The sequence below is a fragment of the Streptomyces durmitorensis genome, from assembly GCF_023498005.1.
GTDB classification, from domain to species: domain Bacteria; phylum Actinomycetota; class Actinomycetes; order Streptomycetales; family Streptomycetaceae; genus Streptomyces; species Streptomyces durmitorensis.
This window is the reverse complement of record NZ_CP097289.1, coordinates 8,993,200-9,222,374: the sequence shown is the minus strand read 5'-3', so window position 1 is coordinate 9,222,374 and position 229,175 is coordinate 8,993,200. Positions and strand designations below refer to the sequence as shown.

Annotated in this window: 199 protein-coding genes and 8 pseudogenes (2 of these 207 only partly in view); 103 read left to right on the top strand and 104 right to left on the bottom strand. The window is 69.8% G+C overall.

Going from position 1 to position 229,175, the window contains the following annotated elements:
• A protein-coding gene (locus M4V62_RS40765) for an AurF N-oxygenase family protein (RefSeq protein ID WP_249592236.1) crosses the window boundary here: on the bottom strand, positions 1-366 show its start. The gene continues 549 nt to the left of window position 1, outside the view; the window shows 366 of its 915 coding nt (coding positions 1-366); it begins with the start codon at positions 364-366; its stop codon lies beyond the left edge, outside the window.
• A 411-nt stretch (positions 367-777) separates the two neighbouring features.
• Here M4V62_RS40765 and M4V62_RS40760 point away from each other — a divergent pair, with 411 nt between their 5' ends.
• Positions 778-2,157, top strand: a complete 1,380-nt coding sequence (locus tag M4V62_RS40760; RefSeq protein ID WP_249592235.1) for an alpha-amylase — start codon at positions 778-780, stop codon at positions 2,155-2,157.
• Position 2,158: 1 nt separating this feature from the next.
• On the opposite strand, the gene M4V62_RS40755 is transcribed toward M4V62_RS40760, so the two are convergent.
• Positions 2,159-2,587, bottom strand: coding sequence for a nitroreductase/quinone reductase family protein (locus tag M4V62_RS40755; RefSeq protein ID WP_249592234.1), 429 nt, complete (start codon positions 2,585-2,587; stop codon positions 2,159-2,161).
• A complete protein-coding gene (locus tag M4V62_RS40750) occupies positions 2,587-3,171 on the bottom strand; it encodes a TetR/AcrR family transcriptional regulator (RefSeq protein WP_249592233.1) in 585 nt (194 codons plus the stop codon). Before M4V62_RS40750 ends, M4V62_RS40755 begins: the two co-directional genes overlap by 1 nt.
• Positions 3,172-3,355: 184 nt before the next feature.
• Between M4V62_RS40750 and M4V62_RS40745 the strand changes: the two genes are divergently transcribed.
• Entirely contained in the window at positions 3,356-3,823 is a 468-nt protein-coding gene (locus M4V62_RS40745) for a nuclear transport factor 2 family protein (protein WP_249592232.1), read from the top strand.
• Here the strand turns inward: M4V62_RS40745 and M4V62_RS40740 are convergent.
• The 8 genes from M4V62_RS40740 to M4V62_RS40705 form a co-directional block, all read right to left on the bottom strand.
• Positions 3,804-5,039, bottom strand: a complete 1,236-nt coding sequence (locus M4V62_RS40740) for an MFS transporter (RefSeq protein WP_249592231.1) — start codon at positions 5,037-5,039, stop codon at positions 3,804-3,806. The two genes, M4V62_RS40745 and M4V62_RS40740, sit on opposite strands and share 20 nt — an antisense overlap.
• Positions 5,036-6,262: an ATP-grasp domain-containing protein gene (locus M4V62_RS40735; RefSeq protein ID WP_249592230.1), complete on the bottom strand. Its 1,227-nt coding sequence runs from the start codon at positions 6,260-6,262 to the stop codon at positions 5,036-5,038. The genes M4V62_RS40740 and M4V62_RS40735 overlap by 4 nt, the downstream gene beginning before the upstream one ends.
• Complete coding sequence (locus tag M4V62_RS40730; RefSeq protein ID WP_249592229.1) at positions 6,259-7,341, bottom strand: pyridoxal-phosphate dependent enzyme; 1,083 nt, start codon at positions 7,339-7,341, stop codon at positions 6,259-6,261. The genes M4V62_RS40735 and M4V62_RS40730 overlap by 4 nt, the downstream gene beginning before the upstream one ends.
• Before the next feature lie 11 nt (positions 7,342-7,352).
• The gene (locus M4V62_RS40725) at positions 7,353-8,360 is read right to left on the bottom strand and encodes an ABC transporter substrate-binding protein (protein ID WP_249592228.1); all 1,008 of its coding nucleotides are present in this window, start codon (positions 8,358-8,360) and stop codon (positions 7,353-7,355) included.
• Positions 8,357-9,172 carry an ABC transporter ATP-binding protein gene (locus M4V62_RS40720; RefSeq protein WP_249592227.1) on the bottom strand — a complete coding sequence of 272 codons (816 nt, stop codon included), beginning with the start codon at positions 9,170-9,172 and terminating at the stop codon, positions 8,357-8,359. The genes M4V62_RS40725 and M4V62_RS40720 overlap by 4 nt, the downstream gene beginning before the upstream one ends.
• Positions 9,173-10,192 (bottom strand): FecCD family ABC transporter permease, encoded by a 1,020-nt coding sequence (locus M4V62_RS40715; RefSeq protein WP_425575175.1) that lies wholly within the window; start codon positions 10,190-10,192, stop codon positions 9,173-9,175.
• Between the two features lie 203 nt (positions 10,193-10,395).
• A complete protein-coding gene (locus tag M4V62_RS40710; RefSeq protein WP_249592225.1) occupies positions 10,396-11,139 on the bottom strand; it encodes a class I SAM-dependent methyltransferase in 744 nt (247 codons plus the stop codon).
• A 178-nt stretch (positions 11,140-11,317) separates the two neighbouring features.
• Entirely contained in the window at positions 11,318-12,682 is a 1,365-nt protein-coding gene (locus M4V62_RS40705) for an FAD-dependent oxidoreductase (protein WP_249592224.1), read from the bottom strand.
• Positions 12,683-13,081: 399 nt separating this feature from the next.
• On the opposite strand from M4V62_RS40705, the gene M4V62_RS40700 reads away from it, so the two are divergent.
• Together M4V62_RS40700 and M4V62_RS40695 are read left to right on the top strand one after the other, a co-directional pair.
• On the top strand, positions 13,082-14,050 hold the full coding sequence (locus tag M4V62_RS40700; protein ID WP_249592223.1) for an SMP-30/gluconolactonase/LRE family protein: 969 nt from the start codon (positions 13,082-13,084) through the stop codon (positions 14,048-14,050).
• A gap of 114 nt (positions 14,051-14,164) precedes the next feature.
• Positions 14,165-15,619, top strand: a complete 1,455-nt coding sequence (locus tag M4V62_RS40695) for a glyceraldehyde-3-phosphate dehydrogenase (protein WP_249592222.1) — start codon at positions 14,165-14,167, stop codon at positions 15,617-15,619.
• Positions 15,620-15,684: 65 nt separating this feature from the next.
• On the opposite strand, the gene M4V62_RS40690 is transcribed toward M4V62_RS40695, so the two are convergent.
• The 4 genes from M4V62_RS40690 to M4V62_RS40675 form a co-directional block, all read right to left on the bottom strand.
• On the bottom strand, positions 15,685-16,947 hold the full coding sequence (locus M4V62_RS40690; RefSeq protein ID WP_249592221.1) for a PucR family transcriptional regulator: 1,263 nt from the start codon (positions 16,945-16,947) through the stop codon (positions 15,685-15,687).
• A gap of 74 nt (positions 16,948-17,021) precedes the next feature.
• The gene (locus tag M4V62_RS40685) at positions 17,022-19,631 is read right to left on the bottom strand and encodes a helix-turn-helix transcriptional regulator (protein WP_249592220.1); all 2,610 of its coding nucleotides are present in this window, start codon (positions 19,629-19,631) and stop codon (positions 17,022-17,024) included.
• Between the two features lie 183 nt (positions 19,632-19,814).
• Positions 19,815-20,711, bottom strand: a complete 897-nt coding sequence (gene bdeA, locus M4V62_RS40680) for a bis(hydroxyethyl) terephthalate hydrolase (RefSeq protein ID WP_249592219.1) — start codon at positions 20,709-20,711, stop codon at positions 19,815-19,817.
• Between the two features lie 171 nt (positions 20,712-20,882).
• Positions 20,883-23,225 (bottom strand): collagenase, encoded by a 2,343-nt coding sequence (locus tag M4V62_RS40675; protein ID WP_249592218.1) that lies wholly within the window; start codon positions 23,223-23,225, stop codon positions 20,883-20,885.
• 345 nt (positions 23,226-23,570) lie between these two features.
• Between M4V62_RS40675 and M4V62_RS40670 the strand changes: the two genes are divergently transcribed.
• From M4V62_RS40670 to M4V62_RS40660, 3 genes are all read left to right on the top strand, one after another.
• Entirely contained in the window at positions 23,571-24,242 is a 672-nt protein-coding gene (locus M4V62_RS40670; protein WP_249592217.1) for a GntR family transcriptional regulator, read from the top strand.
• 120 nt (positions 24,243-24,362) lie between these two features.
• The gene (locus M4V62_RS40665) at positions 24,363-27,071 is read left to right on the top strand and encodes a discoidin domain-containing protein (protein WP_249592216.1); all 2,709 of its coding nucleotides are present in this window, start codon (positions 24,363-24,365) and stop codon (positions 27,069-27,071) included.
• Between the two features lie 72 nt (positions 27,072-27,143).
• Entirely contained in the window at positions 27,144-27,929 is a 786-nt protein-coding gene (locus M4V62_RS40660; RefSeq protein ID WP_249592215.1) for a class I SAM-dependent methyltransferase, read from the top strand.
• Here the strand turns inward: M4V62_RS40660 and M4V62_RS40655 are convergent.
• The 8 genes from M4V62_RS40655 to M4V62_RS40620 form a co-directional block, all read right to left on the bottom strand.
• Positions 27,886-28,512, bottom strand: a complete 627-nt coding sequence (locus M4V62_RS40655) for a hypothetical protein (RefSeq protein ID WP_249592214.1) — start codon at positions 28,510-28,512, stop codon at positions 27,886-27,888. The genes M4V62_RS40660 and M4V62_RS40655 overlap by 44 nt on opposite strands.
• Positions 28,513-28,593: 81 nt before the next feature.
• Positions 28,594-29,202 carry a hypothetical protein gene (locus M4V62_RS40650; RefSeq protein ID WP_249592213.1) on the bottom strand — a complete coding sequence of 203 codons (609 nt, stop codon included), beginning with the start codon at positions 29,200-29,202 and terminating at the stop codon, positions 28,594-28,596.
• Positions 29,199-30,065 carry a carbohydrate ABC transporter permease gene (locus M4V62_RS40645; protein ID WP_249592212.1) on the bottom strand — a complete coding sequence of 289 codons (867 nt, stop codon included), beginning with the start codon at positions 30,063-30,065 and terminating at the stop codon, positions 29,199-29,201. The genes M4V62_RS40650 and M4V62_RS40645 overlap by 4 nt, the downstream gene beginning before the upstream one ends.
• Positions 30,062-31,021: a carbohydrate ABC transporter permease gene (locus M4V62_RS40640; protein ID WP_249592211.1), complete on the bottom strand. Its 960-nt coding sequence runs from the start codon at positions 31,019-31,021 to the stop codon at positions 30,062-30,064. The genes M4V62_RS40645 and M4V62_RS40640 overlap by 4 nt, the downstream gene beginning before the upstream one ends.
• Positions 31,018-32,301 carry an ABC transporter substrate-binding protein gene (locus M4V62_RS40635; protein WP_249592210.1) on the bottom strand — a complete coding sequence of 428 codons (1,284 nt, stop codon included), beginning with the start codon at positions 32,299-32,301 and terminating at the stop codon, positions 31,018-31,020. Before M4V62_RS40635 ends, M4V62_RS40640 begins: the two co-directional genes overlap by 4 nt.
• Positions 32,302-32,358: 57 nt before the next feature.
• Complete coding sequence (locus M4V62_RS40630; RefSeq protein ID WP_249592209.1) at positions 32,359-33,105, bottom strand: cupin domain-containing protein; 747 nt, start codon at positions 33,103-33,105, stop codon at positions 32,359-32,361.
• The gene (locus M4V62_RS40625) at positions 33,099-34,022 is read right to left on the bottom strand and encodes a DUF6807 domain-containing protein (RefSeq protein WP_249592208.1); all 924 of its coding nucleotides are present in this window, start codon (positions 34,020-34,022) and stop codon (positions 33,099-33,101) included. The genes M4V62_RS40630 and M4V62_RS40625 overlap by 7 nt, the downstream gene beginning before the upstream one ends.
• Entirely contained in the window at positions 34,019-35,140 is a 1,122-nt protein-coding gene (locus tag M4V62_RS40620) for a Gfo/Idh/MocA family protein (RefSeq protein WP_249592207.1), read from the bottom strand. Before M4V62_RS40620 ends, M4V62_RS40625 begins: the two co-directional genes overlap by 4 nt.
• Before the next feature lie 332 nt (positions 35,141-35,472).
• Between M4V62_RS40620 and M4V62_RS40615 the strand changes: the two genes are divergently transcribed.
• Positions 35,473-36,828: a Gfo/Idh/MocA family protein gene (locus tag M4V62_RS40615; RefSeq protein ID WP_249592206.1), complete on the top strand. Its 1,356-nt coding sequence runs from the start codon at positions 35,473-35,475 to the stop codon at positions 36,826-36,828.
• Positions 36,829-36,887: 59 nt separating this feature from the next.
• On the opposite strand, the gene katG is transcribed toward M4V62_RS40615, so the two are convergent.
• Positions 36,888-39,101: a catalase/peroxidase HPI gene (gene katG / locus M4V62_RS40610; protein ID WP_249592205.1), complete on the bottom strand. Its 2,214-nt coding sequence runs from the start codon at positions 39,099-39,101 to the stop codon at positions 36,888-36,890.
• Positions 39,102-39,577: 476 nt separating this feature from the next.
• Between katG and M4V62_RS40605 the strand changes: the two genes are divergently transcribed.
• Positions 39,578-39,994 (top strand): Fur family transcriptional regulator, encoded by a 417-nt coding sequence (locus tag M4V62_RS40605; protein ID WP_249592204.1) that lies wholly within the window; start codon positions 39,578-39,580, stop codon positions 39,992-39,994.
• A gap of 77 nt (positions 39,995-40,071) precedes the next feature.
• Here the strand turns inward: M4V62_RS40605 and M4V62_RS40600 are convergent, their stop codons facing one another.
• From M4V62_RS40600 to M4V62_RS40590, 3 genes are all read right to left on the bottom strand, one after another.
• The gene (locus tag M4V62_RS40600) at positions 40,072-41,799 is read right to left on the bottom strand and encodes an acyl-CoA dehydrogenase family protein (protein WP_249592203.1); all 1,728 of its coding nucleotides are present in this window, start codon (positions 41,797-41,799) and stop codon (positions 40,072-40,074) included.
• A gap of 80 nt (positions 41,800-41,879) precedes the next feature.
• Positions 41,880-42,437, bottom strand: a complete 558-nt coding sequence (locus tag M4V62_RS40595) for a PadR family transcriptional regulator (RefSeq protein ID WP_249592202.1) — start codon at positions 42,435-42,437, stop codon at positions 41,880-41,882.
• 140 nt (positions 42,438-42,577) lie between these two features.
• Positions 42,578-43,459 (bottom strand): LysR family transcriptional regulator, encoded by an 882-nt coding sequence (locus M4V62_RS40590; protein WP_249592201.1) that lies wholly within the window; start codon positions 43,457-43,459, stop codon positions 42,578-42,580.
• Between the two features lie 81 nt (positions 43,460-43,540).
• Here M4V62_RS40590 and M4V62_RS40585 point away from each other — a divergent pair, with 81 nt between their 5' ends.
• The gene (locus tag M4V62_RS40585; protein ID WP_249592200.1) at positions 43,541-44,779 is read left to right on the top strand and encodes an MFS transporter; all 1,239 of its coding nucleotides are present in this window, start codon (positions 43,541-43,543) and stop codon (positions 44,777-44,779) included.
• A 148-nt stretch (positions 44,780-44,927) separates the two neighbouring features.
• Positions 44,928-45,956, top strand: a complete 1,029-nt coding sequence (locus tag M4V62_RS40580; protein ID WP_249592199.1) for a hypothetical protein — start codon at positions 44,928-44,930, stop codon at positions 45,954-45,956.
• A gap of 58 nt (positions 45,957-46,014) precedes the next feature.
• Here the strand turns inward: M4V62_RS40580 and M4V62_RS40575 are convergent, their stop codons facing one another.
• Both M4V62_RS40575 and M4V62_RS40570 read right to left on the bottom strand, forming a co-directional pair.
• Entirely contained in the window at positions 46,015-46,482 is a 468-nt protein-coding gene (locus M4V62_RS40575; protein WP_249592198.1) for an iron chaperone, read from the bottom strand.
• Positions 46,483-46,554: 72 nt separating this feature from the next.
• A complete protein-coding gene (locus M4V62_RS40570) occupies positions 46,555-47,010 on the bottom strand; it encodes a carboxymuconolactone decarboxylase family protein (protein ID WP_249592197.1) in 456 nt (151 codons plus the stop codon).
• A 177-nt stretch (positions 47,011-47,187) separates the two neighbouring features.
• On the opposite strand from M4V62_RS40570, the gene M4V62_RS40565 reads away from it, so the two are divergent.
• The 5 genes from M4V62_RS40565 to M4V62_RS40545 all read left to right on the top strand — a co-directional run bounded on the left by M4V62_RS40565 (position 47,188) and on the right by M4V62_RS40545 (position 53,580).
• Positions 47,188-49,653, top strand: a complete 2,466-nt coding sequence (locus M4V62_RS40565) for a tetratricopeptide repeat protein (RefSeq protein ID WP_249592196.1) — start codon at positions 47,188-47,190, stop codon at positions 49,651-49,653.
• Between the two features lie 244 nt (positions 49,654-49,897).
• The gene (locus tag M4V62_RS40560; RefSeq protein WP_249592195.1) at positions 49,898-51,502 is read left to right on the top strand and encodes a PP2C family protein-serine/threonine phosphatase; all 1,605 of its coding nucleotides are present in this window, start codon (positions 49,898-49,900) and stop codon (positions 51,500-51,502) included.
• The gene (locus M4V62_RS40555) at positions 51,499-52,593 is read left to right on the top strand and encodes a cobalamin B12-binding domain-containing protein (RefSeq protein ID WP_249592194.1); all 1,095 of its coding nucleotides are present in this window, start codon (positions 51,499-51,501) and stop codon (positions 52,591-52,593) included. The genes M4V62_RS40560 and M4V62_RS40555 overlap by 4 nt, the downstream gene beginning before the upstream one ends.
• On the top strand, positions 52,590-53,024 hold the full coding sequence (locus M4V62_RS40550; protein WP_249592193.1) for an STAS domain-containing protein: 435 nt from the start codon (positions 52,590-52,592) through the stop codon (positions 53,022-53,024). The genes M4V62_RS40555 and M4V62_RS40550 overlap by 4 nt, the downstream gene beginning before the upstream one ends.
• A gap of 58 nt (positions 53,025-53,082) precedes the next feature.
• The gene (locus M4V62_RS40545; RefSeq protein WP_249592192.1) at positions 53,083-53,580 is read left to right on the top strand and encodes a MarR family winged helix-turn-helix transcriptional regulator; all 498 of its coding nucleotides are present in this window, start codon (positions 53,083-53,085) and stop codon (positions 53,578-53,580) included.
• Positions 53,581-53,607: 27 nt separating this feature from the next.
• On the opposite strand, the gene M4V62_RS40540 is transcribed toward M4V62_RS40545, so the two are convergent.
• The 6 genes from M4V62_RS40540 to M4V62_RS40515 all read right to left on the bottom strand — a co-directional run bounded on the left by M4V62_RS40540 (position 53,608) and on the right by M4V62_RS40515 (position 59,478).
• Positions 53,608-54,393, bottom strand: a complete 786-nt coding sequence (locus tag M4V62_RS40540) for an AAA family ATPase (protein ID WP_249592191.1) — start codon at positions 54,391-54,393, stop codon at positions 53,608-53,610.
• Between the two features lie 58 nt (positions 54,394-54,451).
• Positions 54,452-55,156 (bottom strand): 3-oxoacyl-ACP reductase FabG, encoded by a 705-nt coding sequence (gene fabG, locus M4V62_RS40535; RefSeq protein ID WP_249593207.1) that lies wholly within the window; start codon positions 55,154-55,156, stop codon positions 54,452-54,454.
• A 61-nt stretch (positions 55,157-55,217) separates the two neighbouring features.
• On the bottom strand, positions 55,218-55,808 hold the full coding sequence (locus M4V62_RS40530; protein ID WP_249592190.1) for a hypothetical protein: 591 nt from the start codon (positions 55,806-55,808) through the stop codon (positions 55,218-55,220).
• Between the two features lie 120 nt (positions 55,809-55,928).
• Positions 55,929-56,939, bottom strand: a complete 1,011-nt coding sequence (locus tag M4V62_RS40525; RefSeq protein ID WP_249592189.1) for an AvrD family protein — start codon at positions 56,937-56,939, stop codon at positions 55,929-55,931.
• Between the two features lie 189 nt (positions 56,940-57,128).
• Entirely contained in the window at positions 57,129-57,614 is a 486-nt protein-coding gene (locus M4V62_RS40520; protein ID WP_249592188.1) for a MarR family winged helix-turn-helix transcriptional regulator, read from the bottom strand.
• A gap of 208 nt (positions 57,615-57,822) precedes the next feature.
• Positions 57,823-59,478: an MFS transporter gene (locus M4V62_RS40515; protein ID WP_249592187.1), complete on the bottom strand. Its 1,656-nt coding sequence runs from the start codon at positions 59,476-59,478 to the stop codon at positions 57,823-57,825.
• A 192-nt stretch (positions 59,479-59,670) separates the two neighbouring features.
• Between M4V62_RS40515 and M4V62_RS40510 the strand changes: the two genes are divergently transcribed.
• Complete coding sequence (locus M4V62_RS40510; protein ID WP_249592186.1) at positions 59,671-60,111, top strand: hypothetical protein; 441 nt, start codon at positions 59,671-59,673, stop codon at positions 60,109-60,111.
• 56 nt (positions 60,112-60,167) lie between these two features.
• Here the strand turns inward: M4V62_RS40510 and M4V62_RS40505 are convergent, their stop codons facing one another.
• Positions 60,168-62,432, bottom strand: coding sequence for an MMPL family transporter (locus tag M4V62_RS40505; RefSeq protein ID WP_249592185.1), 2,265 nt, complete (start codon positions 62,430-62,432; stop codon positions 60,168-60,170).
• A gap of 261 nt (positions 62,433-62,693) precedes the next feature.
• Here M4V62_RS40505 and M4V62_RS40500 point away from each other — a divergent pair, with 261 nt between their 5' ends.
• A complete protein-coding gene (locus tag M4V62_RS40500) occupies positions 62,694-63,896 on the top strand; it encodes a sensor histidine kinase (RefSeq protein ID WP_249592184.1) in 1,203 nt (400 codons plus the stop codon).
• On the opposite strand, the gene M4V62_RS40495 is transcribed toward M4V62_RS40500, so the two are convergent.
• Entirely contained in the window at positions 63,871-64,551 is a 681-nt protein-coding gene (locus tag M4V62_RS40495) for a response regulator (RefSeq protein WP_249592183.1), read from the bottom strand. The two genes, M4V62_RS40500 and M4V62_RS40495, sit on opposite strands and share 26 nt — an antisense overlap.
• Before the next feature lie 45 nt (positions 64,552-64,596).
• Complete coding sequence (locus M4V62_RS40490) at positions 64,597-65,019, bottom strand: secondary thiamine-phosphate synthase enzyme YjbQ (protein WP_249592182.1); 423 nt, start codon at positions 65,017-65,019, stop codon at positions 64,597-64,599.
• Positions 65,020-65,119: 100 nt separating this feature from the next.
• Between M4V62_RS40490 and M4V62_RS44010 the strand changes: the two genes are divergently transcribed.
• The 6 genes from M4V62_RS44010 to M4V62_RS40465 all read left to right on the top strand — a co-directional run bounded on the left by M4V62_RS44010 (position 65,120) and on the right by M4V62_RS40465 (position 70,510).
• The gene (locus M4V62_RS44010) at positions 65,120-65,203 is read left to right on the top strand and encodes a putative leader peptide (protein WP_349817350.1); all 84 of its coding nucleotides are present in this window, start codon (positions 65,120-65,122) and stop codon (positions 65,201-65,203) included.
• 119 nt (positions 65,204-65,322) lie between these two features.
• Positions 65,323-66,264, top strand: coding sequence for an ABC transporter permease (locus M4V62_RS40485; protein ID WP_249592181.1), 942 nt, complete (start codon positions 65,323-65,325; stop codon positions 66,262-66,264).
• Positions 66,237-67,028, top strand: coding sequence for an ABC transporter ATP-binding protein (locus tag M4V62_RS40480; RefSeq protein ID WP_249592180.1), 792 nt, complete (start codon positions 66,237-66,239; stop codon positions 67,026-67,028). The genes M4V62_RS40485 and M4V62_RS40480 overlap by 28 nt, the downstream gene beginning before the upstream one ends.
• 66 nt (positions 67,029-67,094) lie before the next feature.
• On the top strand, positions 67,095-68,138 hold the full coding sequence (locus M4V62_RS40475) for an ABC transporter substrate-binding protein (RefSeq protein WP_249592179.1): 1,044 nt from the start codon (positions 67,095-67,097) through the stop codon (positions 68,136-68,138).
• 2 nt (positions 68,139-68,140) lie between these two features.
• Positions 68,141-69,349 (top strand): LLM class flavin-dependent oxidoreductase, encoded by a 1,209-nt coding sequence (locus tag M4V62_RS40470; RefSeq protein WP_249592178.1) that lies wholly within the window; start codon positions 68,141-68,143, stop codon positions 69,347-69,349.
• Between the two features lie 51 nt (positions 69,350-69,400).
• On the top strand, positions 69,401-70,510 hold the full coding sequence (locus M4V62_RS40465) for an NAD(P)-binding domain-containing protein (RefSeq protein ID WP_249592177.1): 1,110 nt from the start codon (positions 69,401-69,403) through the stop codon (positions 70,508-70,510).
• 43 nt (positions 70,511-70,553) lie between these two features.
• Here M4V62_RS40465 and mltG read toward each other — a convergent pair whose 3' ends face one another.
• Both mltG and M4V62_RS40455 read right to left on the bottom strand, forming a co-directional pair.
• A complete protein-coding gene (gene mltG / locus M4V62_RS40460; protein WP_249593206.1) occupies positions 70,554-71,399 on the bottom strand; it encodes an endolytic transglycosylase MltG in 846 nt (281 codons plus the stop codon).
• 46 nt (positions 71,400-71,445) lie between these two features.
• Complete coding sequence (locus tag M4V62_RS40455; protein WP_249592176.1) at positions 71,446-73,263, bottom strand: ABC transporter ATP-binding protein; 1,818 nt, start codon at positions 73,261-73,263, stop codon at positions 71,446-71,448.
• Positions 73,264-73,426: 163 nt separating this feature from the next.
• Between M4V62_RS40455 and M4V62_RS40450 the strand changes: the two genes are divergently transcribed.
• The 3 genes from M4V62_RS40450 (at position 73,427) to M4V62_RS40440 (ending at position 78,457) form a co-directional block, all read left to right on the top strand.
• Positions 73,427-73,870, top strand: coding sequence for a MarR family winged helix-turn-helix transcriptional regulator (locus M4V62_RS40450; RefSeq protein WP_249592175.1), 444 nt, complete (start codon positions 73,427-73,429; stop codon positions 73,868-73,870).
• Between the two features lie 54 nt (positions 73,871-73,924).
• The gene (locus M4V62_RS40445; protein ID WP_249592174.1) at positions 73,925-76,843 is read left to right on the top strand and encodes an FAD-binding and (Fe-S)-binding domain-containing protein; all 2,919 of its coding nucleotides are present in this window, start codon (positions 73,925-73,927) and stop codon (positions 76,841-76,843) included.
• 153 nt (positions 76,844-76,996) lie between these two features.
• Positions 76,997-78,457, top strand: coding sequence for a Gfo/Idh/MocA family protein (locus tag M4V62_RS40440; RefSeq protein ID WP_249592173.1), 1,461 nt, complete (start codon positions 76,997-76,999; stop codon positions 78,455-78,457).
• Here M4V62_RS40440 and M4V62_RS40435 read toward each other — a convergent pair.
• The 3 genes from M4V62_RS40435 to M4V62_RS40425 all read right to left on the bottom strand — a co-directional run bounded on the left by M4V62_RS40435 (position 78,396) and on the right by M4V62_RS40425 (position 82,373).
• Positions 78,396-79,823, bottom strand: coding sequence for a cation:dicarboxylate symporter family transporter (locus M4V62_RS40435; protein WP_249592172.1), 1,428 nt, complete (start codon positions 79,821-79,823; stop codon positions 78,396-78,398). The genes M4V62_RS40440 and M4V62_RS40435 overlap by 62 nt on opposite strands.
• A gap of 159 nt (positions 79,824-79,982) precedes the next feature.
• Entirely contained in the window at positions 79,983-81,602 is a 1,620-nt protein-coding gene (locus M4V62_RS40430; protein WP_249592171.1) for a peptide-N4-asparagine amidase, read from the bottom strand.
• A 33-nt stretch (positions 81,603-81,635) separates the two neighbouring features.
• Entirely contained in the window at positions 81,636-82,373 is a 738-nt protein-coding gene (locus M4V62_RS40425; protein WP_249592170.1) for a L,D-transpeptidase family protein, read from the bottom strand.
• A 310-nt stretch (positions 82,374-82,683) separates the two neighbouring features.
• Between M4V62_RS40425 and M4V62_RS40420 the strand changes: the two genes are divergently transcribed.
• The 4 genes from M4V62_RS40420 (at position 82,684) to M4V62_RS40405 (ending at position 87,965) form a co-directional block, all read left to right on the top strand.
• Complete coding sequence (locus M4V62_RS40420; protein ID WP_249592169.1) at positions 82,684-84,549, top strand: ABC transporter transmembrane domain-containing protein; 1,866 nt, start codon at positions 82,684-82,686, stop codon at positions 84,547-84,549.
• A complete protein-coding gene (locus M4V62_RS40415) occupies positions 84,546-86,327 on the top strand; it encodes an ABC transporter ATP-binding protein (protein ID WP_249592168.1) in 1,782 nt (593 codons plus the stop codon). The genes M4V62_RS40420 and M4V62_RS40415 overlap by 4 nt, the downstream gene beginning before the upstream one ends.
• Before the next feature lie 100 nt (positions 86,328-86,427).
• Entirely contained in the window at positions 86,428-87,345 is a 918-nt protein-coding gene (locus M4V62_RS40410; protein WP_249593205.1) for a phosphotransferase family protein, read from the top strand.
• Positions 87,346-87,413: 68 nt separating this feature from the next.
• Positions 87,414-87,965, top strand: a complete 552-nt coding sequence (locus M4V62_RS40405; protein ID WP_249592167.1) for a DUF1707 SHOCT-like domain-containing protein — start codon at positions 87,414-87,416, stop codon at positions 87,963-87,965.
• Positions 87,966-88,045: 80 nt separating this feature from the next.
• Here M4V62_RS40405 and M4V62_RS40400 read toward each other — a convergent pair whose 3' ends face one another.
• Positions 88,046-88,840, bottom strand: a complete 795-nt coding sequence (locus M4V62_RS40400) for a metal-dependent hydrolase (RefSeq protein ID WP_249592166.1) — start codon at positions 88,838-88,840, stop codon at positions 88,046-88,048.
• A gap of 121 nt (positions 88,841-88,961) precedes the next feature.
• Here M4V62_RS40400 and M4V62_RS40395 point away from each other — a divergent pair, with 121 nt between their 5' ends.
• Both M4V62_RS40395 and M4V62_RS40390 read left to right on the top strand, forming a co-directional pair.
• Positions 88,962-91,475: a DEAD/DEAH box helicase gene (locus M4V62_RS40395; protein ID WP_249592165.1), complete on the top strand. Its 2,514-nt coding sequence runs from the start codon at positions 88,962-88,964 to the stop codon at positions 91,473-91,475.
• Between the two features lie 40 nt (positions 91,476-91,515).
• A complete protein-coding gene (locus M4V62_RS40390) occupies positions 91,516-92,421 on the top strand; it encodes an acyl-CoA thioesterase (protein ID WP_249592164.1) in 906 nt (301 codons plus the stop codon).
• Between the two features lie 10 nt (positions 92,422-92,431).
• Here M4V62_RS40390 and M4V62_RS40385 read toward each other — a convergent pair whose 3' ends face one another.
• On the bottom strand, positions 92,432-94,696 hold the full coding sequence (locus tag M4V62_RS40385) for an MMPL family transporter (protein ID WP_249592163.1): 2,265 nt from the start codon (positions 94,694-94,696) through the stop codon (positions 92,432-92,434).
• A 233-nt stretch (positions 94,697-94,929) separates the two neighbouring features.
• Between M4V62_RS40385 and M4V62_RS40380 the strand changes: the two genes are divergently transcribed.
• Positions 94,930-95,427 carry a tetratricopeptide repeat protein gene (locus tag M4V62_RS40380; RefSeq protein WP_249593204.1) on the top strand — a complete coding sequence of 166 codons (498 nt, stop codon included), beginning with the start codon at positions 94,930-94,932 and terminating at the stop codon, positions 95,425-95,427.
• Between the two features lie 36 nt (positions 95,428-95,463).
• Here M4V62_RS40380 and M4V62_RS40375 read toward each other — a convergent pair whose 3' ends face one another.
• Together M4V62_RS40375 and M4V62_RS40370 are read right to left on the bottom strand one after the other, a co-directional pair.
• Complete coding sequence (locus M4V62_RS40375; protein WP_249592162.1) at positions 95,464-96,465, bottom strand: DUF6397 family protein; 1,002 nt, start codon at positions 96,463-96,465, stop codon at positions 95,464-95,466.
• A gap of 109 nt (positions 96,466-96,574) precedes the next feature.
• Entirely contained in the window at positions 96,575-96,988 is a 414-nt protein-coding gene (locus M4V62_RS40370) for a roadblock/LC7 domain-containing protein (protein WP_249592161.1), read from the bottom strand.
• Between the two features lie 93 nt (positions 96,989-97,081).
• Between M4V62_RS40370 and M4V62_RS40365 the strand changes: the two genes are divergently transcribed.
• Positions 97,082-97,510, top strand: coding sequence for a PPOX class F420-dependent oxidoreductase (locus tag M4V62_RS40365; protein WP_249592160.1), 429 nt, complete (start codon positions 97,082-97,084; stop codon positions 97,508-97,510).
• 24 nt (positions 97,511-97,534) lie between these two features.
• On the opposite strand, the gene M4V62_RS40360 is transcribed toward M4V62_RS40365, so the two are convergent.
• The 5 genes from M4V62_RS40360 to M4V62_RS40340 form a co-directional block, all read right to left on the bottom strand.
• Positions 97,535-98,140: a GTP-binding protein gene (locus M4V62_RS40360; protein ID WP_249592159.1), complete on the bottom strand. Its 606-nt coding sequence runs from the start codon at positions 98,138-98,140 to the stop codon at positions 97,535-97,537.
• Positions 98,121-98,534, bottom strand: coding sequence for a DUF742 domain-containing protein (locus M4V62_RS40355; RefSeq protein WP_249592158.1), 414 nt, complete (start codon positions 98,532-98,534; stop codon positions 98,121-98,123). The genes M4V62_RS40360 and M4V62_RS40355 overlap by 20 nt, the downstream gene beginning before the upstream one ends.
• 19 nt (positions 98,535-98,553) lie before the next feature.
• Positions 98,554-98,988 (bottom strand): roadblock/LC7 domain-containing protein, encoded by a 435-nt coding sequence (locus tag M4V62_RS40350; RefSeq protein WP_249592157.1) that lies wholly within the window; start codon positions 98,986-98,988, stop codon positions 98,554-98,556.
• Complete coding sequence (locus M4V62_RS40345; RefSeq protein WP_249592156.1) at positions 98,985-101,534, bottom strand: sensor histidine kinase; 2,550 nt, start codon at positions 101,532-101,534, stop codon at positions 98,985-98,987. The genes M4V62_RS40350 and M4V62_RS40345 overlap by 4 nt, the downstream gene beginning before the upstream one ends.
• A gap of 65 nt (positions 101,535-101,599) precedes the next feature.
• Positions 101,600-102,373, bottom strand: coding sequence for an MHYT domain-containing protein (locus tag M4V62_RS40340; RefSeq protein ID WP_249592155.1), 774 nt, complete (start codon positions 102,371-102,373; stop codon positions 101,600-101,602).
• 151 nt (positions 102,374-102,524) lie between these two features.
• On the opposite strand from M4V62_RS40340, the gene M4V62_RS40335 reads away from it, so the two are divergent.
• Positions 102,525-103,124, top strand: a complete 600-nt coding sequence (locus M4V62_RS40335; protein ID WP_249592154.1) for a class I SAM-dependent methyltransferase — start codon at positions 102,525-102,527, stop codon at positions 103,122-103,124.
• A 241-nt stretch (positions 103,125-103,365) separates the two neighbouring features.
• On the opposite strand, the gene M4V62_RS40330 is transcribed toward M4V62_RS40335, so the two are convergent.
• Positions 103,366-104,148 (bottom strand): alpha/beta fold hydrolase, encoded by a 783-nt coding sequence (locus tag M4V62_RS40330; RefSeq protein ID WP_249592153.1) that lies wholly within the window; start codon positions 104,146-104,148, stop codon positions 103,366-103,368.
• Positions 104,149-104,248: 100 nt separating this feature from the next.
• Here M4V62_RS40330 and M4V62_RS40325 point away from each other — a divergent pair, with 100 nt between their 5' ends.
• Positions 104,249-104,770 (top strand): PadR family transcriptional regulator, encoded by a 522-nt coding sequence (locus M4V62_RS40325; protein WP_249592152.1) that lies wholly within the window; start codon positions 104,249-104,251, stop codon positions 104,768-104,770.
• Between the two features lie 11 nt (positions 104,771-104,781).
• On the opposite strand, the gene M4V62_RS40320 is transcribed toward M4V62_RS40325, so the two are convergent.
• On the bottom strand, positions 104,782-105,687 hold the full coding sequence (locus M4V62_RS40320) for an oxygenase MpaB family protein (RefSeq protein ID WP_249592151.1): 906 nt from the start codon (positions 105,685-105,687) through the stop codon (positions 104,782-104,784).
• A 101-nt stretch (positions 105,688-105,788) separates the two neighbouring features.
• On the opposite strand from M4V62_RS40320, the gene M4V62_RS40315 reads away from it, so the two are divergent.
• Together M4V62_RS40315 and M4V62_RS40310 are read left to right on the top strand one after the other, a co-directional pair.
• Positions 105,789-106,067, top strand: coding sequence for a hypothetical protein (locus M4V62_RS40315; RefSeq protein ID WP_249592150.1), 279 nt, complete (start codon positions 105,789-105,791; stop codon positions 106,065-106,067).
• 490 nt (positions 106,068-106,557) lie between these two features.
• Entirely contained in the window at positions 106,558-107,421 is an 864-nt protein-coding gene (locus M4V62_RS40310; RefSeq protein WP_249592149.1) for a hypothetical protein, read from the top strand.
• 42 nt (positions 107,422-107,463) lie between these two features.
• Here the strand turns inward: M4V62_RS40310 and M4V62_RS40305 are convergent, their stop codons facing one another.
• The 3 genes from M4V62_RS40305 to M4V62_RS40295 form a co-directional block, all read right to left on the bottom strand.
• Complete coding sequence (locus tag M4V62_RS40305) at positions 107,464-110,877, bottom strand: hypothetical protein (RefSeq protein ID WP_249592148.1); 3,414 nt, start codon at positions 110,875-110,877, stop codon at positions 107,464-107,466.
• A 191-nt stretch (positions 110,878-111,068) separates the two neighbouring features.
• Positions 111,069-111,251, bottom strand: a complete 183-nt coding sequence (locus M4V62_RS40300) for a hypothetical protein (protein WP_249592147.1) — start codon at positions 111,249-111,251, stop codon at positions 111,069-111,071.
• A gap of 142 nt (positions 111,252-111,393) precedes the next feature.
• Entirely contained in the window at positions 111,394-112,449 is a 1,056-nt protein-coding gene (locus tag M4V62_RS40295) for a fatty acid desaturase family protein (RefSeq protein WP_249592146.1), read from the bottom strand.
• Between the two features lie 247 nt (positions 112,450-112,696).
• Between M4V62_RS40295 and M4V62_RS40290 the strand changes: the two genes are divergently transcribed.
• The 3 genes from M4V62_RS40290 to M4V62_RS40280 all read left to right on the top strand — a co-directional run bounded on the left by M4V62_RS40290 (position 112,697) and on the right by M4V62_RS40280 (position 118,848).
• Entirely contained in the window at positions 112,697-115,564 is a 2,868-nt protein-coding gene (locus M4V62_RS40290; protein ID WP_249592145.1) for a DEAD/DEAH box helicase, read from the top strand.
• The gene (locus M4V62_RS40285) at positions 115,561-116,889 is read left to right on the top strand and encodes an SWIM zinc finger family protein (protein ID WP_249592144.1); all 1,329 of its coding nucleotides are present in this window, start codon (positions 115,561-115,563) and stop codon (positions 116,887-116,889) included. The genes M4V62_RS40290 and M4V62_RS40285 overlap by 4 nt, the downstream gene beginning before the upstream one ends.
• A 606-nt stretch (positions 116,890-117,495) precedes the next feature.
• On the top strand, positions 117,496-118,848 hold the full coding sequence (locus M4V62_RS40280; protein WP_249592143.1) for an esterase-like activity of phytase family protein: 1,353 nt from the start codon (positions 117,496-117,498) through the stop codon (positions 118,846-118,848).
• Positions 118,849-118,893: 45 nt separating this feature from the next.
• Here the strand turns inward: M4V62_RS40280 and M4V62_RS40275 are convergent, their stop codons facing one another.
• Positions 118,894-119,229: a hypothetical protein gene (locus M4V62_RS40275; RefSeq protein WP_249592142.1), complete on the bottom strand. Its 336-nt coding sequence runs from the start codon at positions 119,227-119,229 to the stop codon at positions 118,894-118,896.
• Positions 119,230-119,580: 351 nt separating this feature from the next.
• On the bottom strand, positions 119,581-120,747 hold the full coding sequence (gene xylA, locus M4V62_RS40270; protein WP_249592141.1) for a xylose isomerase: 1,167 nt from the start codon (positions 120,745-120,747) through the stop codon (positions 119,581-119,583).
• Positions 120,748-120,940: 193 nt separating this feature from the next.
• Here xylA and xylB point away from each other — a divergent pair, with 193 nt between their 5' ends.
• Positions 120,941-122,404 carry a xylulokinase gene (xylB, locus tag M4V62_RS40265; RefSeq protein WP_249592140.1) on the top strand — a complete coding sequence of 488 codons (1,464 nt, stop codon included), beginning with the start codon at positions 120,941-120,943 and terminating at the stop codon, positions 122,402-122,404.
• A 28-nt stretch (positions 122,405-122,432) separates the two neighbouring features.
• Positions 122,433-123,644, top strand: a complete 1,212-nt coding sequence (locus tag M4V62_RS40260; protein ID WP_249592139.1) for an ROK family transcriptional regulator — start codon at positions 122,433-122,435, stop codon at positions 123,642-123,644.
• A gap of 192 nt (positions 123,645-123,836) precedes the next feature.
• On the opposite strand, the gene M4V62_RS40255 is transcribed toward M4V62_RS40260, so the two are convergent.
• Entirely contained in the window at positions 123,837-124,583 is a 747-nt protein-coding gene (locus M4V62_RS40255; RefSeq protein WP_249592138.1) for a phosphotransferase family protein, read from the bottom strand.
• Between the two features lie 126 nt (positions 124,584-124,709).
• Positions 124,710-125,183, bottom strand: coding sequence for a cupin domain-containing protein (locus tag M4V62_RS40250; protein ID WP_249592137.1), 474 nt, complete (start codon positions 125,181-125,183; stop codon positions 124,710-124,712).
• A gap of 38 nt (positions 125,184-125,221) precedes the next feature.
• Here M4V62_RS40250 and M4V62_RS40245 point away from each other — a divergent pair, with 38 nt between their 5' ends.
• From M4V62_RS40245 to exaC, 7 genes are all read left to right on the top strand, one after another.
• The gene (locus M4V62_RS40245; protein WP_249592136.1) at positions 125,222-126,277 is read left to right on the top strand and encodes a LysR family transcriptional regulator; all 1,056 of its coding nucleotides are present in this window, start codon (positions 125,222-125,224) and stop codon (positions 126,275-126,277) included.
• Positions 126,278-126,346: 69 nt separating this feature from the next.
• Positions 126,347-127,285 (top strand): MerR family transcriptional regulator, encoded by a 939-nt coding sequence (locus M4V62_RS40240; RefSeq protein ID WP_249592135.1) that lies wholly within the window; start codon positions 126,347-126,349, stop codon positions 127,283-127,285.
• Positions 127,286-127,512: 227 nt separating this feature from the next.
• Positions 127,513-128,928: a tetratricopeptide repeat protein gene (locus M4V62_RS40235; RefSeq protein ID WP_249592134.1), complete on the top strand. Its 1,416-nt coding sequence runs from the start codon at positions 127,513-127,515 to the stop codon at positions 128,926-128,928.
• Between the two features lie 367 nt (positions 128,929-129,295).
• The gene (locus M4V62_RS40230) at positions 129,296-130,309 is read left to right on the top strand and encodes an acetamidase/formamidase family protein (RefSeq protein ID WP_249592133.1); all 1,014 of its coding nucleotides are present in this window, start codon (positions 129,296-129,298) and stop codon (positions 130,307-130,309) included.
• Positions 130,310-130,348: 39 nt separating this feature from the next.
• The gene (locus M4V62_RS40225; protein WP_249592132.1) at positions 130,349-130,948 is read left to right on the top strand and encodes an N-acetylmuramoyl-L-alanine amidase; all 600 of its coding nucleotides are present in this window, start codon (positions 130,349-130,351) and stop codon (positions 130,946-130,948) included.
• Between the two features lie 99 nt (positions 130,949-131,047).
• Positions 131,048-132,331, top strand: a complete 1,284-nt coding sequence (locus tag M4V62_RS40220) for a GAF domain-containing protein (RefSeq protein WP_249592131.1) — start codon at positions 131,048-131,050, stop codon at positions 132,329-132,331.
• A gap of 108 nt (positions 132,332-132,439) precedes the next feature.
• Entirely contained in the window at positions 132,440-133,963 is a 1,524-nt protein-coding gene (gene exaC, locus M4V62_RS40215; protein ID WP_249592130.1) for an acetaldehyde dehydrogenase ExaC, read from the top strand.
• 160 nt (positions 133,964-134,123) lie between these two features.
• On the opposite strand, the gene M4V62_RS40210 is transcribed toward exaC, so the two are convergent.
• The 3 genes from M4V62_RS40210 to M4V62_RS40200 form a co-directional block, all read right to left on the bottom strand.
• Positions 134,124-135,515, bottom strand: a complete 1,392-nt coding sequence (locus M4V62_RS40210) for a tyrosine-type recombinase/integrase (protein WP_249592129.1) — start codon at positions 135,513-135,515, stop codon at positions 134,124-134,126.
• Positions 135,506-135,703, bottom strand: coding sequence for a helix-turn-helix transcriptional regulator (locus tag M4V62_RS40205; protein ID WP_249592128.1), 198 nt, complete (start codon positions 135,701-135,703; stop codon positions 135,506-135,508). The genes M4V62_RS40210 and M4V62_RS40205 overlap by 10 nt, the downstream gene beginning before the upstream one ends.
• A 324-nt stretch (positions 135,704-136,027) precedes the next feature.
• Positions 136,028-136,729, bottom strand: coding sequence for a cytochrome P450 (locus tag M4V62_RS40200; RefSeq protein ID WP_283779138.1), 702 nt, complete (start codon positions 136,727-136,729; stop codon positions 136,028-136,030).
• On the opposite strand from M4V62_RS40200, the gene M4V62_RS40195 reads away from it, so the two are divergent.
• Both M4V62_RS40195 and M4V62_RS40190 read left to right on the top strand, forming a co-directional pair.
• Positions 136,703-136,879, top strand: coding sequence for a DUF6192 family protein (locus M4V62_RS40195; RefSeq protein ID WP_266676050.1), 177 nt, complete (start codon positions 136,703-136,705; stop codon positions 136,877-136,879). The genes M4V62_RS40200 and M4V62_RS40195 overlap by 27 nt on opposite strands.
• Before the next feature lie 49 nt (positions 136,880-136,928).
• A complete protein-coding gene (locus M4V62_RS40190) occupies positions 136,929-138,614 on the top strand; it encodes an acetolactate synthase large subunit (RefSeq protein ID WP_249592125.1) in 1,686 nt (561 codons plus the stop codon).
• Positions 138,615-138,796: 182 nt separating this feature from the next.
• Here the strand turns inward: M4V62_RS40190 and M4V62_RS40185 are convergent, their stop codons facing one another.
• Genes M4V62_RS40185 through M4V62_RS40175 form a run of 3 tightly spaced genes read right to left on the bottom strand, consistent with a single transcriptional unit; the run spans position 138,797 to position 142,077 of the window.
• The gene (locus M4V62_RS40185; RefSeq protein ID WP_249592124.1) at positions 138,797-140,311 is read right to left on the bottom strand and encodes an FMN-binding glutamate synthase family protein; all 1,515 of its coding nucleotides are present in this window, start codon (positions 140,309-140,311) and stop codon (positions 138,797-138,799) included.
• Positions 140,193-141,299 (bottom strand): HAD family hydrolase, encoded by a 1,107-nt coding sequence (locus M4V62_RS40180; RefSeq protein ID WP_344646350.1) that lies wholly within the window; start codon positions 141,297-141,299, stop codon positions 140,193-140,195. Before M4V62_RS40180 ends, M4V62_RS40185 begins: the two co-directional genes overlap by 119 nt.
• Positions 141,196-142,077 (bottom strand): aminoglycoside phosphotransferase family protein, encoded by an 882-nt coding sequence (locus M4V62_RS40175; protein ID WP_249592122.1) that lies wholly within the window; start codon positions 142,075-142,077, stop codon positions 141,196-141,198. Before M4V62_RS40175 ends, M4V62_RS40180 begins: the two co-directional genes overlap by 104 nt.
• A gap of 269 nt (positions 142,078-142,346) precedes the next feature.
• Here M4V62_RS40175 and M4V62_RS40165 point away from each other — a divergent pair, with 269 nt between their 5' ends.
• Both M4V62_RS40165 and M4V62_RS40160 read left to right on the top strand, forming a co-directional pair.
• Positions 142,347-143,720 carry an acetate--CoA ligase family protein gene (locus tag M4V62_RS40165; protein ID WP_249592121.1) on the top strand — a complete coding sequence of 458 codons (1,374 nt, stop codon included), beginning with the start codon at positions 142,347-142,349 and terminating at the stop codon, positions 143,718-143,720.
• Positions 143,721-144,924: 1,204 nt separating this feature from the next.
• Positions 144,925-146,169 (top strand): enoyl-CoA hydratase-related protein, encoded by a 1,245-nt coding sequence (locus M4V62_RS40160; RefSeq protein WP_249592120.1) that lies wholly within the window; start codon positions 144,925-144,927, stop codon positions 146,167-146,169.
• A gap of 176 nt (positions 146,170-146,345) precedes the next feature.
• On the opposite strand, the gene M4V62_RS40155 is transcribed toward M4V62_RS40160, so the two are convergent.
• The 5 genes from M4V62_RS40155 to M4V62_RS40135 all read right to left on the bottom strand — a co-directional run bounded on the left by M4V62_RS40155 (position 146,346) and on the right by M4V62_RS40135 (position 151,157).
• Positions 146,346-147,560, bottom strand: coding sequence for a cytochrome P450 (locus M4V62_RS40155; protein WP_249592119.1), 1,215 nt, complete (start codon positions 147,558-147,560; stop codon positions 146,346-146,348).
• Positions 147,557-148,813: an NAD(P)-binding domain-containing protein gene (locus M4V62_RS40150; RefSeq protein WP_249592118.1), complete on the bottom strand. Its 1,257-nt coding sequence runs from the start codon at positions 148,811-148,813 to the stop codon at positions 147,557-147,559. The genes M4V62_RS40155 and M4V62_RS40150 overlap by 4 nt, the downstream gene beginning before the upstream one ends.
• Entirely contained in the window at positions 148,810-150,021 is a 1,212-nt protein-coding gene (locus M4V62_RS40145) for an NAD(P)/FAD-dependent oxidoreductase (protein WP_425575145.1), read from the bottom strand. The genes M4V62_RS40150 and M4V62_RS40145 overlap by 4 nt, the downstream gene beginning before the upstream one ends.
• On the bottom strand, positions 150,018-150,212 hold the full coding sequence (locus M4V62_RS40140; protein ID WP_249592117.1) for a ferredoxin: 195 nt from the start codon (positions 150,210-150,212) through the stop codon (positions 150,018-150,020). Before M4V62_RS40140 ends, M4V62_RS40145 begins: the two co-directional genes overlap by 4 nt.
• Before the next feature lie 219 nt (positions 150,213-150,431).
• Positions 150,432-151,157, bottom strand: a complete 726-nt coding sequence (locus M4V62_RS40135; protein ID WP_249592116.1) for a TetR/AcrR family transcriptional regulator — start codon at positions 151,155-151,157, stop codon at positions 150,432-150,434.
• A 121-nt stretch (positions 151,158-151,278) separates the two neighbouring features.
• Between M4V62_RS40135 and M4V62_RS40130 the strand changes: the two genes are divergently transcribed.
• From M4V62_RS40130 to M4V62_RS40115, 4 genes are all read left to right on the top strand, one after another.
• Positions 151,279-151,908, top strand: a complete 630-nt coding sequence (locus M4V62_RS40130) for a DUF317 domain-containing protein (RefSeq protein WP_283779174.1) — start codon at positions 151,279-151,281, stop codon at positions 151,906-151,908.
• 64 nt (positions 151,909-151,972) lie between these two features.
• Positions 151,973-152,347, top strand: a complete 375-nt coding sequence (locus tag M4V62_RS40125; protein WP_249592114.1) for a hypothetical protein — start codon at positions 151,973-151,975, stop codon at positions 152,345-152,347.
• Positions 152,348-152,572: 225 nt separating this feature from the next.
• On the top strand, positions 152,573-154,204 hold the full coding sequence (locus M4V62_RS40120) for a hypothetical protein (protein ID WP_249592113.1): 1,632 nt from the start codon (positions 152,573-152,575) through the stop codon (positions 154,202-154,204).
• An 86-nt stretch (positions 154,205-154,290) separates the two neighbouring features.
• Positions 154,291-154,887, top strand: coding sequence for a glycoside hydrolase family 25 protein (locus M4V62_RS40115; RefSeq protein WP_249592112.1), 597 nt, complete (start codon positions 154,291-154,293; stop codon positions 154,885-154,887).
• 554 nt (positions 154,888-155,441) lie between these two features.
• Here M4V62_RS40115 and M4V62_RS40105 read toward each other — a convergent pair.
• Positions 155,442-155,645: a cold-shock protein gene (locus M4V62_RS40105; protein ID WP_098750155.1), complete on the bottom strand. Its 204-nt coding sequence runs from the start codon at positions 155,643-155,645 to the stop codon at positions 155,442-155,444.
• Between M4V62_RS40105 and M4V62_RS44005 the strand changes: the two genes are divergently transcribed.
• From M4V62_RS44005 to M4V62_RS40085, 5 genes are all read left to right on the top strand, one after another.
• Complete coding sequence (locus tag M4V62_RS44005; protein ID WP_430626887.1) at positions 155,593-156,267, top strand: TetR-like C-terminal domain-containing protein; 675 nt, start codon at positions 155,593-155,595, stop codon at positions 156,265-156,267. The two genes, M4V62_RS40105 and M4V62_RS44005, sit on opposite strands and share 53 nt — an antisense overlap.
• A 296-nt stretch (positions 156,268-156,563) precedes the next feature.
• Positions 156,564-156,983: a DUF1761 domain-containing protein gene (locus M4V62_RS40100; protein WP_249592111.1), complete on the top strand. Its 420-nt coding sequence runs from the start codon at positions 156,564-156,566 to the stop codon at positions 156,981-156,983.
• A gap of 514 nt (positions 156,984-157,497) precedes the next feature.
• On the top strand, positions 157,498-158,970 hold the full coding sequence (locus M4V62_RS40095; RefSeq protein WP_249592110.1) for an FAD-dependent monooxygenase: 1,473 nt from the start codon (positions 157,498-157,500) through the stop codon (positions 158,968-158,970).
• 38 nt (positions 158,971-159,008) lie between these two features.
• Positions 159,009-160,271, top strand: coding sequence for an amidohydrolase family protein (locus M4V62_RS40090; RefSeq protein ID WP_249592109.1), 1,263 nt, complete (start codon positions 159,009-159,011; stop codon positions 160,269-160,271).
• A gap of 2 nt (positions 160,272-160,273) precedes the next feature.
• A complete protein-coding gene (locus M4V62_RS40085) occupies positions 160,274-161,086 on the top strand; it encodes an antibiotic biosynthesis monooxygenase (protein WP_249592108.1) in 813 nt (270 codons plus the stop codon).
• A 1,130-nt stretch (positions 161,087-162,216) separates the two neighbouring features.
• On the opposite strand, the gene M4V62_RS40080 is transcribed toward M4V62_RS40085, so the two are convergent.
• Positions 162,217-163,293, bottom strand: a complete 1,077-nt coding sequence (locus M4V62_RS40080; RefSeq protein WP_249592107.1) for an alpha/beta hydrolase — start codon at positions 163,291-163,293, stop codon at positions 162,217-162,219.
• A gap of 30 nt (positions 163,294-163,323) precedes the next feature.
• Here M4V62_RS40080 and M4V62_RS40075 point away from each other — a divergent pair, with 30 nt between their 5' ends.
• Entirely contained in the window at positions 163,324-164,226 is a 903-nt protein-coding gene (locus M4V62_RS40075; protein WP_249592106.1) for a helix-turn-helix transcriptional regulator, read from the top strand.
• 186 nt (positions 164,227-164,412) lie between these two features.
• On the opposite strand, the gene M4V62_RS40070 is transcribed toward M4V62_RS40075, so the two are convergent.
• The 3 genes from M4V62_RS40070 to M4V62_RS40060 all read right to left on the bottom strand — a co-directional run bounded on the left by M4V62_RS40070 (position 164,413) and on the right by M4V62_RS40060 (position 166,548).
• Complete coding sequence (locus M4V62_RS40070; protein WP_249592105.1) at positions 164,413-164,745, bottom strand: EthD domain-containing protein; 333 nt, start codon at positions 164,743-164,745, stop codon at positions 164,413-164,415.
• A 303-nt stretch (positions 164,746-165,048) separates the two neighbouring features.
• Complete coding sequence (locus M4V62_RS40065; RefSeq protein WP_249592104.1) at positions 165,049-165,666, bottom strand: TetR/AcrR family transcriptional regulator; 618 nt, start codon at positions 165,664-165,666, stop codon at positions 165,049-165,051.
• A gap of 33 nt (positions 165,667-165,699) precedes the next feature.
• On the bottom strand, positions 165,700-166,548 hold the full coding sequence (locus M4V62_RS40060; RefSeq protein WP_249592103.1) for a helix-turn-helix domain-containing protein: 849 nt from the start codon (positions 166,546-166,548) through the stop codon (positions 165,700-165,702).
• A gap of 138 nt (positions 166,549-166,686) precedes the next feature.
• Here M4V62_RS40060 and M4V62_RS40055 point away from each other — a divergent pair, with 138 nt between their 5' ends.
• Together M4V62_RS40055 and M4V62_RS40050 are read left to right on the top strand one after the other, a co-directional pair.
• Positions 166,687-167,427, top strand: a complete 741-nt coding sequence (locus tag M4V62_RS40055) for an SDR family oxidoreductase (RefSeq protein ID WP_249592102.1) — start codon at positions 166,687-166,689, stop codon at positions 167,425-167,427.
• Between the two features lie 31 nt (positions 167,428-167,458).
• Positions 167,459-167,815 carry a nuclear transport factor 2 family protein gene (locus tag M4V62_RS40050; RefSeq protein WP_249592101.1) on the top strand — a complete coding sequence of 119 codons (357 nt, stop codon included), beginning with the start codon at positions 167,459-167,461 and terminating at the stop codon, positions 167,813-167,815.
• 63 nt (positions 167,816-167,878) lie between these two features.
• On the opposite strand, the gene M4V62_RS40045 is transcribed toward M4V62_RS40050, so the two are convergent.
• From M4V62_RS40045 to M4V62_RS40035, 3 genes are all read right to left on the bottom strand, one after another.
• Positions 167,879-168,058 (bottom strand): hypothetical protein, encoded by a 180-nt coding sequence (locus M4V62_RS40045; protein ID WP_249592100.1) that lies wholly within the window; start codon positions 168,056-168,058, stop codon positions 167,879-167,881.
• Between the two features lie 55 nt (positions 168,059-168,113).
• Entirely contained in the window at positions 168,114-168,413 is a 300-nt protein-coding gene (locus M4V62_RS40040) for a hypothetical protein (protein ID WP_249592099.1), read from the bottom strand.
• A 169-nt stretch (positions 168,414-168,582) separates the two neighbouring features.
• Positions 168,583-169,401 carry a helix-turn-helix domain-containing protein gene (locus M4V62_RS40035; protein ID WP_249592098.1) on the bottom strand — a complete coding sequence of 273 codons (819 nt, stop codon included), beginning with the start codon at positions 169,399-169,401 and terminating at the stop codon, positions 168,583-168,585.
• 165 nt (positions 169,402-169,566) lie between these two features.
• Here M4V62_RS40035 and M4V62_RS40030 point away from each other — a divergent pair, with 165 nt between their 5' ends.
• Complete coding sequence (locus tag M4V62_RS40030) at positions 169,567-170,433, top strand: oxidoreductase (RefSeq protein WP_249592097.1); 867 nt, start codon at positions 169,567-169,569, stop codon at positions 170,431-170,433.
• 133 nt (positions 170,434-170,566) lie between these two features.
• On the top strand, positions 170,567-171,490 hold the full coding sequence (locus M4V62_RS40025) for an NADP-dependent oxidoreductase (protein WP_249592096.1): 924 nt from the start codon (positions 170,567-170,569) through the stop codon (positions 171,488-171,490).
• Positions 171,491-171,858: 368 nt separating this feature from the next.
• On the opposite strand, the gene M4V62_RS40020 is transcribed toward M4V62_RS40025, so the two are convergent.
• A complete protein-coding gene (locus M4V62_RS40020) occupies positions 171,859-172,449 on the bottom strand; it encodes a TetR/AcrR family transcriptional regulator (protein WP_249592095.1) in 591 nt (196 codons plus the stop codon).
• Between the two features lie 161 nt (positions 172,450-172,610).
• Between M4V62_RS40020 and M4V62_RS40015 the strand changes: the two genes are divergently transcribed.
• The 6 genes from M4V62_RS40015 to M4V62_RS39990 all read left to right on the top strand — a co-directional run bounded on the left by M4V62_RS40015 (position 172,611) and on the right by M4V62_RS39990 (position 180,472).
• Entirely contained in the window at positions 172,611-173,441 is an 831-nt protein-coding gene (locus tag M4V62_RS40015; protein ID WP_249592094.1) for an oxidoreductase, read from the top strand.
• A gap of 46 nt (positions 173,442-173,487) precedes the next feature.
• Positions 173,488-174,336: an MBL fold metallo-hydrolase gene (locus M4V62_RS40010; protein ID WP_249592093.1), complete on the top strand. Its 849-nt coding sequence runs from the start codon at positions 173,488-173,490 to the stop codon at positions 174,334-174,336.
• A 30-nt stretch (positions 174,337-174,366) separates the two neighbouring features.
• Positions 174,367-175,800 carry an aldehyde dehydrogenase gene (locus M4V62_RS40005; RefSeq protein ID WP_249592092.1) on the top strand — a complete coding sequence of 478 codons (1,434 nt, stop codon included), beginning with the start codon at positions 174,367-174,369 and terminating at the stop codon, positions 175,798-175,800.
• 710 nt (positions 175,801-176,510) lie between these two features.
• Positions 176,511-178,754, top strand: a complete 2,244-nt coding sequence (locus M4V62_RS40000; RefSeq protein WP_249592091.1) for an XRE family transcriptional regulator — start codon at positions 176,511-176,513, stop codon at positions 178,752-178,754.
• Between the two features lie 122 nt (positions 178,755-178,876).
• On the top strand, positions 178,877-179,575 hold the full coding sequence (locus M4V62_RS39995) for an alpha/beta fold hydrolase (RefSeq protein WP_249592090.1): 699 nt from the start codon (positions 178,877-178,879) through the stop codon (positions 179,573-179,575).
• Positions 179,576-179,632: 57 nt separating this feature from the next.
• The gene (locus tag M4V62_RS39990) at positions 179,633-180,472 is read left to right on the top strand and encodes an alpha/beta fold hydrolase (RefSeq protein ID WP_249592089.1); all 840 of its coding nucleotides are present in this window, start codon (positions 179,633-179,635) and stop codon (positions 180,470-180,472) included.
• Positions 180,473-181,006: 534 nt separating this feature from the next.
• Here the strand turns inward: M4V62_RS39990 and M4V62_RS39985 are convergent.
• From M4V62_RS39985 to M4V62_RS39955, 6 genes are all read right to left on the bottom strand, one after another.
• The gene (locus M4V62_RS39985) at positions 181,007-183,028 is read right to left on the bottom strand and encodes a restriction endonuclease (RefSeq protein WP_249592088.1); all 2,022 of its coding nucleotides are present in this window, start codon (positions 183,026-183,028) and stop codon (positions 181,007-181,009) included.
• Positions 183,029-183,957: 929 nt separating this feature from the next.
• Positions 183,958-184,239 carry a site-specific integrase gene (locus M4V62_RS39980; RefSeq protein ID WP_249592087.1) on the bottom strand — a complete coding sequence of 94 codons (282 nt, stop codon included), beginning with the start codon at positions 184,237-184,239 and terminating at the stop codon, positions 183,958-183,960.
• Between the two features lie 340 nt (positions 184,240-184,579).
• Positions 184,580-185,470: a MerR family transcriptional regulator gene (locus tag M4V62_RS39970; protein ID WP_249592086.1), complete on the bottom strand. Its 891-nt coding sequence runs from the start codon at positions 185,468-185,470 to the stop codon at positions 184,580-184,582.
• A 271-nt stretch (positions 185,471-185,741) separates the two neighbouring features.
• The gene (locus M4V62_RS39965) at positions 185,742-187,112 is read right to left on the bottom strand and encodes an FAD-binding oxidoreductase (protein ID WP_249593202.1); all 1,371 of its coding nucleotides are present in this window, start codon (positions 187,110-187,112) and stop codon (positions 185,742-185,744) included.
• A 105-nt stretch (positions 187,113-187,217) separates the two neighbouring features.
• Positions 187,218-188,072, bottom strand: coding sequence for an alpha/beta hydrolase (locus tag M4V62_RS39960; protein WP_249592085.1), 855 nt, complete (start codon positions 188,070-188,072; stop codon positions 187,218-187,220).
• The gene (locus M4V62_RS39955; RefSeq protein WP_249592084.1) at positions 188,069-189,295 is read right to left on the bottom strand and encodes a metal-dependent hydrolase family protein; all 1,227 of its coding nucleotides are present in this window, start codon (positions 189,293-189,295) and stop codon (positions 188,069-188,071) included. The genes M4V62_RS39960 and M4V62_RS39955 overlap by 4 nt, the downstream gene beginning before the upstream one ends.
• Before the next feature lie 51 nt (positions 189,296-189,346).
• Here M4V62_RS39955 and M4V62_RS39950 point away from each other — a divergent pair, with 51 nt between their 5' ends.
• Positions 189,347-189,961 (top strand): TetR/AcrR family transcriptional regulator, encoded by a 615-nt coding sequence (locus tag M4V62_RS39950; protein WP_249592083.1) that lies wholly within the window; start codon positions 189,347-189,349, stop codon positions 189,959-189,961.
• Between the two features lie 8 nt (positions 189,962-189,969).
• Positions 189,970-191,280 carry an NAD(P)/FAD-dependent oxidoreductase gene (locus M4V62_RS39945; protein WP_249592082.1) on the top strand — a complete coding sequence of 437 codons (1,311 nt, stop codon included), beginning with the start codon at positions 189,970-189,972 and terminating at the stop codon, positions 191,278-191,280.
• A 267-nt stretch (positions 191,281-191,547) separates the two neighbouring features.
• Here the strand turns inward: M4V62_RS39945 and M4V62_RS39940 are convergent.
• Positions 191,548-191,817, bottom strand: a pseudogene (locus M4V62_RS39940) (transporter); the annotation flags it as partial.
• Here M4V62_RS39940 and M4V62_RS39935 point away from each other — a divergent pair.
• The 3 genes and pseudogenes from M4V62_RS39935 to M4V62_RS39925 all read left to right on the top strand — a co-directional run.
• Entirely contained in the window at positions 191,801-192,205 is a 405-nt protein-coding gene (locus M4V62_RS39935; protein WP_249592081.1) for a hypothetical protein, read from the top strand. The pseudogene M4V62_RS39940 and the gene M4V62_RS39935 sit on opposite strands and share 17 nt — an antisense overlap.
• Positions 192,206-192,470: 265 nt before the next feature.
• Positions 192,471-192,668, top strand: coding sequence for an alpha/beta fold hydrolase (locus M4V62_RS39930; protein WP_249592080.1), 198 nt, complete (start codon positions 192,471-192,473; stop codon positions 192,666-192,668).
• 148 nt (positions 192,669-192,816) lie between these two features.
• Positions 192,817-192,975: pseudogene (locus tag M4V62_RS39925) on the top strand (ABC transporter ATP-binding protein); the annotation flags it as partial.
• A gap of 161 nt (positions 192,976-193,136) precedes the next feature.
• On the opposite strand, the gene M4V62_RS43655 reads toward M4V62_RS39925, so the two are convergent.
• Positions 193,137-193,265, bottom strand: coding sequence for a hypothetical protein (locus M4V62_RS43655; RefSeq protein WP_283779184.1), 129 nt, complete (start codon positions 193,263-193,265; stop codon positions 193,137-193,139).
• A 1,262-nt stretch (positions 193,266-194,527) separates the two neighbouring features.
• Between M4V62_RS43655 and M4V62_RS39920 the strand changes: the two are divergent.
• Positions 194,528-194,702: pseudogene (locus tag M4V62_RS39920) on the top strand (NUDIX domain-containing protein); the annotation flags it as partial.
• Between the two features lie 674 nt (positions 194,703-195,376).
• On the opposite strand, the pseudogene M4V62_RS39915 reads toward M4V62_RS39920, so the two are convergent.
• Positions 195,377-195,788: pseudogene (locus M4V62_RS39915) on the bottom strand (ATP-binding protein).
• Positions 195,789-196,611: 823 nt separating this feature from the next.
• On the opposite strand from M4V62_RS39915, the gene M4V62_RS39910 reads away from it, so the two are divergent.
• Both M4V62_RS39910 and M4V62_RS44000 read left to right on the top strand, forming a co-directional pair.
• Positions 196,612-196,950, top strand: a complete 339-nt coding sequence (locus M4V62_RS39910) for a helix-turn-helix domain-containing protein (RefSeq protein WP_249592079.1) — start codon at positions 196,612-196,614, stop codon at positions 196,948-196,950.
• Positions 196,951-197,295: 345 nt separating this feature from the next.
• Positions 197,296-197,721 carry an FhaA domain-containing protein gene (locus M4V62_RS44000; protein ID WP_430626886.1) on the top strand — a complete coding sequence of 142 codons (426 nt, stop codon included), beginning with the start codon at positions 197,296-197,298 and terminating at the stop codon, positions 197,719-197,721.
• Between the two features lie 411 nt (positions 197,722-198,132).
• Here M4V62_RS44000 and M4V62_RS39905 read toward each other — a convergent pair whose 3' ends face one another.
• The 4 genes and pseudogenes from M4V62_RS39905 to M4V62_RS39890 all read right to left on the bottom strand — a co-directional run.
• Positions 198,133-198,558, bottom strand: coding sequence for a hypothetical protein (locus M4V62_RS39905; RefSeq protein ID WP_249592078.1), 426 nt, complete (start codon positions 198,556-198,558; stop codon positions 198,133-198,135).
• 237 nt (positions 198,559-198,795) lie between these two features.
• Positions 198,796-199,497, bottom strand: coding sequence for an ANTAR domain-containing protein (locus tag M4V62_RS39900; protein ID WP_249592077.1), 702 nt, complete (start codon positions 199,495-199,497; stop codon positions 198,796-198,798).
• A gap of 28 nt (positions 199,498-199,525) precedes the next feature.
• Positions 199,526-200,278, bottom strand: coding sequence for a GAF and ANTAR domain-containing protein (locus M4V62_RS39895; protein ID WP_249592076.1), 753 nt, complete (start codon positions 200,276-200,278; stop codon positions 199,526-199,528).
• A gap of 624 nt (positions 200,279-200,902) precedes the next feature.
• A pseudogene (locus M4V62_RS39890) lies at positions 200,903-201,145 on the bottom strand (SDR family oxidoreductase); the annotation flags it as partial.
• Between the two features lie 14 nt (positions 201,146-201,159).
• Here M4V62_RS39890 and M4V62_RS39885 point away from each other — a divergent pair.
• A complete protein-coding gene (locus M4V62_RS39885) occupies positions 201,160-201,561 on the top strand; it encodes a substrate-binding domain-containing protein (protein WP_249592075.1) in 402 nt (133 codons plus the stop codon).
• Positions 201,562-201,603: 42 nt separating this feature from the next.
• Here M4V62_RS39885 and M4V62_RS39880 read toward each other — a convergent pair.
• The 6 genes and pseudogenes from M4V62_RS39880 to M4V62_RS39855 form a co-directional block, all read right to left on the bottom strand.
• Positions 201,604-201,714 (bottom strand): annotated as a pseudogene (locus M4V62_RS39880) (MBL fold metallo-hydrolase); the annotation flags it as partial.
• A 49-nt stretch (positions 201,715-201,763) separates the two neighbouring features.
• On the bottom strand, positions 201,764-202,849 hold the full coding sequence (locus tag M4V62_RS39875; protein ID WP_249592074.1) for an S-(hydroxymethyl)mycothiol dehydrogenase: 1,086 nt from the start codon (positions 202,847-202,849) through the stop codon (positions 201,764-201,766).
• A gap of 65 nt (positions 202,850-202,914) precedes the next feature.
• A complete protein-coding gene (locus M4V62_RS39870) occupies positions 202,915-204,132 on the bottom strand; it encodes a cytochrome P450 (RefSeq protein WP_249592073.1) in 1,218 nt (405 codons plus the stop codon).
• Positions 204,133-204,202: 70 nt separating this feature from the next.
• Positions 204,203-205,186, bottom strand: coding sequence for a PDR/VanB family oxidoreductase (locus M4V62_RS39865; RefSeq protein ID WP_249592072.1), 984 nt, complete (start codon positions 205,184-205,186; stop codon positions 204,203-204,205).
• Between the two features lie 158 nt (positions 205,187-205,344).
• Complete coding sequence (locus M4V62_RS39860) at positions 205,345-206,115, bottom strand: IclR family transcriptional regulator (protein ID WP_249592071.1); 771 nt, start codon at positions 206,113-206,115, stop codon at positions 205,345-205,347.
• A gap of 25 nt (positions 206,116-206,140) precedes the next feature.
• On the bottom strand, positions 206,141-207,079 hold the full coding sequence (locus tag M4V62_RS39855) for a LysR family transcriptional regulator (protein ID WP_249592070.1): 939 nt from the start codon (positions 207,077-207,079) through the stop codon (positions 206,141-206,143).
• Between the two features lie 137 nt (positions 207,080-207,216).
• Between M4V62_RS39855 and M4V62_RS39850 the strand changes: the two genes are divergently transcribed.
• The 12 genes and pseudogenes from M4V62_RS39850 to M4V62_RS39800 all read left to right on the top strand — a co-directional run bounded on the left by M4V62_RS39850 (position 207,217) and on the right by M4V62_RS39800 (position 217,064).
• On the top strand, positions 207,217-208,221 hold the full coding sequence (locus M4V62_RS39850; RefSeq protein ID WP_249592069.1) for a fumarylacetoacetate hydrolase family protein: 1,005 nt from the start codon (positions 207,217-207,219) through the stop codon (positions 208,219-208,221).
• A gap of 5 nt (positions 208,222-208,226) precedes the next feature.
• Complete coding sequence (locus M4V62_RS39845) at positions 208,227-209,198, top strand: cyclase family protein (RefSeq protein ID WP_249593201.1); 972 nt, start codon at positions 208,227-208,229, stop codon at positions 209,196-209,198.
• A gap of 80 nt (positions 209,199-209,278) precedes the next feature.
• Positions 209,279-210,421, top strand: a complete 1,143-nt coding sequence (locus M4V62_RS39840; protein ID WP_249592068.1) for an FAD-dependent oxidoreductase — start codon at positions 209,279-209,281, stop codon at positions 210,419-210,421.
• Positions 210,418-211,425, top strand: coding sequence for an amidohydrolase family protein (locus M4V62_RS39835; protein ID WP_249592067.1), 1,008 nt, complete (start codon positions 210,418-210,420; stop codon positions 211,423-211,425). The genes M4V62_RS39840 and M4V62_RS39835 overlap by 4 nt, the downstream gene beginning before the upstream one ends.
• 5 nt (positions 211,426-211,430) lie before the next feature.
• Entirely contained in the window at positions 211,431-212,369 is a 939-nt protein-coding gene (locus M4V62_RS39830; RefSeq protein ID WP_249592066.1) for a VOC family protein, read from the top strand.
• Positions 212,370-212,470: 101 nt separating this feature from the next.
• Positions 212,471-213,442, top strand: coding sequence for a fumarylacetoacetate hydrolase family protein (locus M4V62_RS39825; protein ID WP_249592065.1), 972 nt, complete (start codon positions 212,471-212,473; stop codon positions 213,440-213,442).
• Entirely contained in the window at positions 213,439-214,176 is a 738-nt protein-coding gene (locus M4V62_RS39820; RefSeq protein ID WP_249592064.1) for an SDR family NAD(P)-dependent oxidoreductase, read from the top strand. Before M4V62_RS39825 ends, M4V62_RS39820 begins: the two co-directional genes overlap by 4 nt.
• Positions 214,177-214,243: 67 nt before the next feature.
• Complete coding sequence (locus M4V62_RS39815; RefSeq protein ID WP_249592063.1) at positions 214,244-215,035, top strand: CoA transferase subunit A; 792 nt, start codon at positions 214,244-214,246, stop codon at positions 215,033-215,035.
• On the top strand, positions 215,035-215,682 hold the full coding sequence (locus M4V62_RS39810; RefSeq protein WP_249592062.1) for a CoA transferase subunit B: 648 nt from the start codon (positions 215,035-215,037) through the stop codon (positions 215,680-215,682). Before M4V62_RS39815 ends, M4V62_RS39810 begins: the two co-directional genes overlap by 1 nt.
• A gap of 323 nt (positions 215,683-216,005) precedes the next feature.
• A complete protein-coding gene (locus M4V62_RS39805; RefSeq protein ID WP_347277105.1) occupies positions 216,006-216,377 on the top strand; it encodes a DUF488 domain-containing protein in 372 nt (123 codons plus the stop codon).
• A gap of 88 nt (positions 216,378-216,465) precedes the next feature.
• Positions 216,466-216,600: pseudogene (locus tag M4V62_RS44100) on the top strand (hypothetical protein); the annotation flags it as partial.
• Positions 216,601-216,764: 164 nt separating this feature from the next.
• Positions 216,765-217,064 (top strand): hypothetical protein, encoded by a 300-nt coding sequence (locus tag M4V62_RS39800; protein ID WP_249592061.1) that lies wholly within the window; start codon positions 216,765-216,767, stop codon positions 217,062-217,064.
• A 316-nt stretch (positions 217,065-217,380) separates the two neighbouring features.
• Here M4V62_RS39800 and M4V62_RS39795 read toward each other — a convergent pair whose 3' ends face one another.
• Positions 217,381-217,716, bottom strand: a complete 336-nt coding sequence (locus M4V62_RS39795) for a helix-turn-helix domain-containing protein (protein ID WP_249592060.1) — start codon at positions 217,714-217,716, stop codon at positions 217,381-217,383.
• Between the two features lie 704 nt (positions 217,717-218,420).
• On the opposite strand from M4V62_RS39795, the gene M4V62_RS39790 reads away from it, so the two are divergent.
• Both M4V62_RS39790 and M4V62_RS39785 read left to right on the top strand, forming a co-directional pair.
• Entirely contained in the window at positions 218,421-218,804 is a 384-nt protein-coding gene (locus M4V62_RS39790; RefSeq protein WP_249593200.1) for an ATP-binding protein, read from the top strand.
• A gap of 46 nt (positions 218,805-218,850) precedes the next feature.
• Entirely contained in the window at positions 218,851-219,210 is a 360-nt protein-coding gene (locus tag M4V62_RS39785) for a hypothetical protein (RefSeq protein WP_249592059.1), read from the top strand.
• 631 nt (positions 219,211-219,841) lie between these two features.
• Here the strand turns inward: M4V62_RS39785 and M4V62_RS39780 are convergent.
• Both M4V62_RS39780 and M4V62_RS39775 read right to left on the bottom strand, forming a co-directional pair.
• Positions 219,842-221,434, bottom strand: coding sequence for an MFS transporter (locus M4V62_RS39780; RefSeq protein ID WP_249592058.1), 1,593 nt, complete (start codon positions 221,432-221,434; stop codon positions 219,842-219,844).
• A 217-nt stretch (positions 221,435-221,651) separates the two neighbouring features.
• Complete coding sequence (locus M4V62_RS39775) at positions 221,652-222,125, bottom strand: MarR family winged helix-turn-helix transcriptional regulator (protein WP_249592057.1); 474 nt, start codon at positions 222,123-222,125, stop codon at positions 221,652-221,654.
• Between the two features lie 1,012 nt (positions 222,126-223,137).
• On the opposite strand from M4V62_RS39775, the gene M4V62_RS39765 reads away from it, so the two are divergent.
• The 5 genes and pseudogenes from M4V62_RS39765 to M4V62_RS39745 form a co-directional block, all read left to right on the top strand.
• On the top strand, positions 223,138-223,881 hold the full coding sequence (locus tag M4V62_RS39765) for a hypothetical protein (RefSeq protein ID WP_249592056.1): 744 nt from the start codon (positions 223,138-223,140) through the stop codon (positions 223,879-223,881).
• A gap of 41 nt (positions 223,882-223,922) precedes the next feature.
• A complete protein-coding gene (locus tag M4V62_RS39760; RefSeq protein WP_249592055.1) occupies positions 223,923-225,428 on the top strand; it encodes a CHAT domain-containing protein in 1,506 nt (501 codons plus the stop codon).
• Entirely contained in the window at positions 225,425-225,760 is a 336-nt protein-coding gene (locus M4V62_RS39755) for a hypothetical protein (protein ID WP_249592054.1), read from the top strand. Before M4V62_RS39760 ends, M4V62_RS39755 begins: the two co-directional genes overlap by 4 nt.
• A gap of 102 nt (positions 225,761-225,862) precedes the next feature.
• Positions 225,863-226,297 (top strand): VOC family protein, encoded by a 435-nt coding sequence (locus tag M4V62_RS39750; RefSeq protein WP_249592053.1) that lies wholly within the window; start codon positions 225,863-225,865, stop codon positions 226,295-226,297.
• Between the two features lie 207 nt (positions 226,298-226,504).
• A pseudogene (locus M4V62_RS39745) lies at positions 226,505-226,690 on the top strand (hypothetical protein); the annotation flags it as partial.
• Positions 226,691-226,726: 36 nt separating this feature from the next.
• Here M4V62_RS39745 and M4V62_RS39740 read toward each other — a convergent pair.
• On the bottom strand, positions 226,727-229,175 hold the 3' portion of the coding sequence (locus M4V62_RS39740; protein ID WP_249592052.1) for a type 1 periplasmic-binding domain-containing protein. 116 nt of this gene lie beyond the right edge of the window; 2,449 of the gene's 2,565 nt are visible here — the last part of the coding sequence; its start codon lies beyond the right edge, outside the window; the stop codon is at positions 226,727-226,729.

The window sequence follows — 229,175 nt, the reverse complement described above, 5'->3', positions numbered from 1 at the left end:
CTCCTCGGCGATCTCGGTGAGGGCCCACTGCACTTCGTCGCTGGCCGGGTTCTTCATGTAGACGTCGCGCAGCACCATTTGCTGGAGGATCATCTCGAACCAGATGCCCGTGCTGGCCACCGATGCGGCTTCCTGGCGCGTCAGCTCCTTGCGCTGCGCGTCGGTGAGCTCCTGCCAGTACGGCGTGCCGTACAGGGAGCACCATTCCGGACTCGCGCCGTGGAAGTCGCGGTCGAGAGGGGTCTCCCAGTCCACCTCGGTGGCCGGGTCGTAGGCCAACACGGCGGCCGAATCGAGCAGTCGCCGGGCCACGTCGTCCTCTTCGGGACGGTCCTGCGATGTCGGCCGAACAGTGCTGCTTGCCATGCTGCGGCTCCTTGACTCTGATGCGTACGTTCTCTTGTTCGCTCAGGCAACGGACCGGGGCGTCGTCCCGCGACGCGCGGCGGCCCGCTTGTTAGACAGACCGTATAACAAGCGGGTCGGGCAGCCTACCCCCGAGTAAGAACTGAATCTACGCAAGTTCTTGCGGCAACAACCCTGCGCAGGTCAGGCCTCCTGGAGACCCCATTCGGGCAGCGATTCCCCATCACTCACCCGTCACACCGGACACCAAAGCCGCCCTGAGCACCGGTAGTTGAAATATCTTGCAGAAAGCATTGACGCGTACATGCGTGGACGGCAGGCTCCCCTTCGGAATCCCCCCACGGCAGCCTCCCCCACGAGCAGCTGCCCTTCTTTGGGCACTGCTGTGCCCGGTCTCGAAGGAGCCGCACCATGCAGCACCGTTCCCGCCTGCTGGGAGCCACATCGGCCGGGGTCCTGGCCGCGGCCGGCCTGGCGACGTTCGCGCCCTCGCAGTCGCAGGCGACACCGCCGGGCGACAAGACCGTCACCGCCACCATGTTCGAGCGGCCGTACGCGGATGTGGGCAAGGCATGCGCCGGCGAGCTCGGCCCCGCGGGCTACGGCTACGTCCAGGTGTCGCCCGCCACCGAGCACATACAGGGCGACCAGTGGTGGACCTCGTACCAGCCCGTCAGTTACCAGCTCGCGGGCCGCCTGGGCGACCGCGCCTCCTTCAAGAGCATGGTCGACGCCTGCCACCAGGCAGGGGTCAAGGTCATCGCGGACGCCGTCATCAACCACATGGCGGCCGGCGCGGGAACGGGCACCGGCGGCACGCAGTACGGCAAGTACGAGTATCCCGGCTACTTCCAGGACGCGGACTTCCACACCTGCCGCACGAGCATCAACGACTACACCAACCGCGACAACGTCCAGAACTGCGAACTGGTGGGCCTTGCCGACCTCGACACGGGCAGCGACGCGGTGCGCACCACCATCGCCGCGTACCTCGACGATCTGCGGTCCCTGGGTGTGGACGGCTTCCGCATCGATGCCGCCAAGCACATGGCCGCCGACGACGTCGCCGCCATCAAGGGCAAGATGAGCGACCCCGGGTTCTGGGTCTCGGAGGTCATCCACGGAGGCGGCGAGGCCGTCCAGCCCGACGAGTACACCGGCATCGGGGACGTCGACGAGTTCCGCTACGGCGGGCACCTCAAGAGTGCCTTCCAGGGCGGGAACATCGCGCAGCTGAAGTCGGTCGCCGACGGCAAACTGGGCAGCGGCTCGGCCCGTACGTTCGTCGACAACTGGGACACCGAGCGGGGTGGCTCGACGCTCACCTACAAGGACGGCGCGACCTACGCCCTGGCCAACGTCTTCATGCTCGCGTCCCCCTACGGCTCACCGAACGTGTACTCCGGCTACGAGTGGTCCGACAAGGACGCGGGCCCGCCCAGCGGCGCAAGCGGCTGGACGAACACGCACACCCAGCAGGCGGTCACCGGCCTGGTCGGGTTCCGCAACGAGGTGGGCGCCGCGGAGCTGACCGACTGGTGGGACAACGGCGGCAGCGCCCTCGCGTTCGGCCGCGGGGACAAGGGGTTCGTCGCCCTCAACAACGGCGACGGCGAGCTGACCCAGACGTTCACGACGTCCCTGCCCGGCGGCACGTACTGCAATGTCGCCAAGGCGTCCCCGGACAGCTGCGACGGCAGCACCGTCACCGTCGGGGACGACGGGAAGATCGAGACCACCTTGCCCGCCCGCAGCGCCCTGGCACTGCACACCGGCGCCAAGACCGGCTGATCTAGACCAGGCGGAACACCGGATGACGTACCGACTCGGCGGCGAACTCCTCGTCCGTCGAGTCGCCCGTCACGTCGAAGTAGGGGCGGGTGACGGGTACTTCGCGCCAGTACTGGCGAAGGACGGGGACGCTCTCCTCGGGGCCCAGCTCGACCACGCGCACGGTCTCGGACCTGCCGCCCCTGCTGAGGTCGACCTGACCGGCCACGCGGGCGTTGCGCACCCAGTTGCTCACGCCGTAGGCGCCGACGAGCCAGCGCTCGCCCCCGGCTGACATCACGTCGACCGGGGTGGAGAACGGACGGCCCGACTTCCTGCCGCGCACGGTCAGGATGTAGCGGTAGCCCTTGCCCATCCCGAACCGGGTCATCGTCCGGAACACGCCGTTGATCAGGCGCGTGCCGAAACCGATGCGATACGTCTTGGCCATCAGCCTTCTTCCTGTCGAGTGACCGGCGGTTGCCACGCGGCCAGCAACTGGGCCGCGCCAAGGCGGGCTTGGCGCGCCGGTTCGGGTGAACCCGTGATCGCGGCCGTGGTGATGGCCCCCTCCGCGAGCAGGACCAACGGGCCGACAGTCTGCCCCGATTCGCCCGCCGCGGCCACAAGTCCCGCCATGTAGGCGTGGAAGGCGCTCTTGTGGGCCCGGACGGCGTCGGCCACCGCCGGGTCGGCGGCCCTGAGTTCGCCGAACGAGTTGATGAACGCGCAGCCCCGGAAGTCCGGCTCGCAGAACCACTCGTAGAGCCAGTCGTAGACCGCGAGGACGCGCTCCACCACCCCGCCCGGCACGCTCTCCGCGTACTCGGCGAGCCGGCTCCGCCAGCGGCGGTCGCGGCGCTCCAGGCAGGCGAGGACGAGCTCCGATTTCGAGGGGTAGACCTGATACAGCCGCTTGAGCGAGACGCCCGAGGCCGCACGCACCTGGTCCATGCCCACGGCCTGGATCCCGCGCTCGTAGAAGAGCTCCTCGGCGGCGTCAAGGAGTCTGACTTCCGCTTCGGCGCGATCCATGCGAGCTCCAAGGGACGAGGACGGGGACCGGGGCGGGAACTGGGGGCGAGAACGGTCGTTCTCCGACCCTACTACGGCCCTGGGCGCGCCCGCATCATTGCGCGAGAACGACCGTTCTCCTACCGTGGACTCCCTCGCCGGAGAACGACCGTTCTCGCGACTGTGCGACGTGTAGGAGAGAGCCATGACCACACGACCCCCCGTCCCGCCCTTCACCCGGGAGACCGCGGCCGAGAAGGTTCGCCTCGCCGAGGACGGCTGGAACTCCCGCGATCCCGAGAAGGTCTCCCTCGCCTACAGCAAGGACTCCCGCTGGCGGAACCGCGCGGAGTTCGTCACGGGGCGCGAGGCGATCGTCGCCTTCCTGTCCCGCAAGTGGGACCGGGAGCTCGACTACCGCCTCATCAAGGAGCTGTGGGCGCACGACGGCCACCGCATCGCGGTGCGCTTCGCCTACGAATGGCACGACGACTCCGGCCACTGGTACCGCTCGTACGGCAACGAGAACTGGGAATTCGACGACGACGGCCTGATGCGCGTCCGGCACGCCTGCATCAACGACCTGCCCATCCAGGAGTCCGACCGCACGTACCACTGGCCGCTCGGCCGCCGCCCCGACGACCACCCCGGGCTCAGCGACCTCGGCCTGTGACGGCCGACCGGCCGGACCCGCGGGACCAGCGCCTCAGGAGCAGGGGCAGCAGCACGCACTGCGCGGCGACGGCGACCCAGAACTGGCCCGCACCGCCTGTGCGTTCGGCCAGCTGGTAGCCCTCGCCTCCGGCGACTCCGCTGACGAAGGCGCCGATCCCGGCCGCGAGGCGCTGGTGACCGAAGACGACGGCGGGTGCGCGGCGCGACCGGGCCAGGGCTTCGAGGTCGTTCTTGAAGAACAGGACGATCTCGCCGACGCAGACGAGCAGGGCTCCGGCGAGGATCGCGGCGTGGCTGCCGACGGCGAGCATGGCCATGCCTGCGGCCATCGCGCCGAAGCCGATCCACAGGGCGCGGGCGTAGGGCAGGCGCGCGATCCGGTCCGCGAGGAGGAGCTGCGCGACGACGAGCAGGAACGCGTAGAGCGCGAGGACAAGGCCGTAGTACGTCGTCGAGGTGCGGGGCACCGCGTACAGCGCGAGGTAGTGCTGGAAGAACATGAAGACGTACAGGCTCAGGACGGTGGTCGCGAAGGGCAGCACCGCGAGACCGGCGAACGCGCTTTCCCGGTGCGCGGGTTGTTCCTGTCCGGCCCTGTCGCTCCGGCCGCGCTCGGGGCCCTCCGCGGGCAGCAGCGCATGGCCCGCCGTGATCACCGCGAACAGCACGGTCACCGCGGCGAAGAGTCCTGCCGATGCGCTCAGGACGAAGGGTGCCGCCGCCAGCGGCCCCAGGGCGATGCCCGCGTTCAGCGCCGAGCCGCTCGCGGACAGCAGCAGGGGGCGCCGCTCCTCGTCGACCTCGTGTATCAAGTACGCCTTGTTGGCGGGCAGATAGAGCGCGGCGCCGACGGACACCAGGAAGAGGGCGAGGACGGCGGCGGCCGGGTGGCGCAGGCCGGGCAGGAAGCAGCCGAACCCCGCCGTGCGGATCACCAGGGCGAGCAGCATCGTGCGCCGCAGCCCGATGCGCTCGGCGACCGCGCCGCCCACCGCACCGCCCGAGAACTGCACCAGCGAGGCGACGGCGAGTACGACGCCGACCGTGCCGAGCCCCATGCCGAGCCGCTCGTGGAGCAGCACCGACATGAAGGGCAGAACGGCGAAGCTGCCGAGCGGGATCAGGAACGACCCGGCGAGCAGGAACCGTTGCGGCCCGGTCAGCCGCGCGAAGCCGGATCGCAGGCGTCCGCGCGGCTTCCCGAGGAGCGTCACTCCGGGGCGTGGGCGGCGACGAGCGGCCGTATGCTCCCGGCCGCGCTGAGCGCACGGTGCAGGGCCAGTTCCGCGGTCACGCCCTCGGCGAGGACGATCCCGGTGCAGCCGCGCTGGTCGTTCACGTGCTCCAGGCGGTCGCCGGGGGCCGCGGTGGGATACCACTCGGGCGAGCCGGGGAAGGCGGCGAGGCCGTCGAGGCCGGTCCATCCGGTGAGGGTGCCCGGCCGGTCGGGGTAGACGAGGACGAATCCCGTGGCGGGGCCCGTGGCCGCCGGTGCGTCGAGCAGGGCGGGGCGCAGGCCCAGTGCCACGGCGATCGTCGCGTCGTACACATTCGTGCGCAGGGCGCGGCACAGTGCCTCTCCGACGAGTGCGCCGCCGATGCGACGGTTGATCTCCACGAGCTGAGGACCGTCGGTGGTGAGGACGAACTCGACGTGTGCGAAGTCCGCGTCGTGGTCCGCCGTCCTCAAGACGCGCCCCACCCAGTCCTCGATGAGGGCGAACTCCGGTTCCGGCAGGGCGACGGGGAAGGCCGCGGCCTCCTCCCGGACGGAGGGCTCGGAGGACATCTGCCGGCTGAGCACGCCCAGGAGCTTCGTCTCGCCCGCCCAGCTGAGCGTCTCCGCGCTGTAGACGGGCCCGGCGAAGAAGGGTTCCGCGAACAGCCCCCCGGCGAAGGGGCGTTGGGCGGCCTCGCGGAGAGCGGTGTGCAGCTGCCGCTCGTCGCGGACCAGCCAGACGTTGCGCGACGAGGTGCCCGCCGAGTCCTTGAGGACCACCGGCAGGCCGATCCGCTGGAGCACCTCGTCGGCCGCCGAGGGGTCGGCCGGGATCGTGAGGCCGGGGCCGCGGCTCAGGTCCTGCTCGTGGAGGAGGTTGCGCACCCGGGATTTGTCCCGCAGGAGGCGGACCGCGGCCGGGTCGGGCCCCGGCAGGCCGAGTTCGGCGGCGAGGTCGGCGCCCGGCACGCTCCAGGTGTCGGTCGAGTTGATGAGCCCCTTCAGGCCGGGCACCGCGGCCAGGGCCGCGGCGGACGCGGCCGTGTCACGGGTGTCGACGTCGACGATGTCGAGTGCTCCCGGTTCCAGGCGGTCCAGTTCATGCCGGTAGACGGCTCGGTCGCCCGTGAGCAGACACAGCCGGTGCCCGGCGGCACCGGCCGCCTCCACCAGACGTCCGAGGCCGAAGGTGAGTGCTTCCAGGGCGGCGATCGTCACGATGCCTTCCCCTCCTTCTCGTGCTTCTTGGTGCGTACGTCCTCGTGCTTCTTCGTGCGTACGTCGTAGCTGCGCCGGTTCCACTCCATCGCCGACCACGGCAGGGCGAGGTCGGCCAGGTCGGTGATCTGGTGCGGCTTGAGGGTGCGCGGGTCGAGGGCCTCCTGGTGACGGGAGAAGACCCGCTCGGTGTAGCGGTGTCCCGTGTCGGCGCCGATCACCAGATGCATACGGTCCGGGTTGCGGGCCGCCTCCCAGGCCGTGACTAGGTGGGCCGCCCCGGTGGAGAGGCCCGCGAACACCGCGTGGGCGCGCAGCAGATCGACGGCTCCCGCCATGGCGTGCCGGAAGTCGACCCAGTGGAGGGTGTCGTACAGGTCGTGGCGGACGTTGTCGAAGGGGATCGAGCTGCCGATCCCGGCGATGATCGCCTCGGGGTCGCTGAAGTCCTCGCTGCCGAAGGTGACGCTGCCGAAGGGCTGAAGCCCCAACAGCCGTACCTCACGGCCGCGTTCGCGCAGCGGTTGGACGAGTCCGCCGGTGGAGGCACCGGTGCCGACGGCTCCGACCACGGTCAGCGGGGCGTCGGGCAGGGCGGCGTCGACCAGGTCCGCGAACTCCTCGTAGCCGGCGTAGTGGACGCCGTCGTGGTACTGCCGCATCCAGTGCAGGTCGCCGCGTTCGACGAGCAGTTGCCGCACCCGCCGCACCCGCCGCTCCTGGTCGAGCCGCAGGCTGTCCGAGGGCGGCATCTGGTCCACGGTCGCGCCGAGGATCTCCAACTGGGCGCGCATCGCGGCGTCGACGGTGGTGGAGGCGACGATGTGGCAGCCGAGGCCGTAGCGGTGACAGGCCATGGCGAGGGCAAGGGCGTAAATGCCGCTTGAGCTGTCCACGAGGGTCTGGCCGGGCCGTACGGTGCCGCGTTCGAGGAGGGTGCGGACCGCGCCGAGCGCCGCGTACACCTTCATCGTCTCGAAGCGTGCCAGGACGACGTTGTCGGAGAGCCGCAGCAGGTCGGGGGCTTTCATCGCGTCGGTGATGTGCCCGTGGACGGTGGCCGCGGGGGCCGCTGCCATGCGCAAGGGGGTCACCGCCCGACCGACCGGAGGTAGCCGCCCAGGTCCTCGGCGCCCTTGACGTTGCGCGGGCCGCTGACGGCGTCGCCGTAGGACATGACGAAGAAGCGGCCCTCCTTCACGGCCGGGACCGACTTCAGGCCGGGGAGCGACTTCAGGTAGGCGATCTTCTCCTTGGCGGGCTGGTCCGCGTAGTCGATGATGACGATGACCTCGGGCTTCGCCTTGATGACCGGTTCCCAGCCCACCGTCGTCCAGCCCTTGTCGAGGCCGTCGAAGACGTTCGTCGCGCCCGCTGCCTTGATGATGTCGTTCGGTGCGGCATGGCGCCCTGCGGTGAAGGGCTGGTCGGTCCCCGAGTCGTAGACGAAGACCTTGGCCGGGTCGCCCTTCTCGGGCCAGGTCTTCTTCAGGGCGGTGACGCGCCCCTTGAGGTCGGTGACGACCTTCTCGGCCCGCTTCTCCACGCCGAAGATCCGGCCCAGGTTGTCCAGGTCGGTGTAGAGCGCCTCAAGGGGCGTGACGTCGACGCTCTTGTCGCCGTAGTCCCAGCATGTCTCGGTGTGCAGATAGCTGGCGGACCCGACCTTGTCCAGGAGGGCGGGCGTGATGCCGCGCTCCTCGCTGAAGCCGGAGTTCCACCCGGCGAGGACGAAGTCGGCCTTGGCGTCGACCACGATCTCCCGGGTGATGCGCTCGGTGCCCAGGCGCTCCACGTCGGCGTAGTCCGTGCGCCAGGGCGAGCCCTTGATGGAGGGGTCGCCGAGCTTGTTCATGACGTAGCCGCGCATCCGGTCGGCGAGACCGAGGGAGAACATCTTCTCGGCGCCACTGACGTCGTAGGCCACCGGACGCTCGGGACGGGTGTACGTGACGTCCTTGCCGCAGTTGTTGACGGTGACCGTCTCCGCCTTGTTCTTCGCCGTCGGCTCGACCTCGGCGCCGCAGCCGGTGGTCAGGAGCCCGGTCGTGAGCAGCACGGCGGCTGCCAGGGTGCGGGGCAGCGGTGGTCGGTTCATGAGTGCGGTCCTTCTGCCAGGGCGTCGGCGGGTGCCGGGGTGCCGGTGGGGGCGAGGTCGTAGACGAGTTGGGGCGTCCCGGTGCGCGGGTGGTGCACGACGGTGGCGTCGACGCCGAACACCTTGCGGATCAGCTCGGGGTTCAGGACCTGTGCCGGGCTGCCCGTGGTGACCAGGGAGCCGGAGCTCAGGACGGCGATGCTGTCGCAGGCCGCGGCCGCCAGATTGAGGTCGTGCAGGGCCGTGAGCACGGTGAGGCCCGATCCGCGCAGGAAGGAGAGGAGTTCCACCTGGTGGCGGATGTCGAGGTGGTTGGTGGGCTCGTCCAGGACCAGGACGCGGGGTTCCTGGACGAGGGCGCGTGCCACGAGTACGCGCTGCCGCTCGCCGCCGGAGAGGGTGAGCACGCTGCGGTCCGCGAGGTGGGTGACGTCGAGGCGGTCCATCGCCTCGCGGCACAGGGCGCGTTCGCGTGCGGTGAGGGGATGGTTGCCGCTCGCGTGCGGGGCGCGGCCGAGGGCCACGACTTCGTCGACCGTGAAGTCGAGTTCGGTGTGGCTCTCCTGGGTGAGAGCGGCGATCGACCGGGCGCTGTCGCGCAGTGTGAGCGACGCCAGGTCGGTGCCGTCCAGGAGCACGGCTCCCGAAGTTGGCTTGAGCGCGCGGTAGACGCAGCGCAGTGCGGTGGACTTGCCGCTGCCGTTCGGGCCGACGACCCCGACGATCCGCCCTGCCTCCACCTCGATGTTCAGCCGGTCGACCAGGGCGCGCCCCGCGGCCTCGACCGAGAGCTCCCGCAGTACGAGGGTCATCTAGCGCCCTCCGAACAGATAGCCGCGGCGGCGCATCAGCACGATGAACACCGGTACGCCGATGAGCGCGGTGATGACCCCGAGCGGCAGCTCCTCGGGGGCGAACGCGGTGCGGGCCACGAGGTCGACCCAGACCAGGAAGCAGGCACCGGCGAGCGGCGCGACGGCAAGGACCCTGCGGTGTGTCGAGCCCACCAGGATGCGCACGACGTGCGGCAGGACGAGCCCGACGAAGCCGATCGCGCCGCTGACCGCGACGATGAGACCGGTGGCCGCCGCCGTGAGGAGGAAGAGGCGGCGCCGCAGTGCCTCCGCGTCCACGCCCAGGCTGGCCGCGGTCTCGTCCCCAAGGGACAGCACGTCCAGGGACCGGCTCTGGCGCAGCAGCACCACGACCGTCACCAGGACGGCGCCTGCCGCGAGGGGCAGCGACTCCCAGGACGCCGAGCCGAGACTGCCGAGGAGCCAGAACAAGACCGTGCGGGCGGCCTGGCCGTTCGGGGAGAGGAAGACGAGGACGCTCATCAGCGCCTGGAACCCGTATGCCAGCGCGACACCGGTGAGGACGAGACGCAGCGGCGTCAGGCCGAGCGGTCCGCGCGCCGCCAGGTACACCAGAACGGTGGCGCCGAGCGCCCCGAGGAACGCGGCGGCGGACAGGGCGAAGACACCCAGGCTCGCGAAGACCCCGAACACCACGACCGCGGTGGCTCCGACCGACGCGCCGGACGAGATGCCGAGGACGAACGGGTCGGCGAGGGCGTTGCGCACCAGCGCCTGGATGGCGACGCCGACGACCGCGAGCCCCGCCCCGACCACGGCGGCGAGCAGTACCCGTGGGGTGCGCACGTGCCAGACGATGGAGTAGCCGCTCACCTCGTCCGCCCCGATGCTGCCGCCGGTGAGAGCGGCAGTCAGGAAACGCACGACGTCCCCGAGCGGCACGACGGTCGGGCCGAGGGCGATTCCGGCGAGCACGGAGAGCACCAGTGTCACGGAGAGCACCGTCAAGGTGGTCACGAGCCGTCCGCGGCCCGCCTTGCCCGCCGTCGGCTCGTAGGGGGCTGCCTCCGGGGAGGCGGTCCCTGTTGTGGCCTCGGTCATGAAGTCCCTTCACCCATCGGACAGTTCGCAGCGATGCGGCCGCCCCGGCGCGGGTGCGGCACGATCCAGTAGTCGGCGGGCGTCGCCGCCGGGTTCCCGGAGATTCACGAACTGCCCGGTCACTGCACGGGCTTGGTTCCTCGCACGATCAGACGCCGCGAGTGGTGGTCGTAGGGCGCGCCGTCGAAGCCGCCGAAGCACTCCACGTCGGTGAAGCCGGCGTCTTCGAAGAGGGCACGCAGCTCGGCCGCGCTGTAGAGGAAGGAGGTGATCGAGGCTTCGCGCGCGACCCCGTCGCGTACGAGCGTCCAGTCGGTCCGCAGCCGGGTCCAGCTGTCCAGGACGGTATCGCGCTGCACCACGTAGGCGCCGTCGAGTTCGACGATCTGGGGGCGGCCGATCCAGCCGGCGAGCACTTCTTTGCCCATCACGTCGATCAGCAGCTGCCCGCCCGGCACCAGCGAGTCGTGGGCGTTGCGCAGCACCTGGAAGTTGTCCTGCGCGTCGTCGAAGTAGCCGAAGGAGGTGAAGACGTTGAGCACGGCGTCGTACGACTGCGGCTCGACGTGCGTGAGCATGTCCGCCCGGAGCAGGCGGACATCGGCCGCGGCGTCCTCGCACACGACGCGGGCTCGCTCCAGGAGCTCCGCGCTGAGGTCCACGCCCGTGACCGTGTAGCCGCGGCGGGCCAGCGGCACCAGGTACAGGCCGGGCCCGCAGCACAGGTCAAGTACGCGGCTGCCCGCCGGGAACCCGAGCAGCGGCGAGTGCGCGACGATCTCGGCTGTCTCCGCACGCCGCTGCTCGGAGAACATCGTCTCGGAGAAGTCGGACCAGAATCCGTCGTCCTCGTACCAGTGCATGCTGCCGCGACCTCGCTCCAGTGGGCTGTTCCGGCCCGTACGCACGCGGCTGGATGTGCCGCGTGCGTACGGGACTTGCGCACCAGTGGTCGGCTGCGGGTGGCTTCTGGTTCCCGGGCGGGGAGCCGGGCTGTGTGACTTCTGGGGGAGCTTTCTCAGTCCTCGGTGTTCAAGCGGCCTAGGCGCCGCTCGCCTTGAGCATGTCCTCGCGCTCGACGATCTTCACGCGCTCACGGTCCTCCGCCTCGCCGAGGGCCTTCTCCGCGGCGTCGAGGCGGTACCAGCCCTCCCACGTGGTGAAGCGGACGTTCCGCTCGCCGAGGAAGGCTTCCACCGCCGACGGGTCGGGGGCCGTGGGCGTGTGCAGGCGGGCGTTCGCGTGGTCGTCCAGGAGGCTGGCCACCGTCTCGTTCGCGTCGCCCTTGGTGTGACCGATCAGGCCGACGGGGCCGCGGCGGATCCAGCCGGTGACGTACGTCGACTGCAGGTGCTCCCCGGTCTCCTCGATGACCCGGCCGCCCTTGTCGGGCACCGTGCCCGACGCGACGTCCCAGGGCAGCTTGGGCAGCTCGTCGGAGAGGTAGCCCACGGCGCGGTAGACGGCGCCGAGGTCCCAGTCCTTGAACTCGCCGGTTCCCTTGACGTTGCCGGTGCCGTCGAGGGCGGTGCGCTCGGTGCGCAGGCCGACGACCCGGCCGTCCTCGCCGAGGATCTCGGTCGGCGACTCGAAGAAGTGCAGGAACAGCTTGTGCGGGCGGTCGCCCGCGTCGCGGATCGCCCAGTTCTCGAGGGTCTTGGCGACCATGTCGGCCTGCTTGTTGCCGCGCCGGGTGGCGATCGAGCCGTCGTCGTAGTCGATGTCCTCGGGGTCGACGATGACCTCGATGTTCGGGGAGTGGTCGAGCTCCCGCAGCTCCATGGGGCTGAACTTGGCCTGCGCGGGGCCGCGACGGCCGAAGACGTGGACCTCGCGCGCCTTGTTGGCCTTGAGGCCCTCGTGGACGTTCGGCGGGATCTCGGTCGACAGGAGCTCTTCCGCGGTCTTGGCCAGGATGCGAGCCACGTCGAGCGCCACGTTGCCGACGCCGAGGACCGCGACCTTCTCCGCGTCGAGCGGCCAGGTGCGCGGCACGTCCGGGTGCCCGTCGTACCAGGAGACGAAGTCCGCGGCGCCGAACGAGCCGTCGAGCTCGATACCGGGGATGTCGAGGGCCCGGTCGGCCGTGGCGCCGGTGGAGAAGATCACCGCGTCGTAGAAGCTGCGCAGGTCGTCGAGGTCGATGTCGTTCGGGTAGTCGACATTGCCGAAGAAGCGGATCTGAGGCTTGTCGAGGACCTGATGCAGGGCCGTGACGATGCCCTTGATCCGGGGGTGGTCGGGGGCGACGCCGTAGCGGATGAGGCCGAAGGGCGCGGGCATCCGCTCAAAGAGGTCGATCGACACACCGGGCTCGACCGCCACTGCGGATTTCAGCAGCGCGTCGGCGGCGTAGATGCCGGCCGGACCGGCTCCGACAACGGCTACCCGCAGAGGGCGAGACATGATCAGGTTTCCCTTCGAGCGAAGACATGGGGCTCGTGGGGAAGCCTAAACTAAGGCAATCCTAAGTTAGTACGCGGGCCGGGTCTATGACCTCATAAGGCCAGCTTATGGGGTCACGTAGGCAAGGTTTGACTTGTGCCCGGCAGGGCGCGCGGCCCTGCGAGGGGTCACCGCCCTTCGGGGCGCGTGGAGATACGAGCGGGGCGTGAGGGAACTCCCGCAGGCGACGCCGCGTTGTCAACTCACCGAGTTCGCAACCGAGTTCGAGCAGAGCTCGCTCAGCGCTTCGAGCAGAGCGCACTCAGTGCACCAAGTCCGTCGCGTTGTCGCGTTGTGTCGAGTTGTCGCGTCGCCCCGTTCGCAGACTCCCATCCCCGCTCTTCACGGAGGCCCGGAACCATGACCCGCGATCACCATGATCACCGCAATCAGCCCCAGCCGTCCCGTCGCACCGTCCTCGGCGGCGCCACCGTCGCGGCTCTCGCGGTGGCGACCGGCGCCGGAACGGCAGGCGCCGCCACCGCAGCGCAGGGCTCCAGATGGCCCACCGAGTTCCCGCTCCCGGACGGCTTCCTCCCCGAGGGAATCGCCATCGGCACAAAGCCGTACGCGTACATGGGCTCGCGCGCCAACGGCGCCATCCACCGCACCGACCTGCGCACCGGCCGGGGCGAGGTCTTCTTCGAGGGAGCCACCGGCACGGTGGCCGTCGGCCTGAAGCTGGACGACGACGGCCTGCTCTACGTCGCCGGGAACACCGGAGTCGCGCGGGTCCTGGACACCCGCAGCGGCAGGCTGGTGGCCACGTATCAACTGACGGAGGCGGCAGGCCACTTCATCAACGACGTCACCCTGCTCGGCGACCGTGCCTGGTTCACCGACTCGCGCGACGGCGTCCTCTACGGAGTGCCCCGCGGCCGCAAGGGCACGGTGCGCGCGCTGCCGCTCGGCGGCGACTGGGTGCAGACACCGGACGTCATCAACGCCAACGGCATCGTGGACACCCCCGACCGCCGGGGACTGATCGTCGTCAGCAGCTCACCGGGCAAGCTCTACCGCGTACACCTCAAGACCGGGCACGCCAGCGAGATCACCCTGGCCGGAGCGGACAGCGTGGTCAACGGCGACGGCCTCCTGCGCATCGGCCGCACCCTCTACGTCGTACAGAACCGCCTGAACCTGATCAGCGTGTTCGAACTCGACGCCGGGGCCCGCACCGCCACCCTGCGCCGCACGATCACCGACCCCCGCTTCGACATCCCCACCACGGCGGCCCGCTGGGGCGATCGCCTCTACCTCGTCAACGCCCGCTTCACCAGCCCGCAGGAGCCCGGCACGACCTTCAACGCCGTCGCCGTTTCCCTCTGAATCCCTTCTCGGGCGATGAATCCGCTCTGGAGCGCGGGCAGGCGGCACCCATTGCAAGATCAAAAGTGGCATCGGGTTAGCATATGAGCGCCGCCTAGCTCGAAAGATAAACCTGTGACTGTCAATGACGACTCGTTCACCAACTGGAAGAACCGCGAGGAGATCGCGGAGTCGATGATCCCGATCATCGGGAAGCTGCACCGGGAGCGGGACGTCACCGTCCTGCTCCACAGCCGCTCCTTGGTGAACAAGTCGGTGGTCAGCCTCCTGAAGACCCACCGATTCGCCCGGCAGATAGCCGGTGAGGAACTCTCCGTCACCGACACGCTGCCGATCCTGCAGGCCCTCACCACGCTCGATCTCGGCCCTTCGCAGATCGACGTGGGCCTGCTCGCCGAGACGTACAGGGCCGACGACCGCGGCCTGTCGGTCGCGGAGTTCACCGCCGAGGCCGTCGCCGGCGCCACGGGCGAGAACAAGATCGAGAGCCGCGAGGGACGCGACGTCGTCCTCTACGGCTTCGGCCGCATCGGCCGCCTCGTCGCCCGCCTGCTCATCGAGAAGGCCGGTTCGGGCAACGGACTGCGCCTGCGCGCCGTCGTCGTCCGCCAGAGCGGCGGGCGGGACGTCGAGGACTTGGTCAAGCGCGCCTCGCTGCTGCGCCGCGACTCCATCCACGGCCAGTTCCAGGGCACGATCACCGTGGACGAGGCGACCAGCACGATCATCGCCAACGGCAACGCGATCAAGGTGATCTACGCCAACGACCCCTCCGAGGTCGACTACACGGCGTACGGCATCAAGGACGCCATCCTCATCGACAACACCGGCAAGTGGCGCGACCGCGAGGGGCTCTCCAAGCACCTGCGCCCCGGTGTCGACAAGGTCGTCCTGACCGCGCCGGGCAAGGGCGACGTCCCGAACATCGTGCACGGCGTCAACCACGACACGATCAAGCCGGACGAGCAGATCCTGTCCTGCGCCTCCTGCACCACGAACGCGATCGCCCCGCCCCTGAAGGCCATGGACGACGAGTACGGCGTGCTGCGCGGCCACGTGGAGACCGTCCACTCGTTCACGAACGACCAGAACCTCCTGGACAACTTCCACAAGGCCGACCGCCGCGGCCGCTCCGCGCCGCTCAACATGGTGATCACCGAGACCGGTGCGGCCTCGGCCGTCGCCAAGGCGCTGCCCGACCTGAAGGCGCCGATCACCGGCAGCTCGATCCGCGTCCCCGTCCCGGACGTCTCGATCGCCATCCTGAGCCTGCGCCTGGGCCGCGAGACGACCCGCGAGGAGGTTCTCGACCACCTCCGCGACATCTCGCTGCACTCGCCGCTGAAGCGACAGATCGACTTCACGACCGCCCCCGACGCCGTCTCCATGGACTTCGTCGGCTCCCGTCACGCGTCGATCGTCGACGCGGGCGCGACCAAGGTCGACGGCGACAACGCGATCCTCTACCTCTGGTACGACAACGAGTTCGGCTACTCGTGCCAGGTGATCCGCGTCGTCCAGCACGTCTCCGGGGTGGAGTACCCGACGTACCCGGTGCCGGTGGCCTGATACGGCGGCACGACCCCGCGGTGGGGCGGCAAGGGATTCCCTTGCCGCCCCACCGACGTTGCAGGTCAGTCGCCGAGCAGCCTGCGGGCCCCCAGGGCGAGCGAGAACTCCACGAGGTCGCCGACCCGGGTGAGGCTGCGCCCGGTCAGCTGCTCGACGCGGCGCAGCCGGTTGAGGACCGTGTTGCGGTGGCAGTAGAGGCGGGCGCCGGCGCGCTGCGCGGAGCCGTCGCTCTCCAGCCAGACGACGAGCGTGTCGAGCAGCAGGTCCCGGTCGGCGGGGTCGAGGGAGCGCAGCGGGCCAAGGACCCGCTCGGCGAGCGCCTCGGCCAGCTCGGGCGACGAGACGACGAGGGCGTCGGGCAGACGTTCGTCCAGGAGCACCGTGCCGCCGCTGCGGGGGCAGGCGCGCAGTGCCGTGTCGGCGAGGCGGCGGGCGTAGGGGACGGCGGCAAGGCCCTCCACGGGTGAGCCGATCCCCGCACGGGCTCCGGGCGGCAGGGAGAGACCGGCGCCGAGCGCGGACACCTCGGCCGCCGGGTCGCCTTCGGCGTCGCCGAGCAGGACCAGGGCGTACTGGACTCCGGGAGCACAGTGGCGCAGCGTCCGTGTTGCTGTCGGCAGGGTGACGCGGGTGTCCTCGCCCGCCACGGCGAGCACGGCGTACCACCCGTCCTCGGGCAGCCCCAGGACGTCGGCGGCGGTGGGCAGGTCGGTGAGGCGGGCGCTTCCGTCGAGGAGGCCCGCGGTGAGCAGCCGCAGCCGGTTCTCGTGCTGCCAGGCCATGCGGCGCTCGGTGCGGCGGTAGGCGTCGGCGACGACACCGCAGTGCTCGTCGACGAAGTTCCATACGTCCGTGGCGACATGGATGAGCAGCCCCATGTCGTCGGGGTTGCCGCGCGAGACCTCGTCGACCAGGCCCTGCCACACCATCGCCCCGCCGAGCCGGAAGGCGTGCAGCAGCGCGTCGAGCGGCAGGCCCCGTTCGGCGCGCGCCCCGGCGATCTGCATGGAGGTGCGGTGGGCGGCCTCCCTGGTCTCCCCCGGCTGGAGGAGCGAGGTGACGCTGTGCCGCAGCGAGCGGTGCACCTCCTGCCACACCTCGGTGGGGCGGGTCTCGATGTCCGCCCGGTAGACGGGCTCCTGCTCGCCCAGCTCGGCGACGAGCCGGTCGGTCATCGCGGCCAGGTCTCGCAGCAGGGCGCGGGCGGCCCGGTGCAGCACGGCGACGGCATCGGCGTCGAGGAGGGAGCGCGCTCCGGGTGCGAGGGGCGTGATGGCGGGCACTTCGTGCAGGGTCCCGACCCGTGACCGCAGGACGTGTGGCATGGGGCCTCCACGGGGAGTGTGCGCACTGCCGGATCTTCCGACGCCCGAAGAATGGCATACCGCCCAGTCGGTACCTAGAGGTGTGCGGCAATCTCCTCATCACGGTCCGGCAACCCGCCGTCACCCGCGAGCAGCCGCGAGAGCTCGACGCGGGAGCGTACGCCCAGCGCGGCGAAGACATTGCGCAGGTGGTGGTCGACGGTGCGGTGGCTCACCGAGAGCCGCACCGCCACCTCCCGGTTGGTGGCCCCCTCCGCCACGTGCCGGGCGATGCGCTGCTGCTGCGGGGTCAGTACCGCGAGGGGCCCCGGCCCCGGCTCCCCCGCCACCGCCTCGCCCGCGGCGCGCAGTTCACCGCGGCTGCGGTCCGCCCAGGCGCGCGCGCCGCACCGCTCGAAGCCGACGAGGGCGTCCCGCAGCGGATCGCGCGCCTCGCGGGTACGGCGCCTGCGGCGCAGCCACTGGCCGAACAGGAGCTGCGTACGGGCCCGTTCGAACTCGCCCGGCGAACGGTCGTGGAGCGCCAGTGCGCTCTCGTACGCCGCGGCCGTCTGCTGCGGTGGAGCCAACAGGGCGCGGCAGCGTGCCAGTTGGGCCGGGGCCAGGCCGTCGACAGTGACATCGGCCCAGCGGGCGAACTCCGCCGTGGCGCTGCGGGCCTCTGCCGTGCGCCCCGCCTGGACGGCCGCTTCCACGAAGCAGGGGACGGCCAGCATCCGCACGGCGAAGTGCCCGCGCCGCGGCCCCGGGGCGACCAGTGGGGCGAGCCGGGCCGCCGCGTCCCCCGGGCGCCCCGCGGCGAGGTCCGCCCGGGCGACCGCCCAGACGGCGAGCGTGGCGGCCTGGGTGAGACCGTGCGGTCCCGCGCCCGCCGCCGCGGCTGCCGCGTGCGCCGCGCAGGCGTCCGCGTCGCCCTCCACGGACGCCGCGAGGGCGAGGACGGCGTGCAGCGAGACCGCGACGTTGGGCTGCCCGATGCGGTGCGCGGCCCTGAGTCCTTCGAGGGCGTGCGCCCGCGCCCTGGTGTGGCGGCCCGCGCGCAGCTCTCCGTAGGCCAGGTGCTCCAGGGCACGCGGCAGCAGGACCTCGGGGCCATAGGCGCGTACGGCAGCGAGCGCTCGGGCGCCCGCCCCGCAGGCGGTCTCGACCTCGCCGACGACCAGGGCCGCGGCTCCGGCCCGCAGCAGCCCGGCCGGGTCGCTCGTGGCGGGCAGGTCCTCCAGGCAGCGGCGCAGCTGGGCGTGGCCCTCGGCGGTGCGGCCCGCGAGGACCGCGCACATCCCGGCGCGGTACGCCTCCAGGGGCGGGTCGTCCGCGCAGGCGGGGACGCGCGCCATGGCCTCACGGTAGGCCGCCGCGTCGCCCATCGCCCAGGCCGCCTCCGCCGCGCCGATCAGTGCGTGGCGGGCCGGTTCGGGCGGGAGCAGCAGGGCGGCGGTCAGCAGCTCCTCCCGGGCGTCGGCGGCGGGACCGTCGGCGAGGGACAGCAGTCCGCGCACCCGGTGGACGCCTCCGTGGGCGGGGGCGCCTGCGGTGCGGGCCAGCAGGGCGCGGGCCCGCACGGGGTCGCCTGCGAGCCGGGACGCTTCCGCCGCGGCGGCGAGCCGGTCGGTGCGCAGCGTCGTGTCGGCGGTGAGCGCGGCGGCGCGGGCCAGGGCGGCGGAACGCTCGGCGTGCGGGCGCGGTTCGGTCGCCGCCGCGGCGAGGGCTCCGGCGAGCGGGGCGTCGTGATCCCCTGCCGCGCAGGCCAGTTGGACCAGGCAGGAGAGGGGGTCGCGGCAGACGGCGGCGAGGCGGGCGTGGGCGGCTCTGCGGCGGGCGAGCGGGGCACGGCGCAGCACGGCTCGGCGCAGGAGCGGGTGGGTGAAGTGGACGCGCCCGCCCGCTCCGACGACCACGCCTGCGGCTTCGGCGGGTGCGAGTCCCGAGGGGGCGGCGCCGGCCCGCACCAGCAGGGCGAGGTCCGCGCCCGCACCGTCGGGTTCGTGCTCACCGGCCGCGGCGGCGAGCAGCAGCAGGGCGCGGGCGTCGGCGGGCAGTACGGCGATGCGGGCGGCGTAGTCGTCGAGGAGATCTTCTCCGCCGGGCAGGGGGTCGGGCAGCGGGGTACGTCCGGCCAGTTGGCCGGGGGTGAGGGCCGCGACGAGCGCGCGGAGCAGGCGCGGATTGCCCGCGGCCTCGCGGATCAGCCAGGCGGCGACGACCGGGTCCGCCGAGCCGCAGGTGAGCCGGTCGAGCAGCGCGGCGGCCGCGCTGTCGTCGAGTGGCCCCAGGTGCAGAGTGGCCAGTCCGCTCAACTCACCTGACCCTGCACGGTGTTCGGCGAGGGTGAGCAGTACGGCCACGGGTCTCTCGGCGGGCAGGAGGCGCAGGTCCGCCAAGAGGGCGGACCTGGCTGCCGAGGGCCAGGTGTGCGCGTCGTCGACGCAGACGAGCAGCGGGCCCTGCCGCGGCAGCGCCGTCGGCACGGTCAGCTGGACCGACGGGATGCCTGGCGCGCAGGTGTCCCGCGCGTGCTCCACGAGCGCGGTGCGGCCGAGGCCCGGCGGCGCGGTCAGGACGAGCACGCCGCCCCGCCCGGTCCGTAATCGCCCCACCAGGGCGTCCACGGCGGCGATTTCCTCGCGGCGGCCGTGGAGCTCGGGGGGCCTGAGCGTGCCGGGTACGGTCGTCGAAGGGGTCACGCCCGCACGTTACTTTCGCGTAACACGGCCCGGAAGCCCCGCGTCCGCACGGCTGGGCACGCCCCCAACGGTCGCCGCTTCCGGGTGTGCGCGGGCACAATGCCGGGGCCCCGGGACGACACACGTCGTCCGCCGCCGGCTGACCGGCGACGGACGACGGGCCCCCATGACGGGTCGTCAGGATCAGGAGGTGTGTGGGCAGTTGCCCCGGTACTCCTCGATCGTCAGGCTCGGCTGCGGCAGCGGGCAGAGGAACTGCTCGTAGCGGGTGTCGTTGTCGATGAACCGCTTCAGCCAGGAAATGCTGTACTTCGCGATCGTCGTGTTGGACGAGTTCGGTGTGAAGTGGGTGGCGCCGTTGAGCTCCAGGTACGCCTTGTCCAGGGAGCTGGGCAGCGACCGGTAGAACGGCTCGGAGTGGCTCGCGACAGGGGCTACGGTGTCGCCGTCGGCGCCGACGACGAGCGTCGGGGTCCGCAGCTCGGGCCAGGTCGTGTCGGTGTTCCAGCCGGTCAGCGGGATCGCCGCCTTCAGCGAGGTACGGCTCTTGGCGGCTTCCAGGGTTCCTCCGCCGCCCATGGAGTGCCCCATCACGCCGAGCCGGGAGGCGTCGATCCGGCTCCGCACCGAGCTCGTCTTGGTCAAGTAGTCAAGGGCGGAGAGGAGTTGGCGCCCCCGGCTGGAGGGCTGGTCGAGCGTGGTGAGGGTGTCGATGGTGAAGACCACGAAGCCCTGCGAGGCGAGCCGCGGGCCCAGCCAGGCGATGCTCGACTGGTAGGCGGTGAAGCCCGGGGAGATGACGACCGCGCCGAAGGTGCCGTCGGCGGTGGACGTCGGGTAGTAGACGGTGCCGCCGCCGAAGCCGGACACGCTCAGCGACGAGACGTTGGTCTGCGAGACGGCGTAGGAGCCGCGCGAGGCCTCGATGCTGGAGACGGACGGTTCGGGGCCGCGTTCGTAGGGATTGTCGGCGGCGGCCTGGGCGCCGGGCGCGAGGCCGGTGCCCAGGAGTCCTGCGGTGGCGACCGCGGCGGCCAGAGCGGCCCGCACCACGGGGCGGGAGAAGACGTGCAGGCGCACGGAGGGGTCCTCTCGATCGTGGCGGACCACGCGGGAGGAAGGAGATACGCCCCGGTGGAGACCGCCGTATTCGTTGGCGGTCCCCACCGTGGCGGTACTGACAGGGTGTCGACATCGGCGAAATCACCGGTGTCGCGGGAACGTGGGCCGCGTCAGCCGCTCAGGGGACCCTCAGCCGCGCAGGGGACCCTCGCAGGAGTAGTCCGCTGTACCGGCGCGCCCGTCGGTCCAGATGTCCACCTCTCCGAAGGCGCAGTTCATGTCGGTGAGGTTGTTGTCGCCGCCCGCCGCCCGGTCGAGGATGAAGGCGTCGACGGTCTCGGACATGTCCTTGAAGACGAGGTCCGGGTCGGCCGCGTCGCCGAGGTTCGCGGTGATCCGTCCGGTGCACACGAACCGCGGGCGCGCGGGGGCACTGGTGGAGCGGCAGTCGGGCGTGATGCCGGTCGTCGCGGTGAACGAGGTGCGGACCTGGTCGGCCGTGCTGTCGCGCAGCTGCCCGACGGGGACGTACTGGGTGTCGGGGACGAACAGGTCGTCGACGTGCGCGATCTGCTTGTCGAGGAAGGCGTCGTAGGCGCTCTGGAGCCCGGTGTCACGGCCGAGGCGGTCGCGCCAGGCGTCGAAGGCTCCCGGGTCGTCTGAGCGCAGGTGGCGGTACATCTCCTTGATCAGCGCGGGTCGTTCGGTCCACAGGAACTCGAAGAACGCGCCCGCGTAGTCGTAGAAGCGGAAGCCGTCCCCGTCGTAGGTGGCGTGCAGCAGCTGGTCCACGCTCATGCGCGGGCCGCCGTTCGCGGTGTCGTCGATGATGCCCTGGATCAGCGACTTGCGGACCTTGATGCCGTCGTCGCGCGTGGCGCCGTCGAAGAACTCCGCGGTGCCCTCGTCCATCGCGGTCGTCCGGTCGCCCTCGTACCACGGCCCCTCACCGAAGAATCCGGGCACCGCCCAGCGGCCGTTGAGGTAGTGCGTGTACTCGTGACGGAACAGCTCCTCGAGCGTCAGCGAGGAGTCCTGGGGCACGCGCCGCTGGTAGGTGTAGAAGGTCGCTCCCCTCTCGATGTAGACCCCGCCGTTGTCGGTGCCCATGCCGGTCAGGAGCGGGTGGAAGTTCTCGTAGTCGGCGCGCGAGGCGTACAGGACGGTGTTCAGGGTGGTGTTGGGGTCGCCGCCGAGCGGCTCCTGGGTGCCGACGACGCGGTGGAACTGGGCCTTGACCTGCTTGCTCGCGTAGTAGAGCTGGTCGACGGTGTCGCGGTCGAGGGCGGTGCGGACCTTCATTCCTCCCTCGTCGTACGCGTAGGTCTGCGGGAAGAGGCGGCGCTCGATGTCGTCCCTGCACACCTTGTACGGCTTGCAGGCGTCGAACTCGATGAGCCAGGTGACGACCTTCGCCCACGGCGCGCTGCCGTCACCGAAGTTACGGGCGGTGGTGTCGAGGAGCGGGCCGAGCCCGGCGACGATCTCGGCACGCAGGGCGTCGATCTGGCCGAACCGGCCGTACTCGCTCACCGCGTCGCGCACCACCCAGGCGTTGGTCCTGCCCTTGAGGTGGACGTACCCGCCGAACACCTTGAAGGCGGCGCGATAGGAAGCGTCGGCCGCCACCGCGGCACGGAAGGCGGCGTCCTGGTTGCCGGGGTAGACGCCGAGGTAGTTCAGGCTGAGTGCCGAGAGGGCGGCGCCGCCCCAGGAAGCGTCCTGGGCGGTGTCGGGGTGGGCGGCGTCCATCGTCGCCAGGACCCGCTTGACGAGCGGAAGTTGATGCTGGCGCAGCCCTGTCGCGCTGGCCGCAGTCAGTGCCTCACGGAGTGTCTCGGCGTTGGAGCGCGTGACGTCGAAGGCGCGGGCGGCCGTCCCGAAGGCGTCCACGGCCCCGCGCATGGCGGCCAGGGTCGCCGGGTCGCCGATGTCGACCTCGTCGTGCGAGAAGGCCTGGTAGGAGACCGCGTGCAGGTACGTGAACATCTCCAGCAGGTGACTGCCGTTGGTGCCGTCATGGGATGCGGCGAGCTGGGTGGCGCGCCGGGAGACGGCCTGGATGTGTGCGCGCGACATGACCGGGGCGAGGCGCTGGTCCCAGGTCCAGACGAGTCCGCGCAGACAGCCGTCGGCGGTCACGGCCGGGTCGGCGAGGAAGTCGACGAACTGCGCGGGCGACAGGCCGGTGACGCCGTCGAGGGTGCACGGCACCGACTTCTTGCCGACGGTGGCGCGGGGCACGTCGGCCGTGGCCTTCGCCTTCTTCGTACGCGGGCCGGGCACACGGCCGTCGGTGAGCGCGCCCGGGGCCGGAAGCTTCCAGGTGGCGGACTTCGGCGCGCTGCCTCGGCGGTCGACCCGGTCGGACGGGCTCGGCGCCTCGGGTCCCGACGCGGCGGGTGAGGCGGCGGCCGGGCGCGGGTCGGGAGTGGCGGCGTCCGCGCCGGCGATCGGCGCGGCAGTGGCGCACAGCGTCACGGATATCGCCGCGGCGACCACGGATCTGCGCAGGGTTCTGGGTTGGTGCACGACAGGCTCCTGGTGTGTGGGAGGTGAGGCAAGCAGTGCGTGCGTGATGGCGCGAAGGCACTTCCGGGACCTCCGACATCAACTGCCATGCGTTCAGCGGCACTTGAGGAGGGAGGGCCTGCGCCATGTGATGCGTAACGTAGTAATGTGAAATGGTACTGACAACCCCTCAGGCACCGGGATGCGTCCCAAGTCCCCTGCGGCACCCGCCCGTTCACCCAGCTCGTGCGCTCCACTCAGGCACACCGGACGCCGGGGATGGAACAACGTGACCTTGTACGCTGGTGAACCACTCGGGGCGGGCGCGCGGGCCACGACCTGCGGGGCCACGAAGGGATCACCACCATGGGCCACCTCCCACAGCGCACCCTCGTCACTCCCCGGGAGCGGCTGCGCGATCAGGTCGCCCACCATCTGCGGGCCGCGCTGATATCCGGCGAACTCAGGCCCGGCGAGGTCTACTCGGCGCCCGTTCTCGCCGAGGACTTCGGGATCTCCGCGACGCCCGTGCGCGAGGCGATGCTCGACCTGGCCCGCGAGGGCCTGGTGGAGCCGGTCCGCAACAAGGGCTTCCGGGTCACCGAGGTCAATGAACGCGATCTCGACCAGTACACCGAGATCCGCACGCTCATCGAGGTCCCCATGGTCGGCCGCATCACCCGCTCCGCGACCCGCGCGGACCTGGAGCGGCTGCGCCCCGTGGCCGATGAGATCGTGCGCGCGGCCCGCGACCACGACCTCATCGGCTACCTCGAGGCCGACCGGCGGTTCCACCTCTCCCTGCTCGCACTCGGCGGCAACGACCGGCTCGTCGAGACCGTCGGCGACCTGCGCAAGCGCTCCCGCCTTTACGGACTGACGGCGCTCGACGAGCGCGGCCGGCTGATCCCGTCGGCCCAGGAGCACATCGAGCTCTTGGACCTGATGGTGGCGGGCGACGCCGAGGGCGCGGAGCAGTGCATGACCCGCCATCTCGGGCATGTGCGCTCATTGTGGGCGCACGGCGCCAAGGAGTAGACGGGTGGACCTACTCGCGGGTTCGTTTGATTCTTCAACACATTGCGCGATTCGTTGACGCGGACTGTTCACATCTTTATGGTCGCCTGACCTTCCCCGGCGACCCCGCAACGGAGCACAATGAGGTCCCTCCCCCGCACGGCCCGGTTCATCGCACCCTTCCTCGTGGGTGTGCTCGCCGCGGCCGTTCCCCCCACCGCGGCGGCCGACATCGCGACCCCGAGAACCGAAGAGCCGACGACGCCCGCGCCTTCACCCCATGACGACTGGACGCTGACGTCGACCCGCATCGACGCGAAGGACACCTACCACGCCTTCGTCGGCAACGGCTATCTCGGCCAGCGCGTCCCGCCCAACGGAACCGGCTACGCAGCGTCCGACGCCAAGACCGGATGGCCGCTGTTCACCCCGCGCTACGACGGTTCCTTCGTCTCCGGGCTCTACGGCCACAACAAGGACACCACCGAGAACCGCCAGGTCGCCGCGGCCATCCCCACGTGGACCCCCCTCACGGTGTCCACCGGCGGACCCGCGTCCGAGACGTTCACCTCCGCGACGCCCGCCTCCCGGATCTCGCACTACCGGCAGAGCCTCGACCTGCGCCGCGGCCTGGTGCGGACCGAGCTCACCTGGACGGCCGCCGACGGGCGGGCCACCGACCTCGCCTACGACGTCCTCGCGGACCGCGACAACCCCCACGTCGGCGCCGTACGCCTTCGCATGACCCCGCACTGGAACGGCAGCGCGAAGGTCACCGACCGCATCGACGGCCGCGGCGCCCGGCGCATGACACCCACCGGCGGCGGCGCCCGCTCCGGAGGGCAGACCATGGCCGTGGGGTTCCGCACGGACGGCACGAAGACCGAAGGCGCGGTCGCGTCGACGCTGCGCGCGGGGCAGGGCGTGCGTACAGGAAATGAACAAACCTCAGCCGGCGCCCGCAAGTTGAGCGCCCATCAGTCCGTCGGTGTCCCAGTCCGCTCCGGCCGGACCTACGAGGTCACCAAGTACGTGGGCGTCGACACCGCACTGACCTCCCGCGCCCCCGAGCGCGACGCCGTCGCGGCCTCGCAGGATGCGGCAGGGCGTGGCTGGGACGCGTTGTTCAGCGGCCACACCGCCGCCTGGCGCAAGCTGTGGCGCAGCGACATCGAGGTGCGGGGACGGGGCGAGTTCCAGTCGTGGGTGCGGTCCGCCCAGTACGGACTGCTTTCCAGTACCCGCACGGGCGCGACCAACAGCATCTCCCCCACCGGCCTGAGCAGCGACAACTACGCCGGCCTCGTCTTCTGGGACGCGGAGACCTGGATGTACCCGGCGCTGCTCGCCGCCCACCCCGATCTCGCCAAGTCCGTCGTGGACTACCGCTACCGCACCCGGGCCGGCGCCCGTGCCAACGCCGAGAAGCTCGGCCACCCCGGTCTCTTCTACCCCTGGACCAGCGCGAGCAAGGGCGACCTCAAGTCCGAGTGCCACAGCGTGGATCCGCCGCACTGCCGCACCCAGAACCACCTGCAGAGCGACGTCGCCCTGGCGGCCTGGCAGTACTACCTCGCGACCAAGGACACCCACTGGCTGCGCACCCGCGGCTGGCCGGTGATCAAGGGAATCGCCGAGTTCTGGGCCGACCGCGCAACCCGCAACGCCGACGGCAGCTACTCCATCAAGGACGTCGCAGGGCCCGACGAGTACAGCAACGGCGTCGACGACGGCGTCTTCACCAACGCGGGCGCCGCCACCACCCTGCGCACCGCCGCCCGCACCGCGAAGATCCTCGGCGAGGACGCCCCCGCGAGCTGGCACACCGTCGCCGACAAGCTGCGCATCCCCTACGACAAGAAGAAGCAGGTCTTCCAGCAGTACGACGGCTACAAGGGCTCTGTGATCAAGCAGGCGGACACCGTGCTGCTCATGTACCCGCTGGAGTGGCCGATGTCGAAGCAGGCCGCCATCAACACCCTCGACTACTACGCGGCCCGCACCGACCCCGACGGCCCCGCGATGACCGACTCGGTGCACGCCATCGACGCTGCCGCCATCGGTGAACCCGGCTGCTCCGCGTACACCTACCTGGAGCGTTCCATCCGGCCCTTCGTACGCGGCCCGTTCGACCTGTTCTCCGAGGCGCGCGGCGACAAGGCGGGGGCCTCGGACCCCCTGTCGGGATCCCCGGCACAGAACTTCACGACCGGCCAGGGCGGCTTCCTCCAGGTCTTCACCAACGGCCTGACCGGGCAGCGGATGCGTGAGAACAGCGTGCGCCTCGACCCGATGCTGCCGCCGCAGCTGTCCCAGGGCGTGAAGCTCGACGGCCTGCACTGGCAGGGCCGTACGTACGACATCGCCATCGGGGCCCACGAGACCACCGTGCGCCTCACCCACGGAGAGCCTTTCGAGATCGAGACGCCGCAGGGCAAGCAGGTCGTCAGCCAGGGCGCGCCCGCGCACATCAAGACCCGCCGCCCGGACCTCGAGCCCACCGACAACCTCGCCAGGTGCCGTACGGCGAAGGCGACTTCGGAGCAGCCCGGCCAGTACGCGAAGGCCGCACTCGACGGCAACACCGCCACCGCCTGGGTTCCCGACACCGCCCGCGCGGGACTCACCGCGGACCTCGGCAAGGCCTCCCGGATCTCGAAGATCACCCCGCACTGGACGGACGTGAAGCCGACGAAGCACACCGTGCAGACCTCGCTCGACGGAAAGCACTGGAAGCACTGGGAGACCGCCGCACCGGACGCGGGCACGGCCCGCTACATCCGGGTGACGTTCACCTCGAAGGACGCGAAGAAGCCCGCGGGCATCCAGGAGTTGACCGTCGGCCGATAGATCACGGCGGAAGCGGCGGTGGAGGCACAAAGGAGTGCCGCCACCGCCGCTTCCGTTGTTAGCCTCCCAGGCGTGGCAGACGAGGCGTACGAGAACCCGAGGCTTGCGGCGCTCTACGATCCGCTCGACGCGGACCGCGGCGATCTGGACGTATACGCCGCCGTGGCAGCGGAACTGACGGCGTATCATGTACTTGACGTGGGGTGCGGCACGGGCACGTTCGCGCTGCTCCTGTCCGACCGCGGACTGCGGGTGACCGGCGTCGAACCGGCCGCCGCATCGCTCGACGTCGCGCGGTCCAAGCCCGGCAGCGAACGCGTGCGGTGGATCCACGGCGACGCGACCGTGCTCCCCGCGATGCGGGTGGACCTGGCCACCATGACCGCCAACGTGGCCCAGGCGATCGCGGACCCGGAGACATGGGAGGGCACCCTGCGCGGAATCCACGCCGCGCTGCGGCCCGGCGGCCACCTCGTCTTCGAGACCCGCGACCCGGCCAGGCGGGCGTGGGAGGAGTGGAATCGCGCCGCGACCCACCGCACGGTCGCCGTCGAAGGCGTCGGCGACGTCGAGACCTGGCTGGACGTCACCGACGTCACCTGGCCGCTGGTGACCTTCCGCAGCACGGTCGTCTTGACCGAGACGGGCGAGACCCTCACCTCCGACTCGACCCTGCGCTTCCGCGAACGCGACGAAGTGACCGCCTCCTTGACCGCGCACGGCTACGTGGTGGACGAGGTTCGCGACGCCCCGGACCGGCCGGGCAGGGAGCTCGTCTTCTTCGCCCGTCGCCCGGAGGTCCACGAGGACGAGGTCAGCGCAGCGTCATCCGATACGTCAGCGGCGAACGTCCGGTGATCAGGACCCGGATGCCGTCCGGGGTGAGGGAGCCGTTCATCCAGGTGTAGCGCTCCCCCGGCTCGACCACGGGCGGCTGCTTGCCGCCCTTTCCGTTGCCGGGGCCGAAGGTGATCCGGTCGTCGCCGACGGTGTAGGTGGCCTCGCCGCTGACGAGCTGGTAGGTGTCGTCGGATCCGGCGACCGGCTCCAGGCCGTCGCCCGACAGCTCCCCGCCCCGCCGGAAGCACAGCTCAAGGGCCAGCGGCACAGCGGCCTCGGACACGTCGAAGGACAGCTCCCAGCCGCCGCCGTCCGTCTCGCGCACCAGGATCTCGGTGCGCAGGGTCCGGTACTCCCCCGGCCGGTGCGGGAAGTCCATCGCCGACCAGAAGCGCCCGTCGTCGGTGAGCGGGTAGAGCCCGTCCTTGCGCCGGTGGCGGCGCGGCAGCGGCTGGTGGAACGCCGCGCGGACCTCCGCGTGCAGCCGCCACGCGTCGCCCCGCCGCTCAAGCCCCTCGGACCGGAAGGGCCCGAGCGAGAAGAACTGCGGGGCAAGACGCAGCGAGTCGAGGATCCTGCGGGGGCTGTTCGGGTCGGCCACCGTCCGCCGCAGCCGCCGTGCGGCCGGAGATCCCCGCGGCCGTGGCCGTGGCGGAGGTGGCGAGGAAGGTCCTGCGAGCGATCACGCTGTCTCCCCATGGGGCATGCGTACGTGGTGGCGTACGTCGATGGCGGTGAGCGCCAGGGCCAGCGGCCCGGGCACGAGGAACGCGAGCGGCAGCATCATCCAGGCGCACAGCACGGCCGCCGCCAGGGCGAGCAGGACCAGGAGGCTGCCGCCCACGTCCCGCGCCGCGTCACCGGCGGCGCCGCGCACCGCGGCACGCCAGTCGCCGAGCGCTTCGGGGCGGGCACAGGCGCGCAGCCCCACGACCACGGCGCACGCTCCGATCGCCGCGGCCGTCACGGCGAAGACGCGGGCCCCCGGCAACCCCACCCCGGCCAGGGCCAGATCGGCGGCGAACAGCAGCACCCCGGCGAGCACGACCGCCCCCGCGGCGAGGTCACCGGCACGGAACCTCTGCCGCAGCAGCACCAAGTACCGCCTGGCCGTGGTGGGTTGACCATCCCCCGTGCCGCGCACGACCGCGCAGGCGGTGGAGAGCGCCGCCGGAGCGGTGATCAGGGGCAGACAGGCGAGCGCCGTGACCACGCCCAGGGCCAGCACATCCGCGAACAAGGTCATCCGCGGCCCGAAGATCACGCCCGGCTCGCGGGTCCGCGCGCTCATCCCTTGACCCCGGAGTTGGCCATGCCCTCGACCAGGAAGCGCTGGAAGGCGAGGAAGAACAGCACGATCGGCAGGAGCGCGATCACCGACATGGCGAACATCGGGCCGAACGCCGACTGGCTGGAGGCATCCACGAACGACCGCAGCGCCAGTGTCAGGGTGAACTTCTCCGGCGAGAAGAGATAGATCAGCTGGGTGAAGAAGTCGTTCCAGGTCCAGATGAAGGTGAAGATCGCGGTGGTGATCAGCGCGGGCCTGGTGAGCGGCAGGACGACCAGGAAGAAGCTCCGGAACGGGCCGCAGCCGTCGATCCTGGCGGCTTCCTCCAGCTCACGCGGCAGACCGCGCATGAACTGCACGATGAGGAAGACGAAGAAGGCCTCGGTGGCGAGGAACTTCGGCAGGATCAGCGGCCAGTAGGTGTTCACCATGCCGAGCTGGTTGAAGATGATGTACTGCGGGATCAGGACCGCGTGGTGCGGCAGCATGATCGTCGCGATCATGAAGGCGAACAGCGGGCCGCGGAAGCGGAACCGCAGCCGGGCGAAGGCGTAGGCCGCGAGCGAGCAGCTCAGTACGTTGCCGATGACCGCGCCGCCCGCGATCAGCAGGGAGTTGGAGAGCAGTCGTCCGACGGACACGTCGTCCACGCCGTCGAGGGCGGTCGAGTAGTTCGACCACTCCAGCTTGCTCGGCAGCAGGTTCAGGCTCGCGATCACCTCGTCGGCGGGCTTGAGCGAGGTGGCGACGAGCCAGGCCAGCGGGTACAGCATCACCAGGAGCGCGGCCAGGCATCCGGCGTGCAGCGCCACCCGGCGCCAGGGAAAGGACCGACGGCCCACGGTGGTTGCGGTGGTGGTCATCGCTCCCCCTCGTTCGCGTAGAAGACCCAGGAGCGCGAGGTGCGGAAGAGCACCGCGGTCACGGCTCCGATGGCGAGCAGCAGGACCCAGGCCATGGCGGAGGCGTAGCCCATGTGGGAGGCGACGAAGCCACGGTCGTAGAGGTAGAGCGTGTAGAAGAGGGTGGAGTCGGCGGGGCCGCCCTTGCCGCCGCTGACCGCGAAGGCGGGGGTGAAGACCTGGAAGGCCTGGATGGTCTGGAGCACCAGGTTGAAGAAGAGCACTGGTGACAGCATCGGCAGCGTGATGGAGATGAACTGCCGCTTGCGGCTCGCCCCGTCCACCGACGCCGCTTCGTAGAGCTCGACGGGGATCTGCTGGAGACCCGCAAGGAAGATCACCATGGGGGCTCCGAACTGCCAGACCGTCAGCAGGGCCACGGCCAGCAGTGCCCAGCCGGGCTTGTTGACCCAGCCGCCGGTGTGGATGCCGATGTCGGACAGGAGGTTGTCGACGGTGCCGCCGTCGTTGAAGACCGCCCGCCACACCAGGGCGATCGACATGGAGGCGCCGAGCAGCGAAGGGGCGTAGAAGGCCGACCGGTAGAAGGACTTGCCGCGCTTCATGGACTTCAGGGCGAGCGCGACGGCGAGGGCGAGCGCCAGTTGCAGGGGCACGGCGATCACGACGTACATCAGGGTCGCGCCGACCGAGCGCCAGTAGCGCGGGTCCTCGGTGAACATCTGGACGTAGTTGCGAAGGCCCACCCAGCGCGGGGCGTTGAACAGGTCGTAGTCGGTGAAGGAGAGATACAGCGAGACGGCCATCGGGAGCAGCGTCAGGACGACGGCTCCGAGCACCCAGGGCGAGAGGAACACCCAGGCTGCGCCCTCGCGTCGGATCCTGCCGCGCTGCTGCCGCGGTGGCGCGGGGCTCTTGGCGCGCGCGGGCTTCGCGGGGATGTCGGTGGTGGTCATGACCTCAGCTCCGCCTTCGCCTCGGTGATGAAGTCCTCCGCGGCCTCGCGGGGTGTCATCTGCTCGAACGACACCTGGTCGTAGTCGCGCTGGAAGGTGGTCTGCAGGGAGGTGTCGCCGCTGGGCGGGGCCTTCGGCGGTGTCCTGAGGCTGCCGTCGACGGAGTCCTGGTAGTCGGCGACGACCTTGTCGAAGTCCTTGAGCTGGGGGCCGATGTCGTCTCGGATCGGCTCGTTGACGGGGATGCCGCGGGAGGCGCCGAGGATCGCCGCCGCCTTCTCGTCATTGATCATGAAGTCGATGAACTCGGCGGATTCCTCAGGGTGTTCGGTGGTGGCCGCCGCGCCCATGAACATCGAGGGCTTGAAGTACTGGCCGGGCGTCCCGTCCGAGCCCGAGGGCATCGGGGCGAGGGTCAGGCCTTCGCCCACGATCGCCGTGAATCCGCTGGAGGGCGCGTCCCAGTTGAAGTCGGCGACCGCCTTGCCGCGGGCCAGCGGCTGGTTCTCCACCGACCCGTCGAGCTGCGTGGTCTGCTCGGCGGACGACACCGCGCCCGCGCGCCGCAGCTTGTCGGTGAAGGTCCACCAGCGGGTGAGGTCGTCGGCCGTGAAGCCGAGGTCGCGGTCCTTCGTGTACAGCGACTTGCCCTGGCCGCGCAGCCACACCTCGAAGCAGTCCTCGCTCTGTCCGGGGTCGATGGAGCCGGGCTTGCCTGCCTTCTTCGCCAACTCCCGCATGGCGTCGGCCCATTCGTCCCAGGTCCAGCCCTTGCGCGGGAGCGCCACCCCTGCCGCCTTCCACTGCTCGGCGTCGTACACGACGGCCTCGGTGCCGCGCCCCTGCGGGATCGCGTACTGGGTGCCGTCCACGACGCCGGTGGCGAGGAGGCCGGAGTCGATCGCGTCCGTGCGCAGGGCCTTCTTCTGCTTCCCCAGGTCGAGCAGGATGCCGCCGGACGCGTACTGGTCGATCTGCCGGTAGTCGAGCTGCATCACGTCGGGCGCGTCGCCGCCCGCGGCCTGGGTGGCGAGCTTCTGCTTGTACGCCTCGTAGCCGGCGAACGAGGTCTGCACCGTGACCCCGGGGTGCTCCTTCTCGAACAGCGCGACGGCTTCCTGAGTACGGGCCGCCCGGTCGGGGTTGCCCCACCAGGTGTAGCGCAGAACGGTCCTGCCGCCGCCGCTCGATTCGTCCGAGCCGCCGCAGCCGGTGAGCAGCACGCTGAGCGTGAGCACCGCGACCGTCGCGCAGGACCACTTCGTCCTGTTTCCGGGCATGCCGAAGACACCTCTCCTCTCTGGTTCCTTGACGGGCTTGTCTGGTGAAGGCTGCAGCTATGCGCCGTGGTACGGGAGCGTGGTGCCCGGCAGTTCGTATTCGTCGCGGCGCCCGCACATGCCGTAGCCGCCGATGCGGGAGGGGCGGCTGTCGTACGAGCCCGATCCCGCGAGGTGGTCGGGGCTGCCGGCCTCCAGCGCGTCGAGCTGCGCGCCGGTGCGCTCGGCGGTGGCGAGGGCGCCGGCCCGCCACAGTTCGCGCCAGGTGGGGACCTTGTCCCGCACGAGCCGGGCCGCGGCCTGCTGGAACTCCAGGTAGGGGCCGTTGTCCCCGGCTTCGAGCGCCTCTCGCAGCGGCAGATAGCCCTCGACGGCCAGGTCGCGGCGCTTGCGTGCGGCGGCTTCCGCCTCCGGCCCTTCCTTCGCGGGGAGCTTCGCCGTGGCGGCGTACCGCTCGGGGTCGGCGAGCACGTCGGGCGGGAAGGTGAAGACGGCGTCCCCGGCCTCGGGCAGGCCGCTGTTCTGCATCAGGACCGTGATCCGCAGGTCACCGCCCTGGACCATGCGGTGCACGGTGCCGGGGGTGAACCACGCGACCGAACCCGCTTCCAGGGGGACCTCGCGGTAGCCGTCGGGGCTGAGCGTCTGGACGGCGCCGCGGCCACCGGTGACGACGTAGGCCTCGGTGCACACGAGGTGCAGATGCGGGCTGCCGCCGCACACGCCGTCGGCGGCCTCCCAGTCATAGGCGCTCAGGTGCGAGAGGCCGACGGCTCCGGGCAGGGGGTGCGGAAGGCTCACCATGACAGGCCCTTCAGGTGGGTGGCGACGCGGTCGCGGTCCCAGGCGCCGTCGGCGACCACGACGCGGTAGCGGTAGGTGAAGGAGGCGCCGGGCGGCAGCGCGAACTCGTCGAAGAACGCCCAGGAGAAGGCGACGGTCGGGATGGGTTCGGAGCGCACGAACCAGTGCGAGTCGTGGATCGCGCTCGACGCGTCGAGGTTCTCGGGGGCGTGCGCGAAGACGAGGGTGGAGTGTGCGTCGACGTCGTCGTGCTCGGCGGTGAAGGCGAGCCAGGGCCCCTGGGTGCCCATCAGCTGCGCCGCGTCCTTCTCGTCGTCGGGGCCGAAGGCGTCACCGCCGGTGAAGTCGCGCGGCCCGCGCCACTGCAGGCCCGTGTATCCGGCCATGTCGCGTCCCGCTGTGGTCGGCGAGCCGAAGCGCAGGGGTTCGTCACGGACGTTGGTCAGACGGATCGACCAATCCAGGGCCCATGATCCGGCCTGCTCGTCGACGGAGTGGACGGTGATGCCGCGCTCTTCCCTGGCCCATTCCCGGCCGCCGTTCTCGATCCAGGTGAGCTCTTCGACGAGGCTGAGTCGGTCGTCCTCGACGTCCAGGGCGGAGAAGCCGTCGTGGCGCATGGAACCGACCCGCTCCGGCAGGCGCAGATAACCCTCGCCGTGGACATAGCAGTTGCCGCCCCAGAAGTTCTGCCCCGACAGATGACTGGCGGTCATCTGGAGGCCCTTGTGCCAGCGGTGGTCGTTCGGGCGGTATCCGGAGACCTGGTGTCCGGCCAGGGTGCGCAGCGGGTGGATGTAGGGCTTGCGGGCCTCGAAGGGGTCCGGGTCCGGCGCGTAGACGTAGCTGAGCAGCTCGACGCCACCGGCCTTGACCGTGATCCGCTCGCCGTGGGTGTGGGTGACCTGAATCGTCATCGCTTGGGGCTCCAGTCGGGGTGGCCGCCGTGCATGGCCGGGTAGTAGGGGTCACCGGCGGCGATCTCGCCCGCGAGCACCGGCTGTCCGGTGAACGCCGACTTGTAGAGCGCGGCGGCGAATTCGAGGGTGCGGCGGGCGTCGGAGCCGCTGCCCGGCGGCCGTACGCCCTGCTCGTACGCGTCGAGGAGGGCACCGAGCTGGGCGGCGTGCGAGCTGGGTACGTCGGCGGCGGGCGTGCGCCAGGCGTCGGCGCGCTCGGCGTCGACGTGCGGGGCCGGGGTGTAGACCCAGTCGTCGTTGGAGTGCCCGTACAGGTGGGTGAGTTCGACGGTCGCGTCGGCGCAGTCGACGCGGATGCGGCTGACCTCGTCCGGGGACAGGACGCTGTTGACGACGGTGGCGAGCGCGCCGTTCTCGAACCGCACCAGGGCGGTCGAGACGTCCTCGCTCTCGGTGTCGTGGACGAGGCGGGCCGCCATGGCGCGGATCTCGGTCCAGTCGCCGAGCAGGTGCAGGAGCAGGTCGAACTGGTGGATGCCGTGCCCCATGGTGGGGCCGCCGCCCTCGCTCTCCCACCGGCCGCGCCACGGCACCGCGTAGTAGGCGCTGTCCCGGTGCCAGGTGGTCTGGCAGTGCGCGACCCGGGGTGCGCCCAGCTCGCCGCCCGCGATCAGTTCGCGGGCGTGGACGGCGCCCGAGCCGTAGCGGTGCTGGAAGACCACGGAGGCGTACGTTCCCGATGCCTGCTCGGCGGCGGCGATCTCGTCGTACTCGGCGAGCGAGAGACACAGCGGCTTCTCGCACAGCACCCACGCGCCCGCCTTCAGGGCGGCCACGGTCTGCTCCCGGTGCAGCGAGGGCGGTGTGCCGATCAGGACCAGGTCGGGGCGGACCGCGTCGAGCATCGCGTCGAAGTCCGCGTAGCCCTCGACGTCTTCCATGCCCGTCTCCTCGGCCTCCGCGCGGAAGGCGGTGAGCCTGGCCGGGTCGACGTCGACGGCGGCTCTCAGCTCGATCCGGTCGGAGTGGGCCCGCAGGGCGGGCAGATGACTGCCGGTCACGATGCCGCCGGTGCCGACGACCGCGGCACGTAGACGGGTGGGGGTGGAGGACATACGGTCTCCTCGAACGAGCTTAGAAAGCGCTTGCACTGGGGCCGACCCTAGGCACCGCGGGAATGTCAGGACAAGACCTCGGAGCCGAAAACTGAATCGACTCAATATGTGGACAGCGAACGTTGCCCGAACGCCGCCCACCACCCCCGCGCCGACCAGGATCTTCATCCGCGCCGGTGGAGATCCCTCAAGTCGGCGGCGCATCCCGTTCGTTCGGGCCCTCTTGCCCGGCGCGGTCGCACCTGCAACGGTTGCCGCGCGATCACCGCCTCCCCCGTGCCGCCCCGCATCCGGACATCCCGCACCCTCCACCTCCCCGAACGGAATCCCGCATGCCCTTCGCCGCCCCGCGCCGTCGCCGCTGTGCCGTGGTGGGACTCGGCGCCCGCGCCCAGCTCTTCACCGAGGCGCTCGCCGGTCCCTACGCGGACCGGATCGAGCTGGCCGGTTTCTGCGATGTCAACGCGCACCGCATGGCCGTCCACAACGGCTGGATTGCGTCCGCCCACCCCGGCCGCCCGCCCATACCCACGTACTCCGCGGACGACTTCGAGGAGATGCTGCGCCGCGAGCGCGTCGATCTCGTCGTGGTGTGCACGGTCGACCACCTGCACGACCACTACATCGTGCGGGCGCTCGAAGCGGGCTGCGACGTGGTCACCGAGAAGCCGATGACCACGACCGCCGAGCGCGCCCGGCGCATCCTCGACGCCCAGCGCCGCACGGGCCGCGAGGTCCGCGTCGCCTTCAACTACCGCTACAACCCGGTGCATTCGGCCGTGCGCGAGCTCCTGGCGGACGGTGAGATCGGCGAGGTCGGCTCGGTGCACTTCGAGTGGCTGCTCGATCTGCGCCACGGCGCCGACTACTTCCGCCGCTGGCACCGCGACAAGGCGAACTCCGGCGGCCTGATGGTGCACAAGGCCACGCACCACTTCGACCTGGTCAACTGGTGGCTGGGCGCGCAGCCGGAGACCGTCTACGCGCAGGGCGGGCTCTTCTTCTACGGCGACGAGGCGGGCGACCGGCGTGGCCTGGCCCGCGACTACACCCGCGCCCATGGCTCCACCGCCGCCGATGGCGACCCCTTCGCCATCCGTCTCGCCGACTCGTCCGTGCTCAGCGCCCTGTACCTGGACGCGGAGGCGGAGGACGGCTACCACCGCGACCAGAACGTGTTCGGGCCCGGGGTGAGCATCGAGGACGACATGGCGGTCCTCGTGCGCTACTCCTCCGGCGCGACCCTCACGTACCACCTCACCGCGTACGCGCCCTGGGAGGGCTATCGGATCGCCTTCAACGGCAGCGAGGGGCGCGTCGAACTCCTCGTGGAGGAGTCCACCTGGACCCGGCCCGATGTGCGGACCGACGGGGCGAGCGCCGTCCTGCACGGCGCGGCGGTCGGGGACGAGGCAGGGCGCACCCAGCTCCTGGTGCGCCGCTCCTGGGAGGAGCCCCGGGAGGTGAAGGTGCCCACGGGAGAGGGCGGGCACGGCGGCGGGGACGTGCGCATGCTGGCCGATCTCTTCGGCGAGCGGGCGCCCGGTGACGCGGACTCCCTGGGCCGGGCGGCGGACGCGGGCGACGGAGCCCGCTCGCTCGCCACGGGCCTCGCCGCGAACCGTTCCTTCGTCACGGGGCTTCCGGTCGACGCCCGGCGCCTCATGGACAGCAAAGGCGACAGCTGAAACGGCGTCCGGGCCGGCCCGCGTGGGCGGCCCGGACGCCGCGTCCAGAGGTGTCGGACTCAGACGAGGTCGAACCGGTCGAGGTTCATGACCTTGTCCCAGGCCGCGACGAAGTCCTTCACGAACTTCTCCTTGGCGTCATCGCTCGCGTAGACCTCGGCGAGCGCGCGCAGCTCGGAGTTCGAGCCGAAGACGAGGTCGGCACGGGTGCCGGTCCACTTGACCGCGCCGTTCGCGTCACGGCCCTCGAACTCGTCCTGCGCCGCGGACGTCGACTTCCAGGTCGTGCCCATGTCGAGCAGGTTGACGAAGAAGTCGTTCGACAGGGTGCCCGGCTTGTCGGTGAACACGCCGTGCTTCGACCCGGCGTGGTTGGCGCCCAGGACGCGCAGACCACCGACGAGGACCGTCAGCTCGGGCGCGCTCAGGGTCAGCAGGTTCGCCTTGTCGATCAGCAGGAACTCGGCCGGCAGACGGTTGCCCTTGCCGGCGAAGTTGCGGAAGCCGTCGTTGGTCGGCTCGAGCGCGGCGAACGACTCGACGTCCGTCTGCTCCTGCGTGGCGTCGACACGGCCCGGTGTGAACGGCACCGCGACCTGGACGCCGCCGTCCTTGGCCGCCTTCTCCACCGCGGCGGAGCCGCCGAGGACGATCAGGTCGGCCAGCGAGACCTTCTTGGCGCCGGAGTTGAAGGACGACTGGATGCCTTCGAGGGTGCGAAGGACCTGCGCGAGGTCGTCCGGGTTGTTGACCTCCCAGCTGCGCTGCGGCTCCAGGCGGATACGGCCGCCGTTGGCGCCACCGCGCTTGTCGCTGCCGCGGAAGGAGGACGCCGCGGCCCAGGCCGCCGAGACGAGCTGCGCGGTCGTGAGGTCCGAACCGAGGATCTGCTCCTTGAGCGATGCGATGTCGGAGGCGTCGACCGGCTCGCCCTCGGCCTCCGGCAGCGGGTCCTGCCACAGCAGTACCTCGGAGGGCACCTCCGGGCCGAGGTAGCGCACGATCGGGCCCATGTCACGGTGCGTCAGCTTGTACCAGGCGCGGGCGAACGCGTCCGCGAACTGGTCCGGGTTCTCGTAGAAGCGGCGGGAGATCTGCTCGTAGACCGGGTCGAAGCGCAGCGACAGGTCGGTGGTGAGCATCTGCGGGCGGTGCTTCTTCGACGCGTCGAAGGCGTCAGGGATGATCGCCTCCGCGTTGGTCGCCACCCACTGGTGGGCACCCGCCGGGCTCTGGGTGAGCTCGTAGTCGTACTCGAAGAGGTGCTTGAAGAAGTCGTGGCCCCACTTGGCGGGCGTGGTGGTCCAGATGACCTCGAGACCGCTGGTGATCGCGTCCTTGCCCACGCCGGTGCCGTGGGAGTTCTTCCAGCCGAAGCCCTGCTGCTCCATGGGCGCGGCCTCGGGGTCGTCCCCGACGGCCTCGCTCGGTCCCGCGCCGTGGGTCTTGCCGAAGGTGTGGCCGCCCGCGATGAGCGCGACGGTCTCCTCGTCGTTCATCGCCATGCGGCGGAACGTCTCGCGGATGTCGCGGGCCGCGGCGACCGGGTCCGGATTGCCGTTGGGGCCCTCGGGGTTGACGTAGATGAGACCCATCTGGACGGCACCCAGCGGGTTCTCCAGCTCACGGTCGCCGGTGTAGCGCTCGTCGTCGAGCCAGGTGGTCTCGGGACCCCAGTAGACGTCCTCGTCGGGCTCCCAGACGTCGGCGCGGCCGCCGGCGAAGCCGAAGGTCTTGAAGCCCATCGTCTCCAGGGCGACATTGCCGGTGAGGACCAGGAGGTCGGCCCAGGACAGGCTCTGGCCGTACTTCTGCTTCACCGGCCAGAGGAGCCGGCGGGCCTTGTCGAGGCTGACGTTGTCCGGCCAGCTGTTGAGCGGGGCGAAGCGCTGCTGCCCGGCACCGGCGCCGCCGCGGCCGTCGCTGATGCGGTACGTGCCCGCGCTGTGCCACGCCATGCGGATCATGAGCGGGCCGTAGTTGCCGAAGTCGGCGGGCCACCAGTCCTGCGAGGTGGTGAGGACCTCGGCGATGTCCCGTTTCACGGACGGCAGGTCGAGGGTCTTGAACGCCTCGGCGTAGTCGAACTCCTCGCCGAGAGGGTTGGACACGGCGGGGTTCTTGGCGAGGATCTTCAGGTTGAGCCGCTCCGGCCACCACTGGCGGTTTCCACCGCCCTGGGTCGGGTGCGGCGCGCGACCGTGCGCGACCGGGCAACCGCCGGTCTCTTCCGGCTCGGGGTCGGTGACGATCGCGTCATGGTTGTCAGTCATGGGAATCCTTCCGGACGGGGCGGATCACGGTGCTCAGGAACTGCGAACGGCAGATCAGTCGGGGGCGCCCAGGGACGGCACGGGCCTGGTCGGCCGAGAAGCCGAGGGCGCGGTGGTCACCGCCCAAGGGCCGGCGCGGGCGTGAACGGTACGCCCGCGGTCGACATGGGCAGGCTTCTTCAGGAGAGCCGGGTCCTGGGCCGGTTCCAGGCGGAGCTGGATCGGTTCCAGGCCGAGGACGACCACCCGCTCGCCGGACTGTTTCTCCGCGAGCGGGGCACTGGATGTCGGGGCGAACGCACCGGATGCCGGGGCGAACGGACCCGTCTCCTGAAGTCACGTGCTGTTCCCTGCTGTTGCCCTGTCCCTTGGCCGTCGGCCGGAACTGATCCTACGATGGACGAAGTCCAAGTCAATACGACAGACGGGGCCGTACGAATTCAGTCGTCGGACGACGCACAGTTAGGCTGGTAAGCATGAGCGATCTCCTGGAACGGCTCCGCGGACGAGGCTGGAGGATGACCGCTCAGCGCCGGGTGGTCGCCGAGGTGCTCGACGGCGAACACGTCCACCTCACCGCGGACGAGGTGCTCGCGCGCGCCACCGCCCGACTGCCGGAGATCTCCCGCGCCACGGTCTACAACACCCTCGGTGAACTGGTCACCCTCGGCGAGGTGATCGAGGTGTCGACAGGCCGCGCGAAGCGGTACGACCCGAACGCCCACCACCCCCACCAGCACCTGGTCTGCTCGGGCTGCGGCGCGATCCGGGATGTCCACCCCGCGGGCGACCCGCTGGCCGAGCTACCGCCCTCCGAACGCTTCGGCTTCACGGTCTCCGAGGCCGAGGTGACCTATCGAGGGCTGTGCCCGGACTGCGTCGCTCGGGGGTGAGCCGGCACGTCAGAAGCCCCCGGCCCGACATCCGGACCGGGGGCTTCTGAACACCGGGGGCTTCTGAACAGGGAGGGCTACGGAGCCATCTCGTACTCCCCGGCCAGTGCCTCGACCCGCTCCCACACCCGCGCCGAGCGGGCCTCGTCGACGACCGGGCGGCGCACCGCGCCCAGCGCCCAGCTCTGCTGCTGTGCGGTGGCGGAGTCCTTGCCGTGCAGTTCGACGGCGTGCGCGGAGAAGTCACGCACGAGAACCGAGAAGAGTTCGTCGAGCACGTCCTGGTCGAGGCCGGTCAGGCGCGCCTGCTCCAGGATCAGCTGGCCGTGCACGACGAGGGCGAACAGCTGGCCGACGGCGAGGAGGAGGTCGAGGTCGCGGCTCTGCTCCTTGTCGGGGGCGGCCGTGGTGACGAACTCGCAGAGGGCGTCGGCCTGTTCGCGGAAGCGGGCGACGTTGGGCACATCGGCGTACGCGTCGTAGGCGGTGCGCCAGTCGTGGAAGCGGATGGCACCCAGGCCGCGGGCCGGCCCCTGCCGGAAGAGGAAGTCGTCGTCGGCCGCGTCCAGACGGGTCGGCACGGGCTCGTACTCGGCCGGGTTCAGCAGGTGGTTGCCCATGAACTTGAGGATCAGGGCGAGGTTGACGTGGACCGTGCCCTCCAGCTTCGGCAGACCGCGGATCTCGACGGCGGCCTGGGCGAAGTAGGTGTCCTTCTCGAAGCCCTTGGCGGCGATGACGTCCCACATCAGGTCGATGACCTTCTCGCCCTCCGTGGTCACCTTCATCTTCGTCATGGGGTTGAAGAGGAGGTAGCGGCGGTCGTCGGGGCCCGCGGAGCGGAAGTAGTCGACGGCGCGGTCGCTGAACAGCTTCATCCCGACGAGGCGGACGTACGCGTCGGTCAACTCGCGGCGCACGTGCGGGAAGGCGGTGACGGGGCGGCCGTAGAGGATGCGGCCGGTGGCGTGGGTGACGGCCTCGTACATCGCGTGCTCGCAGATGCCGATCGAGGCGGTGCAGAGGTTGAACTTGCCGACGTTGACGGTGTTGAGTGCGGCGTCGAAGGCGGCGCGGCCGGTGTGCAGCACGTCGTCGGGGCCGACCGGGTAGTTCTCCAGGCGGAATTCGCTGACGTACTTGGAGGAGTCGACGACGTTCTTGACGAGGTGGTACGCCTCGTGACGGCTGTCGGCGGCGAAGAAGACGTAGCCGTCGGGGCCCTCGACGTCGGTGCGGCGGCCGAAGACGGAGACAAGGCCGGCCTCGTTGCCGTTGCCGATGTAGTACTTGGAGCCGCTGGCCCGGAAGCCGCCGGCACCGTCACTGTCCGGCTCGAGCAGCATGTCGGTGGAGTAGATGTCGGCGCCGTGGGTCTTCTCGGACAGGCCGAACGCGAACACCTCACCCTGGGAGAGGAGCTCCGCCGCGCGGGTGCGGGCGGCCGTGTTCTCGCTCTGCCAGACCGGGCCGAGGCCGAGGATGGTGACCTGCCACGCGTACCAGTAGTCGAGCCCGTAGAAGCCGAAGATCTCGTTGAGGGCGGCGATCCGGGCGGTGTCCCAGCGCGCGTCCTGCTTCCCCTCGGCCGCGGAGGCCGGGGTGAGGAAGGTCGCGAAGAGACCCTCCTTGGCGGAGAACTCGATGAAATCCGCGAGCCAGGCACGGGTGCGGTAGTCCTCGATCAGCCGGCGCTTGCCACGGGCCTCGAACCAGTCGACGGTCGCGCGCAGGAGCCTGCGGGTCTCGGGGTCGAAGTGCTTCGGGTCGTAGGTGCGCGGGTTGAACAGCAGCGGGTCGGCCATGGTTGTTCGCCTTTCCGGCTCGGGAGGTGAGGGGTGATGGTGCGGTGGGGTGTGCTGGCGGTGTGGAGCGCCGTGCCGGTTCAGTCCTCGGGACCGAGCCGGTGCAGGGTGTCGAGCACGTCGTCGAGCCAGGCGAGCGTCATGCGTTCGTACGCGATGCCGCCGCGCAGCACGACATGCTGGAGCTCCTGCCCGGCGTCGGGCGAGGCGGGCGCTTCGGGTCCGGTGAAGTCACGCCGCTCCCCCGCGAGATAGCGCGCGAGCCGCTCGGTGTGCGCCTGGCGGTGCCGCTCGACCTCACGGATCAGGGCGGCCGGGTCGTCGAAGGCCGCGCCGCGGATCTTCACGGCGAGCTCGTGCCGCACGCTCTCGGGTTCGATGGGCTCGTGCAGCCACTGGGAGAGCACGGACCGCCCGAGGGCGGCGACGGAGTACTCCTTCTTGTCCGGCCGCGCCTGCTGCGGCACCTCGCGGACGTCGATCCAGCCGTCGCTCTCCATGCGCTTGAGGACGCGGTAGATCTGCTGGTGGGTGGCGGTCCAGAAGTACCCGATGGACCGCTCGAACCGCCGGGCCAGCTCATAGCCTGAGCCCGGCTTCTCAAGGAGCGAGACGAGGATCGCGTGCTCTAGCGCCATGCCCCGATCCTGCTATGCAACTCGTTGCATAGACAAGTGGGGCCGCCCTGGTGAGACACGGCTCACCCGGGTGATCGGGTGCCCTCCGGGTGCTGATTGCTCTCGCTCCCCCGCCGCTGCCCCGCCCCGGCCACCGCCGGTCAACCCGGCATCGACTCCAGGAACGCGGCCGCCGCCGGTGAGTTCCGCGTCCGGCTCCACACCAGCCGCTCCTCGCGGACCGGCCCGTCCTTCACCGGCACCACCGTCAGCCGGGGAAGCCTCGGCACCAGGCGCGACGGCAGCAGCGCGATGCCCAGCCCGCCGCGCACCAGGTCGGCGAAGAACTCCAGGCCCTTGGCCTCGAACGCCACCTCGCGCCGCAGCCCCGCGGCCTGGAACGCCTCATCGGTCTGCGCCCGAGCGGCGATCCCCGCGGGAAAGTCCACGAACACCTCGTCGGCCAACCGCGCCAGCGACACCGGGGCGCCCGACGCCTCGCCCGCCAGCGGGTGGTCGGGGGCCACGACCACCACATGGCGGTCGACCACGAGCGTCCGCGTGCCCAGGACGGGATCGTCCGTACGGAACGAAGGCGGCACGCCCAGGAACGCCAGGTCGAGGGCCCCTTCCCGCACCCCGCGCACCAGAGCCTCGCTCATGCCGTCGATCAGGCGCATCGTGACCTGCGGATACGTGGCGTGATACGCGCGCATCAACTCCGGCACGTCGACCGCCGTCACCGTCGAGATCGCCCCGACGGCAAGGCGACCCCGGATCTCCCCCGTCGCAGCCGCCACCTCGGCCCGCGCACGCTCCGCTGCCTCAAGGGCCTGCCGCGCGGCGGGCAGGAACGCCTCGCCCGCCGGTGTGAGCGCCACCCTCCTGCTGGTCCGCTCGAACAGCCGCGCCCCTAGCTCCTTCTCCAGCTTGCCGATCTGATGGCTGAGCGCGGACTGCACCACCAGGCACCGCTCGGCGGCACGCGTGAACCCACCCGTCTCGGCGACGGCGACGACATAGCGCAACTGCTGCAGCTCCATGCGATGCATCGTGCTGCGCGATCGTTGGGATGACAAGGATGTGTTGGACTCATCAATGAGGACGGCCCCAGGCTGACTGCCATGACACAGACGGGACTTCACCGCCACCGCGTCACGGATCCGGAGGAGCACGGCGCCCCGCGCCGCGGCCTGCTGCTCCTCATGGCCGTCGCCACCGGCCTGTCCGCCGCGGGCAACTACATCGCCCAGCCCCTGCTCGACCTCATCTCCCAGGACCTCCACCTGGGCAGCGTCCTGGCGGGTCTCGTGGTCACCGCATCGCAGGCGGGGTACGCGCTCGGGCTGCTGCTGCTCGTCCCGCTCGGCGACGTCATCGACCGGCGCCGCCTGGCGGTGACCCTGTTCCTGGCCACCGCCCTCTTCCTCAGCGTCTGCGCCCTCGCCCCCGGCGGCCCTCTCCTCCTCGCGGGCACCGTCCTTGCGGCCCTCACCTCGGTCGGCGCCCAGGTCGTCGTCGCGCACGCCGCCGCCCTGGCCACCGCCGAGACCCGGGGTCGTGCCGTCGCCACCGTCATGTCGGGCGTTCTGCTCGGCGGCCTGCTGGCCCGGACCGCCGCGGGCGGTCTGTCCGAACTGGGCGGCTGGCGCACCGCGTACTGGGTCCTCGCCGTCCTGATGACGGGCGCGGCCCTCACGCTCCACCGCCGCCTGCCGCACCTGCCGGTCACCGCCGACCTGCGCTACCCGGCCCTGCTGCGCTCCACCCTGTCCCTGCTGCGGAAGGAGCCGGTGCTGCGCAGCCGCGCCCTGCTCGGCGCGTTGTCCTTCGCCTCGTACAGCGTCCAACTCACCGCGCTCACCTTCCTGTTGGCCGGTGCGCCCTTCCACTGGTCCGCGCCCGCGATCGGCCTGTTCGGCCTGTTCGGTGCCGTGGGTGTCCTGGCGATGACGTTCGCGGCGCGCCTCGGCGACCGCGGCCACGCCCAGCGGGTGACCGGCGTCGCCACCGCCCTGCTGCTCACGGGCTGGCTGATCCTGCTGGCGGGAGAACACTCCCTGGCCTGGCTCGCGGTCGGTGTCGTAGCCCTGACCATCGGCCAGCAGGCGGTCCTCAACAGCAGCCAGACCATCCTGTTCGCGCTCGACGCCCAGGCCCGCAACCGCATCAACTCGGCGTTCGCGACGAGCCTCTTCCTCGGCGGCGCCCTGGGCTCCGCGCTCGCCTCCGTCGTCTGGGCGACGGCCGGCTGGTCCGGGGTCTGCGCACTGGGCGCGACGCTGGCCGCCGGAGCCGTCGCCGTGTGGGCACGGGGACGTGCCGCCTGCACCGTCGGCCACTCACGTCGCACTTCACCATGAAGTACGTCAAGCCTGCCTGCCCCTTAGCCCGGCGGCCTGCCCCTTAGCCCGGTGGTCACTTCCGCTCGGGGCGTGCCGCCGTCCGCCGAGGAGGCTCCCCGCGCTCACCCGCCGAGAACGCGAAGCCGACCTCCGTAGCGTGACGGCCATGGTGAGGAACACACCCAACGCGGCCGACCGTCACTTGATCCGTATCGCAGCGGCCTCCGGGCTGGAGTTGAGCGCGGCCCGCCTGGAGCGCTGGCGAGCGGCTGGGCTCATCCCACGCCCCGGACCGGACACCTTGATCCAGGTCGGCGGCTCCCGGGTCCATCCCGTGGAGACCGCAGCCCTCGTGCTGGGCCTCCTGGAGTGCGCCAGGCACTGCCGCGCGGTCGACGACCTGGTGCTCCTCGCGTTCTTCAACGGCGTTCCCGTGCCGACCCAGCCGGTACGGATCGCCCTCGCCAAGGCCTTCTTCGGGACCTACGTGCAGCGACGGGACGACGAGCGGGCGGCCTTGGACAGCGTGCCGGCGGAGCACCGTGACGCCGATCCGCCCGAGTACAACTGGGCCGAGGCGGCAGCCGAGTTGGACATGGCCCACCACCGGGACGCCGTACGGCAGATGAGGGCCAATCTGAAGCGGCGCCGCGACCTCGCCACGGCCTCCCGCGCGGAACTCGACGCACGTGTCCGCGGCGTTCTGATCTGGCTCAACGCTCCCGCCCTGCCGACTCACGACGCCGTCTTCATGGCCGATCTGCGCAGCGCGATGGCGTTCGACGCCGCCCCCGAACGCTCCCGGGCCGCCTGGCTGTTGGCCGCCCTGTGCCACAGCGAACAGCGGGCGGAACGCCGTGAGACCTGCGGCGAGGAGCGGCTGGCCACGCTGCTCTCCGTGCCGGACGACGAGCTGGGGAGCCTGCGCGAGCAGGTGGCCGAATCGCTCGACGCCATGTGGTTCATGGCGACCGAAGGACGCAGCCGCCACTACGCCATCGGGTCGGCTTCGACGGCCCGCCATGCGGGCCGCATGCTCGTGGAATGGATCAGCGTCCGCCAGGTCCATCCCCCCGGCTCCCGGCCGGCTCAAGTCCTCGTGGACAGCCTGCGCGGCCTGTGGCTGCTCGTGGCCGAGACATGCGGCGAGGGCCGGGCCGCGTTCCAGCAAAGGACACGCCGACCCGGCCTCTGAAACCGGCCGCACCACCCGCCTCGCCGACCGAGGCGGCCCCGCCGCCCTGCCGCCCCGCTCAGTTCACCGCCTTCTCCACGAGCGCCCCGATCTTCGCCGCGCCCTCGGCCGTCAGCTCCGTCAGGGCGTACGAGGCCGGCCACATAGAGCCGTCGTCGAGGTTCGCCTTGTCGCTGAAGCCGAACGTCGCGTACCTCGCGCTGAACTTCTGCGCGCTCTGGAAGAAGCAGACGACCTTGCCGTCCTTGGCGTACGCGGGCATCCCGTACCAGAGCTTCGGCGCGAGCTCCGGCACGCTTTCCTTGATCACGGCGTGGATCCGTTCGGCCATGACGCGGTCCGATTCCTGCATCTCGGCGATCTTCGCGACCACGGCGGCCTCTTCCTCCGCCGCCTTGTCGGCGCGCGATCCGCGACGCGAGGACGCCTTGAGCTCCTGGGCGCGCGCCTTCATCGCGCCGCGTTCCTCATCCGTGAATCCGTCGAACTTCTCGGCGGTCGCGGTGGGCTTCTGGGTGGTCGTCATGGCGGGCTTCCTTACGTACGCGGGTGTGCGGGTGGATGAGTGGCCGGGTGGGATGCGGTCGTGCCCGGGAGGTCAGCCCCACGCACCGGCGATCTGACGGGTCGTGGCGTTGAGCCGGTTGAACAGGTTGGTCACGCCGATCATGAGGACGATCGCGGCCAGCTGCTTCTCGTCGAAGTGGGTGGCTGCGGCGTCCCACACCTCGTCGTTCACCGCGTCGGAACGGTCGGCGAGGCGCGTCGCGGCCTCGGCGAGCTCGAGCGCGGCCCGCTCCGCCTCGGTGAAGTACGGGGCCTCGCGCCAGGCGGCGACCGTGGCGAGGCGCTCGTCGCTGACGCCCGCCTTGCGGGACGACTTCGCGCCGCCGTCGACACAGGCGCTGCAGCCGTTGATCTGGCTGACCCGCAGGTGCACAAGCTCCAGGGTCTGTCCCTCCACCCCGCCGGAGTGGACGGCCTTGAAGAGGGTCTGGATGGCCGGCATGGCGTCGGACAGGACGACGGCGGGGTTCTGCATACGGGACTGCATCTCGGTGTACTCCTTCTTCCGGTTCGCTCCCCGTTCCCTCGGGGCGTGACTCCATATCAGCCCGATCCGCTCGCCACGACCACGGCGATGGGACACCGTGGGACAGCTGAAACAGCCTTGAGCAGCGAAGACTTGGCCCGGTAGGTTTCTGGCGACACGGGACATGGGGGGTACCTGGTGGATGCAACACAACGGACCGCGACGGCGGACCCGCAGAACGACCTTGCGGCCCGACTGCGCCTGATCCAAGAACTGTCCGGACTCGGCGTGCGGGCACTGGCGCGGGACGCCGGTCTCAGCTCCTCGTCGCTTTCGCGCTACCTCAGTGGCCAGACCGTGCCGCCCTGGCCCGCGGTGATCGCGCTCTGCCGCCTCGTCAAGCGCGACCCCCGCCCGCTGCGCCCCTTGTGGGAACGCTCCTCCAACCCGCTCCCCGCACCCCCGAAGTCAAGCCGCCAGGGCAGGCCGAGGCCGCGCAACGATCTGCCGCGCGACGTAACCGACTTCACCGGGCGCGAGGCCGAACTCACCGCCGTGCTCGCCGCGGTGGACAGTCACCAGGTGGTCGCCGTCGACGGCATGGCCGGTGTGGGCAAGACCTGCCTGGCGATACACGCCGCGCACCGGCTCGCCGCCGACTGTCCCGACGCCCAGCTCTACGTGGATCTCCACGGGTTCACCGAGGGCCGCGAGCCGCTCGACCCCGACTCCGCGCTGCGGATGCTGCTCGGGGCGCTCGATGTCCCGTCCGAGAAGGTCCCGCGGGAGGGCGTCGAGCAACTGGCCGCCTGCTGGCGGTCGGAGCTGGCCGGCCGCCGGGTCGTCGTGGTGATCGACAATGCCGCCGACGCCGACCAGGTCCGGCCGCTGCTGCCCGGCGCCGGTCCGTCCGTCGCCCTGATCACCAGCCGCAACCGGCTCATCGGCCTGGACGAGGTGCCCCCGGTCTCCCTGGACGTACTGAGCCCGCGGGAGAGCGCCGAGCTCCTCGCCCGCGCCAGCGGCGACCCGAGCGGCCTCGACGGCCGCCTGGCACGCGACCCGGAGTCCACTGCCGAGGTGCTGCGGCTGTGCGGCCATCTGCCGCTCGCCCTGCGCCTCGCCGCGGCCCGGCTGCGGCACCGTCCCGGCTGGACCGTGGGCATCCTCGTCGAGCGGATGGCCGAGGGCCCGAGCGAGTTCGACACCGCGTTCGCCATGTCCGTACGGCAGTTGGACCGCTCCCAGGCCCGCCTGTTCCGGCTCCTTGGCCTGTTGCCCGGCGGTTCCTTCGACGCGTACCTGGCGGCGGCGCTCGCGGACGTACCGCTGCGCAGCGCGCGGGCGATCCTGGAGGACCTGGTCGACGCGCACCTCGTACAGGAGTCGGCGGCCGGGCGCTACCGGCTGCACGACCTGGTGCACCAGCACGCGCGCCGGGCAGGCACGGAGCAGGACTCACCGGCCGAGCGGGAACGCGCCCTTGGCCGCTTCCTCGACTACTACGTGCACGCGGCGGCCGCCGCGGACGCCGCGATGCCGTTCCTGTCGCCGGGCCGCCCGGCCTCGGCGGGCAGGCCTCCGGCAGCACTCCCGCACTTCACCGACAAGAACGCGGCGTTCGCCTGGCTCGTCGCGGAGTACGAGAACCTGGTGGCCGCCTTCGAGACGGCGGACGCCGTCGGGGCCGACGCGCATGTGTGCGAGCTGCCGCGCTTCCTGCGGGCGTACTTCGCGCGCCGCTGCGGCACGACGCACCTCAACGTGCTCTTCGAGCGGTCGCTGTCCGCCGCCGAACGCCTGGGCGATCCCCTGCAACTGGCCGACGCGCACAGCGATTTGGGGTTCGCGCGCTACAACGCGGGCCGTATGGCGGAGGCCGACGCGGCGTACGAGGCCGCGAAGGCGCGCTTGTCCCAGGCGGGCGACTTCGGTTCGGAGGCCGAACTGGCCCTGCGGCGCGGCTACCTGAAGTGGGACGAAGGGCATGTCCAGGAGCCGCTCGAACTCTTCAGGCTGGCGGGGACGTTGTACGAGCGGGCCGGTTCCCCCACCGGCACGGCCAGTGCTGCCGCGTCGGAGGCCTGGGCGATGCTGCAGCTGGGACACCGCGAGGAGGCGGCGCAGCGGGCCCGTGAGGTGCTTGCCGCCCCTCATACCGATCCCGCATGGCCGCCCGCGCTGACGGCCCGGATCACCCTCGGGGTCGCCATGGCCCACGAGGAACCCGACGAGGCGGCGGAACACCTGCGTCAGGCACTGGCACTGGCCCGCGAGGACGGACACCTTCACAACGAGGCATGGTGCCTCAACTGCCTGGGTGTCGCGTTCCGGCGCATGGGCCGCTACGAAGAGGCGCTGGACGCCCACCGCAAGGCGTTCGCGCTGCTCGACGAGCTCTTCGAGGAACACTGGAAGATCCGCTTCCTCAACGGCTACGCGGAGACCTGCCGCCTCGCGGGCCTGCCCGACGAGGCCCTGCGCCTGCACCGGCGGGCTCTGGAGCTCGCCCCTCATTTGGGTTACCGCAATGAGGAGGCGCTGGCCCACGAAGGAATCGCGATCCTGCTCGACGGGACAGATCCGACCGCAGCCGCGGAACACCGCGCCGCAGGTCAAGCCGTGCTGCGGACAGAGCCATCAGCCGGTTGTCCGAGGGGGTGAAGGCGCATCCGACATACGGGGCCGCGCCCCGATGGGTGTCCCGATCCAAGGCTGTCAAACCCCATGGCAGCCACACAGTTTCGCGGGTATCAGTGCTGGTTGCCAGACGTGTGGGACGTGCGGGATGGTTGCTTAAAGGCAACGTTCCTTCGAGTTGATGAGGTGAGGGATTCGCCCAGCGGGTCCTCAATTCTTGGTCTCTCCCCCCGCGCAGACCGGCGCCGCCACAGAGCAGGACTCTCCGTTGAGTCATGCTCCCTGCCCCGTCCTCGTCACTGACGCCGAGGGCGTCATCGTGCTGCGCAGCGACGCGGCCGGTGCGCTCCTGCCCCGGGCTCGGCCCGGCACCGTCTTCACGGACGTGGTCCCCACCTGGCTCCGCGCCGCGCACGACGCGCTGCGGGTGCCGGACCGGGGTGCCGACCGGACAGCGGGCAGACCGGCATCCGGTGCGATCGGCGAGCGCAGCTTCGAGGCGCACACCGGCGTGCGGGACGACGGCACCGTGGTGTGGTGGCTGGTGGACGACACCGACCACCGGCTGGTCCGTGAAGCCCTGCACATGGAGCGCGAGCGGACCGAGTTCCTGGCCAAGTCGTCCAACCTGCTGCTCTCCTCCCTGAACCTGGAGCGCTGCATGGGCGTGACGGCTCAGCTGGCCGCGGAGTATCTCTCCGATGCGGCGCTGGTCATCGCGCCCTCGCGGGGAGCGCGGCTGCCGGTGATGACGTGCCTGCGCGGCGAAAGCCCCGTCCGGTCCCAGGAGTCGGCGGATCCGGACGATGTGCCCGGACTCGGAGAGGCGCTGCGCGGCTTCCCGCCGGTGCCGTCGCGGTGGATCGATCCCTCCGTGGCACCGGACTGGATGGTGCCCGAGGACTTCGGGCCTGTCGGCTCGATAGTGATCACTCCACTGCCCGGTCACGGAGTCGCGGCCGGTGCGCTCGTCCTGCTGCGCCGCTCCAGCACGGCCGCGTTCACCGACGGTGAAGAAGTGTTCGCCCGATTGTTCGCCACGCGCGCGGGGGCCGCCATGTCGGCCGCACGCCTGTACGCGGAACAGACCTCGATCACCGAGGTCCTGATGCGCGAGCTGCTTCCCCCCTCGCTGCACCAGATCTCCGGTGTGGACTTCGCCGGAGGCTACCGCCCGTCGGAGGACCATGAACGGATCGGCGGGGACTTCTACGACGTGCACCCCGCGGCTGTCGAGGGCGAGGCCTCGCTCGTGACGCTCGGGGACGTCTGCGGCAAGGGTCTCGAAGCAGCGGTGCTGACCGGCAAGATCCGCAACACCTTGCACGCCCTGCTTCCCCTCGCCGACGACCACCAGCGGATGATCAGCCTGCTGAACACCGCTCTGGTCAATTCCCATCACACCCGGTTCGCGACGCTGGTCCTGGCCTCCGCCGTGCGGGAGGGCAGCGCGGTGAACCTGCGGCTGACCAGTGCCGGTCATCCGGCTCCGCTGATCGTCCGTACGAATGGTGCGGTGGAGGAGGCCGAGACACGCGGCACGCTGGTGGGCGCGATTCCCGATGTCCATGCCCGGACCGCTTCGGTCACCCTCGCGCCCGGCGAGTCCTGCGTGCTCTACACCGACGGGATCACCGAGGCCAAGGGCGGGCCGATGGGCGGTGACGAGTTCGGTGAGAGGCGGCTCCAGCGCGTCCTGGCGGAGTGCGCGGGCATGCCGTCGGAGGGAATCGTGGAGCGCGTCCAGATGCTCGCCTCCCAGTGGGTCGGCAGAGGCCGGCACGACGACATGGCGGTCGTGGTGATCTCCGCGCCCCGCACCCAGCATCTCAGTGCGGTGAACGGCCGCACTCGGGGCAGGTACACCGCATGACGACGCGTACTCCACACCGGCCGCCCGCCGGTGAAGCAGTCCAGCAAGCGGCCGGTGAGCTGTGGGCAGCCGTCGCGGCGGCCGATGAATACACGGCCACCGATGTGGTGCTGCACGCTCTGGACGACGGCGTCGCACCGGAGAGCGTGCTCCTCGACGTGATCGCCTCGGTCCAGGGCAAGGTCGGTGAGGAGTGGGCCGCCAACCGCCTCACCGTGGCCCAGGAGCACGCCGCGACAGCCATCAGCGAGCGGGCCGTGGCCGCGCTCTCCGTGCACCCGGCCGCGCGCACGGCCCCCTACCGGGGCAGGATCACGGTGGCCTGTGTGGACGGGGAGTGGCATGCGCTGCCCGCGCGTCTGCTGGCCGAGGTACTGAAGCTGCGCGGCTGGCACGTCGACTACCTCGGCGCACAGGTCCCCGCCCCGCACCTCATCGCCCACCTGCACCGCACCGACACCGACGTGGTCGCGCTCTCCAGCTCGATCGCGGCCCGGCTGCCCACCGCGCACGCCGCGATCACCGCCTGCCAGGCGATCGGCGTACCCGTACTGGCCGGTGGAGCCGCGTTCGGGCCCGACGGCAAGTACGCCCGCCTGCTGGGCGCCGACGCCTGGGCTCCCGACGCCCGCGCCGCCGCCGACCGCCTCGCCCGGGCGCCGCTGCGGCGCCCGCACCCCGGCCACCAGCCCATCGACGACCTGCCGCATCTGGACGACCAGGAATACACCATGGTCTGCCGCAGCAGGACCTCCCTCGTGCGCACCGTCTTCACGGCGCTCGAGGAGGCGTTCCCCGCCATGCGCGCGTACAGCGACTCGCAGCGTGAACACACCGCGGAAGACCTCGCGCACATCGTGGAGTTCCTTGCCACCGCCCTCTACCTGGGCGACGAGGACCTCTTCACCTGGTTCATCTCCTGGACCGCGGGGATCCTCACCGCGCGCGGTGTGCCGGCGCACAGCCTGCCACCGGCCCTGGACATCCTGGCCCACGAGCTCAAGGACTTCCCCAGAGCCGCCCGGACCCTCGAAAGCGGCATCGCCGCGCTCACCCCCCACCCCCGCGCCACCGCAGGAAAGCCCGCATGACCACGACGCCGCCCACGCCCTTGCGCCTGACCACGGTCGACACCGAGGACACCGTCCGTATAGAGCTCCACGGCGATCTCGACCACGACAACGCGGACCATCTCCTGCACGCCGTCACCGGCAAACTCGCCGAGCACCCGCGCCTGGACGACCTGCACCTGCACTGCTCGGGGCTCGACGTCGTCGACTCGATGGGGCTCTCGATCCTGCTGATGATCCGTCGCAGGACCGGCGCGGCCGGCGTCCGGCTCCATCTGGACGACCGCACCGCGAAGCTCGATCGGCTCCTGACCCTCACCGGTACCCTGGATCACCTCACGGCGCCCCTTCCGGGCGACGTGAACTCCCCCCTCGGCAGCACGGCAGAACCCCCGATGACAAGCGGGGAAGCGACATCGGCCCGCCCCACCGGGCCGCACCGCACCACCTGACGCCACTCGGCTCCCCGCCTCCGCGCGGGGAGCCGAGCCACACACTGACGGGGCGCACATGCCAGTACCAGAGTCCACCTCGCACACCTTCTCCCACGCGGCCACTCGGTCCGCGAGCGGCATAGTCGAGCTGCTGGACGTGATGTGGGAACACGCCAGAGGGTCGGCCACCATCGCTCCCGCCTCCACCTCGCAACTACGCCTGATGTACGTCGTCGACCGCGCCGAGGGGATACGGATGCGGACCCTGTGCAAGCGGCTCGCCACCGCCCCTCCCTCCGTCACCCGCATGTGCGACCGCCTGCAGGCCATCGGCTTCCTGGAGCGGCTGCCCTGCCCCGGAAGCGGACGGGAGGTCACTCTGCGGCTGACCGCCGAGGGGCAGAACCACCTGCTGCGCATCCGCGAGCAGCGCGAGAACACGCTGCACCACGCCATCAGCGCCCTGCCCCAGGCCGAGCGGCGCGCGCTGGCCAAGGGCCTCGCGGGACTCCACGCCCAACTCGCCGCGGACGCCGACGAGGAGAGCAGACCCGGCTTCGCCCCGGCAGCCTGAACCTCCGTGCGCCCAGACCCCGTTCTCTCAGAAACGCACCGCGTACGAGACGCGCCGCCGCAAGGACTTGGTCCGCTGGGCCTCGTGGAAGCGGGCGTCCTTCTCCAGGATCTCGGTGGCCCGGCTCACCTTCGCACCTGCCCTTTCGATCGCCTCGTCGAGCGGCATCACCAGGGGCAGGTCGAAGATCTCGACGATCCGCTCCACGCGTTCACGGACGGTGCCGCCCACCACGTGGTAGGGGATCTCCAGCTCCTCCAGAGTCTCGATCAGCAGATCGTCGGACATCTTCCGGAACGGCTCGGAAACCGGCCGATGGCCGTCGGCCTTCATCTCGAACTCCACCGGCAGATGCACATAGGCGTCGTAGATCCGCTTGGCACGGGCCTTGGCGACCGCGCCGTAGGCGTCCATGTACTGGCGGTAGAACCGCTTCACCGGCAGCCCGGCGATGTTCTTCACCGTTCGCAGGAGCAGGTTCGCTCCGGGGTTGATACCGACCCGCATGCGTGCCTCGCCGTAGATCCATTCGTGGATCACGGAGCCGTCCGAGATGAACGGCCCCTGGCCCGCCTCGTGGTGGATCCGCTCCTCGAGTCGGCGCAGCCCGAGCATCGTCAGTTCCATCGCGCTGAGTTCCTGGACCTGTTTGCCCGGCACGAGGTCCAGGAGGATCTCCCGGGACGTCATCGCGTGCGTACGGGGGATGCCCGTCGCCATCGACAGCGTCTCGGTCGTGGTGCTCTTTCCGCTGGAGTACGTTCCGGAGATCGCCAGGTGCAGACCGCGCTGCGGGGTGCTTGTGTCCCCCATGAGGTGCTCTCTTCCCGTTGTCGGTGGCCCGGCCGAAGCCGGGTGTGAGGTGATGTGGTCAGCCACCGAGGCCCAGACCTCCGCTGACCGGCAGGACCGCCCCGGTGATGAAGCGACCCGAATCGCCGGCCAGGAAGCGCACGGCGGCGGCGACGTCGGCGACTTCTCCGGCGCGGCCGAGCGGGGTGATGGCCAGCAGATGTTCGCGTCGGCGATCGGTGATCCCGCGGCTCATGTCCGTGTCGATCAGGCCTGGTGCGACGATGTTGACCGTGATGTTCCTGGGCCCGAGCTCCCAGGCGAGGGAGCGGGCCATGCCGAGCATTCCGGCCTTCGCGGCGCCGTAGTTGACCTGTCCCGGCGCTCCGTACGCGTAGGTCATGGAGGAGATCAGTACGATCCGTCCCCAGCGCGCCCGCACCATCCCCCGCACGGCGCGGCGCATTGTGCGGAAGGCGCCGTGCAGGTTGACGTCGACGACGTCCGTGAAGTCCCGCTCGTCCATGCGCAGGAACAGCGTGTCCCGCGTGATGCCCGCGTTGACGACGAGCACTTCGACCGGCCCGTGTGCGGCCTCCGCCTTCTCGAAGGCGGCGTCGATGCTCTGACTGTCCGTCATCTCGGCGCGGACGCCGAGCAGTCCGTCGGGCGGCGGCGCGTCCCGGTGGGTGACGGCGACTTGATCGCCGTCGGCAGCCAGGGCGGTTGCCACGGCGAGCCCGATGCCTCGGTTGCCGCCGGTGACCATGACCGAACGTCCCATCAGTGACTCCTCGGGGCCGTATCCGCCCGCGGCGTCGGTGTGCGCTTCCTGGTTCATCGGGTCACCTCGCCGAGCCGGTCGCCGCCGCGCAGCAGTGCGACGCATCGGCGAACAGATGGTCGACGGCTGCCGCGAGGCGGTCCGCCGTCAGGGCGTTCGGCAGCAGCCGCCGGGCGAAGCGCGGGCTCGGCGGCACTCCGTCGCGCCGTTCCTCGGCCATCAGCGGCGGCAGGAACGCCATCGGCGTACGGGAGAGTGCCGCGTCGCTCTCCGCGAGGAAGCGCAGGGCGCGCTGCCTGTGTGCCTCGGGCAGCCAGTCGAGGAACGGCAGCCGGACGTCGATGACCTCGCCGTCCGCGAGGTCGCCGGAGTCGGCGCCCACCTGGACGCTCGGCAGCCGGCAGGGCGCGGCCCGCCACTCCTCGCGCAGCATGGGGACGCGGGCGCGGGCCTCGTCGAGCAGGACGAGCAGCGGCCGTTCGCCGTCCAGGTGCTCGCGCACCTCGGCACGCTGTGCCGCGTCCGGCCACAGTCCCGTCGGTGTCCAGTGTCGCGCTCCCGGACCGGGAGCGGGCTCGTCCCAGAGCACGCGGGCCGGTCCTTCGAGCACGACGAGCACGTCTCCTAATCGGAACGTGGGCGTAAAGTGCATGATCTGTTTCCCCCGTTGTGTTGCTTAGGCGTAACTGTGTTCCTCACGTGCAACACCGGCGCGAATTGAATTCCGCAACGATGGAATAGGTGTGCACCGGTGGCGAAGTCGGCCGTGCGGTTATGCGGCGGCGGGCAGGCGGTGCGCCAGCCAGCAACGGCCGTCGATTCCCGCGAAATCGTCGACCGCGAGTTCCGCGGTGCGCCAGCGGGCGTCGCCCATGGACAGGAGCCGGGAGCTCTCGGTCCGCACGGTCGGGGTGAAGCTGTGCCCCAGCGGTCGCACCGGAGTGCCCGCACTGATGACGAAGCGCCTCATCCAGAGCGTGTCGCTGCTGCCTCGGGAGAGCCCGTCCTGTGCATAGAGCAGGATCTGGGCCAACTGGGCCACGCCCACCAGCGCGTCGACCAGGGAGACCGAAGGACCGTAGGCCGCTTCCGCTCCGCAGGTGAGCGCGTCCTCGTCCGTGGCGACCACACGCTGGAGTCCCCGGATCTCCTGCCGGTCGAGGTCGACGCGGACCTGCTCGGCGTGCTGTTCGCGCTGTTTGTAGCCCACGCCGTAGTGACGGGCTCGCGCCGGCCCCAGTGCCTGCGTCTCGTCGGCGTACGTGGCCGGTGACCCCGCCCCGCCGACCTGCTCGTGCACCAGCGTGCAGCGCACTTTCAGGCGCCCGACCCGGCAGTCGAACGTACTGGCCAGCAGACCGCGTTCCCCGGTCGGACCGTCGACTGCGACCAGCCTGCCCTCGACAGGAAAGTCCGCGAGGTCTTCGTGAGGCGTGCTGCCGGCCCGTACATCGGCACGGCGCAGCCAGATCCTGCGCCGCTCGGCCGGGCCGAGTCCGAAGGCCCGGCCGATGTGCGTCTCCGCCAGGTTCGCGGCGAGCACCAGTGCGTCGATGCTGCTCAGGTGCGGCCGCAGCTCGCCGGCGCCCGTCTTGCGGGACCAGTCACTCGGATACGCGAGCGTGCCGCGCGCGGTGATGAACCCGCCCGGCTCCGCGGAGCCGTCGGTGGTGATGTTCTTGAGGCTCTGGGTGACGCGTTTGTATCCGCTTCCGAAAAAGCGGGAGCTGCCAGGCCCGAGGCAGCTGTCCAGAGATCCGTACAATAATTCCTTGTTGCTCATTCCCCGTTTACCTTCCCCCGTGTCGCGGACCATGCGGCCCGGACAGAAAAAAGACTAGCCAGCAGCCAAAGGGGAAAGCAATTATTTACGGCATTCTGTGACGGCCTGCACAGATCCATCCAAAGGAAACCTCAAAAAGGGATCCTTTAACTCCAGTTGGGCCGGAGCAATTCCGAAACCGGTCGGACATCACTCGCAGGCCACCACGCGCGGCCAGCGGTCGGCGAGCAGATCGCCGAGCAGCGACCGCAGCCGGTCGCGGTCCTCGGCGGGCACTGCGGACAGGAAGTCCTGCTCCACGGCGTCGACGGCGCGCCCGGCGCGCTCAAGTGCCTCGCGGCCGCCATCGGTGAGGCGCAGGATGTAGCGCCTGCGGTCCGACGGGTTGCGCCGCCGCTCCACATGGCCGGCCCGCTCCATCTCGTCGATCAGAGCCACCATGGTCGTCGGGTCGAGGTGGAGGAGCCTGCTCAGATCCTGCTGAGACAGGCTCAGATCGCTCTCCAGCGCGGCCAGGACGTAGAAATAGCGCAGGCGCATGCCCTGCGCCATGAGCGCCCGTTCCGCGTCCTCCATCAGGATCGATCCGGCCTTGTTCAGCAGATAGCCGGTCCTGCGGACGAGGGGGAAGTCGAGCGCGGCGGGTTGCGTCGGAGCGGGCGTCGCCTCAGTCATCCGGGCCGTTCCCCTTTACTGCTGATGTGCTGCTGAGATCTCGGTGACACGACCGGATCAGGGGATGCCGTTCTCGGTGCTGCCGAACATCCCCTGTGCCGATCGTCGATGGCGTCAAGGGTACTGGCGGTGGCACCGGCCTCCAAGGCCGGTGCCACCGCGGTGCCGCGTCCGATCGGGGCGGGTAGCCCGGCCGTCTCCGACCGGGTTACCCATCTCCCCCGGCTCGTACGGACTGGGCCACGGCCGGCACTCCGGCACTCTCGCCCTCCAAGAGCCCTTGTGCTTCAACGCCGTTCACCACAGCCCGGCTCTCCACCTCCACGGTCTCGCCCCGGGCGCTCTCGTGCAGGTCGCGCGTACGAATGAAGCCGAATCCGATCACCGCGCCGACGGCGGCGACGACCGCACACACGAACATCACGTCGGTCAGCCCGTCCACGAACGCGGTGCGGGCCGCCGTTTCGAGTGCGGGGGCCAGCGCCGACGGCGCACGGCCGACTGCTTCCGCGCCGCCTCCCGCCGCCACGGCCTCCCCGAACTCGTGCGCGTCCGGGCCCAGTTGCCGCCCCGCCGCGGACTGCGTGAAGAGGTCACTCACCCTGCCCTGGAAGGCCACGCCGAATCCCGCGATGCCGATGGCGACGCCCACCTGCTGGAACGTCTCGTTGATCCCCGATGCCATGCCCGCCTTGGACGGTTCCACGACGGCGATGGACAAGGACGCGCGCGGCGGATTGAACAGCCCCATGCCCAGGCCGATCCCGAACATACTCGGCAGCAGCGCGGTCCAGGAGGTGTCCGGGCCGGTGAGCGCGACAAGGAAGAGCCCGATCGCGATGAGCGCGAGGGAGGTTCCCATCAGCAAGCGCTGCGGCACCCGGGTGGTCAGCGATCCCGAGATCGCGGCCGCGACGAACAGCGTCGCGGTCAGCGGAAGGAACCGCAGGCCGGTCTCCCACGGCGAGTACGCGAGGACGTTCTGCACGTACGACACCAGGAGGAAGATCGCGGACATCGTCGCGGCGGCGCACAGCAGCGTGACCACCGACACCCCGTTGAACGTCCTGTTCCTGAACAACGACAGCTGGAACATGGCCTGTTCGCCGCGACGCCTCTCCACGACGCCGAACGCGCCGAGGAGCACCACAGACGCCGCGAACATGCCGACGATGGGCGCGCTGGCCCATCCCTCGGCCTCTCCCCGAAGCAGGGCGAGCACGAGGAGAGTCAGCGCGCCGGTGAAGAGCACCAACCCCCACCAGTCCACGGCGGGGGCCGACTCCACGCGGGACTCACGCATCCGCAGCGCACTCACGACCATGGCGAGCAGTCCGACCGGAACGTTCACCAGGAAGATCCAGCGCCAGCTCAGCCCATCGGTGAGCGCGCCCCCGATGAGCGGACCGAAGGCGATGGAGAGGCCGACCACGCCACCGAAGACGCCAAAGGCCTTGCCCCGGTCCTTGCCCTGGTACTCCTGCCCGATCAGCGCGGGCCCGACGGCGAACAGGACCGCTCCCCCGAGCCCTTGAACCCCCCGGGCCACGGACAGGACAGCGGCGTCGTTCGCGAGGCCACAGGCGAGAGAAGCCGCCAGGAACACGACGAAGCCGATGTTGAAGACCCGCTTGCGCCCCAGGCGGTCCGCCAGCGATCCGGCCGTCAGCAGAACGGCGGCGAGACCGAGGGCGTACGCGTCGAGCACCCACTGGAGCGAGGTGAAGCTCGCGTCGAAGGCGTCCCTGATGTCAGGCAGCGCCACGTTCACCACGGTCAGATCGAGCAGCAGCATGAACGTGGCCACACAGACCACGGCCAGGGTCCACCCCCGCCCGCCCACCGAAGTCGTTCGTCCGGACATCGTTCCCCCGAGTTCAGAATGATCGAGTACTCAAATCATCGATATTTCCAACGATTCGAGAAGCTACGAACACACCGGACGTCTGTCAACGGACCGCTCACGTCTCGGCCATGATCCGACTGGAAACCGCCGGACCTCCCGCTGGGGGACCTGGTGCGCGGGGCGAGAGCCGGGGCAGGCTAGTTTGCTCGGATGAGTCTTCTTGATGATGTGGCCGAGCGCGACGGCTGGCGCTGCTGGGTGTGCGACGAAGCGGTGGATCCCGACGAGTCGGTGAACGACCCGCGGGGCCCCAGCGTCGACAGCCGGACCGCCGACCGGAAGGCCAAGGTCACCGAGCGGCTCGCGCACCGCGGATGCAACACCCGCAAGGGCGCGGTCAAGGTGGAGATCGCCTGGCCGGACCGCCTGTACGTGGTCGAACCCGCGCCGCTGATCACCGTTGCCGGGAGGCTGGAGCGCAAGGGGGGCCGCGAGATGGTGGGGCGCTGTCCGACCAGGCGGGACGCCCAGGAGGCGGCGGACTGGCTGGTGGACCGGTTCTCCCGACTGGTACCTGGACTGCCGGTGACCGCCGACATCGAGCCGGGCGGCGGCCAGTACCTCGTCATCCTGGCCACCGGCCGCCGCTGACCGCCGCTGACCGCCGACTTCCCGCCGGGGCGTTCGCGCAGCCGGCCGCGGTCAGCTCAGCGGGTCGGAGCGCTGTCGGCTTCCCTGGGGGCGGGTTCGCGGACCGCGGGGGCCGTGCTGCCGAGCTTCTCGCCTTCGACATCGACGTGCGGCAGACGTCGGTCGAGCCAGCCGGGCAGCGACCAGGCCCGCCCGCCGAGCAGGGCAAGGACGGCAGGCACGATGGTCATGCGGACCACGAACGCGTCGAGGACGACCCCGATGGCCAGCCCGAAGCCGAGCGACTTGATCATGGCGTCGTCGCCGCCGATGAACCCGGCGAAGACACCCGTCATGATCAGCGCGGCCGCGATGACGACCTTGCCGCTGTGCCGGAAGCCCTCCGTGATCGCCCGGCGCGGGTCGGCGCCGTGGACGTGCGCCTCCCGGATCCGGGTGACCAGGAAGACCTGGTAGTCCATGGCGAGGCCGAAGACGATCCCGACCAGGAGGATCGGCATGAGGCTCATGATCGGGCCGGTGGCCTCCAGGCCGAACAGGCCCTTGAGCCAGCCCCATTGGAAGACCGCGACCACCGCGCCGAGAGAGGCCAGGACGGACAGCAGGAAGCCGAGCGCCGCCTTGAGCGGCACCAGGATCGAGCGGAAGACAAGGATCAGGACCAGGAAGGCCAGGCCGACGACGAGCGCCAGGTAGGGGATGATCGCGTCGGCGAACTTCGCGGCGACGTCGATGTTCATCGCGGTGGTGCCGGTGACCATGGCCAGTGCACCGGTGGCGGCCTGGACGCTCTTGGCCTGGTCTCGGATGGTGTGGACGAGGTCTTTGGTCTCCTCGCTCGCCGGCGGGCTCTTGGGGACGAGGGCGACCATCGCGGTGTCACCGGCCGGGTTGTACGTGGCCGGGGCGACGGTGGCCACATCCTTCATGTCCCTGACGCTGTCGTCGAGTTGGCCGACGGCGTTCTTCGTGGCGGCCGGATCGCTGCCGCTGACGACGAGCGTCAGCGGGCCGTTGAAGCCGGGGCCGAACGACTCGGCGAGCATGTCGTAGGCCTTGCGCTCGGTGGTGGAGGTGGGCTTGGTGCTGTCGTCGGGCAGACTCAGTTCGAGCCTGGTCGCGGGCAGCGCGATCACACCGAGGCCGAGGACCGCCAGGAGCAGAATCTTCCAGGGGCTGCGCAGGACGAAGCCCGCCCAGCGCTCCGCCAGGGGCGGCTTCGTGTCGGCAGCCTTCGAACCGTTCGTGCCGGGTGCCTTCGAACCGTTCGTGCCGGCGGCCTTCGAACCGGCGGACTTCTTACGGGAAGCGCGGCCGAGAACGCGCTCGGGGGCGAAGGCGAGCAGGGCCGGGACCAGGGTGACGGAGACCAGGACGACAACGACGACGGCACCGGCGGCGGCCATGCCCATGGCCGTGAGGATGGGCAGGTTCACCACGGCCAGGCCGACCAGGGCGATGACGACGGTCAGCCCGGCGAAGACCACCGCGGAACCCGCGGTGCCGTTCGCACGGGCGGCCGCCTCGCGGGCGTCGTGGCCCACGGCCCGCTCGGACCGGTAGCGGGAGACGATGAACAGGGAGTAGTCGATGCCCACCGCGATGCCCAGCATGGTCGCGAGGGACGAGGTGCTGCTGTTGAGGTCCAGGGCCGTGGTGAGCGCGGTGATGGCGCTGACGGTGATGCCGACCCCCAGCAGGGCGGTCAGCAGAGGCATGCCGGCCGCGATGAACGAGCCGAAGGTGACGACCAGGATCAACGCGCCGAGCACGAATCCGATCGCTTCGGAGGAGCTGCTCGCCTCGGCGGGTGCCAGCGCGCTGCCGGACGCCTCCACGGTCAGCCCCTGGCCGCGCGCCGCGTCGAGGGCGTCCTGGAGGTGGCCATGGTCCGCGTCCGTCAGTTCGGCGGGCTTGGCCTTGTACGTGACCTGAGCGTAGCCGGTGGTGCCGTCGGCGCTGATGGTCTTGGCCTTGAACGGGTCGGCGACCGAGGCGACTCGGGGCGAAGAGCCCTGCAAGTCCTTGAGCAGTGCGGAGACTTCGGCTCGCGGCTCGTCGGCGGCCAGCTTCTCCCCCTCGGGTGCCCGGACGACGACACGGGCGCTCGCCCCGTCGGCGTTGGCCGCGGGGTACTTCTCACCGAGCACGTCGTACGCCTTCTGCGCCTCGATGCCGGGCAGCGTGATGTTCGAGTCGCCGCTGCCGCTGCTGCCCGCCGAAGCGGCGCCCGCGACGCCGAGTACGACCGCCCAGAACAACAGGGTCAGCCAGCGACGCCTGAACGCGCCGAGCCCGAGCCGGTGCAGAAAAGTAGCCATGAGAACAACAGTCTCCGTACGTCAGGAACGAGACGAGGATGGGAAGCGGTTGGGGCCCTGGGCTGCCACCCGGAGGGTGTGCCGGGCGGTGTCTGCCGACGGGCCGGGCGGGGCACAGGCGCCGGGGGAACGCCCGTGCCCTCGAACCATGCTGCGGCAGTACGCGGCGGCGCCGCGTCAGCCCTGGGTACGGGGTGCGGCGTTCCTTGTCGGTCATCCGGCCGACACCACATGAGCCATCCGGCTCCCTAGGCTGGTGGCGTGGACTGGAAGCTTCCGTTCTTGCCCGGCATCCGCCGCGTCGTCTCCGCCGCCGCGGTGGTGTCCCTGGCCCTGCTATGGGCTGCGGACATCTTGGTGCTGCTGTTGGTGACCGAGCCGCCGATCACGCCCACCAGTTGGCTGCCGGTGTTCGTGACCGGACCCTTGGCCGCGCTCGCACTGCCCGGCCCTCACCACCCACTGCCTTTCCCCGCGCGGGCGGTGGGGGCTGCCGCCATCTCCCTCACGCTCAGCTGCGTGTGCCTGTTCGTGCCGGTGAGCGGGACGGACTTCGGGTATCTGGAGATGTTCGCGCTGCTGTTTCTGATCATTCAGACACTCGCCCAGGTCCACAGCACCCGCGCCATGGCGTGGACGGTCGCCGCCCTGGCCGTCGGCATGCTGATGCAGACGCTGCGTACCCGGACCCTGGACGGCTTCGTCGGGGGCAGCTACATGGTGACGATCCTGCTCTCGCTGGGCATCGCCATGGGGTGTGTCGTCCGCGCGTCGGAGGCCCGTCGCCAACGTGCCGTACGGGATGTGCGGCACGCCGAGCGGCTGGCTCTGGCCCGTGATCTGCACGACCTGATCGCCCACCACATGACGGGCATCATCGTGCAGGCCAACGCGGCCCGGACCGTTCACGCGGCCGCGCCCGAGAAGGTCGAGCCCGCCCTGGATGCCATCGCCCGGTCCGGTACGGAGACCTTGGAGTCGATGCGGCGGCTGGTGCGGGTGCTGCGCGAGGACGACCATCAGGCGCTGCGGCCGGGCGATCTCCTCGCCGAACTCGGGGACTTCGTCGGCGAGTTCTCCCGGCGCCGGCCCGACGCTCCGGCGGCCCGCCTCGAGGCGAGCGCCGCGGTCCGCACGAGCCGGTTGAGCCCGGAGGTCGAGGCGACCGTGCTGCGGGTGGTCAGGGAAGCCCTCACCAATGTGCTGCGGCATGCCCCGGACGAGCGGGTGACCGTGCGTCTGGACGCCGACCCGGGGTGGGTGCGGGTGACGGTGACCAACAGCGCGGGACAGCGCCAGGCGGACCATCCGGCGGGCGGGCGCAGCGGCTTCGGCCTGATCGGTCTTCGCGAACGCGTCGAGGCGCTCGACGGCACGTTCCGGGCCGGTGTCACGAACTCCGGTCAGTGGGAGGTGGTGGCCAAACTGCCGCGCCCCCTCACGGACGCTGGTCCCGCGAGGTGACCACACCGTTCTCCCAGGCCCAGGCCGCGATCTCCACGCGGTTGCGGGCCTCGACCTTGGCCTGGATCCGGGCCAGGTACGTCTTCACCGACGACAGCGACAGGAACAGCTCCTCGGCGATCTCCTGGTTGGTGCGTCCCACGGCCACGAGGCGAGCGATCTCCGTCTCCCGGCTGCTCAGCCCGGCGGCCTCCTGCTGCTCCTCACCGCCTGCTCGGTGCCGCAGCCCACGCAGCAGCCGAACGGTGACCGCGGGCGAGACCAGCGCGTCGCCGCGAGAGGCCGCCCGCACCGCCTCCACGAGCAGCGCGGGCGGAGCGTCCTTGAGCAGGAAGCCGCAGGCGCCGTAGCGCAGGGCGTCGCGTACGTAGTCGTCCTGGTCGAAGGTGGTGATCACCACGACGTTCATCGCGGACTCGCCGGACGGCCCGCCCGCCAGGGTGCGGGTGACCTCCAAGCCGTCCATGCGTGGCATGCGGATGTCGGCCAGCACCACCGCGGGGCGGAGCCGTCGGGCCAGCTCGACGCACTCGACACCGTCTCGGGCGACACCCACGACTCGGATGCCCGGCTGGGCGTCGAGGATCATCTCGAAGCCGGCCCGGACCAATTCCTGATCGTCGGCGATCACCACATCGATCGGCTCATCAGGCACAGCCCGTTCCTTCCGCCTCCGGCAAGATTCTCATCGTATTCCCGGTCAGCCCAGGAAACTCAACCGCACCTGACGGTCGGGGTTGTCCCGGTTCGTGTCGACCAGGCACACCGACTGCCAGGTCCCCAGCTCCAGTTGGCCCCTCACCACCGGCAGCGTCGCGTGCGGCGGCACCAGCGCCGGAAGGACGTGGTCGCGGCCGTGGCCGGGGCTGCCGTGGCGGTGCTGCCAGCGGTCGTCGGCGGGGAGCAGCGAGTGCAGCGCGGCCAGGAGGTCGTTGTCGCTGCCCGCGCCCGTCTCCAGGATCGCGATGCCCGCGGTCGCATGGGGGACGAAGACGTTGAGCAGGCCGTCGCGCCCGGCTGCCGCCTCGCGCAGGAAGCTCTGGCACTCGTCGGTGAGGTCGAGGACCTTCTCGGCCGAGCCGGTGGTGACGTTCAGGACACGTGTGGTGAAAGCATCAGACATGGGTCCATCGTCCCTCACCATCTCCCATTCGCTGATACGCGGCGTCCGCCTTACGAGACGCCATTGACCGTGCGCAGACGATCTGGCTACGTTCTGCGGCATGTTGCGTTCAGCTCTGCTCACCACGCGCGGTCACATCGACCTGCTGCGGGTGGCTTCTGCTGCGTGTCGTCGCGGCTGCTGACGTTCTCTCAGCCCGCTTTTCACCGCCTTCCTTTCTCTGCCCTGACGCCTTCGCGCGGTTGATTTCGCCGTCCCGCGCGTAGGCCTTTCGGGCATCCCTCCCTCCTGCCGTGGAGCCCCATGAGCATCAGCCATGCCCCGCCGGATTCCTCGTCCGACATTTCGGGTATATCCAAGCCCGACGATCCCGCCCGGGACGTCGAAGGCGCCGAGGGCGCCGAGGGCGCCGAGGGCGCCGAAGACACCCGGTCGGCGCCGACCGAGCTCGTCCCCATCGTCCCCGCATCCACCCGCCGCACCCGCGTCCCCCGCTGGCTGCGCCGCACCTCCGGCCCTCTGGCGCTCCTCGCACTGTGGCAACTCCTCAGCTCCACCGGGGTGTTGACCAAGGACATCCTCGCCTCTCCGGGGACCATCGCCGGAGTCGCCCGTGACCTCCTCAGCGACGGTTCACTGACCTCCGCCATGGGGGTCTCCCTGCAGCGGGTCGCGGTGGGACTGCTGCTCGGCACGGTCGTCGGGACGGCGCTCGCGCTCGTCTCCGGGCTCTTCCGCGTCGGCGAGGATCTCGTCGACGCCAGCGTGCAGATGCTGCGCACCGTGCCGTTCGTCGGGCTCATCCCGCTGTTCATCATCTGGTTCGGCATCGGTGAGGCGCCCAAGGTCGCCATCATCACGCTGGGTGTCTCGTTCCCGCTCTATCTGAACGTGTACGCGGGAATCCGCGGGGTCGACTCGCAGCTCATCGAGGCCGGGGAGTCCCTCGGACTCTCGCGGTGGGGGCTCGTGCGCCACGTCATCCTGCCGGGGGCGCTGCCCGGTGCCATGACCGGGCTCCGGTACTCCCTCGGCATCGCCTGGCTCGCCCTCGTCTTCGCCGAGCAGATCAACGCGGACTCCGGGATCGGCTTCCTGATGGTGCAGGCGCGTGACTTCCTGCGGACCGATGTGATCGTCGTCTGCCTGATCGTCTACGCCTTCCTCGGCCTCATCGCCGACTTCATCGTCCGCACCCTCGAAAGGCTGCTGCTGCAATGGCGACCGACGTTCACCGGCCGGTGACCCCCAACGCTCCCAACACCCCTACCACGCACGCCACTTCGGCCGTACGCGTCGAAGGGCTGACCCGCTCCTTCGACGGGCGCGCCGTCATCGATCAGCTCGACCTTGACGTGAAACCGGGCGAGTTCGTGGCACTTCTGGGGCGCAGCGGCTGCGGCAAGTCGACCCTGCTGCGCATCCTCGCCGGGCTCGACCGCGACATCGAGGGGACGGTCCTCGTGCCGCGCCGCAAGGCCGTCGCGTTCCAGGCGCCGCGGCTCATGCCGTGGAAGCGCGTGTGGCGCAACGTCCTGCTCGGCCTGAAGGGGAAACCTGAACGCGGTGTCGCCGAGCGGGCGTTGGAGGAGGTCGGGCTCAAGCACCGTACGAACGCCTGGCCCAAGACCCTCTCCGGCGGAGAGGCTCAGCGTGCTTCACTCGCCCGCGCCCTGGTGCGCGAGCCCGATCTGCTGCTCCTGGACGAGCCGTTCGGCGCGCTCGACGCGCTCACCCGCATCAAGGCCCAGCGTCTCGTCGACGAGCTGTGGCAGCGGCGCGGCTGCGCCGTCCTGCTCGTCACGCACGACGTCGAGGAGGCCGTGCTCCTCGCCGACCGGGTGCTCGTCATGGACGAGGGGGTCATCGCGTACGAGACCGAGATCGATCTGGACCGGCCGCGCGGCATCTCCGACCCGCGCTTCGCCGAGCTGCGTGCCGAGCTTCTGAAGCGCCTGGGCGTCGACGCGCCCGACGCGGCGGAGGCAGAACCCGTCGCCGCTGCGTGAACCGCCCGCACTCCCCCTCCTCGTGCCCTCCTCGTGAACAGCACGAACACACCGAACGGACTCACCATGCGACGACACCTCGCCGCCCCCGCCCTGCTCCTCCCCCTGGCCCTGCTCCTCTCCGCCTGCTCCGGCGCCTCGTCCGCAAGCACCTCGTCCGCCGGATCAGGCGGCGGAACCGACGGCAAGGGGTCGCTCACCCTCAACGTCGGTGACCAGAAGGGCGGTGCGGAGGCCGTGCTGCGCGCGGCCGGGGAGCTCGACGACCTGAAGTACAAGATCCGCTGGTCCACCTTCACCTCCGGGCCCCCTCTCCTGGAAGCGGTCAACGCCAAGGCCGTGGACATCGGCGCCGTCGGCAACACGCCGCCCGTCTTCGCCGCGGGAGCGAACTCGAAGATCTCCGTGGTGGCCGCGACCCACGGCACCGCCGCGGGCGAGGCCATCCTCGTCCCGAACGACTCGCCGCTGAAGAAGCCGGGGGACCTCAAGGGCAAGTCCGTCGCCGTGGCGCAGGGTTCGTCGGCGCACTACCAGCTGATCGCGTCCCTGAAGGAAGCCGGGCTCGGCCTCAAGGACGTCAAGGTCAAGTACCTCCAGCCGGCCGACGCGCTGGCCGCGTTCACCAGCGGAAAGGTGGACGCTTGGTCGGTCTGGGACCCGTACACCTCGCAGGTTCTCCAGGGCAAGCAGGGCCGCGTCCTGACCGACGGCGACGGCCTGGTCAACGGCCTCAACTTCCAGGTGGCGGCGCCGGACGCCCTGAAGGACAAGAGGAAGTCCGCGGCGGTCGACGACTACCTGAGGCGGCTGCGCAAGGCCCAGGACTGGGTCTACGACCACCCGGAGGCGTGGGCGAAGGTCTGGGCGAAGGACACCGGCCTGCCGTACGAGGTCGCGCTCGCGGCCGTCAAGCGCAGCAACGGCACGCGGGTCCCGGTGGCCGTCGACAAGAACGTGATCACCTCCGAGCAGGAGATCGCGGACACCTTCACCGACCAGAAGCTCATTCCGCGCCGCATCGACTTCGGTGACTTCGTCGACACCCGGTTCAACGGCGACCTGCCGCCCTCGACCAGCAAGCCGCGCACGTACGACAAGGAGTCCTGACGATGACCGTCCACCTCAACTGGTTCCTGCCGACCGGCGGCGACGGCCGCACCCTCGTCGACCGGCACGCCTACACCGACGGCGGCATCACACGCTCCCGTGTCACTCCTGTCAGCGGGGTGCGGGCCCCCGACATCGACTATCTGATCCAGATCGCCAAGGCGGCCGAGCAGTTGGGCTTCGAGGCGGTCCTGACCCCGACCGGCACCTGGTGCGAGGATGCCTGGCTGACGACGGTCGCCCTCGCCCAGCACACCGAGCGGCTCAAGTTCCTCGTGGCGTTCCGTCCTGGCGTCATCTCCCCGGTGCTGGCTGCCCAGATGGCGGCCACGTATCAGCGCATCACGCGCGGGCGCCTGCTCCTGAACGTCGTCACGGGCGGCGACTCGACCGAGCAGCGGCGCTTCGGCGACCACCTCGACCACGATCGGCGCTACTCCCGAACGGACGAGTTCCTTTCGGTCGTACGGGGCGTGTGGGGCGGCAAGCCCTTCGACTTCCACGGCGAGCACTACGACGTGGAGGGCGGCCTGACCGCGCTGCCGCCGGACCCGCTGCCGGAGATCTTCTTCGGCGGTTCGTCGCCGGCGGCCGGTCCTGTCGCCGCTCGGCACACGGACGTGTATCTGACGTGGGGCGAGCCGCCGGAGCAGGTCAAGCAGAAGATCGACTGGATCCGTGGGCTCGCCGAGGAGCAGGGGCGCACGGTCCGGTTCGGGATCCGGCTGCACACCATCTCGCGTGATTCCGCCGCCGAGGCGTGGGCCACGGCCAACCGGCTGCTCGACGACCTCGACCCGGACACCATCGCCGCGGCCCAGCAGGCGCTCGGCCGCAGCGAGTCCGTCGGCCAGCAGCGGATGCTGGCGCTGCACGGCGGCTCCCGCGACGACCTGGAGATCTCGCCGAACCTGTGGGCGGGTGTCGGTCTCGTGCGGGGCGGCGCGGGCACCGCGCTCGTCGGCAGCCACGCGGACGTCGCCGACCGCATCGAGGAGTATCACGCGCTCGGCGTGGAGCACTTCGTGCTTTCGGGCTATCCGCATCTGGAGGAGGCGTACTGGTTCGGCGAGGGCGTGATCCCCGATCTGGCGGCGCGCGGCCTTCTGCCCCGGATTCCGGCGTCGCAGCTGGCCGGAGTGCCCGCGGCGAACGGGCGCCCGGCCTCCGCTCCGGGCGGCGCCCCGCTCCTGGTGGCGGGCGGTCGCTGACCCGGATCCCGGCGCGGGAAGATCCCGGGCCCCGATGGAGTTAGTAGAAGCGTGAACGACATCGGGGCACGGGACGCGGCCGCACACGAAGCGGCACAAGAGGTGGACGCAGTCGTCATCGGCGCCGGGCAGGCGGGCCTGTCCAGCGCCCATCACCTGCGCAGGGTCGGCTTCGAGCCGGACCGGGACTTCGTCGTCCTGGACCACTCGCCCCGGCCCGGCGGCGCCTGGCAGTTCCGCTGGCCCTCGCTCACCTACGGGAAAGTGCACGGGATGCACTCGCTCCCCGGCATGGAGCTGACCGGCGCCGACCCCGCGCGGCCCTCGTCGGAGGTCATCCGGGAGTACTTCGAGGAGTACGAGCGGCGCTTCGACCTGCGGGTGCACCGGCCCGTCGACGTACACCGTGTCCGCGAGGGCGACGGCGGGCGGCTGCTGGTCGAGACGTCGGCCGGGGCCTTTGCGACCCGCGCGCTGATCAACGCCACGGGCACGTGGGACCGGCCGTTCTGGCCGCGCTATCCGGGGCAGGACACCTTCCGCGGGCGGCAGTTGCACACGGCGGTCTATCCGGGGCCCGAGGCCTTCAAGGGGCAGCGGGTGATCGTCGTGGGCGGCGGGGCTTCGGGCACCCAGCATCTGATGGAGATCGCTCCCTACGCCGCCGAGACCACCTGGGTCACCCGCCGGGAGCCCGTTTTCCGCGAGGGGCCGTTCGACGAGAACTGGGGGCGCTCGGCCGTCGCCATGGTCGAGGAGCGGGTGCGCCAGGGGCTCGCGCCGCAGAGCGTGGTGTCCGTGACCGGCCTTCCCGTCAACGACGCCATCCGGCAGGCGCGGGCCGACGGGGTGCTCGACCGGCTCCCGATGTTCGACCGCATCACGCCGAGCGGCGTGGAGTGGGACGACGGGCGGCGCGTCGATGCCGACGTCATTGTCTGGGCCACCGGATTCCGGGCGGCGATCGAGCACTTGGCGCCGCTGCGGCTGCGCGAGCCGGGCGGCGGCATCCGGATCGAGGGCACCCGGGCCGTCGCCGACCCCCGCGTCCACCTGGTGGGCTACGGACCTTCGGCCAGCACCATCGGCGCGAACCGGGCGGGGCGGGCTGCCGTGCGGGACATCCAGCGGCTGCTGGAGGACGCGTCGGTCACGGTCTGATCCGGGGCGGCGCGGGCGCGCGCCCGCGCCGCCGCGCGGACCGCTAGCCGTCCTGCTTCTTCTCGTCCTTGTTCTTGCTCTGGTTCTTGTTGAACTCCGCCACGTTCTTCTGCTGCTCCTCGAAGCTCGACGTGAAGCGGGTGTCTCCCGGCTTCACCGTCACGAAGTACAGCCAGTCGCCCTGCGCCGGGCTGGTCGCCGCGCGCATCGCCTCGTCGCCGGGGTTGCCGATCGGGGTGGGGGGCAGGCCCATGCGCGTGTAGGTGTTGTAGGGGCTGTTGATCTTTGTGTCGCGGTCGCGTGTGTTCAGCGTCGAGCGGTTCAGGGCGTAGTTGATCGTCGAGTCCATCTGCAGCGGCATGCCCTGGTCGAGGCGGTTGTAGATGACCCGGGCCACCTTGCCCATGTCCGCCTTGGAGCCTGCTTCGGCCTCGATCATGCTGGCGATGGTGACGGTCTGGTAGACGTTCACCGCGTTGCGGTCGGCACCCGCCGTGACCTGGCCGCCGCTGAACTTCTTGGTCGCCGTGTTCACCATGTACGAGAGCACGGACGCGGGAGTCGACTGATTGCTGATGGGGTACGTCGCCGGGAAGAGATACCCCTCCGGGTTGCCGCCCGCGTCGCTGGGGAGTTTGAGAGCGGCCTTGGGAATGGCCTTCTTCGTGGTGCCTTCCGGCATGCCGAGGGCCTTGTCGACGGCCCCGTACACCTGGCCCGAGCGCCAGCCCTCCGGGATGGTCAGCGACTCGGGGCGTGCGTCGTCGTCCGGGAGCAGCAGCGGCACCGTAACGGCGGTGACCGCCGCGACGGCTCCGGTCGCGATCAGGGCGATTCGCCCCCGACGCGTCAGTCGAATCGTGCCCCGGCGCGGAGTCTTGGTCTGCAGCATGCGGGCACGGTATCCCGCAAATGCCGACATTCCGTGCATATCTTCATCTTGCTGGCTCCAGTTGGGCGTCTCGGCGAACCAGGGCGGCGTAACGGCCGTCCTTCGCCAGGAGCTCCTCGTGGGTGCCGCGCTCGGTGCTCCGGCCCGCGTCAAGGACCACGATCTGGTCGGCTCCGCGGACCGTGGAGAGCCGGTGGGCGATCGTGAGCGTCGTCCGGTCGGCGGACAGGGCGTCGATGGCCTCCTGCACGGCGTGCTCGGTGTGCGTGTCCAGGGCGCTGGTCGCCTCGTCCAGGATGAGCACGGGCGGATCGCGCAGGATCGTACGGGCGATGGCGAGGCGCTGCTTCTCGCCTCCGGAGAAGCGGTGGCCGCGCTCGCCGACCACCGTGTCGTACCCGTCGGGCAGGGAGGCGATGTGGTCGTGGATCTGGGCGGCGCCCGCGGCCGCGATCAGTTCCTCGTCCGTGGCGTCGGGCTTGGCGAAGCGGAGGTTCTCGGCGACCGAGGCGTGGAAGAGATACGTCTCCTGGGAGACGACGCCGACGGCGCGGGCCAGCGTGTCGAAGTCCAGGTCGCGCACGTCGACGCCGTCGATCGTCACCCGGCCGCCCGTCACGTCGTACAGCCGGGGTACCAGATAGCTGAGGGTCGACTTCCCCGAGCCGGTGGGGCCGACGACGGCCAGGCTGCCGCCTGCGGGGACGGTGATGTCGATGCCGTCGAGGATCGGGCGGCTCTGGCCGTCGCCCGTGTCGTACCGGAACTCGACGTCCTCGAAGCGGACTTCGCCCTTGATGGTGTCCAGGCGCACCGGGCTCTCGGGCTCGGTGATGTCGATGGGCAGGTCGAGATACTCGAAGATGCGCTGGAAGAGCGCGAGCGAGGTCTGGATCTGCACGCCGGTGGAGAGCAGGCTCACGGTGGGCCGGAACAGGCCCTGCTGGAGCGAGACGAAGGCGACGAGCGTGCCGATCGAGACCGTCGGGCCGCCCATCTGGAAGGCGAGTCCCGCGGTCCAGTAGATGACGGCGGGCATGGCGGCCATGACGATCGAGATGACGGCCATGCGCCAGCGCCCCGCCATGTTCGAGCGGACCTCCAGGTCGACGAGGCGGTCGGACTCGTCGGCGAAGGTCTGGGTGAGCGAGTCGGAGCGGCCCATCGTGCGGCCGAGCAGGATGCCGCTGACGGAGAGCGACTCAGTGACCGTCGCGGCCATCGCGGCCATCTGCTTCTGCCGCCGGGTGGCTATCTTCTTGCGTTCGCGGCCGACTCTGCGGCTGATCCACACGAAGACGGGCAGCAGAAGCAGCGAGACGACCGTGAGGCGCCAGTCCAGGGCGAGCATCGCGACGATGGTGGCGATCACGCTGGTGAGGTTCGAGACCAGGGAGGTGGCGGTGGAGGTGACCGTCGCCTGCATGCCGCCGATGTCGCTGGCGATGCGGGACTGGACCTCACCGGTGCGGGTCCTGGTGAAGAAGGCGAGCGACATGCTCTGCAGGCGGCCGTAGACCGCGGTGCGCAGGTCGTGCATGACGCGCTGCCCGACCGTCGTACTGATCAGGGTCTGCAGGACGCCGAAGACGCTGGTGACGACCGCGCTGAGGATCATCCCGAGGGCGAGCAGGCTCAGCAGGCCCGTCCGTCCCTGCGGGATCGCGGTGTCGAGGATTTCCTTCAGGAGGAAGGGGGTGGCGACCGAGACCAGGGAGGCGGCGCCGACCAGCAGGCCGACGATCGCGAGACGGGCGCGGTACGGGCGGAAGAGGCGCAGGATGCGGCGGATCTGCCGCGGCTGTTCCTCTTGGCCGGGGGCCAGGGGCTGCGGTGTCCACTTGGGTTCGTCGGGACGCATGGGCTCCTACGGGAGGCGAGGCGGCCGCCGGCACGCGGACCGGCGATGACGGTCGGCACATGGGCCGATCATGGCCGTCGGCACACGGGCCGACGACGACTGAGGGATCATAGCTCACTGTTACCTATACTCACAATGAACATGGTCCTGATAATGTTCCCGCATGAACACCCCGGACGCCGACGGACTCCTCGCCGAACAGTTGCTGCGGCTGACCCGCAGGCTGCACCGCATCCAGAAGCGCCATCTGGTGCCGATCGGCATCACCCCGGCCCAGTCGCGCCTGCTCCGCACCCTCGTGCACTACGACACGCCGCCCCGCATGGCCGACCTCGCCCAGCGCCTCGAAGTGGTCCCGCGCGCCGTGACGAGCCTGGTCGACGGCCTGGAGGCCAGTGATCTCGTGCGTCGCGTCCCCGATCCGACCAACCGCCGGGTGATCCGCATCGAGCTCACGGACGCGGGAGGCAAGGCACTCAGGCAGCTGCGCAGCGCGCGCAGGGCCGCCGCAGAGGACATCCTGGCTCCACTGGACGCCGAGCAGCGCGAGCAGCTGGGCGGCCTGCTGAACGCACTGCTGGACGTGCCGGACGTCCGCCGCTGCTGACCCCCGCCCACCGTCCGGCACCGCCTGACCGTCCGACACCGCCGAGGAGAGCTCATGCCGCTGCTGGAGCCCACGCCGGAAGCCCTGCGCCCCGCCTCACGCCCGCGGGGCCCGGCCCACGACCGGGTGCCGGACCGGCAGGCCGCGGGCACCCCCGAGCCGCTGCGCTCGGAGCTGACCGCACTGCTCGGCGCGGACAAGGTTCTGACGAAGATCTCCGACCTCGTCCGGTACGCCTCCGATGCGAGCCCCTACCGCTTCGTGCCGCAGGTCGTGGTCGTCGCCGAGGACATCGACGACGTCTCCGCCGTCCTGTCGTACGCGCACGGCAGGAGCCGCGAGGTCGTCTTCCGCGCGGCGGGCACCTCGCTCAACGGCCAGGCCCAGGGCGAGGACATCCTGGTCGACGTGCGCAAGCACTGGGCGGGCGTCGAGGTCATCGGCGAGGGCGAGCAGGCACGCATCGGTCCCGGCACGACCGTCCTGCGGGCCAACGCCACGCTCGCCCGGCACGGGCGCGTGCTCGGCCCCGACCCGGCGAGCGCCATCGCCTGCACGATCGGCGGGGTCGTCGCGAACAACGCGTCCGGCATGACGGCGGGCACCACCCGCAACTCGTATCGCACGGTGGCCTCGCTCACCTTCGTCCTGCCGACGGGCACGGTCGTCGACACGGCGGACCCGGACGCCGACGAGCAGTTGGCCCACGCCGAACCGTCCCTGTGCGAGGGCCTGCTGGCGATCAAGCGGGAGATCGAGGCGGACCCGGAGCTCACGGCCCGCATCCGCGCCAAGTACGAGATCAAGAACACGAACGGCTACCGCCTTGACGCGTTCCTGGACGGTGCGACGCCCGTCGAGATCCTGCGTGGCCTGATGGTCGGCTCCGAGGGAACCTTCGGGTTCATCTCGGAGGTCGTCTTCGACACGCTTCCGCTGGACCGGCAGGTCACCACGGGCCTGCTGTTCTTCCCCTCGCTGACGGCCGCCGCGGCGGCCGTCCCGCTGTTCAACGAAGCGGGCGCGCTGGCCGTGGAGCTGATGGACGGCAACACCCTGCGCGCGTCCACCAGCGTCGCGGGGGTGCCCGCCGACTGGGGGCAGCTCCCGAAGTCGACGGCCGCGCTCCTGGTGGAGTTCCGCGCGCCGGACGAGGCACGCCAGGAGGCGTACGAAGCGGCGGCCGCCGAGGTCGTCGAGGGGCTCGAACTCGTCGCGCCGGTCGCTTCGGTGACCAACGCCTTCACTCGTGACCCCAAGACGATCGGGGGCTATTGGAAGGCCCGCAAGGCCTTCGTGACGGCGGTCGGCGGCTCGCGGCCCTCCGGGACGACGCTGATCACCGAGGACTTCGCGGTGCCGCCGTCCCGGCTCGCCGACGCCTGTGAGGCCCTCCTTGAGCTCCAGACGCGGCACGGCTTCGACGCGGCCGTCGCGGGCCATGCCGCGCACGGCAATCTGCACTTCCTGCTCGCCTTCGACGCGGCTCTTTTGGCGGACGTGGAGCGTTATGCCGCGTTCATGGACGAGTTCTGCGCGCTCACCGTCGAGCGGTTCGACGGGTCGCTCAAGGCCGAGCACGCGACGGGACGCAACATCGCCCCGTTCCTGGAGCTCGAATGGGGCCCGAAGGCCACGGAGTTGATGTGGCGCACCAAGCAGGTCATCGACCCGGACTGTGTGCTCGCGCCGCGCATCGTCCTGGACCGCGACCCGAAGGCCCACCTCCGCGGCCTGAAGACGATCCCCAAGGTGGAGCTGATCGCGGACCCCTGCATCGAGTGCGGCTTCTGCGAACCGACCTGCCCCAGCGAGGACTTGACGACGACTCCGCGCCAACGGATCGTGCTGCGCCGCGAGATGATGCGCCAGTCGCCCGGCTCCCCGGTCGAGGACGGCCTGGTGGAGGCGTACGGATACGACGCCGTGGACACCTGCGCCGGCGACTCGACCTGCAAGCTGGCCTGCCCGGTGGGGATCGACACGGGCGCACTGATGAAGGACTTCCGGCACGCACGGCACTCGCCGCGCGAGGAGAAGGTGGCCGCCGTCGCCGCCAGGAACTTCAAGGCGGTCGAAGCCGCCGCGCGCCTGGCCGTGGCCTCCTCGAGCCGGATCAGCGACCGGCTCCTGACCACGGTGACACGCGCCGCGCGCAAGGCAGTTCGCCCCGATCTGGTTCCCGAGTGGCTGCCGGACATCCCGGGGGCGGCCGCCCGCAAGCTGCCGCGCACCTCGCGCGTGGGCGCCGACGCCGTCTACTACCCGGCGTGCGTCAACCGCATCTTCGGGAGCCCGGGTGACCGTTCCCTGCCGGAGGCGGTGGTCGCCGTCTCCGCACGCGCGGGAAGGCCCGTCTGGATTCCGGACGATGTCGCGGGGACCTGCTGCGCGACGATCTGGCACTCCAAGGGGTACGACGAGGGCAACGCGGTCATGGCCAACCGCATCGTGGAGGCGGCCTGGGGCTGGACGGCGGGCGGCAGGCTGCCCCTCGTGGTCGACGCCTCGTCCTGCACTCTCGGTATCGCGCACGAGGTCGTGCCCTACCTCAGCGCCGACAACCGGCAGTTGCACAGGGAGCTGAACATCGTCGACTCGCTCGTCTGGGCCGCGGACGAGCTGCTCCCCCACCTGACCGTGCACCGCACGGTCGGCTCCGCCGTCCTGCACCCCACCTGCTCCATGAGCCACCTCGGCGACGAGGCCCAGCTGCGCGCCGTCGCCGAGGCCTGCGCGGACGAGGTGGTCGTCCCGGACGACGCGGGCTGCTGCGCCTTCGCCGGTGACCGCGGCATGCTGCACAAGGAGCTGACGGAGTCGGCCACCCGCAAGGAAGCGGCGGAGGTCACCGCCCGTCCCTTCGACGCGCACCTCTCGGCGAACCGCATGTGCGAGGTGGGCATGGACCACGCCACGGGCCGCGCCTACTACTCCGTACTCCTGGAGCTGGAGCGCGCGACGCGTCCGTGAGCACCACCCCGCCAAGACACCCGCACCAGACGCCTCGCAACCGAGGCGCGAAATAAATCCAACTCCCTGGCCACTTCGGTCCCTTGCGCCACGCCCGTCCCCGCATCAGGGTGGCATCCGTTCCAGCGCAGGCATCCAAGCCACGGAGGTCCGATGCACGACGAGCACGCCCTACCGAACCCTGACGAGTCCGCGACCCCTGACGACTCCGCCGACGGCGCCTCCCGCCGTGCCGTGCTCCGCACCGCGGGCCTCGCCGGAGCCGGGCTCGGCCTCGGCGCCCTCACCGGCGGCACGGCCCACGCCGACGCCCCGCAGGGCGCGCCCGCCGCGGCGGCCTCCGCCGCCGAGGCTCCGCCCCGCAAGGGCAAGACCATGGTCGGCGTACCGTTCGAGCGGCGTTCCACGGTGCGCGTCGGCATCGTCGGCCTCGGCAACCGCGGCGGCAGCATGATCGACCTCTTCCTGGCGATCCCGGGAGTGAAGGTCGTCGCGCTCTGCGACCCGGTCAAGGACAAGACGGCGGCCGCCGCGAAGAAGGTCACCGACGCGGGCCAGCCCGCCCCGGCGACGTACACCAAGGGTGATCACGACTTCGAGAACCTGTGCAAGCGCGGGGACGTCGACTTCGTGTACGTGGCGACGCCCTGGGACTGGCACTTCGAGATGTCCAAGACGGCGATGCTGAACGGCAAGCACGTCGGCGTGGAGTGTCCCGTCGCCCTCCAACTCGACCAGCTCTGGGAACTGGTCGACCTCTCCGAGCGGACCCGCAGACACTGCATGCAGTTGGAGAACTGCTGTTACGGCAAGAACGAGATGCGTGTCCTGCGCATGGCCCACGCGGGCAAGTTCGGCGATCTGCTGCACGGGGCGGGCGCGTACAACCACGACCTGCGCGGCCTGATGTTCGACCCGGACTACTACGAGGGCCCGTGGCGGCGTCTGTGGCACACGCGGCTGCGCGGTGATCTCTACCCCAACCACGGCTTCGGTCCGGTTTCCAACTACATGGACATCAACCGCGGCGACCGCGTCACGCACATCTCCAGCTTCGGCACGCCCGCCCTCGGCCTGGCCGAGTACCGCAAGGCGCACATGCCCGCGGGCGACCCGAGCTGGAAGGAGACGTACATCGAGAGCGACCGCACGATCAGCCTCGTGCAGACGGCGAAGGGGCGGGTGATCCGTCTGGAGCACGACGTCTCGACCCCCCACCCCTACAGCCGCATCAACAGCCTCGGCGGCACCAAGGGCGTCTTCGAGGACTATCCCGAGCGCATCTACATCGAGCCGGACCACACGAACGACGAGTGGGGCGACTTCGGCAAGTACGCCGCGGACTTCGACCACTGGCTGTGGAAGGAGCACTCCAATCCGCCGGGCGGGCACGGCGGCATGGACTACATCATGATCTTCCGTCTGATGCAGACCATGCAGCTCGGCCTCGTGCCCGACTTCGACGTCTACGACGCCGCGGTCTGGACGTCGCCCGTCCCCCTGAGCCATCTGTCGATCAAGGCGAAGGGCGCGCCGCAGGCGATCCCGGACTTCACTCGCGGACTGTGGAAGAAGGAGCGTCCGGGAGTGGACTCGGAGAAGCCGAAGGCGTAAGGGACTTGGGCTCATCGGGCCCGGCGGTGCTCACGTCAGCGCTGCCGGGCTCCTCCGCCTGCTCGGGTACGAACGCGATCTCGCCGCCGAGGACCTTCTTGGCCCGCGCCGTGTCCAGCGCGCCCTCCCAGCGCGAGACCACGAAGACCGCGACGCAGTTGCCGAGCAGGTTCGTGGCGACGCGCATGGCGTCCATGATGCGGTCCACGCCGAGCAGCAGGGCGACCGCACCGGCCGGGATGACCCCGAGCGCCGAGGCGGTCGCGGACAGCGCGAGGAACGCCGAACCGGGCACGCCCGCCATGCCCTTGCTGGTCAGCATCAGGACGAGGACGACCGTGATCTGCTGGCCCAGGCTCAGGTCCACGCCCACGGCCTGCGCGATGAACAGCGTACCGACGGAGAGATAGATGGAAGCGCCGTCGAGGTTGAAGGAGTACCCCGTCGGCAGGACCAGGCCCACCGCGTCGTCGCGGCAGCCCGCCTGGCGCAGCTTCTGCATCATGCGCGGCATGACGGCCTCGCTGGAGGCCGTGCCGAGCGCGAGCAGCATCTCCTCGCGCGTGTAGCGCACGAACTTCCACAGGCTCAGACCCGTCAGCGCCTTCAGGGCCACGGCGAGCAGGACGAGGAAGATCAGGGCCACCGCGTAACAGACCCCGATGAGCTTGCCGTACGTCGACAGGGCGCCGAGACCGTACTCCCCCACCAGATGCGCGGTGGCGCCGAACACGGCGAGCGGTGCCAGCTTCATGATGAAGCCGACGATCGCGAAGACGACCTCCTGGCCCTGCTCGATGGCGGGCAGGATCGCGGGGACCTTCGTGTTGCCGAGATGCAGCAGCGCCGCGCCCACCAGACAGGACAGCACGAGGACTTGGAGCAGCGAGTTCTCGGCGAAGGCACCGATCGCGCTGTCGGGCAGCGAGTGCAGGATGAACTCGCTCGTGGAGGGCAGCTCACCGCCGCCGGTCTTCGCGTCGACCTCGGACGCGTCGAGTGTGGCGGGGTCGACGTTCATTCCGGCGCCGGGACTGACGAGGTTCCCGGCGAGCAGGCCGACGACGAGGGCGACCGTGGTCGCGACCTCGAACCAGATGAGGGCCTTGATCCCGATGCGCCCGAAGGCCTTGAGATCTCCGGCCTTGGTGATGCCGGCGACGACCACGCAGAACACAAGGGGGGCGATCATCGCCTTGATGAGACGTACGAAGCCGTCGCCGAGCGGTTGGACGGCGGTGCCCACGTCGGGCCACAGCCTTCCGACGAGGACTCCGAGCACCAGCGCGCAGGCGACCTGCGCGAACAGTGAGGTGCGCAATGTGCGTGCTACGCGTCGCGGTAGGGACGGTACGGACTGCGGCACGGGCACTCCTGTAGTGAGACTTCAAGTGACTTCTGCCATACGGAACTTTGTTTCCGCGAGGCGCCACTATGGCGGAGTGCCCGCTTCCGCAAAAGACCTCCAGATCACATCGGTGTAAATCTTGGATCTTGCTCCAAGAGCCGGGGCGGAGAGAGGGAATCAGCAGCGCAGCCGGTTCACCGTGAGAGCGCCCTGTTCGGTGGCCAGCGTGCGGTCGTGGCAGCCGCCGTCGCCGTACACGCGATAGCGCTCACGGGATGTGCCGACGGCGTGCCGGTCCTCGCGCGGGGCGTTGGCGGTGTACGTCGCGTCGCCTTCGTAGCGGTCGTCGGTGACCGTACGAGCGGTGCGGCGCCCGTCCTTCCTGACGACGGTCTCCGCCCTGTCGCCGAGGGTGATCTCGGTGCGCAGGCGGTCACCGGCGCCCAGCGTCGTCGTGCCGTCCATCGTGTACGTCCGGTCGGTACGGGTCGCGCGGCCGTCCCGGGTGACCGTCTCACGGTCGGTCCAGGTCGACTTGAGCGCGTCGGTGGACTCGCCCTCGGTCCAGCGGTGGACGGATGTGTTGGCCAGCGCACGGGTGACGGTCGTCTCGACGCGGCCGTGAGAGGTGTCGACGTATCCCGAGACGCTGAGCCGGTGGCTGCCCGAGGTGTCGAGACGGTGCTCGCGCTCCGGCGAACCGGGCGTGTACGTGGCCTGGTTGGCGAGGTCGCCCGCCTTGTGCGCGGTCAGCTTGCCGGTGACGCGCTCGCGCTTCTCGTCCTGCCAGACGAGGACGTTGGTCGGCGTGTGCCAGCCGGTCGTCGCCTCCGGCCTGCCCGCCACGGACACCTCCACCTGGTGCGGACGGCCGTCGTTGAGCAGCCCGGCGAAGGGCGTCAGGTCGTACTCGATGGGCTTGATGTCGAAGGCGCGGGGACCCGGAATCACGTACCACAGGAAGGGGTTGGACCAGCCGCCCGTCCACACGGTCGGGAACGGCGTGGCGACACCGGCGAGTTGGCCGTCCACCGTGACCTGCACCTCGCGGTAGGGCCCGTCCTCGGCCTTGCAGGAGTAGGGCGCCGCGTCCGGGACCGTCAGATACCAGTACTCCTCGCAGCCGCCGCCGGAGCCGGTCGCGTAGACCTCGGCGACGATGCGCTCGCTGTTGCGCGGGGTGGTGAGGGCGGTGCCGTCGCCCAGCGGCAGGACGCGGTCCGGGGGCCCCTGCTCGTCCTTCGCGTCGCCGTTCGCGCCGCCCTTCCGCGCCGCGTAGAACGTCAGGGTCGCCTTGACGTCGATGACGCCGGTGTACGTCTCGTTGACGACGTTCCCGATGAGCATCTCGACCCGCTGGTCGCGCGCCAGGGTCTCGCGGTAGCGCGTGACGTCCTTCTCCACGGACCAGGAGATGCCGTCGACGGACGGCTCAGGGGTGGACGTCCTGAAGACCTCGACACCGCCCACGCGGAGATAGCCGAGGCGGTCGTACTGCCGCCCCTTGACCTTGCCGTCGAGGCGCAGGACGACCTTGCCCCAGTCGCCCGCGCCGCATTTCCCGGGCGGGCTGTAGGCGCCTTCGTAGGGCGTGAAGTCCTTGAACTGCGCCTCGGCCACGGTCACTTCACAGGACTTGGTGTGCGGCTTCGGGACGGGCGGGGCGGCCGTGACCGGGTCGTGCCAGTCGTTGCCGAATTCCGGTGGGGGCGTGTCGGCCGCCGCCGGGCCCGCGCTGAAGAGTGTGCTCGCCGCGAGGGTGACCCCGGCGAGCATGGACATGACGCGTCTTCTCATGGGGGATTTCTATGCCCGACACGCCCCGCGGAGCTAGCCCTTCAAGTTCGCCTTGTCCCCCATCACCACGACCGGGTGCTGCTTCGGGTCGAGGCTCTTCAGGAGGTACTCCATGCCCGGCTTCGACAGGCTCACGCAGCCCGACGTGCCGCTGCCGTGGTCCATGTGAAGCCAGATGCTGCCGCCCTTGGACTGGCCCTGGGGGCGGGTCGGGTCGTTGGGCGGAGTGCCCTTGGCGCGGTTGTAGTCGATGGCGATGACGTAGTCGAAGTCGTGCCAGTGCGTCTTGGGCCAGTAGTGCGGGGCCTGCATCGACGTGCTCTGGGTGTACGGGAGTTCGGCGCCCGGGTCGGCGAGGACGCCGCCCGCGTCGGTGAGCGTGTAGACGCCGACCGGGCTGCGCTTGTCGTTCTCGCGATGGTCGGTGGTCCAGCCCTTTTTGCCGTTGTGCGCGGCCCAGCTGCGGGTCTTGTCCCACGTCGAGCCGGACTTCTCGTACAGGACGACGGTGGACTTCGCAGAGTCCTCGCCCTGGCCGTAGACCGCCACGACCTGCCGGGAGTTCTTCGGGATCTTGTTCTGGAGGCGGTCGCCCACGTCGGGGATGCGCTTGAGGTCGGTCGTCGCCGGCGCCCCGGCTCTCTTCGCCCGGTCCGCGTCGTCCTTCTTCCCTCCGGCCTTCGCCCCGTCGTCCCCACTGCCACAGGACGTCAGAAGAACACCGCAGGCCGCGACCGCGGCCACCGCTCGCACCGCACCGGCTATACGCATCCGTCCATGGTCGCACCCGGTTCACGCGAGCCGTCCCGGCGCCCGGCCCCGGGCGGAGAAGGGGCCGAATCTTTACTCCCCGACGGAAAATCGTTTGCTTCGCGCCACCGTCCGAGGCGAACCTTTCACGGCCTGTTACCGCCGCTCGATGTCAGTTGCCTCCCCCTGTGGAGCAGCTCCTCCGCCCGTTCACCACCGTCCGCGCACCGCCGCCGTCCGCGCACCACCATCCGTTCACCACCGTCCGTTCACGCCGGCACGCTCCGCCGAACCGACGGTCTGTCTCTCCGACCCTGGGACGTCACCCGTCATGCAGATTCGCGATCTACCGTTCACCGACCCGGGCATGCCGGATGCCCGCTCGGGCCCTCACTTCCTGCGCTGGCTCGGGCGCAACCAGCTCGGCGGCCAGCTGAAATCACTCGCCTGGGGTCTCCTGCACTTCGGCTCGATCGCGGTCCTCCCCTACCTCGTCGGACTCGCCGTGCAGGCCGTGGTCGACTGCTCAGGGGAACGACTCGCCGTGGCGGGTGCGGTGATGACGCTGAGCGGCCTCGCCATCGCCCTCGGCGACACCATGCTGCACCGCACGGCGGTCACCAACTGGATCACCGCCGCCGCCCGCGTCCAGCAGCTCCTCGCCCGTAAGACCGCGCAGCTCGGCTCGGCGCTCACGCGGCGCGTCGCCGCCGGTGAGGTGGTCGCGGTCTCCACCGGTGACGTCGAGAAGATCGGCTGGTTCGTGGAGGCCGCCTCGCGGTTCACGGCTGCGGCACTCACGGTCGTCTTCGTCTGCGTGGGCGTCGTTGTGTACCAGCCCGCTCTCGGCATCGTCGTCGCGGTGGGCGTCCCGGTGCTCGCGCTCGCCGTGCTGCCGCTGCTGCCGCGCGCCACCCGGCGGGCCGACCATCAGCGCGAGAAGGCCGGGCGCGCCACAGAGCTTGCGTCGGACACCGTGGCGGGTCTGCGGGTGCTGCGCGGCATCGGCGGCGAGGAACTCTTCCTCGACCGCTACCGCCGCGCCTCGCAGGAAGTGCGTACGGCCGCTGTGCGCAGCGCCCGGATGTGGGCGGCGATCTCGGCGGTCCAGGTGCTGATGCCGGGGCTGCTCCTGATCGCGGTTGTCTGGCACGGCGTGAATCTGGCCCGCGAGGGCCGGATCACCATCGGCGAGCTGGTCACCGTCTACAGCACGGTCACGCTCCTGACCTACCCCTTGCGGCACTTCGAGGAGATCGCGATGGCCTACAGCTTCTCGCGCCCCTCAGCCAAGCGGGCCGCCCGGGTGCTCTCGCTGCAGCGCACGGCGCATGCCGGTGACGGGCCGCGGGACGGCACGGACACGGCTGCGGGCGGCCGGAGTGGCGACGTGGAGATGCCCTCGGGTGATCTCTACGACCCGGCGACCGGACTCCTGGCTCCCTCGGGCCGGTTCACCGCCGTCGTGTGCGGCGACCCGGACGAGGCGGGGCGGCTCGCCGAGCGCCTCGGCGGGCACGCGGCGTTCGACGACGCGGAGGAGCTGCCGTCCGTGCTGCTCGGCGGGGTGGCGCTCGACGAGCTGCCGCTGGCCACCGCCCGTACCGCCGTCCTCGTGCAGGACAAGGACCCGGTCCTGCTCTCGGGCACACTCCGCGGACTGCTCGACGTACCGGCGTCGGGAGCGGTGAGCGCCGACGACGCCCTGGCGGCGGCGCAGTGCGCGGACGTCCTGGACGCCCTGGCGCAGGCCTCCGTGGACGAGGCCCCGATGGACGCCCACGTCACCGAGCGCGGACGCTCCCTGTCGGGCGGGCAGCGCCAACGTCTCGCGCTGGCAAGGTCGTTGGTCACCGATCCCGAGGTCCTCGTGCTCGACGAGCCGACGTCAGCCGTCGACTCGCACACCGAGGCGCGGGTCGCCGAGGGCGTCAAGGGGCTGCGCAAGGGACGTACGACCGTGGTCCTCACGTCGTCACCGCTGCTCCTGGACCGGGCCGAGCGTGTCGTCTTCCTCCATGAGGGCGAGGTCGTGGCGGTGGGCGAACACCGCGAACTGGTGCACAGCGAGCCGCGCTACCGGGCGGTCGTGACGCGCGAGACGGATGAGGAACGGGCCTCGCAGGCGCCGACCGGCACCAACACCACCACCGACATCGGCATCGACATCGACATCGACATCGAGGAGACGGCATGATCGGCCTGGCGCCACCGGAGTACGACCCGGCGGCCCCGACCACGGCGGACACCTTGCCCGTGGGCGCGCCCGCGACGGTAGGGGCCTACGTACGCGAGCTGTTCAAGCGGCACCGCCGGGCCTTCGCCCTGCTCATCACGGTCAACACCTGCGCCGTGGTGGCTTCCATGGCCGGTCCCTACCTGCTGGGCGATCTGGTCCAGAACGTCTCGGACAGCGCCCGCGACCTCCATCTGGGCCGCACCATCGGGATCTTCACCGTGGCGCTGGTCGTGCAGGCCGTCTTCGTCCATCAGGTGCGGGTGCGCGGTGCGATGCTCGGTGAGCGGATGCTGGCCGATCTGCGCGAGGACTTCCTCGTCCGTTCGGTCGGGCTGCCGCCGGGTGTGCTCGAACGGGCCGGGACGGGAGATCTCCTCTCCCGGATCACCACCGACGTCGACCGGCTCGCGAACGCCATGCGGGAGGCGGTGCCGCAGCTCGCCATCGGCGTGGTGTGGGCCGCGCTCCTGATCGGCGGTCTCGCCGTGACAGCGCCGCCGCTGGCGCCCGCCCTCCTCGTCGCGGTGCCTCTCCTGGTCGTCGGATGCCGCTGGTACTTCAAGCGGGCGCCCTCCGCCTACCGTTCGGAGGCCGCCGGGTACGCCGCCGTCGCCGCCGCTCTCGCCGAGACCATCGACGCGGGGCGCACGGTGGAGTCGCACCGGCTCGGAGAGCGCCGTGTGAAGCTGTCGGAGCGCCGGATCAAGGAATGGACGGCGTGGGAACGCCACACCCTCTACCTGCGCTCCGTCCTCTTCCCGGTCATCACCTTCACGCACACCCTCGTGCTCTGTTCCGTCCTGATGATCGGCGGCGTGTTCGTCCTCCAGGGCTGGATCAGCGTCGGCCAGCTGACGACGGGGGCGCTGATCGCCCAGATGCTCGTCGACCCGCTGGGGATCATCCTGCGCTGGTACGACGAGCTGCAGGTCGCCCAGGTCTCGCTCGCTCGGCTCGTGGGCGTACGGGACATCGAACCGGACGCGGGCGACGGCTCCGTCACTCCCGACGGACGCCATGTCCTCGCGGACGACGTGCACTTCGGCTACCGCGCGGGCGTCGACGTCCTGCGCGAGGTGTCGCTCGCCGTCGAGCCTGGTTCGCGTGTCGCCCTGGTCGGCCCGTCCGGCGCGGGCAAGTCCACCCTCGGCAGGCTGCTCGCCGGGATCTACGCACCGCGCGACGGTCACGTGACGCTGGGCGGGGCCGAGCTGTCGGCCATGCCCGCCGAAGAGGTCCGCTCCCACGTGGCGCTGGTCAACCAGGAGCACCACGTCTTCGTGGGCTCCCTGCGCGACAACCTCCTCCTCGCCAGGACCGGGGCGCGGGACGCGGAGCTGTGGGCGGCTCTGGGCGCGGTCGACGCGGACGGCTGGGCACAGGCTCTGGGCGAGGGCCTGGACACCGAGGTGGGTTCGGGCGGCTTCGCCCTCACCCCGGCACAGGCCCAGCAGATCGCGCTGGCCCGCCTGGTCCTCGCCGACCCGCACACCTTGGTCCTTGACGAGGCGACCTCGCTCCTGGACCCGCGCGCGGCACGCCACTTGGAACGCTCCCTCGCCCGCGTCCTCGACGGCCGCACGGTCGTGGCCATCGCCCACCGGCTGCATACCGCGCACGATGCGGATGTCATCGCGGTGGTCGAGAACGGCCGGATCAGCGAGCTGGGCAGCCATGACGAGCTGGTGGGGGCGGGGGGTGCGTACGCGGCGCTCTGGCGGTCCTGGCATGGATAGTTCGTCGACCCGGGCGGCGGGCGGGCCTGAGGCAGGTCAGCCGGTGGCGGGCGGGCCTGCGGCGGGCGACCTGGCGGCAGGCGGGAGTCCCTCTCGCTTCGTGCCGGGCGTGTCGCATCAGGCTCTGCTGAGTCGTCTGCTGCCCGATGACGTGGTGGCTGAACTGCCCGTTCTCCACGGGCAGTTCCATCACGTGGTGATCGGCTCGGACCGTGTGGTGCGCTTCGCCCGCACCGAGGCGGCAGCTGCCCGGCTGACCACTCGGGCGGCCGTGCTTGGCGTTCTCGCCGGGCTCGACCTCGGCTTCCGCACACCCGAGCCGCTGCTGGCCGGCGGTGCTCACGGCACGGACGAGCCGCCGTACCTGGTGCTCGGCCGAGTCCCCGGAGCACCACTGGCCGACGGCGTACTCGACCGCCCCGAGGTGGCCGATGCGGTGGCGGCGCAGTACGCCACGCTGCTGACCGCCCTCGCCGACGCGGGCTCCGACGAGGCAGTCCGAGCGGCGCTGCCGCATGCGCCCGTGGACGAGTGGCGGAGGTTCGCGGCGGACGTCCGCGCGGAGCTGTTCGGCCTCATGTCCGACGCAGGGCGGCTGCGTGCCGAACGGGAGCTCGCGGCGCTCGACCGCCTTCCCCACGTCACCGGGGCGCTGGTGCACGGCGACCTCGGCGGCGAGAACGTGCTGTGGGACGACGCCGAGGGGTGGCCACGGCTCAGCGGGGTCGTCGACTGGGACGAGGTCGCGCTCGGCGATCCGGCGGAGGACCTCGCGGCGGTGGGCGCCAGCTGCGGCGGTGACGTACTGGACCGGGTGCTGGCAGGGATGCTCACGCTGGGCGGCTCGTCGACGGCCGAAGGAGGGGTCGCCACGGACGAGGGTGGAGCGGTCACAGACAACGAGGTGGCCGCACGTGCCGCCACGATCCGCGGCAGCTTCGCCTTGCAGCAGGCCCTGGCCGCGCTGCGCGACGGTGACGAGGAGGCGCTGGCGGACGGTCTTGCCGGGTACGTCTGAGGCACAGGGACCTCACTATGTAAAGCTCGCCATCTAGACCTCGCCGGTACGAACACTAGAGTGAACCGGTGACCCGCCTGCCGGACGACCCGCCGCCACGTATCACCGAAGACGACCGTGACAAGGCCGTGCTGCGCCTGCAGGAGGCGTACGCCGAAGGTCACGTCCCGCACGAGGAGATGGACGAGCGCCTCCACCAGGTGCTCACCGTCGAGACCCACGGCGAGCTCGTGGCGGCCTTGGCCTCGCTCCCGGCAGAGAAGCCTGGCACGACGTCCACGATTGGCGCCGCCGCCGGACGGATCCAGCGGCGCGGCGCCTGGCGGGTGCCGCGCACCCTCAAGGTCGAGTCCGCGTTCGGAAGCGTGCACCTGGACCTGTCTCAGGCGGTCTTCGAGCATCCGGTGGTCGACATCGAGCTGCAACTCGGCTCCGGCAAGGCCCGGATCACGGTTCCTCGCGACGCGATCGTCGAGATCGAGGAGCTGCGCACGGACTGGAAGGACGCGCGCTACAAGCCCTCGCGGCGGTCCCGCCCGGACAGGCCGGGCGGGCCGAAAATCCGGATCTCCGGGGCCATGGGGTTCGGACGGCTGAAGATCCGCCACGCACGGCGCTGAAGCCTCACCCCGCATCGGGACCGCCGGTCCCGCACGTCTGCCGGACCGGCGCTCCTCCTGTCCGCAGGCGGGACCCGCCCTCAGATGAAGTTGAGCGCGGCCGCGCCGCCCACTCCCCCGAGCAGCATGAAGGCCGGCATCAGCACCTTCAGCTCGATCCAGCTGCCCGCCCTGAACCGCATCAGCTTCGGCGGCCCGATGGGGTACCAGCGCTTGCGGCCGATGGGGATGGGCCACAGGATCGGGCAGCCGGAGACCGTGAGCGCGTCCCCGATGTCGTGCACCAGGGCGCCGAGCACGATCGGAAGCCCCAGCCACAGGTACTCCTGGCCCGGCGCGGTGAACAGCCAGTCCGCGCCGTTCCCGGGCTTGTCCAGGACTCCGGCCAGGATCCAGGCGCTCGTCGCGGCGAGCAGCCACACCAGCACGTCGCTGCTCGATCCGCGCGCGGCCCGCCACAGCAGGCCTTCGATGGCGAGGACCATGTGGACGAAGAGCAGCGCGAGGACCGCCCAGCGGCCGCCGAAGATGGCCAGGCCCGAGGCCCCCGCCCCGATGAGGACCGCCCACAGCCAGGTGTGCGTGAGGGTGCGGTGACCGCCCGCACGGCGCGGGTCGCCCTGCTTGCGGGTGGCCTTGTAGACGGCCGCCGAGAGCTTGTCGACGATCTCGCACAGGCCTCGGGAGACCGGCCCGAAGGCCCGCGAGATGGTCGCCGATTTGTGGTCGAGGTCGGGTGCGAGCGCGGCCCCGGCGCAGATCAAGGCTCCGACGAGGAGAACCGGCCAGGGCATCGTGTGCCCCGCCGCCGCCGCGGCCGCTCCGACGCCGAGCCAGGCCGCCGCCCCCGACAGTGAGTGTGCCGGACCCATCATGGCTGTTCCCCGCCTCATTTTCGTTGTACTGACGCCCCGTTGGCGACACAGCGTAGCGTTCGTGATCTTCGTACGAACCGCCGGTTCCCTCATCGGGTGAGAAGGAAGGCAAGATGGGGGTGTGACACTTATTGATCAGCTGCCGCCGGATGCCGACCCCGATGCTCTCTTCGAAGCCTTCTCCTCGTGGGCCGAGGGTCAGGGGATCACTCTCTATCCGGCTCAGGAGGAGGCGCTGATCGAGGTGGTCTCCGGAGCCAACGTGATCTTGTCCACGCCGACCGGCTCCGGAAAGAGCCTGGTCGCGGCGGGTGCACACTTCACGGCGCTGGCCCAGGACAAGGTCACCTTCTACACCGCGCCGATCAAGGCGCTGGTGTCGGAGAAGTTCTTCGACCTGTGCAAGCTCTTCGGCACCGAGAACGTCGGCATGCTGACCGGCGACGCGTCCGTGAACTCCGACGCGCCCGTCATCTGCTGCACGGCCGAGGTCCTCGCGTCCATCGCGCTGCGGGACGGCAAGCACGCCGACATCGGCCAGGTCGTGATGGACGAGTTCCACTTCTACGCGGAGGGGGACCGCGGCTGGGCCTGGCAGATCCCGATCCTCGAACTGCCGCAGGCGCAGTTCATCCTCATGTCCGCGACGCTCGGCGACGTCTCGATGTTCGAGAAGGATCTGACGCGCCGCACGGGACGCCCCACCTCGGTGGTCCGCTCCGCGACACGCCCGGTCCCCCTCTCGTACGAGTACCGCCTGACGCCCATCACGGAGACCCTCACCGAGCTCCTGGAGACCAAGCAGGCGCCGGTCTACATCGTCCACTTCACGCAGGCACAGGCCGTCGAGCGCGCGCAGTCGCTGATGAGCATCAACATGTGCACCCGTGAGGAGAAGGACAAGATCGCCGACCTGATCGGCAGCTTCCGCTTCACCACCAAGTTCGGCCGCAACCTCTCGCGGTACGTACGCCACGGAATCGGCGTGCACCACGCGGGCATGCTGCCCAAGTACCGGCGACTCGTCGAGAAGCTGGCGCAGGCCGGTCTCCTGAAGGTCATCTGCGGCACGGACACCCTCGGCGTCGGCGTCAACGTCCCGATTCGCACGGTGCTGTTCACCGCCCTCACCAAGTACGACGGCACGCGCGTGCGGACGCTGCGCGCCCGGGAGTTCCACCAGATCGCGGGCCGCGCGGGCCGGGCCGGCTTCGACACGGCGGGCCTCGTCGTGGCGCAGGCGCCCGAACACGTCATCGAGAACGAGAAGGCCCTCAACAAGGCGGGCGACGACCCGAAGAAGCGCCGCAAGGTGGTGCGCAAGAAGGCGCCCGAGGGCTTCGTGGGGTGGACCGAGTCCGGCTTCGAGAAGCTCATCTCCTCCGAGCCCGAGCCGCTGACCTCCCGCTTCCGCGTCACACACACCATGCTCCTCGCGGTGATCGCCCGTCCGGGCAATGCGTTCGAGGCGATGCGTCACCTCCTCGAGGACAACCACGAGCCGCGCAAGCAGCAGCTGCGGCACATCCGCCGCGCCATCGCCATCTACCGTTCGCTGCTCGACGGCGGCGTGGTGGAGAAGCTCGACGAGCCGGACGCCTCGGGCCGCATCGTGCGTCTGACGGTCGACCTCCAGCAGAACTTCGCGCTCAACCAGCCGCTGTCGACGTTCGCCCTCGCCGCCTTCGACCTGCTCGACCAGGAATCCCCGTCGTACGCCCTCGACATGGTGTCCGTCGTCGAGTCCACCCTCGACGACCCGCGCCAGATCCTCGCCGCCCAGCAGAACAAGGCGCGTGGCGAGGCCGTGGCCCTGATGAAGGCGGACGGCGTCGAGTACGAGGACCGCATGGAGCGGCTCCAGGACGTCACGTACCCCAAGCCGCTGGAGGAGCTCCTCTTCCACGCGTACAACACCTACAGGACGAGCCACCCGTGGGTCGGTGACCACCCGCTCTCCCCCAAGTCCGTGATCCGTGACATGTACGAACGGGCGCTGACCTTCACGGAGTTCACGTCCTTCTACGAACTCGCCCGCACCGAGGGCATCGTCCTGCGCTACCTCGCGAGCGCGTACAAGGCTCTTGAGCACACCATCCCGGACGACCTGAAGTCCGAGGACCTCGAAGACCTCATCGCCTGGCTCGGCGAGATGGTCCGCCAGGTCGACTCCAGCCTCCTCGACGAGTGGGAGCAGCTCGCCAACCCCGAGGTCATGACCGCCGAAGAAGCCCAGGAGCGCGCCGACCAGGTCAAGCCGGTCACCGCCAACTCCCGCGCCTTCCGCGTCCTGGTCCGCAACGCGCTCTTCCGCCGCGTCGAGCTCGCCGCCCTCGACCACGTCGAGGAGCTGGGCGAACTGGACGCCGATTCCGGCTGGGACGCGGACGCCTGGGGCGCGGCCATGGACAAGTACTGGGACGAGTACGACGATCTCGGCACCGGTCCCGACGCCCGCGGCCCCAAGCTGTTGCTCATCGAGGAGGACCCGGAGCACGGTCTGTGGCGCGTCCGGCAGACGTTCGCCGACCCGAACGGCGACCATGACTGGGGCATCAGCGCTGAGGTCGATCTCGCGGCCTCCGACGAGGAAGGCCGCGCCGTCGTCCGGGTCACCGACGTCGGCCAGCTCTGACCGCACCGAGCTTCCCCCGGACAGGAGTCGAGGAACCGTCATGAACAACCCCGCCGACCGTCTTGTCGATCTGCTGGACCTGGAGCAGATCGAGCTCAACATCTTCCGTGGCCGCAGCCCGCAGGAGTCCCTGCAGCGGGTGTTCGGCGGGCAGGTCGCCGGGCAGGCCCTGGTGGCCGCCGGTCGCACCACCGAGGGCGAGCGCCCGGTGCACTCGCTGCACGCGTACTTCCTGCGGCCGGGCCGTCCGGGCGTGCCGATCGTGTACCAGGTCGAACGGGTGCGGGACGGGCGCTCCTTCACCACACGCCGTGTCACCGCGGTCCAGCAGGGACGCACCATCTTCAATCTCACCGCTTCCTTCCATCAGCCCGAGGAGGGCGCTTTCGAGCACCAGCTGCCGCCGCGCATCACGGCTCCCGACCCCGAGACGCTGCCGACGGTCGCCCAGGAGATCACCGAGCATCTGGGCGAGCTCCCCGAGCAGCTGGAGCGCATGGCCCGACGCCAGCCCTTCGACATCCGCTACGTGGACCGGCTGCGCTGGACCCCCGAGGAGATCAAGGACGCCGAGCCGCGCAGCGCGGTCTGGATGCGTGCGGTCGGCCCGCTCGGCGACGACCCCCTCGTCCACACCTGCGCGCTGACGTACGCGAGCGACATGACGCTCCTGGACGCCGTCCGCATCCCGGTGGAACCGCTGTGGGGCCCCCGAGGCTTCGACATGGCCTCGCTGGACCACGCCATGTGGTTCCACCGCCCGTTCCGCGCGGACGAGTGGTTCCTGTACGACCAGGAGTCCCCGATCGCGACGGGTGGCCGCGGTCTCGCGCGCGGCCGTATCTACGACATCGAGGGCAGGCTGCTGGTCTCGGTCGTACAGGAAGGGCTCTTCCGTCCCTACGGGGAGCGGCACATGGACGGCCGCCCCTCGACGGGTTCGTAGGGCGGTCGCGTCAGCCCGGCTTCTTGCCCGCTTCCATGGTCTGGCTCTCGCCCTCGGCGTCGATGTGCGGGAGCAGCCGGTCCATCCAACGAGGCGCCCACCAGGCGGCTTTGCCGAGGAGCGTCATGACCGCGGGCACCAGCAACAGGCGGACCACGGTGGCGTCGATGAGCACACTGGCCGCGAGGCCGAGCCCCAGCATCTTCACCACGATGTTGTCGCTGATGATGAACGCGGCGAAGACACTCACCATGATCAACGCGGCACAGGTGATGACCCGTGCGGTGATCTCCAGGGCGTGGGCGACGCTCGCCTTGGCGTCCCGGGTGCGCATCCACGCCTCGTGGACCCGGGACAGCAGAAAGATCTCGTAGTCCATGCTCAGTCCGAAGACGATCGCGAACATCATCATCGGTACGTAGCTCTCGATCGGGACCTTCCCCGAGACCCCGAGCGCCGGCCCGCCCCATCCCCACTGGAAGACGGCCACGACCACCCCGTACGAGGCCGCGATCGACAGCACGTTGAGCACGGCGGCCTTGACCGCGACGAGCAGCCCTCGGAACACGACAAGGATGACGAGGAAGGCCAGGGCCACGACCACCGCGATGATCAGCGGCAGTTTCTTGGAGACGATCTCCAGGAAGTCGGCCTGTGCGGCGGTCGTCCCCGTGACGTACGTACTCGCCTTCGTCCCGGACACCGCCTGCGGCAGCACGTCGTCGCTCAGGTGCTCGTGCAGGTCGGTGGTCCGCCCGTCCTGGGGAGCGGCCACGGAGTACGCCGTGGAGATCAGGACGTCGCCGTCCGACGTGGCCTTGAGCGGAGTGATCACGGCCGCGTCGGGTACGCCGGTGAGGGCCTTCTGCGCCTGGGTCGCCAGTGCGGATCTGTCCGACTGCGGCACGTCGGTCTGGTCGATGACGAGGGTCATCGGACCGTTCGAACCGGGTCCGAAGGCCGAGGACATCAGGTCGAAGGCGCGCCGGTCGGTGAAGGACTTCGGGTCCGCCCCGTCGCCGATGTGCCCGAGCTGGATGAAGAAGACGGGGACCGACAGGACGGCGAGCACGGCGGCGCCGCCGATGAGGAACCACCAGGGCCGTCGCTCCACGCGCTGCGCGTAGCGGTGCCAGCCTCCCTTGGATGCCTCACCTGTCGCGGTGTTCGTCTCGGCGATCGGGGCCCGCACCCGGAGCTTGTCGATCCGCCGCCCGATCAGGCCAAGGAGCGCCGGGACCAGTGTCAGCGCGCCGAGCACCGCCGTGACGACGGTGACCGCGGCGGCCAGGCCCAGCTTGCCGATGAACGAGATCCCGGAGACCCACAGGCCGGACAGAGCGATGATCACTGTGCACCCGGAGACCAGTACCGCCCGTCCGCTGGTCGCCGTCGCATGCCCCGCCGCCGTGAACGGATCCTGGCCCAGGAGATTCTGACGGTGTCGGGTGACCAGGAAGAGGGCGTAGTCGATCCCGACGCCGAGCCCGATCATCGTGGCCAGCGTCGGCGAGACCGTGGCGAAGGTGAACGCGGCCGCCAGCAGGCCCAGGCAGGCCAGGCCGCACAACACGCTGACCAGCGCCGTCACCAGAGGCAGCAGCGCCGCGAGCACGCTGCCGAATCCGATGAGGAGCACCACGATCGCCACACCGAATCCGATGGCCTCGCTCGTCCGGTCGTCCGGCTCCGGCCTGGCCAGCTCGCCCAGCGGGCCTCCGTACTCCACCTCCACACCGGCGGAACGCAACGGCTGCACCGCCTTGTCGACGCCGTCCAGATAGTCGTCGCCGAGGGTGGAGGGCTGCACGTCGAAGCGGACGGTGATGTAGCCCGTCTTTCCGTCGGAGGACAGCGGCCCGACGTTCGGGGTGCCCGCGGGCTGCTGCTGCGCGGGGAGCGGGCTCTGCGCGGACAGCACGTGAGGAAGCTTCTGCAGGCTGCTGACAGCCGAGCCGACCTGGTCACTCTCGTCGCTGAGGGGCTTGTCCGAGTCGTGCAGCACGACCTGGGCGCTGTAACCGCCGGCCGCGGGTTCGTGTGCCTTGAGGACGTCCAGGCCCGCCTGCGACTGGGTGCCGGGCAGGGAGAAGTCGTCCGAGTACTCACCGCCGTAGGCATGGTTCAGAACCTGCAGCCCGACCAGAGCGGCCAGCCACACCACGATGACGATCACGCAGTGACGGGCGCACCACTGCCCGATGCGCCGGAGCCGGCCTCGCTGTGGCGCCGAGCCGCCCGGCCGTGGGTCACGCGGCCCATGTGACACAGACATGCTTGCTCCCGTAGGCATAGGTCACTTCGGATTCAACGCAACGGCAGCGCTCTCGGCACCCGGGGGCGGGGAAACGGGTGACGTTCCCGCGCGCGCCGTACAGTCCTGAAAAGGAATTAGCCTGCTGACAGCGACGGCACGGAACGTGCGCGATGGACGGACAGGACATCGGTGCCTCCGATCGCCTGGGGTGAGGCAGAGGAAGGGATGGGGCATTGACCAGGGACGAGGACATGACGGGGGACCGCGACCGCCTGCTCGCCGAGGCCGTTCGGCTGCGCGAGGACGGTCGCCGCGAGGAGGCACGGCAGCGACTGCTGGCCCTGTGCGAGCAGTTCCCGCAGGACCCGGATGTGGCGTACCAGACCGCGTGGGTGCACGACGCACTCGGTCTTGAGGCCGAGGCGGTGCCGCACTACGTACGCGCGGTCGAGGGTCCAGGCCTAGCTCCCGATGACCGCCGGGGGGCGCTCCTGGGCCTGGGCAGCACTTACCGCGTCCTTGGCCGCTATCCCGAAGCCGTCGTGACCTTGGGTGACGCGGTGTCCGAATTCCCCGACGACGCCGCCCTCAAGACCTTTCTGGCCATGGCCCTCTACAACACCGGCCGGACACACGCCGCGATGGAGCTCCTCCTGACCGTGCTCGCCGCCACCAGCCAGGACCCGGGCATCGTCGGCTACCGGCCCGCGATCGAGTACTACGCCAAGGATCTCGACGCCACCACGTAACGGCGCCGCCCGCGGGCCGCCCCCGCGGCCGTCTCGCTACGCTCCCCTGCGGCGCATCCACTTGAGGAGGCCTCGTGGCTCCTGCGCCCGCCCTCTCGTCTCTTGCTCGGGCAGTGCGGTGGGTGGTGCCTCGTGATCCGGCCCGAGGTCAGGGCTTGGCTCAGCATCGAGCTCTGCCCGGGACCGGGGGCCGGAAGCGGACTCCTGGTCCGGTGCCGGCACGGGAGCAGGCTTTGACTCGGGCCGTGGTGCCGGGCGCTCCCCTCGGGCCTGGGAGAGGCCGATGGTCAGGTTCGCCCGCAGCCAGCGGATCTCGTCCGGGTCGTCCGCGGTCGTGATCTTCTGGATGATCCGTCCCGCCGGTGTATCCGGCGCTCCCTGACCGCCGAAGGGGTCGGGCATGAGCCTGCGCACATAGGCGCGTTCGTACGGATCCTTGATGATTTCCGCGATCTGGACCGGGTCGAGCAGCGAGGCCACGGCGGCGGCCCGCTCCCAGGGATCGTCGGACTGCCGCAGCAGCGCTCCCGCGTGGCGGCCCCGCCAGTTCCGCGCCCGCAGGTCGACGCCTGCCTCCAGTTGGGCGCGGATCGTGCCAGGGGCCCGGCCGGTGAGGAGGCCGGAGTTGACCTCGGCCTCGGCGAACTGCCTCAGTTCCTCGGCCAGATACAGCCAGACGACGGCTCGATACCTGTTCAGATAGAACTTCACCGGCGTGACGAAGCCCGCACGGGTGAGCCGAGTGAACCGAGCCGTGGAGATGTCCATCAGAGCCGCACCCTCCGTGGTCCCCACGGCTCTGATGCGCTCCACCCATGCCTCGGGAAAGCCCTCCCCGGCACGGACACGCTCGATCTCCTCGCGTGTGACGCGGCGCCGTCCACCGGCCGTGTCGCTGACGGTGCGGATGCGCCCCAGCATCACGGCGAGCTCGAACTCGCCGCGTTTCAGACCCAGTTCCCGTGCCGCGCGGCTCTGCGTGACCGATGTCCGTGCTGCCGCGTCAGCGGCTTCTTGCGTGATCGTGTGACCTGTCATGGTGGTTCTCCCCCGTGAGGCGTCTTTGCTCTCGGGAAAACCGTAGCGCGATCACCGCGACCCGCGCCGAGCCTGTGGATAACTCTCGCCGCGTCGACGTTTCAGCTGGTCAGAGGTCTACCACGGGTGTCCGCTCCGGCTGCCGGGCGCCCACGCCGAGATGCTCGCCGACACGATTGACGAGGAGTGTCATCTCGTACGCGACCTGACCGATGTCCGCCTCCGCGGAGCTGAGGACGCACAGGCAACTGCCATCGCCTGCCGCGGTGACGAACAGCACCGCGTCGTCGAACTCGATCATCGTCTGGCGCACGTTGCCGGCCCGGAAGTGCCGCCCTGATCCCTTGGCCAGGCTGTGCAGACCGGATGAGACCGCGGCCAGATGTTCCGCGTCTTCCCGCTTCAGCTCGGAGCTCGCTCCGGTCACCAGGCCGTCGTTGGACAGCACCAGCGCGTGCCGTACGGGCTCCATGCGCTCGGTCAAGTCGTCGAGCAGCCAACCGAGCCCCGTGTTCTGCACCATGTTCCCGTCTCCCCGCCTTCTGTTCCCCCTGGCCGGAGGAACTGACCTGCCAGCCTTCCCCACCATCGGCGCCTCGGCAAGCATGATGAGGACATGGCACAGAAGATGACCGAGGACCAGTGGCGGGCTTTCGTCTCGCAGGGCACCCGTACCGGCAAGCTGTCGACCGTCCGGGCGGACGGCAGCCCACATATCGCACCGATCTGGTTCCTGTTGGACGGGGACGAGTTGGTGTTCAACACCGGGGCGGAGACCGTCAAGGGGCGGAATCTGGCGCGGGACGGGCGCGTCGCCCTGTGCGTGGACGACGACAGGCCTCCGTTCGCGTTCGTGGTCCTGCAAGGGCAGGCCCGGCTGATCGACGATCTCGACGAGGTACGGCACTGGGCCGGCCGGCTCGGCGCCCGCTACATGGGCGAAAGCCGCGCCGAGGAGTTCGGTGAGCGCAACGGCGTGCCCGGTGAACTCCTCGTGCGCGTCAAGATCGACAAGGTGGTCGCACGCGGCGGCGTCGCCGACTGACGCCTGAGCCCACGCTCCGGCGTCTCAGCCCACCGTGTCGAGCAGCCGGGCGGTATGCATCCGCCCGGCGTACTCGACCAGGCGTATCAGCACCTCCTTTCCCGAATCGCGATCCCGTGCGTCGCACAGCACCACGGGGGTGCCGCGGTCGAGGTCCAGGGCCCGTGACACCTCGTGCGCACCGTACGTACGCGCGGTCGCGAAGCAGTTGACCGCGACCACGAACGGAATGTGCCGATGCTCGAAGTAGTCGACGGCGGGGAAGCAGTCCTCGAGCCGTCGGGTGTCCGCGAGGACAACGGCACCGAGCGCGCCCTGGGACAACTCGTCCCACAGGAACCAGAAACGGTCCTGCCCGGGTGTACCGAAGAGGTACAGCGACAGGCCCGACCTGATGGTGATGCGGCCGAAGTCCATGGCGACGGTCGTCGTGGTCTTGCGGTCGACTCCGCCGGTGTCGTCCACCGACTGGCCCGCCTCGCTGAGCAGTTCCTCGGTGCGCAGCGGGCGGATCTCGCTGACCGCGCCGACCAGGGTGGTCTTGCCCACCCCGAAACCGCCCGCGACCAGAATCTTCAACGCCATGGCGGTCGTGTCGTCGCCGCCGGCATCAGAGCGCTCGGAGCCCATCGATCACCTCTCGCAGGATCTTCTCGTCGGGCAGCTGTGCGGGTGGCACGGGTCGGCTCACCTTCACGCAGCCCATTTCCAGCAGGTCGCCGAGCAGCACTCTGACCACGCCCACGGGCAGATCGGCGTCGGCCGCAAGTTCGGCGACCGACTGGGTCTCGGTGCGGCACAGTTCGATGAGCGACCGGTGTTCCGGCCCGAGCGCGGTGTCGTCCCCGGGGCCCGGGGCGTTCTGATCCAGCGTGACGAGCGCGATCAGATCGAAGCGCGCTCCGCCGGGGCCCGGTTGGGTCCGTCCGCCCGTCATCGCGTAGGGGCGGACCAGTGGTCCGGCCTCCTGGTCGTACCACTGGCTGCCCGCGTCGCGCGGGACGCCGCTCCTGTCCTCGGTCATCTGCGTCGACCGCCCTGTCTCATCCGACGGCCGGCGGCTGCGCCGCGAAGCGCGGGGGCGTGTAGAGATGCTCGCCCACCCGCTTGACCAGGCGTGCCATCTCGTAGGCGACCAGACCGATGTCGGCCGTCACGGAGCTGAGTACGGCGAGACAGGAGCCGTCACCCGCCGCTGCCACGAACAGGAACGCGTCGTCCATCTCGACCATGGTCTGGCGCACTCCCCCGGCCCCGAAGTGCCGCCCCGCGCCCTTGGCGAGGCTGTGGAATCCGGAGGCGACAGCGGCGAGGTGCTCGGCGTCCTCACGGCTGAGAGCGGTCGATGCGCCGACGGCGAGCCCGTCGTTCGAGAGCACCACGGCGTGCCGTACCTCGCCGACGCGCAGTACCAAGTCATCCAGCAGCCAGTCGAGTTCGCCGGACCTGTCGGCGGTTCTGCTCTGATCCTGGATCATGCGTGGTCTCCTTCGGTGCTGTCACTGGCCGGTGCGGGCCCCGGTATGTCGGGGACGGCGCCGACGATGCCGGGCCGGCGACCGCCGCCGCGGGTCCAGCCGTCGCGGTAGGCGGCCATGCGGTCCCGTACCTGTTCGGGGCTGCGTTCGGTGTCTTCGCGGACGCTCACGGATCCGGCGACGTCGTCCGGGGGGCGCTCGCGCAGTTGGGGGGCCAGGCTGGCCTGACGCACGCGGCGCGGGAGGTCGTCCGAGGGCTCGGGGGCGCTGTCGGGTTCCGCGTCCGGTGGCTTGTGCAGGCGCAGTGCGGTGACGCCTGGGGGCGTGGTCACCGGTGTCTCCGTGGACGGGGCCAGTGCGGGGCGGGCGGCCGGGGCAGGCACGGAGTTGCCGTTCATCGGTGCGGGATCGGGCACGCGCGCGTGTCCGTCCTGGGTGCGGTCACGTTCCATGGTGTGTGCTCCGGGGCTCTCCGGTGTGGTGCTCTGCAGCAGTGCGGTGGGCAGGAGGACGACCGCGGTGGTACCGCCGTAGGGGGACGTACGGAGGTGCACTTTGACTCCGTTTCGCGCGGCGAGCCGGCTGACGACGAAGAGCCCCAGTTGGTCGCTGTCGAACAGGTCGAGCGTTTCGGACTGCTCGATGCGGTGGTTGGCATCGGCCAGGGTTTCCGTTCCCATGCCGAGGCCGCGGTCCTCGATCTCCAGGGCGTAGCCGTTGCCGACCGGTTCGCCGTTGACCCGCACCTTGGTGTGGGGCGGCGAGAACTGGGCGGCGTTCTCGACGAGTTCGGCCAAGAGGTGGGTCAGGTCGGCGACAGCCGTGCCGACGACCGCGGCGGCGGGGAGTTGTCGCACCTCCACGCGCGCGTAGTCCTCGACTTCGGAGACGGCCGCTCGGACGACGTTCGTCAGGGAGACGGGCATGCGCCAGGCACGCCCCGGAGCGGCTCCGGAGAGGATGATCAGGCTCTCGGCGTGCCGCCTCATCCTGGTGGTGAGGTGGTCGAGCCGGAAGAGGTCGCTCAGTTCGTTCGGGTCGTCCGACCTGCGCTCCATGCTGTCGAGGAGGCTGAGCTGGCGGTGGACGAGGACCTGACTCCTGCGGGCGAGGTTGACGAAGACGCCTGAGATGCCGCTGGCGAGCTCGGCGCGCTCGATGGCGGCGCGCAGGGCCGCCCGGTGCACCGTGCCGAGCGCTTCGTAGACCTGCCCCGTCTCGTCCTCCGCGGGCGGGCCGGGTGGAGCTTCGGCGTGAATGTCGATCTCCTCGCCGGAGCGCAGCTTCCGCATGGCGTCCGGGAGTTTGTGGCGGGCGATCTCCAGCGCGCCGTTGCGCAGGCTCACGAGCTCGACGACAAGACCGCGCCCGATGCGGACGGAGATGACCAGTGAGGCGGTGACGGCCAGGAGCCCGAGGAGCACGGCGGCGCCTGCCGGTGTGAGCAACCCGCGGGTGAACGGGTCGGCCCGGTCGGCGGCGCTGCGGCTCGCACCCACGTCGATCGCGCGGAGTTCGTCCCGCACCTCGGCGTGGGCGCTGTCCCACTCGGCGGCCGGCGCCGCGGCTGCTGCCTTGCGGCCCGGAGGTGCGACGAGCACCTTGTCCTCGACGGCGCGCACGTCGGCGTACGCGCTCCCCTCCACGAGGTCCTGCCAGCCTGCTCGTTCGGGTCCGCGCAGATCCGCCACCGCCGCGTCGGTCAGGGTCCGCCGGGTCTCGACGGCACCGGTGAACTGACGCAGTCGTTCCCCGTCCAGGGAGCCGTCGAGCCGGGCGCTGGACAGGACGACGTCCTCGCGCGCCAGCATCTCGGCGGCTCGGGAGAATTCGAGCAGCACGCGCGCGTGGGAGCCGAGTTCGGCTTCCTGGATGCCGGTGAGTGCGCCGCCGACTCCGAAGGCTGCCGAAATGGTCTTGGTGTACTGGCCGTAGGTCGCGTCCCAGGCCGTGCGGCGGTCGAGCACGTCGGACCGCACCGTGCTCAGACCTTCTGCCTGGGAGACGAACGTTTCGAGCCTGGACTCCACGCCGGTGGGCAGGTCGGCGCCATCGGCGACGGTCTGGCCCTCGCCACGACGCAGCTTCGCCACCGCGCGGTCCGTGCGTCCCGCCTGCCGTTCGAGTTCGCTGCCGCGGTCGGGCGCCGGCTTGGTCGCGTAGCGCACGGCCGCCGCGCGCTCGGCCTGCAGCGCCGTGATGGCTGTGTCGACGGGTCCGCGCACCTGGGCGTCGACGCGCTGCAACTGCCGCAGGTGTGCCATGTCCTGGGCCGTGCTGACCGTGGCGTATCCCCACAGTGCGAGCAGGGAGACGACCGGCACCATCAGGAGGCACACGATCTTGGCTCGTACGGTGCGAGGACGCGGCCACCACGAGCGTCCGCGCGCGGGGGTCTTCGGCGGTGCGGGCTCCGAAGGGGCTTTTGCGTCGGGCCGTTCGTCGGCGGGCGGTCCCGCGTGTGCGCGGCGACCACGTGCCGGGGCCCCGGGATTCGGCGGCACAGTGCCGCCGGCCGGGTCGGGGGTCCTACGGGGTGTACGCATGGCCTCCTCGCTCGGAGAGATTTCGGGGCGTGTGCCCGGCCGTCCGCGACCGGTCCGGGGCGCCGCTACCCGGCGGCGCGCTCGACCGGCCGCTGGGCCGCCACGGAGGCCTCGCGCTCCCCCGAGGTCGGGGAGAGCGCGACGAACGCCGAGGTCAGGAAGAGATAGGAGCCGAGGCCGACCGCAAGGGGGAAGATGAACTGCATGGTCGTGGCGCCGGACAGTGCGGCACCAGACTCGGTGACCCGCACGCTCACGGCCAGCATTCCGGTGTAGTGCATGCTGCTCACCGCCCCGCCCATGACAAGCGAGGCGACGGCAACCGCGAGCGGCGACTTGATGTTCAGTGCCGCCCACAGGGCAGCGGTCGCGGCGACGACGGCGATGACGACGGAGAGGCCGACCAGCACCGGGTCGTAGCGCACGCTGCCGTGCAGCCGCAGCGCGGCCATGCCCAGGTAGTGCATGCTCGCGACGCCGAGCCCGGTGGTGAGTCCGCCGAGCGCGAGCGCACGCCCGCGGTCACGGCCGTAGCCGACGGCGAAGACTCCGGCGCCGACTACGGCCATCGCGACGATCAGGCTCAGGATCGTCAGGGGCACGTTGTAGTGGATCTCGGTGCCGGTCACGCCGAAGCCGAGCATGGCCACGAAGTGCATCGTCCAGATACCCGTGCCGATGGCGGAAGCCGCGGTGATGAGCCAGTTGCGGCGTGAGGTGCCCGTGGCGCCGAGGGCACGGACGGTGCAGCGCAGCCCGAGAGCGGCGCCGATACAGGCCATCGCGTACGACAGCACGGGGGTCAGCCAGCCGAAGGTGGCGTGGTCCAGGTGTCCCATGGCTCCGGGACGCTAGTCCGGACAGGGGCGCACAACGGGGGCGCAGTTCGAAAGGTGTTGGAATCTGACAGAGACAGGGTCCTGAACGATCGCGTCACGCTCGAACGTGTGCCCCCAACGCACATGCGAGTCGTTGAGTAATCATGGCCACATGAGCGATGACCACACGCGTGTCCGTGACTTCTTCTCCGCCCGGGCGGCCGACTGGGACACCCGGTTCCCCGACGACGGGCCCGCCTATCGCGCCGCCGCGTCCGAGCTCGGCCTGCGCGCCGGCGGCCACGTCCTGGACGCCGGGTGCGGCACGGGACGCGCGCTGCCCGCGCTCAGGGAGGCCGTAGGGCCCTCCGGAGTCGTCCTCGGGGTCGATCTGACTCCCGCCATGCTGGAGGCCGCCACACGAGCGGGCCGGGACCGTGAAGGGCAGCTCCTGCTCGCGGACGTGACCCGGCTCCCGCTGCGGAGCGCGTCGCTCGACGCCGTGTTCGGGGCGGGCCTGATCTCCCATCTGCCCGATCCGGCGCAGAACCTGCGGGAGTTGAGGCGCGTGGTGCGTCCCGGAGGGGCCCTCGCTCTCTTCCACCCGATCGGCCGCGCGGCGCTCGCGGCGCGGCAGGGCCGCCAGATCACCACGGACGATCTGCGGGCCGAGGAGAACCTCCGCCCGCTGCTCGCCGGTTCGGGCTGGCAGTTGACGTCGTACATCGACGAGGACGCACGATTTCTCGCTCTGGCCGTGCGACAGGACTAGACGGCCGGAAGACCGGCGAGACCACGTTTTTCCGGTGGGCTCGATGGTGGACTTCTCCTCCCCGGTGTCCACGGCCCACCGCTGGAGAAGCTTGCCGGGACCGCACGGCTTCAGCGTCACCGTGCCGTCCCGCGTGGTGGCTTCGAGGCACTGGTCCTTGTAGTGGGTGCTCTCGATCGTGTAGATGCCCGTTCCCGCTGGGGTTTCGCCTACCAGCTCGAGCCGTCGGGGTGCGGGTATGTCACGCCACCGGCCTGACCTGGCCGATCCGTTCTCGCTCGGCAACCACCGCGGCGAACGCCTCGGGGTTGTCGAACATGACGTTGTGCCCCGCCTCCGGCACAGTCACCACCCGCACCCCGGCCGCCACCAGCTCCTCCGCGCCCGCGAGTTCGCCGCTCCGCGCGCCCTGCAAGAAGACACGCTCCACAGGCAGGTCCATGAGCATCGCGCGCATCGTGGGCAGCGTCCCCCTCACGAGCCCCGTCGCACTGCGATGCAGGGCGCGGGGGTCGGCCAGCCGCATGGTCGCCGCCCACAAGGAGCCGACCTTTTCGAGCACGCGCGCGTGGCCGTCCGCCACGAAATCCTCCTCTTCGTAGGACGCGATTCCGCTGCTGCCCGCCGTCACGGCCGGGTTGGGGTCGAGATTGGCCTCGGTGAGGACCAGCCGTGACACCAGGTCGCCGCGGCGGTGCGCGAGCACGATGGCGACGGAGCCGCCCATGCTGTGCGCGACGATCTCCGCCCCCGTCACCTGGGCATCGTCCAGCGCCGCGGCCAGGGCGTCCGCGTGTTCCTCCAGGGAGTAGCCGAAATCCGCCGGGCGGTCGCTGATGCCGTGGCCCGGCAGGTCGACGAAGAGCGATCGACGTCCGGCCAGCTCAGGTCTGGCCGCGATGTGCGCGTGATAGACCGTCGACGCCGCGCCGAGCCCGTGCACGTACACGCGGGCCGGGCCGCAGCCCTCGCTCTCCGTCCAGCGGACACAGCTGCCCTGTGCGTCGAACCGTGCCTGTCGCATCGTCGCTCCCTCATCCGCCTGCCAGTGCTTCCGAGACAATACATCGGTGGCGATGTATTGCGGAGAGGATGTACACCGCTGGTGCGGCAGAATGCACGGCATGCTCGAACTGGCCATCCTCGGATTCCTCTACGACGCGCCTCTGCACGGCTACGAGCTGCGCAAGCGCATCACCGCCCTGACCGGGCACGTACGCCCGGTCGCGGAGAGCACGCTGTACCCCGCCATCAAACGGCTCGAGAAGGCCGGCTTGCTGGTCCGCGAGACACAGCCCGGCTCCGTGGCGGCCCCGCGCCATGTCCTGAACCTCACAGCGGAAGGCAGGAGTGAGCTGCGCCGCAGGCTGACGGAACCGCAGCAGGGGGACATCACCGACGAGAACCGCTGGTTCACGGTCCTCGCCTTTCTGCGCCATGTCGACGACACGGCGGCCCAGGCCGCGGTCCTCGAGCGCCGCCTGGCCTTTCTCGAGGAGCCCGCCAGCTTCTTCTACGACGGCGAGCGCCCGCTGCGCGCCGAGGATCTGGACGACCCGTTCCGGCACGGCATCCTCACCATCGCCCGCGCGACAAGCCGAGCCGAACTCACCTGGCTGCGGGCGACGTTGAGCTCACTCCGCTGAGGTGGTCGGCCTCACTCCGCCGAGGCGGCAGCCGACTCGTCCGTGTGCGCCACCGGGCAGCCCCGGACTCCGGGCACCGGGAACGTGCCGAGCTCTCCGACCCGATACCCCTTCGGATAGCCCTTGATCTCCCAGTTCTGCCGGGCGTAATGCGGCGCACTACGGGGCGGCATCAGCCGCACGGTGCGGCCGCGCAACCGCACCGCTCGCCCGACAAGCGTGCGGGCGACAGGGCCTGGCGGTTCGTAGCGGAAGGCGCGCAGGAGGGGCTCGTCGAGCAGGGCGAGGGTCGAGGCACGCAACAACGGCGCCAGCGGGCCCGGATACCAGGAGGCCATGAGGTCGAGGGTCGCGTCGGAGACCTTGCGCGCACCCTCGTCCCACGCGAAGTGGGCCTCTTCGTAGGCATCGAGGCACTTCTCGAAGGCTTCGTAGGAGTCCGGGATGTCCTGGATCCCCATATGCCGCCCCAAGGTGCGGTAGTAGACAGCTGCCGCGGTCGTCTCGTGGCGTGACAATCTGCGCCACCCGTAGGCGTCGATCCAGCGCTTGGGCATCACCACGAACGTGCACAGCACGTAGCGCATGTCTTCATTGCTGATGTCGTAGCTGCGGTGCATCTGGTTGATGCGGCGGATCGCGGTGCGGCCCTCGTCCGTGCCGAAGCCGTGCTCGACGACGGTGTCGAGAAGCAGGGCAGTGTCGTCGTACCGCTTCTGCGTACGGTCCGTCAGTTCCGCCGTCTCGGCCAGGAGTCGGCCGATGCTGGGAACGGCGTACGTGCGGTACAGCGCCAGTTCAAGAGCTCGGGTGTAATCCCAGGGGAACTCGTACGTCGCGGTGAGCCGGTAGATCGCCAGGGCGTCCTTCTCCGGGTCGAGACGCCGAATCTCCTTGAGCCGGTCATAGCGCTTCACCGCACGGCCCCCCTTCTGTCGTCGGAGCTCCAACTCTACGTTGGAGTACAACAGATGAGTGATCATCAGCGGCAACCACAACCGGGGGGAAGGTGGCCCACATGTTCGACAAGCTCCGCAAGCTGTGGCACACGGACGAAGCGGTCCGCAGCAAGAAAGAGCGCCCGCACAACCTCTTCGAGGCGGCAGCCGTCTACGTGGCGGCGTGCGCCGAGGACGACCAGGACCGACAGGACGAAGCCACCGGGTGGGTGTCACCGGAGGCCCTGTCCTTCGGCGTCAGCGAACTCGCCTGCCGGGCGGTGATCACCCTCGCCCGGGAGCGCGACGAGTCGCCGTCGGACGTGGCGCGTACGCTCCTCGGCCTGCCTGCCGCCTGACGTCCGTGTGCGTGGGATCGGAACAGGCCAGTGCCTCCTGGAGAGAGTTGCCTGCCTCGGCCGCATGCGCGAGACGCTCACGGACCTCCCGCGGGGTGCGTGGGCGGTAGCCGGGGCCGTCGCCGCAGCAGCCCTGCCGGAATCGGAGTCCGGACAGCAGGACCGCGCTCAAGGCGCGCCACGCCGCCGTGTCGCGCCGCTTGGGCACGGCGAGCGCTGAGCCCGCGTTGAGCAGCTGGCCCCCGCACCGCGGGCAGATGTCGGCGCGCACGCGTCCGTAGTCGGCCGACTTCTTGAAAGAAGCACGGCACGGCAGACAGACGAAGTGCGAACTGGCTCTGGGCATGACACCCAGCGTAGGCGTCCGGCACGGAGGCCGACGAGCGAGTTCCCGGTGCGTACGAGCGAGTTTCCTGGTCACGCACCCCTCGACGATCAAGCGGACCTGTGGTTAGGGTGCGCCGACGGATGAAGCGATGGGGAGGCTGGCATGGCCGGAACGGACGACGCTGTCGCCGCCGAGGACGACGCGCTGTACGTGCTGACCGCGGTGCTGCTGACACCCGCGAAGTTTCCCAGTGTGCTCGGGGACGACTATCCGGAGGCGTGCGCGGCTCTGGGGCTCTCACCGCTTGCCGCCGGGTACGGCCTGGTGCTCGGTCAGGACGGTGCGGGCGCCCGGTGGACCGTCGTCATCGACGACGTATCACTCGTTGCCGTCGCGATCGCCTCCTGGGACTGCGGGATGGAGTACGACCTCTCGCCCGACGAGCGCACGGTGGTCGCCGCGCTGCCCGGCTGGCCGCTCGCCGTCGCCGTCGCGGCGCCCAACGTGCCCGCTCCCCACGACCCCGAGCCCGAGGATGGGGACCAGAGGCCGCTCTCGCCCCCGCAGTCCGACACATGGGGTCCGGCCCAGCGAAGGCTCGGTGCCGACGAGATAGCGCTCCAGTGGGCTACGTGGCGCGAGCAGATCGACGACGCCGACTTCTCGACCGACAGCGCCGAGCAGGGCGCGGACACCGGCCCGGAGGGCGGCGACGCTCCGAAGACCGATGCCGATGCCGATGCCGACGATCAGGCTCCGCTCACCGGCGTACGTCGCGTCCTGGCGGAAGCACGGGCGTACGTGGAGACTCCGCCGCCCCTGGGCCGCGTGCGGTCGTCGTTCGCCTCCGGGGAGGCCCGCACTCTGCGTGCCGACGGTCCTGGCTGGTCCATGGTCGCCAGGACGGACGACATCGCGTTCGTGCTTCTCGACGAAGAGCCCGGAGAGGTGTTGCCGGTGGGGCGCGGACGCGATCTGCCCTGGCTCCTCGACGCGCTCGACAAGATGGCCGTACGCCCCGCCTGATCCCTCTGGCGCCTCTCTGCCCTCTCAGGGCACCGCACCCCGTCAGTGGTCGTGCTCGGGATCAAGGAGGAAAGCCGCCGTCGCCGTGTCGTGGTCCGCATGGTCGCGCAGGGCCACCAGTTCGGCGCGCCAGGTCTCATCCCACGACGTCGCCCGGCCGCCGGCGCGCACGAGCGCGAGCGCCATCACTCCGGCCACCGGCGTCCCGCGCTCGCGCAGCAAGCGGGCGGCGGAGAGCAGTGCCGCACGCGCGCGTGGAGTAGGGACCTCCGGATGGAACCCGCTTCCCAGGGGCAGCCGTTCGGGGCGTTCCTCGACCAGTTCCAGGAGCCGCTCCCACCGCGCTGCGTGGTGCTCGCCGTGGCGCACGGCGGCCAGCGACGTGTCCCATGCCAGGGCCGCCGCATCGGCGTACAGACCCACCGCATGCATCGACAGGGCCAGTGCGTCGGCGATGAGCAGCGTCTGGGCAGTGCCTCGCCGGACGCACAAGGCCTCTCCGATGCCCGAGAGCCGACGGAGCGCATCAGCTCTCGCCTGCGGATCCGGCGTGCCGGCGAGCTCCTGGAGCCTTCGGATGACGCCCCTCAGGATCGGCCCTCCGACCGGCCCCAGTGGGAACCAGGCCAGTTGCTGTGCGGCCGCGTCCCACTCCCTTCGGCGTCGCGCCGGGTCCGTGGCGACGTCGGCGACGGCGCGCAGGGCGTCGGCTGATTCCGGTGTGAACCAGGCGGGCAGGGCGCGGCACGCGGCGACGACGGTCTCTTCGTCGCCTTCCCTCACCAGGCGGGCCAGGAAATTCGCGTAGGGCTCCCCCGCGGCTTCGCTCACGGGCCCCACGCGCGCGTGGACCACCGCTTCGCGTACGGCGGGTTCGTCGGCCGCCCTCACCAGGCGGTCGGCGATGGCGGGGCGGGCGATCGCGGCGAGGAGGTGGCGCGCCACGACGGCACGTACGTCACGGTGTTGCCCTGGTGCGTCCCAGGCCGCCACCAGGACTTCGAACGCCGCGTCACCGGTGAGCGCGCCAAGGGCTCGGACAGCCTCCTTTCGCGAGCCGACGGGGGCATCCGACGCGCAGGCCACGGGGGCGAGCAGGGCGACTGCCTCCGGATCTGGTACCGCCTCCAGGAGTCGGCGCACGGATGCCATGGCCGCCCGCCCCCGGACACCGCCCGTCGCGGCATGCCGGAGCAGGAAGTCCAGCAGTGACTCGGTGGCAGCCGGTGCGCCGTCGTGGGCCGTGCCGAGGAGGTCGCCCAGTGCGCCAAGTGCCGCGGCGGCGATGGGTTGTGGCGCCGACTGCGCGAGTGTCGTGAGCAGCTCCGGTTCACGCACCTGCGCTGCCGCGTCGGCACGAGTGCGCAGCGGAGCAAGCTCATCGGCGGCCACGCGCGCGTGGTGTTCGTCCCACGCGCGGCGCTGTGCGGGCAGCCAGCGGCCGGTGACGCCGGGGCGCAGCCCTGAGGCCCAGGCCGTGGCTCGGGGCCGTACGCGGCCCGTGAGCCCTTCTTGGGCGGCAACCAGCACGGAGTCCAACAGGTCCGTGCGCCGGGTGACGACGGTGCGCAGGATGATCGGCACCGCTGCGAACGATGCGTCGTAGCCGATCAGTTCGGCGCTGCGCCGCTCCCGCAGCTCCGCCGGCCCCGTCCAGGCGGCCGCCGCACGGGCAGCGACGTCCGGGTCGTCGGACTCCAACACCATGGCGCGCACCAGAGTGTCGAGTTCCGGCAGCGTGGAGAGGTGCGGTGCGAGGAGTTCCGCGACGGCGATGCGGAGATCGGGGCGCACCGGTGTGTGCGGCGATGCCGCGGACCAGATGGCACGCGCCGCTTCCTCACCGATGCGCAGCGGCGCGACGGGCTGGCGGGAGCGCGGGTCTGACACCAACTGGCAGAGCAGTTCCGTGGCATGGGCGGCACGGTCGGTCCTGCCGGTCGCCGCTGCGCTCTCGGCTGCGCGGCGGAGCAGCTGTTCCGCCGCTGCGAGCGTGTGGGTGGTCGAGTCGCGGGACTGGACGGTGGTCAGCGCCGCGTCGCGCAGGACCCGGTCGGGCAGCGCGGCGAGCAGATACGGGGGCGCCCCCGCGAGCTGCTGGAGAGCGGCCCTGCGTACTTCCTCCTGGTCGTGCCAGGCCCGCTCGCAGTCCCCGGCGATCCGCGCGAACTCGTGCGGGTCGCCTTCTAGTTCCGCGCAGGCGAGTAGAGCGGGCCAGGCCATCAGGCGCTGGTGGACGCGGTGCTGCCCGGCCATGTCGCGCAGCACCGGTTCCCCCAGGGCGAGCGGGAGCGCGACGGCCAGGCGGCTGGATGTCCACTCCTGACGTGACCAGCGCTCCACCCAGGGCGTGACGAGCGCCGCTCTGTCGGCCGGGGCCAGGGCCGTGAGTGTGGCTATGGGCAGGCTCCGCACCGAGCGGCGGCGGGCGGTGCGTTCCTCCACCAGGCGGCGGCGTTCCGGGGCGGGGAGCATCATCAGCAGGCTGTCGGGCTCGATGGCGTGGCGTCCCGGGCCGCGATGCCGCGGCTGCGTCACCGGGCAACGACGGGCGAGGTCCACCAGGTCCGCGGGCGGGAGTTCGCGCAGGGCACGCCGCGTGGCGGGCGGCAGCGCGCCGGCCGAGAGCCGTAGTTCACGGGGAGAGCCGTCCTGGTTCGGTGGGGCCGCGCGCAGGATCTCCAGGACTCTGGCGGGATGGCGCAGCAGTGTGCGTGCCGCTTGTGGCGTCAGAAGATCGGGCGCCCGCGCCAGGAGCAGCAGTCCGGCCTCCGGGTCGCGTTCCGCGGCCACGCTCGCGACCGCGCGATGGCGGCCCGAGAAGCCGTGGCGGTCGCGGTTGGCGCGGCTCTCGCCGCGGGTGACCAGCAGGCGGGCCACGGCGATCGGTGCGGCGCGGGTCAGCGCGCTCAACGCGCCTGTGGGTGGGTCGAGTCGGGGCAGCCACGCGTCAACCGCCTCGGCGGGGCAGGCGGGCAGGAGCTGGGCGGCGTCCCGGGCGCCGAAGCGTTCGTGAACCTCGGGCAGCAGGCGTGCGGCCAGGGTGTGCCGGCGGCTCAGGCGCAGGACGCGGTACGTCTCGTGCCGTGCCGTTCTGATGTCGCTCAACGCGAGCTGTTCCAGGGCTGCTTCCGGGACGGGAAGCCGGATGGCGGCCGCGAGTGCGCGACGGCGCAGGAGGGGGTCGGTCAGGGCTTCGGCGACGGTGGTGAGGTCGCGCCGGGTGACGGCGAGGAAGAGGCCGGTGTGCCGCTCGTCAGGGGTACCTGCGGCGAGGGCGTCGCGGAGTGTTCCGTACGCGTCCGTGGTGAGCGCGCGGGCATAGCGGGCCAGTGCGCTCATGCGGGCCGGGAAGGGCAGTGGGTCGAAATGGGCCTTCAGCCAGGCCGACGTCAGCGGCTCGGGAGTGGGCTGAGGCTGGGAGGACGGCGTCTGCGACGCCTCGTATGCGGCCATCAGCGATCACCGAGGGATCGCTGGGCCTCCTTTCGGGAAGTCATGTGCGCCATGGTCACCGGCGCAGCGCTGGGGCGCAATGGGTTTTCCGCTCGCGGAGCCGCCTTGGGCGAAACCGCGAGCGGAGCAGCCGTCAGCCCCTGTGCGTCGAGCGTCCGCTCACCGGTTCGGTGCCCCTCCGGGGTGCCGGATCAGTGGCCGATCTCCTTGCGTGAGACCCGGCGCAGCCTGCGTCGCTGTCCGGGGTCGAGGGTCAGATAGGCCGCGGCCGGGACCCCGAGCACGATCAGGAGGGCGGCCCACCAGGGCAGCCAGATCAACAGGATGAGGCCGGCCGCCACACCTCCTGCGGCGATCTTCGCGTTCTTCGACATGTGCGTCGCCTCCTTCGCGGCTGTTGCCGCTCTCTGTCTTGAGAAACGGGCTCGGGCCGCCCACGGTTCCAGTCTGCTCCCCTGACAGACCCCTGAGGAGCGACCCTGACACAACCCTGAGGTGCGGTGCGTGTCCGGGCGGCTACTCGATCCTCAGCGGCTCGCCGACCTCGTACATGTGGCGCAGTACCTGTCGGTAGGAGTCGAGGAATCCGGCCTCCGTGTACGGCATGCCCAGCTCGGCGCAGTGGGCGCGGACCAGGGGCTGGGCGCGTCGCAGGCTGGGGCGGGGCATGCTCGGGAACAGGTGGTGCTCGATCTGGTAGTTGAGTCCGCCCAGGAACCAGTCGGTCAGCATGCTGCCGCGGACGTTGCGCGAGGTGAGGACCTGGCGGCTGAGGTGGCCCCAGCGCTCGCCGTCGGGGTCGGGCATCTCCATGCCCTTGTGGTTCGGCGCGAAGGCCAGTCCGAGGTGCAGTCCGAAGAGCGCCTGATGGATGGCGGCGAAGGCAAGGGCGTGGCCCACCGGCATGGTGACGAGCAGGAGCGTCACGTACCCGACGAGGTGGGCGACCAGGAGGAGGCCCTCCAGCACGCGTTCGCGCGGGGCCTGGCGGCGCAGATCCTGGAAGCCGTAGATCTTCATGGCGACGCCCTGGAGAAGCGTCAGCGGGAAGAACAGCCAGGCCTGGTTGCGGGTGAGCCAGCGCCGGAAGCCGAGGCGGACCTTGGCCTGCTTGCTGGTCCAGACGAGGATGTTCGCGGCGACGTCGGGGTCTTTGTCGAGGTGGTTGGGGTTGGCGTGGTGGCGGTTGTGCTTGTCGTTCCACCAGGCCGAGCTCATGCCGAGGAGGAGATTGCCGTGGATGAGGCCGATGGTGCGGCTCACGCGGCGGTCGCCGGTGATCTGGGAGTGCCCCGCGTCGTGGCCTATGAATGCCGTACGGGCACACAGTGCGGCCAGGACGGGTGCCAGGAGCAGCACCCACCAGGAGCCTCCGATGAGGAACATGCCCGTCGCCACGGCGGCCAGTGCCACGGTGTTGACCACGATGGTGCGGGCGTACCAGCCGGTGCGGCGGCCCAGGAGTCCCTGCTCCTTGACGGTGCGCAGGAGAGGCGCGAAATCGCTCCCGGCGGGCTGCCCTGTGGTGGTGCCTGGGGAACGCTCCGCGACTGCGGCGGCGGCCTGGGACATGGTGAGGTCTCCGGTCTCTGACTGGATCGGGCTGACGCGACACAACGTATGAGCCGGTGACCTGGGGCAACCATGGCGCCTTCACCCGTCTTGGAAGGGGGCCAGCACCGTCTGGAAGGGGGGTTAAGTACACCACGGGAGGGGCGTGACGGGGATCACTCCTTGATCGCTCCCGCCTTGCGCGAGGTGTGCTGTACCCTCGGCGACTCCGACCCTAGTAGTCAAGTTTGAGGAATGCGCCATCGCCGTGCCCAGGCCCCCTGCCGCGTCACCTTCCGAGATCTCTGAACTGTCCCGCTGTTCTGTGCTGTTCGTATCCGCCGACCCGGCACGCATGGGCCGGGTCGCCTTCTGGAACCCGGAGGGTGACGCACCGCCCGCCTGCTCCGCCGGCGCCATCGAGGAGCTGACCGTCGCCGTGCCCGGCGACGGCGGAGTGCAACTCAGCGATGTGTCGGCGGTGGTACTCCCGGTGCGCGCGGCACTCCCGGTGCTGACACGCGCGCGTGCCACGGCGGGGGCTCACCCGACGGCCGCGTTCTGGGGAGCGACGGGTGTGCTCGCGCTGCAACTCGCCGCGCGCGGGCTGCTGTTGCCAGGGCTGACGCCGAGCGATCACGACGCGTGGCGCTCGGGACCGCTGGGCGCCGACGACCTGCGCCGCCTGCGCGACCTCGCCGCCGCGATGCCCCCTGCCGCGCACGCCCTGCCGCTGGACGACTCCGAGCCCCTGCGGCTGCCCGAACCCGAGCGGCTGCTGCGTCAGTTCCTCGACGCGGTGGCCGACACGCTGCCGCGCTCCCCCGCCGCGACGCTGGCCGCGGGCGCCCCCGCCTTCGCCTCGCCGCAGCCTCAGCACATCCCCGAGCAGCGCCCCTGGGCCACCGATGTCGCCGCAGGGCACGACGCCGGCGTACGCATCTCGCTGCGCGTCGAGGTGCCCGGCCTGGTGTCGGACACCCCCGAGGGGACCCGGCTGCCGTTCCGCGCCGTGCTGCAGATGCACAGCGTCAGCGACCCTTCGCTCGTCGCGGACGCGGCCGAGGTGTGGGCCGGCTCCGGCGCCTCGGGGCAGACCTTCGGGCCGCGGTCACGGATGGACGCCCTGCTCGCGCTGCGTCGCGCCACGCGCGCGTGGCCGCCGCTCGCCCCGCTGCTCTCGGCCACCGTCCCCGACGCGATCGAGCTCGCCGACGAAGAGGTCACCTCGCTCCTGGGTGAAGGGTCCCGCATGCTCTCCACCGCGGGTGTCGAGGTGCACTGGCCCAGGGAGCTTGCCCGCAATCTGACCGCCCGTGCGGTCATCGGCCCGCCCGACGAGGAGGCGAAGGAGCCGGACAAGCCGTCGTCGGACACGCCGTCCTACCTCTCCGCGGACGCGCTGCTCACCTTCAACTGGCGGTTCGCGCTGGGCGACCAGCCGCTGTCCCGCGAGGAACTCGACCGCCTCGCCGAAGCCAACCGCCCCGTGGTGCGCCTGCGTGACCAGTGGGTCCTCATCGACCCCGAAGAGGCGCGGCGCGCTCGCGCACACCAGGACCACAAGGTCACGCCGATCGACGCCCTGAGCGCCGTTCTGACGGGCACGACCGAAGTGGCGGGGCGTCGCGTGGACGTCCAGCCGACGGGCTGGCTCGCCACGCTGCGCGAACGCCTCGCGGACCCCGAGGGCATGGAGCCCGTCGGCCAGCCCGAAGCGCTCGCCGCGGACCTGCGCGACTACCAGCTGCGCGGCCTGAACTGGCTGGCCCGGATGACCTCCCTGGGCCTGGGCGGCTGCCTCGCGGACGACATGGGCCTCGGCAAGACGATCACGCTCATCTCCCTGCATCTGCACCGCCAGGCGGACGGCGAGTCCGCGGGACCCACCCTCGTCGTCTGTCCCACGTCCCTCATGGGCAACTGGCAGCGCGAAATCGAGAAGTTCGCCCCAGGCACCCCCGTACGCCGCTTCCACGGCGCTCGGCGCAGCCTGGAGGACCTCGCCGACGGGGAGTTCGTGCTCACCACGTACGGCACGATGCGCCTCGACTCGGACAGCCTGGCGCAGGCCCCTTGGGGGATGGTCGTCGCCGACGAGGCCCAGCACGTCAAGAACCCCTACTCGGCCACCGCAAAGCAGCTGCGCACCATCGGGGCACGCGCACGCGTGGCGCTCACCGGCACCCCCGTGGAGAACAATCTCTCCGAACTGTGGGCCATCCTCGACTGGACGACACCGGGCCTGCTCGGCAAGCTCGGCACCTTCCGCACCCGCTACGCGCAGGCCGTCGAAAGCGGCACGGACCCGGCAGCCGCCGAGCGGCTCGGCCAACTGGTGCGCCCCTTCCTGCTGCGCAGGCGCAAGTCCGACCCGGGCATCGCACCCGAGCTGCCGCCCAAGACGGAGACCGACCGGGCCGTCTCCCTCACCACGGAGCAGACGGGCCTCTACGAAGCAGTCGTACGTGAGACGCTCGCGGAGATCTCCGGTGCCGACGGCTTCGCCCGCCGGGGTCTGATCGTCAAGCTGCTCACGGGTCTCAAGCAGATCTGCAACCACCCCGCGCAGTACCTCAAGGAGGACAAGCCGCGGATCGAGGGCCGTTCCGGAAAGCTGGAACTCTTGGACGAGTTGCTCGACACGATCCTCTCCGAAGACGCGAGCGTGCTCATCTTCACGCAGTACGTCCAGATGGCGCGCCTCATCGAGCAGCACCTGGCGGCCCGCGGCACCCCGTCCCAGTTCCTGCACGGCGGGACGCCCATCGCGGCGCGCGAAGCGATGGTGGAGCGCTTCCAGGACGGCGAAGTACCCGTTTTCTTGCTGTCGTTGAAGGCCGCGGGCACCGGCCTCAATCTGACGCGGGCCGAGCACGTCGTGCACTACGACCGCTGGTGGAACCCTGCCGTCGAGGCGCAGGCCACCGACCGGGCGTACCGCATCGGGCAGACGCAGCCGGTGCAGGTGCACCGGCTGATCGCGGAGGGGACGATCGAGGACCGTATCGCCGAGATGCTGCTGCGCAAGCGGGAGTTGGCGGACTCGGTCCTCGGCTCGGGCGAGGCCGCGCTGACGGAACTCACCGACGCCGAGCTGTCGGATCTGGTGGAGCTGCGAGGGGGGACGCGATGAGCGACACGTACGACGAGTCGAACGGCGACACACACGAGGAAAGCCGTCATGGAGAGGGCGCGTACGACCACGAGCGCACCTTCGCCGCGCTGCCGGCCGCGCACGGGCGGGGTTTCGCGCAGAGCTGGTGGGGACAGGCCTGGCTGAAGGCGCTCGAGGACACGGCGCTGGACCTCGCGCAGCTGAAGGCCGGACGCAGGCTGGCGCGCGCGGGAGCCGTGGGGGCGGTCTCGGTGCGCCCTGGCCGGATCACCGCGGTCGTCAAGGACCGTGACGGCACCCCGCGCCGCTCGGACGTACTGCTGCAGCGGCTCAGCGAGGACGAGTGGGACCGCTTCCTGGGCATGGCCGTCGAGCGTGCCGGGCACATCGCGGCGCTCCTGGACCGCGAGATGCCGCCGCACCTGGTGGAGGACGCGGCGGCAGCGGGTGTCGAGCTCCTGCCCGGCATCGGCGACCTGGAGCCGGAGTGCGACTGCGACGCGTGGGACCACTGCGGGCACACCGCCGCGCTCTGCTATCAGGTGGCCCGGCTGCTCGACCAGGATCCGTTCGTCCTGTTCCTGATGCGTGGCCGTGCCGAGCGCGAGCTGCTGGATGAGCTGCAAGTACGCAGCGTGGCGCAGGCCGAGGCCGAGGAGGCCCCCGCGCAGGAGCAGGAAGTGGCCCAGGAGGGCGTGGACGCCGACGAGGCGTACGCGGAGGGGGCCATCCTGCCCCCACTGCCCGAACTTCCTCCGCTGCCGCCTGAGCCGGGTCTGCCGCCCTCGCTCGACACGGAGGCGGAGCCCGCGCCCGGTCTCGACGTGGCGGCGCTCGAGTTCCTGGCGGCTCAGGCGGCCGTGGAGGCGCGCCGGATGCTGGCCGAGGCGCTCTCCACCGGACACGAACGGCATCCGGTCGAACAGGAATTGGCGCTGGAGGAGGATGCCGTACGTCTCGCCGCCGCGGCTCCCGCGGCACAGGTGGCCGTCCGCCTCGCGACCGCGGCGGGGCGCGGCGGGGACGGGCTCGCGCTGGCCGTACGGGCCTGGGAGTACGGAGGTCCAGCCGCGCTGTCCGTCCTGGAGGAGGAGTGGACTCCTGAGGCGGACGCACTGGCACGCGCGCGTGCGGCGCTGGATGCGGCCTGGGACGACGGTGAACGGCCACGGCTGCGCGCCGTCCGCAATCGCTGGACGGTGGTCGGCGGCGACGCCCAGCTGCGGCACGGGACCGACGGCCGCTGGTGGCCCTACCGCAAGGAGCGCGGCCGCTGGACCCCGGCGGGCCCCGCGGCCCACGACCCCGCTACGGCACTGGCCGTGGTGACAGGCGGCGAATAGGGCGGGCAGGTCCGGTGCGGGTGCGGGCGTCCCCGCGCCCGCACCGGACCAGAGGCGCGACCCGCGCGCGACCGCGTCCGCGTGTCCGCATACGCGTGGGTGCCCGTGTCCGCATCCGCGTCCGTGTCCGAGTCCGAGTCCGCCCGGAAGTGTTCACGCCCGAAACAGCCCGCCCGGCGCGTTCACGCCACCGAAGCACGCCGCCTGGCCGGAACGCACACGGCGGCCACCGGCGTATCCATGCCTCCCACGCACGCGCCGGGAACACTGGCGCGCGCACTCCCCCTGACCAGCGATTGAGCGCGGGCATGTCATCCGCGAGTGTGGATCACACCGGTTCCGGGGGTGCCGACCGCGACTGGACGCCCCCGACCCGCAGGGCCCCGGAGTGAATTGAGTGCGTCAGCGTGATCCAGGCGAAGGGGAGGACAGAGGCCAGGTGCCCAACTACCGCTGACCGACCTGCGGGTGACGGCGGCGCCTCCTGCCCCTCGCGGGAGGCGCCGTCAGCACGCCCCCTCCCGTTCACCTCTCTGCCTCCCTGTGTTCGCGGCGACGGCGAAGTCTGATCGCTGTCACCGAACACTCGCGCCCCAGGAGGCACCCATGTCCCCGCACGCCGCACGTAAGCGTCGCGTCCGCCGTTCCGTCGCCGTGGGTGTGCCCTTCGTCGTGCTCGCCGCGATCGCGGTGACCGGGACCGCCACGGGCGCCCCGACCGGCGACAAGGAGAAGTTGCCCCGCATCACGTCGACGGCGACGCTCGGCGATGTCCCTCTGGGCACGTTCAGTAACTCCCTGCTGCCCGGGACGGTGAGCGACGACCGCGGTGTGGATCTCGGCGGCATCGGCAGCGACATCTATCCTGCGGGCCGCAAGGGCGAGTTCTGGACGGTCACCGACCGGGGGCCCAACGGCCAGATCAAGGTGGACGGCAAGAAGCGACGTACCTTCCCCGTTCCCGGTTTCGACCCCGCGATCGTGAAGATCCGCGTTTCCGGTGACACCGTGAAGGTCATCGACGCACTCCCACTGACGACCTCCTCCGGGAAGCCCGTCACGGGCTTGTCCAACCAGGAGGGACGCGATGAGGCGCCGTACACCTACGACGCGAAGACAGCGCTGACCTACAACCCGAACGGCCTGGACACCGAGGGCATCGTGCGGTCGCACGACGGCAGCTTCTGGCTGGTCGACGAGTACGGTCCCTCGCTCGTCCATGTCTCGGCGCGCGGGAAGGTGCTCAAGCGCTATGTCCCCAAGGGCCTGAAGCTGTCGGGCGCCGGCTACCCGGTCGTGGAGGCGCTGCCGGGCGTTCTGCTGCACCGCAAGGGCAATCGCGGCTTCGAGGGGCTCGCTCAACTCCCCGGTGGGGACCTGGTGATGGCGGTCCAGAGCCCGCTGTCCCTCCCGGACGAGGACATGGGCGACGCCTCGCGGACGACGCGGCTGCTGCGCTTCTCGCCGAAGAAGCAGGCGGTCACCGCCGAGTACGCGTACCGCTTCGACGCGGTTGATGTCGTCGACCCGGGCGAGGACGACACGTCCGAGCTGAAGATCTCCTCCGTGGTGGCCGTCGGGCGCGACCGGCTCCTCGTCGAGGAGCGCACCGACAAGGCAGCGCGGCTGCAGACGGTGAAACTGGACCGCCGCTCCGACATCCTCGGCGAGCGGTGGGACGACGCCGCCACGAAGCCCTCCTTGGAGCAGCTCGACGATCCGGCGGGCTCTGGAGTGCCCGTCCTGAAGAAGCGTCTCCTGATCGACCTGGGCGCCATCGACGGTGTGCCCGACAAGATCGAGGGCGTGGCCCGCGTGAACAGCCGTACCCTCGCCCTGATCAACGACAACGACTTCGGGATGACAGACGGGGCGGAGGCATTCGACAAGGACGGCCGGCTCGTGGACAGCGATGTGGAGACCACGGTGACGTACGTACGGCTGCCGAAGGGTCTCTGAGCGCGCTGTCCCCGCGTCCGACGTGCCGGTCAGCCGGTCAGCCGGTCAGGGCAGTGGCTTGGTGACGCCCACCCGCAAGAAGTAGTAGGGCACTTCGTTGTCCGCGCGTGACGGGATCAGGGAGTCCAGATCGCTCGGCAGGTCACCACTTGGCAGATCGCTCGGCAAGCCGCTGGGGAGGTCCGAGGGCAGGCCGCTCGGCAGGTTCGACGGCACCTCCGTCGGCAGCTCGGAGGGGATCTCCGACGGGATGCTCAGCGACGGAGTGGGCTTGCCGTCCGAGCTCTCGCTGGTCTCGGAGGGGCCCTTCTTGTCGCCGGAGCCGTCACCGCTGGTGGCCACCAGGACCACCGCGACGACGGCTCCGATCGCGACGATCACGGCGAGCAGGACGAACAGCCCGCCCCGCCGTCCGGACGGCCCTCCCGGCGGCGGCTGAGGCGGCCACCCGCCTCCTCCAGGCGGTACGCCGCCGCCTCCAGGGGGCATGCCGCCACCCGCGGGAGGCCAGCCCCCGTCGCCCGGTGGTGGCCCGTACCCGCCGCCCGGAGGCGGACCGTACCCTCCTCCGGGCGGGCCGAAGCCGCCATCACCCGGAGGGGGTCCGTCACCCGGCGGAGGGGGAGGCTGCGGCGGTACGGGCGGCATGGCCATACCGTCAAGAGTCGCCTCGAAAGGGTCAAGATGCGACCCCTGTGCGGAAGTTGATGCCTCCGGAGCAGGAGCCTGCGGTCAGCCCCGCACCCCCAGGAGATGATCCATGGCCAGCTGGTCGAGGTGCTCGAAGGCCATGCCACGGTCCGCGGCGGCCTTCACGTCGAAGTCCTCGAAGGCAGCGCGGTCGGCGAGCAGCCCGGAGAGACCGTCTTCGGCGGTCGGCAGGGACAGCTCGTCCAGACGGGAGGCGCGCAGGGCTTCCTGGACCTCCGGATCGGCGCGGAAGGCGGCCGAACGCTCCCGAAGGATCAGGTAGTTGCGCATGCAGCCGGACGCCGACGCCCACACGCCCGCGTAGTCCTCCGTACGCGGGGGCTTGAAGTCGAAGTGCCGCGGCCCTTCGTAACCACCCCTCTCCAGGAGGTCGACCAGCCAGAAGGCGCTCCGCAGATCGCCCGCCCCGAAGCGCAGGTCCTGGTCGTACTTGATGCCGGTCTGGCCGTTGAGGTCGATGTGGAACAGCTTGCCCGCCCACAGGGCCTGGGCGATGGAGTGCGGGAAGTTGAGGCCGGCCATCTGCTCGTGGCCCACTTCGGGGTTGACGCCGAACAGGTCGGAACGCTCCAGGCGCTCGATGAAGGCGAGGGCGTGCCCGACGGTGGGCAGCAGGATGTCGCCGCGCGGCTCGTTCGGCTTGGGCTCGATCGCGAAGCGCAGGTCGTATCCCTGCTCCGTCACGTAGTCGCCGAGCAGGTCGAAGGCTTCCTTCATGCGGTCGAGAGCGACGCGCACGTCCTTCGCCGCACCGGACTCCGCGCCTTCCCTGCCGCCCCAGGCGACGTAGGTGCGGGCGCCCAGTTCCACCGCGAGGTCGATGTTGCGGATCGTCTTGCGCAGCGCGTAACGGCGTACGTCCCGGTCGTTGGCCGTGAACGCCCCGTCCTTGAAGACGGGGTGCGTGAAGAGGTTCGTGGTCGCCATCGGCACCACGAGGCCCGTCGCGTCGAGCGCCTGCCGGAAGCGCTTGATGTGCGACTCGCGCTCGGTGTCCGAGGCGCCGAAGGGGATCAGGTCGTCGTCGTGGAAGGTCACTCCGTAGGCACCCAGTTCAGCCAGGTGACGCACGGAGTCGGCCGGGTCGATGGCCGCCCTCGTCGCGTCCCCGAACGGGTCCCTTCCCTGCCAGCCGACGGTCCACAGGCCGAAGGTGAACTTGTCCTCAGGAGTGGGCTGGTACGTCATGTGCGGCTCCCTGGATGACTGGTGCACGACTGCGTGGCCGACCCGGGCATGGCTGCATGCCCGCTCATGTGCGGCTGCCGCGACTATTTCGTCATGGCGATTAACAAATTAGTATCCGGAGGCATCCCTGGGAAGGTCGGACGGAAAGAAGTCCGGGCGAGCCCGGAAAGAGCCGCGGGAACGGAGACCCCCGATGTCATCAGCACCAGCAGCCGACGGGCCCCTCGTCGTCGGCGTGGACAGCTCCACGCAGTCCACCAAGGTCCTGGTCGTCGACGCCGCCACGGGCAGGGTGGTGGCCTCTGGTCAGGCCCCGCACAGCGTCAGCTCGGGGGTTGCCCGCGAGAGCGACCCCGAGGAGTGGTGGAACGCCCTGTGCGCGGCGCTGGAACAGTGCGGCAGCGCGGCGCGTGAGGTTGCCGCGGTAGCGGTCGGCGGCCAGCAGCACGGGCTCGTCACGCTGGACGCGCGGTCCAGGCCGGTGCGGCCCGCGCTGCTGTGGAACGACGTGCGCTCGGCGGGACAGGCCCGCACCTTGGTGGACCGCCTGGGGGGCCCGAAGGCGTGGGCCGAGCGCGTCGGCAGCGTGCCGGGGCCCTCCTTCACCGTGACCAAGTGGGCCTGGCTCAGCGAGCACGAGCCCGAGGCCGCCCGTGCCACCGCGGCCGTGCGACTCCCCCACGACTACCTCACCGAACGCCTCACGGGATCCGGCACGACCGACCGGGGCGACGCCTCCGGGACGGGGTGGTGGGCGTCGGGGACGGAGGCGTACGACGAGGAGATCCTGGGCCTCGTGGGCCTGGACCCCGAGCTGCTCCCACGGGTGGTCCGGCCCGGCGAGGTCGCGGGCACCGTCCGCGGAAGCGGCGAACTGCCCTTCTCCAAGGGCACGCTGGTCGCCCCCGGAACCGGCGACAACGCGGCAGCGGCACTCGGACTCGGCCTGCGCCCCGGCACCCCGGTCCTGAGCCTGGGCACGTCGGGCACCGTCTACGCGGTCTCCAGGCGGCGCCCCGCGGACCCGACGGGAACGGTGGCGGGCTTCGCCGACGCGCGCGGCGACTGGCTGCCGCTGGCCTGCACCCTCAACTGCACCCAGGCCGTGGACCGGGTGGCCGCCCTGCTGAGCCTGGACCGTGAGGCGGTGGAGGCGGGCAGCTCCGTCACCCTGCTGCCCTATCTGGACGGCGAGCGCACTCCTGACCTGCCGCACGCCTCGGGGCTGCTGCACGGGCTGCGGCACGACACGACTGCCGGGCAGCTGCTGCAGGCGGCCTACGACGGAGCCGTGCACTCGCTGCTCGGCGCCCTTGATCTGGTCTTGGAAGCGGACGCGGACCGTTCGGCTCCGCTCCTGCTCATCGGCGGCGGGGCGCGCGGCACGGCCTGGCAGGACACCGTGCGGCGGCTTTCCGGACGCCCCGTTCAGGTGCCCGAGGCCCGGGAACTGGTCGCACTCGGCGCAGCCGCACAGGCCGCCGGCATCCTGACCGGCGAGGACCCGGCGGCCGTCGCGCGCCGCTGGGGTACGGCCGAGGGGCCCGTGCTGCCCCCTGTGGAGCGGGACGAATCGGCGCTCGCCCGGATCGCCGGGGTAGTCTCCGACGCGGCGCCGCTGCTCGGCAGCGCGGGCCACGAGGACGCACGGCCATGAGGACGGAAGAACAGGGACTGACGGGGGCATGACCGCACCACCGCACGACGCGCGCCAGGGCACGTCCGGAGCCCGGCTGCCCGACACCCAGCAGGGGATGCGACGCCGCAACCTCTCCCGCGTCATGCACGCCGTCGCGGCGCACGGGCCGCTGTCCCGTGCCGCCGTGGCCACCCGGATCGGTCTGACGCGAGCCGCCGTCTCCACCCTGGTGGACGAGCTGATCCGCTCCGGGCTCCTGGACGAGCTGGGCCCCGAGCGCCCCAGCAAGGTGGGCCGCCCCGGCTCCGCGCTCGCGGTCAGCAGAAGCGGACCGGTCGGCATCGGCGCCGAGGTGGGCGTCGACCATCTCTCGGTCTGTGCGGTGGACCTGCGCGGCGAGGTACGCGCGCGTGCCGTGCGACAGGGCGACAACCGGGGGCGCGCCCCCCAACCCGTCGTGAAGGAACTCATCGCTCTGGTACGGCAGGTGAGCGACGAAGCCCACCTCGCCGGACTGCGCCCGGCGGGACTGGCGGTCGCCGTACCGGGCCTCGTCTCGCGCGGCACGGCGACGGTGGTCCGCGCCCCCAACCTCGACTGGCACGACGTCGACCTGGGCGCACTGCTGCCCGGCGGGCTGCCGCTGACCGTGGACAACGAGGCCAACTTCGGCGCACTGGCCGAGCTGTGGCTCGGCGACGAGGTGCCCCAGGACTTCCTGCACGTCTCGGCGGAGATCGGCATCGGCGCCGCGCTGGTCGTCGACGGGCGGCTGCTGCGCGGGACACGCGGCTTCGCAGGCGAGTTGGGGCATGTGCCGGTGTGGCCGGACGGCCCGGCCTGCCCGTGCGGCGGCCGCGGCTGCCTGGAGCAGTACGCGGGCGAGGAGGCGGTGTTGCGCGCGGCAGGCTTCTCCCCGGGGGCGGACCGCGTCGGGCTCCTTGCGGAGCGCGCCGCGCAGGGCGACGAGGACGTACGTAGAGCGCTGCACGGCGCCGGGGCCGCCCTGGGCATCGCGCTCACCGGTGCGGTGAATCTGCTGGATCCGCGCTCGGTGGTGCTCGGCGGAGCCCTGTCCCGGCTGGCGCCGTGGCTGCTGCCGTCCCTGGAGGCCGAGTTGGGGCGCCGCACGGCGGGTACGACGTGCGACGTCGCTGTCTCCGGGCTGGGTTCCGACGGCCCTTTGCTGGGGGCCGCGCACTCGGCGATACGGGCGGTCCTCGATGACCCCGCGGGTGCGGCCGCTCTCGGCTCCTGACGGGCCGGGCACTGGTCCGCCCCCGGTGGACCGGGGCATGGGCGCCAGCAAGCTCCACCTGATCGCCGTCGAGGCGCACGGCATCCCGCTCGTCGCGATCACCGCCGTCGGCAACCGCAGGGACGTCGTCCAACTGGCAGATCGCTCGGCGCGGCACCAGACAGCACTCGTGGCGGTCAGGCCCGCGCAGCCTCACATCCGGGATCTCAGCACGTCGACCTCACAGCCCGGCGCGAACGGGTCGAAGCCGTGCTCGACCAGCCAGCGAACCCCCAGCAGGCTGCGCAACGACCACCACGCTTGGATCACGTCGAGGTCGACGTCGGTGCCATAGCCGGCGACGACGTCACCGATGTGCTCCTCCTGTCCGAGCGTCAAGGTGGCGAGGTCGTACAGGGCATCGCCCTGGCCCGCCTCGGACCAGTCGATGATGCCCGTGATCTCGTCATCGTCGGCGAACACGTGAGCGATCTGCAGGTCGCCGTGCGTGAACGCCGGAGTCCACGGCGCGAGCGCCGCCTCGGCGACCTGGCGGTTGCGGGTGACCAGGTCGGCGGGCAGGACGTCGTGCGTCACGAGCCACTCGCACTCGCCGTCGAGATCCGCCGCCACCTCGGCGAGGTCCCGGCCGGCTCGGCCGGGCCGGGGCGGCAACGGCGCGTCGTGCAGTTTCCGGATGGCGGCACCCGCAGCTGCCCACGCCGTCGGCGACGCGGTCGACGGCTCGCCGAGGCGGCCCAGCGTCCTCCCCGGGACCGCGGCGATCGCGAGTACGGGCGGCTTGCGCCACAGGATCTCCGGAGTCGGGACCGGCGCCAGGGCCATCGCATCGACCTCGATGTCGATGCGTGCCTGATCGGCGTCCACCTTCAGGAACACGTCGCCGACGCGCAGCGTCGCACGCTCGGAATGGGCGACGACGACCTTGACCTCATCCATGGGCGACCAGTATCCCGGACTACCCTCCACGTCGCCGGGATTATCGCCTCCGCCCGCGCTGCTGACCGCGTCCCGCAACCCGGCGGCGCCTCGTGCGCGACACCGACGTATGACCACATCGCCCTGTCAACGCCACTGCGGTCCCCCGACGAAATGCACGTCGTACGTGTCGTGCAGCTCATCCATGCTGTCCCATGCCGCCTCACCCCGCGCGATGCGCCCCAACTGACGGAAATAGCCGAACCGCTCGATTCCCGGAGTGAGAACAGCGAAGAACTCCGCCGGGCCGCCGGCAGAAGCTCCGAAGGCGTGCACTACGCCGGGCGGCACCACGACCAGACCACCCGCGCCGACAGCGGTCGGAGCACCGTCGAGCAGGAACTCCATGGTGCCGCCCAGCACATAGAAGAGCTCGGTGGACAGGCGATGGTGGTGCGGGCGCGTGCCGTCGGCGCCGGAGGGCAGCGCGAGCCGGTTGGCCCCCAGGAGCCCGTCGGTCGCTCGACTGTCCTCGAGCAACTGGAATTGGCCTCCTCCGGGCAAGGGCACTTTCTCCGCGTCCCCTTCGTGGACGATCAGGGCGGGCGGGGTGCGAGGCATGTCGTACTCCTTCGAGTGCCATGAACATCGTGGTGGCCGTGCGGATCGTGATGGTCGTGAGGATCACGGCGGCCGTGGTGGTCGTGAGGACCAGTCCATCGCGGGAACACAGCACGTCCAAGAAGCCGTTCACGAAGACAGTGATCACTTGCGCTGATGAATGCGCGGAATTCGGACTGAATGCGGGAGGGGCGGCGACCACTGTGGAGCTTCGGCAACTCGACTACTTCGTGGCGGTCGCGGACGAGGGCGGCTTCGGCCGGGCGGCCGGGCGGCTGCACGTCGTACAGGCCTCGGTGAGCCAGCAGATCGCCCGTCTCGAGCGGGAGTTGGGCCTACGCCTCTTCGACCGGACCACCCGTCGCGTGGGCCTGACAGCGGCTGGGGAGCGGCTGCTGCCAGAGGCGCGGGCCGCGCTCGCAGCCGCTGCCCGTGTGGGTCATGTGGCCGCGGAAATCGTCTCCGGTGGGGAGGGTGTGCTGCGGCTCGGCACCGCCCGCGCGTTCGCAGAGCGCGTGCACCCGGCCCTCGACGTGCTCGCGGAACAAGTGCCGGGGCTTCGGGTCCGTCTGGTCCAAGAAGCCCGCGAGCGGCGTATCGACGCACTACGGAGCGGGGAGTTGGATGCCGCGCTCGTCCGGGGTGACGGACCGTTGCCGGGCCTGGCGGCGGTGCCTGTCTGGGACGATCCGCTGATCGTCGCGTTGCCCGCGACGCATCCGCTGGCAGCTCTGCCCCGTCTCGAGCCGGCCGATCTCGCGGGCCTGCCGCTGCGGTTGGCGCCGCGAGAGCGCAATCCCGCGTTTCACGACCTGGTGACGGGGTTACTGCGGGCCTCCGGCACCGATGTGCCGGCCGGCCCGCACTTCACCACCTTGCAGGAGACCCTGACGGAGATCGCCACGGACTCCGCGAGCGGCGCGGAGTCCTGGACGGTCTTCGACCTCGTGGGAGAGCTGCCACCAGCCCGCCGCATCGCCTTCCGGCCGCTGTTCGGCGCACGCTCGACCGTCAGCCTCGCCATGCGGCCGGGGCCGCTGTCCCCCACGATCCGGCACCTGCTCGCCGCCCTGGAGCCCTCGGATGCACAGTAAGTCCTGTGGCCCGTCCCCGTGGGTGACGAGGCTTGAGTCTCCAGTAGGGGGAGACGTGAAGGTGGAGGCATGAACGGCGACACGCTCTACTCGATCGGTGATCTGGCCCGGCGGACCGGCCTGACGGTCAAGACCGTCCGGTTCTACTCCGACGCGGGGATCGTGCCGCCCGCCGACCGCAGCCCGGCCGGCTACCGCCTGTACGGCACCGATGCCGTCGCCCGCCTCGACCTCGTACGCACCCTGCGCGACCTGGGCCTTGACCTTCCCACGATCCGGAAGGTGGTGGACCGGGAGATCTCACTCCCCGAGGTCGCAGCGGCGCACGCGGACGCACTGGAGGTGCAGATCCGTGTGCTGCGCCTGAGGCGCGCGGTCCTGACAGCGGTGGCCAAGCGCGGGTCCACCCCAGAGGAGTTGGATCTCATGCACAAGCTCGCCAAGCTCTCCGAGGACGAACGCCAACGTCTGATCGACGACTTCCTGAGTGCCGTTTTCGACGGCCTGTACGACCATCCTGCCTTCGCGGCGGTCACCCGCTCCCTCACTCCCGAGCTGCCCGACAATCCCGAGGCCGAACAGGTCGAGGCATGGGTGGAGCTGGCCGAGCTGTTCCAGGACCAGGGGTTCCGCACCACCATGCGAGGGATGGCCAGAGATATGGCGGCCGACCGCGCCCCGGACGGCAGCACCGGCCTGCCCCGCACCCTCGCCGAGGTTCTCCGCTCGCAGGTCACCCCGGCCCTGGCGGCAGGCATCGGTCCCACCTCGTCCGAGGCCGACCCCATCGTCACGGCACTCGCGGCGCACTACGCGCACATCATCGGTCTCCCCGACGACACCGCCCTCCGGCGACGCCTGGTGGCCCGCTTGGAGACCATGGACGATCCCCGCAGGGACCGCTATCTGACGCTGCTCGCGGTGATCAACGGGTGGCCCGCACCGGAGAGTCTGGCGCCGGTGTTCGAGTGGGCCGTCCTGGCTCTGCGTGCCCGAATGCCGCGGTAGTGGGCCAGCTGAGCACGGGCTGGCGGCGTTCGCGCCCATCGCGGCGGACGCGGAAGCCGTGCGGCTCTGCGTGCCAATGACCGCCGGAGTACATCGCACCAATCGGAGTGCATCGCACCAATATGTCGTCATGTAGTTCCCGTGAACCGAGCGTCGCCCTCGTATCGCGCGGGCAGAATCGCGAGACTGGGCAGATCGCCACAGAGCCGACGGGAATGAGGACAGCGATGGAAAGGGACCGGCATGCCCACGTCCTGAGCGACACCAGCAACGAAGCCGCGCGCCACTACGAGCGGGCGCTTGACGCGCTGTTGTTCTTCCGTGGAGAGGTTGCCGACGAGGCGCAGGCCATGGTGACTGCGTCCCCCGATTCCGCGATGGCGCACGTCTTCGCTGCGTATCTCGGGCTTCTCGGCACCGAGGAGAAGGAGGCGGCCGCGGCCCGGCAGTCCTTCAGGGCCTTCCGGGACTCAGCCGATCTTGCCGGGCTTTCACCGCGCGAGAAAATGCACGCGGCTGCGGCCGAGGCGTGGCTGGACGGGGACATGCTGCGTGCCGGCGACATCCTCGGCGAGATCAGCACCGGGTTCCCTCGCGATGCCCTCGCCCTCGCCGTCGGTCACCAGATCGACTTCTTCACGGGCGACGCGCAGCGGCTGCGTGACCGGATCGGTGGCGCGCTCTCCGCGTGGGACGGTGACGACCCGCACTCCGGCCCGCTGCTGGGGATGTACGCCTTCGGGCTTGAAGAGGCCGGGCACTACGACCACGCCGAGGAGATCGGTCTGCGAGCGGTCGAGCGTCACCCGCGGGATGTGTGGGGCATCCATGCGGTCGTCCACACCTACGAGATGCGCGGGCTGTTCGACCAAGGGATCCGCTATCTGGACGCGCGGACCGGGGACTGGGCCGACGGCAACTACCTCTCCGTCCACAACGCGTGGCACTACGCCCTGTACGCACTGGAGGCGGGGAGCATCGAGAGGGTCCTCGGCGTCTACGACAACACCCTCCACAACGAGGCGTCGCAGGCCATCGCCATGGAGCTCCTGGACGCCTCCGCCCTGTTGTGGCGGCTGCTCCTCGCCGACATCGACGTCGAGTCCCGCTGGGCGGCACTCGCCCAGGCATGGGCCGGGCGTGAGGCCGGCGCCTACTACGCCTTCAACGACGTCCATGCCGTGATGGCGTACGCGGGGGCCGGGCGGCTCTCCGATGCCGAGCGGCTGGTGAAGGACCGCGAGCAATGGCTCGCCCGGACCGACCCCGCGGTGTCGAACCACGCGATGACGCGCGAGGTCGGGATCCCGGTGTGCCGCGCCCTCATCGCCTACCGGCAGCGGCAGTACAGCCGCGTGGTCGAGCTGCTCGCCCCGATCCGCTACCGCCTCAATTCCTTCGGCGGCAGCCACGCACAGCGCGACGCCATCCAGCGCACGCTGGTGGAGGCCGCCATCCGCTCCGGCCGGCACGACCTGGCACGCACCTTGCTCAGCGAGCGCATCAACCTGCGTCCCATCTGCCCCTACAACTGGCGAGCCCGTGCCCGGCTGGCCGACCGGCTCGGAGACACGGCTCAAGCTGCGGCGGCGCGCGACCGCGCCGAGAGGCAGTCCGCTGTGGGTGCCGCTGCTTGGGGCTGAGTACGGCTGGGCCGCCCTCCGCTCCCTCCGTCCCCTCCTCTCCCCCACCCCTGAGGTCCCCTGATCCCCTGGTCCCCTGGTCCCCCTCAAGGGTGGCCGGGTTATCCACAGTCACGGTGCTATACACAGATTCAGGTCGCGCCCTTCCGGCTCAACCGACCTTCGCCGTAACGTAATTGAGGCGAGACACCATCGCCCTGGCGGCGGTTTCGTGTCCTCGTGGTTCGGGGGATTCAGGTGTCGGGGGCAAGCCATCCTGGGCTGCGTCGCTGAGGCATCGGCCCGCACAAAGGTCCCCTGTCCCCCACAGCGCAACAGAGCGACAGTGCGATAGATCGGTAGATCGGTAGATCGGAGCAGCCCTGCCATGAACCAGCCTCGGATCCTGACCGTCCGGCCCGAACCGGGCGAGTATGCGTGGACGTTCGGTGGCGCGCCGCCCGTGGCGCGGATCGCTCCGGGCGCGGTCCTCGATCTGTACACGGAGGACTGTTTCGCGGGGAACGTACGCTCCGAGAAGGACCTGGTGTCCGAGGTCTGCCAGTTCCCGTTCCTGAATCCACAGACCGGGCCCTTCCACATCGAGGGCGCGGAGCCGGGCGACACCGTCGCCGTGCACTTCGTGTCGATCGAACCGGCTCGCGACTGGGCGGCGTCCACCACCGTTCCCCTCTTCGGGGCGCTCACCTCCACCCACACCACCGCATCGCTCCAGCCGCCGCTGCCCGAGACCGTGTGGATATGGCAGCTCGACCGGGACCGGCGCACCGCGCAATTCAGCGCGCGGGACGGTGACTTCGAGATCGCGCTGCCGATGGATCCGATGCACGGGACGGTCGGCGTCGCACCGGCCAATCTGGAGGTGCGCTCGGCGCTCGTGCCCGACGCGCACGGCGGAAACATGGACACTCCCGAGATGCGGGCCGGGGTCACCTGCTACCTCGGGGTGAATGTAGAGGGCGCGCTCCTCAGCCTTGGCGACGGACACGCACGGCAGGGCGAGGGAGAGACCTGCGGGGTCGCCGTCGAATGCGCCATGAACACAGTCGTGATCGTCGAGCTCCTGAAGGGGATCCCCACACCCTGGCCGCGTCTGGAGTCAGACACCCACATCATCTCCACCGGCTCGGCACGCCCCCTTGAGGACGCCTTCCGAATAGCCCAACTCGACCTTGTGCAATGGCTGGTGCGCGATTACGGCTTCAGCGAGCTCGACGCCTACCAGTTCGCGACGCAGACCGTCGAGTCGCCGCTCGCCAATGTCTGCGACACCAACTACACGTGCGTAGCCAAGATCCGCAAGGAGTGGCTGCCCGCGCGTGAGACTCACCGGGGGCTGCACGCGCGGCTGCGCGAGACGGCCAAGGTGCTGCCCCACTGAAGAGCCCAGCTGTTCCCCCCACCGAGAGGTAGGCCGGCCATGGATCGAGCAAGACGGCATCCCAGCAGGCGCAGGCTGTTGCAAGGAGCGGCTCTGGCCGCCCTCCCTGCCGCACTCCTCCCCGCCACCCGCGCCACGGCTCGCCCTCGGGCGGTCGACTATCCGCTCGCCGAGTGGGTTCCGGCAAGCACCTCCAACTACACCGCCGCCAACCGCCCCAGCACGTACCCCGTCGACTACGTGATCGTCCACGTCACCCAGGAGACCTACGCCGACACCCTGGCCATCTTCCAGAACCCGGCGAAGAAGGTCTCGTCCCACTACGTGGTGCGCTCCGAGGACGGCCACATCGCCCAGTGCGTCCGCGAGCGCAACGTCGGCTGGCACGCGGGCAACTGGGACTACAACACCCGCAGCATCGGTATCGAGCACGAAGGATGGGTGGATCAGCCCGAGTACTTCACCGACGCGATGTACGAGCAGTCCGCCCTGCTGACCTCGGCCATCTGCGACACGTACGGCATTCCCAAGGACCGCAAGCACATCATCGGGCACGTCGAAGTGCCCGGAACCGACCACACCGATCCGGGGCCGCACTGGGACTGGACGCGCTACATCCGCCTGGTCAACTCTGCCTGACATCAGCCACCTGATGCTGTGGCGCCTGCCGGGGCGCTTGTCGGGTCACGCTCGCGGGGCGACGATGGCAGCACCGCATCGCCGTCCCGGGAGGCCGAGTTGACCGAACCATGGGTGGCCCTGGATTCCGGCGCCGATCCTGCCGAGCGGGTGCGGGTGCTGCGGCGCGCCCACGAGAGGTTCACCGAGGCAGGGACGGTGACGCTGCCGGTGCGTTCCGTCGTGGCCGACTCGTGGCGGCGTTCGGCGCGAGCCCGGGTCAGCCCCGAGGACACCGGCGCGACGGTGGAGCTCACCGACGGGGACCTCGGCGCGTATCGCGCCGAGCATCCGCTGGCGGGGGTGATGCCGCTGTTCCGTGAGCTGATGGGCACGTTCGCGATGGACGGTGAGCACCTCCTCGCGGTGTGCGACGCGCACAGCAGGCTGCTCTGGGTCGAGGGACACTCCGCGACCCGGCAGAAGGCGGGGCGGATGAACTTCGTGCCGGGTGCTCGGTGGGCGGAGTCCGCGATGGGGACGAACGCTCCGGGCACGGCGGTGGCGCTGGATCGGCCGGTGCAGGTGTTCGCCGCCGAGCATTTCATCCGGCGCGTCCAACCCTGGACGTGCGCGGCGGCTCCGGTGCACGATCCGCGGACGGGGCGGCTGCTCGGGGCCGTGGACATCACCGGGGGCGACGGCCTCGCGCATCCGCACAGCCTGGCCTTCGTGCAGGCGGTCGCTCGGGCGGCGGAGTCCCAACTGGCGCTGCTGTCACCGCCGGTGGAGGCCAGGGACACGGTGGGTCTCACCGCGCTCGGCCGCGATGAGGCACTGCTGCTGACCGGCGGTCGCAAGGTGCGGCTGAGCCGCAGGCACAGCGAGATCCTCGTCCTGCTCGCCCGCCACCCGGAGGGGCTGACCGGCGACGAGCTGCTGTGCGCGCTGTACGAGGACGAGTCGGTGACGCCCGTGACGCTGCGGGCCGAACTGGCACGGCTGCGACGGCTTCTGGGCCCGGAGTTGCTGAGGTCACGCCCATATCGGCTCTCGGTGCCGGTCGAGTCGGATGTCGATGCCGTCGAGCGACGGCTCGGCTCCGGGGCCGTCACCTCGGCGGTCGGCGCGTACGCGGGTCCGCTCCTGCCCGCTTCTCAGGCCCCTGCCGTGGCGCGGCTGCGGCGCAGGCTCGCCGATCAGCTGCGGGCGGCGCTCATCGCACGCCGCGACCCCGATCTCCTGGCCGACTGGGCGCACGCCCCGTGGGGCGAGGACGACCTGCCGGTGTGGCGCGCGCTGGCGCAGGTGCGCCCGACCCCGCCGGTGCTGGCCCGTCTGCGCGAGCTGGACGCGGAGCTGACTGGCGCCTCCACCAGCCGCCAAGCAACGCACCCGACGTAGAGAACCAGCCACGAAGCAACTCCCGCAACGTACCTGCAACGTTCGCGCTCCTACTCTCCCGGTGAGAGCTGCCCAACGGCGGGCAGCCTTCCCCGGGAGGCCACCAAAATGACCCGTTACGCAGCGCCCGGCACGGACGGCGCAGTTGTCTCCTACCAGTCCCGCTACGACCACTTCATCGGCGGTGAGTACGTCCCGCCCGCCCGTGGCCAGTACTTCGAGAACCCGAGCCCGGTCAACGGGCAGCCGTTCACCGAGATCGCCCGCGGCACGGCCGAGGACGTCGAGCGCGCCCTGGACGCGGCGCACGCCGCCGCGCCCGCTTGGGGCCGCACGTCCGTGACCGAACGCGCAGACGTCCTACGGAAGATCGCCGACCGCATGGAGGCGAACCTCGAAAGCCTCGCGGTGGCCGAGAGCTGGGAGAACGGCAAGCCCGTCCGGGAGACGCTGGCCGCCGACATCCCGCTCGCCATCGACCACTTCCGCTACTTCGCCGGAGTGATCCGCGCGCAGGAGGGGTCGCTGAGCGAGGTGGACGAGGACACCATCGCGTACCACTTCCACGAGCCGCTGGGAGTCGTCGCGCAGATCATCCCGTGGAACTTCCCCATCCTGATGGCGACATGGAAGCTCGCGCCGGCCCTCGCAGCGGGCAACGCGGTCGTCCTCAAACCCGCCGAACAGACCCCGGCCTCCATCCACTACTGGTTGCGTCTGGTGTCCGACCTGCTGCCGCCCGGTGTCGTCAACATCCTCAACGGCTTCGGCGTCGAGGCGGGCAAGCCCCTCGCCTCCAGCCCGCGCGTCGCGAAGGTCGCCTTCACCGGCGAGACCACGACGGGGCGGCTGATCATGCAGTACGCCTCGGAGAACATCAAGCCGGTGACGCTGGAGCTGGGTGGGAAGTCGCCGAACATCTTCTTCGACGACGTGTGGGCCGCCAACGACGACTTCCGCGACAAAGCGCTGGAGGGCTTCACGATGTTCGCCCTCAACAACGGCGAGGTCTGTACCTGCCCGTCGCGTGCCCTCGTCCAGCGGGGCCACTACAGCGAGTTCATGGAAGCGGCGGTCGCCCGCACGGAGCAGATCGTGGCGGGGCACCCGCTGGACACGGACACGATGATCGGTGCCCAGGCCTCCAACGACCAGCTGGAGAAGATCCTCTCCTACCTGGACATCGGCCAGCAGGAGGGCGCCAAGGTTCTGACGGGCGGTCAGCGCATCACGTACGACGGCGAAATGGCCGGTGGCTACTACGTCCAGCCGACGATCTTCGAGGGCGACAACCGCATGCGGATCTTCCAGGAGGAGATCTTCGGTCCGGTCGTCTCGGTCGCGTCGTTCAGCGACTTCGACGACGCCATCAAGACCGCCAACGACACGCTGTACGGCCTGGGCGCCGGAGTGTGGACCCGCGACATGAACACCGCCTACCGGGCGGGCCGTGCGATCCAGGCGGGCAGGGTCTGGACGAACTGCTACCACGCGTATCCCGCGCACGCGGCGTTCGGCGGCTACAAGCAGTCCGGGATCGGGCGCGAGACGCACAAGATGATGCTGGAGCACTACCAGCAGACGAAGAACCTTCTGGTGTCGTACTCGCCGAGGAAGCTGGGGTTCTTCTAGGCATTAGAAAAGGGCGCCTGACCAGGTGTTTCACCTGTCAGGCGCCCTGCCTGAGCGCACCTTAAGCCGTTGGGTGGATCGCGAGGTAACTCCCGATATCTCCCACTGCTATCCCACCTCTGACCAGCTGTTCCGGGGCATTTCCGGGCCAAGGCCCGGCTCATGTGTCCTCTGCACTGCGGTCCTGCCCCTCCCACCTTCGCATCGACTCCTCGATCAGGCTGTTGGCGTGGTTCCGCGCCTCGGCCAGAAACTTGGCGTAGTAGCGAAAGAGGACCTGGATGCTCTGCCCGGCGCGGCGCGCACACTCCGCCGGGTCGACACCGGAGGCAAGCCAGAATGAGATCCCTGCGTGGCGTAGATCGTAGGGGCGTTTCGCCAGCTCAAGGGCGAGTTCATCGAGAGTCAATGTCGCCTCGCGCGCACGCCCCCATGTGATGTTGTACGCGGAGGTATCAACGTAGTTCCCCGCGCCATTGCGGAACAGGCGCCCATCGGGTGCAACACCGAAACTCTCTATGTGCTCGCGCAGCATGCGCACCAGCACAGGCGGGATAGGCACGGGCCTCGTCGCCTTCGCCGCCCGTCGCTTCAGCGAGTGGACCTCGTGAACGGCACCGTTGTTCGTCCACTCCTTCCCTGCCGTTACGACCCCGCCCTTCAGGTTGAGGAGCCCCCACCCAGTCGCCGGCAGTCGGCACTGGGACTTCTGCAAGTGAATAGCCTCAGCAGGGCGCATCGCGGCGTAATACATGCAGCCGAAAAAGGCGTACAGGTGTGGGCCTCGACCGGGCAGTACCCTGACGGCTGCAAGCAGGCGACCCACCTGCGCCGGATTGGGCACGCAGTCCGGATCAACTTCGTCGGCAACTTCGGGCGCGGACCAGCGAAGGCCGCTCATCGGATTCTGGGTGAAATACCCTCTTTCCACTGCGACTCCGAACACCTCATTGACGGCAGCCTTCTTTCGCTTCGCGGTCGTCGCTGCGGCGGTTGCCCCATCGACCTTGCGGCACAGAGCGTCGAGTCCCCGGCGCAGCACATCGGGCTCCGTCAATTCGCTCACAGACAGCGAATGACGCTGCAGCCAATCCAGGGCCACCTGCCACTCCCCGGGCGGATCCTCCCTCCAGGCTTTTTTATTGAAAGCCCATGAATACAGTGCCCTTCTCAGTTCACGAGGCGCCCGGGACATGTGCTCTGGCTCGACGAAGGCTGGAGTGATGGTCGCGAGAGCATCGGCAAGCGTTCGACGTGTATTCCCGGGCGTACGGTCCCAACGCTGCTCGATGTACTCGCGCGCCAGGTCGTACCAGGTGGTGCGCTGTTTCAGGGCCCGAAGCTCGGAGGCCGGCAGGCCCGTCCTGGTATCGAACGGCTCGCCGTTACGCGCGGCAGTCACGAGTTGGGAACGGCGGCTCTCCGCAAGCCCCTTCGTGAGAAAGGACTCGGACTTCTCCCGCCCATCAACCGTCCATCGAACCTCGAACCCCTTGCGACGATCGGGTCGCTCGCGCGTGTCCCAAAATCGAACCCTATAACTCATCGCCATTCAGGCGTATCCCTCTCACACGCTTCCCACCACGCGTCTAGATCGACGCGGCGGCAGCGGAGTTCACCATTCGGAAGTTTGATCATTCGGGGCGCTTGACCACGAGAGCGCAAGCGGTAGAACGCTGACGGGCTCATTCGGATTTCCGTCAGGACCTCGGCGAGTTTGAGAGCAGGAGGGCGAGCCATTTTTCCCCTGGAGATTTGAACGAGTCGCCAGACGCTGGGCGGCACAACAGAGCTAACTCAGTTGAGCGTCGGCATGGAAGTTCACCGCATCCGCACGTCTCCACCGCCAAGTGCAGCCGCTGCGAACTCCTCAATGGTCGCGACGATCGCCGGTTTGGCTAACCGGCGATCCTGGTCTATGTTGCGAGCCGCATCGCCCAGAGCCCGGCTGCTCTCGCGTTGCCTTCCGTTAGGAAGCCAACCGGTATGAACGCAGGGCGGGGATCGCGCCGTCCGTGACGACTACTAGCAGACCCTCGTCGGCGAGTCGGTCAGGAGCTCGCGCTACGACACACCCAAGAGCCCTAACGGCATGGGCACTTGCAGAGTCCCGGACCCGCAACCCGATGCCCGGTCGCGGTGATGGCTGCATTGAATTTTGCACCTCGCCGAACAGCCCGGCCGCGACCGGACCAGGCGCTCAGAATGCCCTGCGCGAAAGGGGTTGGGGAGAAGGGAAGCGGGCGGAACGAATAGCGGAACCCGACAGACAAACCTCCTCGATAGGGACCAAGCCATCAGGCAGCCGACGTGGCCGCGCTTCTGACCTGGTGTTTCCCGGTCGTTGTACGTTGACATGCTCCCGGCGAAGGTTTCCAGTCCTTTGAGGTTCTTCCTTGTCTGCCGTCGGCGAATGCATGCCGACAACTGCGTGGAACCCTGCCCGGCCAGGGCCGCGAACAGGGCACGCAGGCCCGCCTGGGCGACCGTCGTCCCGATGCAGGAGTGCGGCCCCCACCCGTAGCCGAGGTGACGGTTCGGGGAGCGGTCGAGCACCAGGTCGTCCAGCCACTCGAAGGCGGCCGGGTCGCGGTTGGCCGCCGCGAACAAGGCGACGACCCTCTGCCCCGCCTCGATGTCGATGCCGCCGATCCGGCAGGCCCGCACGGCGATGCGCGTGGTGCCCTGCCAGGCCCGTCGAATTGACGCTCCTACAACACCCTGAAGTCGTATCGGTGGGTGGCCAGCCGGTGGCCTGAGCAGCACCGATGCTCTGGAATGGCGTCCAGCACCCACCAGACCCTGGCTGCGGTCTCTGACGACGAGGAACGCTGGGCGGCGATCAAGAATCCGAGGGTCTGGCTCGTAAGACCCGGTCCGCAGGCGTCCGAGCGGTGGGCCGGGGTAGACGACTGACCGGTCCGCCCATCGGCGCGGCCGAAACCCGGGAGAGGACACGATCAGCGTGAGCGACGCCGAGCACCGGAAGCAGACCCCCGACGGAGCGGCCGAACTCCTGGTGCGCTGCCTGGAGAACGAGGGCGTCGAGGTCGTGTTCGGCGTGCCCGGCGAGGAGAACATCCGTTTCACCAACGCCCTCGCCCGCTCGGAGAAGATCCGCTACGTCCTCACCCGGCACGAGCAGGCCGCGTCCTTCATGGCGGAGATGCACGGCCGGCTCACCGGCTCGGCGGGTGTGATGTCCGCGACGCTGGGGCCCGGCGCGATCAACCTGATGCTGGGCGTCGCCGACGCCATGACGAACAGCACGCCCGTCGTCGCGATCAGCGCGCAGGTCGGCAAGCAGCGCAACTACAAGGAGTCCCACCAGTTCGTGGACCTGGTGAGCATGTTCGCCCCGGTCACGAAGTGGTCGGCGGACGTCCCGGCCACCCAGGCCATCCCAGAGATGATGCGGCGCGCGTTCAAGACCGCGGAGTCCGAGCGGCCCGGCGCCGTCTACCTCGCCGTGCCCGAGGACGTCGACGAGGCGACGGACGGCTCGGACCTGCGCCCGCTGCGCAGGGACATCGTGCAGCCCGAGGCGCCGTCCCCGAAGCAGATCAAGCGGGCGGTGGAGCTGCTGCGGGAGGCCCGCCGGCCGGTGATCCTCGCCGGACACGGCGCGGCGCGCGGCGGCGCCGCGGAGTCGCTGACGGCGTTCGCTACCGCACTCGACGTGTCGACGGCGACCACCTTCCACGGCAAGGGCGTCCTGCCCGACGACCACCCGTGCGCGACCGGCACGTTCGGCTTCATGCGGCGCGACTACACCAACTTCGGGTTCGAGGAGGCCGACGTCGTCATCGCCGTCGGCTACGAGCTGCAGGAGTTCGACCCGTCCCGGATAAACCCGGATGGTGACAAGAAGATCGTCCACATCCACCGCATCCCGGCGGAGGTGGACGACAGCTACTCGGTCGATGTCGGCATCATCGGCGACATCGCCGCCTCCCTCGACGCTCTCGCCACCGCACTCGACGGCCTGCGCTGGACCATCGACGACGAGGACACCACGGCCACCCGCGCGCTACTGGCCAAGGAACTCGATCAGGGCGCCGCGGACGAGCGCTACCCGCTCGCCCCGCAGCGCGTCATCGCCGACACCCGCGCCGCACTCGGTCGCGACGACATCGTGCTGGTCGACACCGGCGCGCTGAAAATGTGGATGGCCCGGCTCTACCCGACATACGCGCCGAACACCTGCCTCATCTCCAACGGCTTGTCCACCATGGGCTTCTCGCTGCCCGGCGCGCTCGCGGTCCAGCTCGCCAGGCCGCAGACGAAGGTGCTGGCGGCGGTCGGCGACGGCTCGTTCCTCATGCACTCCCAGGAGATCGAGACGGCGGTCCGCGAGAACATCCCGCTGACCGTGCTGATCTGGGAGGACAACGGCTACGGGCTCATCAAGTGGAAAATGGACCTGGAGGTCGGGGAGAACTCCAACACCGACTTCGGCAACCCGGACATCGTCCAGTACGCCCGCAGCTTCGGCGCGAAGGGCTACCACATCGAGTCCGCCGGGGACCTGCTGCCGACGCTCCGTGAGGCACTGGCGGACCCGGGCGTGTCGATCATCAACTGCCCGGTGGACTACGCCGAGAACATGAACCTCATCGAGCACCTCGGGCACCTCGACTCGGCGCTCTGACCCGCCCGCGCGGCGCGGCCCGACCCCCGTACGGGCCGCGCTGCCCGGGCCGCTGTCACGCCTCGCGCGCAGCGTCCCGCCCCGAGGACCGCCCCGGACAGGACTGCGCAAACTCGTGACGTCGCATGCTGATCAGGCCGCAGTCGTATCTCCGCATACCCGACAAGGGGGTAAGGACGTGCTCAGGCAAGGAGCAGCTCGGTGATCTCATCGGCGAGCTTGGGGCCGAGCGAGCCCCAGCCGTCCTTGTAGCCGTAGACGCTCGCCAGGGTGCGGGCGTCGTAGTCGCCGTTGAGGATGTCGATGTCGGTGGGGGTGATGAGCGAGGGATGGGCGACGCCGACGGCGCCCGAGACCCTCAGCAACTCCCTGCGCAGGGTGCGCAGGTAGCCCGCGGCCCGGATGGCCTTCGAGGGCGCGTCGATGCCGCGCGTCAGCCACGGATTCTGGGTGGCGATGCCGGTGGGGCATGCGTCGGTGTGGCACTTCTGCGCCTGGATGCAGCCGATGGACAGCATCGCCTCACGGCCCACGTTGACCATGTCGACGCCGAGGGCGAACGCGACGACGGCGTTCTCGGGCAGGCCGAGCTTGCCGGAGCCGATGAAGGTGATGTCGTCGGTCAGCCCGCGCTCGGCGAACACGCTGTAGACGCGGGAGAAGCCCATGCGGAACGGCAGGGACACCGAGTCGGCGAAGATCAGGGGAGCAGCCCCGGTGCCGCCCTCGCCTCCGTCGACGGTCACGAAGTCGACCCCTCGATCACCTCGCTCCATCAGGGTGGCGAGTTCCTCCCAGAAGCCCATTTCCCCGATGGCGCTCTTGATCCCGACGGGCAATCCGGTCTCCGTGGCGAGCAGTTCCACGAAGTCGAGCATCGAGTCCACGTCGTGGAACGCGGTGTGCCGCGACGGCGACGCGCAGTCCTTGCCCGCGGGGATGTCGCGGATCCCGGCGATCTCGTCGGTCACCTTCGCACCCGGCAGCATGCCGCCGAGCCCCGGCTTCGCACCCTGCGAGAGCTTGATCTCGATCGCCTTGACGGGCCCGCTCGCGACCACGGACTTGAGCTTGTCGAGGTTGAACGTCCCGTCCTCGTTGCGGCAGCCGAAGTACGACGTACCGATCTGGAGGACGAGTTCCCCACCGTTGAGGTGGTAAGGCGACAGGCCGCCCTCGCCGGTGTTGTGCATCGTCCCGGCCAGCGCCGCGCCCTTGTTGAGTGCCGTGACGGCCGCGCCGGACAACGAGCCGAAGCTCATCGCCGAGATGTTGACGACACTCGTCGGACGGAACGCCTTCGCGCGGCCTCGTGGTCCGCCGAGCACCTTGGCCGAGGGCAACGGCGCCTGCGCGTCGCGCAGATCGGGCAGCCGACCGGCGAACGTGCGCTGCTTCACGTACGCGTGACCCTGCACGTGCTCGACGTCGTCGTCGGTGCCGAACCCGAAGTAGTTGTTCTCCTCCTTCGCCGACGCGTAGATCCAGCTGCGCTGGTCACGGCTGAAGGGCCGTTCCTCGTCGTTGGACGTCACGACGTACTGCCGCAGCTCGGGGCCGATCTTCTCCAGCAAGTACCTAGCGTGCCCCAGCACGGGGAAGTTCCTCAGCAGTGCGTGCTTCTTCTGCACGAGATCGCGGGCGGCCACCAACGCCAACGCCGTGGCGGCTGACGCGCCTATGTTCCGAGCACGCATGAAAGACGTTCCTCTCCTCGACTGGCCGAACCTCACCACGACCGGCTACCCCACGCCAGCGAAATGCCACGGGAGGGCGGCGACGGCTCTCCTCCTGCGCGCGGTCGGGGAAGCGGGCGCAGGGGCTGAGGCCGAGGCCGGAAACCTTCTTGAGGGTGGCGTCCCAGCTGACCGTCAGTTGGTAGTCGTCCTTACCGGCGATCACGGAGAAGCTCCGCTTGTCGATGGATTCACTCAAGTCGACTTCCCAACGGTGTCGGGAGGGGGCCCTGATCCAGATCGAGTTGAAGTCCCCCACGCAGAGGGCGGGCCGGACACCACCCGTCGTACAGATGGTGCCCTTGAGTCGGAGCGCTCGCTCATAGATGACTGGGGACGGCTTCCGCACGCCTTCCAGCTCCGAGAGGATCACCGCGTCGAAGAAGTCGGTCCACATGCCCTTGTCTGCGTATGGGTTGTACGGCTCGATCCCGAAGCTGTTGCTCAGCATCGCGACTTTGACCCCGGCCTCGCGGGCTCTCCTCGCCGCGGCGACGATCTCCGGCTCAGGGTGAAGGTTGGCGAGTGCGCACTGCATCAAGTTGCTGGGGTCGATTCCGAGGATGCCGCCAATGACACCGTTCCAGTCCTCCTGCGTGGCCTCCCCCACCTCCAGTGCTGCGTAGACGGCTATGCCTTCAGGATTTGTGTTGAGGGCCGCAAAGTACTCGCCAGGCTTCAGGCCCTCTGATCTCTCGAACGCCTGTCCATTCATCCTCATACGGGTGGTGAGCACACCGCCGAAGTCGAGAATCAGGCCACGGAACGGGTTGGCAACGCGTCCTCCTCGCCAATCTGGTCGTGCATCTATAACGTCAGCAGCCGCTATTGGCCTTGCCCGCGGGCTACATGATTCCCTTCCAACGCCATGGCGGTGCCCCGAACCGGCCCCGCAGGCAGTCGATGCGATGCTGCGCCTCGCGCCGCCACTCCGGGTGGTTGGCGGCATGCTGTGCGGCGTACGTCGCCATACGCAACTGACGTGTAGCCGAGAGGAGTTCGTATCCCCCCCACTCTGTGACGTCGACTCCGTAGGTATCGCAGAACGCGGCGTACTCCTCGGCCGACACTGCCCCTGTCGTGGTGAGTTTTACCGCGGTCGATACGAGATCCCATTCCGGTGGACCGAACGAAGCGCGCTCGAAGTCCAGCAATAGCGGGCCAGCCTCCGTGCGTGCCACGTTGCCGACCCAGGCATCCCCGTGGACCACACACTCGGGCAAGCCGTTCGGCTTCGAATTCCACTGGCCCTTGAGCTCTTCGAGCCGACCTTGCATCCACTCCCGGTCGTCGTCGGAAATCGTGCTCGCTGCATCGATGCGCTCGACCAGGCGGACAAACGGGTCCAGCTCACCGAGCGGCAGGTCAGGCTTGGGCAGAGCGTGCAGTTGTTTGATGAGCGCGACGACGTCGGCGACGGTCCCGTTCTCGTGTGGGGGCAGCTCCTGCCAGAACGTCACCGGATGGCCGTGAGCAGCTACCGGCTGGTGCAGTTCAAGTACACGTACGGCAGGCACGTATTGTTCTACCAGCCAGCGGGCGACCTGGACCTCGCGCTCTGCGGCGGCGTACTGGCCAGGCTTAGCGATTCGCACCACCACTCCCCCGGGCAGCCGCCAAAGGGAGTTCTCGGCGATTCTTATCGGCTCAGCACCGGTCGAGTCGAGGCCGACGGCCAGGCAGGCCACCTGAAGTATGGCGTGGGTAGCCGTGGTTGATGGGGTCACGTCTGAACCGTAGCCGCGATGCGCTCGCGTAGGTCGTTAGCCTCGGAGAGCTTCCGGTGTCGCCCTGCGAACCGGGCGAGCTCCCGCAGATCGTCGGCGGCACGGCACGAGGTCAGCTTGCCGGCGTCGTCCAACGCTCGATGGCCCAGCACGACCGCGTGCCGCGGGTCATCGCCCTTAACCATGACTAGTGAAGCGAGCTTCGTCTCGGAAATGGCGCGCGAGCGGGCGAAGGTGCTGCCGCGGCCCTTCAGGCCGGAGCCAGCGAGTTGGCAGCCCGTACCGCCGCTGCACACACCGGCGCGCTGGTCGGCGACGACAAGGTGATCGACGCCGTCTTCCGGCAGTGCGGGGTGATCCGCGTCGACAGCATCGAGGACATGCTCATCACCGCCGGACTCGCCGCGCGCACCGGGCCGCTGTCGGTCCCGGGCGTGGGCGTGGTCTCCATCTCCGGCGGGGCCTGCGACATCCTCGCCGACCGGGCGGCAGAGGCCGGGATGTCCCTGCCGACTTTGCACGCGGACACGGAGAAGGCGCTGGCCGCCGTCATGCCTCCCTACGGCACCGTGCAGAACCCGCTGGATGTCACGGGCGCGGCGATCGTCGACCCCTCGCTCTTCACCAAGACGGTCAGGGCCATGGCCGATGACCCGGACATCGGGATCGTCGCCGTCGTCAACGCCCTCCCGGCGTACGGCGACGGTCCCTGGGAGGGGCAGTCCTACATCGACGCCACCGGCGCAGGTGCCGCACAGGCGTCGACGCCGGCCGTCCTGGTCAGCCAGATCGTCCAGCCCCTCACCGACTACAGCCGGGGCATCCTGGAGCCCGCCGGACTGTCGTACGTGCTGCCGGGCCTCAAGCAGGCCGTGACGGTTCTGACGGGGCTAGCCCACTGGTCCCGGACCCACCACCGGCTCGGCTCCGGGGCCAGCAGCCGAACCCAGGGAGCAGTCCCTGCACTTCCCCCGGCTGCCGACCGCCGTGGTGCGTGGTCCGAAGACGCCGCGCGCCGCCTTCTGCGGGACGCGGGCATCCCGGTCGTCCCCTCGGTCCTGGCCACCTCGGCCGGTCAAGCGGCGGAGGCCGCCGAGTCCTTCGGCGGACCCGTCGCTCTCAAGATCGTCTCACCCGGCATCCTGCACAAGAGCGACATCGGCGGGGTACGCCTCGGCGTCAGCGGCACCGACGCCGTGCGGGAGGCGTACGAGGCGGTGCGCGCCAGCGCGTCCCGGGTGCCGGACGCGGTGGTCGAGGGCGTACTCGTCTCTCCCATGCGGTCAGGCGGTACGGAACTGCTCGTCGGTGTGGTCCGGGACCCGCAGTGGGGACCGATGCTCGCCGTCGGACTCGGCGGCGTCTTCGTGGAGGTACTGAAGGACTCCGCACTCGCCCCACTGCCCCTCGCTCCCGGCCAGGCGACCGAGATGCTGCTCAGCCTGCGGGGAGCGGCACTGCTGCAGGGTGCCCGCGGCACCACGGCCGCCGACCTCGACACCGCCGGCGAGGTCATCACCGCGATCGCCGACCTGGCCATCGCTCTGGGGGGCGACCTGGAATCTCTGGAGGTCAACCCGCTGCGGGTGGACGGCTCCACCGTCGAGGCCCTGGACGCCCTCGTCACCTGGCGAACCGCCTGATCCGCGGGCCATCCGCGTGGAGGCGGCCCTGTACGACCCAACCCCTGGAGTTTCGTCGCGATGAACAGCCCCCTCACCACCACTACCGAGGCCCTCGACCCGCGCACCCCCGTACTGGTGGGTGTCGGCCAGTCCTCCGAACGCATCGAGGACGCCGACTACCGGGGCCGCTCCCCGGTCGAACTCGCGGCCGACGCCGCACATCAAGCCCTGGCCGACTCGGAGGCGGACGTCCGGGCGATCGCCTCCGCGCTCGACACCGTCGCGGGCATCCGGCAGTTCGAGATCTCGACACCCGGCGCCCGGGCGCCGCTCGGCAGGTCGGGCAACTACCCGCGCTCGGTGGCGCAACGGCTGTCGGCCAACCCGGCCCGGGCAATCCTTGAGGTCGCGGGAGGACAAGGACCGCAGCATCTGATCACCGAGCTGGCCGCCGCCATGGCCGAGGGCCGGTCCGAGGTGGCACTGGTCTTCGGCTCGGAGGCCATCTCCACCGCCCAGCACCTGGCCGGGGCCGAGAACCGGCCCGACTTCACCGAGCACGTCGAGGGGTCCCTCGAAGACCGCGGCTACGGACTCAAGGGCCTGGCGTCCCGGCATCTGGCCATGCACGGCCTGAACGACGCGCCGTCCCAGTACGCCCTGTTCGAGAACGCTCGCCGCGCCCGCACAGGTCTGTCCCGCGCGCAGTACGCGGCCGGCATGGGCGCTCTCTTCGCCCCGTTCACCCAGGTCGCGGCCGCCAACCCGCACGCTGCCGCACCCGTGGAGCGCGACGCCGCCGAGCTGACCACCACCACCGGGAAGAACCGGCTCATCTGCGACCCCTACCCCCGTTACGTGGTCTCCCGCGACAAGGTCAACCAGGGAGCGGCGGTGCTCCTGATGACCGTGGCGGCCGCCCGACGGCTGGCCGTGCCCGAGGACAGGTGGGTGTTCCTGCACGGCCACGCCGCCCTGCGCGAACGGGAACTGATGAGCCGACAGGACCTCGATCGCAGCCCGGCCGCCGTCTCGGCCGTACGGCATGCCCTGGAGGTCGCCGGAATCGGCCTGGCCGACCTCGCCACCATCGACCTGTACAGCTGCTTCCCGATCCCGGTGTTCAATCTGCGACGGCCTGGGCCTGAGCCCCGCCGACCCGCGCGGTCTGACCGTCAGCGGCGGCCTCCCCTTCTTCGGGGGAGCGGGCAACAACTACTCGATGCACGCCGTCGCCGAGACCGTCGGCCGCCTGCGCGCCGCCCCCGGCACGTTCGGTCTGGTCGGCGCCAACGGCGGCACGATGAGCAAGTACGCGGCCGGCGTGTACTCCACCACCCCGGCACCATGGCGTGCCGACCGCAGCACCGCTCTGCAGGCCGAGGTCGACGCGCTGCCGGCCGTCGAAGAGGCACGCCTGGCCGACGGCTGGGCGACCGTCGAGACCTGGACCGTCAAGTACGGCCGCGACGGCGCCCGCACCGGCATAGTCATCGGCCGGCTGGAGGCCGACGGACGCCGCTTCGTCGCCCGGGCGGCCGACGGCGACAAGGCACTGCTCGATCTGCTCAGCACCGGTGAGCCGTCCGGCACCCGGGTCTACGCCCGGTCCTTCGGCACCGGCAACCGCGTCACGGCCGACGACACCATGATGGACGAACTGTTCCCGCCCCGCCCAGCCGTGCTGCGGGACGACTACCAGCACGTCCTGGTGCGCCGCGACGGACACCTGCTGGAAGTCACCATCAATCGGCTCGAAGCCCGCAACAGCCTCCATCCACAAGCCAACGAGGAGCTCGACGAGATCTTCGACGCCTACTTCCGCGACCCGGACCTCTGGGTGGCGATCCTGACCGGGGCGGGCGACAAGGCTTTCAGCGCGGGCAACGACCTCATGCACGCGGCCTCCGGCAAGCCCATGTGGGTGCCCAAGAACGGTTTCGCCGGCCTGACGTCCCGCCGGGAGATGCCCAAACCGGTCATCGCGGCCGTCAACGGGTTCGCCATGGGTGGTGGCTTCGAGATCGCACTCGCCTACCACCTCGTCGCCGCCGACACCACGGCACTCTTCGCCCTCAGCGAGGTGAAGGTCGGTCTGGTCGCCGGCGCCGGCGGGCTGGTGCGCCTGCCGAGGGCCGTACCGCAGAAGCTCGCCGCCGAGATGATCCTGACCGGCCGTCGTCTGACCGCCGCGGAAGCGCTGCACCACGGACTGGTCAACCGGCTGGTGGAGGCGGGATCGGCCCTCGAAGGGGCCAGGGCACTCGCCGGGGAGGTCCTCGGCGGCTCCCCGACGTCCGTCCGGGCCTCTCTGCAGATCATGGCCGAGACCCAGGGCATCGCCGACACCGTGGACGCCGTCACCCACCCGTCCCCTGCACTCGACGAGTTGCTGGTCAGCGAGGATTCCGTCGAGGGCATCACCGCCTTCGCCCAGAAGCGCAAGCCGAACTGGCTGAACCGCTGAGCGACGGAGCCGGTGCGGGCATCTGACGTATCCCCGCACCGGATCCGGTTTCATCGGCGTTCCAGGAACCGACACCACCGCAGCCCATGCCCGAGCTCGTCAGCCGACATTCCGTGGAGGCTGTCGTGGTGTCATGCCGCGGCCGGGACCCGAGCGGTACCCGAACCGGGGCTGGGTCAGCGGGTGACCATCAGCTTGCGGACGCCGTAGTTGGTGCCGGTGAAGTCCATGGGGACTTCCTCCAGCGGGGTGGCGAGCCGCAGGTTGGGGAAGCGCTGGAAGAGTTTGGGCAGGACGGTCCTGAGTTCGGCGCGGGCGACGTTCTGGCCGAGGCAGGCGTGGACGCCGTAGCCGAAGCCCATGTGGCGGGCCATCTTGCGGTCGATGTCGAGGGTGTCGGGGTCGGTGAAGGCGCGCGGGTCGCGGTTGGCGGCGTTCATGGCGACGACGACGAGGTCGCCCTTCTTGATCTGGGCGCCGGCGAGTTCGAGGTCTTCCTTGGCGACGCGGCCGAGGCCGAACTGGACGATGGTGAGGTAGCGCATCAGCTCCTCGACCGTGGTGCCGGTCTTCTCGGGGTGTGCCAGCATCTGTTCGCGCTGCTCGTGGTGGGTGAGCAGGGTGAGGGTGGACAGGCCCATCATGGCCGCCGTGGTGTCGTGTCCGGCGAACAGCAGCAGCACGCCGAGCCCGATGAGCTGCTTCTCGGTCAGCGCCGCGTCTTCGCCGTCGGTCTTGTGGATGAGTTCAGCGAGGATGCCGTCGGTGGCGCTGGTGCGGCGTTTGTCGGCGACGAGCTTGGTGATGTAGTCGATGAGCCAATGGGCGCCCTTGTCGCGTTCCTCGCGGCTCTTGGCCATGTCCATGAGGTCGACAGTGGCCTCGTGGAAGCCGTTGCGGTCCTCGTAGGGGACGCCGAGCAGTTCGCAGATCACCAGGCACGGGATGGGCAGGGCCATGGCCTGGACGAAGTCGAAGGTCTCGGGGCCGGCGGCGATGGCGTCCAAGTGCTCATCGACGATCTTGTCGAGGTAGGGCTGGAGCTTGTTCTGCACGGCCTTGGGGGTGAAGCGGGCGGTGAGCAGACGGCGGTAGGCGCCGTGCTCGGGCTCGTCCATCATCACGAAACCGGCGTCGAAGGGGGCATCCTCACCGGCCTCGGCGACCTCGCCCTCGGGGGTGTCGTGCCGCGGACGGCGGGCGCTCAGGCGCGGGTCGGTGAAGACCTGGCTGCCCTCGTCGAAGCGGGTGACGAGCCAGCCGCTGGAGCCGTTGGGGAAGCGGACCTTGACGATGGGCTGGTCCTCGCGGAGCCGGGTGTACTCGGCCGGCGGGTCGAGGGGTGCGTCGGCTTCGCGGGTGACGGGCTGGTTGACGAGGATCTCGGTCACTTCTGCTCCTGCGCGGTGGGGGGCTGGGCGGCGGTGTGTGCGTCGATCGCGGCGGTCACACCGGTGTGGGTGGCGGTGGCCTTGCACCAGCCGGTGTAGACGGCCAAGTGCAGGACGGCCTCGCGGAGCTGATCCGCCGTCAGTTCGCCGTTGACCAGCGCGCCGTTGGCGATGATCTGTACGAGTTCGGGCCGGGCGACCGTGGCGGCGACGCCGAGGGTGAGCAGCCTGCGGTCGCGGACGGACAGGCCCTCACGTCCCCACACCTGCGCGAAGAGGTAGTCGACGGTCTCGGCGCTGAAGGGGTCGCTGCTGTCCTGGATGGCGGTGCTGAAGCCGGGCCCGTACGCCTGGTCCATCATGTGCAGGCCGTAGGCGTGAACGTCGTCCTTGGAAGGCGCTGGGGACGGTTCCGGTCCGGCGTCGAGCTGGAGGGTGCGGCGGGCCTGCGTACGTACCGCCTCGACGAGGGGGATCTGGACACCGAGGGCGGCGGCGAGGTCCCAGGCTGCATCGAGGTCCTTGGTCATCAGAGGTTCGACCTGCCGGCCGACAGCCTCGGGCAGCACGCCGTCGGCGTCCTGCATGCGCAACAGTTGCAGCAGAGTGCGCCCCTCGGGGTCGGCTGCATCGATGACCTCGGCGAGCCGGACAGGGTCCACACCCGCGGCGCGGGCCAGTGCCGCGGCCTCGGCAACCGTTCGCCAACTGCCATAGGTGACAACGTTGCGGGCGATCTTGGTGGCCATGCCGGCGCCGGTCGGGCCGCAGTGCACCACCTGTTTCGACCAGTCCTCGATGACGGGCAGGGCGGCGTCCACGGTGCGCTGCTCTCCGCCGAGGATGGCGACCATGCCGTTCTCGGCGGCCTTGTCGCCCGGGGTCACCCCGCAGTCGAGGAAGCCGACGTCGTGTTCGGCGCACAGGGCGGCCAGTTCGTGGACGACTGGCAGGGCGACGGTGGCGAGCAGGACGATCGTCAGGCCCGGCCGGGCCGCCTGCAGCAAGCCGTTCTCGCCGCTGATGACCTCGCGGGCCTGGTCGGCGTTGACCACCGCGACCATCACGACGTCGGAGACCTTGGCCAACTCGGCGGGTGAGCCGAGCGGATCGGGCACACCGGCCAGGTCCGTGGCGGCGTCGGGGCGGACGTCGTAGACCGCGGGGACGCGTCCGCTGCGGGCCAGGCTGACGGCCACACCGCCGCCGATCATTCCCAGGCCGATCACACCGGCCCTGAGGGTGTCGCTCATGCTGCACTCCCGGTGAGAAGGGGGGCCGCCGCGGCGACCTGTGCCCGGTAGCCGCGCAGGGCCCGGACCATGTTGATGCCGACCGCCGCGCAGGTCCGGCCGTTCTTGCCGTACAGGGCGACCAGCTTGCGCTCGGCCGTGCTGCCTTCGACGATGCGTACCTCGTCGGCGCCCTGGGTCCGGCCGTAGATCTGGATCTTCAGGTCGTACTGGTCGGACCACACGTAGGGCACCGAGTCGAAGGGCGTGGCACGCTCCGGCCCGGCCAGGATGTTGCGGGCGACGACCAGCCCCTGCTCGGCGGCGTTCGTGCGGTGCTCGATCCGCCAGGGTTCACCGGTACGGGCGTTGAGCCAGCAGGCCACGTCGCCCGCCGCCCACACCCCGGAGCCGGCATACAGCGTGGCGTCGCACTCCACGCCGTTGCCGACCGGAACACCGCTGCCGGTGAGCCACTCGGTGTTGGGCCGGGCGCCGATGCCGACCAGGACGGCGTCCGCGGTCAGGGCGCGGCCGTCGGCGAGACGTACTCCGCTCGCCCGCCCACCCTCGGTGAGGACTCGGTCGACGAGGACTCCGGTCTCGATCCGTACGCCGTGCTCGTGATGGACGGTGCGCAACAGAGCACCCAGTCCGTTGCCGAGGGCGTCGCCCATCGGCTGGGCGGTGTCGGTGACGAGGGTGACCTCGCAGCCCAGGCCGCGTGCCACGGCGGCGGCCTCGGCACCGACGAAGCCGCCACCGACCACGACCAGATGCGGCCGCTCCGCGAGGTCCTCGCGCAGCGCGAGCGCGTCCTCCAGGGTGCGCAGGACGTGCACCCCGTCCACCGATTCGGTGCCCGGCAGCCGTCGGGCCCGCGTACCAGTGGCCACCACCAAAGCGTCGTAGCCGACCAGGCTGCCGTCCGCCAGGGTGACCTGACGGGCGGTGGTGTCCAGGGCAACGGCCGGTTGGCCCAGGCCCAGCTGAAGGTCGAGGGCTGCGAGGTCGTCCTCACCGCGCAGATGGAGCCGACCTGTGTCCCACACGCCGGACAGCAGCTGCTTCGACAGCGGCGGCCGGTCGTAGGGAAGGTGCTGCTCCTCACCGATCAGCGTGAGCGACCCGGTGTAGCCCTCGCGCCGCAGCCCTTCCACGACGCTCAATCCGGCCGCGGAAGCACCGACCACGACGATCCGCGACGGAGCGGCGGTAGCGGCACTCACACCCGCACCTGGATCACGGCGGCCGGGCAGACCGCCGCGGCCTGGACCACATTCTCGGTCTGCTCGGCCGGCGGGGTGTCGTCGAGCAGGACCACGACGCCGTCCTCGTCCCGCTGGTCGAAGACCTCCGGCGCCGCCAGCACGCACTGTCCGGCACCGCAGCATTTGTCGAAGTCGATGGAGATGTCCATGGGGATTCTTCCTCCGTCAAGCCCCGAGGATCGCGGGGCGACATCGATCAGCCCAGGTCGTTGCCCTAGGCACCTAACTAAGTTCAGCGGCGACTGTACTCCTGCACATACGGGGCAGCAACCGGCCCCCCGAACACGCTTGTTGACGGCGTGAAGGACGTGTGAACGCGGGATCCGCCGCTGGGAGCCGCCCCCGCTGCCAAGGGGCGACGGTTCCCGCTACGACTGCGGGCCGTCCAGCCCCGGGGTGCTCCTCAGCGCCCTGATCCTGCGCGACGCCTCGGTCTCGCATCCGCCTCTGGTGACGAGAGGGCCGTCGTCGCCGGCCACGACGACAAGCGAGTCGACCAGTCCGTCGGCGAGCTGCAGGAGCAGATCTTCCGAGGACTCGTCGCGGTAGAGGCTGTGGTGCAGCGAGACCATGCCGTGAAGTCCGGCCCACAGCGTCTGCGCGGCCTGCTCCACCGGAAGGGACAGGCCGAACCCGCCTTCCGCGCAGCTGTGCAGACCGACGCGCAGGCCGGCGGAAATGTGGCGCGCCGGGTGGGCGCCGATCCTGCTCGGGTCCGCCGCCGGCTGGTGCACCTCGAACATGAGCCGGTAATGGCCGGGATTGCTCATGGCGAAGCGGCAGTACGCGTGCGCCTGCGCCCGGACCCGGCCGCGCGGGTCCGTGTCGTCACCGGCCTGGGCTGCGGCGGCCATCTGGGCGGCCAGTTCGCCGAAGCGATCCTCCAGCGCTGCCCACACCAGCTCGGTCTTGTCCTGGAAATGCAGGTAGATACTCGGAGCGGAGATGCCCACCTCCTGGGCAACCGCCCGCATCGTCAGCCGCTCGGAGCTTCCCCATTCGCCGAGCAATCGCTGGACCGCGGCCACAATCTCCCGGCGCCGCCGCGAACCCTGCCCGTCCCGCTGACCGCCACCGGTCGGCCCTGCCTCCATCGCGTGCACTCCCTTTCCGCCAACAGGTTAGCCAGCCCGCCCCCTATCCCAGGACTGCGGTGCGAGCGCGGACGGTGTGGCGCTGCCGCAAACGAGCACAGCGAGATTCGGATGCTGATCGATACGGGGGCAACACGCAGGACTTGACAGGGAACAGACCTGGTCCGATGAGACCACCCATGCCGTCCACGAATCCCTTGTCCCGCGCGTCGAGTTCGTCCACGAAGCCGACCCCGACGACCCCCAGTGGAAGATCGCCGCATACGAGAGCCCGGTCGGCGAGCGCTTGTGGCACGCCACCGCGGTCCCCGTGGAGATCATGCGGGTACTCCTCGGCAGCCTCGCCTCCACCGATTCGGCGGGAATCGCCGCGGGCAGCATGGTCTCGGAAGAGACCATCGCCGAGGCCACCCGCCCACTGGCCGACGCTCGCTGGGGACACACCGTCGACGGCCGCTGGATCCACTGGCAGGCCGTGGAAGACCACCCTGCCGGGGTCCAGTTCGACGCCTTCACCGCCCACTCCCATCACAGCGCCCTGCCCGCCTGGACATTCTGGGGCGGCGGCGCCTGCACTCTCCGGTGGGCGCTTCACTTCTCGACGTACGCTCCAGCCTCCGTGCTGCAGGATGTGGCCCTCGAGGTAGCCCAGGAGCCAGTCACGGCCCGAACCCGACGGATGAACACCCTGAGCCGTACCGACATCCGCGCGCAGCCGACACGACGCGCCAGTCCGGCGAGGGGGCGGTAACCCGTTCCGGCAGTCATACATCGACCCAGGCAGCGTGGTTCGTCTCCGGGAGCTGGGCGCAACGATGGCGTCCGAGGTGGACGACGAGGTAGTCCAGGAGTCCCAGCGGGACACTCCCACGCGGGACCAGGCTGACCAACTCGGCCAACTGCTGCGCCGGTTCGCGCACCGCGCAACATCCTTCTGGTGCGCCGATCTCGCGGTGCCCACCTCCATGACCTACGACGGCACCCAGTACACCCTTGAGGTGCTCACTCTTCAAGGGGTCGGAAAGCCGGCCCCCAGCACGGTGTCGACCTCCACACCGGTGATCACGGGGCAGCCGATCCTCGCCTCCCGAGAGGGCACCTTGCTGCCTTTGGCTCCGTGGCTGCTGGCCCGCACGGAACCCGCCTCGGGCACCGTTCGCTGCCTAACTGGATCGCGCGCGGGTTCCTGACGGCCTGGGGCGCTGCTTGGAATCGCATGTCAGCAGGTCGCAGACCTGCTTTCGAGGCATCCCTCACACGGGTGGGATTCCGGTGATTAACCGCGGATTCTACGAGTGCCGCTCGTAATCTGCGTTGTTGTAGAGCAATCCGGAACCCCTCGCCTCGTAGTGCTGAGGCCATCGAAATCTGCGGCAGAGCAACCGTCGTCCTTACCGGAGCGCGGTCTGGCCGAGGTGCTCACGCTGGGATCGCAGCGGGGTGCGGGGAGTGGTACGGACGGTCAGCGGGCGTACTTCTTCGACACCCTGGCCGAGTACCAATGGGCGCAAGACGCAGCGGGGTTGATGCCGGCGACGATCGACCAGCTGGTGAAGCCGGTGATCGAGGTGTGCGATCACTACGATCTGGTGCCGTGGGAGCTGGCGCCCAAGCACGTGGATCAGTACTTCGCCGGGCTTGGCAAGCGGGCACGGGGCACTGTCAGGGCAAAGATCAACAACATTGACGGGTACTTCGCCTTCCTCGAGCAGCGCCATGCCGGAGAGATCGCGCGCCGTTTCGGCGCGGCAGTGGAGTCGCCGGTCGATCCGTTCACTGCACACACCGACAACGAAACCAGGCTGATGTCGGAGTCCGCCAGAAGCACCGTGACCGGGCTCGGCGTCCTGCTGCGCTGGCTGGGCGCCGAAGCACCCGTAAGAGAGAGCGACACCCGTGCCGTGGCCGCAGCCCGGCCCGGCCGGTATTCCGTGCACAAGATGACCGGCTTCCTCGCCGCCCGCAATCTCCTCGCCCGCGACCTCGACCCGGGATCGGCGACGGTCCGACTCCCCATCGTCCGGCCAGCCGCCGCAGCCCCCGCCGCTCGGCACCGGACCGCGGCAGCCAGAGAGACCGCCCTCGAAGCCACGGCCCGCGCGATGACCAACCGTCTGCCCGAGCCGATGGCCACGGAGTTGGGCGCCTGGGTGCGGGTGATGCGCGGTACCGGCCGCTATCGCCACCCGGCCGTGGGCTGGCGCCGGATCCGCCTCAACCTCTACATCGTCAGCCCCACCCCCAAAAGCTGGGCCGCTGCAACGCCAAGCCTGCGCGAGATCACCAAAGAACAGGTGACCGCGGAACTCGACCGCCACCAGGGCAACAAGGCCCGCGGGATCTTCCACGTTCTGCTCAGTATTTTCCGCGCCCTGAAACAAGAGCGGATCATCTTCCGCAACCCGCTGACGGGCCTGTCACTGAGCACCCCTGCACGGCCACCGGTCAGCCTGCCCAACGATCAGCTACGTGGCCTGCTGAACCGGATCCCCACCGTCATCGGGCGCCTGAGCGTCGCACTCGTCACCATCCACGCCGTGAAAGGCGAGGAACTGCGCCGCCTGCTCCTGACCGAACCACCTCCCCCAGCACAGGGCTCTGCTCATCCGCAGGGGCGAGCGCACCCATACCGTCTACCTCGACCGGCTCACCCACAATCTCCTGACCGACTGGCTCAGCGAACGCACCCACCGCTGGCCTGCCTCTCCCAATCCCCACCTGCTGATCACCGCCCACAGCGCCCACCACCCCGAAACACCCCCGCTCAGCTACTGCGCCCTGCGCGCCCCATTCGACCAGGCCGGCATCTCCATGGGCAGGCTATGGAGAGACCGGGTCCTCAGCGAAGCGCGCACCAGCACCGACCCGATGCAGGTGGTCCGACTGTTCGGAATCCACCCGAGCACCGCGATCCGCTACGTTCAAAGCGCCCACCCCGACAAAGCTCTGCCGCCCATTCGCTGACCGTGACTTCACCGGTAATCGGCGCAGTACCACCCGCGGGTGATCTTGTCCTGGGCTTCGGCATTCTGCGGATCTCGGGCTGACCAGGCGAGAGCATCGAACTGTACGGCGTCGGCAAAGTGCCGCTCCTCGTCTGAGGGGTATGCGCCCAGGAGGAATGGGAGAATTCATGGGATCCACCGAAGGCGTCAGCGTGTCGACCCTGGTGTCTGCCGCATCCTTTGCCGCCATGCAGTCACAAGGCGTCGACTTCGTGATCGCGAGGGGCTACCAGTCCGCTGGCCGCGTAGACCCCAACGCGGCGTCCACTGTGGCCAACGCATGGGCCGCCGGGATGTCGCGCGTCGACGTGTACCAGTTCCCCTGCTTCTCCTGCGGCAACGCTGCCGGGCAGGCGAACACCCTCGTCACATACTTGAAGGACAAAAACGTCAAGTACGGCAAGGTGTGGCTGGACGTCGAAGGCCCCGGCACCTACTGGGGCAACAGCACCTCAGCTAACGCTGCCTTCCTCGCCGACTGGTTCCAGGCGATGAAGGAAAAGGGCGTCGACGTCGGCATCTACACCTCCGAATCACAGTGGGTGCCGATCGTCGGGAGCTACACCGACGGCAGCGAATTCCCTCTCTGGTACGCGAACTATGACGGCACACAGAGCTTCGACGACTTCACCCCCTTCGGTGGCTGGACCAAGCCCAGCATGAAGGCTTACGCCAACACCACACTGGCCGACGCGGGCGTCGAAAGGTTCTGGTACCCCAGCTAGGCGTACCTTTCCGATCATTGGTGGCGGCCTCGACTGGGTTGTCGCGGTCCACTCCACGATCGTGCATGCCCACCAGCACGCGGCCGGGGCCCGCAAAGAGGGGCCCCGGCCGTGGGCCCGGGACGGGCTGAAGACGAATATCCACCCCTCGGCGGACGGACCGGACCGCAACTCGCGTCGGATTCCCACCTCAGTGGACATACTGCGGCGGGTTCCCGCTTGTTCGACGCCGGGAAACTGCGAACCTGCGCGCTTCTCAATTCGACGGTCTCCAACGCGTAAAGGAGGGTCTGACGCCGGAGACTCCCTTCCGGTATGCGCGAACAGATGAGGGCAGGAGCCTCCCGGCCGTCCACCATCCTCAAGCACGCTGGCTGACCCTGTCCCCGTGGACGTAACCCCAGCCGACATCTCAGGGCTCGGACCAGGGATAGACGGAAATCAGGACTATCCCGGGGTGCAGCTGATCTGCGTGCGCCGGCAGATCGCATCGGGCCCCAACTCCGTGACGCCCGCCTCGGTAGACCGAGGCGGGCGTCACGGAGTTGGGCAGCTCAGGCGGGGGTGATGTTCTCCGCCTGCGGGCCCTTCTGGCCCTGGGTGATGTCGAAGTTCACCTTCTGGCCTTCCTGGAGCTCACGGAAGCCGGAGGCGTTGATGTTCGAGTAGTGGGCGAAGACGTCCGGGCCGCCGCCGTCCTGCTCGATGAAGCCGAAGCCCTTTTCCGCGTTGAACCACTTGACGGTACCGCTGGCCATGTGTCCTCCAAGGGGACTCGAAGTCGCCTCCCACACCTTGCGGGAGGCGGAGGTGGTCGTCCTGGTCCTCAGAGACGCTGAACAGCAAGCTGCCCGTGAACTAGCGTCCACGGGCGGTACTTCGGAACCACGACTGCTGACCTGGACGCTACACGGCCCCGTGCGGTCGAAGCTACGGCCGAGGCTGACCTGCGCTCGGCAGTACTCGACGCCGAATACACCTCACTGGTCGAAGCGGTCGAGTCGACCCTCGACGCCACGGGGCAAACCCGACAATCAACTGGTCGCCGCCAGTAACGCCTACATCGCCTGGGGCACCGACCACCCGGGCGCATACCAACTCCCGTTCGAGAGCAATGACGCACTGCCGGAGACCAGAGCCGTACACGGCCCCCGACTCCAGGCACGCATCGTCGAACTCTCGCGGCTCGTCGACCCGGATGCAGCCTTCGCCTCCGCACTCCTGCTGTGGTCGGCATGGCACGGTGTCGTTTCCCTTCGGCTCCACAAAACCGAGTGGGGCTGGGGAAGGTCCGCACAAGAGGCGAATCGCCGATTGGTCCGAGCATTGGCGACGAAGAGAGCCCGGACCCCCGATCCGGACAGGCGCACCGCCCTTTAGAAAGCAGCCTTACTGGTCGTAGCCGTCAACAAGTGGCCGTGACTGGCACTTTCACAACACGCCCCAGGGGTTTCGTTTGGACCGGCCGGTCGTTGGTCCAGCTGTGCCGTTGACTGACGCCCCACGGGCATGTACCGAGCCAATGGCGTGACCACCGACACCCCGGCTACCTGTCTCCCGCTGTAGAGGGAGTCCCAGCGCGACATGCGCACGGCCAGGGCAAAGCACCGCGCGAAGGACGCTCCTGTCGCCGCGGAATCAACTGCGTGCTGGGGCGTCGAGCAGAGGAGATCTCCGTGGGGCTGAGCATCAGCTGGCCGGCCGTCGCCGCCGCGATCGTGACCGGCATGGCGATCGCCATGGTCTGGTACAGCGACTGGGGCCTCTTCGGCACCGTCTGGCGGAAGCTGACCGGAGTCACCAAGGAAGACTCCGCGCGAGGCGGCAAGAGACCGTTCGCGGTCCTGGTCGCATCGATCGTCGTCACCGCACTGGCGCTTGCCGTCGCATGCTCCATCGCATCGACCTTCTTCGAGAGCAGCTCGCTCTGGCTGGATCTGGCCGTCGGACTCGTGACCTGGCTCGGCTTTTCGCTGTCCACTCTCGCGCAGCACAACGCCTTCGAGCAGAAGCCGGCTCGGCTCACCCTGATCAACTGCGCATATCAGCTGGTGCTGTTCGAGGGTATGGCCCTCGCCGTCGGGCTGCTGCGCTAGGCGCTCTCGTTCGGTTCACGCGTCGGACGAGAGGAAGATGCCTGCAACGCGCAGTCCGGCCAAGCAGATCGTGGCCGTCTCCTCTTAGCGGGCAGCGATGGAGTGGCGCTGCTTGAGGTGGTTGACGCACTGTTCGACGGTGTTGCGCGGTGAAGCCCCGTCCCCATGTGCCGTCGGCGGCTCGATCCGCGGCCACCGCGCGTCCGCCACCGACACCCCCGGACCGACCACGCCAAGGCGTGTTGCGGAAGCGCCGGTCACGGCCCCGAGTTGGCGGCTGCGGCAGCAACGGCTCATGCCTGGCCTGCCGGCCGCGCGTCGGATCATCACGCCCGACAGCGCGTGATCGCATGCCCCGGCCCGCCCTTCACTCCCACAACAAAAGGAAACGATCGTTTGCGCTATGGGGCTGCCGATGCTACGTTCAACGTGAAACGCAAACGTGCGTTTTCGTTTACCGGCAGGTCGGCCCACGCTTCCCCAAGGCCACCGCGCCGACGGTGAGGAGCGCGTCATGCCGAAGTCGCCAGCCATCACTGCACTTCCGTGCCGGACGGACGTCCTGATCTCCGGGGCGGGCCCCACGGGTCTGACGCTGGCGGCCGGCCTGCGCCGACTGGGCGTGGATCATGTTCTGATCGACCGCAACGCCGGGATCCAGCCGGGTTCGAAAGCTGCTGCCGTGCAGCCACGCGCGCTGGAGTACCTGGACCGGATCGGTGTGGGTACGGGCCTGGTCAAGGACGGGCACAAGGCGCGCGGGTTTTGTCTGCATGACCGTGATCGGACGCTTCTGCGTGCCTGCTACGACCGGCTTGATACACCGCACCCTTACATGTTGCTGGCCTCCCAGCAGACGACTGAGGAGCATCTGGTCCGCCAGCTCGCAGAGTTGGGCGGCACCGTGCATCGCGAGCACCGGCTGGTCGGCTTCGCAGTGGATTTTCCCGGGGTGACCGTGACGGTTGCCGGGCCGGACGGGGTGCTGCGTGCGGTGACTACGCGATATCTGGTGGGATGCGACGGTGTGCACAGTCAGGTGCGCGACGCCGTCGGCATCGGCTTCCCAGGTCAGGCGCCGGAGCAGCTGTTCGCGCTCGCCGACGTATACCTGAAGCCTGGCGCGCGGGCGGCGGTGTCCGAGGGTGCCACGTTCTTCCTGTCGGGGGCCGGCCTGCTGCTCGTGTCCCCGCTCGCGGGGGATCTGTACCGCCTGGTCGCACCGGTATCCTCCGGCTCGCCGCCACCCGACGCCAAGGCGGTCGAACACCTGCTCGCCAGGCGCGGCCCCGTCGGCGGGACCGGGAGTGTGGACCGGGTTGTGACGGCTTCGACCTACCGCACGCAGGAGCGCGTGGCCGAGCAGTTCCGTTCCGGTCCGGTGTTTCTGGCCGGGGACGCCGCCCACACGCACAGCCCGGCAGGGGCGCAGGGCATGAACACCGGCATTCAGGACGCCGGGAACCTGGCGTGGAAGCTGCACGCCGTCCTGACCGGTATCGCCCCCGAGGCACTGCTGGACACCTACCACCGGGAGCGGCAGCCGGTCGCGGCCCAACTCGTCGCCCTGACCGGTCAGTTCTCCCGGATCGCGGCCCTGGCAGACCCGGCGGCGGGCCGCCGCCGCAACGCGCTGCTGGTGGCGGCTGCCGCCACCGAGGGCATCACTGACTGGCTGGCCGCCACGCTCGCCCAGCTCGACGTCGCCTACACCAGCGAACCCGACCTCGGCGTCCCACGCCCCGGCACACGCGTCTCACCGGTGGCAGTCCCGCCGGACGGCCTGCATTGGACCCTGGCTCTGCCCGGCACACCACGGCGTGGCATCACGGCGAGTGGCCACGGCGTGTTGGCCGTCCGGTACGTTCCGGACCTTCCGACCACGCTCCTCGTACGCCCCGACGGCTACCTGGCCGCCGCAGGAGTCCCCGATTCCCCGGCCAAGGTCATCGACCGCATCGGCGAGTATCTGCCCCTCGCGCAGTAAGTCCGCCTGCAGAACAGCTCGTTCAAGGAGACACGGACATGTCCTCTCACACCGATTCCCCCACTCTCATCCGCCGCGTCGCCGTCTTCGACGGCGACCGACTGGCGCCGGCGCAGGACGTACTCATCGACGGCCCGACGATCACCGCCCTCGGCCCACACCTGGACGCACCCGCCGGGGCCACGGTCCTCGACGGCACAGGGCGCACCCTGCTGCCCGGCCTGATCGACGCCCACACCCATACCACCGACACTGCGCAGCTGCGCCAGGCGTTGCTCTTCGGGGTCACGACCGAACTCGACATGGGCGGCGCTGCTGAGACCGCCCGGCGCATGCGCGCCGCGGCCGATGAGCGGGACGACCTGGCCGATGTACGCGTCGCCACCACCGGAGCCACCGCCCCGGGCGGCCATCCCGGTCAGCTGGTCGAACTTGGCATGATCGCACCGTTCCCGACGGTGGCCGGGCCGGGCGAGGCGGACGCCTTCGTCGCGGCCCGCGTCTCCGAAGGCGCGGACCATCTGAAGATCTTCATCGAGGACGGCACCGCCATCGGCAAGCCGCTGCCCCTGATGTCCACGGAGACGGTCAGCGCCCTCGTCAACGCCGCGCACGAGCAGGGGCTGCGAACCGTGGCCCACACTCTGACCCGCACCGCGGCACGCCAGGCGATCGACTGCGGCATCGACGGCCTGGCCCACTCTCCCGCCGACGGTCCCAGCGACCAGGCCCTGGTCGAAGCGGCCGCGAGCAACGGCGTGTTCGTCGTGCCCACCCTGACCGCGCTCACCGGGATGACGCCCGTGCCGGCCGAGTACGCACTCGCCGACGACCCGCGACTACGCCCGTACGCGGACCCGCAGTGGCTGGCGGACCTGGAGGAGAACCGCACTACCGACCCGGGCCAGCGCGTCGGACCGGTCGGGGTCGATCCCCGGCACGCCGCCGATGCCGCCGTGCGGATGTTCCGCCTCGGTGTGCCGCTGCTCGCGGGCACCGACGGCACGGGTGGTCATGGTCATCCCACCACCCATGGCATCAGCTTTCACGGCGAACTCGCCCTGCTCGTCGCCGCGGGGCTGACTCCGGCCCAGGCCCTGACCGCCGCTACCGCGGCGCCCGCCGACGCGTTCGCGCTATCCGACCGAGGGCGCATCGCCCCTGGTCTTCGGGCCGACCTGCTCCTCGTGGAGGGCGATCCCACTCGCGACATCACCGCGCTGCGGGACATCGTCGGACTGTGGCGTCGCGGAACCGCCGTCGAGCGCACCGCGCCGTTCGCCGCACAGGCCCGGGAGTGACCATGACCAGCACCCAACCCGCCACGCTGCCCGCCCCGTTGGGCATTCACCACGTCAAGCTGCCCGTCACCGACCTGGAACGCAGCGCTCAGTGGTACGTCACCGTGCTGGGCGCCCGCCGCCTGACCGAGCTGGACCACCGCCGCCCAGATGGCACCCTTTTCGCCGTCATCCTCGACGTCCCGGGCCTGGGCACCCGCCTCGAACTACGGCTCGACCCGGCCACCGCCACGGCGCTGCGGGGGTACGACTTCCTCACCCTGGCCGTTGACGACCGGGCGGCCCTGGACGAGTGGATCGCCCACCTGGACACCCTCGACATCCCCCACTCGCCGCCTGTCGTCGCCCTGGTGGGCTGGCTCCTGGTCGTCCCCGACCCCGACGGACAACGCCTGCGGCTCTACACCAACACGCCCCACGGCCTGGATGCCGCCCGCGTCGAGTACGACTCGCCCTGGCTCAGCACCGGCCCCGCCCCGCACCGCGGATCATCCAGTACGGGCGCCGCTGCCTCGGGTCGGTCCGTCCACCTGATGGCCAGGGTCTCGGCCGTACCCGGCCGCGGAGAAGCACTGCAGGACCGGCTGCGATCCCTGGCGTCGGCCACCCGCCGCGAACCCGGGTGCCTCGCCTACCGGATCCACCGCAGCGCACTGGAACCGGACACCTTCGTCGTCTACGAGGAGTGGACCGGCCACAGCGCCCTCGACGCCCACGGCGAGACGCCCCACATGGCCGCCTTCCGCACCGACGCCGCCGATCTGATCTCCCCTCCCCCACACACGGAACCACTCGTCCCAATCGCCGAGACCTGACCCCGCCCAGACCCTCCTCAAGCCGCTCGCTATGAAATCCCTCTGCCTCAGCGGGCGTTGCCGCCGAGCAGTGCAGGCAGCGCCGCACTCACGCTCTCCGGCCCGGCTGGCAGTGCCCCTTCGGAGGCGGCGCGCTGGCCGTCGAGCCAGAAGGCGATCTGGCGCCTCCAGGCATCCGGAGCGGTGCCGCTGGTTCGGCGGGTGAGCTGGGAGTTGAGCCAGAACAGCGGTGGGGGTCGCCGTCGGCCGGCGCTTCGGCCGCGAGGGATACCGGGTGGCTCTCGTCGCCCGCCGCCGTGACCCGCTGGACAGGCTCGTCGCGGCGGCGGGCGACGAGGGCATCGAGGCTGCCGCGTTCCGCGCCGACCTGTGGGACACCACGCTGTACCGGCGCTGGTCGCGGAGATCGAAGAACGGTTCGGCTCGATCGACGCCTGGTGTACGCGCCGTTCAGCCCCACCACCCTCGTGCCCGCGGCCACCCTCGACGCCGCGGCGCTGCGGGAGCGGACGGACCTGTATCTGCTCACTCCCGTCGAAGTCGTGCACACCGTGCTGCCCGGGATGCTGGAGCGCGGCGACGGCGCCATCCTCTTCGGCTACGGCTCGTCGGTGGTGCGCCCGGCAGCGGGTCTGTCCGGCCCCGTCCCGGTGATGGCCGCCACCCGCAACTACCTCCACGCTCTCCACGGTGAAGTCGCCGAACGGGGCGTCTACGTGGGCGCGTTGGCGGTGCGCGCGGTGATCGAACGCAGCGAGGGGCAGGCAGCGGTGCGGTCCGGCGAAACCGCCCCGAGCAGTACTTCTGCCACAAGAGCGCGGTCACAGCGGACGCCACCGGCGAGACGGACACGACGATCGCGCAGCTCTGCGCAGTCGTGCGGCGCCTGGCCGCCGCGCTCGACACGCTGGGCGTCGGCTCGGACGCATGGGTCGGCACCTCAGCGGAGATCCGGCCGTCAGCACATGGGTTCTCTATGCGCGAGGAGAGCACGACCTCAGGCGCACCGGAGCCGGCTGGAAGCTGGCCGGGGTACGCCTCCAGCCCGTCCACCACACCGGCAATGCAAACCTCCTCCAGGACGTTGCCTCCTCCGCTGCGTAGGAGTTTCGGTGCGCAGGGCAGCCGGTCTACTCGGCCTCGGCCAGGTGGGCCTTGAAGAAGTCGGCGAGCTTTGCGACCGCGGGGCCGACGTACCGCTCCTTGTCGTAGAGGTCGACGTGGCTGGCTCCGTCGATCCAGTGCAGCTCCTTCGGGCCGCGGGCGTGCTGGAACGCCTCGACGGCCATCCAGGACGTCACCGCTTCGCTGCCGACGATCATCAGCAGCGGACGGGGCGCGATCAGGTCGACGAATCCGAAGGCGTCGAAGAAGGCCAGGCGGTCGACGCTGGACCAGGTGAGGAACTTCGCCGAGCGCGGATATTGGGCGCGCTCGGTGCGGTAGTACTCGAAGCCCTCGAAGCCGTGCCGGCCGCCCAGGGCGCGGGCCTGCTCGGCAGTGTCGGGGAAGAGCGGGAAGCTCTGCATACCCTCGCCGCGGGCTTCGGCGGTACGCGCAGCCGCGGCGGCGTCAAGCATGCCCTGGATGACGGCGGGGTCCTGCGCGCCATCGGCGCCCAGGCGGAACTGGCGGGCGATGTCGACGGCACTGACGGTGCCCACGGCCTGGATACGGTGGTCGGTAGCGGCGGCGGGAAGCACGTATCCGCCGGAGGCGCAGATGCCCAGTACCCCGATGCGGTCGGGGTCCACATCGTCGCGGGTGGTCAGGAACGAGACGGCGGACTTGACGTCCTCCACCCGCTGGGCCGGGTCCTCCAGGCCACGCGGGGTTCCCTCGCTCTCGCCCTGGTAGGCGGCGTCGAACGCGAGGGTGACGAAGCCGTGCCCGGCCAGGCGCCGCGCGTACAGGCCGGCGGCCTGTTCCTTCACACCGCTGCCGGGATGCCCCACCACGATTGCGGGGCGGGGGCCGTCAGCTTCGCCGTCGGGGGTGTAGAGGTGGCCGACGAGGTTCAGGTCGGCGCTGGTGAAGTGACGTCCGTCTTCATGGTGCTGCTCTCCGGTCACACAAAGGGCGGGCTCGCCCTCAGGGGGCGGGTTTCCGGTGACCGCGTCGAGTGCGCCGGCCACCTTCACCACCATCGCGCCGCCCTGTCCGAGGTTCCAGGGCGGGACCTGCCTATGCAGATCAGTACCAGGCACGCGGCTGCCACCCCGAGGACACTGGGAGCCATGGAAAACGCCGGCGATCCTCCGGGCGGCAATGACCTGGGCGACTTCCTGCGCGCCCGCCGAGCCGCCCTCGACCCGCACCAGGTCGGCCTGCCCGACGATGGCCGCCTGCGCCGGGTAGCGGGCCTGCGCCGCGAGGAACTGGCCCAGCTCGCCCACGTGAGCATCGACTACGTCGTCCGGCTGGAACAGGGCCGGACCCGCCGGGTCTCCCGTCCTGTCCTCGACGCCCTCGCCGACGCACTGCAGCTCGCCCCGGACGAACGCGCGTACCTGTTCGCCGTCGCCGACGTCCCCCAGGCCGCTCCCGCCCGACAGCCCGCCCGGCGCAAGATCGACCCGCAACTGCAGCAGTTGCTCGACGGCATGCACGACATCCCCGCGATGGTCCTCAACCGCCGCATGGACGTGCTGGCCTGGAACCGAGGTGCGGCGGCTCTGCTGACCGACTTCGCCGCGCTGCCTGCCCACGAGCGCAACCTGATCCGGCTGACCTTCCTCGACGACGCCTACCGGGCCCTGTACGCGGACTGGCCTCGCGCCGCCCGCGAATGCGTCGCGGTCCTGCGGATGGAAGCCGGACGCAACCCCAACGACCGAGCCCTGACTGACCTGGTCGGCGAACTCACCGTCCGAGACCCGGACTTCCGCACCTGGTGGGGAAGCCACCAGGTCCGCGGGCCCAGGCAGCTCACCAAGACCTACCGCCACCCGGTCATCGGCACCGTGACCCTCGACGTCCAGCAGTTCTCCGTCGACACACAGCCCGACCAGCAACTCGTCGCCTACACGCCCCCACCGGGCTCCCCTTCCCAGGAAGCACTGCGCTTCCTCCTCCAGTGGTCCGCCGACCCGGCCGCCCAGCCCGGCGACCACACCACGGACCAAGACCGCAGCCGGTAGCGATCACCGGCGAAGCCTTGCCTGACCGGTGGCCCGGTCGGGGTCCCCCTCCGGTGGCGTTCGGCTCGGGGCCAACGAGAGGTCGGAGCACGCAGACAAGCAGTTACGGCGCGCTGAGCGCGACCGAGCAGGTGACCGGCGTCTGCCCGAGGTTCCAGGCAGCGGACCGCCGAGTGCTGTCTGGTTTCACACGAAGGTGATGGTCTCGTCGACGCGTGCCGAGTGGATACCGACGGAAGTCTCACGCATGTACTGCTCGCGCAGTTCGTGGGCCTTCTTGTACGCGTCGGTCGAGAGTGCCTCGGCCATGGCTTCCTGCGACTCGAAGCTAATCTGCACGATGGCGTCGATCGGGTCCTCCGCACCGTCGGAGGCGAGGTCGGTGAGGTGGTACTGGACGTAGGCAAGGGTCTGCGGGAGCGCCTCATAGGTCGGTCCGTATTCGTATTTCATGAAGTGGCGGAAGTCCTCGGTGGAGACCTCGGGTTTCTTGCGGATGACGGTGAGCAGAGTGATCACAGACGGTCCTTTCAAGGCGTGCCTGGTGGCCCCAGGACAGGTCATCACAGCCGGGATGTCAGACCTTGCTCTTCCACCTCCCCATCACCGTGTACTCCCCGTGTCTGTCGAAAGCACAGTGCACAGGTTGGCGAAGGCGCCAGGCTCCGTGCGGTTCCCTCAACGGCTGCGATGTCCCCGTTGATCGTGAGTCCTCGCACAACGAGCATCGCCGGGGCCCGGCCTGGCAGCACCTCGCCGGACGGAGACACCGGGGCCCGTCTCCCCGGCGACAATGACGGGGTGAAAACCCGGTGAAGCGCCTCACGACGACGGCACTTCGTCGAAGGCCGACGCCAGGGACGAAAGACCGCCGATCAACTGCTCCGCACTGACCGGCGCCACCAGATGACGGCCGACCAGCAGCCCCGGCATGAGGGTCATCAATACCGCCGCGACCTGCTCCGGGTCCGCAGTCGGCGGCACCCGCCCCTCATCGCGCCAGCGCCGCGCCAATTCCGCAAGACTGTCACGCATCGCCAGATAGAACGTCCGGGTACGCCGTTCCAGTTCGGGACTGCGCAGCGCCTCACCCCATGCCTGGATCGCGATGCGGGTCAGGTCGTACGGCTTCCCTTCGCCCCGCTCACGAGCCTCGGCCACCATCGCCTCGAGGACCTGCGACGGCGACGGCGTGGGACGGCGCTCCAACAGCCGCCCGAACACATCGCGCACCAGCGTCAAAGCCTCCTCCGCGGCGGCGTCGATGAGCTCGTCCTTGCTGCGGAAGTAACGGTAGACGGCACTGGAGGACATACCGGTCGCGGCGATGACGTCGTCCATCGACGAGGCGTGGAAGCCATTGCGGGAGAAGCAGCTCCAGGCACTGACCAGGATGTGGCGGCGCCGTTCTTCCCGGCGCTCCTCACTCAAGCGGGGCATGTCGCCCACCCTAAACGAAAACGATGGTTCCCGTTACTGGAGGGCGGAGGACGCCTGCCGGTCGTCCAGCAGCTGCGCACCGCGGAGCAGGGCCAGGCGGTCGGCGTCCGTGCTGCCGGGTGCAGCGGTGCCGACCAGCAGGCTCTGACCGGGCGCGTCCTGCACCTCGAAGGTCTGGTACGAGAGGGTCAGCGTCCCCACCACGGGGTGGTGGAAGGTCTTGGTCCTGCTGCCCAGCCGGTTGACGTCCTGGTGTCCCCACAGCTTTGCGAACTCCTCGCTCTCAGCGCGGAGTTCATCGACCAGGGCCGTGATCCGCACATCGTGGCGCTCATGCCCGTACGCAAGCCGCAGCGCGGCGACGGTGTCGCGCGCCACGCTGTCCCAGTCTGCGAACAGCGTGCGCGCCGCAGGGTCGCAGAACAGCGAGTGGACCATGTGGCGCGGGTCGGCCAGCGGGGAGAGCAGCGCGGCGGCCGGCGCGTTCGACGCGAGGACGTCCAGTCGGCGGTTGACCACGTAGGCGACGGCTGCCGGAAAGGTGTCCATCAGCCGCTGCAGGTCGGGTGCCACCCGCTCCCCGTCGAGGTCGGGGGCTTCGTCGCGCGGTACGAGGCCGGCCAGGCGGTAGGCGTGCCAGCAGGCATCGGAGTCCAGGCCCAGGGCCCGGGCGAGGGCGTCGATGACCTGTCCGGAGGGGTGCCGTTCGCGGCCCTGCTCCAGGCGCGCGTAGTAGTCAGCGCTGACCCCTGCCAGTACCGCGACCTCTTCGCGCCGCAGCCCGCTCACCCGGCGACCCATGGAGCGGGGAAGTCCCGCATCCTGCGGGCTGACTCGGGAACGGCGTGCCAGTAGGAATTCGCCCAGTTCATTGCCGCTCATACCCAAAATGCTACGCCGCCTCTACCTAGGAGTGCGGCACCCAGGAAGAGACCTCCTGCCCCATCCGCGAGACCAGACCCATGCTGGCGGAACCGGACGGTCCAACCACGAGGCCGCCTGCCTGACGAAGGGATGAGCATGACGTACCCGCCCACGGCCACCCCGAAGATCGTCCTGATCACCGGGGCCAGCAGCGGCATCGGCGAGGCCACCGCCCGACGGCTGGCAGCAGCGGGCCATCAAGTGGTGCTGGGCGCCCGCCGCACAGAGCGCCTGGACGCCCTCGCCAAGGACATCGAAGCCGGTGCCGGCAGCGCCCTGCCCCACACCCTGGACGTGGCCGACCCCCTCAGCATGCGGACCTTCGTCCAGGCCGCCCACGACCGGTACGGCCGCGTCGACGTCCTGGTCAACAACGCCGGAGTGATGCCCCTGTCCCGCCTTGACGCGCTGCGGACCGACGAGTGGGACCGCATGATCGACGTCAACCTGCGCGGAGTCCTGCACGGCATCGCCGCCGTCCTGCCGATCATGCGCACCCAGGGAGCCGGACACATCGTGAACATCGCCTCCGTGTCAGGGCTGCGGGTCGACCCGACCGCCGCCGTCTACAGCGCCACCAAGCACGCCGTCCGTGCCCTGTCGGAGGGCCTGCGCCAGGAGAGCAGGGACCTGCGGGTCACCGTGATCAGTCCCGGCCTGACGCGCAGCGAGCTGACCGACACCATCGGCGACCAGAACACCAAGGACGCGGTCTCGGGCCAGATGGACATCGCCATCCCAGCCGCCGCGATCGGCGAGGCCGTCCACTACGCCATCGCCCAGCCTGCCGAGGTGGACGTCAACGAACTCGTCATTCGCCCCACCGCTCAAGGATGAGCGGCACGCCCCGTTACGGAAGGCAGCTGTCATGGTGACCGAAGAACAGGTGCGCGCCTGGGTCGAGGGGTATCTGCGGGCCTGGACCAGCAGCAACAAGAAGGACATCGCCGCACTGTTCACCCCGCAGGCCGAATACCACGAGTGGCCCTACGCGACCGACTGGATCGGCCGCGACGCCATCGTCGAAGGCTGGCAGGGCCGTGCAGGATGGCAGGAGGGCGGCTGGGACTTCGACTGGTCCCTCCTCACCATCAACGGCGACACCGCGGCCATCGAAGGAACCGGTCGCTACAAAGAACTGGGCACCTTCGCCAACCTGTGGACCGTCACGTTCGACGAGAACGACAGATGCACCATGTTCCGCATGTGGAACAACGAAATCTGACCTGCCAGGCCCGCTCCTGACGCCGCACCTTCGGAGCCCAGGGTACGGCGGGCGACGGCGTGCCTACGCACCCGCTGAGGACCATTGGTGCTGGGCTTCGCACTCGGCGTACGCGTATGAATCCTGCGGAAACTGGTCGCATGGGCCAGCGGCCACCGCGGGCACCGCCGCCACCAGCAGCGTGGTGAACACGGCGAAGGAAGCGAGAAGGCGATACATGGTGATCCTGTCGATGGTGATCACGTGCGGCGGTCCGGGGCGGTGGACAGAAGAATGGTCGGGCCACACCGGACGAGCCTCACGACGCGCAGAGCCGGTTCAGGTCGTTGACGTCCGCCTGGAGAACCTGGGTACCCGGGCTGTTCCAGGGGTGCTGGTTGAGGAAGTCCTGCGCGGCGTTGCGTACGCTCTGCCAGTCGCTCGCGCCGGTCGGGGCGCCTGCCTGCTGCAGGTCGGCCCGAGTGTTACGGACGGCCTCGCCGCAACTGCTCGCCCTCAGGCCGACGGATGCGGGGGCCGCTGCGGCGACAGTGCCGACGGTGGTTCCGAGCGCCACCGCACTCATGACGACGGCGAGTGCCGCCCTTTGGATCTGCATACGCTGCACCCTCTCTGGCAGGCGCCCCGTCAGATGGTGGCGCTCACCTTCAGCCATTGCACGGTGAAACGGAAGTCATTCCTGCCCGCAGCGAAGAAACGATCAGCCATCACCCATACGAGGTGCGGCACTTGATGCGGTAGTCCAGCGCCCTCCGTCGTCGGGGTGCTCACTCGGTGGCGGCCGGCGAGCCCAGACGCGTCAGCGATTGTGCGGACGGGGAGCCGGGCTTTGCGTGGTAGACGACGAGGAGTTGGCCGTCGGTGCCGTTGATGGTGAGCTTTTCGCGGTACAGCTCAAGGTCTCCGACCTTGGGGTGCCGCATCCGGCTGACTTCCGTTTCCCTTCGGCGGACATCATGGCGGGCCCACAGGCTTCGGAAGCGGTCACTCTTGAGGGAGAGTTCGCCGACCAGCGCGGCCAGGCGCGGGTCGTCGCCGGCCGGTCCGGCCGATGCCCGCAGTTGGGCGACCACGCCGACGGTGGCCTGTGCCCAGTCGCGGTGCAGTTCCCGTTCGCGGGGGTCGAGGAAGGCCGCGCGCAGCCGGTTGACGCCGGGCGCCATGTTCGGAGACAGGGCGCGGGCCATCGGATTGGCGGCCAGCACATCGAAGTACCGGCCGTGCACGAATGCGGGCATCGGCATCTGCGCCAGCATGTATTTGATGCTGACCGGCACCCGCTCGGCCGCCGGTCGGACCGTCTTGCGCGGGCGGCTGCCGGACAGGCCCAGCAAGTAGGCGGTGGCGTCGCCGTCCAGTTGGAGGACACCGGCCAGCGCTTCGAGGACCTGGACGGAGGGGTTGTGGTCGCGTCCTTGTTCCAGGCGCAGGTAGTAGTCGGAGCTGATGCCGGCGAGTGTGGCGACTTCCTCCCGGCGCAGCCCCTTGACCCGGCGCAGTCCGTGCGGGGTGATCCCGACGGCCTCGGGGCTGACCAGCTCGCGCCTGGCCCGTAGGAACGCGCCCAGAGGGTTGGTGTTCTCCATGACACCCAAGGTAGAGCCGCTGTGTGGGAGGTGGCTGGTCTTTTCACTCCTAGGAACACGGGGGTACTGCCGAGATCATCACGCACGGAGGAAAGTGACAGAACCGGCAGGTTGTCACGAAACCCCGGATGACCTGCTCGGCAGAGAAGACAAGGAAGGCACGACATGACCACCACCACTCCCGGCGGAACGCTCACCCTGGCGGAAGACCTCGCGATCAGCCGCATGGGCTACGGAGCCATGCAACTCACAGGCCCCGGCGTCTTCGGCCCGCCCAAGGACCGTGACCAGGCGCTCGCCGTGCTACGCGAGGCGGTCGACCTCGGAATCACGCACATCGACACCAGCGACTTCTACGGCCCCGCCGTCGTCAACGAACCCATCAAGGAAGCCCTGCACCCCTACCGCGCGGACCTGCGCATCGTCACCAAGGTCGGCGCCCGCCGCAGCGACGACGGCGGCTGGATCCCTTCCCTGGAGCCCGCGGACCTGAAGGCCCAGGTTCACGAGAACGTGCAACACCTGGGCCTGGACATCCTGGACGTGGTCAACCTGCGTCTCGGCTCCGTCGAAGGCACCTCAGAGGACTCCATCGCCGAACAGTTCGGTGCCCTGGCCGAGCTGCGCGAACAGGGTCTGATCCGCCACCTCGGCCTCAGCGGCGTATCCGACGCCCAGCTCACGGAGGCGCAGACCATCGCCCCGGTCGTCACCGTGCAAAACCTCTACAACCTCGCCAACCGGACCGACGATGCCCTCGTGGACCGCTGCGCCGCGGAGAACATCGCGTTCGCATCGTTCTTCCCCCTCGGCGGCTTCAGCCCCCTGCAGTCCGAGACCCTCACCCGGGTCGCCGCCCAGCTGGACGCCTCGCCGCAGCAGGTCGCGTTGGCCTGGCTGCTCCAGCGCTCGGCCACCACCGTCCTGATCCCCGGTACCTCCTCCGTCGACCACCTGCGCGAGAACGTCGCCGCGGCCGACCTGCACCTACCGGCCGACGCGGTCGCCGAACTCGACGCCATCGGCAAGTAACCACCGCCGCCCAGCACACTGCCCTCGACACTCGGGCGGCGCCCTACTCCCCGGGACCGCGGGGCTCACTCAATTCCGCACCGGCCGTCCCGCAGGGCAGGCCGTACCCCCGGCTACCTCGAAGGAGCCCGGCATGCCCAGAGCTGTCCGCTACGACCACTACGGAGGCGTTGACGCGCTCTACGTCACCGACGTCGCCACACCCAATCCGGCGGCCGACGAAGTCGTCGTCGAAGTGGTCAGCGCGGGAATCAATCCAGGCGAGGTCCCGGTACGTGAGGGGCTCGCGCACACCATCTGGCCGGCCACCTTCCCCTCCGGCCAGGGCAGCGACTTCGCCGGCCATGTCGTCGCCGTGGGCAGCGCCGTGCGCACCCCTCCGGTCGGCGCACAGGTGATCGGGTTCACCAACCAGCGCGCCGCGCAAGCGGACTACGTCGCTGTCCCCGCGACCCAGGTGACACCCAAGCCCGCAGCCGTCGGGTGGGACGTGGCGGGGTCTCTGTTCGTGGCCGGCACCACCGCCTACGCGGCAGTGCGGGCCGTCGAGGCCAAGCCCGGGGAGAGCGTCGCGGTCAGCGCAGCCGCCGGAGGCGTGGGCTCCCTGACCGTCCAACTGCTCCGCCGTCAGGGCGTGCGCGTCCTCGCCATCGCGGGCAAGGCCAACCACGGCTGGCTCACTTCCCTTGGCGCGGAACCGCTCGCCTACGGCGACGACCTCGAAGAGCGGCTTCGTGATGCGGCGCCCGACGGCATCGATGCGTTCATCGACGCGTACGGCAACGGCTATGTCGAACTCGCCATCAAGCTGGGCGTGGCGCCCGTACGGATCAACACGGTCGTCGACTTCCTCGCCGCGCAGAAGTTCGGCACCAGGAGCGACGGCGGCATGTCCGCCGCCACCTCGGATGTCCTGGCCGAACTCGCCGCACTGATCGCCACCGGCGAACTCGCCGTCCCCATCAGCGCCACGTACCCCATCGAGCAGGTCCGAGCGGCATACACAGCGCTCGCCGGGCGGCACACCCGAGGGAAGATCGTTCTGCGGATGCACTGACCGGCACGTTTGCCGGCCGGTGCAAGCTCTTCTTCGACCTCGTGTCTCCTGGAACATCTCGACCGGAGCGGCGCCGTGCAGACGATGGTCCTGTTCCTCGCGGTCTCGGGGGCCTGGGCCTCCACGGCCTGGTTCACGAAACCTCTCCACCCCCTAGCGGCTCTCCGTACGCCTGGTGCTCATCGCATTCATGCCGGCAGGCCCCTTCCTCACGACCATCGCCCGATCCAAGGCAATCTCCCTCGTGACGCTCACCGTCCTGGTCCCGCTCAACGGCCGGCCGCCGCCTCTCGCCGTGGGAGCGTGTGGCCACCACCATCCTGGTGATCGCCGCCGCCGTGGGCTGATCACCAGTCCCGCCGCCCGTGTCAGTCGGAGACCAGTCGCCGTACGGCTTCGACGACCGCCGCACGGTGGGCGCGCAGTGCGGCGCCCTCCAAGGCGGCCGGGATCACGGGGCTGGCAGGGGTCCATGCACTGGCGAGGGCCAGGACAAACGTCAGCAGGTCTTCGGCGGTGAACGTCGTGGGAACGAGCCCGTCGGCCTGCGCCCGCGTGATCTTCTCCGTCTTCTGCTCCATCGACGCCGCGAGCTGGGCGGGGCCCGGGCCGCGGCCGGTGCGCTCCAGCCGGTTCCAGGTCGCGAGCCGCAGCTGATGCGGGTTGGCGATCAGGAAGTCGAACAGCCGACCCGAGTAGCCGGGAAGGTCCTCGGGGGCGAAGGGCACTTCGTCGAGGATCCGCGCGACATGGGTGTCCATGACGATGTCGAAGAGCTGGTCCTTGTTGCCGAAGTACGTATAGATCTGCGCCTTGTTGACCTCGGCCGCAGCACCGATCCGGTCGATGCGGGCACCAGAGATGCCATGAGCGGCGAACTCGTCGGTGGCGGCTTGCAGCAGCCGGGCCTTGGCCGCCTCGGAGTCTCGGGTCCGTGGGGTTCGTGGGGTGTCAGGCATACCGCAAGAGTAATACAAATAAACGTTCAGTTACCTCGAGTGGTAGCATCTAAATGAACGTTTAGTTTGTTGGCGCATGCGTGAGTGCACACACAGCTCCGAGCGGGCCCCGCGCCCGCTGCCGCCCCCTCCCCCGGGGCATCAACAGAGAGGCAACTCCGATGTCCAAGGTCTGGTTCGTCACCGGAAGTTCCCGCGGCCTGGGCCGGGCCCTCGCCGAGGCCGTCCTGGCCTCAGGCGATCAGTTGGTTGCCACAGCCCGCAGGCCAGAGCAGCTCGACACTCTCGTCCAGCGCTACAGCGGCCAGGTCCGGACGGTGGCCCTCGATGTCACCGATCCCGGCGCCGCCCGCCGAGCCGTCGCGCTGGGCCTGGAGACCTTCGGCCGGCTGGACGTGCTGGTCAACAACGCCGGCTACGCGGACGTCGCCTCCATCGAGGACCTCACCGAGGACGGTTTCCGCGCCCAGATCGACACCAACTTCTACGGAGTCGTCAACGTGACCAGGGCCGCACTGCCCGCGATGCGCGAGCGCGGCGCAGGGCACATCGTCCAGATCTCCTCCATCGGCGGACGTATCGGCTCGCCCGGCCTGGGCGCCTATCAGGCCGCGAAGTGGGCTGTCGGGGGCTTCTCCGAAGTCCTGGCCAAGGAAGTCGCCCCGTTCGGCATCAAGGTCACCCTCATCGAACCAGGCGGCATGCGCACCGACTGGGCCGGATCCTCGATGAGCACACCGCCGATCAGCGACCCCTACAAGCCCGTCATCGGACCCGTCGTCGAGTTCCTGGACCGCCACAACGGCACCCAGAGCGGCGATCCAGCACGGGCCGCCCAGGCCGTCATCCGCGCCACCGAGGCCGACGAGCCGCCGATGCACCTGCTGCTCGGCAGCGACGCCGTGGCCATCGCCGCCGATGCGGCCCAGGACCTCGCTTCATCCGACGCCGCCTGGCGCGCGCTCAGCGAGTCGGCCGACTTCCCCGCCTGACCGGGACGTCTTCCGCCTCCCAGCACCTCTCCCCAAGGACCACACCATGGCTACCTCCATCGAGGTCGGCACCATCAGAATCACCGCGCTGAGCGACGGCGCGAGTCACATGCCACCGATGTTCTATCCGGGGCTGGACTTCGAAGCCCATCCGGAACTGCTGGAAGGCGACGGGACCTATCACATCCCTGCAGGGTGCTATCTGATCCAGGGCGAGGGCTTCACCGTCCTGGTGGATGCCGGCAGCGGCCCGGACAGCATCCCCTTCCCCGCGGAACTCGCTGCCGCGGCCGGCCTGGACGCGGCGCCCGAGTTCATCGCGGAGGGCGGCCGCCTGCCCGCGGCCCTGGCCGCGACAGGAGTGGCTCCCGGAGACATCGGCACGCTCTTTCTCACCCACCTGCACGGCGACCATGTCGGCTGGGTCGCCCCGGGCGGAAAGCTGTTCTTTCCGAACGCGGAGATCGTCTACGGCGCCGCGGACTGGGACGCACTGATCGCCCCGGCCCCCGCCGATGACCCGGCCCGTCTCGGGATGGAGGCCGCCAAGGCGGCCGGGGTACTGCGGGCCATCGACGCGCCCATCATGGAGATCGCCCCCGGAGTCACCGCCCTCCACGCTCCCGGGCACACGCCGGGCCACTACGCGCTGCGGATCGCCTCGGGCGGCCAGGAGGCGTACCTCCTGGGAGACGCCGTGCACCACCCGCTGCAGCTCGGCGACACCGGCATTTCCTTCCTCATGGACGCCGACCCTGAGCATGCGCTGCGGACTCGGGAGAAACTCCTCGCCCGGTTCGCGGGCACCGAAGTGGCCCTCGGCATCGATCACTTCCCCGGACTCGACTTCAAACGGATCACCGTCGACGACGGCCGCCGGTGGACCGACGCCTGACCTGCCCCCACCAGGAATGCGAGCAAGAAGATGATCAACTACGACAAGCTCTACATCGGCGGCCAGTGGGTCGCACCCACCAACACGGACCTGCTCGACATCCGTTCACCGCACGACCGGCGCCTGATCGGGTACGCCGCGCAGGGCGCCCCTGCCGACATCGACAAGGCAGTTTTCGCCGCCCGCGAAGCCTTCGACCACGGGCCCTGGCCCCGGATGACCCCGGAAGCCCGCCAAGAGATCGTCGCCCGCTTCAACACACTGCGCGCGGAACGCGCCGAGGAAGCCGCCGCCCTTATCAGCGCGGAGAACGGCGCACCCCTGTGGTTCACCACCTGGGGCGCACCCGCACTCGATCAGGCGGCCGACGCCTACCTCCGGGCGGCAAAGGACTTCGGCTGGGAGGAGCGCCTCGATCCGACCGGAGCATCCGGGACCGTGGTGCGCCGCGAGCCCATCGGGGTGGTCGCCGCGATCATTCCGTGGAACTCCCCCTACTCCGCCGCCCTGGTCAAGATGATCCCCGCGCTGCTCGCCGGCTGCACCGTCGTGCTCAAGGCATCACCCGAGAACTCCCTGAGCATCCTGCGCCTGGGCGAGACCTTCACCGCCGCAGGCTTCCCCGAAGGGGTTGTCAGCATCATCCCCGCGGACCGCGAGACCAGCGAGCACCTGGTGGCCCACCCCGGCATCAACAAGATCTCCTTCACCGGCTCCACTGCCGCGGGGCGCCGCATCGCCTCGATCGCCGGGGAGCAACTCAAGCGTGTCAGCCTGGAGTTGGGTGGAAAGTCGGCCTCGATCATCCTTGAGGACGCCGACCTCGCAGCAGTCACCGAGGGGCTGAAGTTTGCGTCCTTCGCCAACAACTCCGAGAACTGCCAGGCCCACACCCGCATCCTCGCGCCCCGCAGCCGCTACGACGAGATCGTCGACGCGCTCAAGGTGCTGACCGAGAGCCTGAGGGTCGGGGACCCCGCCGACCCGGATACGTTCATCGGGCCGATGATCCGTGCCGACCAGCAGAAGCGGGTCCAGGACTACATCCGGATCGGCATCAGCGAAGGCGCCCGCCTGGTCACCGGTGGCCCCGAGACCCCCGAAGGACTCGAAGGCGGCTTCTACGTCACGCCCACCCTCTTCGCCGACGTCGACAACAGCATGCGCATCGCCCAGGAAGAGATCTTCGGACCCGTACTGGTCGTCATCCCCTACGAGGATGAGGACGATGCCGTACGGATCGCCAACGACTCCCCCTACGGGCTCGGCGGCGGTGTCTGGACCACCGACGTCGAGCACGGCATGGAGATCGCCCGCCGGCTGCAGACGGGCGGAGTCAGGATCAACGCGGCGCCGCCCGTCTTCGACGGCCCTTTCGGCGGCTACAAGGACAGCGGCATCGGCCGGGAGAACGGCGTTGTCGGGCTAACCGAGTACGTCGAGCACAAGACGATCGCCGTCTGAGTACCCCGCGCGCCCTCGCGTTCCTGGACACCCTCACTGAACACGCCAGTATCTACCCCGCCGCGTCCGTAACGCACTCGGTGTACACGCAGAGAGAACTCCGGCCCAACTCCCCCTTAGTACCGGAAGTTAACCGAACAGGTTGACCGACTTCCAACCTTAGGTCTGTGGACGTTAGTCGGCTGGGCGCTGAGCGATGGCATCGATCTCGAAGAGCAGTCCCGGCATCGCCAGCCCGGCGACGATCTGCAGCGTGCCCGCGCCACCCCCGGATTGCGTCATGGATCGGACCTTCCCTCTGCCCACCTGGCGAAGTCGGCCGACCGCAAGACGGCACTCACCGCAGCAACGGCCTCAGCGCCATCGTTCTCCGGACACCGTGCTGCTCGACGCCGCCAGCGATCACCTGCGCGCTGCCTCCCGACGAGAAGGATCATGATGTTGCGCCTTCGTGCTCGCCGAGTCGGGACTGCTCGACCCCCCGGCCGCGTGGTGCACCGGATCGTCGTTGTCCGCGACACCGCGCCACAGGATGATCAGCGCCGACTGTTTGGGGCGAGCTATGCCCGCGGGCAAGAATCTCGTCAGTCCGGGCGAGGGTCGGTCCCCGTACGGCACAGTGGCAGGCGACGTGCGCAATGGGGCGACCTGATCAGCCGTGGGGGTCTTGGCAGTTCGTGAGTGCGTTCGCTGCTTGGAGGGGTGGGGCCTTGATCGAGCAAGCGGGTTTCGGGGAAGTGCTGCGTGCTCACCGGCGCTCGGCACGACTGACGTTGGAGAAGCTGGCGGAGGTGTCGGGGGTCAGTGCCCGCGCGCTGTCAGACATGGAGCGGGGGCGCAGCACAGGACCACAGCATCGCACCGTTACCGCATTGGCGGACGCGCTGGCATTGGAAGGGGAGGCTCGTCGGCAGCTGATCGATCTGGCTCGCGAAGGCAGACTGCAGAACCACTGGGCACGTCCTGGGGGTCTGTGTGAACTGCCTGGGGCTGTTGCGGACTTCACTGGTCGCAGCGCGGAGCTGATCTGGATGAGTGAACTGGTGTATGCCGAGATTTCGCCGGGCGTCGGGGTGGTGGGACTCATCACCGGCTCGCCGGGTCTGGGCAAGACATCGTTCGCTGTCCGTGGAGCTCACTCGGTGCGTCCGAGCTTTCCGGGCGGGGTGTACTTCATCGATCTGTTCGGGATGTCCCAGCGCCCATTGCCTTCCGATGACGCGTTGTCGGTACTTCTGCGCGCGCTGGGTGTCCCCGCCCCGCAGGTCCCGGGCGACGTCCAGGAGCGGGCATCGCTGTACCGCTCGCTGCTGCACGACAAGCGGGCTCTGGTCGTCCTGGACAACGCTGCCTCCGAGGAACAGGTACGGCCCTTGCTGCCGGCCACGGGTGTGAGCAGGGCGCTGGTCACCTCCCGGCGGTTGCTGGCGGGTCTGGAGGGCGTGCGCAGGCTTGTCCTCGGCCCGCTTGCGTTACCCGACTCCATGCGACTACTGACCGGAGTTCTGGGGGAACGCGCCGCATCCGACGAGGAATCGGCACTCACCCGGCTCGCGGAACTGTGCGGAGGTCTGCCTCTGGCCCTGCGGATCATTGGCAACCGACTGGCGAGCCGGCCCGGATGGGACGCGGCCGAACTCGCCGGGCGGCTGACCGACGAAGAAGGCCGACTCGATCAATTCAAGGCCGGGGACCTCAAGATCGCCAACGCTTTCGGCATGTCGTACGAGCAGCTTTCAGAGCGTGCGCGGCGGCTCTTCCGCCGCCTGGCCGTGGTACCGGGCCGGGACTTCGACGCAGCTCTGGCGGCCGTGGCCGGGGGAATGCCGATGGAGGACGCCTGGAACGCGCTCGATGACCTGGTCGATCTGGGCCTGCTGCAGGACAGCAGCGCGGGTCGCTATCGCTTCCACGACCTGGTTCGCCTGTTCGCTCGCAACCGGTTCAAGGAGGAGGAGCCCCCGGCCGGACGCGAGGCAGTAACGCGAACGGTGACGTCGTGGCTGCTGCGCACGGCGACGATGGCGGGACGCTGGTTCGAACCCGGTTACGGACGGCCCGCCCGGCCCGCCCCCGATCTCGCCGTCCTGGCCTCGGCGGACGAGGCCGACTGGTGGTTGCGGGTGAATGTGGACAACTGGGTGGGGGCGATGCGGACTGCGACGAGCAGCAGCGCAGAGCACTTCCTCGTCCTGGACTGCGCGGAGTCGATGCACTGGTTCTCGGAACGATGGGTGCACAGCCCGCATTGGCACGAGGTCTTCATGCTCGGCTCGCAGGCCGCCGCAGCTCTGGGCGACCTGGCGCAGCAGGCGACTCAGCTGAACTACATGGCTTGGGTCCACTCGGTGCCGCCGGCAGACCCTGAGGCTGCGCTGCGGTGTGCGGACGAGGCCCTGAAGCTGGCCACCCGGGGCGGCGCCACGGCGCAAGTCGCCTGGTCGCTTGAGTACACCGCAGGAGCACTCCTCCAGCTCGGACGGCCCGGCGAAGCCATCACGTTCTCGTTGCGGGCAGCGGAGTCGTTCAGGAGCATCGGGGACACCGACTGCTACGTCCAGTGCCTGGCCAACGTCGCCCACTGCCTTCGCAGCCAAGGACGCTACGCCGAGGCACTGGAGCAGTACCGTTCCGGGCTTGCTCTGATGGACGACGAGAGCTCGGGGATGACGCCGAGTGTGGCGACCCACAGCCGGCCCTTCGCACTGATCCGCATCGGGCAGTGCCTGGGGCACCTCGGCCGCCGTACCGAGGCGATCAGCCTCCTGGACGCACTCCAGCTTTCCGACTTCCGGCAGGCCGGGGCCCTTGAGGAACTGGCCATGTTGCTGGCCGAGGAGGGACGGACCACGGAGAGCGGCCTCACTTACCTGCGAGCGGGACAGGTATACGAGGCGATCGGTGATACCGAAGCCCACCGTCGCTGCCACGCCCTTGCCACCGCCGGTTCCTGATCGCGGAATTCCGGCATTCCACAACTCTGCGTGCTGCTCTGCGTGTTCCGCTCGCCGGCGCGCGACTTGGATGGGGCACGCCGGACAGGCATGGGGCCTGTCCCTCCAGATGGGACATGATCATGACGGCCATCAGGAACATCGTGCTCGTACACGGCGGCTTCGTAGACGGATCAGGCTGGCAGGACGTCCACGAGCACCTCACCGCAGGCGGCTACCGGGTGGCCGTCGTGCAGAACCCGACCCTGTCACTGGCCGGTGACGTCGCCGCCACCCACCAGGTCCTCGACGGCCTCGACGGTCCGGCGGTGCTGGTCGGCCATTCATACGGCGGCGTCGTCATCACCGAGGCGGGCAACCATCCCAATGTCGCCGCGCTCGCTTACATCGCCGCGTTCGCCCCTGACAAGGGCGAGTCGGTCGGCTCGCTGATCGCCGACCCGCAGCCCGGCACGCCTGTCCCGCCGATCCTGCCGCCCAAGGACGGCTTCCTGTTCCTGGACCGGGACAGGTTCGCGGCGTCGTTCGCCGCCGATGTGCCCGAGGCGCAGGCGGCGTTCATGGCCGATTCCCAGGTTCCGTGGGGTGTCGACGCGCTCGATGGGGCGGTCTCCGAACCGGCCTGGCAGTCCAAGCCGTCCTGGTATCTGGTCGCCACCGACGATCGGATGATTCCTCCGGCGGCGCAGCGGGCCATGTCCGAGCGGGCGGGCGCGATCGTTTCCGAAACCCCGGGCAGCCACGCCGTCTACGTTTCTCGCCCGGCCGTCGTGGCCGCCGTCATCGCGCAAGCCGCCGAGAATCCGGGCGGCCGGTCCTAGCAGTCGAGCGCCCGCCCTCATGCCTGTCCCGGTGCCCACCACCTCAGGAGTACTCGCATGTCCATCCGCCCCACGTTCACCCGCCGCAGAGTTATCGCCACCGGCGCGGCCGCCGCGGCATCGGCCGCGATCCTCACCCCGAGCAGCGCCACGGCCGCGACCGGCAGCCGCCTCACGCCAGGCGCCAAGCCGACCGTCGTGCTGGTCCACGGCGGCTACGCCGATTCGTCTTGCTGGAACGGAGTCATCCGGGAGCTGCAGAGCAAGGGTTACACCACGATCGCCGGGTCGAACCCGCTGCGGGGCATTCCCACCGACGCCCCGTACATCGGGAGTCTGCTGGACTCCATCAGCGGACCGGTCGTGCTGGTCGCCCATTCCATGGGTGGAACCGTCATCACGAATGCCGCCGCCGGAAAGAGCAACGTCAAGGCACTGGTCTACGTCGCAGCCTTCGTGCCCAAAGTGGGGGAAACCCAGGGCGAGCTCATCGACAAGTTCCCGGGCAGCGAGGTCCAGGCCGTGAGCGTGCCGGTCCCCTACACGAAGTCCGACGGCACCACCGGAACCGACCTGTACCTGAGCAAGGACGGCCAAGCAGCCTTCGCCGCCGACGTATCGACCGCCACGTTCCAACTCCTGCAGGCCACCCAGCGGCCCTTCGACGCAGACGCCTTCACCTACCCGACTCAGGCCGCCGCATGGCGGACGATCCCCTCGTGGGGGCTGGTCGCCGGCCGGGACAAGACGATCCCGCCCGCGGCCGAACGCTGGATGTACCGCCGTGCGAAATTCCGCAAGGTCGTCGAAGTACCGACCTCGTCCCACGTCGCGATGATCAGTCACCCGAAGACCACCGCGAAGCTGATCGAGGACGCCGCCAGAGCCAGCAGGTGACCTGCTCAGGCAAGCCGCCGCAACTGATCATCTGGCCACCGAGCCGCGGATGCGCGCACCGCCATCCCCTGCACCGCTCGGCGGCCAGGCCATTTGTGCAAGGCGTGGTGGGAACGGCCCATCGCGCCGGCAACCGTCGCAGGAATCGGAGGACGAATGAGTCCCAGTCGCAAGGAACACACGCGCACGCTGTTTGGTCTGGCTACCGCCAAGACGCGAACCGTAGCTGTCACGCCCGCAACCTCCGCCGGAGATGGTGTGGTCACGGCATCTCTGAAGCAGAGTCAAAGACTCGTCCTACGGACGGCTCGCAGCGCGACGATCGGGGGCACCTCGGGACCCGCACACGCCAGCACAATCCGAGCCCGTAACGCCACCGCCTGGGCCGACGTCGCCCGACGCGTCCACCGCTCCAACTCCGCCTGCTCTTCAGCAGATAGCAGCAACGGTTCCAGCTTGGGGCCCCGACGCGGAACTGACCCACCAGCAGCAGTAGTCATACCTGTACTAACGACCAACTACTGACGCAGGACACTAGAGACCCCTCTCGATCGAATTCGCGATGGCGCGAAGGCGCTTCGCCGCCGATCGCGCGTCGCCGATCCGGTAGGTCGCATAACGCGGATCCTGCACGTCCTCAATGCTCCGCACGATGTCCAGGTCGAGGCGATCGAACAGCCTGAACGTGCCGAGTAGTTCGTCGATGTTTGGTGCCAACGGTGAACCGCGCTCGATCAGCGATACATCGCGTGCGGAAACGGCCTCCTCCGTCTCCGACTCGGTCTTGAGTCGGGAGATGACGAGGGACAGGATGTCGAGCTCGCGCTGCCTCGTGTCAATGAGTCCGGCAAGTCTGGACAGCCCGTCCGGCACCTCGAACAGCATCGCAACGTCGGCTGGCCGCAAGCCGAGGGCCTCAGCGGAGCTGACGACCTGGCCCAACTCGTCGGCCGTGATGAGCGCCCACTGCTTCCGCTTGGCCATGTTCTTGATCGTGTCCCCACTGAAGGCGGGGCCGATGATGGCGACGTACTCCGCGGAGCGCTTCTCCTTGTGCGTGTCGATTGCCACGTCGCTCACGTTGCTGTGCGTGACCCGACCGGATGACGTCGACTTTCCGTCCACGATCGCGGTCCGCAACGACCCGTTGCCGTCGTACCACTGCACAAGGATGTCGGTGTCACCAGAACCGCTGATGCGCTGGGCGCGAAAGCCCATGTGCCTGAACGAGCTCTCGATGTGCACCTCGAACGCCGCACCGGGTGCCGCGCCGTCGGCGCCCGGGTCGACGGAGCTGCGCGTCAGTGATTCCACGATGAGCGAGAGCGTGTCGGGTTCGCCCGGTGCGCCCGACGTGGTTTGCGCCAGGCCCGGTGACAGCTCCAGCTCCGCAGCGGCCTCCGGCAGGTGCGGTTCGGCGAGGGGGAGCGTCTCAATGAGACGTAGCCCGGTCGCCGTGGCCTGGACCGACGACCAAGACGTCTCGATGAGCAGGCCCGATTCGACCATGAAGGCCGTGAGCCACCGCACCTTGTCCTTGTTCAAGCCGTACGTGATGCCTTCCCGGTACACGTCGTTCCTCGGAACATTGGCCTGCGCCGCACGGATCAGCTCGCCGACGAACTTCATGTTCGCGTGAAGGATCCGGATGAAGTCGATGTCCGATCCCGACCGCAGCCACGCCTTGGCAGCCGGCGTTGCCGTGAACACCCCGCGGCGGACCTCGAGAAGTAGCCCGGCGGCCCGCATGAACGGCAGCATACTGTCGACGCTGCTGCGCTTCAGGCCGAACCGGTCCGCGATGAATCCCAGCAGTGTGCCCTTCTCCATCTGGTCCTCTGCGGCCGCGATGCACGTCCGCAAGTTCTCGATCTTGTTGGGGTCCTCTTTCGGGCTCGGAACCCAGATGTTGTAGGTGTTCCTGGTCTCCTGGGCGCCGTCGTTCGCGGCCAGGTGTGCGAGGAGCGCGGCGATCTCCTCCGGGGCTTCGGGAATGTCGACCGCTTCATCCGAGTCGTGCATGGCCAGGGCCGAAGGCGTCACGACTTCCCAGGCGGCGAAGAGCGACCGTCCTTCAGCGGTCGTGCTCTGCTTCCGCTCTCCCAGCCATTCGGTCAGCCCCAGGACTTCGAGCCAGGTCATCCGGACACGCGTGTTGTTGACGCTCGTCCAGTCGAGGTTGTACGACTCAATCAACTCGGCATTGACCTCTTCAACCGTCAGCGGCTCGCGCACGAGCAGCCCGAGCACCTCGGCGAACAGCCGGATCCGCTCGGCCATCAACGAGGCAAGACGTGAGCGCGACTCGTCCGCGAGCAGTTCGGAGCCCTCGGCGGTCAGTTGAAGAACTCCTTTTCGATTCTGGACCAACCCCATCGGACGCAGCGCGTACGAGTACTGCCGCCAGGACCTCGACGACTCGACACTCGACAGCTGCGGCCGCGCGTCAAGATCCGTGGCCTCGCCAGCGCCGATCCGGCGAACGAGCTCAAGGGTGAGCGGGAACATCTCGTCCTTCCCGCACTGGAGGTTCGGTGCGGATGATGCCTGCTGCATCCACCTGCTCCGCTGCGCCCCGAGAGCCGACATGGTCGGGGCGGTGGCCGGTTGGCTGGTCGCGCTGAAGGGGTCCGGAATCATTCTGGTGTGGCCGTTCCGTTCATATCACTGGCGGGTGATTCGGCAGGGGACCCTGTCAAGCGTGCACGTTACTGCCGGCCACTGACAGGCGAGACCCAACTTCCAATCGAAAAAATTGAACTGACCGACCAACAGCTGAGCCCGATCGAATGCGCCACATCCTGGCGCCACTTCCTGCCGGGCAACCGCACCGTCAGCAACAAGACGCGCGTGCACCTGGCCACGACACCTGCAACTCCCGTCCGTCAACCCAGCAGGACGCCCTCTGGTGAGCAGACTCTGACGGCCTCGACCAGCCGCACGATGGGCCTCGCCGGAGGGATCCGACGAGGCCCGTCGGGTCAGGACCCCGTCCACGCAGAACCCTCGCTGCGCCGTACCACCTGAAATGTCTCACGTGTCACGCCGGTATCACCAAGCCCGTAGACGCTCCCAGACGACAGGGTGCATTCCTACACAAACGGCATAGTTTCAGACTTTGTGGACGCCAGAAGAGGGTTTTGCCGACCTGTGCCATGTGGGACCGAGAGCCAGGCTTTCCCCTCCCACGAACAGACCGCCCTGTCCAACAACTGGCCCCCGGCGGATCAAGATCCGGACCATATGCGGGCCAAGGCTTCCCCACACGACCGAAAGGAGGCCGTTTTGCCTGGTGAACACGACAATGGGCCGTGTACCACCAGCAGACGAAGAATCTGCTGGTGTCGTACTCGCCGAAGAAGCTGGGGTTCTTCTAGGCATTAGAAAAGGGCGCCTGACCAGGTGTTTCACCTGGCAGGCGCCCTCCTTGAGCGCATCGTAAGCCGTTGGGTGGATCGCGAAGTAACTCCCGATATCTCCCACTGCTACCACCATCGCATCGACTCCTCGATCAGGCTGTTGGCATGGTTCCGCGCCTCGGCCAGAAACTTGGCGTAGTAGCGAAAGAGGACCTGGATGCTCTGCCCGGCGCGGCGCGCACACTCCGCCGGGTCGACACCGGAGGCAAGCCGGAATGAGATCCCTGCGTGGCGTAGATCGTAGGGGCGTTTCGCCAGCTCAAGGGCGAGTTCATCGAGAGTCAATGTCGCCTCACGCGCACGCCCCCATGTGATGTTGCACGCGGAGGTATCGACGTAATTTCCCACGCCATTGCGGAACAGGCGCCCATCGGGTGCAACACCGAAACTCTCTCGCCTTCGCCGCCCGCATCGCGTCTGGTGGTGCGCGAGTCGGCCTGAACTGGTCCAGCGGGTGGTACCCGAGGCGCCTTCGCGACCACAGGGCGGTGGTCGGCGTCGACATGGCGATCGGGAGGTGCTGGCTTTGCAACCGCAGACTGGTGTCAGCGGCCAGTTCGGAATCCTCACGTGCCGCCAGTTGTGATGTCACTCTTGGTTACGGCCCGGGCTCGACGTCTGACCCGACCGGTCACATGCAGATGGACGCGACCAGTTGTCGAGCCACGTCAGTGCCGGGCACAGGCGATCAGCTGTCCGCGTAGTGGGCGTCGGCAAGAGCCTCGCCGAAGAGCCGGCCGGCGAGTTCCACGCAGCGCATCCGGGCAGGAGAGAAGTCGTAGGGCATCTTGGTGATCGCTGCGGCGGCACTCATCTCTGTGCCCTCCTCCCCTTTCAGGTCGGCGTCGTAGATCTCGAAGATCTTCTCCTTGGCCGCGTCGAGACCAGCAGCCTCGATGGCCTGATTCAGGGCCACTTGGTGAGCGCATCGCTGTACGGCGAGCTCTTCGACGCGCGGGTCGTCGGGTTCGACGCCGTCGTCGAGGGCGGCCTCGGCCGCCTCAAGACGGTCCTCCTCGGCCCGCAGGTCGGGGTGGGTGGCCAGCACGATGAACATGCCGGCCTGGATGGCGGCGCCCAGCGGCCCGAAGATCCGTTCCGTGACCAGCAGGGCGTCTAGATCGGATGGGCGCAACGCGCCCGGGGGCAGGTGGCTGAGCCGGTCCGTGACCAGTTCGGAGAGCAGCCCCAGCGGGCTGCCCACCTCCTGCAAGCGCTGGACAGCCGCGCGCCGACGTTTGATGGCGGCCTCCTGCGCCGCCAAGGTTTCCTCCAGCCTGCTCAGGACCGACTCGATATCCTGGGCTTGGTCCAGGGCTTCGTCTCCAGCTTCGGCCCGGGCTTCGCCGAAGGCGGCCCGCATGTCGTCAAGGCTGATACCGGCATCAGCCATCTTGCGGATCCACAGCAGGCGGATCATGTCGTCATAGCCGTAGCGGCGCCGGCCGTCCCCGCCGCGCTCGGGCTCCGGCAGCAGATCGATCTCGTGGTAGTGGCGGATGGCGCGTGGGGTGATCCCGGCGAACGCAGCGGCATCACCGATCTTGACCTGCCGGGGAGGTGTGAGGGAGGGGTACATCGCAGACAGAGCCTTTCGTGCTGTGGTGCCCCGACCCCACCACATGCCGCTACGGCATGTGCAACAACCCCATCCAGGTGCCACCGGAGCCAGTCCCTAGCTGCCGCCCGGACCGATCAAGAACGACGAACCATCCGGGAGCGCAGAGTGACCACCAGCGGCCAGATTGCTCCCCGCCAAGTGGCCGCCGCTGGGGAATTCCCACTGCCCGCCGACGCAGGCTGGCCCCATGCGATGGCCCTGAAGCTGGAGCCCGTACTTGGCCGAGGGATCATGCAGGTCCGAAAACTTTGCCGGGGTTGAGAATCCCGGCCGGATCGAGAGCATGCTTCACCGCGCGATGCATCTGCAGGACGGCTGGGCCGAGTTCACGGGTGAGACCGGGCCGCTTGAGCAGTCCCACACCGTGCTCACCCGTCACCGTGCCACCCAGTTCAAGGGCGTCCGCGATGATGTCGTCGAACGCCGCGCGGGCCCGGACCTGAGCCGCCGCGTCACCGTGTTCCGTCACAAGCAGCGGATGCAGGTTGCCGTCGCCGACGTGCGCGATGTTGGCGATGGTGATCCGGTGCTTCTCCGCGGTCCGGTCGATGCGGGCCAGCATCTCCGCCACCGCCCCGATGGGCACACAGACGTCCTCCGTGAGGACCGGCCCCAGCCGCTCGAGCGCGGGGAAGGCCAGTCGGCGGGCCGCGAAGAGCATCTCGGCCTCTTCCTCTGTCTCCGACCGGTCCGCCCAAGTAGAGCCAGCCCCGCGGAAGCAGTCGACGATCCGGCGGGCGCCTTCCTCGGCGGCGCGGCCGTCATCGTCGAAGCGGGCCAGGAGGACCACGTCCGCCTCGGCGGAGAGTCCCATGTTCTTCCAGGCGTCGACCGCGCGCAGACAGTGCCGGTCGACGAGTTCCAGCGCGGCCGGCCGCAGCCCGGCGGCAGCCGTCGCACGCACCGCGTCACCGGCCTGCCCGACGCTGTTGAAGTAGCCGATGGCGGTCACGCCGACCGGAGGCAGGGGTCGCAGCCGGACCGTGATTTCGGTGACGACACCGAGAGTGCCCTCGGCGCCCACCATGAGCCCCACAAGGTCGTAGCCGGCGACCCCCTTCGACGTACGGCGCCCGAGCCGGACCACCTCGCCCGTGCCGGTCACGACCTCCAGACCGAGGACATAGTCGCGGGTGACGCCGTACTTGAGGCAGCACACTCCGCCGGCGTTCGTCGCGACATTTCCTCCGATGGTCGACCAGGGCGAACTGGCAGGGTCGGGCGGGTACCACAGGCCGAGCGCCGCTACATGGGCGCGGAGGTCGTCGTTGACCACACCGGGCTGTACGACGGCGAGGCGCTCCAGCTCGTCGACCTCCAGCACCCGGTCCATGCCGTCCAGCGCGAGGATCACGCCGCCTTCGACGGCATTGGCGCCCCCCGACAATCCCGTACCGGCGCCGCGTGCAACCAACGGGACTCCTTGCTCCAGGCACGCACGCACCACGGTCTGGACCTCGTCGGTGCTCTTGGCGCGTACGACGGCCACCGCTTGGCCAACAGGCGCCCACATCGCCTGGTCGTGGGAGAGGCCGGCGATGATGTCCGGATCAGTCACGACCCGGCCGGCGGGCAGCCGTCGCCTGAGTGCTTCGGCGATACCCACGGCAGGGGGCGTCGTGCTGACGATGTCACGCTCGGCCACCCGTACACCTCCAGAGAAGTCGACTCACATGGGACGGAAGGAGAGCTGCGGCGTCCAGGCTCACTGGGCGCGGCAGGTCCTGAGGTAGCTGAGGAACGACGCCTGCAGCCCGGTCACGTGCGTCTCGTGCATGAGTGCGCTGGTGACGGATCCGCCGCGTGAGGTGAGGCTGTGAAGGAACGTGGCCGTGTTCTTCGTGAGGTTCTGGTAGACCGCCAGGTCTCCGAGGATCTCCTGCTCGTTGAAGGTCACGTGCAGCTTGGTGTCGGGCAGGGTGTCGCCCATTGCTTCCAGCCGAGCGAAGACCTGACTGTCCGCATTGACGATGCCGGGGCTGCCCGCGCCGATGCTCTCGAAGAAGGTGTTCTTGGTGAGCCAGGCGTAGAGACTGAAGAGTCCGCCGTACGAATAGCCAAAGAGGCCATGACCGCTCGGCGCCGTGCCGTAGTCGCGTTCGATCCGCGGGTGCAGGTCGTCGGTAAGGAAGTTCAGGAACATGTCCCCGCGGCTGTCGCTCAATTCAGCGAGGTAGGCGTCGGCTTGCGCGCGCGTCATAGTGCCCGTATCGACCCCCATCTCCACCGCATCGATGAACTCCTTCGCGATGGGTTCGCCGGGGGGCACGAGGTCCCGGTTGCGCAACCGCTCCCAGTGCTCTGCTTCCTCGCCCGCGTACCCCACGCTGACTTGGACGTAGGGCTGAATCGACTGCATGGGGTCCAGTTGCGTGACGATGAGTGGAGCGGTCATACCCACCGCCCAGTTGCCGTCGAGCACGTACACGACAGGCGCCGGCGCCGCGGCAGGGTCGTAGCGCGGTGGCGTGGTGACCCAGACACCGTAGTCGTGCCCACCTCCGGAGCGCATCTCGAAGTAGTCGGTGTGGGGGAGGCAGCCCTGCCACATGGTGCTCATCTGAGGTCCTTTACGATATGGCCGGCCTGGATGACCAGGACGGCGTTGGTGGGGTCGGAGAACAGTTCCGGGTCTTCGAGCGGGTTGCCGTTCCACAGAACGAGGTCTGCCTGCGCGCCGGGAGCGATGACACCCACCTGGCCGGACAGGCCGAGGATCTCGGCGTTGGTCCGGGTCGCCGCCACGAGCGCTTCCATCGGCGTCTCGAGGGCCGCGCGCAGGCTGAGTTCTTTGCCGCGCCGGTCCTGGGCCGGGCCGATGAGATCGGAACCCAGCCCGATCCTTACTCCGGCGCGCTTGGCGGCAGCGAGCGCCTTCGTCATCTGCTCGCGTACACCCTCGACTCGGTCGCGGGTCGACTCGGCGAGACCGGCTCCGGCGGTGTCGTGCAGCAGTTGCTCGACGACAGCGAACGTGGGCACGAGGGCAACCTCGCGAGCGGCCATCAGGGCCGCTGTGGATTCGTCGAGGCTGGTGCCGTGCTCGACACAGCGCACCCCTGCCTCGACCGCGTTGCGTATGCCCTCGTTGTTGTGGGCGTGGACGGTCACATAGGTGTTCCGTGCCGCAGCTTCTTGAACTGCGACAGCGATCTCTTCGACGGTGAACTGGGTGTCGGACAGCCGATCATGTGCGCCCACCACTCCGCCGGTCACGCAGAGCTTCAGGAAGGAGGCTCCGCGACGGAAGGCTTCGCGGACGTTGTGACGCAGCTCGTCCGCGTTGCCCGCCATCATGGAGAGGGCGCACAGGCCCGGGATGTGGTGGCTGCTCCACAGCTCGGTGGGTTCCCATTCGGCTCCGTAGTAGCCGTGCCCGCCGATCTGGCACTGAACAGGTCCGCACGACAGCACGCGAGGCCCTCTGACCTTGCCCTTCGCGATCGCGCTGACGACACCGCCGTCGATCCCGCCGGTGTCGCGAACCGTGGTGAAGCCCGCGTCGAGCGCCGCGCCGGCCGTGGCGAAGATGTCCGCCGCGAGCTCGGCGGCGCTGATCCCGAACGAGAAGTGCGGCTGGATCGGGCTCGACAGGCCCAGGTGGACGTGAGCGTCGATCAGGCCGGGCGTCATCGTCAATCCCTCGGCATCGAGACACTCGCCGTGCGCGCTGGAGACACCGAGTCGGGTGATGCGGCCGTTCTCGATCGTGATGCCGAGCTTGCTGGGATCGCGCCCAGATCCGTCGATGACCGTCGCGCCGACCACATGAGCAGATCCCATCGTCGATCCTCCACCGTTGCATCCGTCTTTTCCAATGGATAAACTGCGGGAGTGATCCTGTCAACCTCGCAACGCAACGGCAGCGCGCGTGAACGACTCCTGGCACGGCTTCTCGACGCCTTCGGCGAGGCCCTGCCCCCGCCGGAGATGTCACTCCGTGAGATCGCCGCCCGAATCGAGACCAGCCACGCCCTGCTGCGCTACCACTTCGGGTCGCTCCCGGGCGTCTTGGCCGCCATGCTCACGGCCCAGCGATCCCGTGACAACGAGGCACTACTGGAGGCCGCCAATGAGGGCACCTTCGACGATTTCGTCGCGGCGATCTGGCGTGCTTACACCCGGCCGGAGCAGCTGTCGCGTGTCCGCGGCTTCTTCTACGTCGTCGGCCTGGCCGCGTACGCCCCCGAGGACTTCCGTGAGTTCGTGGAGTCGATCGACGACCTGACCGTGATGCTGTCCTCACTCGCGGAACGCGAAGGGCTCGAGGCGAAGGAAGCGCGGGAGGTGGCCACCGTCACCACTGCCGCGATTCGCGGCCTCCTCCTGCAAGAACTCCTCACTCCCGGAACCCGCCCGGAGGACGCGGTGACCTTGATCTTGCGCATGAACGAGGGCCGACCCGCTCCACGATCACGTCCGGAACCTGGTCCGGCAAGAAGAAGGTGAGTTGGAACATGGCTGAGAGCACAGACGTAGTCGTCGTCGGGGCCGGGGTGATCGGATCCTCCATCGCTCTCGAACTCGCGAGGAGCGGCCTGCGAGTGGTCGTGGTCGACAAGTTCGGCGGCGCAGGCAACGGCTCCACCAGCGCATCGAGCGCCGTGGTCCGCTTCACCTATCCCACGATCGCGGGCGTCAACGCTGCGTGGGAGTCCCGTCACTGCTGGGAGGCGTGGCGCGACCATCTCCAGGCACCCGCCGGTGAACCCCTCGCAGCGTTCAACCGCTGCGGCGTCACCCTGCTGGACGTGGACTTCGCACCCTGCGGCATGTTCACGCGCCACTTCGACAAGGTCGGTGTCCCGTACGAGAAATGGGATGCACAAGAGCTGTCCGAGCGGCTGCCCGCCGTGGACACCGGCCGGTATTTCCCGCCCCGCCCCGTTGATGACGACCAGTTCTTCGCCGACGCTTCCGCTCGGCTCGGTGCTCTCCACACACCCGACGGAGGCTTTGTCGACGACCCGCAACTCGCCGCACGCAACCTTGCTGCGGCCGCTCAGCGGCACGGAGCCGCCTTCCGCTGGAAGACCGAGGTCACCGCGGTGATGCGGCGCGGGGGACGCGTGCGCGGGGTGCGCCTCCATGAGGGAACCGAACTGTCCGCCGGGGTGGTCGTCAACGCGGCCGGCCCATGGTCGGGACAGCTGAACCGGCTCGCCGAGGTGGGCGGCGACTTCACCGTCGGTCTGCGGCCGCTTCGCCAGGGGGTGCACCACGTAGCGGCCCCCGCGGGCTACCACGACGTCGGCGGCGACCGTCAGGCACCGGTGCTGGCTGACATGGACCTCGGCACATATATACGGCCCGAGGGCAGGGAGTTCCTGCTCGTCGGCGGCACGGAACCCGAGTGCGACCCGCTGGAATGGCTCGACGATCCGGACGACGGAAGCCCCCTTCCGACCGTGTCGCAGTTCAGGACGCAGGTGACGCGGGCGGCTCGCCGACTGCCCGGCCTGCGCGTTCCCAACAAGCCCCGGGGTGTGGCAGGCGTATACGACGTGACCGACGACTGGACCCCCGTATACGACCGAACCGAACTTGCCGGCTTCTACGTGGCCATCGGCACCAGCGGCAATCAGTTCAAGAACGCCCCGCTGGTGGGCCGCCTCATGACCACCCTGATTCATGGTGTCGAAGGCGGGCACGACCACGACCGCAGTGCGCTCACGCACACCTGCGAACACACTGGCCAGACCATCGACCTCGGTGCGTTCTCACGCCGACGCCGGCCGACCGCATCCACGGGCACAGTACTCGGCTGACGCCGGGCCGCTGGGGCCGGTCAGGCGGCAGATGCGCTCGCGGCCATCCGGCAGCACACCAGCCGCCTGACGGCGCGAGAAGGCACGCGCAGCTGAAGGAGCCCGCCGGCAAGGAGCACAGGACTCGTGCACGTCACCGGGTGACGTGCACGGCGAACGCCGCAGGTGCCGGTAGCTCCACCGCCACTCCCTGACCACCACGTCGAAAGGCAGCACCACGACACCAGCCCACAACTGCACACTCCGACCGCGCCGGCACTCGGCCTGCTAGGCCGAGGCCCAGCTGAGGCGGAACAGGTCCTGAGCACGCTCCAGGTCCCGCTCCGTACGCAACTGCAGCTCCAGGTCACCGATGCCGTGGTGCCCGAGCCCCGCCACATCCCGGGTGAAGCCCGCAGCAAGGTCGACCGCCTTCGGGTCCGCCTTGAGATGGACGAGCAGCTTGGTCTACTGAGGCGCGAGCACGCAGGCGAAGTTCCGCAGTCGCTGATAGGCCGCGTATTGCTTGCGCTGCACCCGGGTGACGCCTGCCCCGATCGAGCGAGCCGACACGCTGGTCTCCCTTCCGATCGATGTCACCTGGCTGAGCCGGGAGAACATTGGCCAGCTGATCGAGGTCTGTGCCGGGATCCGTCACCCGAAGGCGGTCATCCTCTTCCGCCAGTTCGATCCGCTGGGACAGAGGAAGGACATCCCGACCAACTCGCGCCGGCGGTTCACCGAGGTCGAGCACATGTCCTTGCTGCGCACAGACCTCGCAGCTCTCGACGTGAGGGCGCACGGCGCCCTCTGCGCGGGAATCGGCGTCCAGAGCTCACTCCGCCACGCGATACCGCCCGACGAGAAGGCCCGGATAGGCAAGCGCGGTGGCGGCCCCATGTACCCGCTGAGTAGCCGGCACTGGCCTGGGCGGTCTGAACTGTGATGGCGCCTGATCGTCGGCAAGGCCCCTCTGGGACACGCCCTGTGGCTCGGTGGCAGCGGACACCGTCCGGCAACGACAGTCGACAAGCCTGTGACTGGACACTTCGGTCAAAGATCCCGACGGCTCGCACCTGCGCGAGCTGTGGGACAGACGGCGCGGCTTCTACCAGCCCGGCGAGGAAGCGGCCCTGACCCGATACGTCATCGACGCGCTGACCGTCCTCGACCGGGTCGAGGAGGGCCACGAGTCACTGCGCCGCTACGCCATGGAACCCCGCCTGCCGCACATCACCGCGCGCACCCTCGCCGTCTGCGCACCGGACGACCACTTCTCGCTCCCCTCCCTGGCGAAGTTCGCGGCCGCGCTCGGCTGCGAGACCAGAGTGCTGTCCAGCGGTCATGTGGCGGCGCCGGAACAGGTGCCCGAGGAGTTCGCGCGTACGGTCCTCGCCTGGGTGGGGTAATCCCCTCGACCCACGGTCATTCGATGCCGATGCCGGCCCTGAGCACAACTGGGACCAATCAACGGTCCCGAATCGGGCATAGGTGTTGGCATCGGACTGACTGGACGCCTTGAGACGGCTTTCCTACCTGTGCCATGTCGTACCTCGGGGCCAGTGGCAGCGCCTGGCATGCTCCCGCGCGATCTACAGGCGCCCTGAGCTGCTCATCCTGGATGAGCCGACTTCGCAGATGGACGCCATCACGATGGTGGTCACGCACCAGTTGGAGAACACCCGCCTCGCCGACCGCATCCTCGTCATAGACAGGGCCGTCCAGTACGGGCAAATGCAGGTGGACCGCGGATACCTGCCGCCTGTCCCTGAACACATGAAGTGGTGGGAAGGCGTTGGACCAGGAGCCGAAGCCCTCGGGCCGCTCAACGGAAGGCGGATACTCGCGGTCGGATCAGGACCTGGGCACCAGGCCGTTCACCTGGCACGCGACCACGGGCCCTCGTCGACGCCGTTGAGCTGTCGCCCGCCCAGCATCAACGAGCAGTCCAGCAGTTCACTGGCGTGCCCGGCGTCCGATTCTGGAACGCCGATGTGGTCGAGCATCTTCGCACCGTCGCGCCGTACGACGCTGCGTAAGCGATCGGAACTCTCGCGTGCAACGATCCCCAATACCTCCTGCTGGCGCTCAGGGGACGGACTTGGTGACGGCGCGCGACTGGCGTTCTCGGCCTTGGTCGCGCCTCGGCAGGAGGCGATCCGGATTCGCGGGCAGGAACCGATCCCTGTGGAGATGTGGGTACTGCCCCCCCAACTCTGGGAGGACGTGCTGTGCGCGACCAGCCCTCGCTCACCCGGCGGTCAGGATGCCTGCTTCAAGGCATTGGCGTACTGCTCATCGGTAACGGGCTCCAGCCGAGTGTGGTGCCGTCGGCGTCGCCTACGACCATGGCGATGTGCGCCATGAGCGTGGTGTCGGTGCCGCCAGTGCTTCTCACCGGCTGGGCACTTGACGATCTGTCCGGCGTTGATACGCGTGACGCTGGTGATGTAAAGGGCCTGGAGCGTTGACGTGACTCTGCCAATTTTGGTGCGGGCGCCAGGGGTGAAGCGGGCCAGGGCGGTGGCGAGACGAACGGGTTTGGTAGGGGTCTCGTCGGCCTGGCCTGGACAACGCCCGGTTGGCTGCTCCCAAGTGGTAAAGATTCTTTGGTTCCGCTCAAGCCTCGCGTACTGCCTCACCGCTGAAGGTGGCTCTGGTGCGAGAGGTGGACGTGAACCGTTTCTCCGCCGTGCGGGGTTCGTTTTCCCGGGCATGGGACAGGGCGAGAAGGGTGACGGCGCCTTGGTCCCTGCTGTTCCGGCCGCACTGCTGGATGCGTACTGGCTAATGGTCGACTCTCCTGCTCGGTTGCGTTGTGAGCGGTGTCGGCCGGAACAGGAAAAGGGCAGCCCAGCATGTGCTCTGCGGCGCTTCTGCAGCAGCGAAGAGGTCGACCATCGGCGCCACCAAGGGGCTGTGTCGCGCAAGTGGTGGATGGCGCGGGCCGCAACGCTGGCCTTCGCTTCGGGCTCCGTCGTCGTCGCGGTGTGGGCGACGGCCGTGGCCGGAGGCTGAGCTCCCTCCGCCTCGGGCGCAGGTCGCGGGCGCCTTGCGGGACGGCTTCCCCCTCGGTGCATCCCGCAAGGCGCCCCCCTCCCGAACGAGCGCGGGGACGCGGTAATGCTCCGCGGCAGCGACCAGGAAGGGCTCAGTATGGTCACTGTCTGGCCACCTGCCCAGGGCCAGGCAGAACATCACGCTCCGCTTGCGCCGGTTTCGGGTGGGAGGCCAAGGGGACCTGTTCAGCCAGCTGAGGGCAGGCCCGGTTTTCGTCACCCACGAATGGACAGGCGAACCCGAGAACCGCGAACTCGCAAGCACGCCCAAGCCCCCTGGTCGACGCCGCCGCCATCCCGGAAGAGTTCGTGGACACCACCGCCAGCGCGCTGCACGGATATCTCATGACTGGGCCGCAAGTGGCCCTGGACGGAGGGCAATAGAGGCCACGCGTCCCTGACGGGCAATGATGGCTGATGGCGCGAAGATTCGCGTTTCAGGAGTTACTGACAGAGTCCGGGCACGGCGCCGTGCCCGGACTCTGCGAGTAAGTGGGATGAAGCCTGCCCGCGGGTGGTGGACGTCGCGGCTTCGATATCGCCTGGGTGGCGCGGTCGCCGCTTCGTCCCGCCGCGCGGCCATCCGGCGCCCGGTGGCGGCCCTCCGGGCCGCGCGGCGACCGGGGCCCGCTTCCGGATACCTGGCTAACGTTCTACTCTCAGACCAGGTGACGTTGGGCTCTGGCCCACACCGCAGGCTCCCTGCCCCCGAGCCGTGACCGACTGACGAGGCCGGGCTGGAGCCGCATCGCCGACAACGCGACTCCAGCCTCCCGCCCTCTCGGTGTGCCAGCGGGGCAGCTCCCGCAGCTCGCCACCGCCGCCTGGAGGGCACCTGGCGCGAGGACCGATCGAGGGGGAGCCTCGGTCCCTCGCGCTCCCGGCCGCCGCCGCGCTGCGCGGCGGCGGCCGGACACCGCAATCGTCCCATCGCAGGCGCTAGATGTCTGCAAATCGGCTCATTTCCCCGCCCGGCCCCTCTCTGTGACGCCGTCAACCCTGAGCGCCTCTACGCGGTACGTCGGCTTCGGTGGCCTATTGGCGCCGACCCGTTGGCACTATCGGGCCAGGAGGGCGCTGACGGTCTTGCCGCCGGGCATCGGGCGGGGCCACCGAGGTGGTGTGGGCGAGGTCGTTGACCATGGGCCAGCCGAAGCCTCCGGTGTCGCCGTCCAGGTCGGGGGTGCGCAGGCGTGGCGCGTGCGGGCTGCGGTCACGTACGGCCACCTCGATGGCGTCCGGGTGTGTGGTCAGGTTCAGGGTGCAGGTGCCGTCGCCGTGGCGCAGCGCGTTGGTGACGAGTTGCGAGACGACCAGGATCACGGTGTCAGCGGCCTCGGCCGCCGTCGCCGGTACGAGCCTCCCGAGGGAATCCCGGGCGCTCTCGCGTGTGTCGGCGACGGATGTCGTGCAGCGGACGGGTGCGACGTTGACGCTCCGGTGCTTGTGCCCCGGCCTGTGGCCCGTTATTCCGGCGGTGACGGTCTTCGCGTCTGCCCCCGTCGGCGTCGAGGTCGATTACCTCACTGTCGAACACGCGGAAATCTGTGTCGGCGGGAGTAGACATTGGGTGGTGGTGTGGTTATGGTTTCTCTCGTAGCCAGAAAGACAGCAGGGCCCGGCAGGGATGAACTGCCGGGCAGTAGTACCCGCTGGTGCAGTACGCAGGACGGTGCGGTGGTGGAGTTCCGAAGCCAGAGCGGTTGCAGGACGGTGACGGGGCTGACGACCGGACCGGGTGGCCCGCAGTGATCAGGGGCCGCCGTGAGCAGGACCGCAGTACAAGCAAGTGCAGTACAAGCAAGTGCAGTTCGCAGTACCCAGCAGTGCAGGCAAGTGAGCAGCACCTCGGTGAAGGCGTCGGCTGCGGGCGCGCGCGCCGGGAGGTTCGGCAGTGGGGTTCTAAGCCAGAGCAGATGCAGGAGAGGCGACGGGGCTGGCTGCCGAAGAGTGGCGCTGTCGCAGGCCACCAGTAGTTCGCAGTGAAGAAGTAGGTGCAGTACCCGCAGTACAGAAGTGAGTAGTCGTTCAAGAGGGAAGAACGGAGGAGCCTCGCGCCATCAGGATCGCCCGGGCGGAACTGCAGAGCCCGGGTACCGCAGGACATCGACAGTGAGGTGGTCTCCGGTCAAGCAACCGCGATCCCCGCAACGCCGACAACTTCCAGGTCGGGCCAGCGGAAACAGAAAGCCGGCGCAGCACTAGGGCCGGCAGATGGTGTAGCAGTTTCCTTCGGGGCCCGGGTGCCAGTACGGCACCCGGGCCCCTCCGCGCGTTCCACGAAGAGGTGCAGATGACAGCAGACGACACGTTTGGCCGTCTCGATGACGACGACTACCCCGCCTATACGATGGGCCGGGCCGCCGAGATACTCGGCACCACACAAGGCTTCCTCCGCGCCATCGGCGAAGCCCGCCTGATCACCCCACTGCGCTCCGCGGGCGGCCACCGCCGCTACTCCCGCTACCAACTTCGCATCGCCGCCCGCGCCCGACAACTCGTCGACCAGGGCACCCCCATCGAGGCCGCCTGCCGCATCGTCATCCTCGAAGACCAACTCGAAGAAGCCCAACGCATCAACGCCGAACACCGCCACGCCACCGAATCAGTGCACCCGCTGACCGCGCCCTGACGCAGCAGAGACCTGCAACCAAGGGGCAACCGGGAAGGCTATATGCCGTCGAACCCGACGTGACCACGACGGTGCGGCTCACGCCCGTCATCGGCACGCAGCGTTCCCACCCAGCAGCGGCGGATGCTCCGCGTCCCGCCGCCGAGACTGGGCGGGGAGGGCGGCGTTCGTTCCTTCAGGAGGCACTTGCACCCTGGGCGGCGCCTCGGACTCGCCGAACGGCGAAAGGAGCGGGCGCACAGTGTTGTTGCGCAAGGCTTGATGTTGTCGCAACCCGTGCCCTCCCCCGTCAGACGCACGGTGGGCGAATACCTCCCGAACGAGTGCCGTTTATAGGACACCCTCATGGATGAGTGTCCGGCTGGGGCGGGTGGGCAGGCGGGCCTGATGAGACTTCTTCTCGCTCTTGAGCGCGCGATGGAACGGTGGATGGCCTCCCTGTGGGGCAGCGTTCGGCCACCCCGGCGGCAACGGGGAGCGGTGGTGTCCATACTTTGCCGGGAATGCGACGAGCGGGCCCTCATCCTGGAGCGGGGCCGCACAGTGGCCCCCAACACCTTCACCGTGGAGTTGCCGCGCCAAAGCCACGTGCAACTCGCGTCGGCAAGGGTCGAACTGGGCAACTACCTGGCCCACGAAGTGCACCGGCACGCTGCCGAACAGGGATACACCTTCGCCGGGCCCGTCGCAGTGAGCCTCTGCCTGACAACGGAAACGACCGTCGGGCGGTTCCGTGTGCAAAGCAGGATCTCCCCCGCGACACGGACCTGACAGGACCAGCCACACCGAACGCCTAGTTGCTGCAAATGTCCTTCCCAGCAGTTACGGGAGTCGGGCGGCCGCGCGAGCTCGCGAACATTTTCCCAACTCGCGCGGCGGTACGAGGGCTTGCCGGCTTGCCCCTCGTACCGCCGTTCAGCGGGAATCTACTGCTACTTCAAGCGATCCGTCCCGATGTGGTGTCGACGGAGAGGAAAGCCATTCAGCAGGGTGCGCGGGCCGATGAAGACGATGGAATCGGGTTCACCCGAAGTCCACACCGCGTCACAAGCCGGGCAGAGGAACTTGTTGGAAAGCCCGTGGGTGTGGCACCCGCACACCGGACACGGCTCGGTGTCGTAGTACATTTCCGTGATCTCGCCCCCTTCTCGTCCGCGACTCCCCTGTGAGGTCGCCGCTCTCCTACGCTTCGATGTCCGGCGAAGGCTGGCCCTCTTCGGCTTCGCTGGGCCCTTCGGCGCGGGCGATGTCGTTTCGCCAAGTGATGGCCCGGACGACCTGGCCAAACGTCAGACCAGTACGCTCTGACAGCTCCTCAGGGGTGATGCGGCCAGCCCTGTAACGCAGGGCGCGTGCGATCTGAGCGGCCCAGAGTTCCTCTTCGTTGAACGTGCGGCGCTGGTAGACCTCTTCGAGCACGGCGAGGTGCTCAGGCGAGCAGGCCACGACCAAGCGTTGCCCGTCTCGTGTGGGCGTGTGGTCGTCGACAGCGGAGGAGTCGGCGACCAGAGCGAGCACCCCACTTTGCCCGGCAAGGGCGAACCCGCACAGGTCACACAGATCACGTGAAGGCCGCCCATTCTCTGCTTCCTCAGTGTGTGCATCCATCCGCCTCGTCTACCCGACGTCGGCAGGTTATTGCCCGCAATGTCACCGTGGTGGGGCCCCGATCGTGCAGCCCCCTCAGTCCATCTCCCCGGCCGGACCGAACGTGACACCGCCCGGCAGTACGAGGCCGGTAATGGGTGCCCCCTCAGAGCAACCATGGCTGCCACAGCCCCCGTTGGGCACGCTCGCCCTTCCGGGCGGGTGGCGTCGCGGGGTGTTGCTGGTGCCCTGTCGCCGTCAGGGCCTGTCGTTTTCCAGGAGGAGTTGGTGGTGCAGCACGGCGCGGGCGGTGGCGAGCAGGGGGAGGTCGTGGGTGAAGGCGTGGGAGCGGAGCCGGATGAGGGCCTGGGCCGGTGGGATTTCGAGTTGGGTGGCCAGGTATCCGGTGGCCTGGTGGACCTCGGCGAAGTACAGGTCGCCGTTTTGGATGTCGAGGAGGCCGGTGGTGTCGGGCCGGGCGGCCAGGTTGATGACGAGGCCGGCCAGGGCGTTGGCCAAAGCGAGGGAGTCGGCGAGCTGAGCGTCGGCCAGCGGGCCGGGGGTAGTGCGGTGGCCGGTGAGCACGCCCAGCGTGATGACCCCGATCCGCAGAGGCAGAGCGAAGACTGCGGCGATGCCCAGGTCGGTCAGCGGGCCGGGCAGTCCGGGCCAACGATCGCTCGCCATGGCCGCGACGTCAGCGATCAGCACCATCGCGGATTGCTTGGCCGCCTCCGGGGTGGGGCCCTGCCCCTGGACCCGTTGGAGGTCTTCCAGCGCGGCGCTCAGCAGGCCGCTGTGTTGCAGGAGTTCGGCGTCATGGCCACCGGGAGCCAGGGTCAAGGCCAGCCCGTCAAGGCCCAGGAGCCGTGTGCAGGCGGTCAGCGGCAGCAGCGGCATGCCCGCCCCGCGATAGGAGGTGAGGGCGCACAGATGCGCGGCCATCGGACGATCCGGCACGGCGCACCGCCTTTCCCAGGCTGCCAGGTCAGGTGCTGGCACTGGTGCCGGGATCCAGTAACGTCCGCTCGGCGCTGCCATCCAGTACCTGCAGCGCCACGGCGGTGAGCGGGGCCCGCCGGTTGCGGGCGTAGCGACGCATCAGGTGGAACGCTTCCTCGACGTCGATCCGGCGGCGGTTGGCCAGCGCACCCTTCGCCTGCTCGATGATGACCCGGCTGTCCAGCGCCTGCTGCAGTTGGGCGATGACGCTCAGGTGTTCGTGTGCCGCCCATTGGTGGAGGATGCCGATCGTGGCGGTGTCCGCCAGCGCCTGCCCAAGCCGCAGCCCGGCGGGCGCCAGCGGGTGCATCTGGTCTCTGAACAGGTTCAGGGCGCCGATGACCTGACCGCGCAACTGCAGCGGGGCGGCCACCACCGAGGTGAACCCCGCCTGCCGTGCCCGCGGCGCGAACCGCGGCCACCGCACCTGCGCCAGGGCATTGTCCAGACGCTCCTCGGCCACGGCAGTCCCGCTGCGATAGCAGTCATGACACGGGCCTTCGTCCCACTCCACGCCGGCCAGCTCAAGGCGGCGGGCGTTCTCATCGGAGGCCGCCACGTCCACCACCGGGCCGTGCGGCAAGGCCAGCACCACCCCGGCCGCACGTACGTCCAGCAGGTCCACACAGTGCTCGGTCAACTGGTGCAGGAACGCGATGACGTCGAAGTCCTTGACCAGTGTGTCGGCGAGCTCCACGAACGCCGCGGCCAATCGCTCCTCACGCGACAGATCCGACATGGCGCGCTCAGCGCCCCTTCCCTTGTTCTGTGCGCTACAGAAGGGACGAGGCGATGACCTGCGGCGTACGGCGGTCTCCCGCCCACGACAGCCCGTCGAACGGAACCGTTCCGGCAGCACGATGGTGGCCCAGCCGCAGAGGACCGGGAAAGCATCCGCTGGCGGGTATCGCACCTTTCAGGAGCCACCGACTACCGGCATCAGACCGACGCACAACCTGCTGGGGACGTCACGGATCCCCTCCACCATACTGCGAATCGCCAGCGCAAACCGGACACTCCCTCTCCCGATCACCAGAAGGAAACTCAGGCCCTTCTCTGGCAGCGGCATATCGCTTGAGTTGGCTCTCCAGCAATTCGACTTGCCTTACGCAGCGCCTGAGTTGGCCCGCGAAGGAGGTTGACCAGGCAACGCAGGCTCGTGGACAGCTCCCGCGATCTCGAGACACCCCGCAAGACGGCCAGGGCTACTTCCCTAGGATCTCGGGGGATCAGCCCTCGCTGTTGGTTCTGACGTCGAGTCAGGAATTTGCCGGTCACAAGGCACTTCTATGCCTCCGGCCAAGGTCACCCGACCCCGCCCTTTAGATGTAGGTGTCACCGAAGTCGGCAGACAGGGCGATGCCGGTGACGTAGCTGGCGCGCCGTCGGCCATGGGGGTGCTGATGGTGCCGGGGCATACGGCGTTGCTGCGGACGCCGCGGGAGCCGCATTCGAGTGCGGCGCTCTTGGTCAGACCGATCACGCCGTGCTTGGAGGCGTGGTGGGCGGCGCGGCCGGGGTTGCCGACGAGGCCGCCGAGGGACGAGCAGTTGACGACGGAGCCGCTTCCCTGGGTGCGCATGTGGCGCAGTTCGTGCTTCATAGCGGTACACGGAGGCGATGCGGCGGCACGGCCTCGAACAGCGCCTGCACGTCCACCACGCCGCCTACTCCGACGAGGGCGGCTTCAAAGCCGGTCTCACCCTGCTGACGGCCGAGCGACCTCCGACCGCCATCATGTCCGGCGCCGACGTGGCAGCGCTCGGCATCTACCGCGCCGCGCACGAACTCGGGCCCCGCATCCCCGAGGACGTGTCCCTCGTCGGCTACAACAACACGGCCCTGGCGGCCCTCGCGCCGGTGCAGTTGTCCAGCGTCGACCAGGCCGGGCAGGAGATGGGAGCCGCCGCGGCGCGGATGCTGATCGAGCGGGTGGAGGGCCGCCGGGACCGTGCGATGCGCTCCACCATGACCCCGCGCCTGGTCCTGCGCGCCAGCACCGCCGCGCCGCGGGGGCGGTAGCCCGTGTCTCGGCCGACCGGTACGGGGACTCAGCGGCCGACGCCCTCGTGCGATCCAGTCCTCCAGGTGAGGCGCTTCGGCACCGATGGTGGTGTCCTCGCCGTGCCCGGTGCGCACGATGGTCGTGGCGGGCAGCACCAGGTGCCGCCGTCGAGGGTGAAGACTCCGGACGTGACGACGCGTTCAATGCCTACGCAGGCCATCAGAGGATGACCACCGAGCGCAGAACGTCGCCCTTGTGCATGCGGGCGAAGGCGTCCTCGACCTCGTCCAGGGCGATGGTCTCGGAGACGAAGGCGTCCAGGTCCAGGCGGCCCTGGAGATGGAGGTCGATGAGCATGGGGAAGTCGCGGGAGGGCAGGCAGTCCCCGTACCAGGAGGACTTGAGGGATCCGCCGCGGCCGAAGACGTCCAGGAGCGGCAGTTCGAGCGTCATCTCAGGCGTGGGCACGCCGACGAGGACGACGGTGCCGGCCAGGTCGCGGGCATAGAAGGCTTGTTCATACGTCTCCGGGCGGCCGACGGCCTCGATGACGACGTCGGCACCGAAACCGCCGGTCAGTTCGCGGATCGCCTCCACCGGCTCGCTCGTACGGGAGTTGACGGTGTGGGTCGCGCCCAGCTCTCGGGCGGTGCGCAGTTTGCGGTCGTCGATGTCGACGGCGATGATCCGCGCCGCGCCTGCCAGGCGTGCGCCCACCACGGCGGCGTCGCCGACCCCGCCGCAGCCGATGACGGCCACGGAGTCGCCGCGCCCCACTCCCCCGGTGTTGATGGCGGCACCGATGCCCGCCATCACACCGCAGCCGAGCAGGCCGGCCACGGACGGGGACGCGGCGGCGTCGACCTTCGTGCACTGTCCGGCAGCCACGAGGGTCTTCTCGGCGAAGGCGCCGATACCGAGGGCGGGGCTGAGCTCGGTGCCGTCTGCCAGAGTCATCCTCTGCCGCGCGTTGTGGGTGTCGAAGCAGTACTGCGGGCGTCCGCGTCGACAGGCACGGCAACGGCCGCACACCGCACGCCAGTTGAGGATCACGAAGTCACCGGGGGCCACATCGGTCACGTCGGGGCCGACCTGTTCGACGATCCCGGCCGCCTCGTGGCCGAGGAGGAAGGGGAAGTCGTCGTTGATACCGCCCTCGCGGTAGTGCAGGTCGGTGTGGCACACGCCGCACGACTGGACCTTCACCACGGCCTCACCCGATCCCGGGTCCGGCACCGTGATGGTCTCGACGCGTACGGGTTCGCCTTTGGCGCGGGCGACGACTCCCTGTACGTACTGGGGCATGGAGGATGGTCCTTTCAAAGGGGAGGTCAGAGGGGAGGTCAGAGGGGAGGTGTGGGGCTCGGCGGTCAGTTCGCCCGGCGGGCGCGTACCGGCAGGGAAGCCCAGGACCGCAGGGTGTTGTTGAGGTGCCGCCGTGGCGGTCCCGCGAGTTCCAGGTGCTCGACGCGGCGGGCCAGGGCGGTCAGCAGACACTCCGCTTCGAGGCGGGCGACGTGTTGGCCGACGCACTGGTGGAGGCCCATGCCGAAGCCGACGTGGCCCGAGGGGTCGCGGGTGAGGTCGAAGCGGTCGGGGTCGGTCCAGCGGGCGGGGTCGCGGTTGGCGGCGCCGAGGAACATGAGGATCTTCCCGCCCTCGGGGATGCGGGTCCCGGCGATCTCGACGTCGGTGGTGGCGGTCCGGAAGAAGGTCTGCACCGGCGACTGCCACCGCACCGCCTCGTCGAACGAGATCCGCGCCAACTCGGGCCGTTCGCGCAGCCGTTGCCATTCCTCGGGATGCGTGGCGAAGGCGTAGAGGGCGGCGGCCAGGCCGTGCACAGTGGTGTCGACGCCCGCCGTGAGCAGGGAGCGCACCACCAGTGGCGCCTGCGCCGGAGTGAGGTCGCCGCGGTCGGCGGCGGCCCAGATACGGGCGCCGAAACCGTCCTCGCTCAACGCCTCCCGGGCGCACTGGTCGTTCACCCAGGCAGACAGCCCGGCCGTCCGGTGCGCGTCGGCCAGGACGAGGTCGTTGCGCGGTCCGAAGGCGTTGAAGGCCATGTTGCCGTAGGGCAGCAGGTTCTCCCTGCCGTCCGGTCCCAGGCCGACGGCGTCGGGGAAGACCCGCAGCGGGAAGGCCGTCGCCAGCGCTTCGAAGGCGTCGAACTCCGTTCTCTGTGTGGCCAGTACGGACTCGACGAGTTCCTCGGCGACCGCCTGCCATGACTCGCGCAGTCGGCGCAGGGCGAGCGGTGCGAGGATCTCGCTCAGCACGCGGCGCGGGGCGTCGTGGTGGGGCGGGTCGGCCTCCAGGAGGAGGCTCGGCGGTCGCCACGGCTTCTCGTGGCGGAAGTTGGCCAGGCCCACCCCGGCCCCGGACTGGAAGGTTTGCCAGTCGACGAGCGCCGTGTGCACCTCCTGGTGGCGGGCCAGGGCGTGCACGTCGTAGCGGGTCAGGCGGACCACGGGTCCTGCGGCGCGCAACTGCCCGTGCAGGGGGCCGGGTTCGGCGAGATGCCCGGCGGCGAACGGGTCGACGTCACTGGTCGGCGTCGCGGCGGGGACGGATGCTGGTGCGGACATGGCGGCTCCACGGAGTGCGGCTCGGAGGAACTCGGGGTGGTGAACGGCGGCTCGGCCGTGCGCAGGATGTTCAGAGGTCCAGGACGAGGCGGTCGGAGCGCGAGCGCGAGACGCAGGGCAACAGGCAGTCGCCCGCGGCGCGTTCATGGTCTGCCAGGACGGCGTCCCGATGATCGGGGGTTCCCGCGAGGACCGGGACCAGGCAGGTGCCGCAGGTCCCCTGCTCGCAGGAGGACAGCACCTCGGCTCCGGCCCCGCGCACGGCGTGCAGCACGGAGACGTCCGGGGTGACGGTGACGGTACGGCCGCTGCGGCGCAGTTCCACGTCGAAGGCGGTCTGCCGTACGGGCTCGGACGGGGCGGCGGCGGTGAAGCGTTCGGAGCGCAGGCTGCACGGCGGCCAGGCGGCGCACGCCTCCTCGACAGCGGCCAGGAGCGGGGCAGGGCCGCAGCAGTACACCTTGGTGCCGGGCTCCGGCCGCTTCAGCCACGTGTCCAGGTCGAGCAGCCCGCACTCGTCCTGAGGGCGCAGGTGCACGCGGTCGCCGTAGGTGCCGGTGAGGTGTTCACGGAACGCCATCGAGGCCCGCGTCCGACCCCCGTACAGCAACTGCCAGTCGGAGCCCATGAGTTCGGCCTGGTGGATCATCGGCAGGAGCGGAGTGATGCCGATGCCGCCCGCGACGAAGAGGTACCGGTCGGCCGGGGCCAGCGGGAAGTGGTTGTGCGGGCCGCCGACACCGACCGGGTCGCCTACCGCCAACTGGTCGTGCACGTAAGCCGATCCGCCGCGCCCGGCGGACTCTCGCAGCACCGCGACGCGATAGCGGTACGGGTCCCAGCGATCGCCGCACAGCGAGTACTGGCGGGCCGTGCCGTCCGGCAGGACCAGGTCGATGTGGGCGCCGGGCGTCCAGTCCGGCAGCCGGGCACCGTCCGGGCGGTCGAGAGTGAGGGCCACGACGCCGTCGGCGACGGTTTCCTTGGCGCGGACCCGCAGCGTCAGGGTCGGGTCGGGCAGGGGAATCGCAGGCAGCAGTTTGTGTGCGACCACGTTGTCGCCTCCCGTCTGTGGATTGCGGGAAGGATGCGCGTGGCCGCGGTCGCGCCGCGACGGCCTTCTCACTCAGTGAGAGACGAATGTCGTGCCGCCGTCTCATCGCTGTCGGCCGTCACATCGCTGTCGGCCGTCACATCACTGTCGTACGACTGTCATCCAGCGGCCGTCCCGCGCGCGGCGGAGGTCTCGACTACGCGGGACACGCCCCGGGCCGCCGTCCGCACGACGGGCACGATCGCTTGCGCACTCCGGTCGTTGGGGACGATGACGGACAGCGCCGCCACAACGGTGCCGTCGGCGCCGCGCACCGGGGCGGCGATCCCGAGGGCGTCGTCGTGCACGTATCCCGGGCAGTACGCGTACCCCTGTCGGCGCACCTCGGCCAGAAGTGCCCGCAGCCGCGCGGGGGTGGCCGGAGTGGCCGGGGTGTAGGCGGTCAACTCCCCTGCAAGGACGCGCTCCTTCAGCGTGGCCGGGCCATGGGCCAGCAGCACCAGGCCGCTGGAGGAGGCGTGCAGCGGCAGTCGGCCTGCGATACGGGTGTAGTTGATCACCGCGTTCGGGGCGGAGAGCCGCTCAAGGAACAGCACCTCCTCGCCTTCCAGGACGGCGAGTTGGACGTGGTGGCCCACGACGTCGTGCACGCCCTCCATGAACGGCATCGCGGCGTCGCGCAGGGAAAGGGCCGGCGAGGCCCGTACGACGAGTTCCCACAGCCGGACCCCGATGCGTACGCGCCGGTCCTCGTCCCGGCTCAGGAACCCGTGCGCGGTCAGCTCCCCCACCAGGCGGGAGGCCGTGGCCACGTGCAGACCGGTGCGGCGGGCGATCTCGGAGACGGTCAGCGCGGGCTCGTCCGAGCTGAACGCCTCCAGGATGCGCGCGGCACGGGAGAGGACCGACTCGTGATGCGGTGGCTTCATCGCGTGACTCCCACGAACACTCCTTTCACCCGGCGCTGTTCTCGGCCGGCCCGTCCTGTGGCTGGGGCAGTGCCGCCCCCACCCGCGCGGCGGTCTCCCGCAGCCAGATGTGCGCGGCGTCGTGCGTGTGCACCGGATGCCACCACAGTGCCTCCCGCAAGGAGACCGCCTCGTAGGGAGGTTCCACGACCCGCACAGCGGCGATCGGCGCGAGCCTGCGGGCGAGCCTGGCCTGGACCATGGCGATCCGGCGGGTTCCGGCCACCAGGAGCGGCAGCAGCTGGAAGCTGTCGACGGACACCTCCACGTGCGGCTCCACGCCGAGCATCCCGAGCTGACGCACGGCCGGTGCGTCGTAGGTGCGCTGGTAGGTGACCCACGGCAGGTCCGCGAGGTCCTGGCGGGTGAGCCGGTCCGTGACGGAGGGGTGGTCGTCGGCGACCACGAAGACCCACCGGTCGTCGTAGAGGTCGGTGGCAGGGAAGTCGCTGATGACGCCGTGCGGCATGAGCAGTCCGTCGACGGTGCTGAGCAGGGTGGCGGTGTCGTCGACGACGGTGGGCGGTGTCTGGGTGAAGCGCAGGCGGATGCCAGGGGCCTCCTCATGGATGACGCGGGCGAGTTCGGCGCCGAAGACGGAGACGGCGTAGTCGGAGGCCACCAGCTTGAACTCGCGGCTCTCCACGGCCGGGTCGAACTCGGCCTGGCTGGAGAAGAGCCGTTCGAGGACGTCGTAGGCGGTGGAGGTGCGGTCGAGGAGGACCTGCCCGAGGGCGGTGAGTTCGTAGTGGCCGCCCACGCGGGCGAGCAGGTCGTCGTCGAAGTGACGGCGCAGCCGGGACAGCGCGGCGCTCATGGCGGGCTGGCTCAGTCCGACGCGCTGCCCGGCGCGGGTGACGTTGCGCTCCTCCAGGAGTGCGCGCAGAGCGACGACGAGGTTCAGGTCCAGGCGGGCCAGATTCACGTTCTTTCCCTTGCTGCGTACGGTGTCGGGCGCGCTGACCAGTGGAAATCCATCTGACGGATGACTCTCATCCACACAATCTATTTCCCTGATCGCTGGTGGCGGGTCCAGATTAGTCCCACCGCAATCAGGAGGTCATGTCCGTGAAACCTGCTCCCGCATCCGCGCCCTTCGCCGGCCCCTTCGCCCTCGCGACTCTCTCGGCCCCGGACGGGCCGGCGTTCCCCGCGCTGGTCACGCCCGATGAGCTCGTCGTGGACCTGCGTACCGTCCTGGACGACGACGACCGGCTGACCGTTCGCCGGCTCCTGGAGGGCTGGCCCGCGGTGCTGCCGCGGCTGCGTGCCCTGGCCGGCGACGGCTCCGTGGAGCGCAGGCCGCTGGCGGAGTTCCGGGTGCACGCCCCGGTCGAGCCGCGCCAGGTCTTCCAGTCCGGCGCCAACTACCGCCAGCACGTCATCGACCTGCATGTGGCACACCGCGCGCCGGGCGACGAGCGCCCGGAGGAGGAGCGGCGCGCGGAGGCCGCCGAGATCATGGACCGGCGGGCCGCCGACGACCTGCCGTACGTGTTCATCGGACTGCCGAGCGCCATCACGGGCCCGTACGACGACGTGGAGCTGCCCGCCTGGGCCGAAAAGCCGGACTGGGAGCTGGAGTTGGCGGCGGTGATCGGCCGTCCGGCACACCGAGTATCCGTGGAGGAGGCCCTGGAGTACGTCGCCGGGTACACGATCGCCAACGACCTCACCGACCGCGCGACCGTCTTCCGCCGGGACATGCCGCAGATCGGCACCGACTGGCTGCGCAGTAAGAACGCGCCCGGTTTCACGCCGCTCGGCCCGTGGATCGTGCCGACCGAGGCGATCGCGAACCCCGACGATCTGCGGCTGGTGCTGAAGCTGAACGGCGAGACCATGCAGGACGAGTCCACGAAGGACATGATCTTCAATGTGGCGCGGATGGTCTCCTACGCCTCGCAGTCCGCTCAACTGCTCCCCGGTGACCTGGTGTTGACCGGTTCGCCCGCCGGGAACGGCATGCACTGGGGCCGTCTGCTCCGCGACGGCGACGTGATGGACGGTTCCATCACCGGGCTCGGCGCGCAGCGCACCCGATGTGTGGCGGAGGTGGCGTCGTGACGGCTCTGGACCGGACCGCCCTGGACCGGACCGACCCGGAAGGCGCGATAGCCGAGGCCGCCAAGGCGTACTCGAACTGGGGGCGTTGGGGCGAGGACGACCGGCTGGGCACGCTCAACTTCCTCGACGGGGCCAAGCGCCGTGAGGGCGCCGCGCTCGTGCGGCGCGGCGTAAGTTTCTCGCTCTCCCAGCGCTTCGACATGGACGGCCCGCAGAAGGGCTGGCGGCGCCGGACCAACCCCGTACACACGATGCTCGACACCGGCACCGACGCCGCCCTCGGCAACCAGGGCTTCCCGCACGGCCTCGGCGGCGCCGACGACGTCATCGCGATGCCGCTGCAGTGCTCCACGCAGTGGGACGGGCTCGGCCATATCTTCGACCACGGCAAGGCGTGGAACGGGCGGGACGCGGCGGCCACGGTCACCTCCGAGGGAGACCTGGTCACCGGCATCGAGCACATGGCGCCCTACGTCGCCGGGCGGGGCGTCCTCCTCGACGTCGGCCATGTCGTGGGCGAGGACGGCGAGTTGCCGGACGGCTTCGCGATCACCGAGGAGCATCTGAGCGCGACCGCCGAGGCGCACGGCGTGGCCGTCGGCCGCGGCGACCTCGTGCTGGTGCGCACCGGGCGCCTCGCGCGGGCCAGGCGCGAGGGCTGGGGCGAGTACGCGGGTGGCCCGGCGCCGGGTCTCTCGTTCACCACGGCGGGCTGGCTGCACCGTACCGAGATCGCGGCGATCGCCACCGACACCTGGGGCTTCGAGGTCCGGCCCAACGAGTTCGACCACGCCTTCCAGCCGCTGCACCAGGTCGCCATCCCCAACATGGGCCTGCTCATCGGCGAGATGTGGGACCTGGACGCCCTCGCCGACGACTGCGCACGCGACGGCGCGTACGACTTCTGGCTGACCGCCGCTCCCCTGCCGATCACCGGCGCCGTCGGCTCGCCCGTCAGCCCGATCGCCGTCAAATAGCCCTCAACCGACCGGTCCTCGACCGACTGGCTCTCAACCGGCCGGTCCTCAACCGCCTTGAGGGACAAAGGAGTTCCCATATGAACACACCCCGCACGGTTCTCGTCATCGGCGGCGGCGCGGCCGGCAGCGCCGCCACGATCCTGCTGCGCCGCGCCGGTATCGCCGTTGACCTGATCGAGGCCAAGGACGACTGGAACGCCACCGCGGGCTCCGGCATCACCCTCCAGGGCAACGCCCTGCGCGTGCTCCGTGAGCTCGGCGTGTGGGAGCACGTGGAGAAGTCCGGCTACGGTTTCGGCGCGGTCGGCATCACCGCCCCCGACGGCACCGTCCTGCACGTCGCGGAAGACCTGCGTACCGGCGGTGACGACCTGCCCGCCACCGTCGGCATGCAGCGCCCGCAGTTGCAGCGCATCCTGATCGACGCAGTCCGCACGAGCGGCGCCCGCGTCCGCCTCGGCGTCCGCGCCGAGTCCCTGGCCCAGTCCGCCGACAAGGGCGGGGACGGCGTCACCGTCCGCTTCAGCGACGGCACCGCATCCCGCTACGACCTGGTGATCGCCGCCGACGGCCTGGGCTCCACCACCCGCGCGGCCATCGGCATCACGGACCGGCCCGAGCCCACAGGCATGGCCATCTGGCGGATCGCCGCACCCCGCCCGGCCGGCGTGACCCGCACCGACCTCGCCTACGGCGGCCCCGCGTACATCGCCGGCTACTGCCCGACCAGCGAGAGCACGCTCTACGCGTACGTCGTCGAGGCCAGCCGCGACCGGGCGTCCATACCGGCGGACTCCTACGCGGACGAGATGCGCGGGCTCGCCGCGCACTACGGCGGCCACTGGCCCGAGATCACCGCGCACATCACCGACCCGGCCCAGGTCAACTACACGTGGTTCGACCGGATGCTGGTCGAGGGATCCTGGCACCGCGGCCGCGTCGTCCTCGTCGGCGACGCCGCGCACTGCTGCCCGCCCACCCTCGCCCAGGGCGCGGCCCTTTCGATGGAGGACGCCTGGGTGCTCACCCAGATGCTGACCGCCGCCGACACCTGGGACGACGCGCTGTTCCAGGCGTACTACGAGCGGCGGATGCACCGCGTGCGCCCCGTCGTCGAAGCCTCCGTACAGATCGGCCAGTGGCAGCTCGACGGAGTGCGCGACGCGGACGTGCCCGGACTGATGGGCCGCACCATGACCATGCTGCGGGAGCTGCCGTGACGACGCCGCCCACCGTCGACGTGCACGCCCATGTCCTGCTGCCGGAGATCGAGACGCTGGTGGACGGCCTGCCGGGCCTTGCCGATGCGAAGGCCCTGGACGCCCGCCGCAACGGACCGGCCGCGCTGAAGGCCAACGGCCCGATGATCGGCGAACGCATCCCCCGCCTCACCGATCCGTCGGCCCGCCTCGCCGCGATGGACGCCCAGGGCGTCGACGTCCAACTCGTCAGCCCGTCACCCTCGCACTACCACTACTGGGCGGACGAGGAGACGGCCGAGAAGGTGTACCGGCTGGCCAACGAGGCGACGGCGGCGCACTGCGCGGCCGCGCCGGACCGGCTGCGCGGTCTCGGCCTCGTACCGCTCCAGCATCCGGAGACCGCCGTACGAGCCCTCGAACACGCCCTGGAACAAGGGCTGTCGGGGGTGGAGATCTCCAGCCACACGCCCGGTCGCGAGCTGTCCGACCCGGCGTACGAACCGCTGTGGACGCGGGCCGAGGAGACGGGAGCGATCCTCTTCCTGCACCCCTTCGGCTGCACCCTCGACGAGCGCCTGGACCAGTGGTATCTGTCCAACACGGTCGGCCAGCCCACCGAGAACGCCGTGGCGCTGTCGCACCTCATCTTCTCCGGCGTCCTGGACCGCCACCCCGGCCTGAAGATCGTCGCGGCGCACGGCGGGGGCTATCTGCCCACCCACATCGGCCGCTCCGACCACGCCTGGACGGCGCGCTCCGACGCCGGCGCGGGCTGCGCCCACCTGCCCAGCAGCTACCTCAAGCGCCTGTACTTCGACTCGCTGGTCCACGACCCCTATGTCCTGCGGGAGTTGGTGCGGGTGGCAGGCGCGGACCGGGTGCTGCTCGGTTCCGACTTCCCCTTCGACATGGGCACCGACGACCCGGTCGGCGCCCTGCGCGCCGCCCGGCTCCCGGACGCCGACTTCCACGCCGTACGGGGCGGCAACGCGGCCGCCCTCCTCCGCCTCCGGAAGGACTGACCCCCATGAGCGGACGCCTGCTCACCCACCTCCGGCACGTCGACCTCGCCGTGCCCGACTACGACAAGCAGCTCGACTTCTACTCCGGCGTCTGGGGCCTGACCAAGGTCGCCGAGGACTCCGGAATCTCCTTCCTGGCCGCCGAGGGATCGCCCGAACAGTACGTGGTGCGCCTGCGCAAGGCGGCCGACAAGCGCCTGGACCTCGTCTCGTACGGCGCGGCATCGCGCGCGGACGTGGACACCCTCGCCGCTCAACTCGCCTCTAGTGAGGTGCAGTTGATATCGGAACCGGGCGCGGTCGACACGCCCGGCGGCGGCTACGGCTTCCGCTTCTTCGACGTCGACGGCCGCACCATCGAGGTCTCCACGGACGTCGAGGTACGGCAGCATCGCAAGATCGAGGAGAAGGAGGCCATCCCCGTCAAGCTCTCCCACGTGGTCCTCAACTCCCCCGACCTGAACCGGACCCGCGAGTGGTACGAGCGCCATCTCGGCTTCGCCCTCTCCGACACGCTGTCCTCACCGCACATGGGGGAGGTCATGCACTTCATGCGGATCAGCAACCAGCACCACTCCATGGCCATCGCCCAGGGCCCGCACACCGCCCTGCACCACGTCTCCTTCGAGATGCGCGGCATCGACGAGTACATGCGCGGCTCCGGCCGCGTCATGCGCGCCGGATTCCAGAAGATCTGGGGGCCCGGACGGCACATGGCGGGCGACAACACCTTCACGTACTTCCTCGACCCGCACGGCAACACCGTCGAGTACACGACCGAGCTGGAGGAGCTGGACGAGGACACCTGGCACCCCCACGTCTACGACTTCTCGCAGCCCGAGGTCACCGACCAGTGGGGCACCGCCAACCCCATGAACGAACTCGTCGCCAAGGAGTCGTTCAACGACCCCGACCGCGGCGTCTTCATCGCCCCGCCGGTCTGACCCGACCGGATCCGCCCCCGAGTTCCGGGGGCGCGGCGGCCCTGTCCATGCCCTGACTCCGCCCTCCGCGCCCCCGGCCCCTGCCCGCGTCAGGAGCCCCCATGCGATTCGCCACCTACGAACACCAGCACCGCACCCGCGTAGCAGTCGTCGAGGCGGACGGCACGCTCTACCCGCTGCCCGGCACCACGTCACTCACCGACCTGGTGCGCTCCGGCGGCGGCCTGCCCGCCCTGCTCGACGCGGGCGCCGCCGCGCTCGACGTACCGCCCGGCCCGCACGTCTCCCAAGTGCGGCTGCTGCCCCCTCTCCAGCCGTCCTCCGTACGGGACTTCGTCACGTTCGAGGAACACGTCGAAGGCGTGCGCAAGGCCGTGGACGGCGTCGCCGGAGTGCCCGAGCAGTGGTACACGGCGCCCACCTTCTACTTCACCAACCCGCACGCGATCTACGGACCGGGCGACGACATCCCGATGCCGCCCGGCTCGGCCGCCCTCGACTACGAACTCGAAGTCGCCGCCGTCATCGGCCGCGAGGGCAGCGACCTCACGCCAGGACAGGCCCGCGACCACATCATCGGCTACACCGTCTTCAACGACTGGTCCGCCCGCGACCTCCAGTCCGCCGAGATGAAGGTCGGCCTCGGCCCCTGCAAGGGCAAGGACACCGCCACCACCCTCGGCCCGTACCTGGTCACGGCCGACGAACTGGAGCCGTACCGCACCCCGGACGGCTTCCTGCGCCTGGCCCTGACCGCCGAGGTCAACGGCCAGGTGACCGGCAAGGACCTGCTCTCCAACATGAGCTGGACCTTCGAGGAGATGGTCGCCTACGCCTCGCGCGGCACCCGCGTCGTCCCCGGCGACGTCCTCGGCTCCGGCACCTGCGGCAACGGCGGCTGCCTCGCCGAACTGTGGGGCCTGCGCGGCGAACAGACCCCACCGCCCCTCGGCCCCGGCGACACCGTCACCCTCACCGTCGAAGGCATCGGCACGGTCTCCAACACCGTGGTCGCCGGCGCCGCGCCGGTCGCCCTGCCCTCCGGCCGGCGCCGCTCCCGGGAACGGCCGTGAGGCTCCGCGGCAAGGTCGTGGTCATCACCGGCGCGGCCCGCGGCCAGGGCGCCGCCGAAGCCGAGACGCTCACCCAGGAGGGCGCCCGTGTCATCGCCACAGACGTCACGAAGGCCCCGGGCATCCACCCGCTCGACGTCACCGACGAGGCACAGTGGGCCCAACTCGCCGCGGAACTGAGTGAGTCGTACGGGCAGATCCACGGCCTGGTCAACAACGCGGGCATCACCTGGCGCGCCCGCCTCGACGAGATACGCGCCGACGACTTCGCCCGCGTGCACGCCGTGAACGTCACCGGCCCGCTCCTCGGCATCCAGCACCTCACCCCGCTGATGCCGCCCGGCGCCTCGATCGTCAACGTCGGCTCCTCCGCAGCCCTCACTGCCCACTACCCGGTCGCCTACACGGCCAGCAAGTGGGCACTGCGCGGCCTGTCCAAGACCGCCGCAATGGAACTCGGGCCGCGCGGCATCCGCGTCAACACGATTCACCCCGGCTTCATCGAGACGGAAATGACCGCGTCGGCCGCCCCCGCCTTCCGCGAGAGCAACCTCCGCGAGACCCCGCTCGGCCGCACCGGCACGGTCGACGAGATCACCCCACTCGTCGCGTTCCTGCTGTCGGACGACGCCTCCTTCATCACGGGGGCCGAGATCCCGGTCGACGGCGGCTACACCGCCCATGGCGGCGCCAAGTCGATCTCCGACGCCCTGCGAGCGGCAGCGGACACGTGAAGCGCCCGGAGGGCAAGGCCGCCCTCACTCCGGGCCCACCCCCTCCCTGAAAGGACCGCGTACCACCGTGGACAAAGTCATCGGCAGCGCCGCAGAGGCGGTCGCCGACATCCCCGACGGCGCCTCCCTCGCCGTCGGCGGCTTCGGCCTCTCCGGCATCCCCGCCACCCTCATTGACGCCCTCCACGCCCAGGGGGCAGGCGAGTTGAGGATCGTCTCGAACAACTGCGGCGTCGAAGACCACGGCCTGGGCGTGCTGCTCTCCGCCGGACGCATCGCCCGCGTCACCGGCTCCTACGTCGGCGAGAACAAGGAGTTCGCCCGCCAGTACCTCGCCGGAGAACTGGAGGTCGAACTCACCCCGCAGGGCACCCTCGCCGAACGCCTGCGCGCGGGCGGGGCCGGCATCCCTGCCTTCTACACCCCGGCCGGCGTCGGCACACAGGTGGCGGACGGCGGCCTGCCCTGGCGCTACGCCCCGGACGGCACCGTCGCCGTGGCCTCCCCGCCCAAGGAGACCCGCACCTTCCACGACCGCCCGCACGTCCTGGAGCACGGCATCACCACCGATTACGCCCTGGTACGCGCCTGGCGCGGAGACCGCCACGGCAACCTCGTCTTCCGCCGCGCAGCCGCCAACTTCAACCCCCTGGCCGCCATGGCCGGCCGCGTCACCCTTGCCGAGGTCGAAGAACTCGTGGAACCGGGCGAGTTGTCTCCCGACGCCGTCCACCTCCCCGGGATCTTCGTCCAGCGGATGGTGCGCCTCACCCCGGAACAGGCCGCCGCCAAACGAGTCGAGCGCCGGACGACTTCCACGCCTTCGACGCCTTCGACACGAGAGTCGGTACGTTCCTGATGCCCTGGACCCGCGACCAGATGGCCGCCCGCGCCGCCGCCGAACTCACCGACGGCTCGTACGTCAATCTCGGCATCGGCCTGCCGACCCTGATCCCCGGCCACCTCCCGCCCGGCGTCCATGTCGTCCTGCACTCGGAGAACGGCATCCTGGGCACCGGCCCGTACCCCACGGACTCGGAAGTCGACCCCGACCTGATCAACGCCGGCAAGGAGACGGTGACCGTCCGGCCGGGCGCCGCCTTCTTCGACTCCGCCCTCTCTTTCGGCATGATCCGCGGCAGCCACATCGACACCGCCGTCCTCGGTGCCATGCAGGTCTCCGCCCGCGGCGACCTCGCCAACTGGATGATCCCCGGCAAGATGGTCAAAGGCATGGGCGGCGCCATGGACCTCGTCCACGGCGCCCGCCGCGTCATCGTCCTGATGGACCACACCGCCAAGGACGGCACCCCCAAGATCCTCGACGAGTGCACCCTGCCCCTGACCGGCGAACGCTGCGTCCACCGCGTCATCACCGACCTCGGTGTCCTCGACGTCACCCCCGACGGCCTCACCCTCATCGAGACCGCCCCCGGCACCACTCTCGACGACATCACGCGCCGAACGGCGGCGCCGCTCCACGTGCACGGGCCCGCAGCGAACTGACAGATCCTCGGACCCAGGTCCGGTCCGCAACGTCTTCACCAGCAGTTCGTCCCGACGGTCGGTGAGGCGAGTCATCCGGCGGCGCGGGCAGCGGACCTCGGGCGGGGTCTGGGAAGGACTGAATCACCCGTGCGACGACGCGGCATCTGACCTCGGGGGCATCCATCGCGGGTGGCGTTGGCGACGCCCGCATTGGCCATGAGACGGCTCGGCCCGGGCCTGCGTGCCCTCGGCCGAATTGGCGCGCCTTGAGGGTGGGGGAGCAATTCAGCCAGGTTTCTTCACTGTTGGAGCATTGGCCGAAGTCCTCGGTGTCTCGCTCGATGAGCTATTCCGGCAGGCACAGCGGCGAGAGGCCGGTCTGTGGTCCGCCGGGTATGAGGGGCGGGACATCGATTCCTACGTCGCCTCCCTGCAAGACGCGCAGATCAGCATGGTCGCCGACGTCCGCCTGCCCCGCCAAGGACAACCGTGCCCCCTTCGGGGAAGGACGCACCAGCGAGGGCCGAGCCCGCTTCCGCAGCCTGCTGCACTCCGAAGCGGCGCAAGCCGACCTCGGTGAACTCGCGGAACACGCAGGCCAGGCCCGAGTGGCGGTGCTGTGCTTCGAGAGAGACCAACAGCGCTGCCACCGACACGTCGTCCTAGAGACCCTGCGCAAGCGCACGTCACTACCCGTCAGCCCCTTGGCCTGACTTCAACTCCCCTACACGGCCGCGCCTTTGCGCGTGCCCACCACCTCACTTCCAATCTGGTCCAGACGCAACGGACCGGGGGTGGGGTATGGCAGGAGCGTGGGAGCGCGCGCGAATACTGATCACGGTCAAGACGTATCCAGAACTGTCAACGAAGTACCGCGAGACCAGCTGCGTCGCCGGCATACGCCTCGATCGCGGCGCCCTCGAGCACGTACGACTGCTCATGGGAACGATCAGAGCTCCCGAGTGGAATCCCCCCACTCCCCTGCGCGCAAGGATCGCCGCTGCTTCCTGAGGTCAGCCTCCACCTGACCGACCCCCTCACCGACCAGTGGGAACACCAACTGAGTCTGACTCCCGCAACGGGAAGCCGACGACCTCGATATGGAGCGCATAACCGGCATCGCCGTCGTCGCAGCCGCCCACTCCGACGTGTATGCGGCCACCGGCCGCCTCCTGGGGCTGCTGACCGCCGTGCTGCGTTCCCTGGCAGGAGAGGGATCGCGCTGGCCCGACAGACCCTCTCGGCCGTCGACGAGATGCCCCGCCCCCAAGGCACAAGCCATCAGGGAACTGTGGCTCCGCGATCTCGCGCTCACCACCTGGCACGTCCTGCGGGCAGACCACAGGTCTCACGATCCGGCAGGACGGAAAGCCTTCCTCGGCGCCTGGACAAGCATCTGAACGCCTTCTCCTCCAACAGGCCGCGCAAGGCTTACGGTGCTCGAGTGTGCGGCACGAGGCGCACGTCCCCGGCCGAGGTCGCACCGGCCCCACCCCTCAATAGAACAGGGCCGCGCAGTCAATGCCGCACGGCCCTGACGCTGTACACCTCAGGTCCTGGCGACGCCGGGCACGAGAGCGCAGGCCATGGGAACTCCGAACCACGACAGTTGGCTCAGACGTTTGACGCCGACGCACGACACGTACGACACGTACGATCACGCCGCACACCGGGACTGTGCGTGCGATGCCCGCCCATGCCGACGGGCACGTACGATCACGCTGCGGTCGGCGGACTGGATGATCCAGCACTGCGCTCTTCGGCGTTGATGCGTTGGGCTTCTTCGAGTTGGTCTTCGAGGATGACGATGCGGCAGGCGGCCTCGATGGGGGTGCCCTGGTCGACGAGTTGTCGGGCGCGGGCGGCGATGCGTAGTTGGTAGCGGGAGTAGCGGCGGTGTCCGCCCGCGGAGCGCAGCGGGGTGATGAGGCGGGCTTCGCCGATGGCGCGCAGGAAGCCTTGTGTGGTGCCGAGTATCTCGGCGGCCCGGCCCATGGTGTAGGCGGGGTAGTCGTCGTCATCGAGACGGCCGAACGTGTCGTCTGCTGTCATCTGCACCTCTTTGTGGAACGCGTGGAGGGGCCCGGGTGCCGTACTGGCACCCGGGCCCCGAAGGAAACTGCTACACCATCTGCCGGCCCTAGTGCTGCGCCGGCTTTCTGTTTCCGCTGGCCCGACCTGGAAGTTGTCGGGGTTGCGGGGATCGCGGTTGCTTGACCGGAGACCACCTCACTATCGATGTCCTGCGGTACCCGGACTCAACACTCCGCCCGGGCGATCCTGATGGCGCGAAGCTCCTCCGTTCTTCCCTCTTGATCAACTACATACCGAAGGGGACTGCGTACTGCTGGTACTGCCCTACTGCGTACTGCTGGTGATACGAACTACTGGTGGCCTGCGACAGCGCCACTCTTCGGCAGCCAGCCCCGTCGCCTCTCCTGCGTCTGCTCTGGCTTAGAATCCCACTGCCGAACCTCCCGGCGCGCGCGCCCGCAGCCGACGCCTTCACCGAGGTGCTGCTCACTTGCCTTCACTGCTGATTACTGCGAACTGCACTTACAGGTACTGCACCAGCGGGTACTGCTGCCCGGCAGTTCATCCCTGCCGGGCCCTGCTGTCTTTCTGGCTACGAGAGAAACCATAACCACACCACCACCCAATGTCTACTCCCGCCGTCACAGATTTCCGCGTGTTCGACAGTGAGGTAATCGACCTCGACGCCGACGAGGGCAGACGCGAAGACCGTCACCGCCGGAATAACGGGCCACAGGCCGGGGCACAAGCACCGGAGCGTCAACGTCGCACCCGTCCCCTGCGCGACACCCGTCGCCGACGCACGCGAGAGCGCCCGGGATTCCCTCGGGAGGCTCGTACCGGCAATGGCGGCCAAGGCCGCCGACACCGTGAACCTGGCCGTCTCGCAACTCGTCACCAACGCGCTGCGCCACGGCGACGGCACCTGCACCCTGAACCTGACCACACACCCGGACACCGTCGAGATGGCCGTACGTGACCGCAGCCCGCACGCACCACGCCCGCGCACCCCCGACCTGGACGGCGACACCGGAGGCTTCGGCCGGCCCACCGTCACCCGCCGAGCCTCCGGCGGCAAGACCGTGAGCGCGCGTCTCGCCGGGTAGCCCCACCGCCGTATCAGCTGGAGCACCGGCGAATACAATTCGCCTCATGTCGAAGCATGATGAGCTGCTCGTGGCCATCGCCGCCCTGGTGGAGTCCGGGCAGAGCAATCAGATGTCCCTGACCGTCGTCACCGATGGCGCTGTCATCACCGGTCGACTGGCTCCCGAAACAGTGTGGCGTCAGCGTGTCTCAGAGGTCCTGACGGACTCCACCCACCTGGGAGAGTTCTCCGTCATCTTCGATACCGCCACCGAGAAGAACGGGCCGCCCACACATCTACACTTCCACGTCGCCCGAATCCTGCAGGGCACGGTGGGGATCCCCGAAACCGGCGGGATGTACCGCGTCGCGATCGAGGACATCAACGCCTGGACCGTGGGCGACTTCAGCTATTCCGACCACTGAGCCACCAGAGCACCGGCATTGAACAGCGGTGCGGGGCCGACCGGCGCGCCGGTCGGCCCCATGACTGAGCCAGTGTCCACAGGTGTCGTTTCGAGCTGACTCTGGGAGCCGTTTGGGCTGGTTCCGCATGCTCAATATCAGTGCGCTTGATGTCGCTCGTACTTACGAGGGTCTTGCGCGCGCCCTGGATGCGACCGTGGGCGGCCCTCCGGCCTTCCCTCTCCATCTCAAGGCCGGCGCCGACTTAGGGGCTCAGCTGGTCTGGCTGTTCACGCGTCTGGGCAGGCACGACATCAAGGCCCACATGTCGGCGAGCGGCCCGCCAATCGTGCCGAGGCCGAACCCGCGCATCACGAGGGGGACGGTCATCGTGAGGGGCGTCAGGTCGCTCTGCCGAAGGAAGTCCCGAGACCAACCCGTCAAGCATCTCCCTGGACCTCACACACGGGGAGTTCCGCACGACCGTTGACAATTTGACGCATCGTCCGGCCTGACCCCTCACGTACGAGAAGTGGGTCCCGCAACGCCCGATCGCGTCGCGGGACCCACTGGAAGGCCCGGCCGAACGTGAGGAGTACCTGTCCCTCACAGCTACCGCGCTCACCTCGGCCGGGGCCGGCCCGTCCTGCCCTCAGTGACGGGCCGCCTCGGGATTGCGCCGTACGCCGACCACCGCGAGCAGAGCGCCCAGCACGCACAGCACGCCCGAGACGAGCACGGCGGTGTGTACGCCGTTCATGAACGCCTGGTGGCTTCCCTCGACTACGGCGGACTTGAGCTGCGCAGGCATCTCACCGGTGACCGGTGCGACGCCCATCGCCACGGCGTCCTTCGCCTCGCTCAGTCCGTGGGCCGCGTCGGCCGGCACCCCGGACGAGGTCAGCTCGCCGGTCAGCGTCGAGCCGACGCGGCTGCTGATCAGAGACACCAGGACGGAGGTGCCCAGCGCACCGCCGACCTGCAACGCGGTCGCCTGAAGGCCGCCGGCGACACCGCCGTCCTTGACCGGTGCGTTACCGACGATCGCGTCGGAGGACGACGCCATCACCATGCCGACACCCAGCCCGAGCGCGATGAACGGGGGCCACATCGCGGCGTACGAAGAGTCCGCACCCCACCCGAGCATCGCGAAGCAGGCGCCCGCCTGGAGCACCATGCCCAGCGGCATCGTCAGCCGGGGGCCGAACCTGTCGGTGAGCGCGGCGCCCAGCGGTGAGGCCACGACCGACGCGAGGCTCAACGGCAGGGTGCGCACGCCGGCCTCGACCGGGGAGAAGCCGTGCACGCTCTGCAAGTACAGCATCACGAAGAAGATCGTTCCGAGCAGGACGAAGAAGTTCAGCGCTGTGATGACGGTGCCGATGGTCAGCGCCGGATTGCGGAAGAGGCGCATCGGCAGCAGCGGGTGCGCCACCCGGGTCTCGTACCAGCCGAACAGCAGCAGGATCACCACGCCTCCGACGATGGCACCCAGGGTGCCGCCCGAAGTCCAGCCCCACGTCTCGCCCTTGACGACGCCGAAGACGACGGCGAGGAGGCCGAGTGCGAGCAGTACGACGCCGGGGACGTCGAACTTCTCCTGGGCGGCAGCGGTGTTCTTGCTCTGCGGCAGCACGGCGATGCTGAAGACGAGCGCGATGACGCCGATGGGTGCGTTGATGTAGAAGACCGACTCCCAGTTGACGTGCTCGATGAGCAGGCCGCCCACGATGGGGCCGAGCGCGGTGGAGACGGAGGACACCATGGCCCAGACGCCAACCGCCATGCCGAACTTCTTGGGCGGGAACACGGCACGGAGCAGGCCCAGGGTGTTGGGCATCAGCAGCGCGCCGAAGAAGCCCTGGAGCGCGCGGAAGGCAATGACCCCTTCGATGGATCCGGCCAGGCCGATGGCCACGGAGGCAACGGTGAAGCCCGCGACTCCGACCAGGTAGAAGGTGCGGCGGCCGAAACGGTCGCCGAGCTTGCCGCCGAGGATCAGAGCCGCGGCGAGGGCGAGCAAGTAGGAGTTGGTGACCCACTGGAGGTCGGCTGTGGAGGCATTCAGGTCTCGGCCGATCTCCGGGTTGGCGATCGCGACGACCGAGCCGTCGAGGCCGACCATGAAGAGGCCGAAGGCGACGGCGAGCAGAGTCAGCCAGGGGTTGGCGCGTCGGCCGCGCGGCTCGTCCACCTGGCCCGAACGGGCAGGTGGAGCCGAGGGATTCAGGACGTCGGAGGGCATGAAGGTGTCTGTCCTTCGTGAGAAAACGAACGTGGAGACGCGGACGGGAGCGCGCGTCCGCGCATGACGGAGCGGTTGTCCGGGACCGGACCTGGGTGTCCGGATACGAGAAAGGGAGATGCCACCCCGTCGACACGTGCGGAAAGGCCCGTACGGTTCGTACGAGTACGCGCGTGGCGGGCCACGAGGAGTCCGGAAGGGCAGTCCTGTACGCGTGTCAGTGAGTGGCGTGGGGAAGGCGCTCGTTCAGCGCTTCCAGCGCGCCCAGCGCCGAGCCGAGGGCATCCAGTTCGCCATCGGTCATGGTCCGCAGCGCCCGGACGACCAAGCCGCTCATCAGGTCCTGGACCTCGGCGAGCTCCTGCCGCGAGGTCGAGGTGAGGTGCAGGTGCGCGACGCGCTTGTCGGCGGAGTCCGGCCGACGCTCCAGCAGACCCTGCTGGGTCAGCTGGGTCACCAGCGCGCTCACGTTGTTCGGCTTCATCAGCAGGGCCTCTGCCGCCTTGCGCACCGTGACCCCGTCGTTGGCCTCGACGTGACGGAGCAGTGCGATCTGCGCCTCGGGCGGCTTGGGGGTCTGCGTGTGCGGACCGATCTGCCGCTCCATGGAGCGGGCCAGCGCAGGCAGGCACGACACGAGCACAGTGGCTACGTGGTCGATGTCCTGGGCGGACGCGCTGGGCCGGGTCATGACCAGCACTCTAGGTATAGAGGCATACCTATGTCAAAATATCTACTCACCTCAGGGGCCTCGGAAGTCGACTTGGCGCGCCAGTAGGCCTCGTACACCACCTGCTCGCGTCCCGGCAGGGCGGCCGGGTCGGCGACGACGTCCGGCAGACCGAGTCCACGCAGTGGGCGAGCGCGTTGAGACCGGAGGCGACACTCATCGCCACGGGCAGGGACAGGGTGAGTTCCGCGCCATGGACCACCGAGCGGGGCAGGACCTGTGGGTCCGAGTCTGTGGCCTTACCTGCCCCTTCCGTCAGTCCCCGAACGCTGGTGACCTGTGAGTTCGCGCAGGCCGTGGGGACGGCAGCTTCGAGCCTTCCGAGTGGAAGTGCGCGAGGAGTAGGGAGCCGCCGCCCCGGGGAGTCGGGGCTAGGCGAGGGGGACGGCGATGTTCAACGACGAAAGCCTGCCGCCGGAGGGCTTGGGTGAGGTGGTAGTCGGCGGCATCAGATCACGGATTCACCTGTGCTCGACAGCATGTAAGCGCTATAACACAAGTAGTGATGCGACCATTGGCAGGACAGGGCGATGTGCACCTTATTCCTCCTTGCAGCCGGGCTCTCTCGGCTGACCCACCTGGTGCGGCGCTGATGGGCGGCCGTAAGCGTTGGGGTGAGGCGGCATTCAGTGTGGGGCAGCTTCCGGTGGTCGCCGAAGCCGCACCTGAGTGGTACTCCACCCGCCTTCCGGACTCCTACTACCAACCTGAGGTGCTCACCAACCTCGCGCCGGACGCTCAGCTCTACTACTCCTGTCCGGCTTGCACGCGGCATTGGCGGGTCAACCCCAGCCTATGGAGTGACCCACCCGGAGGGTTCGCCTGCCCGTGTGCTCCATCCGCTGCTCTCGACCCAATTCGGCTGCGGCCGAGGGCGGGGTTTCTGTGCCGGGACTGCAGCGCGGAGTACACGAACTTCATCAATCCGTGGGACCGGCCCGGGCGTTGCCCGCGATGTCTCTCCCGTAAGAGCATGTTCTGGTCGGCCAAGCCCGGTCGGCGCATCCCGGATCTGTTCTTCAGCACCCCCTCCAGCGGTGGGGTTTCCAAGGCCATCCACCGGTGGAATGCCGACTCTGCGGCGGATTTGGGTCGGCTTGCGGCGGAGATGGAATTGGTCCTTGACCTGCCTGGAGCCGAGCGTCACCTGGTCGCCATAGCGCTGTTTGCCTCCCGTTTGCGCGCGGTGGCGGGAACTGATCAGGACCGCGTGGCCCTGATGAACTTCGAAGCGACGGCACTTCGGGAAAGCTACAAGTCGACGACAGACGTCACTGCCGGATGGACCGCGCTGCGGCTCTACTTGGATGCGGCGGCGATGGTCCGGGGGAAGCTAGCGGAGGCGCGGATTACTCTCAACGTCGCGCGCGCGGCCTACAGCCTCCTCGCGATCAAACAGCCGCTTGTCCTTGCCGCGACCGGGGACGGTGATCTGCTGCGCATCATCGGGCTAAGCGCGGCGGAACATTCCCTCGTTGTGCGCGGTAAAGGGATCGACGACCGGGACGCGGCGGACGCGCCGGCGCGGGTCTGGCACCTGATGGGTGATCTCTGCGCCACGAGCTCAAGTTGGGAGTCGCTGGTTGAGGCTCGGCAGTACTACGACGAGGCGCTCGCGAGGCCGGGCCTGCCCATCGCCATCCGAGAGTCGATCGTCGCGAGCCAGGAACGGGTCAACGCACAGATGGCCCGATCGTGTGGCAAGGACGGCTTCTGATGCCGGGCCGACTACAGGTTGTTGCGCACTTTTGGGCTCAAATGGACAGTGCCGAGGCACACCTGTACGCACAGCGCTGGGATGCCGCAATCGTCGTGCTGGAGTCGACGCTGCGGGAGATCGCGATGAATCGCGGGCATTTTCGCACTGTGCGGCTCGCAATTCAGCACCGTCAGGCTGCTGAAGCGTTGGCTGTGGCGTACGCCTGCACCGGACGGTACGACGACGCGTGGCGCACGATGGAGGAACTACCAGGTCACGACATGTTCGGTGATCCGCCGCACAGGGTGGATCACCGGGGCGCCGGCTTCGAAGGGCTGGGCATCCTGATGTCGCTGATCGGAGGAGCCCTCGGTGAGGGCGGCGCCGCAGCGGGCAGCGTTAGGGCGCCGGAGTCGGACTGGGCGCTTGACGATGGTCGGGCTGGGGTTGGCCTGCTGCAGATTCTGGGTCACGGCAGCACGACGGTGCTGCTGCTACGGACGCTCGGTGAAGGCGGCACGGTGACCACCCGCGGGGTGCGGCGTGAGGTCGAGAATGACGTGATCGCCGAGGCGTTCGCGGCATTTGGTGGCACCACGTCCGCCGACGCAGAGAACTATCTCTTGTCATTGGATTCGGGAATTGCCGAGACAACTGGAGCCCGAGTTCGCATGGCGGCGGCCTTTGCCCGGGTGGCGCCGCTCTTAGTGGAGCCCCTTCGGGAGTTACTGGGTGGGTCGCGTCTGCGCTCTGTCGGGATCTGTGACGATGGCAGGTTCAACCACTTCCCCTTCGAAGCGCTGCCGTGGCCGGATCCCACGACACCGGCGCAGGTGCTGGGCGACCGGTACGGCGTGTGCTTCGTGCCTTCGGCAGCGAGCGGGCTGCCCTGCCGGGCCTGGCAACGCCGGGAGCGGCCTCGGGTGCTGTTCGTCGCATATGACGGCGCTGACCTGGACACGGATCGAGACATCGCGCGGATGCGCGAGTTGACCGGGTTGGATGTGACCGTCATGCACACTGCTGATTGCGCCAAGCGGGAGATCCTCACCGAGCTGTCGAAGGACTACTCCCTAGTGCATTTTTCCTGCCACGGCAGGTTCGACATTCTCCAGCCGAGCAGATCGGCACTGCTGCTCAGCAAGAAGGCCATGGACGTCCTGCACTTCGACGACCAGGGCCTGCAGGAGGCGAAACCGGGTGATCAGCGGTACCAGTTGACCGGTGAGGACCTCGACGAGATCCATATGCCCGGGGCCCCGGTGGTGAGCTTGTTCGCCTGTTCGTCGGCCGCCCCCAAGCCGCCGATGAACTTCGGGTTCACAGGGCTGCCTGGCGCGTTCCTCCGCGCCGGCGCCTCGGCCGTGATCGGAAGCCGTTGGAGCGCTTCCAACGATCTCTGCTTTTCTCTGCTGTCCACTATGTATGCGGCCATCAACGACGGCATGCCGCCCGGGGCGGCGTTCTTCGCCGCGCGGCGAACGCTGCCTTCGACGCAAGAACCCACCGTGTTTCACCAAGGCTTGTTCTGCTACATCGGCGCTCCAGACCAGGAGACCTCGTGACGCGACGCACCATCGTCGAAGCACACATCTACGGGGCGGACGAGGAGATCACCGCCCTCCTCAACACCGGGTTGGCTGACATCGAGGTAACCTCGCCGCCGTTGATACGGAGCGTCGGCGCTCAGGTGCTGGAGATGTCGGGCAACGTTGCCAGCATCGTCGCCGGGCTGCTCGCCATCAAGGCAGCACTATGGCCGCCGAGCCCTCCGGTGCCTCCGCGGCCGGTCACCATCGTCCTGCGAAATCTGGAGGGGGACACGATCGAGCTGCGGGAGGCGTCCGAGGAGGAACTGAGGGCAGCGATCGATCCGCCGCCCGACGCACAGGAGTGATCCCCTGCCAGGCACCCCAGCGGATGGCAGGGGCCGCCCTCCCGACGACGTGCGGACCCACCCGCCCGGGGATATGAGCAGGGCCCCTGTTACCGTGCGCCGATGTCAACGATCAAGCAACTCCAAGTGACCTTCGATTGCGCGGAACCTGCGCGTCTCGCCGGCTTCTGGTGCGAGGTGCTGGGGTACGTCGTACCTCCGATCCCGACGGGATTCGCCACTTGGGAGGATTTCCACCGCTCACTACCGCCTGAGGATCAGGTGATCTACTTCGCGTGCAGTGACCCCTCGGGGGTGGGCCCGCGCCTGCTTTTCCAGCGCGTTCCCGAAGGGAAGGTCGTCAAGAACCGGCTGCATCTTGACGTGCGGGCCGGTATCGGACTCGTGGGTGAGGAGCGCCTGGCCACGCTTGAAGCCGAATGCGCACGGCTGGTCTCGCTTGGCGCGGTACATGTGCGAACGATGCGTGCCGATGGCGAGAACGAGTCCTGCATTGTGATGCAGGACATTGAGGGCAACGAGTTCTGTCTCGACTGAGGATCCTCCGAGTCGGCGAGGTAGGCAGCCGCCTCCCTTGGACCTCTCTGGTCTCGTATGCAGTCGCGGAGGATCTGCCAGGTCTTCATCCGGGCGAAGTCGTGCTCTACGCAGGCCCGGTCCTGCCCTTGCTCGGTCTGCTGGTCGAGCCGGTTGTGCGTCTGGATCTCGTGCAGGGGCCGGGGCAGCACTCCTGCTGAGCGGGGCCGGGTCGCGGAGGACGTGCAGGTCATCGTGGACGCCGACACCCGCTGGGTGATCGCCGCGGCGCGTCCGGTGCCAGGCACCACCGCGGGTGCCCACTCAGGGCCAGGAGGACGACGACACGGCGAGGGCCTTCATCACGCCGTCCAGGCCGTCGCCCACATGCACAACCTCGCCCTCGCCTCATGACCAGAAGGCCGCGATCCGGTCCCCCGGCCCGTTGCGTCACTTCTTGTCCTGGGGGCACTTGTACTTCCCATCGGGGCCCCAACGGTCCACAGGACCACCGTCGTTCTGCTTGAACGCGCCGCAGTGGAGAACCAGCCTCTGGCCCTGCGCCGTGTGGTTGAGCATCACGAGCGCCTTGTTCAAAGGCGGTTTGGAGCCGCGACGCTCCGGAATCCTGATCTCCCCGCTGACGCCCTCAAAGCGAATTCCCTCGTCAAGCTTGGACTTGACCCCCTCGGCGTCCACCGAGTCCACACTCGTGTACTCCCTGTCCGCCGCCGAGGACAGCACCTTGAGCGCATCGTGCGCCAGTGCCACATGCCCGTCGTTGATCCAGGGATCGCGGTCCGTGTACCGGCGGATGTAGCGCGTGATGAACTCCTTGGCCTGGCCGTTCCCGTCCGCATGCCCGTCGGGCAGCACATGGACCGTGTGGTAGAGCCGCAGCCACTCCTTGTCCAGGTACTGGCCGCCGAGTGCGGCATTGGTGAGTTCGTTGCTGCCGATCACCGTCAGCGGTATCCCGGCACAACCGCCGTCGGGTCCATAGGCGTTGACGAACTTGGTGAAACTCTCGACGCGGGAGGCCCAGTAGACGACCGTGCGGCGGTCCTCCTTGACGACGTCGCACACGTGCTGGGCCGTGTCCTGGGCGGAGACGTCCGTGCCTCGCCCGCCGGGGAACTCCCACGTCTCGGTGCCCGCACCGAATTTCTGTACGAACTTCCCGCCCAGTTCGCGGGTGTAGAGATCATTGGGGTCCTTCACGACCAGGGCGCGCGTGGAGCTCTCGCAGCGCCCCGGCTCCGTCTCGATGATGTTCCCGTGCCGCGCGAACCGCGCGGCAATGGCCGTCTCACGGCTGTTGTCCGGGGACATCGGCCGGTAGTACTCACCGGCCTGCTGCATGGCGACCGCCGTGGCCGTCGTGCCGATCACCGGAACCTTCCCGTTGCTGAGGATCCGCGCGGCCTCCTTGGTCAGCTGCCGGCTCTCCCTGAACCCGATCACGCCGATGACCGTCCGGCTGTCCTGGCGCTCCTTGTTCGCCTCGGCGTCCCGGACCACATCCCTCGCATGCCGGACGACGTGCTTGAACTTCCTTCCGGTGTCCCGGACCTCGACATACAGCCGCACTCGGTCCTCGTCCTGCGAAGCCAGACGGTTCAGCTCCTCCTGCGCCAGGAGAATGCCGCGCAGTTCGGGGATCATGCCGTTCATGACCACCTCGTCCGGGTCGGGATCCACTCCCGCCCCCAGGTAGACCACCCGGCGTACCGGCTTGTGGAACTTCTTCTCGGCGGTCAGCGCCTTGGCGTTGAGCTCCTTGATGGCGCCGAGGACCTCCTCGTACTGTTCCTGAGGTGTCGTGCCCTCGTCCGTCGCACCGGGAGCCACGCCGGGGGCGGCCCGCCCCTGCACGATCTCTCCGTCCAGGCAGTGCTGGGGTGCTGCCGGAGCGACCGAGCAGTACACGGCCGTGGACAGCAGGGCGAGTATCACGCTGCCGATCGCCAGTTCGCCGGTCAGCTCCGTCCGCGGCCCCCAGCGGAACTTCTTCACCGGAGCCGGATGGAGACGTTCTCCCTGGTCGGCCTCCCCATCGGCGAAGGTCGGCTGCTGTGCCGACACCAGCAGCGGGGGTGGAGCACCCTTACCGGCGGCGGCCGGGACCAGCTTGTCCGCCGCCTCGTTCAGGTTCCGGCAGGTGGGCCAGCCTTCTTGCGCGTAGGCCGCGGCCTGTCCCACGCCGACCAGCAGCAGAGAGGCGCTCCCCGCTTCGTCGGCGACCTTCAGGTACGTACTGAGGAACCGTCGCGTGAGCAGCGCCTCGGGCGTGCCCGCCTGCGGCAGGCCGAACAGGACGACACGACGGGCCCTGCGGCGGCGCGCCCAGGCGCCGAACCACCCTGGCCGGGCGCGGTCGAGATCTGCCAGCAGGGCGCGGAACAGCAACTCCTCACGTGTCTCGAGCTGCCCCTCGGGGCCGCCGCCCCGCAGCGTCAGCAGGTTGCTCATGCGCTCGAAGAACCGGCCCGAGGGATCGATGCCCCGCCAGGACACGAACCAACTGCGCTTGGACCTGATGAGCCGCCGACTCCACCAGGCCGCCCAGCACCATCGTGGGAAGGTGTGGAACAACGGTTCACCGACCGCAGGCCAGAACTTGTCGACCCAACCCGCCACCGGCGCAGATTCCGCGCAGCTCACCCTCGTCAGCGCGCCCAGCAGCCCGCTGGCGGACCGCAGCGTGTAGATGTGGTCGCGCAGAGCCTTCTCGTCGAGGGCGTCGGGCTCCGACTGGGCCCGCTGTACGAGGTCTTTCATCAACTGGAAGGTCCGCAGCCGCAGTTCCCCGACCTTGGGCGGACTCGCACCGTGCAGGCCCTCGCCCGCCTGCAGCGTCAGGAATCGCTGCTGTGGCTGATCGGGCGCGGGAGCATCC

What these genes read in the sequence shown, in the direction of transcription:
- M4V62_RS40760 (WP_249592235.1), top strand. Translation starts at nt 778, where the DNA reads ATGCAGCACCGTTCCCGCCTGCTGGGAGCCACATCGGCCGGGGTCCTG.
- M4V62_RS40755 (WP_249592234.1), bottom strand. Translation starts at nt 2,587, where the DNA reads ATGGCCAAGACGTATCGCATCGGTTTCGGCACGCGCCTGATCAACGGC.
- M4V62_RS40750 (WP_249592233.1), bottom strand. Translation starts at nt 3,171, where the DNA reads ATGGATCGCGCCGAAGCGGAAGTCAGACTCCTTGACGCCGCCGAGGAG.
- M4V62_RS40745 (WP_249592232.1), top strand. Translation starts at nt 3,356, where the DNA reads ATGACCACACGACCCCCCGTCCCGCCCTTCACCCGGGAGACCGCGGCC.
- M4V62_RS40730 (WP_249592229.1), bottom strand. Translation starts at nt 7,341, where the DNA reads ATGGCAGCGGCCCCCGCGGCCACCGTCCACGGGCACATCACCGACGCG.
- M4V62_RS40725 (WP_249592228.1), bottom strand. Translation starts at nt 8,360, where the DNA reads ATGAACCGACCACCGCTGCCCCGCACCCTGGCAGCCGCCGTGCTGCTC.
- M4V62_RS40720 (WP_249592227.1), bottom strand. Translation starts at nt 9,172, where the DNA reads ATGACCCTCGTACTGCGGGAGCTCTCGGTCGAGGCCGCGGGGCGCGCC.
- M4V62_RS40710 (WP_249592225.1), bottom strand. Translation starts at nt 11,139, where the DNA reads ATGCACTGGTACGAGGACGACGGATTCTGGTCCGACTTCTCCGAGACG.
- M4V62_RS40705 (WP_249592224.1), bottom strand. Translation starts at nt 12,682, where the DNA reads ATGTCTCGCCCTCTGCGGGTAGCCGTTGTCGGAGCCGGTCCGGCCGGC.
- M4V62_RS40700 (WP_249592223.1), top strand. Translation starts at nt 13,082, where the DNA reads ATGACCCGCGATCACCATGATCACCGCAATCAGCCCCAGCCGTCCCGT.
- M4V62_RS40690 (WP_249592221.1), bottom strand. Translation starts at nt 16,947, where the DNA reads ATGCCACACGTCCTGCGGTCACGGGTCGGGACCCTGCACGAAGTGCCC.
- M4V62_RS40670 (WP_249592217.1), top strand. Translation starts at nt 23,571, where the DNA reads ATGGGCCACCTCCCACAGCGCACCCTCGTCACTCCCCGGGAGCGGCTG.
- M4V62_RS40665 (WP_249592216.1), top strand. Translation starts at nt 24,363, where the DNA reads ATGAGGTCCCTCCCCCGCACGGCCCGGTTCATCGCACCCTTCCTCGTG.
- M4V62_RS40650 (WP_249592213.1), bottom strand. Translation starts at nt 29,202, where the DNA reads ATGAGCGCGCGGACCCGCGAGCCGGGCGTGATCTTCGGGCCGCGGATG.
- M4V62_RS40645 (WP_249592212.1), bottom strand. Translation starts at nt 30,065, where the DNA reads ATGACCACCACCGCAACCACCGTGGGCCGTCGGTCCTTTCCCTGGCGC.
- M4V62_RS40640 (WP_249592211.1), bottom strand. Translation starts at nt 31,021, where the DNA reads ATGACCACCACCGACATCCCCGCGAAGCCCGCGCGCGCCAAGAGCCCC.
- M4V62_RS40635 (WP_249592210.1), bottom strand. Translation starts at nt 32,301, where the DNA reads ATGCCCGGAAACAGGACGAAGTGGTCCTGCGCGACGGTCGCGGTGCTC.
- M4V62_RS40630 (WP_249592209.1), bottom strand. Translation starts at nt 33,105, where the DNA reads ATGGTGAGCCTTCCGCACCCCCTGCCCGGAGCCGTCGGCCTCTCGCAC.
- M4V62_RS40625 (WP_249592208.1), bottom strand. Translation starts at nt 34,022, where the DNA reads ATGACGATTCAGGTCACCCACACCCACGGCGAGCGGATCACGGTCAAG.
- M4V62_RS40620 (WP_249592207.1), bottom strand. Translation starts at nt 35,140, where the DNA reads ATGTCCTCCACCCCCACCCGTCTACGTGCCGCGGTCGTCGGCACCGGC.
- M4V62_RS40615 (WP_249592206.1), top strand. Translation starts at nt 35,473, where the DNA reads ATGCCCTTCGCCGCCCCGCGCCGTCGCCGCTGTGCCGTGGTGGGACTC.
- katG (WP_249592205.1), bottom strand. Translation starts at nt 39,101, where the DNA reads ATGACTGACAACCATGACGCGATCGTCACCGACCCCGAGCCGGAAGAG.
- M4V62_RS40605 (WP_249592204.1), top strand. Translation starts at nt 39,578, where the DNA reads ATGAGCGATCTCCTGGAACGGCTCCGCGGACGAGGCTGGAGGATGACC.
- M4V62_RS40600 (WP_249592203.1), bottom strand. Translation starts at nt 41,799, where the DNA reads ATGGCCGACCCGCTGCTGTTCAACCCGCGCACCTACGACCCGAAGCAC.
- M4V62_RS40595 (WP_249592202.1), bottom strand. Translation starts at nt 42,437, where the DNA reads ATGGCGCTAGAGCACGCGATCCTCGTCTCGCTCCTTGAGAAGCCGGGC.
- M4V62_RS40590 (WP_249592201.1), bottom strand. Translation starts at nt 43,459, where the DNA reads ATGGAGCTGCAGCAGTTGCGCTATGTCGTCGCCGTCGCCGAGACGGGT.
- M4V62_RS40585 (WP_249592200.1), top strand. Translation starts at nt 43,541, where the DNA reads ATGACACAGACGGGACTTCACCGCCACCGCGTCACGGATCCGGAGGAG.
- M4V62_RS40580 (WP_249592199.1), top strand. Translation starts at nt 44,928, where the DNA reads ATGGTGAGGAACACACCCAACGCGGCCGACCGTCACTTGATCCGTATC.
- M4V62_RS40575 (WP_249592198.1), bottom strand. Translation starts at nt 46,482, where the DNA reads ATGACGACCACCCAGAAGCCCACCGCGACCGCCGAGAAGTTCGACGGA.
- M4V62_RS40570 (WP_249592197.1), bottom strand. Translation starts at nt 47,010, where the DNA reads ATGCAGTCCCGTATGCAGAACCCCGCCGTCGTCCTGTCCGACGCCATG.
- M4V62_RS40555 (WP_249592194.1), top strand. Translation starts at nt 51,499, where the DNA reads ATGACGACGCGTACTCCACACCGGCCGCCCGCCGGTGAAGCAGTCCAG.
- M4V62_RS40550 (WP_249592193.1), top strand. Translation starts at nt 52,590, where the DNA reads ATGACCACGACGCCGCCCACGCCCTTGCGCCTGACCACGGTCGACACC.
- M4V62_RS40545 (WP_249592192.1), top strand. Translation starts at nt 53,083, where the DNA reads ATGCCAGTACCAGAGTCCACCTCGCACACCTTCTCCCACGCGGCCACT.
- M4V62_RS40540 (WP_249592191.1), bottom strand. Translation starts at nt 54,393, where the DNA reads ATGGGGGACACAAGCACCCCGCAGCGCGGTCTGCACCTGGCGATCTCC.
- fabG (WP_249593207.1), bottom strand. Translation starts at nt 55,156, where the DNA reads ATGGGACGTTCGGTCATGGTCACCGGCGGCAACCGAGGCATCGGGCTC.
- M4V62_RS40530 (WP_249592190.1), bottom strand. Translation starts at nt 55,808, where the DNA reads ATGCACTTTACGCCCACGTTCCGATTAGGAGACGTGCTCGTCGTGCTC.
- M4V62_RS40525 (WP_249592189.1), bottom strand. Translation starts at nt 56,939, where the DNA reads ATGAGCAACAAGGAATTATTGTACGGATCTCTGGACAGCTGCCTCGGG.
- M4V62_RS40520 (WP_249592188.1), bottom strand. Translation starts at nt 57,614, where the DNA reads ATGACTGAGGCGACGCCCGCTCCGACGCAACCCGCCGCGCTCGACTTC.
- M4V62_RS40515 (WP_249592187.1), bottom strand. Translation starts at nt 59,478, where the DNA reads ATGTCCGGACGAACGACTTCGGTGGGCGGGCGGGGGTGGACCCTGGCC.
- M4V62_RS40510 (WP_249592186.1), top strand. Translation starts at nt 59,671, where the DNA reads ATGAGTCTTCTTGATGATGTGGCCGAGCGCGACGGCTGGCGCTGCTGG.
- M4V62_RS40505 (WP_249592185.1), bottom strand. Translation starts at nt 62,432, where the DNA reads ATGGCTACTTTTCTGCACCGGCTCGGGCTCGGCGCGTTCAGGCGTCGC.
- M4V62_RS40490 (WP_249592182.1), bottom strand. Translation starts at nt 65,019, where the DNA reads ATGTCTGATGCTTTCACCACACGTGTCCTGAACGTCACCACCGGCTCG.
- M4V62_RS44010 (WP_349817350.1), top strand. Translation starts at nt 65,120, where the DNA reads ATGTTGCGTTCAGCTCTGCTCACCACGCGCGGTCACATCGACCTGCTG.
- M4V62_RS40485 (WP_249592181.1), top strand. Translation starts at nt 65,323, where the DNA reads ATGAGCATCAGCCATGCCCCGCCGGATTCCTCGTCCGACATTTCGGGT.
- M4V62_RS40480 (WP_249592180.1), top strand. Translation starts at nt 66,237, where the DNA reads ATGGCGACCGACGTTCACCGGCCGGTGACCCCCAACGCTCCCAACACC.
- M4V62_RS40475 (WP_249592179.1), top strand. Translation starts at nt 67,095, where the DNA reads ATGCGACGACACCTCGCCGCCCCCGCCCTGCTCCTCCCCCTGGCCCTG.
- M4V62_RS40470 (WP_249592178.1), top strand. Translation starts at nt 68,141, where the DNA reads ATGACCGTCCACCTCAACTGGTTCCTGCCGACCGGCGGCGACGGCCGC.
- M4V62_RS40455 (WP_249592176.1), bottom strand. Translation starts at nt 73,263, where the DNA reads ATGCGTCCCGACGAACCCAAGTGGACACCGCAGCCCCTGGCCCCCGGC.
- M4V62_RS40450 (WP_249592175.1), top strand. Translation starts at nt 73,427, where the DNA reads ATGAACACCCCGGACGCCGACGGACTCCTCGCCGAACAGTTGCTGCGG.
- M4V62_RS40445 (WP_249592174.1), top strand. Translation starts at nt 73,925, where the DNA reads ATGCCGCTGCTGGAGCCCACGCCGGAAGCCCTGCGCCCCGCCTCACGC.
- M4V62_RS40440 (WP_249592173.1), top strand. Translation starts at nt 76,997, where the DNA reads ATGCACGACGAGCACGCCCTACCGAACCCTGACGAGTCCGCGACCCCT.
- M4V62_RS40430 (WP_249592171.1), bottom strand. Translation starts at nt 81,602, where the DNA reads ATGAGAAGACGCGTCATGTCCATGCTCGCCGGGGTCACCCTCGCGGCG.
- M4V62_RS40425 (WP_249592170.1), bottom strand. Translation starts at nt 82,373, where the DNA reads ATGCGTATAGCCGGTGCGGTGCGAGCGGTGGCCGCGGTCGCGGCCTGC.
- M4V62_RS40420 (WP_249592169.1), top strand. Translation starts at nt 82,684, where the DNA reads ATGCAGATTCGCGATCTACCGTTCACCGACCCGGGCATGCCGGATGCC.
- M4V62_RS40415 (WP_249592168.1), top strand. Translation starts at nt 84,546, where the DNA reads ATGATCGGCCTGGCGCCACCGGAGTACGACCCGGCGGCCCCGACCACG.
- M4V62_RS40400 (WP_249592166.1), bottom strand. Translation starts at nt 88,840, where the DNA reads ATGATGGGTCCGGCACACTCACTGTCGGGGGCGGCGGCCTGGCTCGGC.
- M4V62_RS40390 (WP_249592164.1), top strand. Translation starts at nt 91,516, where the DNA reads ATGAACAACCCCGCCGACCGTCTTGTCGATCTGCTGGACCTGGAGCAG.
- M4V62_RS40385 (WP_249592163.1), bottom strand. Translation starts at nt 94,696, where the DNA reads ATGTCTGTGTCACATGGGCCGCGTGACCCACGGCCGGGCGGCTCGGCG.
- M4V62_RS40380 (WP_249593204.1), top strand. Translation starts at nt 94,930, where the DNA reads ATGACGGGGGACCGCGACCGCCTGCTCGCCGAGGCCGTTCGGCTGCGC.
- M4V62_RS40375 (WP_249592162.1), bottom strand. Translation starts at nt 96,465, where the DNA reads ATGACAGGTCACACGATCACGCAAGAAGCCGCTGACGCGGCAGCACGG.
- M4V62_RS40370 (WP_249592161.1), bottom strand. Translation starts at nt 96,988, where the DNA reads ATGGTGCAGAACACGGGGCTCGGTTGGCTGCTCGACGACTTGACCGAG.
- M4V62_RS40365 (WP_249592160.1), top strand. Translation starts at nt 97,082, where the DNA reads ATGGCACAGAAGATGACCGAGGACCAGTGGCGGGCTTTCGTCTCGCAG.
- M4V62_RS40360 (WP_249592159.1), bottom strand. Translation starts at nt 98,140, where the DNA reads ATGGGCTCCGAGCGCTCTGATGCCGGCGGCGACGACACGACCGCCATG.
- M4V62_RS40355 (WP_249592158.1), bottom strand. Translation starts at nt 98,534, where the DNA reads ATGACCGAGGACAGGAGCGGCGTCCCGCGCGACGCGGGCAGCCAGTGG.
- M4V62_RS40350 (WP_249592157.1), bottom strand. Translation starts at nt 98,988, where the DNA reads ATGATCCAGGATCAGAGCAGAACCGCCGACAGGTCCGGCGAACTCGAC.
- M4V62_RS40345 (WP_249592156.1), bottom strand. Translation starts at nt 101,534, where the DNA reads ATGCGTACACCCCGTAGGACCCCCGACCCGGCCGGCGGCACTGTGCCG.
- M4V62_RS40340 (WP_249592155.1), bottom strand. Translation starts at nt 102,373, where the DNA reads ATGGGACACCTGGACCACGCCACCTTCGGCTGGCTGACCCCCGTGCTG.
- M4V62_RS40335 (WP_249592154.1), top strand. Translation starts at nt 102,525, where the DNA reads ATGAGCGATGACCACACGCGTGTCCGTGACTTCTTCTCCGCCCGGGCG.
- M4V62_RS40330 (WP_249592153.1), bottom strand. Translation starts at nt 104,148, where the DNA reads ATGCGACAGGCACGGTTCGACGCACAGGGCAGCTGTGTCCGCTGGACG.
- M4V62_RS40325 (WP_249592152.1), top strand. Translation starts at nt 104,249, where the DNA reads ATGCTCGAACTGGCCATCCTCGGATTCCTCTACGACGCGCCTCTGCAC.
- M4V62_RS40315 (WP_249592150.1), top strand. Translation starts at nt 105,789, where the DNA reads ATGTTCGACAAGCTCCGCAAGCTGTGGCACACGGACGAAGCGGTCCGC.
- M4V62_RS40310 (WP_249592149.1), top strand. Translation starts at nt 106,558, where the DNA reads ATGGCCGGAACGGACGACGCTGTCGCCGCCGAGGACGACGCGCTGTAC.
- M4V62_RS40305 (WP_249592148.1), bottom strand. Translation starts at nt 110,877, where the DNA reads ATGGCCGCATACGAGGCGTCGCAGACGCCGTCCTCCCAGCCTCAGCCC.
- M4V62_RS40300 (WP_249592147.1), bottom strand. Translation starts at nt 111,251, where the DNA reads ATGTCGAAGAACGCGAAGATCGCCGCAGGAGGTGTGGCGGCCGGCCTC.
- M4V62_RS40295 (WP_249592146.1), bottom strand. Translation starts at nt 112,449, where the DNA reads ATGTCCCAGGCCGCCGCCGCAGTCGCGGAGCGTTCCCCAGGCACCACC.
- M4V62_RS40285 (WP_249592144.1), top strand. Translation starts at nt 115,561, where the DNA reads ATGAGCGACACGTACGACGAGTCGAACGGCGACACACACGAGGAAAGC.
- M4V62_RS40280 (WP_249592143.1), top strand. Translation starts at nt 117,496, where the DNA reads ATGTCCCCGCACGCCGCACGTAAGCGTCGCGTCCGCCGTTCCGTCGCC.
- xylA (WP_249592141.1), bottom strand. Translation starts at nt 120,747, where the DNA reads ATGACGTACCAGCCCACTCCTGAGGACAAGTTCACCTTCGGCCTGTGG.
- xylB (WP_249592140.1), top strand. Translation starts at nt 120,941, where the DNA reads ATGTCATCAGCACCAGCAGCCGACGGGCCCCTCGTCGTCGGCGTGGAC.
- M4V62_RS40260 (WP_249592139.1), top strand. Translation starts at nt 122,433, where the DNA reads ATGACCGCACCACCGCACGACGCGCGCCAGGGCACGTCCGGAGCCCGG.
- M4V62_RS40255 (WP_249592138.1), bottom strand. Translation starts at nt 124,583, where the DNA reads ATGGATGAGGTCAAGGTCGTCGTCGCCCATTCCGAGCGTGCGACGCTG.
- M4V62_RS40250 (WP_249592137.1), bottom strand. Translation starts at nt 125,183, where the DNA reads ATGCCTCGCACCCCGCCCGCCCTGATCGTCCACGAAGGGGACGCGGAG.
- M4V62_RS40240 (WP_249592135.1), top strand. Translation starts at nt 126,347, where the DNA reads ATGAACGGCGACACGCTCTACTCGATCGGTGATCTGGCCCGGCGGACC.
- M4V62_RS40235 (WP_249592134.1), top strand. Translation starts at nt 127,513, where the DNA reads ATGGAAAGGGACCGGCATGCCCACGTCCTGAGCGACACCAGCAACGAA.
- M4V62_RS40230 (WP_249592133.1), top strand. Translation starts at nt 129,296, where the DNA reads ATGAACCAGCCTCGGATCCTGACCGTCCGGCCCGAACCGGGCGAGTAT.
- M4V62_RS40225 (WP_249592132.1), top strand. Translation starts at nt 130,349, where the DNA reads ATGGATCGAGCAAGACGGCATCCCAGCAGGCGCAGGCTGTTGCAAGGA.
- exaC (WP_249592130.1), top strand. Translation starts at nt 132,440, where the DNA reads ATGACCCGTTACGCAGCGCCCGGCACGGACGGCGCAGTTGTCTCCTAC.
- M4V62_RS40210 (WP_249592129.1), bottom strand. Translation starts at nt 135,515, where the DNA reads ATGGCGATGAGTTATAGGGTTCGATTTTGGGACACGCGCGAGCGACCC.
- M4V62_RS40205 (WP_249592128.1), bottom strand. Translation starts at nt 135,703, where the DNA reads ATGGCTCGCCCTCCTGCTCTCAAACTCGCCGAGGTCCTGACGGAAATC.
- M4V62_RS40185 (WP_249592124.1), bottom strand. Translation starts at nt 140,311, where the DNA reads ATGCGTGCTCGGAACATAGGCGCGTCAGCCGCCACGGCGTTGGCGTTG.
- M4V62_RS40180 (WP_344646350.1), bottom strand. Translation starts at nt 141,299, where the DNA reads ATGCCGCCAACCACCCGGAGTGGCGGCGCGAGGCGCAGCATCGCATCG.
- M4V62_RS40160 (WP_249592120.1), top strand. Translation starts at nt 144,925, where the DNA reads ATGCACGCCGTCGCCGAGACCGTCGGCCGCCTGCGCGCCGCCCCCGGC.
- M4V62_RS40150 (WP_249592118.1), bottom strand. Translation starts at nt 148,813, where the DNA reads ATGAGCGACACCCTCAGGGCCGGTGTGATCGGCCTGGGAATGATCGGC.
- M4V62_RS40140 (WP_249592117.1), bottom strand. Translation starts at nt 150,212, where the DNA reads ATGGACATCTCCATCGACTTCGACAAATGCTGCGGTGCCGGACAGTGC.
- M4V62_RS40135 (WP_249592116.1), bottom strand. Translation starts at nt 151,157, where the DNA reads ATGGAGGCAGGGCCGACCGGTGGCGGTCAGCGGGACGGGCAGGGTTCG.
- M4V62_RS40125 (WP_249592114.1), top strand. Translation starts at nt 151,973, where the DNA reads ATGGCGTCCGAGGTGGACGACGAGGTAGTCCAGGAGTCCCAGCGGGAC.
- M4V62_RS40115 (WP_249592112.1), top strand. Translation starts at nt 154,291, where the DNA reads ATGGGATCCACCGAAGGCGTCAGCGTGTCGACCCTGGTGTCTGCCGCA.
- M4V62_RS44005 (WP_430626887.1), top strand. Translation starts at nt 155,593, where the DNA reads ATGAAGCCGAAGCCCTTTTCCGCGTTGAACCACTTGACGGTACCGCTG.
- M4V62_RS40105 (WP_098750155.1), bottom strand. Translation starts at nt 155,645, where the DNA reads ATGGCCAGCGGTACCGTCAAGTGGTTCAACGCGGAAAAGGGCTTCGGC.
- M4V62_RS40095 (WP_249592110.1), top strand. Translation starts at nt 157,498, where the DNA reads ATGCCGAAGTCGCCAGCCATCACTGCACTTCCGTGCCGGACGGACGTC.
- M4V62_RS40090 (WP_249592109.1), top strand. Translation starts at nt 159,009, where the DNA reads ATGTCCTCTCACACCGATTCCCCCACTCTCATCCGCCGCGTCGCCGTC.
- M4V62_RS40085 (WP_249592108.1), top strand. Translation starts at nt 160,274, where the DNA reads ATGACCAGCACCCAACCCGCCACGCTGCCCGCCCCGTTGGGCATTCAC.
- M4V62_RS40075 (WP_249592106.1), top strand. Translation starts at nt 163,324, where the DNA reads ATGGAAAACGCCGGCGATCCTCCGGGCGGCAATGACCTGGGCGACTTC.
- M4V62_RS40065 (WP_249592104.1), bottom strand. Translation starts at nt 165,666, where the DNA reads ATGCCCCGCTTGAGTGAGGAGCGCCGGGAAGAACGGCGCCGCCACATC.
- M4V62_RS40060 (WP_249592103.1), bottom strand. Translation starts at nt 166,548, where the DNA reads ATGAGCGGCAATGAACTGGGCGAATTCCTACTGGCACGCCGTTCCCGA.
- M4V62_RS40055 (WP_249592102.1), top strand. Translation starts at nt 166,687, where the DNA reads ATGACGTACCCGCCCACGGCCACCCCGAAGATCGTCCTGATCACCGGG.
- M4V62_RS40050 (WP_249592101.1), top strand. Translation starts at nt 167,459, where the DNA reads ATGGTGACCGAAGAACAGGTGCGCGCCTGGGTCGAGGGGTATCTGCGG.
- M4V62_RS40040 (WP_249592099.1), bottom strand. Translation starts at nt 168,413, where the DNA reads ATGCAGATCCAAAGGGCGGCACTCGCCGTCGTCATGAGTGCGGTGGCG.
- M4V62_RS40035 (WP_249592098.1), bottom strand. Translation starts at nt 169,401, where the DNA reads ATGGAGAACACCAACCCTCTGGGCGCGTTCCTACGGGCCAGGCGCGAG.
- M4V62_RS40030 (WP_249592097.1), top strand. Translation starts at nt 169,567, where the DNA reads ATGACCACCACCACTCCCGGCGGAACGCTCACCCTGGCGGAAGACCTC.
- M4V62_RS40025 (WP_249592096.1), top strand. Translation starts at nt 170,567, where the DNA reads ATGCCCAGAGCTGTCCGCTACGACCACTACGGAGGCGTTGACGCGCTC.
- M4V62_RS40020 (WP_249592095.1), bottom strand. Translation starts at nt 172,449, where the DNA reads ATGCCTGACACCCCACGAACCCCACGGACCCGAGACTCCGAGGCGGCC.
- M4V62_RS40015 (WP_249592094.1), top strand. Translation starts at nt 172,611, where the DNA reads ATGTCCAAGGTCTGGTTCGTCACCGGAAGTTCCCGCGGCCTGGGCCGG.
- M4V62_RS40010 (WP_249592093.1), top strand. Translation starts at nt 173,488, where the DNA reads ATGGCTACCTCCATCGAGGTCGGCACCATCAGAATCACCGCGCTGAGC.
- M4V62_RS40005 (WP_249592092.1), top strand. Translation starts at nt 174,367, where the DNA reads ATGATCAACTACGACAAGCTCTACATCGGCGGCCAGTGGGTCGCACCC.
- M4V62_RS39995 (WP_249592090.1), top strand. Translation starts at nt 178,877, where the DNA reads ATGACGGCCATCAGGAACATCGTGCTCGTACACGGCGGCTTCGTAGAC.
- M4V62_RS39990 (WP_249592089.1), top strand. Translation starts at nt 179,633, where the DNA reads ATGTCCATCCGCCCCACGTTCACCCGCCGCAGAGTTATCGCCACCGGC.
- M4V62_RS39985 (WP_249592088.1), bottom strand. Translation starts at nt 183,028, where the DNA reads ATGCAGCAGGCATCATCCGCACCGAACCTCCAGTGCGGGAAGGACGAG.
- M4V62_RS39970 (WP_249592086.1), bottom strand. Translation starts at nt 185,470, where the DNA reads ATGTACCCCTCCCTCACACCTCCCCGGCAGGTCAAGATCGGTGATGCC.
- M4V62_RS39960 (WP_249592085.1), bottom strand. Translation starts at nt 188,072, where the DNA reads ATGAGCACCATGTGGCAGGGCTGCCTCCCCCACACCGACTACTTCGAG.
- M4V62_RS39955 (WP_249592084.1), bottom strand. Translation starts at nt 189,295, where the DNA reads ATGGGATCTGCTCATGTGGTCGGCGCGACGGTCATCGACGGATCTGGG.
- M4V62_RS39945 (WP_249592082.1), top strand. Translation starts at nt 189,970, where the DNA reads ATGGCTGAGAGCACAGACGTAGTCGTCGTCGGGGCCGGGGTGATCGGA.
- M4V62_RS39930 (WP_249592080.1), top strand. Translation starts at nt 192,471, where the DNA reads ATGGAACCCCGCCTGCCGCACATCACCGCGCGCACCCTCGCCGTCTGC.
- M4V62_RS43655 (WP_283779184.1), bottom strand. Translation starts at nt 193,265, where the DNA reads ATGCTCGACCACATCGGCGTTCCAGAATCGGACGCCGGGCACGCCAGT.
- M4V62_RS39910 (WP_249592079.1), top strand. Translation starts at nt 196,612, where the DNA reads ATGACAGCAGACGACACGTTTGGCCGTCTCGATGACGACGACTACCCC.
- M4V62_RS44000 (WP_430626886.1), top strand. Translation starts at nt 197,296, where the DNA reads ATGGATGAGTGTCCGGCTGGGGCGGGTGGGCAGGCGGGCCTGATGAGA.
- M4V62_RS39905 (WP_249592078.1), bottom strand. Translation starts at nt 198,558, where the DNA reads ATGGATGCACACACTGAGGAAGCAGAGAATGGGCGGCCTTCACGTGAT.
- M4V62_RS39895 (WP_249592076.1), bottom strand. Translation starts at nt 200,278, where the DNA reads ATGTCGGATCTGTCGCGTGAGGAGCGATTGGCCGCGGCGTTCGTGGAG.
- M4V62_RS39885 (WP_249592075.1), top strand. Translation starts at nt 201,160, where the DNA reads ATGCGGCGGCACGGCCTCGAACAGCGCCTGCACGTCCACCACGCCGCC.
- M4V62_RS39875 (WP_249592074.1), bottom strand. Translation starts at nt 202,849, where the DNA reads ATGCCCCAGTACGTACAGGGAGTCGTCGCCCGCGCCAAAGGCGAACCC.
- M4V62_RS39870 (WP_249592073.1), bottom strand. Translation starts at nt 204,132, where the DNA reads ATGTCCGCACCAGCATCCGTCCCCGCCGCGACGCCGACCAGTGACGTC.
- M4V62_RS39860 (WP_249592071.1), bottom strand. Translation starts at nt 206,115, where the DNA reads ATGAAGCCACCGCATCACGAGTCGGTCCTCTCCCGTGCCGCGCGCATC.
- M4V62_RS39850 (WP_249592069.1), top strand. Translation starts at nt 207,217, where the DNA reads ATGTCCGTGAAACCTGCTCCCGCATCCGCGCCCTTCGCCGGCCCCTTC.
- M4V62_RS39840 (WP_249592068.1), top strand. Translation starts at nt 209,279, where the DNA reads ATGAACACACCCCGCACGGTTCTCGTCATCGGCGGCGGCGCGGCCGGC.
- M4V62_RS39830 (WP_249592066.1), top strand. Translation starts at nt 211,431, where the DNA reads ATGAGCGGACGCCTGCTCACCCACCTCCGGCACGTCGACCTCGCCGTG.
- M4V62_RS39825 (WP_249592065.1), top strand. Translation starts at nt 212,471, where the DNA reads ATGCGATTCGCCACCTACGAACACCAGCACCGCACCCGCGTAGCAGTC.
- M4V62_RS39810 (WP_249592062.1), top strand. Translation starts at nt 215,035, where the DNA reads ATGCCCTGGACCCGCGACCAGATGGCCGCCCGCGCCGCCGCCGAACTC.
- M4V62_RS39805 (WP_347277105.1), top strand. Translation starts at nt 216,006, where the DNA reads ATGAGCTATTCCGGCAGGCACAGCGGCGAGAGGCCGGTCTGTGGTCCG.
- M4V62_RS39800 (WP_249592061.1), top strand. Translation starts at nt 216,765, where the DNA reads ATGGAGCGCATAACCGGCATCGCCGTCGTCGCAGCCGCCCACTCCGAC.
- M4V62_RS39795 (WP_249592060.1), bottom strand. Translation starts at nt 217,716, where the DNA reads ATGACAGCAGACGACACGTTCGGCCGTCTCGATGACGACGACTACCCC.
- M4V62_RS39785 (WP_249592059.1), top strand. Translation starts at nt 218,851, where the DNA reads ATGTCGAAGCATGATGAGCTGCTCGTGGCCATCGCCGCCCTGGTGGAG.
- M4V62_RS39780 (WP_249592058.1), bottom strand. Translation starts at nt 221,434, where the DNA reads ATGCCCTCCGACGTCCTGAATCCCTCGGCTCCACCTGCCCGTTCGGGC.
- M4V62_RS39775 (WP_249592057.1), bottom strand. Translation starts at nt 222,125, where the DNA reads ATGACCCGGCCCAGCGCGTCCGCCCAGGACATCGACCACGTAGCCACT.
- M4V62_RS39765 (WP_249592056.1), top strand. Translation starts at nt 223,138, where the DNA reads ATGTTCTGGTCGGCCAAGCCCGGTCGGCGCATCCCGGATCTGTTCTTC.
- M4V62_RS39760 (WP_249592055.1), top strand. Translation starts at nt 223,923, where the DNA reads ATGGACAGTGCCGAGGCACACCTGTACGCACAGCGCTGGGATGCCGCA.
- M4V62_RS39750 (WP_249592053.1), top strand. Translation starts at nt 225,863, where the DNA reads ATGTCAACGATCAAGCAACTCCAAGTGACCTTCGATTGCGCGGAACCT.